The sequence below is a fragment of the Paenibacillus vortex V453 genome (assembly GCF_000193415.1).
Taxonomy (GTDB): domain Bacteria; phylum Bacillota; class Bacilli; order Paenibacillales; family Paenibacillaceae; genus Paenibacillus_AQ; species Paenibacillus_AQ glucanolyticus.
Genome location: NZ_ADHJ01000044.1, coordinates 1 through 177,794, shown reverse-complemented (window position 1 = coordinate 177,794; position 177,794 = coordinate 1). Strand labels below are relative to the sequence as shown.

152 protein-coding genes, 2 tRNA genes, 16 pseudogenes and 1 riboswitch are annotated in these 177,794 nt (G+C 48.8%); of the genes and pseudogenes, 128 read left to right on the top strand and 42 right to left on the bottom strand.

Features of this window, described 5'->3' with window-relative positions:
- Positions 1–148: 148 nt before the first annotated feature.
- Positions 149–862: a tRNA (guanosine(46)-N7)-methyltransferase TrmB gene (gene trmB / locus PVOR_RS24640; RefSeq protein ID WP_006212261.1), complete on the top strand. Its 714-nt coding sequence runs from the start codon at positions 149–151 to the stop codon at positions 860–862.
- A gap of 178 nt (positions 863–1,040) precedes the next feature.
- On the opposite strand, the gene PVOR_RS24635 is transcribed toward trmB, so the two are convergent.
- The gene (locus PVOR_RS24635; RefSeq protein ID WP_036639723.1) at positions 1,041–2,168 is read right to left on the bottom strand and encodes a UDP-N-acetylglucosamine--LPS N-acetylglucosamine transferase; all 1,128 of its coding nucleotides are present in this window, start codon (positions 2,166–2,168) and stop codon (positions 1,041–1,043) included.
- A gap of 667 nt (positions 2,169–2,835) precedes the next feature.
- On the opposite strand from PVOR_RS24635, the gene PVOR_RS24630 reads away from it, so the two are divergent.
- The 5 genes from PVOR_RS24630 to PVOR_RS24610 all read left to right on the top strand — a co-directional run bounded on the left by PVOR_RS24630 (position 2,836) and on the right by PVOR_RS24610 (position 6,011).
- Complete coding sequence (locus PVOR_RS24630) at positions 2,836–4,074, top strand: glycosyltransferase family 2 protein (RefSeq protein WP_006212259.1); 1,239 nt, start codon at positions 2,836–2,838, stop codon at positions 4,072–4,074.
- 279 nt (positions 4,075–4,353) lie between these two features.
- Positions 4,354–4,848, top strand: coding sequence for a translation initiation factor IF-3 (gene infC, locus PVOR_RS24625; RefSeq protein ID WP_006212258.1), 495 nt, complete (start codon positions 4,354–4,356; stop codon positions 4,846–4,848).
- A gap of 26 nt (positions 4,849–4,874) precedes the next feature.
- A complete protein-coding gene (rpmI, locus tag PVOR_RS24620) occupies positions 4,875–5,075 on the top strand; it encodes a 50S ribosomal protein L35 (protein WP_006212256.1) in 201 nt (66 codons plus the stop codon).
- Between the two features lie 30 nt (positions 5,076–5,105).
- The gene (rplT, locus tag PVOR_RS24615) at positions 5,106–5,465 is read left to right on the top strand and encodes a 50S ribosomal protein L20 (RefSeq protein ID WP_006212255.1); all 360 of its coding nucleotides are present in this window, start codon (positions 5,106–5,108) and stop codon (positions 5,463–5,465) included.
- 204 nt (positions 5,466–5,669) lie between these two features.
- A complete protein-coding gene (locus tag PVOR_RS24610; RefSeq protein ID WP_006212254.1) occupies positions 5,670–6,011 on the top strand; it encodes a hypothetical protein in 342 nt (113 codons plus the stop codon).
- Here the strand turns inward: PVOR_RS24610 and PVOR_RS24605 are convergent, their stop codons facing one another.
- Positions 6,012–6,461, bottom strand: a complete 450-nt coding sequence (locus PVOR_RS24605) for a GNAT family N-acetyltransferase (protein ID WP_006212253.1) — start codon at positions 6,459–6,461, stop codon at positions 6,012–6,014.
- Between the two features lie 604 nt (positions 6,462–7,065).
- Here PVOR_RS24605 and ilvB point away from each other — a divergent pair.
- The 4 genes from ilvB to PVOR_RS24585 all read left to right on the top strand — a co-directional run bounded on the left by ilvB (position 7,066) and on the right by PVOR_RS24585 (position 12,171).
- On the top strand, positions 7,066–8,808 hold the full coding sequence (gene ilvB, locus PVOR_RS24600) for a biosynthetic-type acetolactate synthase large subunit (protein ID WP_006212252.1): 1,743 nt from the start codon (positions 7,066–7,068) through the stop codon (positions 8,806–8,808).
- A 1-nt stretch (position 8,809) separates the two neighbouring features.
- Entirely contained in the window at positions 8,810–9,295 is a 486-nt protein-coding gene (ilvN, locus tag PVOR_RS24595; RefSeq protein ID WP_006212251.1) for an acetolactate synthase small subunit, read from the top strand.
- Positions 9,296–9,473: 178 nt separating this feature from the next.
- Positions 9,474–10,466 carry a ketol-acid reductoisomerase gene (gene ilvC, locus PVOR_RS24590; protein ID WP_006212250.1) on the top strand — a complete coding sequence of 331 codons (993 nt, stop codon included), beginning with the start codon at positions 9,474–9,476 and terminating at the stop codon, positions 10,464–10,466.
- A gap of 166 nt (positions 10,467–10,632) precedes the next feature.
- On the top strand, positions 10,633–12,171 hold the full coding sequence (locus PVOR_RS24585) for a 2-isopropylmalate synthase (RefSeq protein ID WP_006212249.1): 1,539 nt from the start codon (positions 10,633–10,635) through the stop codon (positions 12,169–12,171).
- A gap of 191 nt (positions 12,172–12,362) precedes the next feature.
- Here PVOR_RS24585 and PVOR_RS24580 read toward each other — a convergent pair whose 3' ends face one another.
- The gene (locus tag PVOR_RS24580; protein ID WP_036639819.1) at positions 12,363–13,343 is read right to left on the bottom strand and encodes an aldo/keto reductase; all 981 of its coding nucleotides are present in this window, start codon (positions 13,341–13,343) and stop codon (positions 12,363–12,365) included.
- 136 nt (positions 13,344–13,479) lie between these two features.
- On the opposite strand from PVOR_RS24580, the gene PVOR_RS24575 reads away from it, so the two are divergent.
- The 9 genes from PVOR_RS24575 to PVOR_RS24535 all read left to right on the top strand — a co-directional run bounded on the left by PVOR_RS24575 (position 13,480) and on the right by PVOR_RS24535 (position 22,026).
- Positions 13,480–14,250, top strand: coding sequence for a hypothetical protein (locus tag PVOR_RS24575; RefSeq protein ID WP_006212246.1), 771 nt, complete (start codon positions 13,480–13,482; stop codon positions 14,248–14,250).
- 787 nt (positions 14,251–15,037) lie between these two features.
- Positions 15,038–16,114 carry a 3-isopropylmalate dehydrogenase gene (gene leuB / locus PVOR_RS24570; protein ID WP_006212245.1) on the top strand — a complete coding sequence of 359 codons (1,077 nt, stop codon included), beginning with the start codon at positions 15,038–15,040 and terminating at the stop codon, positions 16,112–16,114.
- A 173-nt stretch (positions 16,115–16,287) separates the two neighbouring features.
- The gene (locus PVOR_RS24565) at positions 16,288–16,827 is read left to right on the top strand and encodes a peroxiredoxin (protein WP_006212244.1); all 540 of its coding nucleotides are present in this window, start codon (positions 16,288–16,290) and stop codon (positions 16,825–16,827) included.
- Between the two features lie 281 nt (positions 16,828–17,108).
- Positions 17,109–17,516: a hypothetical protein gene (locus PVOR_RS24560; protein ID WP_006212243.1), complete on the top strand. Its 408-nt coding sequence runs from the start codon at positions 17,109–17,111 to the stop codon at positions 17,514–17,516.
- 328 nt (positions 17,517–17,844) lie between these two features.
- Complete coding sequence (locus PVOR_RS24555) at positions 17,845–18,969, top strand: ATP-binding protein (RefSeq protein WP_036639707.1); 1,125 nt, start codon at positions 17,845–17,847, stop codon at positions 18,967–18,969.
- Positions 18,970–19,052: 83 nt separating this feature from the next.
- Complete coding sequence (locus PVOR_RS24550) at positions 19,053–20,558, top strand: leucyl aminopeptidase (protein WP_234973087.1); 1,506 nt, start codon at positions 19,053–19,055, stop codon at positions 20,556–20,558.
- A gap of 104 nt (positions 20,559–20,662) precedes the next feature.
- On the top strand, positions 20,663–21,628 hold the full coding sequence (locus tag PVOR_RS24545; RefSeq protein ID WP_006212240.1) for an aldolase catalytic domain-containing protein: 966 nt from the start codon (positions 20,663–20,665) through the stop codon (positions 21,626–21,628).
- Positions 21,629–21,804: 176 nt separating this feature from the next.
- Positions 21,805–21,878: transfer RNA gene (locus PVOR_RS24540), tRNA-Pro, on the top strand.
- Between the two features lie 77 nt (positions 21,879–21,955).
- A tRNA-Gly gene (locus PVOR_RS24535) sits at positions 21,956–22,026 on the top strand.
- Positions 22,027–22,116: 90 nt separating this feature from the next.
- On the opposite strand, the gene PVOR_RS24530 is transcribed toward PVOR_RS24535, so the two are convergent.
- Positions 22,117–22,395, bottom strand: a complete 279-nt coding sequence (locus PVOR_RS24530; RefSeq protein WP_040680958.1) for a hypothetical protein — start codon at positions 22,393–22,395, stop codon at positions 22,117–22,119.
- Between the two features lie 521 nt (positions 22,396–22,916).
- On the opposite strand from PVOR_RS24530, the gene PVOR_RS24525 reads away from it, so the two are divergent.
- From PVOR_RS24525 to PVOR_RS24515, 4 genes are all read left to right on the top strand, one after another.
- Positions 22,917–23,681, top strand: a complete 765-nt coding sequence (locus PVOR_RS24525; protein ID WP_006212238.1) for a DUF4183 domain-containing protein — start codon at positions 22,917–22,919, stop codon at positions 23,679–23,681.
- 128 nt (positions 23,682–23,809) lie between these two features.
- Positions 23,810–24,094, top strand: coding sequence for a DUF4183 domain-containing protein (locus PVOR_RS24520; protein WP_006212237.1), 285 nt, complete (start codon positions 23,810–23,812; stop codon positions 24,092–24,094).
- 122 nt (positions 24,095–24,216) lie between these two features.
- Positions 24,217–24,444 carry a YolD-like family protein gene (locus PVOR_RS29900; protein ID WP_228030044.1) on the top strand — a complete coding sequence of 76 codons (228 nt, stop codon included), beginning with the start codon at positions 24,217–24,219 and terminating at the stop codon, positions 24,442–24,444.
- 346 nt (positions 24,445–24,790) lie between these two features.
- Complete coding sequence (locus tag PVOR_RS24515; RefSeq protein WP_006212235.1) at positions 24,791–25,348, top strand: hypothetical protein; 558 nt, start codon at positions 24,791–24,793, stop codon at positions 25,346–25,348.
- Positions 25,349–25,958: 610 nt separating this feature from the next.
- Here PVOR_RS24515 and PVOR_RS32680 read toward each other — a convergent pair.
- The gene (locus PVOR_RS32680) at positions 25,959–26,084 is read right to left on the bottom strand and encodes a hypothetical protein (RefSeq protein WP_006212233.1); all 126 of its coding nucleotides are present in this window, start codon (positions 26,082–26,084) and stop codon (positions 25,959–25,961) included.
- 59 nt (positions 26,085–26,143) lie between these two features.
- Here PVOR_RS32680 and abc-f point away from each other — a divergent pair, with 59 nt between their 5' ends.
- The 4 genes from abc-f (at position 26,144) to PVOR_RS24495 (ending at position 34,212) form a co-directional block, all read left to right on the top strand.
- A complete protein-coding gene (gene abc-f / locus PVOR_RS24510) occupies positions 26,144–28,027 on the top strand; it encodes a ribosomal protection-like ABC-F family protein (protein ID WP_006212232.1) in 1,884 nt (627 codons plus the stop codon).
- A gap of 446 nt (positions 28,028–28,473) precedes the next feature.
- Positions 28,474–29,508: a phenylalanine--tRNA ligase subunit alpha gene (pheS, locus tag PVOR_RS24505; protein ID WP_006212231.1), complete on the top strand. Its 1,035-nt coding sequence runs from the start codon at positions 28,474–28,476 to the stop codon at positions 29,506–29,508.
- A 29-nt stretch (positions 29,509–29,537) separates the two neighbouring features.
- Complete coding sequence (gene pheT / locus PVOR_RS24500; RefSeq protein ID WP_006212230.1) at positions 29,538–31,988, top strand: phenylalanine--tRNA ligase subunit beta; 2,451 nt, start codon at positions 29,538–29,540, stop codon at positions 31,986–31,988.
- 259 nt (positions 31,989–32,247) lie between these two features.
- On the top strand, positions 32,248–34,212 hold the full coding sequence (locus PVOR_RS24495; protein ID WP_006212229.1) for a cell division protein ZapA: 1,965 nt from the start codon (positions 32,248–32,250) through the stop codon (positions 34,210–34,212).
- A gap of 83 nt (positions 34,213–34,295) precedes the next feature.
- On the opposite strand, the gene PVOR_RS24490 is transcribed toward PVOR_RS24495, so the two are convergent.
- Complete coding sequence (locus PVOR_RS24490; protein ID WP_006212228.1) at positions 34,296–34,682, bottom strand: cytochrome c oxidase subunit II; 387 nt, start codon at positions 34,680–34,682, stop codon at positions 34,296–34,298.
- A gap of 328 nt (positions 34,683–35,010) precedes the next feature.
- Positions 35,011–35,370, bottom strand: coding sequence for a phage holin family protein (locus PVOR_RS24485; protein ID WP_006212227.1), 360 nt, complete (start codon positions 35,368–35,370; stop codon positions 35,011–35,013).
- A 156-nt stretch (positions 35,371–35,526) separates the two neighbouring features.
- Between PVOR_RS24485 and PVOR_RS24480 the strand changes: the two genes are divergently transcribed.
- From PVOR_RS24480 to PVOR_RS24465, 4 genes are all read left to right on the top strand, one after another.
- Positions 35,527–37,896 carry an endonuclease MutS2 gene (locus tag PVOR_RS24480; protein WP_006212226.1) on the top strand — a complete coding sequence of 790 codons (2,370 nt, stop codon included), beginning with the start codon at positions 35,527–35,529 and terminating at the stop codon, positions 37,894–37,896.
- Between the two features lie 120 nt (positions 37,897–38,016).
- The gene (locus tag PVOR_RS24475; RefSeq protein WP_006212224.1) at positions 38,017–38,436 is read left to right on the top strand and encodes a DUF350 domain-containing protein; all 420 of its coding nucleotides are present in this window, start codon (positions 38,017–38,019) and stop codon (positions 38,434–38,436) included.
- A 157-nt stretch (positions 38,437–38,593) separates the two neighbouring features.
- Positions 38,594–39,151 (top strand): hypothetical protein, encoded by a 558-nt coding sequence (locus PVOR_RS24470; protein ID WP_006212223.1) that lies wholly within the window; start codon positions 38,594–38,596, stop codon positions 39,149–39,151.
- A 140-nt stretch (positions 39,152–39,291) separates the two neighbouring features.
- Positions 39,292–40,500 (top strand): MFS transporter, encoded by a 1,209-nt coding sequence (locus tag PVOR_RS24465; RefSeq protein WP_327196587.1) that lies wholly within the window; start codon positions 39,292–39,294, stop codon positions 40,498–40,500.
- Between the two features lie 132 nt (positions 40,501–40,632).
- On the opposite strand, the gene PVOR_RS24460 is transcribed toward PVOR_RS24465, so the two are convergent.
- Entirely contained in the window at positions 40,633–41,859 is a 1,227-nt protein-coding gene (locus tag PVOR_RS24460) for an NAD(P)/FAD-dependent oxidoreductase (RefSeq protein WP_006212221.1), read from the bottom strand.
- A gap of 138 nt (positions 41,860–41,997) precedes the next feature.
- Here PVOR_RS24460 and PVOR_RS24455 point away from each other — a divergent pair, with 138 nt between their 5' ends.
- From PVOR_RS24455 to PVOR_RS24395, 13 genes and pseudogenes are all read left to right on the top strand, one after another.
- Entirely contained in the window at positions 41,998–42,234 is a 237-nt protein-coding gene (locus tag PVOR_RS24455) for a hypothetical protein (protein WP_006212220.1), read from the top strand.
- A 50-nt stretch (positions 42,235–42,284) separates the two neighbouring features.
- Positions 42,285–42,671, top strand: coding sequence for a spore coat protein (locus PVOR_RS24450; protein WP_006212219.1), 387 nt, complete (start codon positions 42,285–42,287; stop codon positions 42,669–42,671).
- 189 nt (positions 42,672–42,860) lie between these two features.
- Positions 42,861–43,361: an Lrp/AsnC family transcriptional regulator gene (locus tag PVOR_RS24445; protein WP_006212218.1), complete on the top strand. Its 501-nt coding sequence runs from the start codon at positions 42,861–42,863 to the stop codon at positions 43,359–43,361.
- Positions 43,362–43,375: 14 nt separating this feature from the next.
- Positions 43,376–44,582: pseudogene (locus tag PVOR_RS24440) on the top strand (aminotransferase class I/II-fold pyridoxal phosphate-dependent enzyme).
- Between the two features lie 118 nt (positions 44,583–44,700).
- Positions 44,701–44,964, top strand: a complete 264-nt coding sequence (locus tag PVOR_RS24435; RefSeq protein ID WP_006212217.1) for an aspartyl-phosphate phosphatase Spo0E family protein — start codon at positions 44,701–44,703, stop codon at positions 44,962–44,964.
- Positions 44,965–45,201: 237 nt separating this feature from the next.
- Complete coding sequence (locus PVOR_RS24430; RefSeq protein ID WP_006212216.1) at positions 45,202–45,762, top strand: cob(I)yrinic acid a,c-diamide adenosyltransferase; 561 nt, start codon at positions 45,202–45,204, stop codon at positions 45,760–45,762.
- Between the two features lie 3 nt (positions 45,763–45,765).
- Positions 45,766–46,842: an RluA family pseudouridine synthase gene (locus PVOR_RS24425; protein ID WP_006212215.1), complete on the top strand. Its 1,077-nt coding sequence runs from the start codon at positions 45,766–45,768 to the stop codon at positions 46,840–46,842.
- A pseudogene (locus PVOR_RS24420) lies at positions 46,839–47,201 on the top strand (arsenate reductase family protein). Before PVOR_RS24425 ends, PVOR_RS24420 begins: the two are co-directional and overlap by 4 nt.
- Before the next feature lie 337 nt (positions 47,202–47,538).
- Positions 47,539–48,387 carry a 5'-3' exonuclease gene (locus PVOR_RS24415; RefSeq protein WP_152826688.1) on the top strand — a complete coding sequence of 283 codons (849 nt, stop codon included), beginning with the start codon at positions 47,539–47,541 and terminating at the stop codon, positions 48,385–48,387.
- 2 nt (positions 48,388–48,389) lie between these two features.
- Positions 48,390–49,229 carry a molybdate ABC transporter substrate-binding protein gene (modA, locus tag PVOR_RS24410; RefSeq protein WP_006212213.1) on the top strand — a complete coding sequence of 280 codons (840 nt, stop codon included), beginning with the start codon at positions 48,390–48,392 and terminating at the stop codon, positions 49,227–49,229.
- On the top strand, positions 49,226–49,909 hold the full coding sequence (gene modB / locus PVOR_RS24405) for a molybdate ABC transporter permease subunit (RefSeq protein ID WP_006212212.1): 684 nt from the start codon (positions 49,226–49,228) through the stop codon (positions 49,907–49,909). Before modA ends, modB begins: the two co-directional genes overlap by 4 nt.
- A 94-nt stretch (positions 49,910–50,003) precedes the next feature.
- Positions 50,004–50,886 (top strand): annotated as a pseudogene (locus PVOR_RS24400) (ROK family protein).
- 200 nt (positions 50,887–51,086) lie between these two features.
- Entirely contained in the window at positions 51,087–52,100 is a 1,014-nt protein-coding gene (locus tag PVOR_RS24395) for an HRDC domain-containing protein (RefSeq protein ID WP_006212211.1), read from the top strand.
- A 73-nt stretch (positions 52,101–52,173) separates the two neighbouring features.
- Here PVOR_RS24395 and corA read toward each other — a convergent pair whose 3' ends face one another.
- Positions 52,174–53,109, bottom strand: a complete 936-nt coding sequence (corA, locus tag PVOR_RS24390; RefSeq protein ID WP_006212209.1) for a magnesium/cobalt transporter CorA — start codon at positions 53,107–53,109, stop codon at positions 52,174–52,176.
- Positions 53,110–53,551: 442 nt separating this feature from the next.
- Positions 53,552–53,680, top strand: a riboswitch (SAM riboswitch).
- A 132-nt stretch (positions 53,681–53,812) separates the two neighbouring features.
- Here corA and metA point away from each other — a divergent pair.
- The 22 genes and pseudogenes from metA (at position 53,813) to glnA (ending at position 81,726) form a co-directional block, all read left to right on the top strand.
- Positions 53,813–54,730 carry a homoserine O-acetyltransferase MetA gene (gene metA, locus PVOR_RS24385; protein WP_006212207.1) on the top strand — a complete coding sequence of 306 codons (918 nt, stop codon included), beginning with the start codon at positions 53,813–53,815 and terminating at the stop codon, positions 54,728–54,730.
- A 24-nt stretch (positions 54,731–54,754) separates the two neighbouring features.
- Positions 54,755–55,940: pseudogene (locus PVOR_RS24380) on the top strand (PLP-dependent transferase).
- Positions 55,937–57,178 carry an aminotransferase class I/II-fold pyridoxal phosphate-dependent enzyme gene (locus tag PVOR_RS24375; RefSeq protein WP_006212205.1) on the top strand — a complete coding sequence of 414 codons (1,242 nt, stop codon included), beginning with the start codon at positions 55,937–55,939 and terminating at the stop codon, positions 57,176–57,178. Before PVOR_RS24380 ends, PVOR_RS24375 begins: the two are co-directional and overlap by 4 nt.
- 152 nt (positions 57,179–57,330) lie before the next feature.
- Complete coding sequence (mqnC, locus tag PVOR_RS24370) at positions 57,331–58,464, top strand: cyclic dehypoxanthinyl futalosine synthase (protein WP_006212204.1); 1,134 nt, start codon at positions 57,331–57,333, stop codon at positions 58,462–58,464.
- Between the two features lie 173 nt (positions 58,465–58,637).
- Positions 58,638–59,543 (top strand): putative sporulation protein YtxC, encoded by a 906-nt coding sequence (locus PVOR_RS24365; protein ID WP_006212203.1) that lies wholly within the window; start codon positions 58,638–58,640, stop codon positions 59,541–59,543.
- Positions 59,544–60,005: 462 nt separating this feature from the next.
- On the top strand, positions 60,006–61,943 hold the full coding sequence (thrS, locus tag PVOR_RS24360; protein WP_006212202.1) for a threonine--tRNA ligase: 1,938 nt from the start codon (positions 60,006–60,008) through the stop codon (positions 61,941–61,943).
- 93 nt (positions 61,944–62,036) lie between these two features.
- A complete protein-coding gene (locus PVOR_RS24355; RefSeq protein WP_006212201.1) occupies positions 62,037–62,780 on the top strand; it encodes a 3D domain-containing protein in 744 nt (247 codons plus the stop codon).
- Positions 62,781–62,911: 131 nt separating this feature from the next.
- Positions 62,912–63,205, top strand: a complete 294-nt coding sequence (locus PVOR_RS24350; RefSeq protein WP_006212200.1) for a hypothetical protein — start codon at positions 62,912–62,914, stop codon at positions 63,203–63,205.
- Between the two features lie 198 nt (positions 63,206–63,403).
- Positions 63,404–64,492 (top strand): cell wall-active antibiotics response protein LiaF, encoded by a 1,089-nt coding sequence (gene liaF / locus PVOR_RS24345; protein ID WP_006212199.1) that lies wholly within the window; start codon positions 63,404–63,406, stop codon positions 64,490–64,492.
- 5 nt (positions 64,493–64,497) lie between these two features.
- A complete protein-coding gene (locus tag PVOR_RS24340) occupies positions 64,498–65,598 on the top strand; it encodes a sensor histidine kinase (RefSeq protein ID WP_040680955.1) in 1,101 nt (366 codons plus the stop codon).
- 18 nt (positions 65,599–65,616) lie between these two features.
- Positions 65,617–66,270 (top strand): response regulator, encoded by a 654-nt coding sequence (locus PVOR_RS24335; RefSeq protein WP_006212197.1) that lies wholly within the window; start codon positions 65,617–65,619, stop codon positions 66,268–66,270.
- Positions 66,271–66,422: 152 nt separating this feature from the next.
- Positions 66,423–68,075 (top strand): S1C family serine protease, encoded by a 1,653-nt coding sequence (locus tag PVOR_RS24330; RefSeq protein WP_006212196.1) that lies wholly within the window; start codon positions 66,423–66,425, stop codon positions 68,073–68,075.
- Between the two features lie 130 nt (positions 68,076–68,205).
- Complete coding sequence (locus PVOR_RS24325; protein ID WP_006212195.1) at positions 68,206–68,892, top strand: response regulator transcription factor; 687 nt, start codon at positions 68,206–68,208, stop codon at positions 68,890–68,892.
- Position 68,893: 1 nt separating this feature from the next.
- A complete protein-coding gene (locus PVOR_RS24320) occupies positions 68,894–70,345 on the top strand; it encodes a sensor histidine kinase (protein ID WP_006212194.1) in 1,452 nt (483 codons plus the stop codon).
- 52 nt (positions 70,346–70,397) lie between these two features.
- On the top strand, positions 70,398–71,348 hold the full coding sequence (locus tag PVOR_RS24315; RefSeq protein WP_040680968.1) for a 4-hydroxy-3-methylbut-2-enyl diphosphate reductase: 951 nt from the start codon (positions 70,398–70,400) through the stop codon (positions 71,346–71,348).
- 306 nt (positions 71,349–71,654) lie between these two features.
- The gene (locus PVOR_RS24310) at positions 71,655–72,611 is read left to right on the top strand and encodes an ABC transporter permease (RefSeq protein ID WP_006212192.1); all 957 of its coding nucleotides are present in this window, start codon (positions 71,655–71,657) and stop codon (positions 72,609–72,611) included.
- Positions 72,612–72,642: 31 nt separating this feature from the next.
- Positions 72,643–73,539 (top strand): carbohydrate ABC transporter permease, encoded by an 897-nt coding sequence (locus PVOR_RS24305; RefSeq protein WP_006212191.1) that lies wholly within the window; start codon positions 72,643–72,645, stop codon positions 73,537–73,539.
- A 79-nt stretch (positions 73,540–73,618) separates the two neighbouring features.
- Entirely contained in the window at positions 73,619–75,283 is a 1,665-nt protein-coding gene (locus tag PVOR_RS24300) for an extracellular solute-binding protein (RefSeq protein ID WP_006212190.1), read from the top strand.
- Positions 75,284–75,362: 79 nt separating this feature from the next.
- Entirely contained in the window at positions 75,363–76,937 is a 1,575-nt protein-coding gene (locus tag PVOR_RS24295; RefSeq protein WP_006212189.1) for a helix-turn-helix domain-containing protein, read from the top strand.
- Between the two features lie 38 nt (positions 76,938–76,975).
- Positions 76,976–78,772, top strand: a complete 1,797-nt coding sequence (locus tag PVOR_RS24290; RefSeq protein WP_006212188.1) for a sensor histidine kinase — start codon at positions 76,976–76,978, stop codon at positions 78,770–78,772.
- A gap of 178 nt (positions 78,773–78,950) precedes the next feature.
- Positions 78,951–80,006, top strand: coding sequence for a 3-deoxy-7-phosphoheptulonate synthase (gene aroF, locus PVOR_RS24285; protein ID WP_006212187.1), 1,056 nt, complete (start codon positions 78,951–78,953; stop codon positions 80,004–80,006).
- A gap of 295 nt (positions 80,007–80,301) precedes the next feature.
- The gene (gene glnA, locus PVOR_RS24280; RefSeq protein ID WP_006212186.1) at positions 80,302–81,726 is read left to right on the top strand and encodes a type I glutamate--ammonia ligase; all 1,425 of its coding nucleotides are present in this window, start codon (positions 80,302–80,304) and stop codon (positions 81,724–81,726) included.
- 161 nt (positions 81,727–81,887) lie between these two features.
- Here the strand turns inward: glnA and PVOR_RS24275 are convergent.
- Positions 81,888–82,926: pseudogene (locus PVOR_RS24275) on the bottom strand (LacI family DNA-binding transcriptional regulator).
- Between the two features lie 482 nt (positions 82,927–83,408).
- Between PVOR_RS24275 and PVOR_RS32675 the strand changes: the two are divergent.
- The 10 genes from PVOR_RS32675 (at position 83,409) to PVOR_RS24235 (ending at position 92,634) form a co-directional block, all read left to right on the top strand.
- Positions 83,409–83,993, top strand: a complete 585-nt coding sequence (locus PVOR_RS32675; RefSeq protein ID WP_268741814.1) for an ABC transporter substrate-binding protein — start codon at positions 83,409–83,411, stop codon at positions 83,991–83,993.
- Entirely contained in the window at positions 83,983–84,753 is a 771-nt protein-coding gene (locus PVOR_RS32670; protein WP_268741813.1) for an ABC transporter substrate-binding protein, read from the top strand. The genes PVOR_RS32675 and PVOR_RS32670 overlap by 11 nt, the downstream gene beginning before the upstream one ends.
- A 108-nt stretch (positions 84,754–84,861) precedes the next feature.
- Positions 84,862–85,755 (top strand): carbohydrate ABC transporter permease, encoded by an 894-nt coding sequence (locus tag PVOR_RS24265; RefSeq protein ID WP_006212185.1) that lies wholly within the window; start codon positions 84,862–84,864, stop codon positions 85,753–85,755.
- Positions 85,755–86,591 (top strand): carbohydrate ABC transporter permease, encoded by an 837-nt coding sequence (locus PVOR_RS24260; protein ID WP_006212184.1) that lies wholly within the window; start codon positions 85,755–85,757, stop codon positions 86,589–86,591. The genes PVOR_RS24265 and PVOR_RS24260 overlap by 1 nt, the downstream gene beginning before the upstream one ends.
- A gap of 24 nt (positions 86,592–86,615) precedes the next feature.
- Positions 86,616–88,727 (top strand): cellobiose phosphorylase, encoded by a 2,112-nt coding sequence (locus tag PVOR_RS24255; protein ID WP_234973086.1) that lies wholly within the window; start codon positions 86,616–86,618, stop codon positions 88,725–88,727.
- A 94-nt stretch (positions 88,728–88,821) separates the two neighbouring features.
- On the top strand, positions 88,822–89,343 hold the full coding sequence (locus tag PVOR_RS32360; RefSeq protein WP_234973085.1) for a hypothetical protein: 522 nt from the start codon (positions 88,822–88,824) through the stop codon (positions 89,341–89,343).
- An 83-nt stretch (positions 89,344–89,426) separates the two neighbouring features.
- On the top strand, positions 89,427–90,311 hold the full coding sequence (locus PVOR_RS24250; RefSeq protein ID WP_006212183.1) for a hypothetical protein: 885 nt from the start codon (positions 89,427–89,429) through the stop codon (positions 90,309–90,311).
- 174 nt (positions 90,312–90,485) lie between these two features.
- Positions 90,486–91,574 (top strand): 3-phosphoserine/phosphohydroxythreonine transaminase, encoded by a 1,089-nt coding sequence (serC, locus tag PVOR_RS24245; protein ID WP_006212182.1) that lies wholly within the window; start codon positions 90,486–90,488, stop codon positions 91,572–91,574.
- Positions 91,575–91,703: 129 nt separating this feature from the next.
- Positions 91,704–92,168, top strand: coding sequence for a tRNA (uridine(34)/cytosine(34)/5-carboxymethylaminomethyluridine(34)-2'-O)-methyltransferase TrmL (gene trmL, locus PVOR_RS24240; protein ID WP_006212180.1), 465 nt, complete (start codon positions 91,704–91,706; stop codon positions 92,166–92,168).
- 196 nt (positions 92,169–92,364) lie between these two features.
- A complete protein-coding gene (locus PVOR_RS24235; RefSeq protein ID WP_006212179.1) occupies positions 92,365–92,634 on the top strand; it encodes an AbrB/MazE/SpoVT family DNA-binding domain-containing protein in 270 nt (89 codons plus the stop codon).
- A 278-nt stretch (positions 92,635–92,912) separates the two neighbouring features.
- On the opposite strand, the pseudogene PVOR_RS24230 reads toward PVOR_RS24235, so the two are convergent.
- Together PVOR_RS24230 and PVOR_RS24225 are read right to left on the bottom strand one after the other, a co-directional pair.
- A pseudogene (locus PVOR_RS24230) lies at positions 92,913–93,999 on the bottom strand (phosphodiester glycosidase family protein).
- Positions 93,996–94,403, bottom strand: a complete 408-nt coding sequence (locus tag PVOR_RS24225) for a hypothetical protein (protein ID WP_006212176.1) — start codon at positions 94,401–94,403, stop codon at positions 93,996–93,998. Before PVOR_RS24225 ends, PVOR_RS24230 begins: the two are co-directional and overlap by 4 nt.
- A 382-nt stretch (positions 94,404–94,785) precedes the next feature.
- On the opposite strand from PVOR_RS24225, the gene PVOR_RS24220 reads away from it, so the two are divergent.
- Positions 94,786–95,442: a helix-turn-helix transcriptional regulator gene (locus PVOR_RS24220; protein ID WP_006212175.1), complete on the top strand. Its 657-nt coding sequence runs from the start codon at positions 94,786–94,788 to the stop codon at positions 95,440–95,442.
- A gap of 110 nt (positions 95,443–95,552) precedes the next feature.
- A pseudogene (locus PVOR_RS24215) lies at positions 95,553–96,768 on the top strand (aminotransferase-like domain-containing protein).
- An 84-nt stretch (positions 96,769–96,852) separates the two neighbouring features.
- Here the strand turns inward: PVOR_RS24215 and PVOR_RS24210 are convergent.
- Positions 96,853–97,694 (bottom strand): annotated as a pseudogene (locus PVOR_RS24210) (DUF2161 family putative PD-(D/E)XK-type phosphodiesterase).
- Between the two features lie 266 nt (positions 97,695–97,960).
- Here PVOR_RS24210 and PVOR_RS24205 point away from each other — a divergent pair.
- Entirely contained in the window at positions 97,961–99,856 is a 1,896-nt protein-coding gene (locus tag PVOR_RS24205) for a PrkA family serine protein kinase (RefSeq protein WP_006212171.1), read from the top strand.
- 240 nt (positions 99,857–100,096) lie between these two features.
- A pseudogene (locus PVOR_RS24200) lies at positions 100,097–101,165 on the top strand (protoglobin domain-containing protein).
- A gap of 117 nt (positions 101,166–101,282) precedes the next feature.
- Here the strand turns inward: PVOR_RS24200 and PVOR_RS24195 are convergent.
- The gene (locus PVOR_RS24195; protein WP_006212170.1) at positions 101,283–102,674 is read right to left on the bottom strand and encodes a SpoVR family protein; all 1,392 of its coding nucleotides are present in this window, start codon (positions 102,672–102,674) and stop codon (positions 101,283–101,285) included.
- A gap of 273 nt (positions 102,675–102,947) precedes the next feature.
- Here PVOR_RS24195 and PVOR_RS24190 point away from each other — a divergent pair, with 273 nt between their 5' ends.
- The gene (locus PVOR_RS24190; RefSeq protein WP_006212169.1) at positions 102,948–104,744 is read left to right on the top strand and encodes a S9 family peptidase; all 1,797 of its coding nucleotides are present in this window, start codon (positions 102,948–102,950) and stop codon (positions 104,742–104,744) included.
- 67 nt (positions 104,745–104,811) lie between these two features.
- Here the strand turns inward: PVOR_RS24190 and PVOR_RS24185 are convergent, their stop codons facing one another.
- Entirely contained in the window at positions 104,812–105,786 is a 975-nt protein-coding gene (locus PVOR_RS24185) for a cation diffusion facilitator family transporter (protein ID WP_006212168.1), read from the bottom strand.
- A gap of 295 nt (positions 105,787–106,081) precedes the next feature.
- Here PVOR_RS24185 and PVOR_RS24180 point away from each other — a divergent pair, with 295 nt between their 5' ends.
- From PVOR_RS24180 to glpX, 4 genes are all read left to right on the top strand, one after another.
- A complete protein-coding gene (locus tag PVOR_RS24180; RefSeq protein ID WP_006212167.1) occupies positions 106,082–106,264 on the top strand; it encodes a GapA-binding peptide SR1P in 183 nt (60 codons plus the stop codon).
- Positions 106,265–106,450: 186 nt separating this feature from the next.
- Positions 106,451–107,113 carry a helix-turn-helix transcriptional regulator gene (locus PVOR_RS24175; RefSeq protein WP_006212166.1) on the top strand — a complete coding sequence of 221 codons (663 nt, stop codon included), beginning with the start codon at positions 106,451–106,453 and terminating at the stop codon, positions 107,111–107,113.
- 13 nt (positions 107,114–107,126) lie between these two features.
- Positions 107,127–107,933 carry a pyruvate, water dikinase regulatory protein gene (locus PVOR_RS24170; protein WP_006212165.1) on the top strand — a complete coding sequence of 269 codons (807 nt, stop codon included), beginning with the start codon at positions 107,127–107,129 and terminating at the stop codon, positions 107,931–107,933.
- A gap of 46 nt (positions 107,934–107,979) precedes the next feature.
- A complete protein-coding gene (glpX, locus tag PVOR_RS24165; RefSeq protein ID WP_006212164.1) occupies positions 107,980–108,954 on the top strand; it encodes a class II fructose-bisphosphatase in 975 nt (324 codons plus the stop codon).
- Positions 108,955–109,055: 101 nt separating this feature from the next.
- On the opposite strand, the gene PVOR_RS24160 is transcribed toward glpX, so the two are convergent.
- The 3 genes from PVOR_RS24160 to PVOR_RS24150 form a co-directional block, all read right to left on the bottom strand.
- Positions 109,056–109,559 (bottom strand): hypothetical protein, encoded by a 504-nt coding sequence (locus PVOR_RS24160; RefSeq protein ID WP_006212163.1) that lies wholly within the window; start codon positions 109,557–109,559, stop codon positions 109,056–109,058.
- 239 nt (positions 109,560–109,798) lie between these two features.
- Positions 109,799–110,656 (bottom strand): DegV family protein, encoded by an 858-nt coding sequence (locus tag PVOR_RS24155; RefSeq protein WP_006212162.1) that lies wholly within the window; start codon positions 110,654–110,656, stop codon positions 109,799–109,801.
- A 217-nt stretch (positions 110,657–110,873) separates the two neighbouring features.
- Positions 110,874–111,785 (bottom strand): J domain-containing protein, encoded by a 912-nt coding sequence (locus PVOR_RS24150; RefSeq protein ID WP_006212161.1) that lies wholly within the window; start codon positions 111,783–111,785, stop codon positions 110,874–110,876.
- A 270-nt stretch (positions 111,786–112,055) separates the two neighbouring features.
- On the opposite strand from PVOR_RS24150, the pseudogene PVOR_RS24145 reads away from it, so the two are divergent.
- The 5 genes and pseudogenes from PVOR_RS24145 (at position 112,056) to PVOR_RS24125 (ending at position 117,532) form a co-directional block, all read left to right on the top strand.
- Positions 112,056–112,806: pseudogene (locus PVOR_RS24145) on the top strand (DeoR/GlpR family DNA-binding transcription regulator).
- Positions 112,806–113,717, top strand: coding sequence for a 1-phosphofructokinase (gene pfkB, locus PVOR_RS24140; RefSeq protein ID WP_006212160.1), 912 nt, complete (start codon positions 112,806–112,808; stop codon positions 113,715–113,717). The pseudogene PVOR_RS24145 and the gene pfkB overlap by 1 nt, the downstream one beginning before the upstream one ends.
- Positions 113,718–113,800: 83 nt before the next feature.
- A pseudogene (locus PVOR_RS24135) lies at positions 113,801–115,772 on the top strand (PTS fructose transporter subunit IIABC).
- 180 nt (positions 115,773–115,952) lie between these two features.
- Positions 115,953–116,807 (top strand): MBL fold metallo-hydrolase, encoded by an 855-nt coding sequence (locus tag PVOR_RS24130; RefSeq protein ID WP_006212156.1) that lies wholly within the window; start codon positions 115,953–115,955, stop codon positions 116,805–116,807.
- Positions 116,808–116,926: 119 nt separating this feature from the next.
- The gene (locus tag PVOR_RS24125; RefSeq protein WP_006212155.1) at positions 116,927–117,532 is read left to right on the top strand and encodes a YitT family protein; all 606 of its coding nucleotides are present in this window, start codon (positions 116,927–116,929) and stop codon (positions 117,530–117,532) included.
- 51 nt (positions 117,533–117,583) lie between these two features.
- Here PVOR_RS24125 and PVOR_RS24120 read toward each other — a convergent pair whose 3' ends face one another.
- The 3 genes from PVOR_RS24120 to PVOR_RS24110 form a co-directional block, all read right to left on the bottom strand.
- Entirely contained in the window at positions 117,584–118,252 is a 669-nt protein-coding gene (locus PVOR_RS24120; RefSeq protein WP_006212154.1) for a bifunctional 2-keto-4-hydroxyglutarate aldolase/2-keto-3-deoxy-6-phosphogluconate aldolase, read from the bottom strand.
- A 58-nt stretch (positions 118,253–118,310) separates the two neighbouring features.
- Positions 118,311–119,273, bottom strand: a complete 963-nt coding sequence (locus PVOR_RS24115) for a sugar kinase (protein ID WP_006212153.1) — start codon at positions 119,271–119,273, stop codon at positions 118,311–118,313.
- 161 nt (positions 119,274–119,434) lie between these two features.
- The gene (locus PVOR_RS24110; protein WP_006212152.1) at positions 119,435–119,641 is read right to left on the bottom strand and encodes a DUF1657 domain-containing protein; all 207 of its coding nucleotides are present in this window, start codon (positions 119,639–119,641) and stop codon (positions 119,435–119,437) included.
- 153 nt (positions 119,642–119,794) lie between these two features.
- On the opposite strand from PVOR_RS24110, the gene PVOR_RS24105 reads away from it, so the two are divergent.
- A complete protein-coding gene (locus PVOR_RS24105) occupies positions 119,795–120,655 on the top strand; it encodes a DUF421 domain-containing protein (protein ID WP_006212151.1) in 861 nt (286 codons plus the stop codon).
- A 169-nt stretch (positions 120,656–120,824) separates the two neighbouring features.
- Here the strand turns inward: PVOR_RS24105 and PVOR_RS33105 are convergent, their stop codons facing one another.
- Positions 120,825–120,908 (bottom strand): putative holin-like toxin, encoded by an 84-nt coding sequence (locus tag PVOR_RS33105; protein ID WP_223260591.1) that lies wholly within the window; start codon positions 120,906–120,908, stop codon positions 120,825–120,827.
- 367 nt (positions 120,909–121,275) lie between these two features.
- On the opposite strand from PVOR_RS33105, the pseudogene PVOR_RS30230 reads away from it, so the two are divergent.
- From PVOR_RS30230 to PVOR_RS24095, 3 genes and pseudogenes are all read left to right on the top strand, one after another.
- Positions 121,276–121,398: pseudogene (locus PVOR_RS30230) on the top strand (taurine dioxygenase); the annotation flags it as partial.
- Positions 121,399–121,445: 47 nt separating this feature from the next.
- Positions 121,446–122,423 (top strand): TauD/TfdA dioxygenase family protein, encoded by a 978-nt coding sequence (locus PVOR_RS24100; protein WP_006212150.1) that lies wholly within the window; start codon positions 121,446–121,448, stop codon positions 122,421–122,423.
- Positions 122,424–122,427: 4 nt separating this feature from the next.
- Positions 122,428–123,402, top strand: a complete 975-nt coding sequence (locus PVOR_RS24095; protein WP_234973084.1) for an NrtA/SsuA/CpmA family ABC transporter substrate-binding protein — start codon at positions 122,428–122,430, stop codon at positions 123,400–123,402.
- Positions 123,403–123,495: 93 nt separating this feature from the next.
- Here PVOR_RS24095 and PVOR_RS24090 read toward each other — a convergent pair whose 3' ends face one another.
- From PVOR_RS24090 to PVOR_RS24070, 5 genes are all read right to left on the bottom strand, one after another.
- The gene (locus tag PVOR_RS24090) at positions 123,496–124,617 is read right to left on the bottom strand and encodes a GerAB/ArcD/ProY family transporter (RefSeq protein WP_006212148.1); all 1,122 of its coding nucleotides are present in this window, start codon (positions 124,615–124,617) and stop codon (positions 123,496–123,498) included.
- A 29-nt stretch (positions 124,618–124,646) separates the two neighbouring features.
- Positions 124,647–124,850 (bottom strand): hypothetical protein, encoded by a 204-nt coding sequence (locus PVOR_RS24085; protein ID WP_006212147.1) that lies wholly within the window; start codon positions 124,848–124,850, stop codon positions 124,647–124,649.
- A 14-nt stretch (positions 124,851–124,864) separates the two neighbouring features.
- On the bottom strand, positions 124,865–126,034 hold the full coding sequence (locus tag PVOR_RS24080) for a Ger(x)C family spore germination protein (protein WP_006212146.1): 1,170 nt from the start codon (positions 126,032–126,034) through the stop codon (positions 124,865–124,867).
- 2 nt (positions 126,035–126,036) lie between these two features.
- A complete protein-coding gene (locus PVOR_RS24075; protein WP_006212145.1) occupies positions 126,037–127,494 on the bottom strand; it encodes a spore germination protein in 1,458 nt (485 codons plus the stop codon).
- A 188-nt stretch (positions 127,495–127,682) separates the two neighbouring features.
- The gene (locus tag PVOR_RS24070) at positions 127,683–128,216 is read right to left on the bottom strand and encodes a DUF2062 domain-containing protein (RefSeq protein ID WP_006212144.1); all 534 of its coding nucleotides are present in this window, start codon (positions 128,214–128,216) and stop codon (positions 127,683–127,685) included.
- A 236-nt stretch (positions 128,217–128,452) separates the two neighbouring features.
- Here PVOR_RS24070 and PVOR_RS24065 point away from each other — a divergent pair, with 236 nt between their 5' ends.
- The 14 genes and pseudogenes from PVOR_RS24065 to PVOR_RS24005 all read left to right on the top strand — a co-directional run bounded on the left by PVOR_RS24065 (position 128,453) and on the right by PVOR_RS24005 (position 139,825).
- The gene (locus tag PVOR_RS24065) at positions 128,453–128,809 is read left to right on the top strand and encodes a PadR family transcriptional regulator (RefSeq protein WP_040680952.1); all 357 of its coding nucleotides are present in this window, start codon (positions 128,453–128,455) and stop codon (positions 128,807–128,809) included.
- Positions 128,806–129,486, top strand: coding sequence for a permease prefix domain 1-containing protein (locus PVOR_RS24060; protein ID WP_006212142.1), 681 nt, complete (start codon positions 128,806–128,808; stop codon positions 129,484–129,486). The genes PVOR_RS24065 and PVOR_RS24060 overlap by 4 nt, the downstream gene beginning before the upstream one ends.
- The gene (locus tag PVOR_RS32355; RefSeq protein WP_006212141.1) at positions 129,483–129,824 is read left to right on the top strand and encodes a hypothetical protein; all 342 of its coding nucleotides are present in this window, start codon (positions 129,483–129,485) and stop codon (positions 129,822–129,824) included. Before PVOR_RS24060 ends, PVOR_RS32355 begins: the two co-directional genes overlap by 4 nt.
- Positions 129,825–129,840: 16 nt before the next feature.
- Positions 129,841–130,059: a hypothetical protein gene (locus PVOR_RS32350; protein WP_234973083.1), complete on the top strand. Its 219-nt coding sequence runs from the start codon at positions 129,841–129,843 to the stop codon at positions 130,057–130,059.
- A gap of 9 nt (positions 130,060–130,068) precedes the next feature.
- Positions 130,069–130,260, top strand: a complete 192-nt coding sequence (locus tag PVOR_RS24050; RefSeq protein ID WP_006212139.1) for a hypothetical protein — start codon at positions 130,069–130,071, stop codon at positions 130,258–130,260.
- A gap of 176 nt (positions 130,261–130,436) precedes the next feature.
- Positions 130,437–130,556 (top strand): annotated as a pseudogene (locus tag PVOR_RS30225) (aldo/keto reductase); the annotation flags it as partial.
- Positions 130,557–130,716: 160 nt separating this feature from the next.
- The gene (locus tag PVOR_RS24040; RefSeq protein WP_234973088.1) at positions 130,717–131,565 is read left to right on the top strand and encodes a helix-turn-helix transcriptional regulator; all 849 of its coding nucleotides are present in this window, start codon (positions 130,717–130,719) and stop codon (positions 131,563–131,565) included.
- Positions 131,566–131,857: 292 nt separating this feature from the next.
- Positions 131,858–132,628: a beta-glucanase gene (gene bglS / locus PVOR_RS24035; RefSeq protein WP_006212136.1), complete on the top strand. Its 771-nt coding sequence runs from the start codon at positions 131,858–131,860 to the stop codon at positions 132,626–132,628.
- Positions 132,629–132,817: 189 nt separating this feature from the next.
- Positions 132,818–133,696 carry an AraC family transcriptional regulator gene (locus PVOR_RS24030; RefSeq protein WP_006212135.1) on the top strand — a complete coding sequence of 293 codons (879 nt, stop codon included), beginning with the start codon at positions 132,818–132,820 and terminating at the stop codon, positions 133,694–133,696.
- Positions 133,697–133,830: 134 nt separating this feature from the next.
- Complete coding sequence (locus tag PVOR_RS24025) at positions 133,831–134,784, top strand: ABC transporter permease (protein ID WP_006212134.1); 954 nt, start codon at positions 133,831–133,833, stop codon at positions 134,782–134,784.
- A 22-nt stretch (positions 134,785–134,806) separates the two neighbouring features.
- Positions 134,807–135,700 carry a carbohydrate ABC transporter permease gene (locus tag PVOR_RS24020; RefSeq protein ID WP_006212133.1) on the top strand — a complete coding sequence of 298 codons (894 nt, stop codon included), beginning with the start codon at positions 134,807–134,809 and terminating at the stop codon, positions 135,698–135,700.
- Positions 135,701–135,772: 72 nt separating this feature from the next.
- Positions 135,773–137,441: pseudogene (locus PVOR_RS24015) on the top strand (extracellular solute-binding protein).
- Between the two features lie 102 nt (positions 137,442–137,543).
- The gene (locus PVOR_RS24010) at positions 137,544–138,536 is read left to right on the top strand and encodes an N-acetylglucosamine kinase (RefSeq protein WP_006212132.1); all 993 of its coding nucleotides are present in this window, start codon (positions 137,544–137,546) and stop codon (positions 138,534–138,536) included.
- On the top strand, positions 138,521–139,825 hold the full coding sequence (locus tag PVOR_RS24005) for a 6-phospho-beta-glucosidase (protein WP_006212131.1): 1,305 nt from the start codon (positions 138,521–138,523) through the stop codon (positions 139,823–139,825). Before PVOR_RS24010 ends, PVOR_RS24005 begins: the two co-directional genes overlap by 16 nt.
- 109 nt (positions 139,826–139,934) lie before the next feature.
- On the opposite strand, the gene PVOR_RS24000 is transcribed toward PVOR_RS24005, so the two are convergent.
- Positions 139,935–140,963 carry a LacI family DNA-binding transcriptional regulator gene (locus tag PVOR_RS24000; protein WP_006212129.1) on the bottom strand — a complete coding sequence of 343 codons (1,029 nt, stop codon included), beginning with the start codon at positions 140,961–140,963 and terminating at the stop codon, positions 139,935–139,937.
- A 328-nt stretch (positions 140,964–141,291) separates the two neighbouring features.
- Here PVOR_RS24000 and PVOR_RS23995 point away from each other — a divergent pair, with 328 nt between their 5' ends.
- The 6 genes from PVOR_RS23995 (at position 141,292) to PVOR_RS32345 (ending at position 144,588) form a co-directional block, all read left to right on the top strand.
- The gene (locus PVOR_RS23995; RefSeq protein ID WP_006212128.1) at positions 141,292–142,341 is read left to right on the top strand and encodes a 2,3-butanediol dehydrogenase; all 1,050 of its coding nucleotides are present in this window, start codon (positions 141,292–141,294) and stop codon (positions 142,339–142,341) included.
- 265 nt (positions 142,342–142,606) lie between these two features.
- Complete coding sequence (locus tag PVOR_RS23990; protein ID WP_006212126.1) at positions 142,607–143,062, top strand: MarR family winged helix-turn-helix transcriptional regulator; 456 nt, start codon at positions 142,607–142,609, stop codon at positions 143,060–143,062.
- Between the two features lie 63 nt (positions 143,063–143,125).
- Positions 143,126–143,509, top strand: a complete 384-nt coding sequence (locus tag PVOR_RS23985) for a DoxX family protein (RefSeq protein WP_006212125.1) — start codon at positions 143,126–143,128, stop codon at positions 143,507–143,509.
- Positions 143,506–144,003 (top strand): VOC family protein, encoded by a 498-nt coding sequence (locus tag PVOR_RS23980; protein WP_006212124.1) that lies wholly within the window; start codon positions 143,506–143,508, stop codon positions 144,001–144,003. Before PVOR_RS23985 ends, PVOR_RS23980 begins: the two co-directional genes overlap by 4 nt.
- Positions 144,004–144,180: 177 nt before the next feature.
- Positions 144,181–144,396 carry a VOC family protein gene (locus tag PVOR_RS32890; protein ID WP_327196586.1) on the top strand — a complete coding sequence of 72 codons (216 nt, stop codon included), beginning with the start codon at positions 144,181–144,183 and terminating at the stop codon, positions 144,394–144,396.
- A 27-nt stretch (positions 144,397–144,423) separates the two neighbouring features.
- Positions 144,424–144,588, top strand: coding sequence for a VOC family protein (locus tag PVOR_RS32345; protein ID WP_006212122.1), 165 nt, complete (start codon positions 144,424–144,426; stop codon positions 144,586–144,588).
- 88 nt (positions 144,589–144,676) lie between these two features.
- On the opposite strand, the gene PVOR_RS31130 is transcribed toward PVOR_RS32345, so the two are convergent.
- Entirely contained in the window at positions 144,677–144,820 is a 144-nt protein-coding gene (locus PVOR_RS31130; protein ID WP_006212120.1) for a hypothetical protein, read from the bottom strand.
- Positions 144,821–144,958: 138 nt separating this feature from the next.
- Here PVOR_RS31130 and PVOR_RS23970 point away from each other — a divergent pair.
- Positions 144,959–145,724 (top strand): annotated as a pseudogene (locus PVOR_RS23970) (exodeoxyribonuclease III).
- A 100-nt stretch (positions 145,725–145,824) separates the two neighbouring features.
- Here the strand turns inward: PVOR_RS23970 and PVOR_RS23965 are convergent.
- Positions 145,825–146,724, bottom strand: coding sequence for a LysR family transcriptional regulator (locus PVOR_RS23965; protein WP_006212118.1), 900 nt, complete (start codon positions 146,722–146,724; stop codon positions 145,825–145,827).
- A gap of 144 nt (positions 146,725–146,868) precedes the next feature.
- On the opposite strand from PVOR_RS23965, the gene PVOR_RS23960 reads away from it, so the two are divergent.
- Positions 146,869–147,618, top strand: coding sequence for an SDR family NAD(P)-dependent oxidoreductase (locus tag PVOR_RS23960; protein ID WP_006212117.1), 750 nt, complete (start codon positions 146,869–146,871; stop codon positions 147,616–147,618).
- A gap of 217 nt (positions 147,619–147,835) precedes the next feature.
- Complete coding sequence (gene fabV / locus PVOR_RS23955) at positions 147,836–149,026, top strand: enoyl-ACP reductase FabV (RefSeq protein WP_006212116.1); 1,191 nt, start codon at positions 147,836–147,838, stop codon at positions 149,024–149,026.
- 363 nt (positions 149,027–149,389) lie between these two features.
- Here the strand turns inward: fabV and PVOR_RS32340 are convergent, their stop codons facing one another.
- Positions 149,390–149,563, bottom strand: coding sequence for a hypothetical protein (locus tag PVOR_RS32340; protein WP_006212115.1), 174 nt, complete (start codon positions 149,561–149,563; stop codon positions 149,390–149,392).
- On the bottom strand, positions 149,550–150,083 hold the full coding sequence (locus tag PVOR_RS23950; RefSeq protein ID WP_006212114.1) for a GyrI-like domain-containing protein: 534 nt from the start codon (positions 150,081–150,083) through the stop codon (positions 149,550–149,552). The genes PVOR_RS32340 and PVOR_RS23950 overlap by 14 nt, the downstream gene beginning before the upstream one ends.
- A gap of 97 nt (positions 150,084–150,180) precedes the next feature.
- Between PVOR_RS23950 and PVOR_RS23945 the strand changes: the two genes are divergently transcribed.
- From PVOR_RS23945 to PVOR_RS23935, 3 genes are all read left to right on the top strand, one after another.
- Positions 150,181–150,684, top strand: coding sequence for a GyrI-like domain-containing protein (locus PVOR_RS23945; RefSeq protein ID WP_006212113.1), 504 nt, complete (start codon positions 150,181–150,183; stop codon positions 150,682–150,684).
- Between the two features lie 205 nt (positions 150,685–150,889).
- Complete coding sequence (locus PVOR_RS23940) at positions 150,890–153,517, top strand: LuxR C-terminal-related transcriptional regulator (protein WP_006212112.1); 2,628 nt, start codon at positions 150,890–150,892, stop codon at positions 153,515–153,517.
- Between the two features lie 165 nt (positions 153,518–153,682).
- A complete protein-coding gene (locus tag PVOR_RS23935; protein ID WP_006212111.1) occupies positions 153,683–156,664 on the top strand; it encodes an S-layer homology domain-containing protein in 2,982 nt (993 codons plus the stop codon).
- 197 nt (positions 156,665–156,861) lie between these two features.
- On the opposite strand, the gene PVOR_RS23930 is transcribed toward PVOR_RS23935, so the two are convergent.
- Both PVOR_RS23930 and PVOR_RS23925 read right to left on the bottom strand, forming a co-directional pair.
- On the bottom strand, positions 156,862–157,716 hold the full coding sequence (locus PVOR_RS23930) for an AraC family transcriptional regulator (RefSeq protein WP_006212110.1): 855 nt from the start codon (positions 157,714–157,716) through the stop codon (positions 156,862–156,864).
- Between the two features lie 164 nt (positions 157,717–157,880).
- On the bottom strand, positions 157,881–158,969 hold the full coding sequence (locus tag PVOR_RS23925) for a DUF3626 domain-containing protein (RefSeq protein WP_006212109.1): 1,089 nt from the start codon (positions 158,967–158,969) through the stop codon (positions 157,881–157,883).
- A 231-nt stretch (positions 158,970–159,200) separates the two neighbouring features.
- On the opposite strand from PVOR_RS23925, the gene PVOR_RS23920 reads away from it, so the two are divergent.
- The 4 genes from PVOR_RS23920 to PVOR_RS23905 all read left to right on the top strand — a co-directional run bounded on the left by PVOR_RS23920 (position 159,201) and on the right by PVOR_RS23905 (position 163,716).
- Complete coding sequence (locus PVOR_RS23920) at positions 159,201–159,962, top strand: SDR family NAD(P)-dependent oxidoreductase (RefSeq protein WP_006212108.1); 762 nt, start codon at positions 159,201–159,203, stop codon at positions 159,960–159,962.
- Between the two features lie 180 nt (positions 159,963–160,142).
- Positions 160,143–160,535, top strand: a complete 393-nt coding sequence (locus PVOR_RS23915) for a VOC family protein (RefSeq protein ID WP_006212107.1) — start codon at positions 160,143–160,145, stop codon at positions 160,533–160,535.
- A 216-nt stretch (positions 160,536–160,751) separates the two neighbouring features.
- Entirely contained in the window at positions 160,752–162,158 is a 1,407-nt protein-coding gene (locus PVOR_RS23910) for an MBOAT family O-acyltransferase (RefSeq protein WP_006212106.1), read from the top strand.
- A 19-nt stretch (positions 162,159–162,177) separates the two neighbouring features.
- Positions 162,178–163,716, top strand: a complete 1,539-nt coding sequence (locus PVOR_RS23905) for a copper amine oxidase N-terminal domain-containing protein (RefSeq protein ID WP_160164032.1) — start codon at positions 162,178–162,180, stop codon at positions 163,714–163,716.
- 106 nt (positions 163,717–163,822) lie between these two features.
- Here PVOR_RS23905 and PVOR_RS23900 read toward each other — a convergent pair whose 3' ends face one another.
- Entirely contained in the window at positions 163,823–164,557 is a 735-nt protein-coding gene (locus tag PVOR_RS23900) for a hypothetical protein (RefSeq protein WP_006212104.1), read from the bottom strand.
- Positions 164,558–164,869: 312 nt separating this feature from the next.
- Between PVOR_RS23900 and PVOR_RS23895 the strand changes: the two genes are divergently transcribed.
- Positions 164,870–165,853: a diaminopimelate dehydrogenase gene (locus PVOR_RS23895; protein WP_006212103.1), complete on the top strand. Its 984-nt coding sequence runs from the start codon at positions 164,870–164,872 to the stop codon at positions 165,851–165,853.
- Positions 165,854–165,904: 51 nt separating this feature from the next.
- Here PVOR_RS23895 and gdhA read toward each other — a convergent pair whose 3' ends face one another.
- Positions 165,905–167,284, bottom strand: coding sequence for an NADP-specific glutamate dehydrogenase (gene gdhA / locus PVOR_RS23890; protein ID WP_006212102.1), 1,380 nt, complete (start codon positions 167,282–167,284; stop codon positions 165,905–165,907).
- A 638-nt stretch (positions 167,285–167,922) separates the two neighbouring features.
- Positions 167,923–168,760 (bottom strand): annotated as a pseudogene (locus PVOR_RS23885) (YitT family protein).
- Positions 168,761–169,010: 250 nt separating this feature from the next.
- Between PVOR_RS23885 and PVOR_RS23880 the strand changes: the two are divergent.
- Positions 169,011–169,775 carry an SDR family oxidoreductase gene (locus tag PVOR_RS23880; protein ID WP_006212101.1) on the top strand — a complete coding sequence of 255 codons (765 nt, stop codon included), beginning with the start codon at positions 169,011–169,013 and terminating at the stop codon, positions 169,773–169,775.
- A gap of 170 nt (positions 169,776–169,945) precedes the next feature.
- Here PVOR_RS23880 and PVOR_RS23875 read toward each other — a convergent pair whose 3' ends face one another.
- On the bottom strand, positions 169,946–170,284 hold the full coding sequence (locus PVOR_RS23875; protein WP_006212100.1) for a VOC family protein: 339 nt from the start codon (positions 170,282–170,284) through the stop codon (positions 169,946–169,948).
- Between the two features lie 259 nt (positions 170,285–170,543).
- On the opposite strand from PVOR_RS23875, the gene PVOR_RS23870 reads away from it, so the two are divergent.
- Entirely contained in the window at positions 170,544–172,163 is a 1,620-nt protein-coding gene (locus PVOR_RS23870) for a helix-turn-helix domain-containing protein (RefSeq protein WP_006212099.1), read from the top strand.
- Positions 172,164–172,306: 143 nt separating this feature from the next.
- A complete protein-coding gene (locus PVOR_RS23865) occupies positions 172,307–173,272 on the top strand; it encodes an ABC transporter substrate-binding protein (protein WP_052649315.1) in 966 nt (321 codons plus the stop codon).
- Between the two features lie 157 nt (positions 173,273–173,429).
- Here PVOR_RS23865 and PVOR_RS23860 read toward each other — a convergent pair whose 3' ends face one another.
- From PVOR_RS23860 to PVOR_RS23845, 4 genes are all read right to left on the bottom strand, one after another.
- A complete protein-coding gene (locus PVOR_RS23860) occupies positions 173,430–174,524 on the bottom strand; it encodes a hypothetical protein (RefSeq protein ID WP_006212095.1) in 1,095 nt (364 codons plus the stop codon).
- Positions 174,525–174,579: 55 nt separating this feature from the next.
- Positions 174,580–175,980 carry a sensor histidine kinase gene (locus PVOR_RS23855; protein ID WP_006212094.1) on the bottom strand — a complete coding sequence of 467 codons (1,401 nt, stop codon included), beginning with the start codon at positions 175,978–175,980 and terminating at the stop codon, positions 174,580–174,582.
- A 6-nt stretch (positions 175,981–175,986) separates the two neighbouring features.
- The gene (locus PVOR_RS23850; protein WP_006212093.1) at positions 175,987–176,646 is read right to left on the bottom strand and encodes a response regulator transcription factor; all 660 of its coding nucleotides are present in this window, start codon (positions 176,644–176,646) and stop codon (positions 175,987–175,989) included.
- 204 nt (positions 176,647–176,850) lie between these two features.
- Positions 176,851–177,687 (bottom strand): sulfurtransferase, encoded by an 837-nt coding sequence (locus PVOR_RS23845; RefSeq protein WP_006212092.1) that lies wholly within the window; start codon positions 177,685–177,687, stop codon positions 176,851–176,853.
- Positions 177,688–177,794 lie beyond the last annotated feature (107 nt).

Here is a 177,794-nt window from a genome sequence, read left to right as displayed (position 1 = left end):
TCCAATGTCCATTCTAAGGGGTGCACTTCAGCAGAGAATAGGTTCCTTTTTCTATGGGACTCTTTACATTTGGGGTTAACTTCGTCACAATAATGCAGTATCGGGATATAATTCTAAATCTTACTTGGACAAGTTTCGGAGGTATGACATGCGTTTACGCGGAAGAAAAGGTATACGGGAAAATCTGGAGCAGCAGGAAGACCTGGTCGTTTTGGACCCCGGTCAATATAGAGGGAAATGGGCTTCATTATTTGGCAATGATCTTCCGATTCATGTCGAATTCGGCATGGGCAAGGGTCAATTTATCAGCCAGATGAGTTATAAGCACCAGCAAGTGAATTTTATCGGGGTGGACATGTACGATGAGTTGATTCGCCGCGCCAGTGAGAAGGGGCGCAACGTGTGGGCCCAGGAAGGTGTGGATACTCCGCCGAATTTGAAACTGGCGTTGTTTAACATCGAGAGTGTCGAACAGGTTTTTGAGCCTGGCGAAATTGAACGGTTGTATTTGAACTTCAGCGATCCGTGGCCAAAATCAAAACATGCACGCCGTCGTTTGACGCATCCGCGTTTTCTGGACAAGTACTCCCAAATACTGAACGATCGCGGGGAGATACATTTCAAGACCGATTCGGTGACACTGTTTGAATTCTCGCTGAATTCCTTTGCTGATTATGGGCTGCAAATGACCAACATTTCACTTGATCTGCATCGTGAAGGATTGAACGAAGAGCATGTAATGACAGAATATGAGACTAAATTCGTTGGTCAAGGCATGCAGATTCATCGCTGCGAGGCCATTGTGGGCAAGGAAGCGCTTGATGCCTATCGCAAGAACCGTCTTGAAAAATACGGAAAATAGTGTGTATGCACGATAATTTCGTCTATGATAACGTTTACAACTATTATAATAGAAGAAAATCTATCAATCGGTGACATATTCACCGAAAAAACGCATAAAAAAGGTGTGCTCCGCTTTTAAAATGTACCCTATAAGATGACCTTTTTCAAAGTGTCTGTCTTATGGGGTACATTTTATTTTAGGAGTACACCTTTTCATTTTCGAGCATATCGATGATGCTGCGAGCGCTTTGCATCGGATGGAAGCGCTCGATATTTCGCAAGTTTTTCGCTCGCTGCAATTGGATCAGATCATAATGCTGGAGCAGTTTATTCATCCATTTACCAATAACCTCCAGCGAAGTGATGGGTTCTCCCAAGCCCTGGGCTGTAAAGTATTGGCAGTTCTCCTCTTCCTGTCCTGGAAGAGGCTGGTGAAACAGCATCGGGATTCCCTTCGCCAGGCCTTCGGTGCATGTCATGCCCCCGGGCTTCGTGACGAGCAGATCCGATACCTCCATCAGCTTGTCAATCTCGCGTGTAAAGCCCAATATCCGGATGTTGGGATGCTGGAACCGCGGATTGCTCTCCATTTCTTCGCGTCCCTTATCGTTATTGCCAAGACAAAATATGATCTGGACTTCGCCCCGCCATCTTGTCAAGAATTCATGGACAACCTCGTCATTCATGATTCCCCAGCCTCCGCCCATGACAAGCACGGTCGGCATATCGGACAACTGAAATCGTTCCCTGATCTCCTCTTTGCCCGGATGAGTCCAGAAGTCAGGATGAATGGGGATGCCGGTAACCTGAATTTTAGCTTGAGACACCCCGCGGTTGAGCAGCTTTCGCTTAACCTCCGGCGTGGATACGAAATAGCGGTCGACTTCAGGGCTAATCCATGTATCATGAGCATCATAATCGGTTATAACGGTACACAGAGGCACATCGGTGCCGAGCCGTTTCAAACGCGAGATCACAGCACTTGGAATGAAATGGGTGCACACGATGATATCGGGTCTGAGTTGTCTGACCACGTTTTTGGTGCTTGTATAGAACATTCGGTGAAGCGCCAATGCGGTGAACCGATTGAAGGATTTTTGATGACGATACATATACCCGACCAATCTCGGGCGAGTTGTGATCGTCTTCCTGTAGGCCGAAATGATCAGTGGAGCGATTTTCGGGTTCAAGAAGCTTCCAAGCTCAAGAACCTTGGTCTGTACGCTAGGCGACAATTGGCGCAGGCTGCTGGAAAGTGCGTGAGCAGCCTGTGTATGGCCTGCACCGAACCCTTCCGATAACAGCAAGACTCTTTTTTTAGCCACTACTTTTCACCCGTTCTGCAGCGTTATTCTTTAACTTTAACATATCGACTTTGGGAATAGAAATCAACCACTTCCAGCCTGTGCTCACGGGACTTTGGTCCCGGGAGAGCAAGCTTTTCTCGGCGAGGTTCTTGCCGGAGCCTTGTTACTAAAGGAGTTAGTCGCCAGCGCGCATTTTGTAGAAAATCAGGGTCCGTGGACTTTTGACTTGAGTATAAGTTGCCGCTACAATGATTCAAACGGGCGTCAAAAAGTTTATTTAGAGAAAGAGTGTTGAAAAACTAAAACTTTTTGGGTGTCTGTTACGTTTATTTATTGGCGGACAAGATTAAAAAATAAAAAATGGGCAGCCAAAGAAATAAAAAGTAAGAAAACAGATGAAAATAAGAACTAAAGCCGTTTGAAACGAAGCTTGCTGGCAAACTGGATCGCAAGCTGCGCTCTTTTACGAAGTTTTTCCGTAAATTAGAGCATTCCACGGTTTTGACAAAAGATTCAAAAGTGTGGAAAATCGTGTATGACGTGCGAAGTTGCCCCGCGGCACCGAGGCTACTAGAAGAAACAGACACAGGTCACAGGGTCATGCAACAACAAAAAAAAGCAAAAAACTTAGAGAGAAAAAATAACAAAACATTCTCGGGTTATAAAAAGGGGGTAACGGAGAATCATGACAGACGCCATCTTTATCGCGCTCCAACTATTTTTGGCCGCGGTGGGTGTGTACCAGTTCGTATTCTCTTTGTTTGGTCTGATCAAGAGAAAAAAGAAGCAGCATTTTGAACCGAATAAATCATTTGCAGTGTTAGTTGCTGCACACAACGAAGAACAGGTTGTCGGAGCTCTGATGGAGAACCTGAAACAGCTTAACTATCCAAAAGATCTGTACGATGTATTTGTCATATGTGACAACTGTACAGACCGTACTGCTGAGATCGTCCGTGCCCACGGGATGAACGCATGCGTGCGTACGAACCAGAATCTGCGAGGCAAAGGCTATGCCATCGAATGGATGCTCAAAGAGCTCTGGGCAATGCCGCGCCAGTATGATGCGGTCGTCATGTTTGATGCAGATAATCTGGCAGATCCGAATTTCCTGATCGAAATGAATAATGATCTTAGCTCTGGAGCGAGAGTTATCCAGGGATACATCGATACCAAGAACCCTGAGGATTCTTGGATCACCGCCTCTTACGGGGTGTCCTATTGGTACATCAACCGTCTGTGGCAGCTTTCCCGCAGCAATCTGAACATGGCCAACTTCCTTGGCGGTACAGGAATGTGCTTCGAGACGAATCTCTTGAAGGAGATGGGCTGGGGCGCAACCAGTCTGGTTGAGGATTTGGAGTTCACCATGCGCAGCGTTATGCGCGGCGTGTACCCGAAATTCAACTATGATGCCAAGGTATTTGACGAAAAGCCGCTTACGTTCAAGGCTTCTGCCAGACAGCGTCTGCGCTGGATGCAGGGTCACTTTACGGTTGCCCGCCGTTATTTTTTCCCGCTGCTGTGGCGTGCCATTAAAGAACGCAGCCTCGTGAAGCTGGACTTGGCTCTGTACGGAGTTAACGTCTACATCGTGCTGCTGACTTTCTTGTTGACGGCCGTCATTTGGATTGACAACTCGTTCTTCGATGGTCCGAATATCGCAAATCTGTACGGATATCTGCCGCTGTGGCTAAGCTTTACCGCGATTGCGGCTAACGTGTTCACGTTCATGATTGCGATGCTGCTTGAGAAGGTCAAATACAAGAAGGTTTACTTGTATCTGGTGCTGTTCCCGATTTATCTGCTGTCGTGGTATCCTATCACGGTGTATGCGTTCTTCACGCAGAACAACAAGCAGTGGAGTCATACGGAGCATACCCGGGTTGTGCGCCTTGAAGAAGTGCAGAGCAAACAAGGGTAATAAAGTTTATGTTATATCTGTGTTGACACAGGCTGGTGGGACCTGTTATACTATCCTAGTCTGTTAAACAGAATATCTGATTGCAAGCAGAAGCGCCGCTTCTCACCTGACTGACATACGTTGGCTGGTTTGATCACGAAATCAATGAATGGATTCAACTTCATTTGTGAGATGAGTATCAAATAGGGATGTCGGTGATTAACCCGTCATCCCTTTATTTTTTTTTGCAAACAGGAACAACAAGTAATTTGGAGGTGGAGGACTATCAGTAAGGAACATATGATCAATGACGAGATTCGGGCCAAGGAAGTACGTTTGGTTGGTGCCGAAGGTGAGCAAATCGGGATCAAGCCGATTCGTGAAGCACTGCAAATGGCAATTGATCTCAATCTGGATCTGGTGAACGTGGCCCCTCAGGCGAAACCGCCGGTATGCCGCATCATGGACTACGGTAAATTCCGCTATGAGCAGCAGAAGAAAGAGAAGGAAGCACGTAAGAACCAGAAAATTGTGGATATTAAAGAAGTATGGTTCCGAGCCAACATTGAGGAGCATGATTATCAAACCAAGCTTCGCAATGTCGTTAAGTTTTTGAAAGAAGGCGACAAAGTGAAATGCTCCGTGCGTTTCCGTGGTCGTGAAATCACCCATGCCAACATCGGGCAGAAAATTTTGGAGCGCGTGAAGGTGGAAGTAGCAGATCTCTGCGTCATTGAGCGTCAACCAAAACTGGAAGGCCGCAGCATGATTATGATTTTGGCACCAAAAGCCTAAGAGAAATTAGAGGAGGAAGTACTACAATGCCCAAAATGAAAACACATAGCAGCCTGAAAGGCCGCTTCAAAATTACAGGTACTGGTAAAGTAAAACGTTATAAAGCTTACAAAAACCACTTGCTTTCCCACAAATCCAAGCGTGCGAAGCGCGTATTGTCCAACAGCCCTATAATGGCGCCTGGAGATGTTAAACGTTTGAAGCAAGGTCTGGCTAACTTGAAATAGTAAACAACAATTATTGGGAGGTCTTTTGATATGGCACGAGTTAAAGGCGGATTTGTCGTTCGTCGTCGACATAAAAAAGTATTGAAGCTTGCGAAAGGTTATTTCGGTTCCAAACACCGCATTTTTAAAACCGCTAACGAGCAGGTAATGAAATCCCTCGTTTATGCATACCGGGATCGTCGCAATACGAAGCGTAATTTCCGCAAATTGTGGATCGTTCGTATCAACGCGGCTGCTCGTCAAAACGGTCTGTCTTACAGCAAATTGATGCATGGTCTGAAACTTGCTGGCGTTGACATTAACCGTAAAATGCTGGCTGATCTGGCTGTTAATGATCTGAACGCGTTCAATTCCTTGGCTACTGTAGCTAAAGAAAAAGTGAACGCTTAATTATACGTGTATGAAAAAACCGCCGTAATATTACGGCGGTTTTTTCGTTTTTGAGGTCTTGTTGCATCCCCCGGATATATAATGCAGCCGAAGCCATGCTTTTTGCAGAATTATGCCTATCTTTTGCCCGGTAAGGGCCATTAAACAAGCAAAGGATATCCTTCCTGAATAGATTGAAATGTATATTACCTGAGGAGGGATCTTATGCACAAGCCTGTCAGTAAGGCAAAAGTGAAATCATATGTGGGCAAAGAGATCGTAGCGTATAAGAAAGACGGGACTGTGGTGACAGGCAAGCTGGTACGTGTCTCCGGCAGCCGCCTTTTTGTGGCACCTGCAACAAAGGGCAAAAAAGTAAAGACCAAGGCGATTGTTCCGCTCGCATTGTTTGATCTTCTTGCCATTGGTACGGCTCCATACGCATTCGGCGGCGGTTTTGGCGGCTATCCGGGAGGATACCCTGGAGGATACGGAGGATTTGGACCTGGTTATGGCGGCTACGGCCCAGGTTTCGGACCTGGCTTTGGCGGGGGCTTTTTCTGGTAATTAAGCATACCAGATCTTCTCCAGTTCATAGCATTGGCTTGGTTCAATGATTCTGGTAACCGTATAACCGAGTTTGCGGTAAAAGTTAAGACCAGTTTGGTTGCCGATGTCTACCATGACCTTGGCGCGTTTGCATCCGCGGGATACAGCGAAACGTTCGGCATGTTCCATCAATCGGATACCCCACCGTTTTCGCTGTGCGGTGGGTGCTACGGCCAGCATGTCGATATAGAGCAGTTCGCCGTGCATCATAAAATGGATAAAGGCAATGACTTTTTCGTGATCTGAATTTGAGGCAACGAGAGTCACGCCGCGTCGCAATCGAGAGGGAATATCCTTGCGGATGGTATCCAACTCTTTTTTTGTCATATGGGAAAGCGGGACGAGTTGGGACTCAATCAGCTGTTGAATCATGGGATCATCCTGCCCAGGTTTTCGATAGCGGATCATCGTGTTATTCCCTCCCTTCACCGCTATTCAGTTAGCTCCATTTATCATATGTAGCAGGGTTTAATAGGGTGTTTTACATCAGAAAAGCGAAGGATTAACTCGAATTGCGAATGAAAACCTTTCATCGGAAGTAAAATAAATGTGTTGACTTCTGGAATGAATGAATCATATAATGTTTCTAAACATTTTAACGAATATATCCAATCGGCAATGATGAGGACGAAGTTTAAAGGGCTCTTTTGCTCAGAGAGTGGATGGATCAGCTGAAACCACCACCAAAACCCCTTTTATACGAGCTCACCTCGGAGCTGTTTTCCTGAAAGATGTTACGCTATGACTTTATCGCATTAAGTCGTAACAGCGTTTATTAGGGAAAATCGTCTTAGTCCACGTTACGGACTGCAGATATTGAAGATCTGTGTTTCATGTTCTTCATACCTGCTGAGGCTTTACACTGCGAAGTGTAGGGCAAACATGGGTGGTACCACGGAAGCTAAACCTTTCGTCCCTCACACGGAGATACTCCGGGTGTGGCGACGGAAGGTTTTTTTGTTGCTTGGATGATTGAATGAATGAGTGCCAATATTTGAGAGGAGGATGACTGATGAGCGCGCAAACTCCAGAAGTGCGGTCTACAGAACAATTACGAGAGAAATGGTTGAAGCCTGAAGTGATTACCGGATCGGAAATCTTGCTTCGGAGTCTTCTGCTCGAAGGTGTCGAGTGCGTCTTCGGATATCCGGGTGGAGCGGTCCTGTATATCTACGATGCAATGTATGGTTTTGAGGATTTCAACCATGTCTTGACCCGTCACGAACAAGGCGCAATTCATGCGGCTGACGGCTATGCCCGCGCAAGCGGCAAGGTCGGTGTATGTATTGCGACTTCGGGACCGGGGGCCACAAACCTTGTGACCGGTATTGCAACAGCCTACATGGACTCCGTTCCGCTTGTTGTCATTACCGGAAACGTAGCAACAACCCTGATTGGTACAGATGCTTTCCAGGAAGCGGACATTACGGGCATCACGATGCCGATTACGAAACACAGCTATTTGGTAAGAGATGTGAAAGACCTGCCGCGGGTGATTCACGAAGCCTTCCACATCGCTTCAACAGGACGCAAAGGTCCGGTATTGATCGATGTGCCTAAGGATGTATCGGCAGCAACCACGCTGTTCCAGCCGGATGATCGAATTCAGCTGAGAGGTTACAATCCTCGGACCGTGCCAAACAAACTTCAGCTGGATAAATTGGCCCGTGCGATTGAGGAAGCGGAACGTCCGATGATTCTTGCAGGCGGCGGCGTGATCTACTCGGGTGCTCATGAAGGACTTTACGAATTCGTGAATAAATCCGGTATTCCGATCACAACCACGCTTCTCGGCTTGGGCGCCTTCCCAAGCGGTCATGACCTGTGGACGGGAATGCCGGGTATGCACGGTACCTACACATCGAACCATGGCATTCAGCAATCGGACCTGCTGATCAACATCGGGGCAAGGTTTGACGACAGGGTTACAGGAAAGCTTGACGGTTTCGCTCCGCATGCGAAGATCGTCCATATCGACATTGACCCGGCTGAGATCGGCAAGAACGTGCCAACGGATATTCCGATTGTCGGGGACGTGAAGACCGTGCTTGAAATGCTGAATCCGATCGTTCCTTATGCGGCGAAGGCAGACGCTTGGAGAGATCAGATCAGCAAATGGAAAGCCGAGTATCCATTCCGTTATGTTGATTCCGAGACGGTGCTGAAGCCGCAGTGGGTTATTGAAATGCTGAATGATACAACGAAGGGTGAAGCGATTGTAACGACGGATGTTGGTCAGCATCAAATGTGGGCTGCTCAGTATTACAAGTTCAGCCAGCCTCGTTCATGGATCACCTCCGGTGGACTTGGAACGATGGGCTTCGGATTCCCGTCAGCGATCGGCGCTCAAATGGCACATCCGGATCGGCTGGTTATTTCGATCAACGGGGATGGCGGCATGCAGATGTGTTCGCAGGAGCTTGCCATCTGTGCCATCAACAACATTCCGGTAAAAATCGTTGTTATCAACAACCAGGTGCTCGGCATGGTTCGCCAATGGCAAGAACTGATCTACGATAACCGATACAGCCACATCGACCTGGCAGGAAGCCCTGATTTCGTTAAGCTGGCAGAAGCCTATGGAGTCAAGGGACTTCGTGCCGCTACGAAAGAAGAAGCACAGCGTGCATGGGCTGAAGCGCTGGAAACACCGGGACCGGTCCTCGTCGAATTTGTTGTTGAGAAAGGCGAGAACGTGTATCCGATGGTGACGCAAGGGTCGACAATCGATCAAATGCTGATGGGGGATGCGTAAGATGAGTACAAAACATACCATTGCCGTACTAGTGAACGACCAGCCGGGTGTTCTGCAGCGTGTATCGGGATTATTCGGACGCAGAGGTTTTAACATCGAGAGCATTACGGTGGGCCAGTCGGAGGAAGCCGGATTATCCCGGATGGTTATCGTAACCACCGGTGATGAAACGACACTGGAGCAGGTTGAGAAGCAGCTTTACAAGCTGATCGATGTCATCAAAGTTATCAACCTGAGTTCGAAACCGATGGTGGCCAGAGAGCTTGCCCTGATTAAGGTGAAGGCAGAGCCTTCAGCCAGACCGGAGATTATGGGCGTTGTTGAGACCTTCCGTGCATCGGTTGTGGATATCGGCACAGCAAACATGATGGTTCAGGTCGTAGGCGACACAGTCAAAATCGATGCCATGATCGAGCTGCTTAAGCCGTACGGCATTCAGGAGCTTTCCCGTACCGGGGTTACTGCGATGATTCGCGGTAACGCGTAATGATTCTATACGATGATCAATTACCCGAGATTACAAAGTTTACAGCTAATATAAAGCGATAGACGCCTTCATCGCATGAGCGGGTGTCTCAGCGGATCGGTGATTGGGAATAAAGTCGGTCTATTGAGATACCCGCTCATCATGAAGGGTCTTTAAAATCAAAGGAGGACTTATACAAATGGCAATTACTACTTATTATGAACAAGATGCAGAACTCAGCGTGTTGAAAGACAAAACAATCGCGGTTATCGGTTATGGCAGCCAAGGTCATGCCCAGGCACAAAACCTGCGTGACAGCGGATTGCAGGTCGTGATCGGTCTTCGCGAAGGTAAATCTTTTGATAAAGCGAAAAATGATGGCTTTGAAGTGCTTTCTGTAGCAGAGGCTGTTAGCCGTGCTGACGTGGTACAAATCCTGATGCCGGACGAAACGCAAGCATCCGTGTACAAAAACGATATCGAGCCAAACCTGAAAAAAGGCGCTGCCTTGATGTTCTCCCACGGATTTAACGTTCACTTCGGTCAAATCGTAGCTCCTAAAGACAACGATGTCCTTCTGGTTGCACCTAAATCCCCGGGCCACATGGTTCGCCGTACGTATGTTGAAGGCTTTGGCGTACCTGGATTGATCGCAATCGAGAAAGATGCGACTGGACAAGCTAAGGCGATCGGCCTTGCTTACGCAAAAGGCATTGGCTGTACTCGTGCAGGCGTTATCGAGACTTCCTTCCGCGAAGAAACCGAAACCGATTTGTTCGGTGAGCAAGCGGTATTATGCGGCGGTGTATCCGCATTGGTCAAAGCCGGTTTCGAAACATTGACGGAAGCTGGATATGCGCCGGAGATGGCATACTTTGAGTGTCTGCATGAATTGAAGCTTATTGTAGATATGATCTATGAAGGCGGCCTTGCAAGCATGCGCGACTCCATCAGCAACACGGCTGAATATGGCGACTATGTAACAGGACCGCGCGTTGTAACTGAAGATACGAAGAAGGCGATGAAAGAAGTGCTGTCCGATATTCAACAAGGTAAATTCGCACGCGACTTTATCCTTGAGAACCAATCCGGACGTGCATTCCTGACAGCTACTCGCCGCAACGAGTCCGAGCATCCGATTGAAGTGGTCGGTGCCGAGCTTCGTGAAATGATGCATTGGATCAAAAAATAAGAATATATAGAATTCATAAGGAATTCTTCAGGAATGGGGCAGTCAAGCATCAGTTCAATGGTGCTGCTGCCCGTACCCTGTAAATCAAGCAGCCGGCGGCAGGGTATAGGATGAACCTGCCGCCGGATGTTTAACGTCATGCGATAAACTTCAAGGAGGTGCCGACATGCGAAAGATTTATGTCTTTGATACAACGCTGAGGGATGGAGAGCAGTCTCCTGGCGTGAACTTGAACACTCGGGAAAAGGTGGAAATTGCCCTTCAACTCGAAAAGTTGAAAATCGACCGCATGGAAGCAGGTTTTCCGGCTGCGTCACCTGGTGATCTTGCAGCTGTGAATGCAGTGGCACGCGCGGTCAAGGACGTTACGGTCATTGGACTATCACGCTCCAGAGAGAACGACATCGATGCGGTTAGGGAGGCCCTGCAAGGAGCACAGGATCCGTGCATTCACGTGTTCCTGGCTACATCGCCGATTCACCGCAAGTTTAAGCTGCGGATGGAGAAGCAGCAGGTGCTGGAAACGGCACAAGCTTCGATTCGTTATGCCAAGAAGTATTTCTCCAAAGTGGAATTTTCCCTGGAGGATGCTGGCCGGACAGAGCTGGATTTCATGGCGGAAGTGGTCGGCATGGCCGTGCGGGAAGGCGCGAACGTTGTGAATATTCCGGATACGGTAGGTTATTTGAATCCTTCGGAGTATGGAGCCATATTCAAATACCTGAAGGAAAATGTTCCGGATATCGAGAAGGTTCAACTGAGTGCGCACTGTCATAACGATCTGGGAATGGCTACGGCAAACACGCTTGCTGCCATCCTGAACGGGGCTGATCAGATTGAGGGAACAATTAATGGTATCGGCGAACGCGCAGGAAATACGGCAATCGAAGAGATTGCGATGGCGCTGGCGACCCGCGAGGAATTTTTCGAAGCGAAGACCGGACTTGTGCTGACTGAGATTGCCCGCACAAGCCGCCTTGTGAGCAAGCTTACGGGAATGGTAGTGCCAGGAAACAAAGCTATTGTAGGGGCAAATGCATTCGCTCATGAATCCGGCATTCATCAGGACGGCATGCTGAAGGAAAAAACGACATACGAGATCATGACGCCAGAGTCGATCGGCCTTAAAGAAAGCAAACTCGTACTAGGCAAGCATTCCGGTCGTCATGCCTTCCGCGAGAAATTGCTGGATCTGGGTTATGAGTTAAGCGAAGAGCAGGTGAATGACGCCTTCGCTAAATTCAAGGTGCTGGCTGATAAGAAGAAGGAAGTATCCGATGAGGATCTGCTGGCTTTGCTGGAGGAGAAACTGATCGATACGCCGGAAGTATTCAAGCTGGAAACAATCTTTGTTGCTTATGGCAATGAATCCACGCCGACGGCCAGGGTTCGCATTGCAACAGCAGATCAGACTATTGAGGAAGAAGCCGAGGGCAACGGTTCCGTTGATGCAATCTATAATGCGATCGACAAGGTGACCGGGGAAGAGGTAACACTCGCGGACTATTCCATTAAATCGGTTACCCACGGGAAGGATGCTCAAGGCGAAGTGCATGTAGTCCTGTCACAAAATGATGTGGCTGCACAGGGACGCGGCTTGAGTACCGACATTCTTGAAGCTAGCGCAAGAGCTTACGTGGATGCGGTTAACGTTCTGATTGAGAAACGCAAAACCTTTAGCCGGCGCGAGCGGGCTACACTATAAATACTTAATGCGAAGGGTAACTCTGTTTCCCGAGTGGTAGCAGTGGAGATATCCAATGAAAAAGAGGGGCCGCCTGTTGAAGCGGTCCCTCTTTTTTGGTCACTGCGATATATATAGCTTACCTGCTGTTATCCGTACGATGACGCTCGAATTAATCAGGCTTGAAGTAACCGTCGAGACGCTGCAAGTATTTACCAGGCGTAAGCTTGTGGAGCGGCTCCTCCCGGACCCGGGAAGATTTCATCGAGACGCTTCATCACCGACTCATCGAGCTCAACCTCAAGCGAACGAAGAGAACTTTCGAATTGCTCCAAGGTGCGTGGACCGATAATTGGTCCTGTAACAGCCGGATTCTTGAGCACCCAGGCCAGGGCTACATTATCCTGCGGTTCCCCAAGCTCTTGGCAGAGAGCAGCGAACTGTTCCAGCTGTGGGCGATATTTTTCCACACGCTCCGCATTTCCGCCACTGCGTGAGCCCTCCATTTTCTTGAGCGCATTGCGTCCGAGTAATCCGCCATCCAGCGGGCTCCAGGGAATCACACCGAGTCCAAGCTTCTGCGAAGCAGGAAGCACTTCGAGTTCTGGCAGCCTGCAGGTCAGGCTGTATTTATGCTGCTCGGAGACCAGGCCGAGGAAATGCCGATTCTGCGCAGCAGCTTGAGCAACTGCAATCTGCCAGCCAGCAAAGTTGCTGGATCCAACATATCCGATCTTCCCTTGCTGAACCGCAACTTCAAAAGCTCCCCACAGCTCGTCCCATGTAACGGATAAATCAATATGATGCATTTGATACAGCTCGATATGATCGGTTTGTAAACGCTTTAGCGATGCTTCGAGATGACGGCGAAGTTTATAGCTGGACAATCCGGCTTCATTGTTGGGGCCATCCAGCGGATCACTCATGGAACCGTAGAATTTGGTAGCCAAAACGACTTTCTCACGACGGCCTCCGCCCTGGTTGAACCAGCGTCCAATGATGGTTTCGGTCAGCCCGGAGTTCTCGCCCCAACCGTAGACATTAGCCGTGTCGAAGAAGTTAACGCCTGCATCGAGCGCTGCATCCATAATACGGAAGGCTTCTTTTTCATCCGTAGATGGACCAAAGTTCATAGTTCCGAGACAAAGACGACTTACTTTCATACCCGATTTACCGAGTGTGGTGTACTGCATCATTATTGATCACTCCTTGGTCGTGTAGGATATAAGACAAATTCATCCCTATTGTAGCGTATTGGAGGAAAATTGTAACTAATGGCATTCAGTAACGTTAATATTAATAAAGACAGACTTTATGAGGAGGGATAGGATGAATCGAAGAATCCCTATGAAGAATCTTTTCTTACTAGTGTCATTAATTTCCATGCTGCTGATTAGCGCTTGTAACCAAGCGCAATCTGACACGTTTGGCTACGCTGAGTCCAAGGAATCGATTGATAATCTGCCAAGTCTTCAGTCCGTATCATTGTCGGAGAATAACAAGCAGGTGATTCGAGAAACCTTTGATTCCGTGAAGGAACTTCAAGATAGAATCCGAAGTGGTCCAAATCCGGATTGGGTCGTAAAGGATGAAAAGGTTAATATATCGCTGAGCGATTATGTATTAGCCAAGAAAAACAGGGATTTAATCTATGCCTTGAATCAAGTGGTAGAGATTCCTTCAGACGAAGCACTCCTACAGGATATGGTCACCAAGCAGTTAACCGTGAATTATGCCAAACAGTCAGGTATTGTGGTAACACCCGAAGAAGTCAGCGAGGCAGTCCATTTTCAAAAAGCAGCGCTGGATGAAGCTGATCCGAATGATGAGAACCACCAGTTGATCCGTTATATGATGGAGAACCGCATCCGCATTACCAGTATGACTACAGAAGAGTTTTGGAACAGTGATGAGGTATACGAAGCCTACGAAACCTCGCTATACATCAGTAAATTCCTCCAGAGCATCCTGACAGACGAGAGCATGAAGGGCATGGACAGTTATCAGCAGCTCCAGGAAAAGCTCTTCGACGATTTCCAGAAGGCGCATCCCATTAAGGTGCCGGACTTTGACGTGTTGTTCCAAGAAGTCGACCTGTAATACCTCTGCTCCCTTCCTCGAATTCGCCAAATTTAAAGGCGGAGAAGGGAGTAAGGGGGGAAGTAGCGGCTGAGTAAGAAACAAGAAGCAAGAAGCGAGTATCAAGTAGCAAGACAGCAAGGAGCACGAAGCAAGAAGAAAGAAGAAAGAAGCAGAAGCAAGTAGCAAGAAGTAACAGCAAGGAGCACGAAGCAAGTAGCAAGAAGTAGTAGCCAAAAGCCAAACCACTACTAACCAAGTATCCCTTCATGACTTCATGAGATTACCTTCAAGCCGCCGTCCGATGCCTTTTGCAAGGGCGGCTTTTGTCCCCCTTCTCACCCTTGTGATCAGGGAGATTCGCATCCGCTGGGACGCTATTTCGCTCTGCTTCGAAGCGGCGGAGAGGACGAATCGATTCCGGAAAAGCGAAGCGGTCGCCTTTGGAGCCGAATTTCAACCATTAAAACATAATCCAAGAAATTCGGCGACAACAGCGATTGGAGGAACGATACGTACTCGGAGCCCCCCATAAACACTTCGAAGCTCTGGCATAAACTCTTCGGAGCCCCACATAACCCCTTCGAAGCTCTCGCATAAACTCCCCGAAACACTCGCTTAAACTCCTCAAACCCCCAGGCTCATTCACACCCGCCACCATCTCCCTGATCACATCCCCCTCTACTTATAGGCAAAACAAATTAAGTTCATAGTTTCTATATCTTGGTCAATCGAGGGGGAAGTATGTTACAACAGTAACTAGATGATTAAAATGACCAGTGCATTTATAAATAAGGAGTGACGAAGGATGGCTGAAACGAAGAAAATCGCCGTAATTGCCGGAGACGGTATCGGTCCTGAAGTAGTAGCGGAAGCGGAAAAAATTATTAAACGTACCGAAGAGGTGTTTGGATATTCTTTTACAACAGAGCATGCTCTGTTTGGCGGCATTGCTATTGACGAGAAAGGAACGCCTTTGCCTGAAGAAACGTTGAGCGTGTGCAAAAGCGCCGATGCGGTACTGCTTGGTGCGGTAGGCGGACCGAAATGGGATAACAATTCGAAGGAGCTTCGTCCTGAAACCGGTTTGCTTGGCATTCGTAAAGAGCTCGGCTTGTTCTCCAACCTGCGTCCGGCCGTCATTTTTGATTGCTTGAAAGACGCTTCCACATTGAAGCCTGAAGTTCTGGAAGGCACGGACCTGATGGTCGTTCGCGAGCTGACGGGAGGTATTTACTTCGGTGAGAAGTTCAGACGCGAAGGTGCTGGCGGCGAAGAAGCGGTAGATACTTGCGTGTACAACACAGCAGAGATTGAGCGCATTGTGCATCAAGCTTTTGAGATCGCTCAGAAGCGCCGGAAGAAGCTTGCTTCCGTTGATAAAGCAAACGTTCTTGAAACCTCCCGTCTATGGCGCGAAACGGTAAACCGCATCGCTCCTGAATATCCGGATGTGGAGTTGGAGCATGTACTTGTGGACAACTGCGCGATGCAGCTCCTGCGCCGGCCGTCCAGCTTCGATGTTATTGTAACCGAAAATATGTTCGGTGACATTCTGAGCGATGAGGCAGCTATGCTGACAGGTTCCATCGGCATGCTGGCATCAGCATCCATGGGTGAAGGCGCCTTCGGATTGTATGAGCCCGTGCACGGTTCCGCACCTGACATTGCGGGTCAAGGCTTGGCGAATCCAATCGCAACCATTTTATCCGTAGCTCTGATGTACCGTCTTACCTTCGGTTATGAAGATGCCGCGGACGCGATCGAGCGTGCAGTTGCCGAGGTGCTTGATGCCGGACATCGCACAGCGGACATCGCTGTGGATAAGAGCAAGGCGCTCAGCACGACCGAGATGGGCGATCTGATCGCCGCAGCTATCCGTTAATACAGGAAGCAGCTGTTCAAGAAAACTTCTTATTTATAATAATTATAATAAAGTAACCTTTATAATCTTGACTTTGATTAGCCTCGATGATAACATTTCTATTAAATGTTCATAGGAACATAGAATGTAGGAAGTAATCATTTTTCTTACATATGTTAAGGAGGAATTCAATCATGGCAGAACGTTTGGTTGGTAAAGCGGCTCCTGATTTTACAATGGAAACCGTATCAGGAGACGGTAAAGATTTTGGAAAAGTTAGCCTGTCCGACTACCGCGGCAAATGGCTCGTATTCTTCTTCTATCCGCTTGATTTCACTTTTGTATGCCCGACTGAAATCACGGCATTGAGCGATGCTTACGATCAATTCAAAGCATTGGATACTGAAATTCTGGGTGTGAGTGTTGACTCTATCCACAGCCACAAAGCTTGGATCAACACTTCCAAAGAAGCTAATGGTCTGGGAACATTGAATTTCCCACTGGCTTCCGACATCACCAAAAACGTAGCTAAAGACTACGGCGTTCTGATCGAAGAAGAAGGCGTTGCACTTCGCGGCCTCTACATCATCGATCCTGAAGGCGAATTGAAATATCAAGTTGTTAACCATAACGACGTAGGCCGCAGTGTTGAGGAAACCCTTCGTGTTCTCCAGGCACTTCAATCCGGCGGATTGTGCGCTATGAACTGGAAGCCAGGCGACAACAACCTGTAATTCCATTTCGTTAAAGTTAGGACAACCCTCATTATCTGACATTATGTGCAGGTAGTGGGGGTTTTTTCTCACTGATTTTATTGGATGATTTAGGGGAAGACTCTTGTTTAGAGAACTGCGCTTGCGTTGATATATAATTAAAGATATAGGCTGACAGACTTACGGTTAGGGAATATGGCCCAAATTTTTAATCAAGGTTTTTTTCATGAAGGAATTAGCGTGAGTGAAAGCGAATACAATATTTTGAAACGGTGGAGAATCCATGGAGGAGGGTGAACGATATGAGTTTTTGCTGTGGGGCTAGTATGATGGGTACAAAGGGTACACTGAAGCATTATCGCACTCAAGTACATAATGTTCCCCTGCTGTTTTGTCCGGTCTGCCATCGCGTAGAGGTACATCATCGGGTGGAGAATGAGTATGAAATATTAGCCGAATACGCCCATGGTGACGGAGCATCCCAGGTGGATTTTCAGGATTATGTGATGGAAGATGAGGATGCGATATTTGAGAATGTTGTCAACCGTGAGTCGGAGGATCCCCTTACGGTTGTTCAGAGTCAGATTGATATGTCGTTAGATCTCTTGGTGGTTGCCAAATGGATGGAGGATGAGAAGTGGCAGGGCGAACTGAAAAGACGGCTTGCTGTAATGAGTCAGCGCAGGCTCCGGCTCCAGAAGCAACCTTAATTCAGGAATTAATTAAGCCTCGTTAATACCCGGGGCTTTTTTAATGTTTCAAATCCCAACCCATTGGTTAATGATTTATGTTATTTGTTAGGAATGAGGATCCTATCCTTTACATATACGTAAATGCATAAGCTGAGATTATGGTATTTACAAGTAATTTTCCATTTTTCGACAGGATTTCTGATTGACGTTTCTTTGTCTCGATGACTATCATGGAAGGAAGCAGATTCGGGCTGCTTCTGATTCAAAGGCGGACAAGCTGATTTTTCTTGCATGAATTTTTTGTCGGTTTGGTGAGTTCAACTTTTCAAGAAAAGGGGGAGCCATCTTGTTGAGTCAAATCCGTGAATCTGAGCTGCAGGCTATTCGTTCTTTTCATTCCAGCCAGCTTATAAGGAACAAGTATGAAAACATACTGGAGAATCTCGACAGCGGGATTATCCTCTTTGATAGTGACGGAGTCTTGGCATTTGTGAATGTACAGATGGCTAAACTGCTAGGTGTATCCCGTAAATCGCTAACTGGCTGTACATTGACCCAGCTGGTGCGTCATCCCCAGCTCTCCAGATTCAAGAAGAGAAAAGTACTGCGCATTTTTCGGGAGACGGTGTTTCATCGAAAAAGATTCCATGAACTGGTAGACGAATATGGCAGATCGTGGTTGATCACTATGACCTATGGGGATCAGATGGAAGGCGATTTTCTGATCAGTGTAAAGGATGTATCCGACTTCAAGCGAATAGAGCAAAGCGCTTATCAGAATGACAAGCTGGCCATGCTGGGAAAGATCTCCGCATCCATTGCCCATGAAATACGCAATCCGCTGACATCCATCCGTGGCTTCATACAACTGCTTCGTCCGCATCTTGTAAGTTTAGGGAAGGACGAGTACGCCAGAATTATACTAACGGAGATTGATCGTGCGAATGATATTATATATGAATTTCTGAATTCCTCCAAGCCCTCGGCACCAGAGACCAAGATTGTGTCCGTATCCTCCTTATTGAAGGAAGTAGTTCTTCTAACAGAGAGCGAAGCACTCATGAAGGGATGCCAGATCAATCTGCATACCGATGAGACCCCGCCTGCGTACATTTCCGTGGATGTGAAGCAGATCAAACAGGTAATTCTGAATATTATCAAGAATGCGCTGGATGCCATTAATGAACACCATGACGAGAACATTACAGGCATGATCGATATTTCAGCCCGCGATAACGGAAAGCATATCAAAATCTGTATTTCCGATAACGGGGGCGGCATGGATCAGAACACCTTAAATCATCTGTTCAATCCGTTCTTCACAACGAAGGAGAGTGGAACGGGTCTTGGACTATCCGTGAGTTACAGCATTATTAGAAATCATGGTGGTTCGATCGCAGTGGATAGCCAGGTCGGCGCCGGAACGGAGTTTGTGATTACTTTCCCCAAGCTGGAGGTTTCGGAAGTTTAAAGTTAGTTGCACCTAGAACAATCTTAAATGAATACGAGAGCAGCTGTTCCGATGGAATGGCTTTTTCTTTTTTGGGAGGATCCATGATGAAATGGACAATAGAGAGTGGCCTAACCCCTGAACATATTCATTGTGATGCCATATTTGTTCCCGTTACAAAAACACAAACAGTGGAGGGCGGTATTTCTGGATTTTGGGATCCGCTGCTGAAGGACTTGGAGGATAGCCGGTTGTTTGACGGCACTCCTCATCGGACATTCGTATGGCCGGAAAGTTTCCGTGGCAGAACGCGACTGCTCCTGTTTATAGGGTGTCCCGAAGGCATACTGACAGCTGAACAGCTGCGGTTAGTAGCGGCTCAAGCGGCTAAGATCGGCACTAAATCAGGTATACGCAGTGCTGCGATTCAAATTCCGCGAACGATGGTCAGCAGCATGGCTGAACAGACGCCTCGGGATGCTGCGCAGGCATTAACGGAAGGTTTTATCCTCGGAAGCTATCGAAAGTCTCAGTATAAGCGTGATGCTTCTGAACGAACGGAGATTGATGAAATCGTCTATTATATGAAGGAAAAAATGGACGCAGCATTTGAAGCACATTGGGCAGAAGGTGTGTCTCGAGGCGTAGCGGTTGGGGAAGGAACCTGTCTGGCACGTGATTTAACGAATCTGCCTGGCAATATGCTCGTACCGGATGATCTAGCCGGAAAAGCCCTCCAGCTTGCCGAGAGGTACGGTATGGAAGCTCAGATATTGGACGAGAAGGAACTAGAGGAGAAGGGCATGGGCGGGCTTCTGGCCGTAGGTAAGGGCAGCATCCATCCCCCGCGCATGATCGTGATTCGTTATCAGGGGCTGACTACGTGGAATGATGTGATCGGCCTGATTGGCAAGGGGGTCACGTTTGATACGGGTGGTGTGTCCCTGAAACGGGCGTCCGGGATGGAGGATATGATTAGCGATATGGGCGGAGCAGCTACGGTGCTGGGCGTAATGGAAGCGCTGGGACGGATTCGCCCGAAGGCCAATGTGGTGATGGTGATCCCGTCTGCCGAGAATGTGATGAGCGGCAGCGCTTATAAACCCGGAGATATCATTACTACGCTGAGCGGACGTACTATCGAAGTGCTCAATACGGATGCAGAGGGCCGTATTGTTCTTGCGGATGGAGTAACGTATGCCAAGGAGCTTGGTGCGACGCGCTTGATCGATGTTGCCACATTGACCGGGGCGGTTGTTTCGACGCTTGGAGACGTAGCTACAGGGGCAGTTACCAATGATGAGGCCTTTCTGGAGGAGCTGATTGCCTCTTCCCGGAGGGCAGGTGAGAAAATTTGGCCGCTGCCGTCTTATCCCGAATTCTGGGATAAATTGAAGAGCGAGGTAGCGGATATACGAAATCAAGCCGGTCGCGACGCCGGAACGATAACGGGTGGTCTTTTTGTGGGCACATTCGCTGATGGACTGCCATGGGTGCATTTCGATATTGCAGGAACAGCGTACTTGTCCAAGGAGAGGGGAGTCGATTCCAGAGGGGGGACCGGCGTGCTCGTTCGTACCATCACCGACTGGATATGCAAGCAGTCGTGATTTCCTTTACAAAAACGTGCGCCCTGGAGGACAGTTGTGCTTTACTTTTCAACCGGCATTCAAGTATGATGAAGAGAAAATTGCCGAGAGGAGTTTAGCTTAGAATGATTAAGAGCAGCCAGACAAAAATTGTAGACTGTACCATTCGCGACGGCGGACTGGTGAACAATTGGGATTTTAGTGTGGAATTCGTACAAAATTTATATGCAGGCCTGAATGAGGCTGGCGTGGACTATATGGAAATCGGTTATAAAAATTCTCCTAAGCTCTTGAAGGGTGCGGATCAAGCCGGTCCTTGGCGTTTTCTGGATGATGAGTTCCTGAGAGAAGTCATTCCTCATAAAGGCAAAACCAAACTGTCTGCCCTTGTGGATATCGGCCGCGTGGACGAAGACGATATTTTGCCGCGCGAGGAAAGTCTGCTGGATCTGATCCGCGTAGCTTGTTACATTAAAGATGTGGATAAAGCGCTGGCGCTGGTTCAGACCTTCCACGATCGGGGTTATGAGACTACGCTTAACATTATGGCGCTTTCCAATGTGATGGAGAATGAGCTGCTGGAAGCTTTTGAGATGATCAGGGAAAGCGTCGTGGATGTGGTATACATCGTTGATTCTTACGGAAGCCTTGATCATAAGGACATGGAATACCTGGTTAATAAATTTAAGACACATCTGCCGAATAAGCGCCTTGGCGTTCATACCCATAACAACATGCAGCTGGCATTCTCCAATACTCTGGTTGCTGCCGACCTTGGGGTTGAGCTGCTGGATGCGTCCGTGTACGGAATGGGACGTGCGGCTGGCAACTGTCCGACCGAGCTGCTGGTTACCCATCTGAAAGGGACCAAGTACGAGCTGCGTCCGGTTCTGGATATTATCGAGCGTTACATGATTCCTCTGCGCGAGAAAGAGGAGTGGGGTTACATTATGCCCTACATGATCACAGGTACGCTGGACGAACACCCACGCTCCGCTATGGCTCTTCGCGCTTCGGATGATAAGGATAAAATCGTGGATTTTTATGATAAATTGACGACGCCGGAAGTAACTTTCGACAAGAACAAATAAGGATGCTCCTGGCATCACGTTATTTCTCACGGTTAAAACAAGGCAGCATCTTTCCCTCGCGGAAGGATGCTGTTTGTTTGCTTTCGTTGTTCATATTAATTTCCATAAAATACATGTTGAAATTATACTTTCAGCGTGGTATATTTATTTTTGTCTTCAAAAGACAACATCATCATCGGGACGTAGCTCAGCTTGGTAGAGCACCTGGTTTGGGACCAGGGGGTCGCATGTTCAAATCGTGTCGTCCCGATTCGCTTACGTTTTAGGACCTCGCAAAAGTAATCAGAATATGCCCCGAAGCATAGCGTCACTTTTGTAGGTTAATATGCGGGTGTAGTTCAATGGTAGAACTCCAGCCTTCCAAGCTGGTAGCGTGGGTTCGATTCCCATCACCCGCTTAGCTTTAAGAAATGCTTGAAACCCTTGTGCCACAAGGGTTTTTGTTTGCCCTTTTTTCGACATACGACTTTCTATATAAGGGGGCATGATTAGGGGGCAAGTTTGATCCATTTTGGATTCAGCTCCTCTAACTGGTCAGCTACAGACCGATTAATGGCTTCAGATCTATGTATGTAAATGTTGGCCCTCGTGTCCATCTTCGTATGTTGCAATCTCTCCTGTATGGTTTTGAGATCCATGCCGCACTCTCGCAGCAGCATCTTCTTGACGTCACCCTCGATCTTATTTCCTTCTTCGTCCAGCGTGATTTGTTTCACGATCCATATCGCAGACCTCTCATGATCAACGTCAGGCCATTCTACTGCCAACAATTCCCCCGCCTAAAGCCTCCAAGGATTGCCCCGGTAAAAATACAGCCGCCAGTGAGCAGGGAGGGTATAGAGGGCTGTCAGGAGCTTCACTTCCTCTTGTTTTGTATAGGCGTGTTTTCTTGATTGAATCAGTATCCGGATCTAATCTCTGAGATATAGCTCTTTCCTTGAAATTAGGATCAAAAAACTCCAATTGTTTTTTCTTGAGAAATATCAGTAATGTTGGTCTCCGGAGATGAAGTAGAAGGTTGATGAACTCAGTTAAGAATGGGCTCAAGGAAGTAATTCTGATCGGAAAATTGGATTGGGGCGGTTGTGAGTAAGGGCGCTGATTCTTAGAGTCATTTCTTAGGTATAACGAACTGGGATCCCCTAATAATAACGCCTAATTTTTATCTCGGAATGGTTCCGGTTTGTTTGATACAAGTTATTCGTCCACCCCCAAAATGTGCATTTGACATATAGATATGATCATACACACAGTCATGAAGTCTAAGGGAAGGAGGCGTAAATGAAGGATGGCAGCTAAACGTAAGTACAAATGTTTAAAGGCAAAAAGAAAATACAAATATACCAAAAGAATTAAAAAAACAGTTTTTCGTAAGAAACCCCTTTGTAAGAGGCGGTTATCAATGTGGTGTTTATTAAATAGAAGAAAGCAAAATCTTCAAGCTGCAATTGATCAGCAAGCCTTACAAGCTGCAATACAGGAAGTTAAATCCGAAATGAAGGCTGAGTTAGATAAATGGTGTGAAATGCAGAGATCGCTAAGCCAGCCAGGTATTCAAGGGATTTCAGGTCCGCAAGGGATACAAGGTATTCCGGGAGCTCGAGGAGAACGAGGGATTGATGGATCTGAGGGTCCCCCAGGAATACAAGGCCTTCCGGGATTACAAGGAATACAAGGAGAGATAGGTCCTCAAGGAATACAAGGAGAGATAGGTCCTCAAGGCCCTCCTGGACCTGTAGTAATTCCTGAAGTTACCATCTCGCCTACGACAAACCGTTATTTTTATCAACCGGAAACAGATTTGGATTTAACCATGTCGGTTACAATTCCAGCCAGTTTTTTCACCAACGATTTGGGGGCTCCAGTTGCGGATTTCTCAGCACTCGACCCCAATAGTTTTAACAATCTTTATATAAATGGAATTCTTCAGCCGGGTAATTCGTATGATGTAAACCCTACCAGCTTATTATTTCCGGCACAAAGCACCATAATCTATGCGGGAACCCCTATCGTTTTAGAAACAGTACAGCTAACGGCGAATGTTACTGTCTAGTAATTTTTAGAAGAATGCCCTCACTTCTCCCGAACCCTCTGCATTTATTGTACAAGAGGATCAGGCATGTTTTCTAAGTTTTGCTTGAAAATCTGTATGATTCTCAAGAATGAAGGGAGGCGATGAAAATGCCAATAGTACCACCGTATCAAAACAGTAGAAGATTCACTGCTACAGCGGGTGCTGGAACGGGAACAGGAACAACATTCGCGATTGCAGCAACAGCGTTTATCAATGATGCAGGAACAGCTGCCACGGTATTTCCGAGTACGTTCAACTATTACAACCTTTATGTGAATGGTATAATGCAAACGGCTGACGTTTCTTCTGTTACAACAACGACGATTACCATCCCTGATGGCGACACGTTAGATCCTGGAACTCCACTTATAGTTCAATTCGTTGTCTCTTAATTCATGCTGGTTTTCAAAGAAAGACCTGCTCTGATTTTTAAACGAGCAGGTCTTTTCTCTGATTTCAAACCAAAGGGGAATTTTGATCCTTCCCGGATGACTTTGTCGGTACTCCTAAATCAATGGATAACGAACATCGAACCCTGACCATAAGGCTGTTTGATGAATATGAAAATACGGAGTTAACAGGGATTGTCGTTCTGATCCACACGTTTAGACGAGAGATCAAATTGTCCATGGCTGAAGGTGAATGGCATTGGATTAAGATCGATGAAATTGAAAATAAATTACGAAGGCCCCACCTTCATTTTGAAGTGCCCCCCTTTTTGTGGACCGTTTGTCGCCTTTGACAGAAGAACAAGCTTTGAATTATTTGAAAAGCAGCACATAATGAGGTTTGGGCAACCTCTCAAAATGATGCTAAAGATCTTGCAATGAGAGCAGGACAAAGTTTCTTTACTGGACCTGAAAGTCATCGTGCAAACGGATATAATGAGACCTACTACTATTACCATTACCATGGAGGAAAAGATACTAGTCGCCAGATTGGTCATATCTTTTACGGAACAGCAGGTAGCTTGGGGCTTCAAAAAAGAAAACAAGTTAATCTACAAAGGATAAGTTCTTACTCTAGTACCTTCTTAATATTATTCAAAACACGGATTCATTAATTCTAAATAATAAGAGGTTTATAAAATGCAAATAGATATCCAAAAACTTTATGATAAGTATATGACTTTAGACATTCCCAACCCTTTTAATTTAGAACAGATCGATCAGATTCTAAAAGATAAATATTTTGCTGTAGAAACGGATCTTGAAAATTTTTCAGGACTAAGATTTGACCCTTACGAGAATTTTGATGAAGCAGTTAAAGCATATAGTTTTAGAGATAAAAGGGGTATTAAGGAACTTTTTAAACTTAATTCGGAAGAATATGATGAATCTTTAGTCCCTAATGGAATTAACTTAACTGTGAATTCAAAAGATAATATGTATATTTCAGGTGGAACCGAGATAGGTGGCTCTAATTTGTTATCTATTGAAACAGCAATTTTTTTTGGAATTGATAAGGAAGAAATGACACTGGGCAATGAGCGATTCGAGGACTATTTGGTTGCTCTATATTTGGCTGGATATATACAATTCGAAAATGATACAATATTAGAAGATGTTTACAAGCGATATAGGGATAGCTACTTGTTAGAATATTATGGTCCTTCAAGTGGTCGTGGAGGAGAGAAATTGTATTAAAGCAATGTTAACCCATGGATATGTACAAAATTGTAGGATAGCCGATTCAAGTCAATTCAGATAATTGATTCGCGTTCATTCTTTTATCGACATAAATGCCTTTAGGTATTTGTATCTTGGTCTTTGATTACTTCTATTTCTGCTTTCATGCATCGAAGATGTCGTAACTCAGCGTTGGTTATCACACCAATAATTATGGTACCCCCGATAATGATTCCAATAAAGGTAAACATTATGCCCTATGAATAAGATCAAACAACTCGATCATTATTCTTCACCGTCTTTACCTTTTTGCCTAAGTAAGTGTACACAAATGGAACGAAGTAACCAATTGCCACTAATGTCTTTCGCAGATGCCCCTTTTACATCCCAAAATTATCTGTTATAATGGCGATAATTTCATTCCAAGAATGCGAGGTAACCCAGTCCAATGAAGTAAGACACCCTTTTCTCTAAACAACTGCATGTGGTTTTGCAGGCGCTTCTCTACGGCGGTAGAGGAGAGATTTGGTGTGTCTGAAAAATGTGACCGGGGTACCTCTTTTTGTTGTGTAGAAACGGTGCTCTTATGTAATACAATCACATATACGGAACGAACTTACAGCTTCCGCTAACGGCCCAAGTTATCGAGTTTATCTCCATAACCGTCAAGGCTGGCTTGGAATGAACAGCCGAACGTTAGTGGCTGCTTGCTGTAGATCGTCCCGTCTTCAGCTCCATCATCCTCTTTAAACATCCGCTGCAGGCTATCGCTTGCGGTTTTTTTATGTTTTCCAAGAGAGAGGATGAGGTTATATGACCATGATTTTAAAAGCAAAAGATATAAGTATGGAACTGCAAGGAAGGCCGCTGTTTGAAGGAATTCAGTTTGAGGTTGCGGAAGGAGAACGGATCGCGCTGTACGGACGGAATGGTACTGGTAAAACGACGCTGTTCTCCATCTTGGCAGGCGAGCTCGAACCGACCTCGGGCGTAGTGGAGACGATTCTGCCGAGGGAGCGCTGGGGCTGGCTTAGGCAGCAGGATGAGCCGGATGAGGGAAGCATGAGCGCAATCGATACGGTGCGAAGCCGCAGTCATGCTTCGCTATGGGAGTTGAAGCTTGGGCTTGCCGGTGTAGAGCGGCTGATGAATAGCGGGGACAATGAGAGCATGGAACAACTGCTGGAGCAGTACGGAAATCTGCTGGAGCGCTTCGAGTCCCAGAACGGGTTCCAATGGGAAACCGAGGTGGAGAAAGCTATGACGATGCTGGGAATCGGGCCAGAGGTGTGGCCTGTTCCCTACCGCGAACTCAGCGGAGGACAGAAGACGAAGGTTATGCTGTCGGCCCTGCTGGTATCCGCTCCGAAATTTCTCCTGCTCGACGAGCCAACGAACCATTTGGATAATGAAAGCCTGGTCTGGCTGGAGCAGTGGCTGGTATCGTCCTATAAGGGAACCGTGTTATTTGTGTCTCACGACAGGGAGTTTATCGACCGGGTGGCAACCTCCGTATGCGAGTTGACACCAGACGAACTCAGGCGTTACCGGGGAGGTTATACGGATTATCGCCGGGAAAAAGAACGGGAGCTGCGCGAGCAGGAGACGCTTTATCGCAAGCAGGAGCTGGCGCGCAAGGCGCTGGAGGAGTCGATCCGTAGGTACGAGGAGTGGTTCCATAAAGCGCAACTGATGCGGCCGGGGACGTACAGTGGACGTCAAGATAAACCGCCAGCTTACTACCAAAAGCAAAAGGCGAAGAAAAACCATACTCGACGATATCACGCCAAGGAGAAGGCACTGGAACGGCTTGAAGCCGAACGGGTAGATAAGCCGCGCAGCGGTCCCAAGCTGAACATGGAGCTGGAGGGGGAAGCTTTTGGTGGTCGCACGCTTCTCCAGGTGAAGGATGTAGGTTTTGGATATGGGGAAACCCGTCTTTTTGATAAGCTGACCTTCTATTTAAACCGAGGCGACCGGTTGGCCGTAAGGGGACCTAACGGAAGCGGCAAAACGACGCTGCTCAAGCTGCTGCTGGGAGAGATCGATCCGCAGGAGGGACGGATCACACAGAATCCTTCAATCCGGATCGGCTATTTCTCACAGGAGCTTGAAGGGCTTGAGCCCGAAACCACACTGCTGGACAGCCTGCTTGTCATACCGGGCATGACGGAGAGCCGTGCACGCACGCTGCTCGGTTCGTTCCTTTTCCGAAGGGACGATGTATTTAAGAAGATGGGGCAGCTGAGCATGGGGGAGAAGTGCAGAACGGCTTTTCTCAAGTTATATTTCAGCGGAGCCCATCTGCTTGTTCTGGATGAACCCTCGAATTACTTGGATGTGGATACCCGCGAGGTAATTGAACAGGTGCTCGTGAACTTTCCGGGTGCGATTGCGCTTGTATCCCATGACCGGTATCTGGTGCGCCAAATCGCCAACCGGCTGCTGACACTGAAGCCTGGTGAAGCTCCGGTATGGTTTGAGGGGAGCGTGGACGAGGAGGAAGAGCAGGCCTCTCGCATTGGTGTCATCAAGGGGGACACAGAGAAAGATAACCGTCGTATGGCGCTTGAATACCGGGTTCAGGAATTGCTGGGCCTATCAACCGACGAGATAGAGGCGGGGGAAGAGGCGAACTGGCTTGCTGAAATCAGAGCACTTCGGGCTGAGCTAGCCAATCTTCAAGCGGATAAATAAGCGTTGTTGACTAAAATTGAGCCGATAGGGTTAAAATGGGGGAAATGAAACTTGCCATATCCCGCAAGGTTGCATATAATAAACCCTATATATTTGTATAAGACAAAATGCGTCGATGGAGAAAAGTAGCTAGTGCCTCTTTACAGGGAAGAGATACCATGGATTGAGAGTGTCTCTCAAAGAATCAGGCTGGCGAAGTTCGCTCCGGAGCAGTTCCTTGAACACGGCATGCTGCCGGTCAGTAGGGGATAACGGGTCCGATTCGTTACGTCGGTCAAGTGAGCATGATAAGCCATATCCAATCCAAGGGTACAATGGTCTTGGCAAGGATAGGATGGCATGTTAACAAGGGTGGTACCACGGTCTCTTCGTCCCTTTTCGGGAGGAGAGGCCTTTTTTTGTTTTCAGTACAATGATGGAGTTTACAAAGGGGTGTGCGAATAGCCATGAAGGAAAAATTAGAAGCATTGAAGCAGGAAGCATTGGCGCAATTGCAGGATGTCAACGATCCGCAGCAGCTGAACGATTTACGGGTGAAATACCTTGGCAAAAAAGGTGCCCTGACTGAAATACTGCGCGGAATGGGCGCGCTGAGCGCAGAGGAGCGTCCTGTCATTGGCCAGGTGGCCAACGATGTGCGCGGTGCGATTGAGGAAGTCATCTCCAGCAAGCAGGAGGCCTTCCAGCAGCAGGAAACCGAAGAGCGTCTGCGTGCGGAGAAGGTGGATGTAACCCTTCCGGGACGCAAGCTCACCCAAGGCGCGGTTCATCCGCTCAGCAAGGTCATTCAGGATATCGAGGATATTTTCATCGGCATGGGCTACCGCGTAGCGGAAGGTCCGGAGGTGGAGACGGACTACTTCAACTTCGAGGCATTGAATCTGCCGAAGAATCATCCGGCGCGCGACATGCAGGATTCCTTCTATTTGACGGAGGATTTGCTGATGCGTACGCAGACATCCCCGGTGCAAGCCCGGACGATGCTGTCAATGCAAGGGAAGGCGCCTGTCAAAATCATCTGCCCGGGACGCGTATTCCGCCGGGACGACGATGACGCGACCCATTCATTCCAGTTCCATCAAATCGAGGGACTGGTGATCGGTGAGAACATTCGCATGAGTGACTTGAAAGGAACGCTGCTGCAATTCGTGCAGGAGATGTTCGGCGATAACACGCAGATTCGACTGCGTCCAAGCTTCTTTCCTTTCACCGAGCCGAGCGCGGAAGTGGATGTATCCTGCGTGAAATGCGGGGGCAGCGGCTGTCGCGTATGCAAGCAAACGGGCTGGCTTGAGATTTTAGGCTGCGGAATGGTTCATCCGAAGGTGCTTGAGATGGGCGGCTATGACTCTGAGAAGTACAGCGGATTTGCATTCGGTATGGGCGTTGAGCGCATTGCCATGCTGAAATACGGTGTGGATGATATCCGTCATTTCTTCAACAACGATGCAGCATTCTTGAATCAATTCACGCGGATTTAATTTAAACGATAAAGGGAAGTGAACAGACAATGAGAGTATCAACCGATTGGTTGTCCGATTATATTTCGCTCGAAGGTGTAACCTCGGAGGATTTAGCGAGCCGTATTACATCAGCCGGTATTGAAATCGATGTGATCGAGAAACGGAATCAGGGCATTAACAAAGTTGTCGTAGGCTACGTCAAGAGTAAGGAGAAGCATCCTGATGCAGATAAGCTGAATGTGTGCATCGTGGATGCCGGTCAGGAGGAAGATATCCAGATCGTTTGCGGAGCAAAAAATGTGGATGCCGGCCAGAAAGTGCCCGTAGCGCTTGTAGGCGCGAAGCTTCCCGGCGGCATGGATATCAAGAAAGCCAAGCTGCGCGGTGTTCTTTCCCAAGGTATGATCTGTTCGGCCAAGGAGCTTGGCATGAACGACAAGCTGCTGCCCAAGGAACTGCAGGAAGGGATTCTCGTTCTTCCGGCTGAAACCGAGATCGGTAAGCCGATAGTGGACGTGCTGGGTCTGAACGATGAGATTCTGGAGCTGGATCTGACGCCGAACCGTTCCGATTGCCTGAGTATGCTGGGCGCAGCATATGAAGTGAGTGCTATTCTGGGACGTGAACTGAGCCTTCCAAACCCTGAGAAAGAAGTGATGGAAGTTCATGATACAGCTGCGGATCATATCTCGGTTACAATCGGTGCAGCTGAGCAGTGCAGCCACTATGCTGCGCGCTATATTACCGGAGTAAGAATCGCGCCTTCCCCACTGTGGATGCAGAACCGATTGATGGCAGCGGGCGTGCGGCCGATCAACAATATCGTGGATATTACAAACTATGTCATGCTTGAATATGGCCAGCCGCTGCATGCTTTTGATGCGGACCACTTGAAGGACGGCGCGGTTCATGTACGAATGGCTGAAGCCGGTGAAACGATGGTAACGCTGGACGGAGCAGAGCGTCGTCTGGAGCCGCATATGCTGGTTATTACAGCCGGTGGAAAACCTGTAGCTCTGGCAGGCGTTATGGGCGGCCTGGACTCCGAAGTAACGGACGGTACGGTGAATATTCTCCTCGAATCGGCTAAATTCGATGGCGGTACCGTTCGCAAAACATCCCGTCAGCTCGGCTTGCGTTCGGAAGCAAGCTCGCGCTTCGAGAAGGAAGTGGATCCAGCGGCAGTCATACCTGCGCTGAACCGTGCAGCGGCGTTGATGGCGAAATATGCCGACGGTGCCGTACATCAGGGGATTGTCGAGGCAGGCAGCGCTCATGCCGAGCCGACCGTTATCACGTTGTCGCTGGAGAAGCTCAACCGGTATCTGGGCACGGAGCTGTCTCTGCTTGAGGTAAAAACCATTTTCTCGAGATTGCATTTCCCGAGCGGTGATGCAGGCCAAGGATTGGTGGATGTTCAGGTGCCGTCCCGCCGCGGCGATATCGTGCTGGATGTGGACTTGATTGAAGAGGTTGCCCGCTTGTATGGATACGACAACATTCCGACAACGGCGATTGAAGGTCCGACAACACCGGGCTCCTTGACAAAAGCGCAGGCTATTCGCCGCTCGCTTCGCCGGCTGCTGACACATAGCGGCTTCCAGGAGGTTCTGGGGTATTCATTCATTCATCCGCAGCAAGCGGAAATGTTTACTTCTCTTGCGTCAGAAGGTACGGCAGTTAAGCTTGCCATGCCGATGAGTGAGGACCGCAGCGTGCTTCGCACTAGCCTGCTGCCACAGCTGCTGGATATCGCTGTGTATAACCATAACCGCAAACAGCCGGATCTGGCCCTGTTTGAAATAGGGAACTTGTTCCATACGTTAGAGGAGACGCTGACGAAGCAGCCGCTGGAGCGTCCGGTTCTCGGCTTGCTCATGACAGGCCGCAAAGGAAACAAGCAGTGGAATGTGCAGCCTGCCAAAGTGGACTTCTTCGATCTGAAGGGAGCGCTTGAGACGGTACTCGACTATCTTGGAATACGCGTTGAGGACATCACTTACGTGGCAAATAGCCCGGAAGGATTCCATCCTGGACGCTCCGCTTCCGTATATACGGGTCAAGGCGAGAACCAGCAGCTGCTTGGTGTACTGGGACAAATTCATCCGAAGACGCAGCAAGAGCTGGATTTGGAAGATACCTATGCTGCCGAAATCCTGCTTGAGCCGTTGTATGATTTGACCAATGCCCGCGTCGCTTATCGCGATCTGCCTAGATTCCCGGGAATGGAGCGCGATCTTGCCATCGTGGTCGATGAGCAGGTTGAAGCCGGCTCCCTGATTCAAGTCATCAAGGAGAATGCAGGCGAGCTGCTGCAGCAAATTCAGGTGTTTGATGTCTTCACCGGCAGCAAGCTTGGGGAAGGCAAGAAGAGTGTTGCCATCTCCTTGACGTATCGTCATCAGGAACGGACGTTGACGGACGAAGAGGTTGCCGAGGTTACCGAAAAAGCAGTCTCAGCGCTTCAGCAAACTTTTGGCGCAGAATTAAGAAAATAGCAGGAATTGTGAACGCCCGCATCGAATCCATTACATCAGAGATTCGATGCGGGCTTTTTTGCTCTAAATGGAACTGGGATTTGCATCAGGATGCCCGCAGGGTACATAATTATAAGCACAAAACTGTGTTATCATATACCAAACTTCGGTCTGTTTTCTTGAGGTTCGTCTCCAGATGTTATCTCATATATAATGAAGAAAGAGGATAGACCATTTCAGACATCATAGAATCTACACATAATAGAAGGAGGGCACAACTGTGACTACACCGGACCGTAAAAGCGTTACCGTAGACATCTACGGAACTTCCTATAAACTTGTTGGCAATAGCAGTGATTATACTAGACAGGTAGCGAACTATGTGGATGACCGCATGCGCACCATATCCAAGGCGCATTCCAGGCTCGATACCCCGCGCATTGCCGTCCTGGCCGCAGTACATATGGCTGAAGAAGCTTTACAGAAGCTGGAGTATCAGAATGAAGCCAAACAGATGACGGCCGAGCGCAATGAACTGCGTACGGAGCTTGCCAAGGTGCAACGGCTTCAAATCGAGCAGCAGGAAAGACACCGGCAGCAGCTGGAACAACTGGAGCAAAGGCTGGCGGAGCAGTCTTCCTTAGCTGAGAAGTACAGAATTTCCACTGAGAATTTAACGAGTGAGTCAGAGCGAACCAAGGAGCTGCTCCAGAAGGAATCGAGCCGGGTGGAAGAGCTGCTGAAGGAGAAGCAGCAGCTTGAAGCACGTCTTAAGGAACAGCGGGAGAAGCTGGAGGGCGGTCATAAGCAGGCGATTGAAGATATGAAACGCCGTTATGAAGGGCAAATTTCGCAGTTGACGGGCACTCACAAGCAAGCGCTGGATAAGTTGGAGCAGACTCATCGGGCAGCAGTGAAACAGGCCGAAGAGAAGCAGGCTGAACACTTGAAGAAGCTGGAGAGCTCCCATAAACAAGAGGTGCTCCAGAAGGAGCAGCAGCACTCGAAGACCGTTCAGGATTGGGAACAGAAGTATACGAAGTCTATGCAGGATCTGAAGCAGGAGCACGCGAAAAGTGCGCAGGAGTTAGAGCAGCGGCACGGAGCAACCGTTCAGGATCTGGAGAAGCAGCTCTCGGAGCAGCGCAATCGCGGAGGGCAGCTGCAGTCGCGATTGTCGACCACGGAGAAGGAACTGACTGCCGCTAAAGCGGAATCCGTGAAACTGAAGGAAGAGCTGCAGCTGTCCAAACAGCAAGGGGATGCCTCTCAGCAGGAATTGCGATCCTTCCGGACGAAGGCGGAAGGACTCGCGAAGGAGCTTGAGGGACTGAAGCAGGAATCCGGCAAATCGGAGGAAGAGCGTCGCCGTCTCCAGAAGTTAGTGGTGGATGCGAATCAGACTTCACGCAAGCAGCAGGAAGAGCTGCAGCGTCTTAGCGGTGAGCTTCAATCCTGGCGTACCCTGGCTGATCAGCGTAAAGAGGAAACAGGCGAGCTGGAGATGAGAATTGTTGAGCTGATGGAAGCGAACGAGAGCCTGGAAGAAGGAATGAAGGGGCTTCAGGATGAAATCCACGTCATGAAGGATGAGGCTGACCGGTCTATTTCCGAGCGCAGAACGGCTCAAGAGGAACTGAAGGAGCTGCAGCTTCGCTATGAAGAGCTGGAGAAACTCAGCGAGGAAGCGGGGATTCGAGAGGAAGAGACAAGCAAACTGTACGCTATGCTGGAAGAAGAATACGATACAGTGTCGAATCAGCTCGAGGAGCTTCGCAAAAAAGCGGCTGCAAGTGAAGAGCATGGACGTGAGCTTGCAGAGCAGTTAAGAGATTCGGAGGAGCGAGCCGCGCACTGGCAGAACCAATACCAGCAATGGATGGAGGAGCGGGAGCAGCTTGCCGCTGACCGTGAGAAGCTGGCTGCAGAGCGGGATGAGTGGAGACGCACGCAGCTCTCTCTTGAAGAAGAGCTCCAGTCCTGGCAGCAGGAAATTGCCTCTGCACGTCAAGCCTGTGAACGTCTGGAAGGCGAGAAGAGTGAAGCCACGCAGCAGTATTCCGATCTTGGTGAGCAGTACGAACTGGTCATGCATCAATACCAGCTGCTGCAGGCAGAACAGGAACTGAAGGCGGAGCAGTCAGCGCTGCTTGAAGAAGAACATCGTAAATTAAAGGAAGAGTATGCTAAGCTCCAAGTTGAATATAACGAGTGGATCGAGTTGATTGAGCAGGATCAGCGTTAGGCCATGGTGAAGATTTGAACCTGAAAAAAACCTCCGAATCAGCAGAGGCAACTCTGGCGATCCGGAGGTTTTATTAGGATGCTCTATTCTTCAATGATGATTTTGGAGATCATTTTGCTGTGACCGGCTCCGCACATAATGGAGCAGGAAACTTCAAATTCTCCAGCTTTGTCGGGTGTAACAACTTTGCTGTTATTGTTGCGGTCAAGCTGAAGGCCAAGCGCCGGAATCATGACGCCGTGGTTGCCGTCTTCATTCTCGTAAGAAATTTTCACGGGCACGCCCTTTTTCAGATGATATTCTTCCTGGTCGAATTGGAAGTTGGATCCCTTTATAACGAGCTCTGCTTCAGGCGCCACGCCGGTATCCGAAATTCCGGAATTTCCTTGGGTTGCCTCCTGATCTTGGCCGCAAGCAGCCAATACAAAAAGGAGCATACATGAAACAAGTAGTGCTATGCCTTTTTTCACTATAATCTCTCCTGACTATGAAATAATGGTGAATTTATTTTTTCCAATCTTTATCATAGCGCAGAAAAAGAGATTATGCACAGCGGTGTTATGAAAAATTAGTGAACGTGAAGCGTTTGCAACGAAGGTTATGGATTACGATATAATGTAGGGGAAGCCTGAGTATAGGGAGATAAGGACTTCTGCGGCCATAATGGACAACCCCCTGTTCATATAAGCAACAGGGGGTTGTTGTGGGAGATGTAGTGGAATGAGCCGCAGGAAACGATTCATTCAGGAATAAGGGACTGAGGAACAGACCTCCAACAGAGTCGGATGACTTTGCCTCTTATTCCTTGTGGCTTTTGCCTGCTTCATACGGTGTGGAAATCGGAATGAACAGATCGATGATCCCGATGACCAGTGCTGCAAGCAGCGCACCCAGTATGGAGACGGTGACGCCCCCGACAATGAACTGAGCGAGGTAAATCACAAGCGCACTGACAAGGAAGCCCACGATTCCGCGTCCAAACGGCGTGACTTTTTTGCCGAAGATGCCCTCGATAGCCCAGCCGAAGAGGGCGATGACGAGTGCAAGCAACAGGGCACTTCCGAATCCGCCGACGGAGAATTGAGGGACAATCCATCCGACAACCATAAGAACGAGCGCGGCAACGATAAATCGAACGACATGCCCGAGAAATTGCATGGTACCTGCCTCCTTAGAATAAGACTGGAATGTTACGCAGAATTTATTTTGTTCAATAGGGCCGCAGGTTATGTGTGGAAGGTTTTTGGATTCCATGGCGAATTCCCTCGGCATTCGATATAATATAGGCATTGATTGAGAGGAGTTGTGAACTTCTTGAACGACAAGATTTTGCAAACTTTAGAATACCGGAAAATTTTAAATACATTAACACAATACACGCAAACATCCATGGGGAATTTGAGGGCCGAGGCGTTAAAGCCTGAAACTGAGCTGGAAGCTGTAAAGGATCTGCTGGCGGCAACCGATCAGGCATATACGGTAGACCGGCTCAAGGGTAATCCATCTTTCCGCGGTATAACGGATATTAACGATGCCTTGAAACGCGCGAGAATTGGAGGCACGTTGAGCCCCCACGAATTGTTAGCCACATCGAACACGATTCACGGGTCACGCCGTATCAAGCGGTTTATCGCGGCCCTTCATGAGGATGAGCAGATTGAAATTCTGTTTAATCTTAGCGATCTTATCTCGGAGCAGAAGCCGCTGGAGGATGCGATTCGGCTCTGCATTGACGATGCGGCTGAGGTTCTGGATTCGGCGAGTGCAGAGCTTTCGCAGATCCGCCGTGAGCTTCGGGGCGGGGAGGTCCGGATTCGGGAGAAGCTCGAATCCATGATTCGTTCGCAATCGGTGGCCAAGATGCTGCAGGACCAGCTGATTACGATTCGCGGGGATCGTTTTGTCATACCCGTTAAAGCGGAATACCGGTCGCATTTCGGCGGAATCGTACATGATCAGTCAGGATCGGGTGCCACGCTGTTTATCGAGCCGGAGTCCATTGTGGCCATGAATAACAAGCTTCGCGAGACCCGGATGCGGGAAGAGCGGGAGATCGAAGTGATTCTGCAGAAGCTGACTGCCCAGGTGGGTGAGCAGGCTGATTTGCTGTCCATGGACTTGGATTTGATCGGACAGCTTGATTTTATATTTGCCAAGGCACGTTTGGCTCATGTGATGAGGGCGTCTCTGCCGCGAATGAATGACAGAGGGTACATTAAGCTGCGCAAGGGCCGACATCCGCTTATTCCGATGGACCAGGTTGTACCGCTTGATGTGGAATTGGGTAATACCTATACGTCCATCATTGTCACGGGTCCGAATACCGGCGGTAAGACGGTCACACTCAAAACAATCGGTTTGCTAAACCTGATGGCGATGTCCGGACTGTTTATTCCTGCCGAGGAAGGCAGCCAGATGTGTGTATTCGATGCGATTTATGCGGATATTGGCGACGAGCAGAGCATTGAGCAGAGCCTTAGTACCTTCTCGAGCCATATGACCAATATTATCCGGATACTGGGTCAGATGACGCAGAAGAGTCTGGTGCTCCTTGATGAAGTAGGAGCAGGTACGGATCCGGCTGAGGGCTCCGCCCTCGCGATTTCCATTCTGGAGCATATCCACCGCATGGGCTGCCGAATGATTGCGACCACGCACTATTCAGAGCTCAAGGCTTATGCCTACGAACGCAAAGGCGTTATTAACGCCAGCATGGAGTTCGATATCAACACCCTAAGTCCGACTTACCGGCTTCTGGTTGGTGTGCCTGGACGCAGTAATGCGTTTGCTATTGCAGAACGTCTCGGTCTGCCAGGATCCATTCTTGAGTTTGCCCGCGGTGAAGTGAAGGAAGAAGATCAACGGGTGGAGCATATGATTGCTTCCCTTGAAGAGAATCGGCACACTGCTGAAATGGAGCGTGAGAAGGCAGAGCAGGTCCGCAAGGAAATGGAGGAACTGCGTGTCCGTCATGAGCACGAGCTTCAGAAGCTGGAAGAGCAGAAGGACAAACTCGTTGATAAAGCTCGCATGGAAGCGAGACAGATCGTGGATAAGGCGCGAAGCGAAGCGGAGGAGATCATTTCGGATCTGCGCAAGATTGCTCTGGAGGAAGGGGCTTCTGTTAAAGAGCATAAGCTGATTGCGGCTAGAAAACGTCTGGATGATGCCGAGCCGCAGCAGGGCAAGAAAACAGGAGGCCAGCGCTCGGCTAAGCAGCAGCGCAGTATCGAACCTGGCGACGAGGTTCGGGTATTCAGCCTGAATCAGAAGGGCCATGTTGTGGAAATGACTGGCTCCAAGGAAGCGGTCGTACAGCTTGGCATTATGAAGATGAAGGTCGCCCTGGATGATCTGGAGTTATTGTCGAATCCGGCGGCGAATGCCAAGCAAGCACCGAAACAGCATGCGACGATCCTGAAGCGGACTCGTGATGCCAACATTCGCAATGAACTGGATCTAAGAGGAGCGAACCTGGAAGAAGCGCTGATCGAGGTTGATCGTTTTATTGATGAGGCTTTTCTCGGTAACCTTGGTCAGATTTCCATCATCCATGGCAAGGGAACCGGTATTTTGCGGACCGGAATCCAGGATTATCTGCGTAAGCATAAACATGTGAAGAGCCATCGTTTGGGCAATTACGGCGAAGGCGGCAATGGCGTAACGATTGCCGAGTTGAAATAAAGGAAGCCAGAAATCAGGAACCGTTTTCTCCTTCAGTTCGTATAACATATCATCTGGGTTTAGAACAACGGGATGCGAAAGGTGCCGCATCCCGTTTATATCGGGGAGGAACATAGGGTAATGACGGAAGCGATTGATCATTTGCTGACCCATCCGCTGGGTGTGCTAATCGGCTATTTCTCGGTTGCGATACTGGCACTTATCGTTTACTTGTATTGCTTTGAACTGGTTACGAAGTACAATTGCTGGGATGAAATACGCAAGGGAAACGTAGCTGCAGCGATGGTGACCGGCGGTAAAGTCTTTGGTATATGCAACGTTATGCGGTATAGCATCACGGCCAATACGTCCATTTACGGCATGATTAAATGGTCGTTCTTTGGGTTTATCCTGCTGTTATTGGCTTATCTGCTGCTTGAATTCTTGACGCCGGTTTTCTCGGTTGATGAAGAGATTGGCAAGGATAATCGCGCAGTAGGTTTGATCGTACTTCTTATCACCGTATCTTTATCTTACATTATTGGAGCGAGTATCACTTAAGAGCTTCGGGAGGAAAAGGACGATGAAATATTTACCGCGGATATTGTTTGCGGCCGCTTTGATTTTTTTTGTGTCAGGTATTGTATACTTAATGTCTCAATAAAAACAACTATACAGGGCCTGCAAGGCCGTTTGAATAAGAAAGGAATGAATACCTATGGAACCGACGGTTTGTCCATGGTGCCAAAGTGAGATTGTATGGGATGAGGAGATTGGTCCAGAGGAAACCTGTCCTCACTGTGCTAACGAACTGAAGGGCTACCGTACATTGAATATCGCATTGGAAGGCGAGGATGCAGAAGCCGATCAAGAGGAACTGGATGAGGATTATGAAGCAACCGAGGAGGAAGCTGTTGATCTTCAGCGTATATGGGGGTCGGAGAACGAATCGTTGTCATCGCTGCGAACTGTGGATAAATACGGGGAGGATCATGATTTGTTTGCATTCGAGGAGACCGTGGAAGCGATCCTGGATGAACAAGATGAAGTACCGGAGTGTTTGCATTGCAGAGAATACATGCTCCATGCAGGTACCCAGCACGTGAGCGGGGAAGGCTTCCAGCCGGTTAACGCGGCTTTGATCCGTGGACCTATTCTGCAGCCGCCATATGAATTGAACGTATACGTATGCCCAGGATGCTTCCATGTACAGTACAACCTGGCCGAGAACGACCGACTTCGGATGATTAAGAGCTTTATCCATAAAAAGGAATAGAGTCTGTGAATAGGCGCTGTTTGGCGTCTCACGGCAATTCAAGGGAACTGCATGCTGCAGTTTCCTTTTTTTTTGTTCATGAAGTGGAGGAGTGAAGGGTAAAATACCCTGGACTTCAAGTACGAGAGCAAGGGAGGGAACTGTATATGAAGTTGACAAAGGACCCCCAGGCCATGCTTCTGCTATCGGTTCATGGTTTGTTTATTCTATCGAGTGCATTGTCGGGTACATTCCTCAATGTTTACCTCTGGAAGAGCCGTCAGGATTACACCATGCTCGGATGGTTTACTATTGCCCAGCAGGTCGCATTGGGCCTGACATTCTGGGCAGCAGGCAAGTGGGTGAAGGAACATAACAAAATGAACGCACTTCGTCTGGGGATTGCGGTGTCCGGATTATTTTATCTATGCGTGCTGTGGGCAGGCCGGGATGCGGTCCATTATATCTGGCCTCTTGGCCTGCTGTTCGGCGTATCCCTGGGCTTATTCTGGCTGGCCTTCAATGTGGTTTATTTCGAGATATCGAATGCAGAGAATCGGGATTGGTTTAATGGCTGGATCGGACTTCTTGGCTCTGTGACAGGAATCATAGGACCATGGTTGGCAGGCTGGGTGATCACATGGATGCACGGGGACGAGGGCTATCGACTTATTTTTACCGTGTCGTTGGTCATATTCGCGGCGGCTGTAGTGCTTAGCTTTTTTCTGCGAAAAAGGCCTGTACAGAATGACTATAATTGGCTGGAAGGCCTGAGACGCTTGAAGGAGGGCGGTGTGTGGAAATATGCGGTTTGGGGCTTGGCTGTACAGGGAATGCGGGAAGGCGTATTTTCCTTTCTCATCACATTGCTTGTGTTCGTGGCTACGGATCAGGAATCCAAGCTGGGTCAATTCGCATTGATCACTTCTGCGGTCTCGTTGGTGAGTTATTGGGCCTGCGGCAAATGGTTCAAGCCTCAATTCCGCAAAATCGGTATGCTGGTGGGGGCCGTACTCATGCTGCTGGTTATTCTGCCGTTATTACTGGCCGTTAATTATACTACGCTGCTGGTCCTTGGAATCGGTACCTCCTTGTTTATTCCGCTGTATATGATGCCGGCCATATCGGTTAGCTTTGATCTGATGGGATTGAATCAAGAAAATGTGGAGAAGCGGGTGGAACTGGTTGTACTGCGGGAGCTCAGTCTGACCCTGGGCAGAATTACGGGGCTGCTGGTATTTATTCTGGTGTTGTCGATCAAGCAGGACACCTTAACCATAACACTACTCTTGCTGTTCCTGGGGGCATCCCCGATCGGATCATGGCTGTTCATGCGGAGGTTATTCCCTTCCAAGGAACAAGTAACCTGATCGCTTGATCAGGGATGAGGGTGTGGGAATCCAGAACGGCACACTTCATGAACCACGCCACCACATTACACATGCGAAGAGGGTATCTCCAGGGCACGCTGGCAGGCCCTAAATGGAGTTACCCTCTTTATTCTAAATTATCTTCAGGTCAATCGGACGTGTTAAGGAGAACCATTTCAATTCCTCGGGCTCACGACCGGCAATCGTCTCAGCCAGCAAATCGGCAGCAATCATGCTGTAAACCGTTCCATTGCCTCCGTACACCTCGATAAAGTAACTGTGCGGATATTTGGGGTGCTTGCCAATCAGGGGAATGCCATCCTTGGTTGAGGCGAACACACCAGCCCAGCTGCAGGCAATTCTTAAGTCAGCCAGATGGGGAAAAAGCTGCTGTATCTCGTCCAATAGCCTCCGGCCTCTGACCTCGGCGTACTCTTCAGGCTTACCTGAAGGAGGAAGCGCTTCGTCCAAGCCCCCGGCAATGATCCGCTGATCCGGCGTTGTGCGGAAATAGAGATAGGGGCGATTCGTTTCCCACAAGAAAGATCGTTCATGCCATGAGGACAGATCGGCGACAGGTTCCGTGAGAATGGCGTAGGTGTTTAGCAGTTCAGCGTTATGATCCGGTTTCCATTCCTGAATAGTATACCCTGTGGCCCAGATTACTTTTTGGGCCAGAACGCTCCCCTGATCTGTAATTACGGTGACGTCGCTGTCCGTGTACCGGGTATCCGTCACTTCACTGTTTTCGTATATCCGAAGCCCATCCTGACTGGCATCCTGCAGAAGATGATGTCCGAGGCGGTAGGGATCTACTTCGGCGTCACCATGCGTATAGATGGCTGCTTCTTTCGAAAATGGAAAATGAGCCTTTATATCATCGCGGTTCCAATACTCCACGTCAAAGCCTCTTCGTTTCAGCAGATCATATTCATGCCGAAGCATGCCGACGTCTTGGGGAGTACTGGCATAATAGAGGCTGCTCCGGGGAATCAGGCCGGAGTCTCTGGAGAGGCTGTTTGCGATATCGGTAAGCCTGCGAACCGCATGGCTGCACATTTTGTAGAAGGAAGTGCCGCGATGGTCATCGAACTGACGAATCAGATCCGTCAGGGTACAATCGTTGGAAAATTGCAATAGCCCCGTATTGGCAGAGGTGCTGCCTCCACAGACGCGTCTTTTTTCCAGCAGAATGGTGTCCACGCCCTGCTTGTTCAGGACGTAGGCCATTAGTGCACCACTAATGCCTCCGCCAATGACGAGAACATCACACTTCATCTGCTCGGTAAGTGGAGGGTATTTCTTTACGGGTTCGGTATTTAAAAACTTCCATGGTGTTGTTCCGCCTGTCAGCAACATGACCCTATACCTCCTCATTATCACAACCATTTTAATTTGGACGTTCATTCTGTATTTCATGACAGCTTACAACATAGATTTCTGTAAAGGTGGCATACTAGTTCCTGTGCAATCTAAATGGAAAGGGGAAATAACCGTATGACACCGAATCAACAATTACAGCCTCTAACCTCTAAAGAATTGGATTATATTGCGGACTGCATCTCCAACGAGACGATGCTGGCCAAGCATTGCGCTGCAACAGCGGCAGCCAGTCAGAATCCGGCCATTCAGCAAGCGCTCCTTGGATTCGTAAGCCGGCATGAACAGCATCTGGATACTTTGGTGAACTCTCTGCAGAGCCACATCCAAGTCGCACCGACCCAACCTCAATAAGTGATGCCCTTTGTAGCGAAGAAGTTAAATTGTTAAAGGAGGAACTACCTATGGCAACAACAAACGGATCTTCATTCCTGCCGGAACAAGATATGCTGGACCCTATCCTGGGCGAGCTGAAACGGACCGTTCGAGAGTACACGACAGCAACGACAGAGTCCTCCTGTCCTGTTGTCCGTCAGATGTTTACGGATTTAACCGCAGATACGCTGAAGCTTCAGGGTGAGTTTTATACGATGATGAAGCAGCAGAACATGTATACGTCGGGCCCATACGCATTGAAATATGATGTGGACAAGCAGCATAAGCAAGCACAGCAGTCCATACAGAAGGCCCATGATACCATTAATCAGAAGACTGCAGGCATGGGTACTTTCTCACATAGTCCCAATGTTGCCAGCCATGCAACAAACGTACCGCCTACATCTTATATGTAACCCACTATTCCATTGCTAACTCAACTATGAAGCCGATCGCATTCGCAGCACCCGCTGCAGGCATGCATCGGTTTTTTTCTTTTGCACATCCCGTGTAAGTTATTGTAATATAAGTATTAATCTCTGTTCCGAAGAACCTGAGGATGGATTATGAACGGTTATTCGGAATAAGTGCTGGAGGATACGTATATGGAAGAGCTAAGCGAATTGAAACTGAAGGTGCTTGACCTGCTGAAAGAGGACGCGAGAAGATCGCCAGCTCTGCTCTCTACTCTTCTGGGTGTAGATGAGGAAGAAGTAAAGACCTCCATTGCGGAGCTTGAACGAGATCACGTGATCGTTAAGTATGCGACCGTTGTCAATTGGGGCAAGGTTGAGGACGAGAAGGTAACGGCGCTGATCGAGGTTCAAATTACACCTGAGCGCGGCAGAGGCTTTGAAGGAATTGCAGAACGGATTTATTTGTTTCCTCAAGTGAAATCGGTCTATCTTATGTCTGGAGCCTACGATCTGCTGGTCGAGGTGGAAGGCGCGAGTTTGCGTGAAGTGGCTAATTTTGTTTCTGAGAAACTGTCGCCTATTGATTCGGTATTATCGACCAAAACGAATTTCATTTTGAAAAAATATAAACAAGACGGGATTATTTTTGAAGAACGTCAAGAAGACAATCGTCTCCTGATCTCGCCGTAAAGGAAGCGTGTGCTATGATTTTGAACGAACAGCAGCTTGCAGAAAATAACAGGAAATCGATGAGCTCCTATTTGGCGCCAAGTGTCAGGGATATTCAACCATCCGGAATTCGAAAATTTTTCGATCTTGTCAGCGGAAATAAAGATATTATTACGCTTGGAGTTGGCGAGCCTGATTTTGTAACACCGTGGCATGTAAGGGAAGCTTGCGTATACTCTCTGGAGAGAGGCTTTACAGGGTATACATCAAATGCCGGTATGCCCGAGCTGCGGGAGGCCATTGCGGAGTATCTGAATGACAGCTTCCAAGTCACTTACAATCCGGCTAATGAAATCATCGTTACCGTAGGCGGCAGTGAAGCGATCGATCTGGCCCTGCGTGCCTTGATTGTTCCCGGCGATGAAATCCTCATTCCCGAGCCTTGCTACATCTCATACTCGCCGATTGCTTCAATCGGCGGCGGGGTGCCGGTTGGCATTGAAACCACGGCCGAACATCAATTTAAGCTGACGGCAGAGGCGCTGGAAGCGCAAATCACACCCAAATCCAAGATCCTGATTCTATGTTATCCGAGCAATCCGACAGGGGCGATCATGACCTATGAGGATTGGCTTCCTATTGCGGAAGTCGTGGAAAAGCACGATTTGATTGTGATCTCCGATGAAATTTATGCTGAGCTTACGTACGAAGGCAAGCATGTCAGCTTTGCTTCTATGCCGGGCATGATGGACCGCACCATATTGGTGAGCGGCTTCTCGAAGGCATTTGCTATGACGGGCTGGCGTATGGGGTATGTGTGCGCTCATACGGATCTCATTGCCGCCATGCTGAAGATTCACCAATATACGGTGATGTGCGCACCAGCCATGGGGCAAGTCGCTGCGCTGGAAGCATTGCGTAATGGCTTGGGGGGAGAAGGATCGAATGGTTGAATCGTATAACCAGCGGCGCCGGCTCGTTGTTCAGGGGCTGCGTGAGATTGGTCTCGATTGTCATGAACCCCAAGGAGCATTCTATGCATTCCCAAGCATTAAGGGAACCGGCCTGTCCTCGGATGAGTTCGCTCAGCGATTGTTGACGGATGCAAAAGTGGCTGCTGTGCCCGGTACTGCTTTCGGTCTGGGCGGTGAGGGATTTATTCGCTGTTCCTATGCTACATCCATTGCCCAACTGAATGAAGCCATCGAGAGAATGGGCAATTTTGTGGAAAAAATAAAATAGACAAGGAAATCGTTGAACAATTTCCTTGAATTAACAAAAATTTCACTTTTCATCAGTAGAAAATATGTTATAATTTTATTTTGGGGGCAGAATTTTACTTTCCAAGGAGGGATCACCAGTGTTTTGTGATTATGAATTGTCAAACTACCGTGGTGACTTTACGGCTGAAGACAATAATCACGGTAAATGGTCAATTAAATCAGCCAAATCCACTCCTCAGGAAATTACCTTGGAAGACGAAATTCACATGCTTCGCCGGAAGATGGAACAGATTTTTTTGGAAGAGCAGTCCTTTACCTCGGAGATCGTTATCGAAATCAGCAGTTTGCTGGATTTGAAGATCAATGAATATATGAAAGCTCATCCCAAAAAGAAACTATAAATGAACTATAGTCATCAAATAAAACAAGGCTGTTCCTGAGTGAAGATCCCTCAAGGAGCAGCCTTGTTTGTATATGATTCTTCTCTAAGTGATATGAGAATACTCTCCTGAAATGATGGAGGGACTTGTGCAGACGGTTTACAGTGGGAGCGCTATCCGAATTATGCTATAGTGGAGCATAAATAGGGGAACCAAGTGTTCGTTGAAGTGATAGAATGCTGAATGGAGGAAGATGTGATGAAGGTTTACACAAGAACAGGAGATGCCGGAGAGACCTCGATTATTGGCGGCCGGGTGCCCAAGGATGATCCACGTATCGAAGCTTACGGCACCATAGATGAATTAAACAGTTTTGTTGGCCAGGCCGTCTTTCTGGCGCAGGAGGTGGATTTTGATGAGCTGTATCTTCAGCTTATGCGAATTCAGCACGAACTGTTTGATTGCGGGTCCGACCTGGCGTATGCGAGACCTCGCGAGGATAAGCTTAAGGTAAGTGCAGAGCTTGTCGATAATCTGGAGACCTGGCTTGATGCATTTGAAGAAAAAAATCCACCGCTCGAACGCTTTATATTACCGGGTGGAAGTGCGCTGTCATCTTCGCTTCATGTATGCCGCACGGTATGCCGCCGTGCTGAGCGGCTGACCGTTACGCTGCAGCGAACCACCGAGATCAACCCGGAGGTCCGCCGCTACCTGAACCGGTTATCCGATTATTTCTTTGTCACTGCACGGGCAGCCAACGCGTTTTCAGGAATCAAGGATGTTGAATATGAGCGCAGCGGGAAGGTGTTCCGTTAATCCATGGATTTGTATTATCCGCCAATCAGCTATGTCGTGTCTGAACGTGAAGATGGCATGCTGCTCAAGACTATTATGCAAAAACGAATGGGGGTATCCCGCAAGCTGATTTCTCGTCTCAAGTTGACGGAGCAGGGCATTATGCTGAACGGAACCCGCGTATATATAAGTGCTAAAGTGCAGACCGGCGATATAATTGAGATTCGTATGGAGCAGGAGCGATCAGACGACATGCTGCCTCAGCCGATGGAGCTGGATATTCTGTATGAGGACGGGCATTTGCTCGTGCTGAACAAACCTGCTGGGATCATTGTTCATCCCACAAAGGGACATTACACGGATACATTGGCAAACGGAGTTGTTCACTATTGGCTGGAGCAGGGCTGGAATTATCGGTTCCGGGCTGTTCACAGGCTGGATCAGGAGACTTCAGGCGTGCTGGTTGTTGCCAAGAATCCCTATGTGCACCAGCATGTCTCAGAACAGATGATAGCTGGCACCGTAGACAAGAGGTATATTGCGCTTGTTCATGGCACGCCAGCTTCACGGTCCGGTGATATTGAGGGGCCGATTGATCGGGATCCTCTAGAGCCGCATCGCCGGATCGTCACACCTGGAGGATACCCTTCTCTTACACGGTACAAGGTGTGCGAAACCTTTAAGTCCGCCTCCATGGTTGAGTTGAAGCTGGAGACGGGAAGGACACATCAAATTCGGGTACACATGCTGAGCATAGGATGTCCCTTAATTGGAGACCGGATGTATCGACATCCGGTTTATGACACACGGGTACAGAGAAATGACCAGGTCCAAACGATTGCACCGGAGGCAGCTTTAAATGGGGTCGTCCCCCGCACAGAGCTGGAAGCTGCCTCAATTCAAGAGCTGGACAGCAGCATTGGCAGGCAGGCGCTGCACGCAGCAAGCCTGACGCTGGTTCACCCGATTGAGGGAAGAACCATGGTGTTCAGTGCACCGCTGCCAGAAGATATGAAGTCCCTTAAGGCAGGTCTTGCACAAGAAGAAACCCCGGAGGGCGCTTCAATACATCATAACAACGAAGGAGAACTTAACGTATGAGCCAACTGAAAGTATATCAGTACCCGAAATGCGGAACATGTCGTAACGCTGTGAAATGGCTGCAGAATGAGGGGCACGAGCTGGAGCTTCAGAATATTTTTGAACAACCCCCGGAGAATGAAGAATTAGCTGATCTGATCGCGAAGAGCGGCCTGGAGTTGAAGTAATTTTTCAATACGAGCGGGGAAGTGTATAAGGAAATGAACCTGAAGGACAAGCTGCCGGATCTTTCCGATGAGGAGAAGATCGAACTGTTGTCCGCAAATGGAAGGCTGATTAAGCGTCCAATCGTTACTGACGGGAGAAAGGTTACCGTCGGGTTTAAACCGGAGTTATATCAGGAGGCATGGCAGAAGTAGAGTCGCGTCCGATGGACTGCACCCGGTGCCGGATTCGTCGTCAAAAGAGTGAAAAGCGGAGCGTCCTTGCGGTCATTGGCCCAGGGGACGCTTTTTCATTTATTTTACAAGAGTGGGGCCATAGTTAATCCGCAGTATGGAGGGGTGACTGGGTGCTGTGAAGCTGTGAATGGTCTGTGACAGGAAATTCAAAGAAATCCCTGTGGCAAGCCCAAGTCCTTACATGGATATGGTATAATGGCAGGGTGTATTTTAAAGAAATACCGAGAAGTTAAAGTTAGGAGCGATCATTACCGTGATACCCAATCAACAACCATCCTTACTGCTTGTAGACGGGATGGCTTTATTGTTTCGAGCGTACTATGCAACTGCCTCCAGCGGTTATATCCGCCGTACCAAGGCAGGAATTCCAACCAACGCGATTTATGGCTTCTTGCGGTATATGTGGGATGCTATCGATAAATTTCAGCCAACCCATGTAGCATGCTGCTGGGATATGGGCTCGAAAACGTTCCGTACAGAGCAGTTCGCCTCATACAAAGGGAATCGTCCGGAGGCACCGGATGATCTGATCCCTCAGTTCTCGCTAGTTCGTGATGTGACAGAATGCCTCGGAATTCCGAACCTGGGTGTCGTGGGTTATGAAGCCGATGATTGTATCGGAACGTTGGCCAGACGATACAGTGATCATATGAATGTCATGATCCTGTCGGGTGACCACGATTTGCTGCAGCTCGTAAGCGATTCGACTTCCGTTATTATCATGAAAAAGGGTCATGGCAATTACATGCACTATACACCGGAAACGCTTTATGCTGAAAAAGGTCTTACACCAAGACAGGTCATCGATGTAAAGGGACTTATGGGAGATACCAGCGACAATTACCCTGGTGTACGCGGAATTGGCGAGAAAACAGCCCTCAAGCTGATTCAGGAGTATGAATCTGTTGAAGGGATACTTGAGAATCTGGAATCGCTGGCAAAAGGGGTCCGGACCAAGATTGAAGCCGATTTGGAAATGCTGCATCTGTCCCGGGCTTTGGCCGAAATCCATTGTGAGGTTCCAATGGAATGTGAGCTGGATTTATGCCTTTTGAATGTTGATCACGAACGTGCACTAACCAAGCTGGAAGAGCTTGAGATGAAGAGCCTTGGTCATCTGTTTGGGGTGGCGGTGGTCTCCTAGCCATGAGCGGTAGAACCATAATCGGAGGAAAAGCATGCATAACCTGGGTTCTGCTCGGGGTCATGCTCTTCTTGTCGGCATGCAGCTCGAGTCAGACTCCTTCCAAGGAAGCATCTCCAGAGCCCACAGGGGATGAGAAGAAGGTCGAGGTCATCATCTCTGCAGCAGCAAGTCTCAAAGCTAGCTTGGAAGAGGCAGGACAACGGTTTGAAGCAGAGCATCCGAATGTTACACTGCGTTACAATTTTGGCGGTTCCGGCGCTCTGGGTCAGCAAATGGAGCAGGGGGCGCCTGTCGATTTATTCGTATCCGCAGCGGCAGAGCCCATGGAGCGATTGGTTGAGAAGGGAATTGTGAAATCCGAAGCTGTTCAGTTGATGTTTCGGAATTCGCTTGTACTGGTAGTCCCTGCGGGTAATAAAAACATCAAGCAGCTAACGGATCTGCTCAAACCGGACATTCGTGTTCTGGCTATTGGACAGCCGGACACGGTACCAGCCGGCGAATACGCCAAGGAGACTCTCCAGCATGAAGGTTTATGGGAGGATCTTGAGTCCAAGGCCGTATATGCCAAGGACGTTACAGCGGTGCTGGCTTATGTGGAGTCGGGGAATGCGGATGCCGGTTTTGTATACAAAACCGATCTGAAGAATTCCGCCAAGGCCGTGCTGGCGCTTGAGGTGGATCCGGACATGCACCAACCAATCGAGTATCCGGGGGCGGTTCTAACAGATGCCAAGCATCCGCAGGAGGCCAAAGAGCTCCTAGAATTTATGAAAACTCCCGAGGTTAGGGAGATCTTCACAACGGCTGGATTCGAGGTTGTGGGGGAGTCGCCGTGACCGAAGCGGAAGTGTTCTGGATGCCGGTATGGCTGTCGATAAAAACCTCACTGCTGTCCAGCATCATTGCATTTATACTGGGATCAACGGCAGCACGCTGGATGGCCCGGCGCTCGTTTGTTGGCAAGACAGCGGTGGAAACGGTACTGATGCTTCCGCTTGTGCTCCCACCCACGGTGGTTGGCTTTCTTTTGCTGGTCTTATTGGGGAGAAATAGCTGGATCGGTGCCGCCGCAGAGTGGCTTTTTGCCAAGCCCATTATTTTTAGCTGGGGGGCTGCGGTGATTGCGGCCATTGTGGTTTCATTTCCGCTTGTATATCAGAGCATGCGGGTTGGCTTCGAATCCGTGGATCCGGAGCTTGAGGATTCTGCGCGCTCGGCTGGAGCCGGGGAATGGCAGGTACTTCGCTGGATTACGCTGCCGCTCGTCCGCAGGGCGGCGATTTCAGCGTTCATTCTTGCTTTTGCCAGGGGATTAGGCGAATTTGGCGCAACCTGGATGGTTGCTGGCAATATTCCGGGCGTTACGCAAACGCTGCCCACGGCGATCTACGTGGCGGTAAGCAATGGCGAGAGTCAGCTTGCCTGGGCGTGGACGGCCGTCATCATTTTGTTCTCCTGGCTCTTGCTCGCGGCTTCGGGAATAGGCAGAAGCCGCGAAGGAAGCGGGCGGACTTGACGGGAGCACAATGTTTACATATGCTTCGAATAGAGCTAGTCAACAACTAAACAGAGACAAGGCACAGCACATCGTGGAGAGGATGGAAGAATGCATGAGTTTACTTGGAGCAATTGAAGCAGGAGGAACCAAGTTCGTTTGCGGCGTGGGCACGGAGGATGGAACGGTAGTAGAGCGTGTGAGCTTTCCGACAACAACCCCTGAAGAAACCATGGCAAACGTCTTTAACTTTTTTGTCTGACAAGGATATAGAGGCGATTGGAGTCGGTTCATTCGGACCGATTGACCCGGTGAAGGGCAGCCCGACCTATGGCTGCATTACGACAACACCGAAGCCGCATTGGAGCAATTACAATATCGTGAAGGCGTTGAAGGAACGCTTTGATGTTCCTATAGGATTCGATACAGATGTAAACGGTGCAGCTCTCGGTGAGTATACCTGGGGAGCGGCTCAGGGACTGGACAGCTGTCTTTATATTACGATTGGTACTGGAGTAGGGGCAGGCGCAGTGGTTTCAGGCGAACTGATCCATGGTCTGTCACATCCGGAGATGGGACATATTTATGTGCGCCGCCACCCGGAAGACCAGTATGAAGGAACTTGCCCTTACCATGCAGACTGTTTGGAGGGTCTTGCAGCTGGTCCATCGCTCAGCAAACGCTGGGGAGTTCCAGGGGTAGAATTGACACCGGATCATCCAGCCTGGGAGATGGAAGCCCATTATCTGGCTCAAGCGCTGATGAATTATGTGCTGATCTTGTCCCCGCAGCGAATCGTGATGGGCGGAGGCGTCATGAAGCAGGAGCAGCTGCTCCCGCTGATACGTACGAAGCTCCAGGAGCTGCTGGCGGGATATGTCCAGCATCCAAGCCTTCATGATGCCATTGATCAATTCATCGTACCGCCAATGCTGGGAGATAACGCAGGTCTTTGCGGTGCCTTGGCACTGGCCAAGCTGGCGGTGGATGAAGCGTAGAGCGTTCAAGCGTAACGCTTTATTTCTTGTAAACCATGAGTGAAAAAACCTGTTGGATTACGTTACAAAATATGGTATTATAGTTTCAACAGTATAATCGTTGGAACGGGAAGCACCTTTCTTGACGCTGCGGCGGAGGAGAGGTGCTTTTTTGCGTTGTCCTATCGTTGTGCTGAATGAGTAACGGGAGGCAGTGAGGGATGTTAATTGTGTTCATGAATCAAATGAGCGGAGCGGATGAGTCGGGTCATCTCCGTTCTGCTCAAGTATGGATCGGCGAGGATGAAGGAGTATGGCGGCTCGGTTGGCGGAATATAGAGCCGGACGGTGAGGTACTCGATGACGAATGGTATGAAGGGAACTCATGGAATGAGCTGTTATGTGTGTACCGACACCGATTGGCGATGAAGCTCGGGGAAGGATTTCGGCCGCTGATCGAGGGGATATTTCATGAACCGGGAGAGAGTGCCGGCAAGAATCTGGGCGTGCAGAAGCTGCAGTGTTACAGTGAGCTGTACGGCTCGGAGGAGCTGTATACAGAACTGTGCGCCTGGCGCAGAAGGAAGGCGGCATCCGGGAGAAAAGCACCTTACTTTATTGCTAGTAATCGGGTTTTGAGACTAATCAGTGCTTTTGTTCCCCAAACGGAGGAGGAGCTGCTGCAGCTTCCTGGAATCGGGGTTAGCAAGGCCTCGGAGCACGGAGTAGAATGGTTGGAAATGACGGCAAGAATCCAGCGCACAACAACGTTTCCGCTGAATTGGGTAGACGCGCAGCTGCAGGAAGAGGTGTTCTTATCCTGGCTGTACAAGCAGAAGGAACAGAAATATAAACAGGAGCTGGATCGCTTTCGCATTCGTCGTACCGTGCTGCTTGGCATAGCCGAGGGAGTGTCGCTAACCCAGCTGGAAGAGCGTACATCGTTATCAAGGCGGGATTTGGTCGAGGAATTGGAAGGGCTCGAGAAGGAGGGCTATGACACCGAGCAGCTGCTGCAAGTAGAATTGGATGAGATTACGGATTTGGAGCAGGAGACGGTATGGAAGGCGTTCGAGGAGCTGGGCGATACGTTTCTTAAGCCGGTATTGCAGCGCGTGTATGGACAATCTCCGAATGGTGATGAGGCTGGCGGAACGGAGCGGCTGTATGAGCGGCTTCGCCTGATGCGGATTCGCTTTCGCCGGGAAGAGCCCGGGAAGGCAAAAGTCGGCTAATAGGCATTAACGAAATCAGGACGGAATCTCCTATGAGCAAGGAGGTCCGTCCTGATTATATGAATCCTATATATCATATCCAGTCTTTTTTGCGGAACAAATAGAACATGAGAGCGCCGGCAAATACCATGATGCCGATAACAACATAATACGAATATTTCCAATGAAGTTCAGGCATATAGTCAAAGTTCATACCATAAATGCCCGTAATCAGCGTTAGTGGAATGAAGATGGTTGTAATGGCCGTGAACACACGCATAATTTCATTCGCCCGATTGGCGATACTGGATTGGTAAGCCTCGCGAAGGTTACCCATGAGATCCCGATAGGTCTCAAACGTTTCTGAAATTTTAACGGCATTCTCATAGATGTCACTGAAATATTTCTGCAGTTGGTCATCGATTAGCCGGAGATCCTTTTTGTTCAAGGTGTTGATAACTTCCTTCTGAGGTCCAAGGACTTTTTTTAGCCACAGGATTTCACTGCGCAGGCCGATGATTTCACTGAGATGAGATTTCTTGGTATGCATGAGGATGTCTTCCTCCAGCTTCTCGATCCGTGCTTCAATGCGGTCCCCGACAGAGAAATAATTGTCTGTGACGAGGTCGATCAACAGATAGAGGAAACGGTCAGGCGTGCTAACCTCATCCTCCCAAAGGAGCGGCTTCACCGAACGGAGTTCATGAATCTTCTGCTTGGTTACCGTAATAATAAAATGTCTGCCCAGGAAAACGTTTAATGCCCGAAGAAAAATTTCCTCGTCGTCAAACCGGATGCTGTTCACGACGATAAAATAATGGTTCTCATATATTTCGATTTTGGGACGCTGTTCCTCTTCACTGAGACAGTCCTCAACTGCAAGATCATGCAGGGAGAAGAGGGGCTGCAGCTCGGCTAAATCATCCACGTCTGCATCCAGCCAGTAGAAGCCGCTGGCCGGAGCTGTCAGCGTCATTTCGATGTCTTCAACAGGGGTAAATACACCCGAATCGACCAACCGGATTTTCATCTGATATCACTCCTTTGTCAATTACAAGCTGCTTGGTTAAGCAGTAAAGGCACAGGATATCAGCTAACCGGCGTACAGGCATAATCTAAGGAAGGGATGAATACGATAAAAGCGCATGAAAAATAACGCTGCCCTCTGCCGGTAAGCTGATCTTAATCCTATGCGGTTGTGCGTCTTGTGCATCCACTTTCTGGCTCGGGTCACCGTCCATCTTCCATGTCACCTCTTTCATACTCGGTTTCAAACAGCACTTGTCTAGTATAACGCCGGGTGTGGGACCTTTCAAGTTGAAATCCGGCGTATGCAAGACCCTAGTACAGGGTATGGGAGCCCACGGTGAAGTGTGACGGATTAAACGAAAAGGTTCTTGACGAACAATTGCGGATGATTTAAAGTAAATATCAATTACGAACCATGTTTGAAGACAATTGAATAAAGCGAAATCTTATCAAGAGCAGGTGGAGGGACTAGCCCTATGAAACCCGGCAACCGGCGGCAACATCGCACGGTGCTAATTCTTGCAGGAGATACGACGATTCTTATGAGCCGCGTATAGCCTGACAGATGAGAGAGGCGCATTGTGATACGTATATGATGACCTTTCTCTACTTGAGAAAGGTCATTCTTGCGTTTATACAGTCTAACGCTCTTTCTCACAGCTTAAATGGATGTATCATTTCACAATTTGAAGGAGTGAGCCCTTATGCCAATTAAAATTCCGGATGCCTTGCCGGCAAAGGAAGTTCTGGCTGGAGAAAACATTTTTGTAATGGATGAAAGCCATGCCTTTCACCAGGATATCCGCCCATTGCGGATAGCTATTCTGAATTTGATGCCTACCAAGGAAACCACGGAGACGCAATTGCTACGATTGATCGGTAACTCCCCTCTTCAGGTGGACGTTGTGCTTCTTCATCCCAGCTCCCACGTTTCGAAGAACACGTCGGCAGAGCATCTTGAATCCTTTTACAAAACCTTTGAGGAAGTGAAGAACCGCCGTTTTGACGGCATGATCATTACAGGAGCCCCGGTGGAGCAGTTGGAATTTGAAGAAGTAAATTACTGGAATGAGCTCACCGAGATTTTTGAATGGAGCAAGACGCATGTGACTTCCACGCTGCACATCTGCTGGGCGTCTCAGGCAGGGCTTTATTATCATTACGGTGTGCCCAAGTACAGCCTGGAGGAAAAATGCTTTGGCGTATTCCCTCATACGATTAATGAGGCGTGTACCAAGCTTCTTCGCGGCTTTGACGAATTGTTCTTTGTTCCGCACTCCCGTCATACGGAATTTCGGCGCGAGGACATTACAGGGATTGACGATCTGGTCATCCTGTCCGAGTCGGAGGAAGCAGGAATCTACTTGGTTTCAAGCCGGGACGGAAAACAGATTTTTGCCACAGGACATTCCGAGTATGATGCAGACTCTCTGAAGTGGGAATATGACCGCGATGCTGCCAAAGGATTGGACATTGCCCTGCCGCGCAATTATTACCCGAATGATGATCCAACCAGAACGCCTCCATCCATATGGCGTGCGCATGCAAATTTATTATTTACTAATTGGCTCAATTACTATGTATATCAAGAAACGCCATACGATATTGGTCCGCAAATATAGCAGCGTACAGGAGGAGAGTAAGTGATGGAGAAGAAACCATTAAGTATAGAGAGCCGGCTGGCACAGATCGGATCGGTGCAGGAGCCGGTGACAGGTGCAGTTACATTTCCGATATATCAAGCGACGGCCTACCGTCATCCGAAATTAGGGCAGAGCACGGGTTTTGATTATGCCCGCACGAAAAATCCCACCCGATCGGTATTGGAGGATGCCTGCGCAGAGCTGGAATCCGGTGATGCCGGATTTGCATGCAGCTCAGGCATGGCTGCGCTGCAGACGATATTTTCCCTTTTCGGTCAGGGGGATCATCTGATTGTTTCGCTGGATCTGTATGGAGGAACGTACCGGCTGTTAGAGCGGATTATGTCCAAGTTCGGCGTAACGGCGACCTATGTGGATACGAATGACATGGATGCACTGGAGCGGTCCAGGCAGTCAAACACGAAGGCTGTGTTTATCGAGACACCGACCAATCCGCTTATGATGATTACGGATATCGAAGCTGTCTGTACATGGGCAAGACATCATCAGCTCATCAGCATCGTGGATAATACACTGTTAACTCCATACTTCCAAAGACCGATTGAGCTTGGGGCAGATATCGTCATACATAGTGCCACCAAGTATTTGGGAGGACATAATGATGTGCTGGCCGGCATTATCGTAACGAAAGGCAAAGAGTTATCTGAGGAGATGGCTTTCCTGCACAATTCCATTGGTGCGGTATTAAGCCCGTCTGATTCTTACCAGCTGATGAGGGGAATGAAGACACTTGCGCTTCGGATGGAGCGGCATGAAAGTAATGCAACTGCGCTTGCTACATTCTTGACCACACACCCTGCGATTGGCGAAGTGTTTTATCCTGCACTGCCGGATCATCCGGGGCATGACATACAGAATCGTCAATCCAGCGGCAACACGGGCATCTTCTCGTTTAAGGTGAAAGACGCCCGCTATGTAGAGCCTGTGCTAAGACATATTACACTGATTGCGTTTGCCGAAAGTCTGGGCGGTGTGGAATCGTTGATGACGTACCCGGCCGTCCAGACTCATGCGGATATCCCGATTGAGATTCGCGAGGCTATCGGTGTAGATGACCGTTTGCTGAGGTTCTCGGTTGGCATTGAGCATGCGGAGGATTTGATCGCTGATCTGGATGCTGCCCTGAACGACAGCCATGGCTGAAGTGGAAGGGAGCACCGGAGAATGAGTATCAATAAAGGTCCATCAGGATTGGAGTCACAAGTCAACGGCAACAGCTTGCCGGGAAAAAAAGGTCGCGAAGGCGATGAGCTCCGATTTGAAACCAAATTGCTTCATTTCGGCGGAGAGATCGACCGGGCAACCGGTGCATCGAGTGTTCCGATATATCAAGCCTCCACGTTTCACCATGAGGATATTTTCAACCCGCCGCTGCATGATTACAGCCGTTCCGGCAATCCGACGAGACAGGCTTTGGAGGATTATATCGCCCTCCTGGAGGGAGGCGCGCGCGGCTTTGCCTACGCTTCCGGCATGGCGGCAATTTCCAGCTCATTCATGCTGCTATCTGCCGGCGATCATATGATTGTAACGGAGGATGTCTATGGCGGAACCTACCGCCTGCTGACCAGCATTCTGAGCCGTATGGGCATCGAGAGCACTTTTGTTGACATGACGGATTTGGATCAGGTGAAGGCGGCGCTCAAACCGAACACAAAAGCTGTGTATATGGAAACACCTTCGAACCCGACGCTGAAGATTACCGACATCGGTGCAGTGACGGATTGGGCGAAGGAGCATGGTCTGCTCACCCTGCTGGATAATACGTTCATGACTCCGTTTTACCAGCGTCCGATCGAGTTTGGCGTGGATATTGTCATCCACAGCGCCACCAAATTCCTTGGCGGGCACAGTGATGTGCTGGCAGGTCTCGCTGTTGCGAGAACACAGGAATTGGGAGACCAATTGAAGCAGCTGCAAAATGGTCTGGGCACCGTGCTTGGCGTTCAGGATTCCTGGCTGCTGATGCGAGGAATGAAAACCCTCAGCACGCGCATGGCTCATTCGGAGCAAAGTGCAGCCAAGCTGGCAGCCTGGCTGCAAGGCAGAAGCGACATTAAGCAAGTGTATTATCCCGGCCTGCTGAGCCATCCTGGTCGGGAAGTGCACGAGAAGCAGTCCAGCGGTTATGGCGCGGTGATCTCCTTCGATGTCGGCTCGGGCGAGCGGGCGAAGGAGGTGCTGAACCATGTGAAGCTGCCGCTTGTAGCGGTGAGTCTGGGTGCTGTGGAGAGCATCCTGTCGTACCCGACGATGATGTCCCATGCGGCCATGGGCGAGAAGGTTCGGCATGAACGCGGCATTACGGATGGTCTGCTTCGCTTCTCGGTCGGACTTGAGGATGTGGATGACCTGATCGCTGATCTGGATCATGCTTTTGCCGCCAGTCATGAAGTTCCAAGATGAAGTGATGAACTGAATATACGCTCTGCCAAATCATAGAATTCGGCATCCTGTCACGGACGGGATGTCGTTTTTGCTGGCGGAATGTGGTAGGATGGGATAGATGAAGTTTTACTGGTGCTTTGTAATTTTGTTCTAATAGGGAGGCTGCAAGAATGAGTGCGGTAAACCGTATTTTGGATAAAGCTTTACGCGGTGATCGTTTAGATCTGGAAGATACTGTTACGCTGTTTGAGAGTGATGAGATTGAGAAGATTGGACATGCGGCGAATGTTATGACAAAGCGTCTGCATCCCGATCCCATCACAACATTTGTTATTGGCCGGAATATTAACTACACGAACATTTGTGATGTATTCTGCCGTTTTTGTGCTTTTTACCGCAGACCCGGCTCTTCAGAGGGGTATGTTCTGCCTGATGAGACCATCTTCCAGAAGATTCAGGAAACCGAGGACGTGAACGGTACTGAAATTCTGATGCAAGGCGGAGTTAACCCGGATTTGCCTTTCACTTATTATACGGATCTGCTCCGCAACATTAAGAAGCGGTTTCCTAACATTACGATGCATTCCTTCTCGCCTGCGGAAATCATGAAGATGGTTGAGATCTCCGGGCTGACGCTGGAAGAGGTTATGCGTGAGCTTCATGCGGCTGGTCTCGACTCCTTGCCTGGCGGCGGTGCAGAAATTCTGGATGATCGTATCCGCAAAAAAGTCAGCCGTCTGAAAGGCACATGGCGCCAATGGATGGATGTTATGCAAACGGCTCATAAAGTCGGCATGAATACAACGGCTACGATGGTTATCGGTCTTGGTGAAACGATGGAAGAGCGTGCGCTGCATATGCTTCGTGTACGTGATGCGCAGGATGAATGCATTCAGAACGGTTACGATTCCAAGGGCTTCCTGGCCTTCATTCCGTTTACCTTCCAACCGGACAATACGAACCTTAAGCGTGAACGTGAAACACCGGAAGCGTATTTGAAGACAGTAGCGATCGGTCGCCTGGCCATCGACAACGTACCGAATTTGCAATCGTCCTGGGTAACGATGGGTCCTGAGGTTGGTAAGCTGTCCCTTACTTATGGCTGTAATGACTTTGGCAGCACGATGATGGAGGAGAACGTCGTATCTTCCGCAGGTGCCGTATACAAGGTCAATATTGAATCCATTATTCAATTGATCCGCGAGACCGGAAATATCCCGGCTCAGCGCAATACCCGCTATGATATTCTTCGTGTTTTTGAAGATAACAGCACCGTTGAGCGCGACTTTGTTATGCAGAACTAATCTTATACTTTCTGATTTGTTTAGGGTGGGCCGATGGATTTCGGCTCGCCTTTTTATTATGCAGACCATTTATTAGATATTCTCCGGACTTGCTTGTTTTTCCAAGCGAGAGTTCCGTATATCCCCGAGCGGGTCCCCATATACTGAAAAGGGAACTCGAAAGGAGTGATTCCATGGAACTGTTCAGCATTTCTGTCGGTACAAGGACGGAAGACGAGAAAAAGACGTTTCACCGTATATTGTCAGACAAGCAGAAAGAGCTACATAAACAATGCAAGCAGCTGAAATTCGCATTCAGCGCTTCGGATGACCGCGTTATTTGGACGTGCTCCGGCAAACTTCCGCTATCCTCATGGACCGTATCTGCCGACACGCTGCGGCGGCTCACTTCCGAAGCAGTCACTGCTTATATTATGGAAGAGAAGGAGCAGGAGATTGCTGCACGGTTGATGTTCTCGGAATTCGAGTTTGATGACGAGGAAGAAGCAGGGCGGATTCTGCAGTGGTTCCTCATGCTGCTGCAGAAGGAAGAGGGCCCGTCGGGGGACTTCTGGCAGAGCCGCAGGCGCAGGCTGTCTGAGGGCATCTATCAATGCCTTAACGAGTCACCGGAGCTTAATCTGGATGGGTTCATGACCTTCCGTCTTCAGTCCTATGAACAGGAGCTCCGCGAGATGGCGGAGTATGCAGTGGATGAATTTATGCTGGATCAGCAGTACGAGGAATTTGTGAGCCTGCTGAAATATTTTGTCTATTTCCAAGAGCCGAAAATGCCGCTGGTCCATGTGATTCATAAAGGGGATGAAGATTTTCTGCTGCTGGACGGCAATCTTCGGCCGATTGAGCGTCCTCGCGATGACGGACTTGTGATGGAGAGGCTTGATCAAGAGATGGAGATTGAGGATATGGTCGTCAGTACATTGATAGCCGTGTCACCGGCTCGAATGATTATCCACACGAGACAGCCGGAGCTTCCTGTCATTGTGACACTGGCCCATATTTTTGATAACCGTGCCGAAGTATGCTGCAGCTGTCCGGAATGCAGTGCACTTCTTGGAAGTGGTCGAATGATGACTTGACGTTTCGAAGCAGTCAGGATTATAATTACTGATAAATTCACGTAAAAGCTCTGACAAAGACATGAATCAATTCGGATTAGACCGCTCAGAGAGAGGAAACCTCGGCTGCAAATTTCCTCCGGTTCACCATTGGTTTACCCCTTTGTAGCTGTGTCGTCGAACCCGCACATCAAGATCAATGCGGATGAGTAGGCTTCACCGGTTCATGACCGTTACTTCATGCTGATGAAGGATCTTCTTGATGATGTACCAGGTACATCCATTGATGGAGAGATCGAATTAGGGTGGAACCACGGGTATAACACTCGTCCCTTCGCGGGACGGGTGTTTTTTGCATGTTCCGGCGTCTGACGGAGAGTGCACGGGTTTGTGAATCCGAGCGCTTGCTTGCGGAGGGAACTGGACTAACGCGTCCTTCATATATGGAAGAAACGTGAAAACCTTTTTTGGGAGGAATACAAGGTGGCTATTAACATTAAATTGCCTGACGGCTCTGTACGCGAGTATGAGGCAGGCAGCAGTATCGAAGATGTGGCTGCATCGATCAGCAGCGGGTTAAGAAAGAATGCAGTTGCGGGCAAACTGGACGGGATTGTCGTTGATTTATCAACGCCGCTGCAAGACGGAGCCTTGATTGAGATCGTTACGCAAGATACGCCCGAAGGGCTTGAAGTGATGCGTCACAGTACAGCGCACTTGCTGGCGCAAGCAACCAAGCGGTTGTATGGAGCAAAAGAAGTCAAGCTGGGCGTGGGTCCCGTCATTGAGGACGGCTTCTATTATGACATGGATCTGGAGGAGCCTTTGAATCCGGAGGATCTGCAAAAGATTGAGAAGGAAATGGAACGCATCATCGGCGAGAATCTTCCGATTGTCCGCAAGGAAGTAAGCCGTGCAGAAGCCCTGCGCGTATTCGGCGAGCTCGGGGATCCATACAAGCTGGAGCTTATTAATGCCTTGCCTGAGGATAGTGTCATTACAATTTATGAACAGGGCGAATTCTTTGACCTTTGCCGTGGACCGCATGTTCCTTCAACCGGCAAGATCAAAGTATTTAAATTGATGAATGTGGCGGGTGCATACTGGCGCGGTGACAGCAAGAATAAAATGCTCCAGCGCGTATACGGCACAGCGTTTGTAAAAAAAGCGCAGCTGGATGAGCATCTTCACCTGCTCGAGGAAGCCAAGAAGCGGGATCACAGAAAGCTTGGCAAGGAACTGCAAATGTTTACGTTCTCGCAGCTTGTTGGACAAGGCCTGCCGATCTGGCTGCCAAACGGTGCGAAATTGCGCCGTACCCTGGAGCGTTATATCGTTGACATGGAGGAGCGTCTTGGTTACCAGCACGTATACACGCCCGTTCTCGGAAACGTGGAACTGTACAAAACCTCGGGTCACTGGGAGCACTATCAGGAGGACATGTTCCCGAAAATGGAGATGGACAACGAAGAACTGGTCCTTCGCCCTATGAACTGTCCTCACCATATGATGGTGTATAAGAGCGATATGCACAGCTACCGGGATCTGCCGATCCGCATTGCCGAGCTTGGCATGCAGCATCGTTACGAGATGTCCGGGGCCCTGACCGGCCTGCACCGCGTACGTGCAATGACGTTGAACGACTCGCATATCTTCTGTCGTCCGGATCAGATCAAGGAAGAATTTGCGAGAGTCATTCAACTGATCATGACGGTTTATAAAGACTTCGGCATTCATGATTACCGTTTCCGCTTGTCGTATCGGGATCCTCAGGATACCGAGAAGTATTTCCAAAACGATGAGATGTGGGAAATGTCCCAGCGCATGCTGCGTGAAGTTGTGGAAAGCCTCGACATGCCGTTCTATGAAGCGGAAGGTGAAGCGGCCTTCTATGGTCCGAAGCTGGACGTGCAGATTCGTACGGCACTGGGCAAGGAAGAGACGCTGTCCACCGTTCAACTCGACTTCCTGCTTCCGGAGCGCTTTGAACTGGAATACGTTGGGGACGATGGTCAAAAGCACCGTCCGGTTGTTATCCACCGCGGTATTCTGGGCACCATGGAACGCTTTACGGCATTCTTGCTCGAAAATTTTGCAGGCGCACTGCCGCTGTGGCTCTCGCCTGTACAGGTTAAAGTGATTCCGGTCTCCAATGCTTTTGAAGACTACGCCAAGGAAGTGGCGGAGAAGCTTCAATTCGCAGGCATCTCGGTAGAGCCGGATCTTCGCAATGAGAAGCTGGGCTACAAGATTCGCGAAGCACAGCTTGAGAAGATTCCTTACATGTTCATCGTAGGTGAGAATGAGAAAAACGCGGGTGCCGTTTCCGTTCGCAAACGCGGCGAAGGGGATATCGGCGCGCAGTCGCTGGACGATATCATCCTCAAGCTTCGTGAAGAAATCAACACCCATGTGGTTTAAGTTGAAGTAAGAAGAGCAGCATGCAAACCTCTGCCAAGATGTATATTCTATTTGAGAAGTGGGAACCCTCGCTAGTAAGGGGGAGGTACTCACATGATCCAATGGAAAACATGGCAGAGGTTTTTTGCTGGTTTTATTTTATCAGCAGTCTTGTTCAGTGCAGGTTCTTCAACAGTAGATGCCTACAACTTGATTCTAAGCGAATCCTTCGAATCAACAGACACCAGGAATGTTTATGAACCTTACGGGGAAATTCAAGGCTCCGATTACATCGAAATGTCTCGGTTCTATGCGCTCCGAGTAGCAGGGTTCAGTGATATCAATAGATACTTGGAAATTCCCGATACAGCCAAGAGAAGTGAGCCTGACAAGAAGCGTGGATCCGTTCCTGTGCTTGCACCGAAGGATGATCAGGTGCTGCACACCGTGAAGGTAACCGCTACCGGGTACACGGCCGGTTATGAATCCACCGGGAAGAAGCCGGGACATCCGCAGTATGGAATTACCTATTCCGGTGTGAAGGTTAAGCGGGATCGAAATACGCTGTCAACGATTGCCGCAGACCCGGATGTGTTTCCAATCGGGAGCATTCTCTATGTCCCAGGCTATGGGTATGGCATTGTAGCGGATATCGGGTCTGCCATCAAAGGCCAGAAAATCGACCTTTACTTCTCCACAACCAAGCAGGTGTTTAAGGAGTGGGGTAAAAAGGACGTCGAGGTGCAGGTCATTAAGACCGGCAGCGGCAAATGTACGGAAGAAATGCTGAAGACGCTAGATAATGCAATTGAGACCTATCACTTCCTGCCTTCATCGGTGCTTGAAGAAGCAATTTAAGGCTCTTTAAGCACGCGCTCAAGGAATAAAGATTTCGGAATAATGACTGCTTGTTCTTCGCATACTACTTTTCGGGGGCAAAACCCCTGAAGAGGATGATGGTATTGCATAAGAACAGGGAGGTGAATACTGTGGCTAAGAAGAACAAGGTGCAAGAGAACTTTAAAACACCGAATGAAAAGTTTAACGCTGAGTTTGCTGAAGATACCAGCATAGCCAGCAACCCTAAAGGGAATTCCAAAGTTCAAGAGAACTTCAAAACACCGAATGAAAAGTTTAATGCTGAGTTTGCTGAAGATACCAGCATAGCCAGCAACCCAAAAGGAAATTCCAAAGTTCAAGAGAACTTCAAAAAACCGAACGAGAAGTTTGATGCTGAGTTTGGCGAACTGAACACACCAGGGGACCATTCTGCAAACCGTTAAGGTTTAGATGCCAGCGTCCGTTCGTGAAAAATAAGACCTCCGCTTTAGCGGAGGTCTTTTATTATGGTTAAATACCCATTTTTATCCACTCACTCGGTCTCAAGACGGAGATCACTTTCATTCCACCGCCGCTAACCGGTTCATTCCAATATGTTGTACACTGTAGTTAAATAAAAAAATGAATTGGAAGGCAAGGGGATGACCATGAGTAGAAAAGGATGGAGCCAGCTTAGCAGCGGATTGCTGCTCATTGGTATCGGCGTTCTGTTTCTTCTAAATCAGCTTGATCTTATAAATGTGGACCTTGGTTATATATTCTCGACCTTTTGGCCGGTGTTCCTTATCTGGTTCGGGCTGCAGAGTTTGATTTATGCCCGTGGAGGAGCCCTGTGGGGTGCTGTTGTACCCATCATTATCGGGACGTATTTTCTCGGAAGAAACCTGGATTTGGTTGATTTCTCATTTGGCGATCTTATCAAGTATGCGATTCCGATCATTTTGATTGGTTTTGGATTGCAGGTGATCTTTAAACCGAGACATCATACACCGCCACCTTCACCGCCAAGTCCGGATGATTTCAGTTCGCATCGCCGGGAGGACTATGATCTGCCTGAGCCGCCGGAAGCCCGGCCGCTCGATTCTTCCCTCGATGAAGAGTTCGAACGGAGATTCGGCAAGCCAGACAAGGCTGACAAGACCCATTCGGATCCAGAGCCAGCCTCTATGCACGATCGTGAACCAGGTAAAGGATATCGATGGGATGGACAGCAGCATGAACGCCCGCGCCAAGAGCGTGAGGATCGCAGTCGCTTTAGGGTTCATGTTGATTTTGATAATGACGGCAGAAGATACGGTGATGGCTCCGACAATACAGATCACCATCATGACCAATCCTGGAATGGTCATGATACGGTGAACAAGTCCTCTTTTATCGGGGACGTGCATATGGGTAAGGATTATTTTCAGCTGAAGCCAACGAATATTTCGCAGTTCATTGGAGATACGGTGCTTGATCTGACGAAGGCTCAGATTCCCTATGGGGAAACGAAGATCAATATCTCGGCTTTTATCGGGGATGTCAAGGTGTTTGTTCCGAATGATTCGGATATCGGCATCCATGTCACGACCAACTCTTTCATTGGCGATATGAAGGTGCTGGAGGAAAGCCGAAGCGGGTTTATGAGCAATGCCGGATTGGAAAGCCCGCATTACAGGGAAGCGGGTAAGAAGATTCGAATTATTGTTAGCGTGTTTATCGGTGATGTCAAAGTGAATAGGGTAGGATAACTGTTATGATGGGAATTTTGAAAAATACCAAATGGGTGATTTTGTTTTACTTTTTGCTGATTGGAGCCGGGGTTGCTGTTTTCCTGTATACAGCGAACCAATCCGGCTACATACATATTGAAGATAACCGGCTGTGGGTGTATTACACGGTCGGTGTCCTTCTGTTTACGGGGATTGCGGGATACATTGCAGGACAGCGCATTCAGCGCCCGCTGGATTTGCTTCATCTGAACATGCTGCAGGTTGCCAAGGGAAATCTGAATGTGCGGCTGCCGGCCATGGAAGACGGTTCTTTTGCCAGAGTGTATGATGAATTCAATGGAATGACGGAAGCGCTGGAGAAAAAAATGAAGCTCCTGCAGCGCCTGGGCGAGCAGGATGTCATTGAGAAGGAAATCGCTGCGGAAGCGGCGGTCCTTGAAGAACGGCGCCGAATGGCAAGGGATTTGCATGATACGGTTAGCCAGCAGCTGTTCGCGATTCATATGTCGGCCTCATCCCTTCCGGCGGTTCTCAAGCGAAATCCGGAACAGGGCGATAAGGTGCTGGGGCAGTTAATCGAGATGTCTCATGTTGCACAGAAACAGATGCGGGCACTGATTGCACAGCTTCGTCCCGTGGAATTGGAAGGCAGAACCCTGGAGGAGGCACTCGAACGGTGGTTCCCGGATTACTGCCGCCAAAATGGCCTGAAGGGCATGAAGGATGTTGAAATTTACGGAGGGGTATCGGATGCGATTGAGCATCAGCTGTTCCTGATCATTCAGGAAGCGGTTGCCAACATCGTGAAGCATGCGGGTGCAAGTCTTGTCAGCATGTCCCTCCGGGAGGACCAGAAACGTGTCATTTTAAGCATCAGCGACGACGGTGTTGGATTTGACGAGGTTGCAGGCAAGCAGGGCTCATACGGGCTGTCTACCATGCGTGAGCGCGCCGAGAAGCTCGGCGGGCAGGTGGATATCATAAGCAAGAAGGGTGCAGGCACAACGGTTCGCGTGAATATTCCGCTTTTTGAAGCAGAGGGGAAACAGGGATCGACCACGGAAGAGAGCAAGGATCAGGAAGATCGAGAAGAGCTGGAAGAACTGGCTGAGCCAGTGGAATAGAGAGGGGACAACATCATTATGGGTACGATTCGGATACTGCTGGCTGATGATCATGATATGGTTCGCATGGGGTTGAAAACATATTTGTCGCTGGACCCGGGATTTGAAGTCATCGGTGAGGCAGCGAATGGGCAAGAGGTTGTCGATATGTTGCGGAATGGAGATGAGGCATCGAGGCCTGATCTCATTCTTATGGATTTAATGATGCCGGTCATGAACGGGGCCGAGACTACACGTGCCGTCATGTCCGAATTCCCTGATCAGAAGATTGTCATTCTGACAAGCTTCCTTGAGGACGAACTTGTGGTGGAGTGCATTGAAGCAGGTGCTGTCAGTTATGTGCTGAAGACCGTATCGGCCGATGAGCTTATATATGCTCTCCAGGGGGCATTCAGAGGCATGCCGGTGATGACTAAAGACGTATCGGAAGCGCTGACTCGGGGGATTCGCCGACATATGGTGAACGGGGATGAATCCGGACTCACCGAGCGTGAGAAAGAGGTTCTGCTGCTGATTGCCGAAGGGAGAAGCAACAAGGAGATCGGGGAAGAGCTGCATATCAGCATTAAGACCGTGAAGACGCATGTCAGCAATCTGTTGATGAAGTGTGAGCTGGATGATCGCACGCAATTGGCGATTTATGCCCACCGGAAGGGCTGGGTCAAAATGTAGCGAACAACTCATATTCCGGGATGTAGCCCAGCTTTCTTTTTATCTGCCTTTTAATTGTTTTTAAGGTACTATTAAGGTTTATAGTACACAATAAGAACAGTTAATCAATTAAACCACTTGGAAGCAAGTGATTTTAAATAGGAGGTAGACCTATGGACGATCAAAGAAAGCGTTACGGGTACCCGGATGATGAGGCAAACAACAACGAGTCGAATAACAATGAATTACCGAGACGTGAGAATGAATCTTCTTCTGAGAATTCTTCTTCTTACTACTATTCTTACGGACCGTTTCAGTCCATACCCAGTGAGCGTGATGACGAGCAGACAGATCACCCATACCGCAGCAGAGAATCGCAGGAAGTGGAGGTTACCGCTCCTCAGCCTGTTAAACCGATACCATCTTCGAGCTTCTCGAATTCCTCCGGAAGCCAGGGTGGAGGCAGCGGACCTGTGGATTCCATGACAAGAAATAAAGACTGGAATTATAATCAGAAGCCTAAAACTTCAGTGAAGACCGTGCTCCTGTCCTTCCTGGCAGGCGTACTCGTCATCTCAAGTTTGATGTTCGCCGCGGATCGTACGAATTTATTTACTCCGGATGCAGCGTTCTCATCTGAGCCAGCCCAAGAAACTTCGGCTAACGTGAGTGATAACGGCGGAGCAACAACGGCATCGGCGATAATTCCTTCGGGTCAGGGGGATGTATCCGCGGTTGTGGATCAGGCAAGTCCGGCTGTCGTGCTGATTGAGACACTGGTTAACAGCAATAATAGACAAAGCACGAATCCGAACATGAATGATCCGTTCTGGTACTTCTTTGGTGGCGGCCAATCGAGCCAGGAAGGAAACGGCGGGAATAGCGGTAATGGTGGAAACAGTGGAAATGGCAGCAACGGAGGACAGGAATCCCAGCTCCAGCCTTCAGGGATTGGCTCGGGTTTCATCTTTGACAAGTCCGGATATATTTTGACCAATGAGCATGTTATTCATGGTGCCGATGTGATACAGGTCACGGTACAAGGCACTAAAAAGCCTTATGAAGCGAAACTGCTCGGTTCCAGTTACGAGCTGGATTTGGCCGTTCTGAAGATTGAAGGGGCCGATTTTCCGTCGGTGGAGCTAGGTGACTCCAATTCGCTGAAGGTCGGTGAATGGCTTGTGGCCATCGGTAACCCGCATGGTTTTGAGCATACAGTAACCGCAGGCGTACTTAGCTCGAAGGAACGCGAGATCGATATTCAAGGCACGAACGGCGAAAGTGATCGGAATTACGAGCATCTTCTGCAAACCGATGCCTCGATTAATCCGGGTAACTCAGGCGGACCGCTTCTTAACCTGAAAGGTGAAGTCATCGGGATGAACGTAGCGGTCAGCGCGGAAGCGCAAGGGATCGGGTTCGCGATTCCGTCCAACACGATTAAGGAAGTTGTGGAATACCTGAAGAATAATGAGGAAGTTCCGAAAGATCCGGTTCCGTTTATCGGGGCAAACCTGGGAACGGTCACTCCGCAAATTTCCCAGTCCCTGGGTACCGACGTGACGGAAGGCTCTTATGTTGACAGCGTTGTGTTCCGTTCGCCGGCATATGAAGCAGATTTGCGTCAATATGACATCATTGTTGGTGTGGATGGAACAAAATATCCGACTTCGTCAGATTTGGTTGACTTCATTAAAACGAAGAAAGTCGGAGACAAAATTACGCTGAACGTAGTTCGTAACGGCAAGAACATGGACCTGCCGCTGACGATCGGTGATAAGAACGAGTTCGATCTTTCCCAGCAGCAACAGCAGCAACAACCGTAACCCCGGATAGGTGTATACAACAAGCGGAAGGGATCGTTCCCTTCCGCTTGTCTTGTCCTTGAGACGACCGATATAATGGGATTGTGACGTCGTACTAAATATAACGCTATTAGATAGAGGAGATGCCGCTATGCGATCCCGGATATTAATTGTAGATGATGATGAGAAGATTATTTCCATGCTGCGCAGAGGACTTGCGTTTGAGGGCTACGATGTCCTGACCGCATCCAACGGAGCAGAAGGATTGAAAGTGATATTGAGTGAGGACCCGGATGTTGTCGTTCTGGATGTGATGATGCCTCAAGTCGATGGATTTGAAGCGTTGCGTAGACTCCGGGAAGGCGGAAGCACGACACCGGTGCTGATGCTGACGGCGAAGGACGAAGTGGAGAACCGGGTGAAGGGACTCGATACCGGAGCCGATGATTATCTGGTTAAGCCGTTTGCGCTGGAAGAGCTTCTTGCCCGCGTAAGGGCGCTGCTGCGCCGTAAAACCGGCGACGATTCGTCTAACCACCGGCTGACTTACGAGGATCTCATAATGGATACGGATGCGAGGGAAGTCATTCGCAGCGGTCAGAGACTGGAGCTGACGGCGAAGGAGTTTGAGCTGCTGCATCTGTTTATGCAAAATCCGAAGCGGGTCCTGTCGCGCGATTTGATTATGGATAAAATATGGGGCTATGACTACAGCGGAGAGTCTAATGTGCTGGAGGTTTATATCGCCATGCTCCGGCAGAAGACCGAGGAACATGGAGGTAAACGGCTGATCCAGACGATCCGCGGAGCCGGCTATATTTTAAGAGGAGATAACTAGCATGTCCATTCGGTTAAGACTGACAGCGTGGTATACCGGCATCTTGTTTGTAACACTGCTGATTTTCAGCTCGGCGGTGTATGGCTTTGTCCATTTGTATACGTATGAGGAGTTAAAGCAGCGTATTGAGCAGCAGGCTGACAAAATTGGTTTCACGCAAGGGGCGGTGGAGGTTCTGCCTAACAGATCCTCGGCTATCAGCTTGGAAGAAGCAGATCTGTATGTACAGACCTATACATTTTATAATGGTAAACTATGGCAATCGCAAAATATGGCTTTTAGCGGCATTCAATTTGACGTCCCTTCTGTAGAGAAGGCTTTAAATTCAAAACAAGCGTTTAAGCGTGTTACCGTGAACGGTAATTCGTTTTTGGTATTTGAAAATCGTGTTGTAGAGACAAATTCAGGGAAATTGTTTGGGTGGATACAAGTCGGTGCTAACACGCGTACCATTGAACAAACCCTGGACCGGCTCCAATCCATCCTGATCATGGGTTCGGCAGCCACACTTGTGATTGCATCAACCTTGGGACTGTTTCTGGCTCGCAAATCCATGAAACCGATCGGCAAGGTCACCGAGGCGGCGGAGCAGATCCAGAAGGGCACCGACCTTAGCGTGCGAATCGAATACGACGGGCCGCAGGACGAAATCGGGCAGCTGATTGGTACCTTTAACGGGATGCTTGAGAGGACGGAGGGTTTCTATAAAGAGCTTGAGGATGCCTACGCCGCACAGCGCCGTTTTGTATCAGATGCTTCCCATGAGCTTAGAACTCCATTGACAACCATTCGGGGGAATGTGGATCTGCTGCAGAAAATGTGGGAGGTAGCACCCGGCGAAAGAGCGGATATGGACGAAGCCACGATCAAGCAGATCTCATTCGAAGCGGTGGGAGATATATCGGATGAAGCCAAGCGGATGAGCCGGCTGGTGAACGATATGCTGTCTCTGGCAAGAGCCGATACCGGCCAGACCTTCGAGCTGGATCCCGTACCACTCCAGCCGTTGGTTGAAGAGGTCGCAAGGCGGGCTCATTTCCTGGAGAAAACGGCAGAGTGGCATGTGGGCGAACTGTCCGTTCTGAATGGTGTTTACGTGGAAGGCAACAAGGATTATTTACAGCAGATGCTGTTCATATTCATTGAGAATGCATTCAAGTACACGCCGGAGGGCGAGGTGAGCCTGGATGTTGTCCTGTACAAGGGACAGGTCGGGCTTCGAATATCGGATACGGGGATCGGTATGGATAAGGACGAGGTTCCGTTCATATTCGAACGTTTCTACCGTGCGGATCAATCCAGAGGCATCACGAGCGGGACCGGACTTGGACTCTCCATTGCCAAGTGGATCATTGATGAGCATAAGGGGTCTGTGGAGGTTGTAACCCGAAGAGGGGAAGGCAGTACGTTTATCGTCTGGCTGCCCGTCGTATTTGCTCCTCCTCTGGAATAGGTTATAATAGACTAGATCGTTTACGTATTACAAGGGAAAGCAGGTGAGGATCATCGAAGTCTTGAGAATATCACCGAGAGGTTATTGTTATGGAGTCGTTGATGCCATGGTATTGGCACGTCAGGCGGCCCAGAATTTGGATCTTCCTCGGCCTATTTATATATTGGGCATGATTGTTCACAACAGTCATGTAACGCAATCCTTTGAGGATGAAGGCATCATTACCCTGGACGGTCCGAATCGGATGGAAATCCTGAGTCAGGTGGAGAGCGGCACCGTTATTTTTACCGCGCACGGGGTCTCTCCGGAAGTACGCAAGCTTGCACGGGACAAAGGATTAACGACACTGGACGCCACTTGTCCGGATGTTACCAAAACCCATGATTTAATCCGGGAAAAGGTAGCCGACGGGTATGAAATCATTTATATCGGCAAGAAGGGTCATCCGGAGCCGGAAGGTGCCATTGGCATCGCGCCGGATCATGTGCATCTTATCGAGAACGAGGAAGAGATCGAGCAGCTGCAGGTGAAGTCATCCCGAATCACCATTACGAATCAGACTACGATGAGCCAGTGGGATATCAAGCATATCATGAAGAGTCTGCTGGATAAATTTCCGGGAGCAGAGATTCATAACGAGATCTGTCTTGCCACGCAAGTGCGGCAGGAAGCTGTAGCCGAGCAAGCGGGACAGTCGGATTTGGTCATTGTGGTTGGAGATCCGCGGAGCAATAACTCGAACCGGCTTGCCCAGGTGTCTGAAGAGATTGCAGGCGTTCCCGCTTACCGTATCGGGGATGTGACGGAACTGAAACGCGAATGGCTTGAAGGAGTAGGCAAAGTGGCAGTTACATCAGGGGCATCAACACCGACTCCAATTACCAAGGAAGTCATCGCTTATTTGGAACAGTATGAACACGATAAGCCGGATACTTGGGAAATCAAACGCACGGTGAATATGAGCAAGCTGCTTCCCCCGGTTCGGGTGAAGAGTAAGTCATAGGAATTGCCATTTATATGCTCAATTAAGACCCATCGCAGGTACTGTTTGCGATGGGTCTTTTCATGTTTAATTTCAGAAATGTTTTTTACAAATCATAGGATTAAAAGGTGGAAACTGTAATTTTCCTAAAAGCCATATCCCTCACTTTACATAAGAAAGCAATATTCCATGTCGTGTAAGCGTTTCACTTTTCGATTGAATAATATCATTTTTCGTTGAATAGGCAAATGTTTATATTTGATAGTTTAAACTACAATGTTAGACATCAGATAAACTTCATGGCATAGAACACACGGGGGGTTGGATATGGCGCAAATATCCGTAGAACAGGAACCTGTTCCAAAACGGAAGAAGGACAGCTTGTTAATTCGCTTTGCTAAACAATGGGATATTCAGTTAATGGTGCTTCCTGCACTCGCACTCATTTTTGTGTTTAGCTATATACCGATGTACGGTATTTTGATGGCTTTTCAGGATTTTAACATTTTTAAAGGTATGGGTGACAGCCCTTGGGCAGGATTCAAACATTTCGAAATGTTCTTTGAATCACCAGAGTTTATGACGGTCATGAGAAATACGATCGTAATCAGTTTGCTCAAGTTTCTCATTGGATTCCCTGCACCGATTCTGCTTGCACTTATGCTGAACGAAGTCCGGCATATGTTCTTCAAAAGACTCGTGCAAACGGTCAGTTATCTGCCGCACTTCCTGTCTTGGGTTATCGTTTCAGGCTTTGCGATTTCTCTCTTGTCAACGGATAACGGCAGCGTAAATATTTTGCTTCAGAAGCTGAATTTGATTGAGGAACCGCTCAACTTCCTGTCCATTCCGGAATACTTCTGGACAATTCTCGTAACGACAGGGGTTTGGAAAGAAATCGGGTTCTCCTCCATCGTATACTTGGCAGCTGTGGCCGGGGTTGACCCGCATATGTACGAAGCTGCTGACATGGATGGTGCAAGCAAGTTCAGACAGATCTTTACGATTACGCTTCCCTCGATTATGCCGGTTGTAAGTATTTTCATGATTCTTGCCATTGGTAACTTGCTTACTGCAGGTTTCGAAGACATCTTGCTCTTGGCGAAGAACCCGGTATTGCGAGAGGTTTCCGACGTTATCGACACGTATGTTTATCGAATAGGTATTGAAAATTCCCGATTCTCATATGCAACGGCTGTAGGCTTGTTTAAAGCGGTAATCAGCGTCATGCTTCTGACGATTGCCAACTTGATCGCACGTAAATCAGGTAACAGCTTATGGTAAGAGAACATTGTGATGAAGGGAGTCGGTAGTTTTGGTACGGTTAGCATTCGGTGACAAAGTGATGATGGTTATCATATATATCTTTCTGGCATTATTGGCCTTTGTAACTTTTTATCCGTTTTGGAACGGACTGGTCATTTCATTTAACTCGGGTTCAGATACAGCAATGGGTGGCGTTACCTTTTGGCCCCGGGACTTTACATTGGAGAATTACGGGATCGTGTTTCAGGATACCAGGCTGCTGAATGGTTTCAAGATTTCGGTGCTTCGTACCGTGATCGGAACCATCTCCTCCATACTCGTAACATCCATCTTTGCTTACGGGATGACCAAGAGCGAATTGATTGGCCGCAAGTACTACATGATTATGTGTATCATTACGATGTATTTTGGCGGCGGCTTGATCCCAACCTTTATGCTCGTTCGTGGTTTGGGTCTGATGGACTCCTTCTGGGTGTTCATTATTCCGGGCTTGGTAAGCGTGTGGAACATGATCATCTTCCGGACTTTCTTCAACGGTCTTCCGAATGGTCTTGAGGAATCCGCCAAGATTGATGGCTGCGGCAACTGGGGTATTTTCTTCAAAATCATTCTCCCGCTGTCCGGTCCGGTTATCGCAACATTATCGTTATTTACGGCAGTTTCCCATTGGAATGAATGGTTCTTGCCAAGTATTTATATCAATAACGAGAACCTGCTGCCCATTCAGACCATGCTTCGCCAAATATTGAATTCTAATATTATGTCTGAACAGATGAGCAACCTGGATTCGGCTTCTCAAGCCGTTCTCTCACGGATGCAGAGTGTAACTTCTAAATCGCTGTCCATGGCAACTATGATGGTGGCAACGCTTCCGATTATTATGGTGTATCCATTTGTCCAGAAGCACTTCGTTAAGGGTGTTCTGGTAGGTTCCCTGAAAGAGTAGGAAGAGATAACGCGTGTTGTTTGAAGCATGAGCTTTGGACATAAATATCAAGTGTAAAGACGAAAGGGGAAATTAGAGAATGAGGTTGAGAAAGAAATCGCTGACCACATCGATGACGGCCTTGCTGACTGCAGCGCTCATGCTTTCAGCATGCGGCGGCGGAGCGAAAACTGCTGACCCAGCTCCTGCAGGAGAAGGTGGAACTAGCACGCCTCCAACAGAAGAAGCAGGCAAGTTTGTACTTGGCGAAACTCCACTGGAGTTCAGTTTCTACGGTCATTATAACGAGTATACCATGCCTCCATGGGGGCAAGACGAATCTTCGAAATGGATTAAAGAGAATAAGAAAGTAACCGTAAACGCAATTCATTCGCAAGGTAACGCGCAGCAAAAATTCAACACCATGATTGCTTCCACTCAGCTTCCGGATGTCATGTGGATGGACCGTGGACCGGATGTAGAGAAGCTGCGTCAAGCTGACATGCTTGTGCCTTATGATGAATATCTCGATAAATACCCTAACCTGAAAGAATGGATGGGTGAAGAAGGTCTGAACATGCTTCGTTCCCCTGACGGCAAACTGTATCAGTTCCCGAACTGGTATACAAACCAGCCGAATGGTAATGCAGGGTATGTTGTTAATAAACAAATTTACACAGAACTGGGTTCTCCTAAACTGGAAACCACAGATGATTTGTATGAATACCTGAAAGCAGTAAAAGCCAAGTATGGCGATAAAGTTGTTCCGTTTGAACCACACGTTCAAGGTCAAGGCATTGAAGTTCTGTATTCCGCTTTTGCTGAAAATGCTCTAACTCGCTGGATCAGCATCCGCGGCGTACCTAACGGCGATAAGCTGACTTCTATCTTTACGGATCCAATCTTCCGTGAGTCGATGCAGTATTCTGCGAAGCTGTTCCGTGAGAAATTGATTTCTCAGGATGCTATGACTCAAACGGTTGACCAGGTTAAAGAGAAAGTGAACACTGGACGCATTGCAGTATACGCTGCATCAAGCCCGACTGAAAATGCAATGAACGCTCATGCAGAGTTGGCAGCAAAAGATCCAAACGGAGGATACTTCATGATCTGGCCGATTCACAAAGAAGGCCTCGACAAGAACAAAATCTTCCCTGGTACTTATACTCAATTGGGTTGGAACGTAAGCGTAATTACGAAGTCCGCTAAAGATCCAGAAGCTATCTTTGCTTTCCTGGATTGGTACACAGGTCCTGAAGGACAAAGCGTTCTGATGTGGGGCCCTCCAGGAGGATATTGGGATGGCTTTGAAGAAGACGGCGTGACACCTAAATTCACGGAGAAATATGTATCTGATGCAGCCGGTCTTAACAAACTTCAAGCAATCACAACGAATCTGCACTGGAATGGTAACACGGTATTTATTGATACAGCAAAAGCAAAATACGAGAGTACATTGCCAGAAGAGCAGCGCAACTGGTCCACTCGTTGGCAGTATGAAATCACTTGGAAAACCCAAGCGAATGCTACGGAATACATCAACCTCGATCCGGCTCCGGACAGCGAGGAAGGAATTATCCGTCAGCGTGTAGAAGATATCTTTACAGAATCCAGAGCGAAAGCCCTGTATGCGAAGGATGATGCAGAAGTATTGGCTATCCTCGACAAGGCTGAAGCGGATGCACAATCTGCTGGATACGATAAACTTCTTGCATTCAAAACAACGAAATGGCAAGAAAACGTTACAAAAATGAAAGGCCAATAATAATCTTTACTTAAACCAAGAAGGGTATGCTGCTGATGCAGTATACCCTTATCGGAATTTATAGGGGAGATGGTAACCTGTGTATAAAGTGCTGCTGGCAGACGATGAAATACTGGACCTAGAGGGCATGAAGAGCTTTATTCCATGGGAGAATCTCGGAATGAAAGTGATAGACTCGGTCAATAATGGCTTCGCCGCCTATGAGGTTCTCGAGAGGGAGAAGATCGACATCCTCGTTACCGATGTCCGCATGCCCAATATGACTGGGCTGGAGCTTGCACAGCGGGCGCTGAAATTGCAGGAGGAACTTCGGATTATCTTCGTAAGCGGTTACCAGGACTTTGGTTACGTGAAGCAGGCTATCGCTTTGAACGCATGCAGTTATGTTTTGAAGCCGATGGAAGATCAGGAACTGATCGATGCCCTGACAAAAGTGAAACTTGAGCTCGATCGCCTTCATGAACGCAAGGAGACGGAGCAGGCCTATCAGCAGATGATCCCTATCCTCAAAAATCAATACTTGCTGCAAATTCTTCAGAAGCCTTACGATGGCGCGATACTGGATATCATCAAGCGGGAGTACCGTTTTACAGAGCTTCATTGGCCGGTGTGCGTCATTTTGCTGGAACTTGATAATGTGAGTACATGGCGCAACAGCTCGCTCGATTCCGAGGAAAAGCTTAGTGTTGTGGAGAACTACTTTGCAAGATTACATAAACTTCTCGACGCGAACGGCTTTGAGCATATATGCAAGGTGAACGATCAGCGGACAGCCGTGCTGCTTAGCGGTGGCCGAGGCAAAGCGGAGATTCAGTCCCTTCTGGAAGAATTGAAGCAAGAATGCGCCTATACCATGACTGTAGGGGAAGGTAAGGCCGTCCACAAGCTGGAGGATCTCCATACATCCTATCAGGAGGCTTTAGCTGCCCTGGACTATAAGATGTTTCGGGGCAAAGGCAGATGGATTCTGTACAGCGAGGTGCCTACCGAAGATCGTGAAGATGTAAAAAGTCTCGATATCCGCTTCGATGCATTGTTTACAGCCATGACAGAGTATGATATTGTTCGTATCTATGATGAATTGGAAGCGATTCAATTACTTGCTTCCAATATACGTTCCAAGTTCACGATACGCAATTTAGCTGTGTATATCATGGTAAAGCTGGAAGGTCATCTTCAGACGATTAATGAAGAATTGTACCGAATGGCAGGCTTGGAGCTCAAGAATTTTGATATTTTGCTGCACTTTGAAACGATGGATGATATTTTCTCATGGCTGCGAATGAAGGCAATGGAAATATCGGAAATGCTCAAAAACCGAAAATCAACCAAGAATGGACGCTTGGTCGAAGAGATTATTGAGAATATTCAGGCGCGCATGCATGAGAACATTACACTGCGAGATATGGCAAACCGTTTTTCTTTCTCACCGAATTATCTCGGGGTACTCTTCAAAGAAGAAACCGGGCATAACTTCAGCGATTATGTGATTAAACTCCGCATGGAGCGTGCGAGAGACCTGCTCAAGACAACCAAGCTGAAAATATACGAAATTGCGTCACAGACCGGGTATCAATATTTACCTTATTTCAGTCGGCAGTTTAAGGAAATGTACGGAATGACACCCTTGGAATACCGGCGCAAGCACTCTTAACTTGCAAAATACAGATTAGATGTGGGGTCATGCATGTTATGGCGGGGAAATTCGAACGAATACGGGTCAAGATACCATTCGGTTACAAGTTGATGATTTCGTACTGTGTGTTCATCATTATACCGGTATTGCTTGTGGGTCAAATCGCGAATCAAGTCTTCGTTAAGTCAACTCGTGAGCAGACGTACAACAACATCCAGGGAACACTTCATCAAATGAGCGAGAATATTTCTTACAAGATGGAGGATATGATTCGAATATCAGACATGCTGTATTTCGATACGACCTTTAACAGCCGGCTGCGATATACAGAAAGCGCCTGGGTAAGCTACGATACAACGATCAATGTGCTCATTCCGAAGCTGGAGACAGCGGTGAGCACAGCGAATCGGAGGATTTGGCTGTCGATCTATCTGCGCAATGACGATCTTAGGGAGATCTATGACAGTTACGCGTATTCGGATCCGCTCGACTCTAACAAACGTCTATTCGATATTTATCAATATGAGCGGCTTGAGAACAGGACCTGGTATAAATTATATCCCAAGGAAGAGAATTACGGAGTAACACTCCAGTGGAAACAGATCGAGGATGATGCGAGCAACGGCCGTATCTCATTGCTGCGGAGACTGGTCGATATCAGTACGACCATTAAACCGCAGGAGATCGGATTCATGCGGATTAATGTCAGCATGACAGATTTGTTCGAAAGCATGGATTACAACAAGATCGGCGATGGCACAGCGTTGTATTTATCGGATTCCCAAGGACGCGTGGTCCTGTCATCGGGCGGCAAGCAGACCAACGTCTTTAGAGAGAAGGAGCTCCGTAAGAACGGGGATTTGCTTATCCGCAAGCCGATTCCTCAGCTGGGCTGGGATCTCATTGCCGTGGTTCCTGCCCAAATTGTGGAGAAAGATACCGTAAAGATACGTAATCTAACCTATCTGATCTGTCTCATTTGCATTGGTATCTTTTTTGTTGTCAGCATCGTGGTCTCAAGATATTTCAGTCGAAGGGTGTCCAAAATCGTATCGGTGCTTGATTCATTTCAGGAAGGTGAATTCCATAAACGGGTGTCTTTTAAAGGAAATGATGAGTTCACCCACATCTCCTCTGCTCTGAACGATATGGGCAGCAATATCGGTAAACTGATCAATGAGGTGTATCTCGCCGATCTGCAGAAAAAAGAAGCGGAGCTGGAGTCGCTTCATGCGCAGATTAATCCGCATTTCCTATACAATACGCTATCTTCCATCAGCCGCTTGGCACGGTTCGGGATGCTGGATAAACTTCAGCGCATGGTGATGGATTTGGCGAAGTTTTACCGTCTGTCGCTGAATGATGGCCGTAATATCATCTCGGTGAAGAATGAATTGGAACAGGCTCAGGCGTATGTTGATATTCAAAAGATCAAATACGATGAGCGGATGCAGGTTACCTATGATTATGCGCCTGAGGTGGTACGGTATGAAACGGTGAAATTGATACTGCAGCCGTTTATCGAGAATGTGCTGGAGCATGCATGGACCGGGGAGTATATTCATATCCGAATTACGGCCACAGTGCTGGAAGTGGAAGATGTGCTGGAATTCAAAATCATTGATAACGGCGTGGGCTTCCCTCCCGGCAGAGTTCTTGATAATACAGCTGGTCAGGATCTGACCAATGCCGGATACGGCATTCGGAATGTAGACCAACGGATCAAGCTTCACTACGGTAATGAATATGGGGTCACTTTGTTCAGCCGTGCTGGCATCGGGACAACCGTAAGAATTGTCATACCGCTGGTTAAGCGAAAAGTGGCAGAAGGACGTAATAAAACGTTATTGTAAAACGGAAAGAGCAGATCTCCCGATCATGAAGGCTTGAAGAATGGGCTTGACGACGGGAGTATTTTTTTTGTATATTTACTTTATCAGTTAAAAGCATAAAAGCTTAAAAGCGAACAAGCGCGAAAGTGATCATCAACTCATTCACAAACAAGAATATATTCAGAAAGAAGGTTATATAATGATCGTTATCACTTCAAATCAAATATTAGAGGAACAAGTACAGCATATCGTAGGGGAAATTGAGAAGGAAGGACTGCAGGCTCATGTATCCCGAGGGGCGGATCGGACGGTAATCGGTCTTATCGGCAGCGTGAATCCGAAACTTGCGGAGCATCTTCGTCAAATGAAAGGTGTAGAGAACGTAGTCAAGATCTCCAAGTCCTACAAGCTGGCGAGCCGTGATTTCCATCCGGATGATACCGTTATCGATATTAAGGGCACCAGGATTGGCGGCGGCAACCTGGTTGTCATGGGGGGACCGTGCGCAGTGGAATCTGCGCAGCAGATTGACGAGATTGCACAGCTGGTCAAGGCAGCAGGTGGGCAAGTGCTCAGAGGAGGCGCATTTAAGCCTCGTACGGGTCCATACAGCTTCCAGGGTGTTGGCGTCGAGGGTTTGATCATGATGGCTGAAGCGGGCCAAAAACATGGCCTGCTGACGATAACAGAGGTTATGACCCCCGAATACGTTGATATTTGCGCCGAGTATGCCGATATTCTTCAAGTAGGTACCCGAAATATGCAGAATTTCGATTTGCTTCGCAAACTGGGAACCTGCGGCAAGCCGGTTTTGCTCAAGAGAGGCTTTAGCGCCACCTATGATGAGTTACTGAATGCAGCGGAATATATTCTTGCCGGCGGCAATGCGAATGTTATGCTCTGTGAACGCGGAATCCGAACATTCGAAACGTATACCCGAAATACATTGGATTTATCTGCCATCCCGGTTCTGCAAGGGTTGAGCCATCTTCCGGTGATCTCGGACCCAAGTCACGGAACGGGCCGGCGCGAGCTCGTAGAACCGATGTCCAAGGCTTCTGTAGCGGCTGGAGCAGACGGTCTTATCATTGAGATGCATACGGATCCTGACAATTCCATGACGGGAGATGGCGTTCAATCGCTGTTCCCGGATCAATTCGCGGCGCTGCTGAAAGATTTGGAGCAACTGGCTCCATTGGTAGGTAAAAGCTTTGCCACTTCAAAAGCACCTGCCTCTGAATTTGTGCGCGTATAATAATCGATATAGGTGAATTTGATAGACTTAAGTATATCGTTCGCTATATGAGGAAGCTGGGCCAGTCCCTTATTTATAGTAGTAGACACTTGCAGCAAGCTCGCAGGTGTCTTTTTGCTGCATTTACATTAACTGGTTTTCGATGTCAGTATATATAACATCATTTTTAAAAATACCTTACATAGGTATTGACGTCAGGTTATCTCCCGGCATATAATGACGAAAAGAAATCGAAAGATTATGAACATTGTTAAGCTGTTTTAGTCTTAATGTTCGGAAATTGGGAGGAAGAGACATGTCGGTAGAGAAAGTATTGCAAACCATTAAAGAGAACAATATTGAGTGGGTCGATTTTCGTTTTGTGGACTTGTCGGGACGGGCGCATCACATTACCTTGCCGGCTTCAGAGGTAGATGAAGAAACATTCGTGAACGGGGTAGCGTTTGATGGATCTTCTATTCCAGGATTCCGCGGCATTGAAGAATCAGATATGGTAATGATGCCAGATCCGGAATCTTGCTATATCGATCCATTTACAGCACATCCTACACTTAACATTATGAGCAACATCTTTACACCGGAGGGCGATGCTTACGAGCGTGATCCACGCGGTATCGCAGCTCGCGCTGAGCAATATCTTCAAGAGGCGGGAATCGGTACAGCAGCATTCTTCGCACCTGAATCCGAGTTTTTCCTGTTCGATGATGTTCGCTACGAAAGCTCCATGAACAGCTCCAGCTACTTTGTAGACTCCGAGGAAGCAAACTGGAATACCAACCGCAAGGAAGAAGGCGGCAACCTTGGTTTCAAAGTTGGCGTTAAGGGCGGATACGTTCCAGTGGCACCTATTGATACACAGCAGGACATTCGCAGCGAAATGTGCCGTTTGCTTGAGGAGGCAGGACTGCGGGTTGAGCGTCATCACCATGAGGTAGCAACGGCAGGGCAGGCTGAAATCAACTTCCGTTTTGACACATTAAAGAAAACAGCTGACAATTTGTTGATCTATAAATACATCGTGCATAACACGGCTCGCCAATATGGCAAAACGGCTACATTCATGCCGAAGCCACTGTTCGGAGATAACGGAAGCGGCATGCACGTTCACCAATCCATTTTCGATGGCGATACCCCTTTGTTCTACGAAAAAGGAGCTTATGCTAACCTGAGCGAAACGGCTATCCACTACATTGGCGGTATTCTGTACCATGCACCGGCATTGATTGCTTTGACAAATCCGAGCACAAACTCCTTCAAACGTCTGGTTCCAGGCTATGAAGCACCGGTTAACCTCGTGTACTCCAAAGGCAATCGTTCCGCAGCAGTTCGGATTCCGGTTGCAGCTGTAACACCTAAAGGCTGCCGCATTGAGTTCCGTACACCGGACTCCACGGCGAATCCTTACCTTGCATTCTCGGCCATGCTGATGGCTGGCCTGGATGGCATCAAGCGCAAAATCGATCCGACGGCACTGGGCTACGGACCATTCGATAAGAACATCTACGAACTGTCTGATGCTGAGAAGAGAGAAATCCGCAGCGTACCAGGTTCCCTGGATGAGGCTTTGGATGCTCTTCAAGCAGACAGCGAATTCTTGACTGAGGGCGGCGTGTTTACGCAGGAATTCCTCGATAACTTCATTGAGCTCAAGCGCTCTGAAGCTAAAGCGGTTAACATCCGTGTTCATCCGCATGAGTACTCCCTGTACTACGACCTCTAATACTCATATTAAAAAAAGCTTAGGGCCTGTGGCTCTAAGCTTTTTTTAGTATGTAGATGGATGGAAAGTAGATAGTGCTGTCCAAGCGAGCAGAAGGGCGGCCTTCCGGGTGAGGAAGGTGAGGAAGGTGAGGAAGACCGTCGGTCCAATTGGACAAGCAATCAGAAGTAACCGAAGTGATGTGTCTTGCTCCCGCAAGATTCGCGTACGATAAGCTCAGGCTCAACAACAAACGAGCTGACCGGTGATTGCTTATTGATCAGGTCGTAGAGCATAAGTGCGGCCAATCGGCCGATCTTGTCTTTGTTTTGACGAATGGTCGTTAACTTGGGTGTAGTATATTTACATGCTTCAATATCGTCACAGCCAATGATCGAAACATTGTCTGGCACATTCAGGCCTTGCTCCTGAAGCGCCTGGATGGCCCCAATGGCAATCTGATCGGAGGCTGCAAAGATGGCACGGGGCAGCGATCCTGCCTGGATCAACCGTGTCATGGCCTTATATCCGCTTGCTTCGTAAAAGTCATCCCCGTTCAGAAACCACTCCGTACGGGCAGGAAGCCCGAAGCTCTCCATAGCGTTGCGATAACCGGCCTCACGCATGTTGGAGATTTCAGATTCCTTGCTGCCCCCAATGAATCCTAAGTCTCTGAAGCCTTGGAGGTAGAAATGTTCAACGACCTTCGAGGACATTTTATAGTTGTCCGACATAATGTGCCCCGACATTTCGCCGATCAGCTCAATGTCGACCCCAATACACGGAATGTCGCTCTCATCAAGCTCCTTAATGGAGGGCTCGATTTCTTCCCCGGATATAATGACACAGCCGTCCACCTGATAATGACGACATCTTCCGAGATAGTCGGCATCATCACCCTGGAATTTTTCATTACGAAAAAAACAGAAGGTCGTAACCGAGGACACCCATTTGTTTCTTGAACGAATTCAGAACCTCAACGAAAAAAGGATGGGTAAAATCCACATTCAATTTCCCGGCAAAAATAACGCCTATTAAATTGGATTTTTTCGTGGCTAATGTTTTCGCGGAGTTGGAGGGGGTATATCCGGTTTCTTTCATGATTTCCAGCACACGAGCTTTGGTCTCCTCGGATACATCACTATAGTTGTTAATAATCTTGGAGACGGTGGAAACGGATACCCCCGCCATTTTAGCGATTGTTTTAATATTCAACCCCATACTAAACGCCCCTTATTTGTTTATCAAGTCACCCCGAAATTTTCGTGGATTTTCGTTATAATTGTTAAAAAAACCTAAATATCAGCATGAAAAATGCCGCTTTCTACTTGTTTTTACGTTTAAGATGATTCGTTCGAAATTTTTTATAATTCTCTATTCGAAACTGTTTCGTAAAAATAGTGTATCTGCTTTAGTACTTTAAGTCAATGGAAGGAAGCGGCTATATACTTGGAGTATCAAGGGGAAATAACGGAATGATATCGAGACGAAAAATTGTATTGAATGAGGTTAAAAAAAGCTTTGACAAACAAAATGTTATGAGTAATAATAGGCCTTACGAAACCGCTTTCGGTATAATTCGCTGAATTACGAAATGGATTACTGAAATTTTCGTAGCATCAAGACTATACTGGACGAAAAGAAGCGGAATAATGAATCCGGTTTCATAAATGAATTGCAAATTAATTTCAGGGGGTAAAGAAATGATTAAGAAATTATCAGCAGTACTTCTGGCGGGTGCTTTGACTTTCTCGCTAACGGCTTGCGGAGGAAGCAGTGATTCGGCCGATAAAGAAACACCGGCTAAAGGCGATAAGAAGGTCATCAAAATTTTACACTGGAAACAGGATAACATCAATAAAGCAGTTGAAGAGATCAACAAGAAATTTGAAGAGAAGTACCCTGAGTATAAGGTGGAATATACCACTACAGGACCGGATGATGAATTTAAGCAGGCGCAGAGAGCGAGAATCACGGCAAACGATGTGGACGTTCTGGCTGATTTGTCCGGGATGAGACTTTCTCCGCAGGAATGGACGCCAGGTGCTAAGGTGCCCGATTGGCAGCAGTGGATTGATACAGGACTGATCGCAGATTTATCGGACCAAGCCTTCATTAAGAATTATAATGCTAACGATATCGAAAAAGCCGGAACTTATAACGATAAAGTCTATGCAGTTCCAACAGGCAAGGTAGCCATGTCCGGCCTTTTCTATAATAAAGAGATTTTCGAGACAAAATGGTCTGAGCGTTCCAAAAACGTGGTCGGAGTTCATTATGCTCAATGATGATCTGAAAGCCAAAGGCATTACCCCGATTGTTGTTGCAGGTAAAGACGTATGGCCTTTGAAACTCCCTGTATTCGCTCTGCAAGCCAAAATTCTGGGTGGCGGAGATCAACAGAAATGGATTGAGGGTGTTTGGAAAGGCGAGACGGCTTATAACGATGAAGAGGCAGTCGAAGTATTGGAAAAAATGAAGACGCTTCAAGACAATTACATGATTGACGGATTCATGGGGATTGATTATGCAACAGCGCCTTCTTATTTTGCAACAGGCAAAGCGGCGATGCTGGCTGATGGATCCTGGGATGCTCCAACCATTGCAGCTGCCAACCCAGAGCTGAAGTTCGGATACTTCCCGCTTCCTGCAACAGAAGATGCGGCGAAGAATGCATCCTTTGTCGGCAAGTATGATGTAACCTGGTATGCTGCCGAGAAAGGACCGAACAAAGAGGGAGCATTGAAATGGCTTGAGTTCTTCTCCGAACCGGAGAACTACACGACATTTGTAAAGGCTGCCGGTTTCATTCCAACACAGGATAACATTCAAACCGAAAGCGATTTTATCGACAACGAACTTACTCCGTATCTGGGGGACTTTGAATTGGCGTACGAAATCATGATGATCAACCGTCAGAATATCGGCGAGCATCTGGCTGCTGAGGGTGTTCATACTGAATTCCTGGCTCCGGGCGGTCTTTACAAAACAGCGAAGGAATTGGCTGACATTCAGCAAAAAGAATGGGAAGCCGCAGCTCCTAAATAAAGATTTCTTCTACTATAAAGAGACCTATATAGAATGAACCATACTGTAATCGGGGTCTGTGCAACAGGCCCCGACATTTATTGAATCGGGATTTGCGAGGTGAGAGAGATGTATCCATTTGGAAAAGGGTTTAATCGCTTCATACCATTATTGCTGCTGCTGATACCCATGGCATTATACATTGTTTTTTATTTTGGACCTTCGATATTGACGGTCATTTACTCCTTTACCGACGTTAAAAACCTCCCCGGCAGCACCTATCAATTTGTCGGGCTTGATAATTACAAGGATTTATTCTTCTCGGGAAATTCAGGCGAACGCTGGCGCTCCATTATAAATACCCTGATCTTCATGTTCGTTGTTACGATTGTACAAAATGGAGTTGCTCTATTTATTGCTGTGATCATCAATCAACGCCTTAAAGGAGATTATTTCTATCGTGCGGTGTTTTTCTTGCCGGTTGTACTAGGCGTAGCTGTGGTTGCCCTAATCTGGGGGATGATGTTTGATCCGTTAAACGGACCGGTCAACCGCCTCTACGATGTTCTTTTCGGATATCAGGATATGTTCTTCGGAAGTTTCACCCATGCGTTCGGCTATATTATATTCGTACAGATTTGGATGTACATGGGATACTCCATGTTGATCTTTCTGGCAGGACTGCAGTCGGTTCCAAAAGATTTATATGAGGCTGGTCATATTGACGGCACTAGCAAATGGCAATCCTTCCGTCATATTACCTTCCCTCTCATCGCACCGTCTTTCACGGTGAATATGCTGCTGTCTATTATTGGGGCTATGTCGACGTTTGATATCATTTTGGCAACAACAGACGGTCGATTTAATACCAGAACGATGGCATATGACGTGTACAAGGAAACATTCCGCGGCAGCTTGGAAATGGGTCTTCCTTCTGCGCTTTCCGTGATACAGTTCTTGATTATTCTCCTCTTTGTTGTTGTTGCCGTCAGACAAACGCGTAAGAGAGAGGTGGAATATTGATGCAGAATTCTAAAACAACTCAAATTCTTTCTTACGGCGTCGTATTTCTGCTTCTGATTCTGTATGTCGTGCCGCTTCTGCTGGTGTTCAATATTTCGCTTAAATCCTTTAATGAATATTTGCTCAATCCCATTGGGATCGTCCAGAACATTGAATGGGGCAACTACACGCAAGCATGGTCTGAGGGCAATTTTGCCGGTTATTTCACCAACAGTCTGATTTACACGGTGGCGGCAACGGGACTTACCATCATTGTTTCGTTGTTTGCCGCTTTTCCGGTTGCGCGCGGATATGTCATGTGGAGCGGATTCATTTATATGTTCTTCTTGCTGTCCCAGTTTCTTCCGAACCCGATGGTAGCCCAATATAAATTAATGCTGTCCTTTAAAGAGAGTGTTTCATTTTTCGGTTACGATACCAAGCTCGGTTATATTTTACTGAAAACGACGGGCACAGGCGTTGTATTCATGATGTTTGTGGGCTATATCAAATCGATCAGCAGAGATCTGGATGAAGCCGCAGGGATGGACGGTTCCGGATATATTCGTTACTTGTTCCAAATTATTCTGCCCCTTATGAAACCTGTGATAGCAACAGGTGTCATTCTGACCGCGATTGGGGTGTGGAATGACTTTGTAGGTCCGATCATGTATCTTCCAAGTCCGGCTAATTATCCGATCACGTTTGGCCTAAAAGAGTTCAGAGGGCAGTACGGGAATAACTGGCCGCTGCTTGCATGCGGAATAACGATCGTGGCTGCACCATTGATCATTCTGTACACGTTCATACAGAAATACCTTGTGGATGGCGCTCTTGCAGGAGCGGTTAAATCCTAATGGCATAAAGGGGAAGAGAACGATATGAAATCGACAGGATGGAAGTTTCAGGGGAACCAGGGCGTGTTTTCATTGAACATGCCTGAACATAACAGCTATTTATATTTTCCGTTAGTTAATGAAGCCGGCATGATGTCAGCCATAACGCCGAATCTTCATGGAGAAATCACAAGCAGTCATAATACTTTTTTGATGTCACCCGTATCGGTAGAGGATCTGCATAATTCTAAATCTGCACGTAATTTCTGGGTGTATATCGATGGATACGGGGCATGGTCCGCAACTGGCAATTCCGCCAGGCAGAATGCAAACCGATTCATGCAGCAGGAGGAAGAGAGCGAATTAGAAGCTGGGTTTCTATGGCATAAGCTGAAGCGGATTAACCGGGAAACGGGACTGCAAGCGGAAGTGACGAGTTTCGTTCCTGTAACGGATGACAAAATTGAATTGATGAAAGTGAAACTGACAAACACAAGCGATCAGCCGCTGAAGCTGACGCCTACCGCAGCCATCCCGCTGTACGGACGCTCGGCAGATGATCTGCGGGATCATCGTCATGTGACTTCACTGCTGCATCGGATCTTTGTTCATCGTAAGGGGATCGAGGTGCAGCCTGTTCTGTCGTTTGACGAGCGCGGTCACCGTATCAATCAGGTGTGCTACAGCGTGCTGGGTGCAGAGGCAGATGGTGCGGAACCAGCCGGTTATGATCCGGTACTCGAGGAATTTATCGGGGAAGGCGGCGCACTGGATTGGCCCGAGTCTGTAGTTGCCAACAAGAAAGCGGGTGCAGCGGCTGGTGATACGCTGGAGGGCTACGAAGCGATTGGGGCTCTCCGGTTTCATGAGCTTCAATTGCTGCCAGGCCAATCCAGAGCTTATGTGATCGCAATGGTCATTTCAGAGGATCGCATAGAATCCGGCAGGCTGGACGAAACGTATTTATCGGAGAAGAGTTTTGATGATCTGCTTAAGCAGAACGAAAACTATTGGAATGACAAGCTGGCAACCGTGTCCTTTCATACTGGAGATCAACAGCAGGATATGTGGATGAAATGGGTAACGCTGCAGCCTATATTGCGCCGTTTATACGGGAACTCCTTCCTCCCCTATCATGACTATGGCCGTGGAGGCCGCGGATGGCGTGACCTGTGGCAGGATTGCCTTGCACTGATGATTATGGAGCCATCTGAGGTTCGATACCTTCTGCTCAATAATTACGCAGGTGTGCGAATGGACGGAAGCAATGCAACAATTATCGGAACCAAGCCGGGTGAGTTTATCGCGGACCGGAACAATATTCCTCGCGTATGGATGGATCATGGTGCCTGGCCGTTAATGACCACCCTGCTTTATATCAATCAGAGCGGGGATCTGGATTTCCTGAAGCAGCCTCAAACGTATTTCCGTGATGTGTTTGTGAAACGGTGTCAGGAGAAGGACAGCCACTGGTTGCCGGAGAATGGGAATAAGCTCTTAACCGTGAATGGCAGGGTATATGAGGGAACGATACTTGAGCATATTTTGCTGCAGAATCTGGTTCCGTTCTTTAATGTAGGCGAGCACAATAACATCAAGCTGGAGGGAGCAGACTGGAATGATGGTCTGGACCTAGCGCCAGGCAGAGGCGAGAGTGTAGCATTTACTGCGTTTTATGCGAGCAACTTGATGCAGCTTGCTGATGTATTGCTGGCATGGCAGGAGAACCACGGTGTCGAATTCATTGAAATTGCAGAGGAAATGGCTGTTTTGCTCGATTCGTTAACGACTCCCGCTTCCTATGAGGATGTTAAAGGGAAACTCGAACTGCTGGATAGGTATTACGAATCAGTAAAAGTCTCTGTGACCGGAAACAAACTGAAATTAAGTTTAGCGGATGTTGTACAGGATTTGAAACTGAAAGCGGAATGGATCATCCAGCATTTGCGCCGCAACGAATGGATCACAAACGAAGAAGGGTATGCGTGGTTCAACGGATATTACAATAATGATGGAGAACGCGTGGAAGGCGATTTTCCCCATGGTGTGCGCATCACGCTTACAGGTCAGGTCTTTGCTGTCATGGGCGGAATTGCTGACGATGATCAGGTAAGCCGGATTACGAAGGCTGTGGATCGTTATCTGAAACGACCCTAACATCGGTTACCGCCTCAACTCGAACTTTGGCGAGATTCAGCAAAATCTTGGACGTGCGTTCGGATTTGCGTTCGGGCATAAAGAGAATGGCGCCATGTTTAGCCATATGAGTGTCATGTATGCGAATGCTCTGTATAAAAGAGGTTTTGTCCAAGAAGGATATGAGGTGCTGCAGTCGATTTATGATCTGAGCAATGACTTTGATCGCAGTCGCATGTATCCTGGTATTCCTGAATACATCAATGAGAAGGGAAGAGGCATGTATCCCTATCTCACCGGATCAGCAAGCTGGCTTCTGCTTACGATGCTGACCGAGGTGTTTGGCGTGAAAGGTAATCTGGGACATCTTCGCTTGGAACCTAAATTACGTTCCTCTCAATTTGGAGCTGATGGCAACGCAGTTGTAGATACAAGGTTTGCTGATCAACAGCTTCAGATTGTATACAGCAATCCAAGCGGATTGGATTATGGAAGTTATGGGATTCAATCCATTACACTGAACGGCGAGAAGGTTCAGCTGCGCAGTATCACCCGAGGGGCAGCAGAAGTGGATCGTTATACGTTGTCTGCGTTATCCATGAATGAATCTCATATCATTCTTGTCGAGCTCGCCTAACATAAGAACATGCAAATTTACGGAAGCCCTGGCAGACAAGTGACCGGGACTTCTTCATCATGAATGGAGAGGGAGCGATTAGCATGAGCCATCTATTAACGAACGGACAACTAGCCGTAGATATAGCGGATATTGATAGTTACCAAGGCACACGTTTTGATCGGACTGGATTCATTACACAGGTCAGGCTCGTGGGGAGCGGTCATACGTTCTGTGTTCATGAGTATGCAGAGGGATTTAACCCTGCCGGCGGATCAGGATTATGCAATGAATTTGGTCTTCACGACGGAATGGGGTACTCGGAAACCAGGGTAGGCGAGTGGTTTCCTAAACTAGGGGTGGGCCTTCTTAAGCGGGTTAATGAAGACGGTTATAACTTTCAGTATACGTATCCGCTGGAACCTTTCGATGTGGATATCACGGCGGACGATTTAAACATCACGTATGTGGTTCATGCAAGGAACACAAAGGGATATGCAGCCAGGCTGGTTAAGAAGATCTCCATCCAAGGTACCTCGTTGACCATGGATTATGAGCTCTGCAACGAAGGTAGCCGAAGGATTGATACGGAGGAATATATCCATAATTTTATAGGTATAAACGATCAGGACGCAGGACCAGAATACAAGCTGCGGCTGCCTGTACCTGTCCGATTTACGGAGGTTGAATCTGACTATACCTCCGGCTTGCTGTCTGTCCAGGGTTGCGAGGTGAACTGGAACGCCAAGCCGAGCAAGCCCTTTTATGGAAAGCTGGAAGGTTTCAACGGCAGTGACCACTCTTATTCATGGGAGCTCACGCATAAAGCCAGCAGGGCGGGAGTAAGGGAGAGCAGTAATTTTCCAGTCGCTTACATGGCGCTATGGGGTACTGGCCACGTGATTTCTCCCGAGGTGTTTATTCGCCTGAGTCTGGCTCCGGGAGAACATAAATGCTGGAGAAGGCAGTTCCAATTCTTCAGTTGGTAAACAAAAGGGTGTCCCTTTTGGGTCTTCGCAGGTTGGAACTGTAGGATTTATCCGTTTTTGATGGAGAATAAAAAATTGTATAAAATGCACTTGATGGACCTTCGCTTTGTTGCTATGATTAGCTTTAAATCTATAAAGCGATAAAGGGAACAAGGAGAAAGGGTGGAGAGTCTTTTGAGCAAGAGAGCATACAATTTTAATGCAGGGCCTGCTGCGCTGCCGCTTGAAGTGTTGGAGCGCGCTCAGGCTGAATTCGTCAATTACGGGGATACGGGCATGTCGATCATGGAAATGTCGCATCGCGGTGCCGTCTATGAAGCAGTTCATAATGAAGCGCAGGAACGCCTGCTGTCCCTGCTGGGAAATCCGTCCGGGTACAAGGTGTTATTCATTCAGGGTGGTGCCAGCACGCAATTTGCGATGATTCCGATGAACTTTTTGGGACAGGGCCAGGTTGCAAATTATGTGATGACAGGCAGCTGGGCCGAGAAGGCGATTAAGGAAGCCAGGCTGATTGGCGAAACCCATATTGCCGCCTCATCGGAAGCGAGCAAATACATGGCTTTGCCTGAGCTTCAAGATATCAAGCTATCCGATCATGCAGCTTATCTTCATCTGACTTCCAATGAAACCATTGAAGGCACACAGTTTAAGGAATTCCCGGATACCGGATCCGTACCGCTGATCTGCGATATGTCGAGTGATATCCTGAGCCGTCCTTTTGATCTAAGCCAATTTGCCATGGTATATGCCGGTGCGCAGAAGAACCTTGGACCATCCGGCGTGGCCGTTGTGATTGTCAGAGAGGATATGATTACAGATTCTCCTAAACATCTCCCAAGTATGCTCCGTTATGATACTTATTTGAAAAACAATTCGCTCTACAATACGCCGCCGTCCTTTGGCATATATATGATTAATGAGGTTCTCAAATGGATTCAGGAGAAGGGTGGGCTTGAAGGCGTTCAGGAGCTGAACCGCAAGAAAGCCGCACTCATCTATGATGCCATCGATAGCAGCGGCGGTTTCTATCGCGGCTGCGTGAACGCAGAAGTGCGTTCGGATATGAATATTACGTTCCGTCTGGGCACGGAAGAGCTGGAGAAGGAATTTGTGAAGTCTTCGGAGCAAGAAGGCTTTGTCGGTCTAAAAGGCCATCGCAGCGTCGGCGGTTTGCGCGCTTCGGTGTATAATGCCCTTCCGTACGAGAGCGCTCAGGCGCTTGTACAATTTATGCAGCAGTTCCAGAACAGCCGCAGCTAATACATCATCGAAGATGAACAGAAATAACCTTCCGCCCATCAGCGGAAGGTTATTTCTGGATACCCCGGGAATTCGGGATGGAATCGGTTATAATAGAAGAAAACAGAAGAAAAGGTGGACTTTATCAACATGGCATTACACATCGTACTAGTCGAACCGGAAATCCCCGCCAATACGGGCAATATCGCCAGAACCTGCGCCGCAACAGGCACTCATCTGCATCTGGTCCGTCCGCTCGGCTTTAATACAGATGACAAAACATTGAAGCGGGCAGGGCTGGATTACTGGTATGCCGTACATATTGAATACCACGATTCCTTTGAGGAATTAAAGGCACTGTATCCGGACGGACGTTATTTCTATGCCACGACGAAGGCAACCAAGCGTTACATGGATATCGAGTATCAGGATGGCGATTTTCTGGTTTTTGGCAAAGAGACCAAGGGCCTGCCTCCAGAGCTGCTTGCTGCAAATAGCGAGCATTGCATACGGATGCCGATGACAGATAAGGTCCGCTCGCTGAATTTGTCCAATTCGGCTGCGATTATGGTATACGAGGCATTACGCCAGCTGAATTTCCCGGGTATGGATTAAAAGCTGCAAAACTTCGAGTTTTTAGGGAAAAATCATCCAGTATACCTATTTGATATTGAAAAAAACTAAGAAATTCTTAATATCCAGCAGGATTCGACAACTTTTTATCGAACTATTATACTAGGCCCTTATTATCAGTTCTGTAATTGTGGTGTCAGAAATCACTTGTTGAAAATGAAAGAGGTGTACAATCGTTATGAAACCTGCTGGTGTTGTTCGTAAGGTCGATCAGCTGGGAAGAATCGTTCTGCCTAAGTCTCTGCGGAAGAGATATCAAATGAACGAGGGGGATCCCGTAGAAATTCTTGTACAGGGGGACCATATTATATTAGAGCGCTATCGTCCGAAGTGTGTCTTCTGTGGTTCTATGGATGGTGTAAGCGAGTTTAAAGAGCGTCTACATACTGGCTCGTCAATGCATGTCCGAAATAGCAACCAGCTTCCGAAACATGGCCTAGTTGCCTAATATGAATTACCTTTTGTAGCATCGCTAAAGAGCGGTGCCTTTTTTGTTTCGCAATAAAATAAAAACTCCCCCGTATTTCGGGGGAGTTTATGCCTTACAGGCCTTTGGTTTTATCATCATTGTATGACGAGGTCCAAATGCCGACCATGTAAAGGGCAAACACGAGCATGACGATCCAAAAGGTTAATGAGAAAGACATCCTTGCCACCTCCTGCTAAGCTATTCTTATTATAACCACCTTGGGCGAAAAAATAAATGAGAATATGAAGCCGATTCCATTACTCGAAAAATAGGAAGTGTGTTGGCACGGGCCGCAGACTTCCGTCTGATGGCTTGTTCACGACACGACCGTTCAGGACAAGGGAGGCCGAGCCGCCGCCATCCAGATTATAAGCGTCGATGACGCCCAATTTTTTCAGCTTGTTTTGCAGTTCCTGCAGTGTAGCGCCGGATTTACCCTTCTCATCGTATCCTTCGGTTACGAGAATGAGCAGCTGATCATCCTTGTAATTGCCGATGACCGTGCGAGGTGCCCGTCCAGGGGCCGTTCGCCACTTCTCGGGAATGGTGGTTTTGTAGCCGTTTTGGAGCAGCACGGGCACAAAGGTAGCACCGAATACCGGATCCAGGCGATCAAGATCGCTCTGATTGTAGAATTTTCCACCGATCAGCTTGCCGGATTTGCTCATGCCGACAAAGGAAAGATCCTTAAAGCTCGGTTGAAATCCTGAAACGTACTTGCCCTTATAAAAGGTTGTGCTTAGCGGATGCCTGCCCCCGTTGCCATCCGCGTATCCGCCGGCATTAATGCCGGCAACCGCGCCATGCCGACTTACCGCACGCATGGTCGTTTCGACGGACCCGGGTCTGCCGCTTTCACTGCCCAGTGACATACTCATGGCGGAAGGGTCCTTCAGCTTGACCTTCATCGCGTAACCGTGATAGGTACCCGGATTGATCTTATATAACTCGATTCGAATCCGGTCGCTGTTAACCGTCTCGATCGGGACCCCCAGTTTGCTTGTGATCCGGCGGTTATAGATTTGCTCCGGGCGTGCAGCCTGGGATTCCGCGGTTCGCAGAATCGTTCCTACCGAGGCTGTCGTCTGCTGATAGAGCTTGGCTGTTTTTTTCAATAGAAGATATCGTTTGCTCCGCAGTGACGGCCGCTTGATCCAATTCTTGCATGATGACGGAGGACTGTTCCGATATGCTGCTGGAAGGTATGTACTCAGCGGTTTCGTGTGATAGGTGCGGCGGCTTGGTTATCAACCACATACACAGCAGCAATCCGATAAAAGGAGCGATGGCTAGCATAAACGTTCGGTTGAGCTGCTTGGGACGAATATATCTCAGCCTAGTCACTTGAGCAGCTCCATCTTGCGTTCCAGCTCCTTCAGCTGTTTCTCTACCTGGCTTAACTGACTATACAGCTTATTGCTGTTGTCCGTCTTGCCGCTAGCCTGATCCTTGGTAAAGGTCAGCAGTTCATTAAAGGACTGAACCTTGCTCTGCATCTCATCCATTTCCTGAACCAGCTCATTAAATCTTTGGTCATACTCCGCTTTGAACGATGCCATCTCCTTGTGCGTATCCTGCTGCAACTGCACAACGACCTGCTCTTTTAAATGATTGCTATATAGGTAGGCTGCGGTCGTCCCCAGCCCGATCAGAACAATCCAAAATACCCAGAACCATTTGGTAGAAGGCCCTTTTTGATGCACTTCCTCACGGGATTTATAGGGGGCATTGTTTTCCGGCTCTAACATTGGCATATCATCACCCCTCAAAAACTATCATTTTTTCCAGATATCATTCTATCATGTCAGGATTACTTTCGCAAAGACGAACAAAAAGCGCGCGTTTTTTATGAAAAATAGATTGCCTAGAAAGTTAGAGTGGGATACAATCTGTATAGATTTGATTATCAAATAGGATACATATAAGACATTCGACCATACATATCGTCAAAGGCCCTGCGTCTATAGGATTAATTAACCTTTTTTCTATACGGATAACAGGATGGAATTGTATCAATCCATAGCCGCAAACAACGAGAAATCGCATGCCGGGTATGTAAGGAAATGACGGCGCTTACTTAATAGAGATGATAGAGATTCAAGTTCGTTGAAACAGGAGGTCTATTAGAAAATGAATCAGGTTTGGCGGGTAGTTATAGTTGGCAGTCAACCTACAAGCATGCTGGGAACAAAATTGATTTTGGAAGAGCAGCAGGATCTGCTCGTTGAGGGAATGACATCCTCAGATTCAGAAGGGCTTCGATTGGTCGGGGATTTGCTTCCTGACTTGGTTCTATTGGATTATCACCTGCAGGAACACACGTCTGAAGCCGTGCTGGAGCAGATGAAGCAGCTGTCTCCGAGGACCCATGTTGTCATCATGACCGATAACGATGGTCTTCCCTTGCTGCAATCCTTGATCAGCCGCGGCGCAAGCGGGCTGTTATCCAAACAGGCATCCACCTTTCAGCTTATACATATGATTACCGGCCTGCGGGAAGGTGTTGCATCACTGCCGCTCGAGTGGGTAAGGCAAGGAATATGGCCGCTAACGGCCTCTGCCATGAATGAAGGTGGACTTCAGCTCTCCGAGACGGAGGCCTTTATTATGGAACGGATTGTCCAAGGCATCACCTACGATAAAATTGCCATGGAAATTCAAGTAAGCCGCCGCTCCATTGATAATTACCTCCGCAAAATATACGTGAAGCTTGGGGTCTCGACCCGTGCGCAAGCGATCGAAAAGTACGCACTGTATACCCGCCAAGGCAGGCAAATATATGCGTGATGTGGTTCATAAGGTATAATATATAAATATCAGGAATACCTTTTAGAGGTTGTTAAGAGGCTCCTGAATACAAAACCGAGGTTTTGATAACGGTTAGAGGAGGGACTTCCATGCAGTATTCCTTTGCTTCCCGTGCACAGACCCTTTTGTCATCCCCGCTGCGCGATATCAGGGAACTTGCGAAGCGGGATTCTTTTATTTCCTTGGCAGAAGAGCTTCCGGCCGAAGAGTTATTCCCTCTGCATTCTCTGGCAGAGGCAGCGACATCGGTCCTGTCTGAGGATCCGCTAGCGCTGCAGTATGGTGAGGCGGAAGGATACGGGACCGCTCCGCGAATGGCTGAGCCAGGATTTTTCCCGGCGAAAGGGGCTTAGCGTTCAGCCCCAGCATATTTTACTGACAACCGGTACGCAGCAGGCCATTGACTTGCTGGTCAGGGTGTATGTGGACCCGGGTGACCCGGTGCTGGTCGAGAATCCAACCTCGCCTGGACTGCTTCAGGTGCTGCGTCTACAGGGCGCCCTCATTGTGCCTGTTGAGGGAGATCAGAACGGGATGCTGCCAGAGCATCTCGAAGCGATGATCCGGCAGCACAAGCCGAAGCTGCTGATGGCTGCGCCCAATTTTACCAATCCGACAGGCGTGATGTGGAGTTTGGAGCGGCGCAAGCAGGTGCTGGAGCTGTGTGTTCAGCATGGGCTTCTCATTGTGGAGGATGATTCTTACGGCGATCTTTATTTTGCGGATGCCAAGAATCAGGGGACAAGAATTCCTTCAATATTCTCACTGGAGGAACCCCAGGGTAAGCATGTTCTATATGTTGGCTCCTTCAGCAAAACGGTTGCACCGGCGCTTCGTACAGGATGGGCCGCAGGAAATCGGCGCGTCATTGAGATGATGACGGCGGTGAAGCAAATGGCCGATTGGCAATCCAGTATGCTGAATCAGCGGATGCTGCACAATCTGCTGGAATCCAAGCATTTTCAGCTGGAGGATCACATCGGCATGCTGAACCGGGAGTACGCAACGAGGCTTAAACTGATGGTAGAGCTGCTGAAGCGCAGCGCATGGAAGGATTCGACGTATGCGGTACCTTCCGGCGGGATGTTTCTCTGGGTGCAGCTGCCACCTGGCTTGAATGGCGATGCGCTGCTGAGAGCTTCTTTACTCAAAGGTGCGGCTTTCCTGCCAGGCTCGATGTGTTCCGCCGAAGATCATACCCGTGAATGCATCCGGCTGAATTTTACGCATCCGGGCCGGGATGAGCTGCTGCTGGGCATGAATCTGATCAGCGAAGCGGTGCTGGAATTTACTGCCCGTAATTAGACATGGAAGGCTGCTTCTTTAAGTATCGTTAATAACTATAGGGGTAGGCTGCTGATTGGACCTGTTATCAGGTCTGGAGTAGAATCAGCAGCCTTTTTTTGCATCACGGGATTTGCCGGTTTTCGGGCTGATGAATGTACATTTTATGTATTTTAACACGGTGGCGTAGTCTGCCAGGGCTTGGATACCGGCAGGCGTCAGCACGTAGCGTCCGCGGCTCACCCGGCGGAACCAGCCATAATAATTGCGCTGCAGGATATCAGCAGCCGATCCTACGCCGCTTCGATCCCGCACAGCCGCGGGGGAAATGCCGGGCAGCGCAGCGGCTGCACGCCCTGCTTGAAGCCCGTGCTCCTGCTCCTGCAGTTCATGCAAGCTGCGCTGCTCCGCTTCCGCGGAATTCATGGCTGCAGCTACACGCAGCGTTTTCTCGCGATATGCGGTAACCAGCTTGGCTCTTGTTATGCCGCCCGTGTTGTAATCACCGCTGCGCTCCCGAAACTCATACAACAGGCGCTCCTTCCGTCTGATGGCCGTTCGGCCCGTCTGTACGGCCATCTCCGGCTCACAGAGCACTTCCACAAAAGGCGCTTTGGTTTTGTAGAAGGTTACCGTGATAAGTCCCAGACCCAGGCGCCCGCATAACCCTGACAGCTCGTTCCAGCGCTGATTGACCGCTCCTTTTTTCGCACGGCTCTTCTCGACCGCCAGATAAACGTACGGAGTCAGCTTCAGTCTCTCGATGCCCTGGAGCAGCAGCGCAAGATTAAATGTTTTTTTTAACTCCACAATAAGCGGCTCCTCGAGGCCTTCCTTCATACCGACAAGATCACAATGGCGAACCTCACCTTTTACTTCATATCCATTCTATTTACAAAAAAGGCTTTTAAGGGAGCGTACAGCTCGGCTTCATGCTTTATCGCCATGGTTACTCTCCTTTTGATCCGAAACATGTTTGATGTCACGTTAATGTAATTTCAGTATAGCATGGGGACTGCTTTCATGCGTATCCGGGTGTAGACTGCTCGGAGAGTTCATCAAAAAAGCACTTGCTTGACTTCGAAAATAAGGTCAACTATTCCAAGTAAGCCGCATAGGTATGTAATACACTTTTTTCGAAAATGGAATGTTTTCTAATGACGCTGTGGAATGGAAGCCAATCCCCATAAACAGACTCATAGGAGGTAGCGATATGGATATTTTCGAACGCATAGCATCGTATCGGGCTGAAGGCGACCGTTTGGCGTGGAGCGGCACATTCAGGGAATACATCGAATTGCTGAAGAAGGACCCCTCTCCAGCCATGACGGCACATGCCCGTGTATATGACATGATCGAATCCTACGGTTTTGAGGAGATCGGGGGCCAGAAAAAATATAAGTTTTTTGAACAGGAAATTTTCGGTCTCGACCGTGCGGTTGAGAAACTCGTAGAGGAATATTTCCATTCCGCGGCTCGCAGGCTCGATGTACGCAAACGCATACTGCTGCTTATGGGGCCGGTCAGCGGCGGTAAATCGACCTTGGTTACGCTGCTGAAGAGGGGCCTGGAGAAGCATTCCCGTACCGACCGGGGAGCGGTGTATGCGATCTCCGGCTGCCCGATGCAGGAGGAACCGCTGCATTTGATTCCTCTTGAGCTCAGACCGGAAATCGAGAAGGAGCTTGGCGTTCGAATTGAGGGGAATTTGTGCCCGGCCTGCCAGTTGAGACTCAAAACCGAATACGGTGGAGATATCGAGCAGGTTGAAGTCCAGCGGGTGCTCATCTCCGAGGAGAGCAGAGTCGGCATCGGGACATTCAGCCCTTCCGACCCTAAATCCCAGGACATTGCGGACTTAACCGGCAGCATCGATTTTTCCACCATTACGGAATATGGCTCAGAATCCGATCCTCGCGCGTACCGTTTTGACGGCGAGTTGAACAAGGCAAACCGCGGTCTGATGGAATTTCAGGAGATGCTGAAATGCGATGAGAAGTTTCTGTGGAATTTATTGTCCCTGACCCAGGAAGGAAACTTTAAAGCAGGCCGGTTTGCGCTGATCAGCGCGGATGAGCTGATTGTGGCCCATACCAACGAATCCGAGTACAAAGCGTTTATAGCAAACAAGAAAAATGAGGCGCTGCAGTCCCGGATGATTGTGATGCCGATTCCCTATAATCTGAGAGTCAGTGATGAGGAGAAAATCTACTCAAAGCTGATTGGCCAAAGTGATATGAAGCATATCCATGTGGCGCCGCATGCCCTTCGTTCAGCCGCCATATTCTCCGTATTGACGCGCCTGAAGGAAACGAAGAAGCAGGGCATGGACTTGATCAAAAAAATGCGCATGTACGACGGTGTGGAAGTAGAGGGCTATAAAGAAGCGGATTTAAAAGAGATGCAGAATGAATACCTGGAAGAGGGGATGTCCGGTATTGACCCGCGTTATGTCATCAACCGGATATCAAGTGCTCTTATTAAGCAAGATCTTCAGTGCATTAACGCGCTGGATGTGCTGCGGGCGATCAAGGACGGTCTGGATCAGCATGCTTCCATCACGAAGGACGAACGGGAGCGTTATCTGAACTTCATCGCCGCCGCACGTAAGGAATATGATGACTTGGCCAAGAAGGAGGTGCAGAAGGCTTTTGTGTATTCCTTCGAAGAGTCCGCCAAGACGCTGTTTGAGAATTATCTGGATAATATCGAGGCGTTCTGCAACTGGACGAAAATCCGCGATCCGCTGACCGATGAGGAGATGGATCCGGATGAAAGACTGATGCGCTCGATCGAGGAGCAGATCGGAGTCTCGGAAAATGCGAAGAAGGCTTTCCGGGAAGAGATTATGATTCGCATCTCAGCCTACTCGCGCAAGGGCAAAAAATTCGAGTACCACAATCATGAGCGCCTGCGCGAAGCGATTGAGAAGAAGCTGTTCACCGATCTCAAGGATATCGTCAAGATTACAACCTCGACCAAAACACCGGATGCCGTGCAGTTGAAACGGATCAACGAGGTCAGCTCCAGATTGATTGAGGAGCATGGATATTGCCCGGTATGTGCCAACGAGCTGCTGCGCTATGTGGGCAGTCTGTTGAACCGGTAATGTCGAAGCTGTATGTTGAAGTTGTAATCTAGAAAAAAGTGATTAACGTGAGAGACTACTCTATGGATTCGGGGTGGTTTCTCACGGTTTATAAAGGAGTTATCCTGGTTATGATTGGTGCAAACCTGCGTGTAATTAGGACTTTAGGATTATGTCCAGGTGGTAAATATAGGCTATAATGGACCCTAAGTACTTGAACCTGTGATATGGATCACGCTATTTAGGAGTGGATTTTTCGAAATGATTGATGTTTCCCCAAAAAGACGTCAACAGCTGGAGTTTATCGGATTGGATGAGCACGGGTTGGCGCTGTTAGCCAACCATCGTGATGTGTTTGAGAAGGTCGTGGAAGAGGTCGTTAACCGGTTTTACGCGCAGATCGGCACACAGCCGCAGCTGATGCAGATTATTGATCGTACCTCGACCATGGAGCGGCTGAAGGAGACCCAGCGGGTGTATTGGTTGTCACTCGCAGCTGGCAGAGTGGATGAGTCTTACATTTCCGACCGAATCAAGATCGGACAGGTTCATTCCAGAATTGGCCTGACAACGGACTATTATCTCGGAAGCTACATGGTGTATCTTGATATTGCAGCCGTATTTGCTGAAACAAATCGTGCCGGATCAGTGGACTCAAGTGGTGCATGCGCTTAGCAAAATGTTTAATTTGGATTCCCAGCTCGTACTGGAAGCTTACGAAATGAAAGAGAAAGAGAAGATTAACCGATTGGTCACGGATCAGCAAAAAATGTTGGAAGCGATTACAGAAGCAGTCCAGGAATTGACCGCCATGATTGTGGAGCTGGATCAAAGTGCAGCGCTTATGGCCGACAATGCCATGAAGACAGCAGAAGCGCAGGATAAAGCGCATACACTAACTTCGGAGCTTGGCAATGAAATCCTGCACATCGAACAGATGGGGAGTTTGATCCGGGAAATTTCGGATCAGAGCCACTTGCTCGGCCTGAATGCCGCGATTGAAGCAGCTCATGCTGGCGAGTTAGGCCGAGGTTTCGAAGTTGTTGCTGGCGAAGTGCGAAAGCTTGCCACCCATTCCAAGAAGGCGATGGACGAAATTCAGGACAAGGTCAGCGGCATCATCCGCAAGCTGGGGCTCGTTGAACAGGAATCGGAGAAAACGTCAATTAATGCCCGCAATCAGGCGGCAAGCTCGCAGGAACTGGCTGCCTTCGTGAAGATGATGGAGAAGCTGGCTGATGATTTGGAATCGCTTCAACATGAGTATGATGTTCAGAAGCATGATACCCATGTCGAAACCTTGAAGCAAGCTGAGAAGGTGACCGTCTAGGTCAAGCAGCCTACGCATGGATCGTTGAATATCGGTAAACAAAGCACCCGTGATGAGGGATTCACTCACTCGCGGGTGCTGTTGTTGTAAGCAGCTATATCCATGCATCAAGCACTGTTAAATAAATCGCCGATGAAGTTTCTTGCCGTCATAGGAGAACAGAATCGGTTTGCCTTCGATCATGCTGTGCAGATGCACAGGTTTGCCCCAGAGCCGGTAAACATAAGGGATGGTGCGTTCCATGTATTTAAGGTCAAGTTCAATCCCTTCGTACAAATGCTTGATCATCATCTCACCGGAACGGAGATGATCGCCATCGGTAATGACGAGAAACGGGGAACCTCCGTTCACACGGGAAACGACCAGCTGGTCGCGGATATTCTCCCATGCTTTATCGGTGATTTTCCACTCCGGCCCCTTTTTCTCAAACACGTAGAGATCCAGATCCTCCACTAATTCCTTTGTCAAATAATTGCGCAGGAATGAGATGTCCGAATCATATTCGCGTACATCAAACATCTTCTCCCGGTCCCAGCGGCGTTCGATATCCTCGAAAATCTTAAGCCCGAGGTAATAAGGGTTCAGGCTGTGGCGTGACGGCTGTACGACCGAGGCGTTAAGCTTGGCGAATTCCACGGTTTCCTCGCTGGTCAGATCCATTTCCCGCAGGATGCGCTGATGCCAGTACGAAGCCCAGCCTTCGTTCATGATCTTCGTTTCCATCTGCGGCCAGAAGTACAGCATCTCCTCTCGCAGCATGCTCATGATATCCCGCTGCCAATCCTCCAGAATATCGGAGTGTTCCTGAATAAACCACATGATGTCTTTCTCCGGTTCCGGCGGGAAGCGCTTTGGTGTCGGGGTTGAATTCTCGGCTTTCTCTTGCTTTTCTTCATCGATGTCCCACAAATCGTCGTACCGGCCAGGGGGCTTATGCCGTTTGGCTTCCTCCTTGCGCTCCAGTACCCGGCGAGCATTGTAACGCTGCTTGTCGAGTTTATCCGGTCTAATAATATGAGGATCTACATGCTCCTGAATCGCAAGCACAGCATCGATAAACTGCTCAACCGCTTCGGTCCCGTGCTCAATCTCATAGCGGGAGATACGCTCGGCCGTTGCCGACATGCTCTCGACCATATTGCGGTTGGAGACGGAGAAGCGGGCGTTGTTCTTGAAGAAATCACAGTGTGCCAGCACATGGGCCACAATGAGTTTGTTCTGGATCAGGGAATTGCCGTCCAGGAGAAACGCGTAGCACGGATTGGAGTTGATGACGAGTTCGTATATTTTGCTAAGGCCGAAGTCGTATTGCAACTTCATTTTATTAAAGGTTTTTCCAAAGCTCCAATGGCTGAACCGGGTGGGCATGCCGTAGGCGCCGAAGGTGTATATGATGTCTGCCGGGCAGATCTCATATCGCATAGGGTAAAAATCAAGGCCAAAGCCTGTAGCGATTTCGGTAATCTCCGCAATAGAACGTTCCAGTTCCGCGATCTCGTCTTGGTGCACGAGGATCCCCCCTTCGTCATGAAAAACATGGTTCTTATCATTTATATGGCAACTCGCTGCAGATATGCGGGCTGAAGAGGGGAGGGCGTGAATATGTACAGGCCGCTTCTAGAAACTGGGCTTTCAGCCCAGTCTGAAGATGTAGGAAGCGTCCGGTCTATGTAATGATGTTCTGTATGAAACTTTGCGTTATAATGGGAGTAATCCAGCGGATTGGAAGACTTGCCCATTTATTAACCGATGGACAATAATATGAAGTAGGGAGGCATATGGATGATTGAATTTCCCAAACCCGATGTAGAACAGTTTTTTCAAACGTACAGTATTCGTACTTTTGGAATCAGTGCAGACGAGTCACGGCTTGTGTTCAGCAGCAGTCTGAACGGAAAGTTTAATTTATGGGCGATGGATTTAGCAGGGGATACAGCTTACCCTTACCCGCTTACATACAATGATCAGATCAGCAGCTTTATCAAGCTCGACCCGGAAGGACGACATATTTTAACAGCCTTTGACCGTGATGGGAATGAGAACTATCAATTCCACGCGCTGCGCTGGAACGGCGGGGAGCCGATTCCTCTGTTTGAAGGAGCGTCAGGGGATGACAAGCATTATTTTGTACATCTGTCAGAGGACGGCAGACGCTTATACTATGTAACTTCGAAAGACAATCCATCCTTCCTGAACTCGCGCGTGTTTCATCTGGACACCAAAGAGGATCAACTCCTGCTTGAGGGCAAGGATACGTCAACCGAAATGTGTGCAGTAAGTCCCGATGAGAAGACCATCGCATACACCAAAATGTATGCCAACACCTACTATGTGAGTTATGTGCAGCGTGAAGGCGAAGAGCCGTTGTGCCTGACCCCTTCTCCTGAGCAGGTGCATATTTCGGGCGATGCGCTGTTTATTGACAACGATCAAGTCATTTTTGCTACGGATTATGAATCGGAATTTTCCTACGTTGCCCGCTACGATATTCCTCAGCAGAAGTTTGAGCCCTTGTGCCGTATCGATCGGGAAAGCATCCAGCTCCTGCGCTATCATAAGGATTCGCAGACGCTGTACATCGTTACGGAGAAAGGGGTGGAGGATCGGCTGTATGCCTATTCGCTCGATAGCGGCGAGTTAACGCCCATACCGCTTCCTTCCGACATTGTGGAGCAGCTGAATGTGACAAAGTCGGGCCATCTGTACCTGCTCGCCCGTGGTGCCGTGAAGCCGCTTAACATTTACCGCTATGCGGACGGCAAGTGGAGCATGATAACCAAGAACGTTCTGACAGGATTAACCGATGAGGATTTGGTGGCGCCGGATGTCGTGACCTATAACTCTTTTGACGGCATGGAGATCGAGGCGCTCTTGTTCCGTGCCCAATCCCATGTTGCGAACGGTTATACGGTATTTTGGCCGCATGGAGGTCCGCAAGCCTCGGAGCGCAAGCAGTTCCGCTCCATGTTCCAGTATATTCTAGCCAAGGGATACAACATCTTCTGTCCAAACTTCCGCGGCAGTACGGGTTATGGCAGCTCCTTCGTGAAATTGGTGGAACAGGATTGGGGCGAGGGACCGCGCAAGGACTGTCTGGCAGGGATGGATTGGCTGTTTGAGCAAGGTATTTCAAGCCGGGAGAAACTCTTTGTCATGGGTGGAAGTTATGGCGGTTATATGACCTTGCTGCTGGCAGGGCGCAATCCGGAGTATTTCAAGGCTGCTGTCGATATCGTCGGGGTCAGCAATCTGTTTACCTTCTACAACTCGGTACCGGAGCATTGGAAACCGATTATGGAGCGCTGGATTGGCGATCCGGAGCGGGATAAGGAAAGATTCATTAAGGATTCGCCGATTACGTATCTGGATGACATGGTGAATCCGATGCTGATCATTCAAGGGGCTAACGATCCGCGTGTCGTTAAGGAGGAATCCGACCAAATCGTCGAGGCGCTCCGGGCTAAAGGCCGGGATGTGGAATACCTTGTGTTTGACGATGAGGGCCATGGCATCACCAAAAAGGCCAATGAAAAAATCGCTTACGCGCGCATGGATGAGTTTCTTAAACGCAATCATTAATCATTAGGGCAAAAAAAGAAGAGGCATCCCTCGGGTCCATCAGACCTTGAAGGTTGCCTCTTTCCGTTTATTGATCCAGATCCTCGCGAGGATTCCACAGCTTGATTCCGTCGTCTTCCAGGATACCCAGAGTTACATCCGAGATATTCGGATCCTGTGTCAGTATGGCGTTGATTCTCATTTTGGTATGGCTGGCTTCGGCAAGCGACATCCCTTTTTTCAGTTCGATATACGCCTCCACGTGATAGTTGCGGCCCTCTTGCAGAATACGCAGACGGTTGATATCCCGCACGTCCGGGTCGTTAAGAATGAGATTGGAGATTTTCTCCTCGACATCCTTAGGCGCGGCAACTCCGATCAAGCCCACCATGTTGTCATATCCAACTTTAAAGGCAACGCCGACCATCAGGCAGCCGATCAGAATCGTAGCAATTCCGTCCAGGATGAGGAAATCCATGAAATGCGCAAACACGATGGCAATGAGAGCGAAGAGGGCGCCAAGCGTGGCAACAATGTCTTCATAGAACACCAGCCTTGTTGGCGGAGCAGCGCGACCGGCATTTTTGAATGCGGCAGGCAGCAAGGCAAAACCGGTTGCTTGAACGCGGGTTTCCTTCATAATCTCTTTCATGGCTTTCATCAGAATGGAGCCGTCTATAATGACAGCGATGACCAGTACGATAAAATTGAGCCAGAAATTCGTAGCTTCTTCAGGGTGCTTTAATAACTTGAACCCTTTGAGTATCGTTTCATACGCCATGATGGTCACCACGATAACAGCAACCATGCAGACCAGATTAATAACCCTGCCGAATCCGGTCGGGAACTTCTTGGTCGGCTTTCGCTCTGCCAGTACGCTGCCCACAAATACAAATCCCTGGTTCACGGCGTCAGCCACCGAGTGCATGGCGGATGCAAACATCGTTCCGCTGCCGCTGATGGAGGCGGCAATTGCCTTAATAATAGACAATCCGGTGTTGCCCAAAGCCGCAATCGCTGAAGAGGTGTTTCCTTTCTTAATGAGCTGCCAAGTGTTCTTCAATCCAAACCCTCCGTCTAAAATGTCAATTTCTATTTAATCTGAAGTATATATTATCATACCATTCCAAAATAAGGGTATCCTCATTCTCGGCAAGAATGGTAATTATCACGAAATTTACTTACCATGTTTTTTAATACATTAAACATGATTGACTCATATCTTCATTTCTTACCCAATACATTAAGAATATAGTGGAAAATAAAGGGATGAGTAAGCAGAGGAGAATTGAATTCGGCCCCTTAACGAGCAAGCAACTGCCTTGCAGCAAAGTCAATAAACATAAGGAGGAAATGTTATGAAAGCGTTAACAAGTCCGGAGGCAGTAAAGGGTAATGGGAACGAGGAATGGGGGCTTATTATTTGCTCCAGATGCGATGAAATGGTGGACACGATTCCTACCGACGGCGTAAAGATCATCTACGGATATTGCGGCAAAGGAGAATGCAAAGGCACCGGGCCCAAGGATGGATCATCATAACGATTAGCTAAAATGAAAACGAAAGCATGCTTAAGGGACGTCTGTTCCGAGGGCATGCTTTTTTATTGAATTATAAGCTTTTTTGATGGGAACCAAAAAAAATATTGATACCCAATAAAGCAAATTTAGACGAAAATATGTTGCATATATAATATATATGACGTATTATATCGGCAAGTAGAGGAAATGCATGCAGGAGGGATCACTATCGAACTGACGACAAGGCAGCAGGATATCGTCGATATCGTAAAAAAACACGCACCCATTACAGGAGATCAGATTGCGGAGATGCTGAATGTCAGCCGAGCTACGCTTCGCACCGATTTATCCAAGCTTGTGGTGTTGGATTATATCGATGCCAAACCCAAGGTAGGGTATTTTCTGGGGAAGCGGGGAACTCCTGACCGGGAGGAGAAGTTCCGCCTTCTCAAAATGAAGGTTGGCGACCTGCACGGCGTTCCGGTAATTGTACGCGAGACAACGACGATTCACGAGGCCGTTGTATCCTTGTTTCTGGAGAATGTAGGGAATCTGATCGTTACCGACGCCGATGGTCATCTCGCGGGCATTGTGTCCCGCAAGGATCTGCTCAAGGTGACGCTTGGAAATCCGACGGCGTCCTCCATGCCGGTAAGCCTGATTATGACCCGCCAGGCGAATGTGACAACTGTTCAGCCGGAAGATACGGTACTGGACGCCGCACGTAAAATCATCAATCATCAAATCGACAGCTTGCCGGTTGTTGTGCCATCCACCACGGGGAATCCGGGGGAGCACTGGAAGGTCGTGGGCCGGATCACGAAAACAAATATCATCAAAATGCTGCTCGACATGGTAGCCGAGGAATAGTGGGAGGAATCGGATGAATCAGGCAATAACTCATTTCATAGCAATCTGTTCAGACTCCATCGGGGAGACGGCCGAAGCGGTTGTCCAAGCTACATTGCGCCAGTTCGAGCTCCCGAATACAGAGATTAAGCGATATATGAATGTACGGGAAGAAGATGAATTGACCGAGCTGATGGAGGAGGTGGCACGGCGCGGAGGTTTTGTGGCTTACACGCTCGTGCAGCCGGAGCTTCGCGAGGTCATTCGAGAGGAAGCCGTGCGGCTCAATATTCGTACAGTGGATATTATGGGTCCGATGATGCAGGCGTTCGCCGATACGTTTAACGACTATCCCAAACGGCTGCCGGGGCTGCTGCACCGGCTCGACGACAGCTACTTCCGGCGTGTGGAAGCGATGGAATTTGCTGTTCAGTATGACGATGGCAAAGATGTGAGTGCCATCTTGAAGGCGGATATCATCCTGCTGGGCGTATCCAGAATCTCGAAGACGCCGCTATCGATGTTTCTCGCTCATAAAGGCTACAAGACGGTGAATTTTCCGATTGTGCCGGAGATGTCACCCCCATCCCAGCTTAGAGAAGTAACGAATGGGAACATCATTGGACTTACAATAGAGCCGGAGCATCTTCTCAAAATCCGCAGCGAGCGTTTAAAAGTAATGGGGCTCCCGCATCAGGTACAGTACGCATCCCTTGAGAGGATTCAAGAGGAGCTGGATTATGCCTTGTCGCTGTATACAGAACTGGGATGCCCTGTCATCGATGTCACCGACAAGGCCATAGAGGAATCCGCAGGTCTGATTATGAATTTCTTGAAGTAAGCAGGCAGGAATGGGTATGGAAAAAAGCAGAAGGAGGGGATTCATAATGGAGAGTTCATTAGCATTGGAGCTTGTAAGAGTGACGGAGGAAGCGGCATTGCAATCCGCCCGGTGGACAGGAAGAGGAGACAAGAACAGTGCTGATGAAGCCGCTACGGTCGCCATGCGCAAGCATTTTGATTCCGCAGCGATGGATGGGGTTGTTGTCATTGGGGAAGGCGAGATGGATGAAGCGCCCATGCTGTATATTGGAGAGCGCGTAGGGAACGGCAAAGGTCCGAAGATGGATGTGGCCGTCGATCCTCTCGAAGGAACCGAAACGGTAGCAAACGGGCTGAATAACGCCCTGTCTGTGATTGCAGCCGCTCCTCAGGGAACCCTTCTGCATGCGCCTGATATCTATATGCATAAGCTTGCGGTAGGACCTGAGCTTGCAGGCAAGCTGAGTTTGGACGATCCCATTGCGGTTACGCTTCAAAAGGCATCTGAGCTGTTATCAAAACCGCTGTCGGAGATGACGGTCTCCATTCTGGATCGTGAGCGTCACAGCTCCATGATTCGAGACTTGAGGGAGTCCGGGGTAAGAATCAAGCTGCTGAGTCATGGCGATGTCATGGGTGCGATCGAGACCTGCACCGACAGCGAGGTGGATCTCTATGTGGGTTCCGGAGGAGCACCGGAAGGTGTGCTTGCCGCTGCTGCCCTGAAATGTCTGGGCGGAGAAATCCAGGGGCGGCTTATACCGGAGACACCGGAGGATTATGTAAGATGTCAGGCTATGGGCTTGAAACATCCGGAGCAGCTGCTGTCGATGGAGGATATGGTAGGGCGGGAAGGCGTACTGTTTGTAGCTACCGGCGTTACGGCCGGGGATTTCCTGCGCGGCGTTAAATATATGGGTCAGCGTGCCGAAACGCATTCGGTCATGATGTATTCCGGCACAAGAACCGTTCGTTATATCCGCAGTGTTCATCATCTGTTTCAGAGTAATGAAACCTTAGCAGCGGCAGCGTCTTCATAATCACACAAGGCTGAATAGACCAAGGGCACTCGAAGGGATTTAACCTTTCGACGTGCCCTTTTCTGTTTGTTTATGAGTGGTACATGCAGATCCGACTCGATTTATCCGTGTCTCTTCCGTCCGAGAATCAGCCAAGTTCCGCCCAGCACAAGCAGCACGGCAATGACAGGCTGAACGAATGACAAGTAATTCAAGATCGGCCCGATGGAGAATACAACGAAGAACAGCAGCGACAAGACAGTGAGAATGTTGATGGGGATTAGCAGCCACTTGTTGCGCGACCCGAACCAGTAGAACTCGAACAGCCCGGCGGCTACGGCGAGGATGAACCCAGGCCACATGGTTTGCCATGAGTCGAACAAGGAAGCGATCTGGCTGACAATGCCGGCTGTGAGGAGGATGCCGCCCGGGATCAGCAGCCCGATGCCCTGTCTTCCTACCAGAGAGAAGTACATCCAGTGAAAAAACAGTCCTAATGGTATGACAAACATGGTGGGCCAGAATGTGGCGAAGATGGAACCGGCGCCTACCGAACCGCCTTGGTTCAAGAGTAAGTAGGCGCCGAGCAGAATTAGCAGCGGTGCCAAGATTGTACGTTTCGTCATACAAACTTCGTTCCTTTCCTATGTAAAATGATTAATCCAAGAATACCATGCGAAGGATCAAGATGTCCTCGGTCCGGGGGGAATGTTTCACCTAGACTTTAGTCTAGGATGTAGGGTTTGGCCGGAGGACATGCCGTTTAATAAGGACATAAGCTGCCGTTAGCCATGGAAAACAAGAAAAGACAGTCCCGCAGCTAAAGCAACACAGCAGAACTGTCTTATGATGAACAAAATGTTATTTAAGAAGGCTTCTTCGTATACATGAGTCCGACGGTTTGAGGACCGCAGTGGCTGCAAATGACACAACCGGCTGTAGAAATGCTGACTTGCCTAGCTCCGGTTTTCTCCTGCAGTTTTTTCTGAATGAAGCGGGCTTCCTCTTCAGCCATGGTATGTACAATAACAATCAGATCGTTGTCCATGTTATCCACTTGAGCGAGGGCATTCTGGATCATCTGGTCCAGCGCCTTCTCTTTCTTGCCGCGAACCTTGTAAGCAGGCGTCATGCTGCCGTCCACGACTTTGATAACCGGACGGATTTTCAGCAGACTGCCAATGATATTTTGCATGCCGGAGCAGCGTCCGCCTTTGTGCAAATATTCCAGTGTATCAACAACGAATTCGCATTCAACTTCGTTCACGGTGCGGTTTAACAGCGCAACGATTTCTGGAATGGACAAGCCTTCACTCGCTGCATGTACAGCTTTCATGACAAGCAGTCCAATGCCGGATGACAGATTGCGTGAATCGAAGACCGTTACCCGGACTTCCGGCAATTCGTCTGCGGCTATCAACGCATTTTGGTAAGTGGAAGAAAGCTCGGATGAAATGCTAAGGAACAGGATATCTTCGCCTTGCTCTATGGAAGGTGTGAAGGCAGCAATGAAATCGGATGGAGAGGGCGCCGCAGTTTTGGGCAGGCTGCCAATCTGATCTACCCTGGCATATAATTGTTCAGGAGTAATGTCCACTCCGTCGCGCAGGGATTCTTCTCCAAACACAACATAGAGCGGGATAATGCCGATATTATATTCTTTTATCCACGAGGGTGGTAAGTCGCAGGTACTGTCAGCAAAAATTCTAATTTTTCCAGGCATGAACATCTCCCTTTATCAACTATTTGAATCTGTACTACTAGAATAACCTGTTTAATGAGAAAAGGGAATGCTCTTGCCATATTGGGCGGGAATTGGACGCGTAAAGACCAATTGTGAATCGATAAAGCCGCAAAAAAAGCTCCCGCTGTTTGGCTCGCAAGGCCAAGCAGCGGGAGCTTCCCTAGTTTATACATCAGGAATGGGCCAAACCCGATGGTTATTTGGACGACTCCAGATATTGCTTAATGAAGAGCTGGGCGTTTGCATCGCGTTCCGTGCCTTCACGAATCCCGGCAAACATGTCTTTCTTCAGAACAGGGAGCTCCTCGCTCATGGTGCTGCCTAAAATATCGACGGCATACACATGCTCCGAGCCGTCTTCCTCATTCGTACCCTTCACGAGTTGTTCCGGGGTCAACAGATCCTTCCATACGCCTTCCACCTCGGCTTCAAGCGGTCGCACCATTCCTTGATTACCCACCCAATCATAGGCGGTTTGATCCATGATGTACAGGTCCGGCCGCTCGGTGGACAACACAAGCAGAGCCTTCTGCAGCATGGCTGCATCCTGTGGGTTGTTGGAATCCAGAGGAGGGACGTAATTCATGGTAACGGTTACGCGTTTCCATTCGGGAAATTGTGCCAGAATCGCATCTTCAATCGGTGTGAGATCCTGTCCGCCATCCTTGTTCATATAAGAACCGAGGAACATAACTTCCAGGTCAACCGGCGGCAGGCTGGCCAGCCGTTCTTTCTCGGCCTGATGGTTGAAAATACTAATGACGATATAAATGAGTACTCCGATCAGAGCAATGCCGCCGAGTACATGAAATTTATAATAACGGAAGAAATGATCGGTTTTCTCCGCTGTCCCGGCAAATTTCTTATATTTACCATATCGTTTCTGGTTCATCTCTTCCAAAGATTTGCGGGTCTCTTCTTCAAGGATGAACTTGTAGGCTTTGGTGATTTCCGAAAATTCGGCTTCGATCTCCTCCGCTCGGTCGGGCTCCCGCCTTTGATGTGAACGGGTTTGGCGCATGAGCAGGGTATACCGGTCGTCGAGCTGCTCCTTGGTAGCATCCTCAGGCAAACCCATTCGCTCATAGGCTTCTTTCATTTGGTCCATTCATGTCACCTCTTCTATACTGTGAGAGTTTCCTAGTTACCAGTATATAGTGTAAAGGCCATCGGTTACAAACGTTTACGTGATGTTCAAATGATTGCCGGCTTACGATTAAGAACATAATCACCAATAACAAAATAAACGGCCAGGATCTACCATCAGGCAAGGTGAACGATTGAAACTTTTGATGAATGATTTTGAATGATTTTGAAATGTTGTGATTGTTTTTTGTGCTGATTATGTTACTATAGGTTCTAAAGGGGTGGATTCATTATGCTGACGGAAGAAAGATACCGGATCATATTAGAACGCTTACAAGAGCGCGGTGTTGTAAAACTGCAGGAATTGGTGGAACTTCTTGAAGCTTCTGAATCAACGGTAAGACGGGATCTGATCGATCTGGAAGAACGACAATTATTAAAGCGCATTCATGGGGGAGCTGCTCTGCCAAGTCCCAAAATGCAAGAACCCGGCATCGAGGAGAAAACCTTCAGAAACATTCAACAGAAAAATGCCGTTGCCCGGTTGGCGGCAGCCCAAGTGGTGGATGGAGAAAGTATATATATCGATGCGGGAACGACCACGCTGGCGATGACTACCGTTCATTGAAGCGAAGGACGTAACCGTGGTTACGAATGGCTTATCCCATATCGAAGGATTGGTAAGCAAGCGAATCAAGAGCTATCTTCTGGGCGGAATGATGAAAATTCATACCAAGGCCGTCATCGGAAGCATCGCTCTTCAAAACATGGACAACTTTCGCTTTGACCGGTGCTTTCTGGGCACGAACGGCGTGGATGTTGAGATGGGTTATACCACGCCTGATCCGGAGGAAGCCTTGATTAAGCGTCGAGCGCATCAGCTGTCCGCGTCAAGTTATGTCCTGGCGGATTCCAGCAAATTAGGCGAGGTCTCCTTCGCCAAATTGTTGGACCTGAACGAAGCGACGTTGATTACGGAATCCTTGACTCCATCTTGGCGGAAGTCCATTTCACAGAAAACCAACATAATTGAGGGATCATAATGATATATACGGTAACGCTGAATCCTTCCATCGACTACATCGTGGAAGTTGAGTTTATAGAGCTGGGCGGTTTGAACAGAATGACTCGGGATATGAAGTTTCCGGGCGGCAAAGGAATTAATGTATCGCGGGTGCTCAACCAGCTTGGAGCTGAAAATACTGCCATCGGCTTCCTGGGTGGCTTCACCGGACGATATATCGACGAGACGCTGGGTAGGGAAGGGATCCGCACTGATTTTGTAGATATCGCGGATGATACCCGGATCAACGTGAAACTTAAGCACGGTGACGAGACGGAGATCAACGGCCTTGGACCCGTCATCCGTCCAGAAGAAACGGACGCGCTGCTTCATAAACTGTCACAGCTTCAGGCGGGAGATATCGTTGTGTTGTCCGGCAGTGTTCCACCATCGCTGGGACCTGGCTTCTATGAGCGTCTGATCGGAGCGTGCCGCAAGAGCGGTGCCGAATTCGTAATGGATACAACGGGGGAGGCCCTGATGAAGGCGTTGGTCCACAGGCCGCTTCTTGTTAAACCGAATCATCACGAACTTGCGGAATTGTTCGGCGTGGTTATCGACTCGAACGAGCTGCTTGTGACCTACGGCCGGAAGCTGCTTGAGGAAGGCGCCCAGCATGTGCTGATCTCCATGGCCGGAGAAGGTGCACTGTTGATTACAACTGATCAGGTCTACCACGCCAATGTACCTTCAGGCACAGTCCGAAACTCGGTCGGAGCTGGCGATTCGATGATTGCGGGTTTTGTCGGCACGCTTGCTCTTGGCAAGGATTTATTGGAGGCGTTCCGAACCGGGGTTGCATCCGGCAGCGCAACCGCGTTCTCTGACGACCTGGCTGTTAAGGAAGCCATTGATCGGCTTATTCCGCAAGTTAATATCACGAAGTGGTGAGCCGCTGTATATCTAAAGAAGGCAGCCTGCGGAAACTTGTGCCCCAGCAATAGTCACGATTGAAATCAAGGGAGTGATCCAATATGAGAATTACAGATTTGATGATCCAGGATACAATGATCATGGATCTGAAGGCAGTCACGAAGGAGGCGGCCATCGACGAACTGATCGCCAGTTTGGCCGCTAGCGGGCGAATTAATGACCCGGTCCTGTTCAAAGAGATGATTCTGAAGCGTGAAGCTGAATCGAGTACCGGCATCGGAGGCGGCATTGCGATGCCCCACGCAAAAACGAAAGCGGTTAATGAACCGACCGTTGTGTTTGCCAAGAGCAGCAAGGGCGTGGAGTTCGAAGCGCTGGATGGTGAGGCAGCTTATGTATTCTTCATGATCGCTGCGCCTGAGGGAGCCGGGAATACGCATCTCCGTACGCTTGCCGCGCTTTCACGGCTGCTGATTGATGCCGAATTTATCGGGAAATTGATGGACACGAAGACGCCCGAAGAGGTAACGGAGTTATTTGATACCAAACAGGCTGAAGAGGAAGCGGTTAAGGCAGAGAAGGAAGCAGCCCGGATCCGGGAAGAGGCTAATAAGGAAACGGAAAAGCACGAGGAATCCGGCAGCCATTCCGAGGCAGCCATTTCGACAGGTGCTGACGGAAACGAGAATGCTTTTGTTGTGGCTGTAACAGCGTGTCCTACCGGTATTGCTCATACCTTTATGGCTGAAGATGCGCTTAAGAAGAAGGCCCAGGAAATGGGCGTTGAAATCCGGGTGGAGACCAATGGCTCGGAAGGTGCGCAAAACGTGTTGACGGAGGAAGAAATCCGAAGAGCGGCCGGTGTCATCATTGCCGCAGACAAAAATGTGGAGATGGCCCGTTTCAACGGAAAGCCTGTGCTGCAGCGGCCTGTAAGCGATGGCATCCGCAAATCGGAGGAGTTGATCCGCAAGGCGGTAAGCGGTGATGCGCCGATCTACCGAAGCGAAGGCGGAGCTGCTGCAACTACAACCGAAGGACGCAGAAAAAGGCGGCATCGGCAAAAAAGTATACAAAGATCTGATGAATGGTATTTCTCATATGCTGCCTTTTGTTGTGGGTGGCGGGATTCTTCTGGCTATCTCCTTCCTCATCGAGCAGCTTGCCGGAGAGGACCATCCGCTATTCCAGCTGCTGCAGACGATTGGCGGCGGAGACGGTGCTTTCCACTTCCTGATACCGGTCCTTGCGGGATTTATTGCGCTCAGCATAGGCGACCGTCCGGCTTTAATGCCCGGCATGGTCGGAGGTCTCATGGCATTGAATTCAAATTCGGGGTTCCTTGGTGGTTTGGCGGCAGGATTCTTGGCGGGTTATGTTGTCATCCTGCTGAGGAAAGCGTTTGCCGGTCTTCCGCGAACGCTGGACGGCTTAAAGCCAATTCTGCTGTATCCGGTTGTGGGCCTTCTTATCACCGGTACGGTCATGTTCTACCTGTTCGATCCGTTCTTCAGCTGGATCAATCTCGGTCTGGTTGATATTCTTAACAATTTGGGTACCGGAAATGCGGTAATTCTAGGTCTTATCTTAGGCGGGATGATGTCCATTGATATGGGCGGTCCCTTCAATAAAGCAGCCTATGCATTTGCGATCGGCGTATTTACGTCCAGCGGCAATACGAACGGAGCCATGATGGCTGCGGTCATGGCCGGAGGAATGGTTCCTCCACTCGCTATTGCACTGGCCACAACATTGTTCAAGCACAAATTCACGGAGCAGGAACGAAAGTCCGGTCTGACCAACTATGTGATGGGTCTTTCCTTCATAACGGAGGGCGCGATTCCGTTTGCTGCCGCTGATCCGCTGCGCGTGCTGACTTCCTGTATTCTCGGTTCGGCGGTTGCCGGTGGATTGACGCAGCTGTGGAGCATTAACGTTCCTGCACCTCACGGAGGGATATTTGTTGCCGCGCTTGCCAATCATGCGCTTCTGTTCCTGCTGGCAGTTGTAATCGGTGCTGTGCTGTCAGGCATGCTGCTGGGAATGTGGAAGAAGCCCCTTGAGCGTAAATAGATTTCAAGTTAAACATGACTATACGGGTTGGGACGGGCATCTTTAGATGCTCGATTCCAGCCCGTTTTGTCCTCGTGGGCTTCCACAGCGGCTGCCGTCGGGATAAACAGTGACACATTCTCAGCTCTGCAGCATGTTATAATCGAATGAAATACGGATAACGGAAGGAGAGATCGAGGGATGAAGGAGCTTGGACAAGGCAAGGATAGGAGCCCGGAACAAATCATAGAGGAAATCAATCAGACTTCCACCTCTTACGGGATGGCGGCGGTTTGGTTTCTGGGACAAGAGAGCGTTGTCATCAAGGGTGGCGAGGTCGTCATTTACATTGATCCTTATATGTCGGATGAACTTGAGCGCAGGGGCGGATTCCAGCGAGCATTTCCCGCGCCGCTGCAGCCGGAGCATATTCGGAACGCGAATATCGTGCTGATTACCCATGAGCATGATGATCATATGGATCTTGCCACCATCTCGGTGATAGCCAGGCAGAACCCGGACACATGGTTTGTTGCACCGGCTCGATGTCATGAAGCGATGCAGGGGGCTGGTGTAGCGCCTGAAAGGCTGGTTGCAGCGGTATGCGATGAGTGGCAGCAGCTCGACGGTGTACGCCTGATGGCGATTCCCGCTGCCCATGAAACCTTGGATGAAGACGAAGTGTACGGACATCGTTTTGTCGGATATTTGATGGATATCCAGGGCGTTCTCATCTACCATGCGGGAGATACCGTAGTATATCCAGGCTTGGTCGAGAGGCTGCAGGCACATTCGATTGATATCGGTATGGTGCCGATCAACGGGGGAGATGCGTTCCGCCGGAAGGACGGAATTGTAGGGAATATGGGCTTCCGGGAGGCAGCCGAGCTTGCAGCAGCGTCGGATTTCGAGCTGACCATTCCGATGCACTACGATATTTTCCCTTGGAATGGGGAGAAACCGGGTTACTTTGTTGATTACTGCTATGAGAATTATCCCTATATGAAAACCAAGGTAATGGCAAGAACAGAACGCATGTTTTATGTAAAAGGTTAGGCATCTTCTCAGAAATGTTGGAGTGGAATTTTTTTTTAAATGTGGGACAACGAGTTCGCAATTTTTCGGAATGACAAGCATATGAATTAGACATGCCCTTATAGATGGAGATGTCGGAAATGGTGTCATTTCGAAAACATGTCATAATCGTGATCGGCAGCTTTCTGATCGCGATGGGGACGAACTTTTTCCTTGTCCCGCATAAAGTTCTGGACGGTGGAGTCATCGGCATTGCGTTAATTGCCAACTATGTGTTTGATCTACATATTGGATTTGTCATCATTCTGTGCAGTATCCCCATGTTTATTGCAGCCTGGATACTAAATCGTGAAATATTTTACAATAGTTTGTCAGGCATGCTGATCTCTTCTTTTGTCATTGACCTGCTATCACCACTGCGAGCTGATTTTTTGCAATTATTTGCCCCGAATGTGATCTTTAGTGCAGCCATTGGCGGGGCGCTAATTGGGACTGGCCTTGGATTGATGCTGAGAAACAATGCAAGCACAGGGGGAACGGATCTGCTGGCACATTTCTTGGCAAGGTACCTGCCGCTTAATGTAGGGGTCATTATTCTGCTAATGGATGCCATCATCATTGGGGTGGGCGGACTCCTGCTGTCTGGAAGTACATTCGTTTATTCCGTGCTGACGATTATCTCGGGCGGCTTTACCACAGGGATGTGTACGCAGCGGCGGTGGGCGAGGAGAAAACGAAATAAATAACAGGCCTAACAAGAATTGATTCTTGTTAGGCCTGCTGTCATGATAATGAAATTATGACGGGGAGTGGGCTTTTTTGAAGGCATTCATGTAAGCGCGCGCCTTCTCCGTAATGAGGTTATAATCCCCGCTCTTGAGTGCGTCCTTGGTCAGATCGGATCCGATTCCGACAGCAAAGGCTCCGGCCTTAATCCATTCGTGAAGGTTGTCCAGGTTCACGCCGCCGGTCGGCATAATGTTGGCTTGCGGAAGCGGGCCCTTCATGGATGGAATAACCGATGGAGAGTACAGGTTCCCCGGGAAGAGTTTAATGACATCGACACCGAGCTCTAGCGCGGCGATCATATCATGAACGGTGACAGCGCCCGGCATGACCGGTATCCGGTAGCGATTGCAGAGCATAATGGTATCCCGGTCGAGGCTTGGGGACACAACGAACTCAGCGCCAGCCAGTATGGTGATTCGGGCCGTTTCGGAATCGAGGACGGTGCCGGCACCGATGATGGCATAATCATCAGCTTGCGGATCCTTGGAAGAGTACATTTTGGATAGCGTTGTAATGGCTTCCGTAGCAAAAGGTACGGTCATCGTGACCTCGATCACTTTAATGCCGCCTTCAATGGCACGCTTGGCGATTTCCACTACTTCTTCTGGAGAATCTCCGCGCAAGACAGCTACAACACCGGCTTGATGAATCTGTTCAATCAGTCTTAGTTTTTTCATGCTACACAGCTCCTTGTCGTATGATGAATGAATTAGGGATTATAGCTTATGAAAAGGTCTAGCGCTCGATATGAGCCGAATGGCCGCGCCGCTGCTGAACCTCATCCCATGTCGGAAGCGCTTCCCAATCACCGGGAGCTTGGATAACCAGCGAGCCGGTTAAGCCACCCAGGGATAAAGCCTCTTCCGGTGTCCAGCCTTTGGCAATACCGGCAAGGAAACCGGCACAGAAACCATCGCCTGCCCCCACGGTATCCACCACTTGCTCTACGTGTTCAAACGGCAGGGAGTAGGTTACATCCTGGTGAACCATTACGTTGTTTCCGTTGAAACTCTTGATAATGGACATTCCAGGCAGCTGCCGCAGACGGTTGATGATGACCTGCTCATCCTCGGTTTCAAATAAAAGCTTGCATTCATCGTAGCCGGGGAGGAAATAATCGCAGGCTCCGGCAAGCTCCAGTAGAACAGGGCGGGCTTCCTCTATATTCCATAACTTGAGCCTTAGGTTGGGATCGAAGCTGATCAGAACGCCATGCTCCTTGCACACAGAAATCACATGCCGAATCGTATCCAGGCAGCTGCTGCTCAGCGCTGCCGTAATGCCGGTGAAATGAAGAATACGGGCATTAGCTATGTATTCGGAATCCACGAGATCCGGCGTCATTTGACTGGCCGCTGAGCCTTTGCGGTAGTAGTACACGGAGGACTGACCGCGTACATTCTGTCTTAGCATAAGGCCGGTCGGCGCGGCATCAGTTTGCCTGGCGCGTGAAACATCGACCCCTTCTCCGCGAAGCGTTTTCAAAATACCGGTTCCGAGCGGATCGCTGCCCAGTTGACCAAACCAGCCGCTGCAGCAGCCTAGCCTGGCCAGGCCAATGGCCAGATTGCTCTCGGCTCCGCCGAAGGATTGCGCCAAACTTCCGCCTTGACCAATTCCCCGTGTGCCTTCCGGATATAACAATCCCATGGACTCGCCGAATGTGATGACATCCATGGACTGCGTACCATTCTTCATAGAATCTACCTCCTTGTAGTCCGCCTTTTGTTATTACCACTTTACCCTGATGTAGAGCATAACTCAATAACAATTCACACAATATAAATAACCTCCTACCAGGGAATGATAGGAGGCGAACTTGGGTTTTACTCGCAGTTAGAACAAAAGTGCAACGAATATTAGAAGCCTTTATACTGAGGCTCTTCCTGTTCAAGCTGCTGGACTCGCTGTGCCACTTGGTCTACGACTTGTTGTGTCTGTTGTGCGGCAGTGGTAAACAGAGTTTTAGCATTTTGGTCTTGTGTAGACAACGCAAATTGCTCAAGGCTGGCCTGAGCGCTTTTCAAGGATGAGAGACATGTTTTTACATCGGATGCTACAGTCATTTTTATCACTCCTTTCATGCATCATAATGTACTCATTTTCTCTCAGATCATGCATGATGGGGGAACAGGAAAATAATGGTGTAATTTCTATGCGTAAATTTGACAATAATCTATAAGGTGATCATTGAACAAAAAGATGGAGGAGGGTCATTTATGCCGCAATGGCTTGAAATTGTACTTCGTACATTATGTGCCGTAATTGTGCTGTTTCTGATGACAAAATTGCTTGGAAAACGTCAGGTCACACAATTATCTTTTTTCGAATATTTGACCGGGATTACCATTGGTAGCTTGGCTGCCTACATATCCATGGATTTAAATACGAACTGGTATTTGGGACTGATTGCGTTGGGGGTATGGGTCTTATGCTCTCTTGCTATCGAGTTTTTGCAGATCAAGAGCAAGAAGGCACGTGATTTCATAGACTTTAAACCAACCGTGCTCATACAGGGTGGAAAGATTCTTGAGGAAAATATGAAAAAAGAGCGCCTGTCCACTGATGAGATCATGCAGCAGCTTCGAAAAAAAGATATTTTTCAACTGGCTGATGTGGAGTTTGCCATTATGGAATCCAGTGGGGAGATCAATATCCTGCAGAAGCGGGAGAATCTCCCGTTAACCCCTAAGCATTTAGGCATTACGGTGGCTCCGGAGAAACCGCCGCAGGTTGTTGTTATGGACGGGAATATCATGGATGAGCCCCTGCGAGTTATGGGTTTTGGCCAGAATTGGCTGCTGGATGAGCTGGATAAAATAGGAGCCAAGTTGAAGGATGTTTATTTTGCCCAGGTTGATACGTACGGCACACTTACCGTGGATTTGTATGACGATCAGATTCAGGTTCCCCAGAATGAGGAGCGCAAGCTGTTGTATGCAAATTTAAAAAAATGCCAAGCAGATTTAGAGCTGTTCAGCCTTAGTACCAAAAGTAAAAAGGCGAAAAAAATGTATGAAGAGAGTTCCAAGCAGATCGAGCAGATTTTAGCTCAAGTGACGCCGATTCTTAATACTTAGTTGCATCCCAGAGTCATATTTGCGTAAAAATCGGAATAGGATATTTTGTGTATCACAAAAGGAGCCGGTTGCCGCCGACTCCTGATACAGCGGACTGTTGCATGCAGGGCGGATGATTGCTTGCTCCAACCAGACGTAAGAAATAGATTCATCTGTACAAGGGACGGGTCTATTTCTTATTATGGAAAGCAAGGATCGAAACGACCAGAGTGGCGAACGAAATCATCAAAGCCAATGCCTCATTCACGCCCATGCCTATCACCTCCTAGATGCCACCCTTGCCAGCTGGTCTACTGTACTATATAATATGCCAATTGCTTACAATAAAAGAACCTTTTGTAGGAAGCGCTTTCACAAAATTTGGTTTTTTGTTGGAAACTTTGATAATAAAGCTGAAAACAGATCTTCTCAGAAAATGGTTGACATGTATTGGATGGGAATATATTATCAAATACACAACAACAAGACGTGAAATTCAGTAGTTCATACGAATAAAGGGTATTCGGGAATCGACTGGGCCTCCGGAGATTCAACGGATTTAGCAAATCAGCTAAACCGTTGGATCTTTTTTTATTCCCTAAATACCTACTATTCACATGAGAATTATAAAATTTGATGAATGGAGTGGATGCTCATACGCGTTCTGGGACAACCGTTCGACTCAGCACTATGCTGTAAATGACTATTATCCGAACCGCAGGGTGGCTGAGCGGGTATCGATTATCGGCGACCGGCCTTATTAAAATCGTGTTTCATGGAATGAAAACTATAAATAAGGAGTGCAGAGTCTATGAGTATTGGGGTTAAACAAGAAACAGATACATTAGAGGTACGGCCGATTGGCGGCCGCGTTGGAGCCGAAGTGAAGGGGATCACACTGGGTGGAGATCTGGATCAGGCTGCGGTCCAGTCTATTCGAGCGGCCCTTCTTAAACACAAGGTGCTGTTCTTCCGAAATCAACAGCATCTGGATGATGAGGGACAAGAAGTCTTCGCGGATCTGCTCGGTGAGCCCTTCGCACATCCTACGGTGAAGACCAAAGAGGGAAGCCGTTATATCTTGGAGATCGATTCGCATCATGGCGGACGCGCCAATGCATGGCACACGGATATTACATTTATCGATGCATATCCCAGCATTTCTGTACTTCGTTCAGTCGTAGTGCCTTCTTCCGGTGGAGATACCGTATGGTCCAATACCGCAGCTGCCTATGACAGTCTGCCGAAAGAGCTGAAGGAGCTGGCAGAGAAGCTGTGGGCGGTTCACACGAATCTGTATGATTATGCCGCAAGACGTCCGGAAGCCTCGGAGGACAGCGTGAAGGAGTATCAGCGCACATTTGCATCCACCGTCTATGAGACCGAGCACCCCATCGTTCGCGTTCACCCGGAGACCGGGGAGAAATCGCTTCTACTAGGGAGTTTTGTCAAGCGATTGCTTGGAGTATCCGCAGCGGAATCGTCCCGATTATATGAGCTGTTTCAAGGCCACATCACCAGCCTGGAAAATACGGTGCGTTGGCACTGGGCAGCAGGGGATGTAGCCATCTGGGATAATCGCTCGACCCAGCATATCGCTGTTAATGACTATGGTGAACAGCACCGCATCGTTCGCCGCGTTACGCTTGCCGGAGAAGTGCCGTACAGCGTGGACGGCCGGCAGAGCAAGACCTATCTGAAAACGCCTAACATCTTAAAAGCAAACGTCCAGCTGGATATAAACAAGGAGAGAAGCAGCCATGGTCCTGATGAAGTCATCATACTTTAAGTTCATGATAGTCCTCTTATTCATGCTGACACTGCTGATATTTGCAACAGGGTGCAGCAGCAAAGCCTCGGAGGCGGGGGAGGGGGACAAGGAACCGATCGTTGTCCAGCTGGCGATTAATGGGGGAACCAATTTATTTACGGTCATCAAGGAGAAGGGCTGGCTTGAAGAGAGCTTCAAGGCTCATCACGCAACCGTGAAATGGAGCGAATTCCAGAGCGGTCCGCCGCTGCTGGAGTCACTGGCAGCCGATCGAGTGGATATTTCACTTCTTGGTGACGGAGCAGCTCTGCAAGGCCAATCCGCAGGCCTTCCTTTTGTTAATATTGGATTGATCAGTAATGGAGCGAGACTGAATGCCATACTGGTGCCAGCGAATTCGCCGGTGCAGCGTGTGGAGGATCTGAAGGGCAGAAGAATTGCCCTAGCCAAAGGGACGACCTCCCATGTGTATCTTCTGAAGGTATTAGCCAAGTATGGATTATCCGAGCAGGATCTGGAGATTGTCAATTTACAGTTTACCGACGCACTGCCCGCTTTCACTACGGGGAAAGTAGATGCATGGGTTGCTATTGATCCGTTTACGACTCAGCTGACACGGCAAAAAACAGCTGCTATTGTGGCGGGTCCCGAACAGGGAATTCTCGCGCCGGTCGCGCTGATTGCACGTACCGGTTTTGCGAAGGAGCACCCGGAGCTTGTGACGGAGTTCCTTCGGGTGTATAAGGAGGCGATTGTCTGGCAGAATGAGCATTTGGATGAAATGGCCCAGATGTTTGCCGATGAGAAGAAGATACCGGTCGAAATCCTGAAGGAGGTATTCAGCAACCAAAATGCGGAGCTTACACCGATCACGCGGGATGCTATTGCAACCCAGCAGGCTTCGGTCGAGATTTTGGAGGCAAGCGGATTCCTGAAACAGCCGATTCAATATGAAAAGTATGTTGATAACTCGTATATAGAGAGACTGGGGCCTTGACAGGTCATATTAAGGAAGGAGAGAGCGGCATGATTGCCGCTCTCTTTTATGTTTCATTGCCAAGCAGGGACTACGGATTGTCGAGCAGTAGTTTTAAGCAGGCTTTTGTTTCTGTCTGGGCTTCTGTCTAGCCTTATGTTTATGTCCACGTCTGCGAAACAGGGAGGCTATCCAGTAGAAAATGGGGATGAACTCCATCAAAATAAAGAACACCGCCATCCCGAAGGAATTGAAATCCCCCATAAATCGGATCGGATTCTGCGAATACTGATATGCGATTACGATAGCGGTTCCCCCGATGATGGCAATCAAGGGACCGTCCATATGGTTTAATTGAAACAGCTTGGCAAGACATCTTGCACTGATATGGATTAAAAAAGCGCTGTGCAGGAACATAGAGCTGCTCCACAGACCGATCATCAGCGGATCCGAATTTCCGAGGAATCCACTGGCTGCCCGCATTAATTCAACGAGCGGATACTGAAGCTCACGGCCCAGATAAGGGCCGAAATTCAACAGCGTGGATGCCCATTGGAGCAGCATGCCGATGGTTACCAGCAGCCCGGCTGCCGCCAGGTTTCGAAACGATCTTCGATCAAACTTGAGGTAGGGCGCGAGAAAGAGGAATACGATCCATTCCGCAAAAAAGGAGAGGCAGAACAGGGCATCCTTAATCGTTGATCCGTAATTGTGATGTCTGACCATCGCAATGGCCATATCGAAATGAGCTTCCTTGAAGAAAAACATATTCATAAACACAATGGCAATCACAATCACGATAAACAACCCATCGGATATATAGATCATGGTTTCCAGGCCCCAGCGTGCGGATATGGTTACGACCAGGCCCACGATAAGGAGGACAAACCATTGCGGGGTTTCACGCATGTAATTGGTGTCAAAGAATAACGTGAAACCTTCTATATCCATCCCGATATAATTAATGGCCCAGAACATTACCAGGAAAACAATCGGAAAGTGAATCCACTTGCTAACCAGCTGGCTGCCGAAGTCGAGCCATGGCTTATGCGGATCCCAGAGCCCGACCTTTACGGTAAACCACAGCAGAATCAAACTCAAGGCATAGCCCCCCAGTATGGAAGCCCAACCTAAATAGGCTGAATTCCACAGTATGGGACTGATCAGAAAGCCAGTGGGTATGGCGTTGAGATAAACAAATCCGAATCGGAACAGCTGCCAGGGAGTATTACGCATGAGGATTCTTACATCCTTTCCGTTTTTTCTTATAACTTATCAAGCCAGCCAAATAACCAGATGATCAGATGGTTTGGGGTTAGCCATTCGTGAAAATAGAGGGCGATTACGTTCCAGGTCGTAAAGGCCGCAATAAGAACAAGCATCGTCCATTTTTCACGGGGGGCTTTTACTTTATTCTTCGCAATGAACCATTCAACTAGGGCATAAGCTAAGAATAAGAGTGCCAGCATTCGGACGTGCCTCCTTATTTCGGTTTCATTTTGAGCGTTGTACCGAAGTTGCGGACCCGAATGTCCGTGACGACCTGGATCTCAACCTCGTTCTTGTAGTAATTCGCCCATTCGGAGCGAACCTTTTCCCAATGGTCAGGATAGTTCCAGTCTACCAGCATGCCTAACTGCAGAATATCGGAGCCCACCCTTTGCGAAGTCCTGAGCGCTTTTTGCAATTCGCTTTTGACCATGTCATTGAGCTCTCGCTCGATAATTCGTTTGGCTTCCAACGTGTCCAACTGCTTCTGGTTCCGCTTGTAGATGACATCTCCGATTCCCAGCAGCTTAATCGTGAATACCGGATGACCAGAGACCATGCGGACGGATTTCTTGGAGTTTGTCGAGATGAGAAATACGCTGGCTCTTCCGGCTCCTTCATCCCAGGAAACGGTATACAGCGGCCCTTTCACTTCGTTTACGGCCCAACTGACAGCCAAGGACTCCTGCATGGGGAGTGTGGTGAGAAGCTTGTGGTTATGAAAAATGGCTGTGCCTTGAATCCCGGTCCAGGGCTCCAGCTTTTCCTGGTCGGCCACCATCGGTTTTTTTTGCGCTGCCAAATAGGTCAAGGCATATCCCTGGTTAGCGGATTCAGCATACAGGCAATCCTTCAAGGTTGTATTGATCATGTTATGTTGAGTAGCAAACCGGATGAGCACTTCGGAAGGCATTTGCTCAAACACCGGTGTCAGCTCCGCGACTTTTTTAGCATCGCCGGGTGCAACCATTAAGTATGTACGCAGGTTTGTTGTTGGTTCCCGCTGAAGCCAGTCCATCAGATCCTCAAGTCCCGCCTCGGCATAACTTTTGCCAACGACAACCACTTTGGTGTGACTGAAGTCAAACCGGCGGGAGAGATCCCGTTGAATAAGATGCAGGGTATCCTGCACGGTGGTGGACGTTTTGGTTACCATGGCATAAGGATCTCCACCGCCATGTCCTCCCGCTTGTCGACCGGATGTGAGACGGTTCGGCAGGGGGGCGCTGATGGTCACCTCAACGGTTCCCTTTTGCTTGCCCTCATTGATGTACATGGCAAATACGAAGGTTTGTTCATTGATTTCAACCTTGGACAGGCTGAAGCCGCAGCCTGTCAGCAGAATGAGGGGAAGCAGAATTTTGAACAATTTGAGTAGAGGCATGCTCACTTTCGTCTCCTTAAATTGTTGGATGATGCATAGGCCTTTGGCCTGTTCTTCATCAGCATGGATGGTGCCCGCAAGAAGGTATCCTTCCATTCGGATATTACGAGTGGCGCCACTGGCTGCAGATACGGCGTGTTAAACGACTTCAGCGAAGCCATGTGTCCATACACGAGAAAGGCGGCGGCAAATACACCGATGAGGCCGAGGGTTCCCCCAAGAATCAGTATCGGAAAGCGCAGCAAGCGAAATGCTAGCCCAAGCTCGAAGTGCGGGATAATATAAGAAGCGATGCCCGTTATCGATACCACGATGACCATCGGATTGGATACGATACCTGCTTCAACCGCAGCTTGTCCAATGACGATGGCGCCGATAATGGATATGGTCTGTCCAACAGGCTTGGGAATCCGTGTTCCGGCTTCTCGCAGCGCTTCAAACGTCAGTTCCATGATCAGCGCTTCGGCCAGCGCGGAGAACGGGATATTCTCACGGGATGCCGCAATGGTAATCAGCAGATCGGTTGGTATGATGGATGGCTGAAACGTCGTGATCGCGACATACAGAGAGGGCATTAGCAATGATATAACGGCGAACATGAACCGGATAATCCGTATCCAGCTGGAAGAGAAGAAGCTGTGGTAGTAGTCCTCAGACGACTGCAGCAGCGAAAACAGCGTCACGGGCACGATGAGTGCCGAGGGTGTCCCGTCCTGCATGATGCCAACTCTTCCTTCAAGCAGGGAGGCAGCTACGGAATCCGGTCGTTCCGTATATTGAAACTGCGGGAAGGGGGATTTTACGCCTTCTTTCATCTGCTCCGACAAGGTGCTGATCCCGAAAGTCCCGTCAATGGATATGCTTTTCAACTGACGATCTACCTGGGATACGATTTGGGGTTTGCATAAACCGTCCACGTATACCATATATACGGCTGTCTTTGAGTAATCGCCGATTTGATAACGGATGGTTTTTAAATCGGTATGCTTGATTTTGTGCCGCAGCAGCGATAAGTTCGTGCCGATATCTTCAATAAAAGCTTCCTGCGGGCCATTCACCACCAGTTCGTTCTGCGATTCCGAAACCGCTCGTTTCTGATACAAAACAATATCAAACAAATAGCTCTCGGTCAGCCTCTCGACAATCAGTACGGCTCTGCCTTCTACAATCATGTTGGCAATGTACTCGGCCGAGGCTGAGCGCTCAAACGGAACCGAAAGTGTATCTCCGCGATCCATACAGTCAATGAAGTTATCGAAATTATGCTGTACCTGCGCGGCTTCCTTGATAAGGGGTTTAACAATATGTTCGTGCAAGGTGCTGATGTCCACAATCGATTCAATATAGATGATGGTGCATGTCGATCCATGGATGCGTAAGGATTGATAGATGACATCTTCGCAATTCTCAAGACGGTTCTTGACGTTAAGAAGGAGTTCGTCCTGTACTTTCGATTTCATCCGTTCTTTCCTCCCTTGCTGGTAAGTAGTGAAGGCTCATCCTCTTTAGAATGCCGTACTCTTAGCAACTTATACCGAAATTTCCAGAGAATTTGTCAAGGGGGCTGGATTTGGTCAAGGCACAAACAAGGGGATTTCTATATAAAAAAGCGCCGGAGTGGAGTTCCGGGCGCTTATACATGAAGGGTTCATCTTATAATTTTGGATTTACCTTTTCGGATGGATTGCTTGATTTTCTGAAGCAGGGGTTTGCGGTAAACCGAGAGCATGATGCGCAGCAGAATATAGAGGATCAACGTAGACAGGACGCTGTTGATGAGGGCACCTACAAGGAAGTTAACACCCATATGCCCTAATCTGCCAAAATGATCGGTCTCGATAATATAATCCGTTTCAGGTACCGGAACCGTAAGGGCATCTTCAATTTCAAATGTTTTGGGAAATGTGGTGAACAGATGCACCAAGACCCCGACTCTGTAGTTTAAATAGAACAGGATGGGCCATAGAACGGACCCGGCCGTGGCTGCAAGGAAGGCCGAGGGGATATTACCCCGTATCAGACGAGCGAGCAGCGGGGCCAGCAGCAGATCAATGCCAAAAGTTGGATACCAGCAAGGAAAGAAGCCAACGGCAAAGCCGAGGGCAATCCGATGATCGCTATTTTGCATGCGGAGGGTTCGGAGTATATAGTATTTCAGTCGTCGAATGTATTTAAGAAGCACAACCGTCTCCTCCTGCAGATACTGATACGATAAAGAAGTGTTTCGATATCATATATAGCATGGAATGGATTCTATTTATAATAGGAAGAACTTTCATGAATTATATAGCAGGTGCTTGTAAATCGTCAATCTGTAGAGCATTCATTCCGTCTATATACATGTGTGGAATATTACTTTGACACGCATAGTAATATGCGTTATACTATACCTATTCCGCCAGTGGGAGGTTCAGGAGCTTGATGGAGTCATTACATAACAGTGATTTGATACGAGGAAATATTGATACATTTATTCTGTGCGTGTTGTTGGACGGAGATAATTACGGCTATCAGATCATCAAGGAAATCTTATTGCGAAGCGGGAACCGGTTTGAGCTCAAGGAACCCACCTTGTATTCCAGTCTGAGAAGGCTGGAGAAGCAGGGCTTGATACGTTCCTATTGGGGGGAAGAAACCCAGGGGGGAAGGCGTAAATATTACAATCTTAGTCAGGATGGACAGGAGCGTTTAACACAAAATCAGGAAGAGTGGAAGGCTGCACGGGAAGTAATCGATGTTCTGATCGGTAACGGAAGGGAGCTGAGACAGCAATGACAAACCGGCATGATCTTGAGATCTTTGTCGACCGCCTATTTGCGAATCAACGTAGAACCAAAGAGGTTGTAGAGCTGAAGAATGAGGTTCTCAGCAATTTAGAGGCACGGGTGACAGATTACATGGAGAATGGTATGAATTATCAATCAGCTATCAGCCTGGCTATTGACAACATTGAGGATATTGAGTTCTTAATTGACGATAATCAGAAGATATACAGCTACCGCTACCGTTACGATTTGGTTCAGAGCGCCTTGATTTATTCCTTGCTGGCCTGGATTGCAAGCATCCCTGCCCGTATTCTGCCGAGTGGTATAGCGGTGAATGGATTACTGCTTTGTCTTGTTGTGCTGAGTGGGGTGGTTTATCTCTCCATGTCACGAAATTTGAAAGTATATGAGAAGCAGACGGCGGTCATTAACGCAGGCAAGCTGTTCAAATGGAGCAAGGCAGCGTGGGGACTGTGGGGGATTTTTGTCATCGTGGTTTCGGCTTATTCCTTTGCGATGCAATTCGGAAGTGATGTATGGTTTGGAAGGGAATTGCGGATAGACGGCCCGTATTCTTTTTACGTTACTGTTCTGCAATATGCGATTCCATTAACGTCGATTTTCATTCCACTGCTGATCCATAAAGCCTGTAAGCTGACGATTAAACATGAGGTGAATGAGCAATGAGTAGAAAGAATATGCTGATCATTGTATTGCTGCTTATTGGCATAGGGGGCATGATTGCGCTGGAAGGATATATCAAGCCTCGGGCGCATGCCCAGGCCATCCAGTACGAAGCAGAACAGAATGATCCGATGACGCATGATATTCGTAATTCATTAAGTTTTGCCAGTCCCTATATGGGGAATGCAGGGAATTTCATAAATCTGAATGCTTCGCTTCCGTTGCGCGAGATCGGGCGCACCTTCCAGCTGTACCCGGAGGAACAGACGGCAGAGCTGCGTTTTCAAGCAGTTGCTGGAGCTCTGAAGGAGGAGAAGCTGAACGGAGTTTCTCCTGTATAACTCCACTGCAAATTTTGTGATGATTGATAATCTGGAGAAGCTGATTTTCGCATTCGAGGACCAAGTCTTCAGCATTTCCAGGGATAAAGTAGAGACATGGTATGGCAGCACGGAAAGTCTTGCTTCATTAAGGGATGCTAAGACGTGGAAGACGGAGGTGCAATCTCGTCTGCAGGATGCAGAGTATGTCAGCGATTACGTAGAGAAGCTGGTCGAGCAGCAGGAAGCATTGTAAAGAGATCGGATGAGTGAGTTGAGGGGCAGAGGAGCTTATGATGGATTCAACATTATGGCTCCTTTGCGTTTGAGGCGGACCTTAGCCGTTCATGGAGCGTGTTGTACCGCTTCTCCAGCAGCGCTGGTGTTTGCGGGAATTGTCTTTGGAGCGGACGGTAAGGAGACATCCCAGATTGATCTGGCCGAGAATCCAACATGAAAAATAATTGACGACAAAAATAGACGATGCTATAATCCTACTTAACATATCGGAAATAATATAATTAAGGAATTCTTCATCTACCGGACAACCGGAGATGCATCCTTGGATCATCATGATCCAAGGTGTGTCTCCGGTTGTTTTTGTATACCAGACAATACAAGGAGGCTGTAACTATGCAGTACAGGACGTTTGGCAGAACGGGAGTGAAAGTGTCGGAGGTTAGTCTCGGGACCATGGCGTTCGGCCGACGGATCGATGAAAGGGCCTCGGCTGCCGTTTTGGATCAGGTACTCGGGATCATAAACCGAGGTTTGTCGACCAGATCACTGGAGGCACGGCAGGTGGCGCTGTGCCTCTTTGTTGTTTTTCCATAGATGAAGGCCATGGAGTCTTGCCAGGGCTCCGCATCATAGGAAACATTTTTTGTGACGGGAGGGATATCAGGTGAAGGAAATGGCCTTTGAGTATGTCGACATGAAGTACTGCATTCCTTCAGATATGGAGAGAAAGAGCGGAATATGGATCCTCCGCACGGGTCGGAGCATTGCCAAATCCCATTATTATGTTGGTCCCAAGGTATCGGAGAACTATTCGCTGCATTTTGTTCTAAATGGAAAGGTCTCACTGGTCTATGGGGAGGAGGAGGTTACCTTGTCAGAAGGGGACGCCTTTTGTTTGTTCCCTCATATCAGGTACAGCTACTGGGAATCGAATCATCATCCGGAATTTCCGCTCCGTACACATTCGGTCACACTCAACGGAGAGTTTGCGGTCAGCGCTTTGAACCGAATTGGTCTGCATCCGCATAAGCCCTTTATTCGCAACGCGATGAAGGCAGAGCTGCCGGGGGTGTTGAATCAAATCTACGAATGTGTGGATGACGATACGCTTGGCAGCGAGTTTGCACGCCAGAAATGGGTGTATCTTCTGTTTGAACTGCTGTCTGGCGCCCCGGCCAAAAAGGGGACCAGATCGAACTGGCTTGAGCAGAGTCTGCATTATATGGATTCCCATTACATGGAGGGCATTACGGTTACGGATGTTGTCGAGCATGCGGGCGTACACCGAACGCATCTCTATTGTGAATTCATCCGGGTACACGGCATCAGTCCAAGTCATTATCTAATGAAGCTGCGGATGGAGCGGGCGGCGGCGCTGCTGACAGAAACGGATGTATCCGTCACCGAGGCGGCTTTTTCGCTGGGATACTCCAATCTGCATACGTTCTCGAGAGCGTTCGCTAAATACCATCACACGTCACCAACGGCTTATCGGCAGCAATATGTTCTGGTGCCAACCTAGATATGCTTCTTGAGGTGGCTGTATAAGGCTGTGACAGGGGGGATCAAGCGACCTGTGGCAGCCTTTTTTCGCATGTCTGACTGAGGATAACCGTTAAATAGTGCAGTATTATCATTGAAATGGCTAGGATTTACTAAATATTTACATGTAGGATGAAGATGAACAACCAATAAGTTACACCCATATCAACTATTTTAACGAAAGGGGGCCTGTTTTCCTTCAAGATTCCCGGAAGCATAGAAGCATCGTACTTGTATTCTATTCATTACATTCCAAGGAAGAGGTGTTGTTCATGAACATGCTAATGAATTTCAGAAGGAACATGACGGCCGTGCTTACGGCAGGTACCCTGTTATGCGGATTGCTGTTACCTATTCAAGCGTCGGCTGCAGATGTGGCTTTTAACGAACCGCTGAATGGAACGAACCCTAACCTGTTCTATACCTCCGATGGATGGGGAAATGGCCCGGATTTCGGTGTCGGCTGGAAAGCGGCTAACCAGGAATTCTCGAATGGCATTATGGCTCTGCGACTCGACAAGGCAGGCTGTCCTGCCAGCTGCTCAGGGAAAAATTATGCTTCCGCCGAGTACGCAACAAACGTCAAGTATGGCTATGGCCGGGTCGAAGCGCGGCTGAAAGCAGCCAAGGGAACGGGACTCGTCACGAGCCTCTTCACGTATTCCGGACCAGGGACCGGCACGTCCAACGACGAAATCGACATTGAAATCCTGGGGAAAGACACCACGAAGATGGAAACCAATTATTTTACGAATGGCGTAGGTCAGCATAGCACCATTATCAACCTGGGATTTGATGCCTCCCTCGATTTTCATAACTATGCGTTCGAATGGTCGCCAACGTCCATTAAGTGGTATGTAGACGGCCAATTGGTACACACGGAGAACGGCTCGCGCGGTGCGCTGCCGACAAGCCCGGGCCATATTATGGTCAACTTATGGTCAGGTGCGGGGCCAGCTGAAATATGGACGGGGAAATTCAATTACCCGGGCACTCCGGTACGCGCTTACTACGATTGGATTAAATTCACCCCGGCAAACTAACGTTCCGCAGATGGGGGACGATGAAAGCTAACTCGGAAGTTTTTGGTGTCAATAAGCTGTTCCATGTCAGGAATGACATTCGGGACAGCTTTTTTTATTTACAACTATGGAATGTGGATGATAGAGTCTTTGACAAACAATGTATGTGTGCAGCGCTTACATAAATAAACGATTGCGGAGGGGTTTAGGATGCCGTCTATCATGCGGGAAGAAGCGATTCCAAAAGAAAAAGTAAAATTAGCTAAGAATTATCCGATTTTTGTCGTCGATACGATTGGCGTGACGAGCCCCTATCAGAAGCTTCATTGGCATAATGTTCTGGAGATTAATTATATTAAAGCCGGGACGGGCTACTACATCATCAACGGGCAGAAATTTGAGTTTCAGCAGGGCGACGTGCTGCTTATCAACTCCAATGACCTTCACTGCGCCTATGAGACCCAGGATCTTGTCATCACGGTCATTACGTTCGATTCGACCTGGTTTATCCATAACCTCCGGTTCGACCCGGAGCTGTTCAGTCCGTTCCGCGAGATGGGCAAGCATTACACGAATCTGATCCACCGCGACCATCCGGCCATGGACAAGTTGCATGCACTTCTGTTTCAGCTCCAGGAGGAGCATGAGAGGGAGCAGCGTTCCTATGCTACGGTTGTTTACGCGCTTCTGCTGCAGTTTCTGGCTACCGTAAACCGGGAATGCCGGCAGGTGGGGGACAACGGAGGCGAGCCCAGCATCAGCGAGCGCCAGCTTGAGAAGATGCGCCAGGTCATCATGGTCATGGAACAAAATTTCGCGCATCCCTGGACACTGGAGGAGCTGGCATCACTCGTCTACCTCAGCCCTTCCAGGTTCAGCGAAATATTCAAACGCGCGGTTGGCATGCCGCCGCTGCTGTACCTCATCCATATTCGGCTGGAGCAAGCCGTCATGATGCTGGAGGCAGGTCATATGAAAGTAATGGATGTTGCCCTGGAATGCGGCTTCCGCACGCTGACCAATTTTAATCGGCTGTTCAAAAAGCACATCGGCATGACGCCGAAGGCTTCACAAAAGCAAAATTCCTAAAAACCAGTGATATAGTGCTGGTTTTTACTCGTTTTAGCAGAGAAATGAGCCTGGTGCAGGCGATACAATGAAGTGGCAAGCATCTCAGAGTTATGTCAATAAATCTAACACAAAGTTAAAAGGGGGAGATGCCCATGCCGCAAGCCGAGATCCATCGCAAGGCAGAGCCGCACAGGAAGAAGGGCCGCCTGCACCGCTTCCTGAAGCAATGGGATATTCAGCTCATGGTGCTTCCGGCTATGATGTTCATTCTTGTCTTCAGTTATATTCCGATGTATGGCGTGCTCATGGCATTTCAGGATTACAGTTTGTTCAAGGGATTTTTGAATAGTCCCTGGGTGGGCTTCAAGCATTTTGACATGTTTTTCGGAGCGCCGGAGTTTTGGACCATTATGCGGAATACCCTCGTTATTAGTGTGCTCAAGCTGTGCATCGGGTTTCCGGCGCCGATTCTGCTCGCGCTGATGCTGAACGAAGTCGGGAGACGGTCCTTCAAAAGAATCGTCCAGACCATCAGCTATCTGCCTCACTTCCTGTCGTGGGTCATCGTATCGGGCTTTGCGATCTCTATCCTGTCTACGGATAACGGCAGCCTGAACATCCTGCTGCAGAGTCTGAATCTGATCGACGACCCGATTAACTTTCTGTCGGAGCCGAAATATTTCTGGAGCATCTTAACCGTGACCAACGTGTGGAAGGAGATCGGTTTCTCATCCATCGTGTATTTAGCGGCTATCGCGGGCATCAATCCCCAACTGTATGAGGCAGCCTCGATTGACGGTGCGAGCCGATTGAAGCAGATCTTCTCCATTACGATTCCGTCCATTATGCCGATCATCGTTGTGTTCTCGATTCTGGCCATTGGCAATTTCCTGAATGCAGGCTTTGAGGATATCTTGCTGCTGGCGGGCAATCCGGTATTGCGGGATGTCAGCGATGTGCTGGATACGTATGTGTACCGGATTGGTATTCAGAACAGCCGATTCTCCTACGCGACCGCGGCAGGCCTGTTCAAGGCCATCATCAGCGTAGTGTTACTGGCCGGGGCCAATTACTGGGCCCGCCGATCGGGGAACAGCCTATGGTAGGGAAGAAGGGGGAGAGATTCATATGAGGCTGTCGAACGGAGATCGGTTGTTCGTTGGCATCGTCTACGGCTCGCTGGCTTTGCTTGCATTTATTGCGCTGTATCCATTCTGGAACGCCGCCGTCATCTCGTTTAACTCGGGGACCGATACGATGCAGGGCGGGATTACATTCTGGCCGCGCGAATTCACGCTTGAGAATTATCGTGTGGTGTTTAAGGATGAGCGGCTGATTGACGGGTTCATCATCTCGGTGTTTCGCACGGTAACGGGCACCCTGCTCTCCATTGTGGCAACCGCCATATTTGCCTACGGCATTTCGAAGCGTGAATTAATGGGACGCAGCTTCTATATGGTAACGTGCATCGTGACTATGTATTTCAGCGGCGGTCTCATTCCGAACTACCTGCTCATTCGGGAGCTGGGTCTGATGAACTCGTTCTGGGTTATGGTCATACCCGGCATCATCAGCGTATGGAATATGATCATCTTCCGGACGTTCTTTAAGGGCATCCCGCCCGGACTCGAGGAGTCGGCTCATATCGACGGTTCATCGAACTGGGGGGTATTCTTCCGAATTGTGCTGCCGCTCTCAGGTCCGGTCATTGCAACGCTGTCGCTGTTTACGGCTGTATACCACTGGAATGACTGGTTCGCTCCCAGCATTTATATATCCAATGCGGATCTGCTGCCAATCCAGACGAAGCTCCAGCAGATACTCAATGCCAATATCATGATGGAGCAGATGCAGAATATGGACGCTGCTGCGCAAGGCCGAATGAGTGCAATGAAGGCCGTGACCACCAAGTCGTTGTCCATGGCTACCATGATGGTGGCAACCGTTCCGATCCTCTGCGTATACCCGTTCGTTCAGAAGTATTTTGTTAAGGGCGTATTGATCGGTTCTTTGAAGGAGTAGTTCAAGCCAGCCAACAGGAGGGTTTAAAGCGACAGCTTTGACCATAGATGAATCGTGAAGGGAGCACTGGGAATGAAAAAAGGGGAAAAGAAGCTTCTGTCTGCCTTGTCAGTCACACTTGTCATCGTCATGGCTCTAATGGGATGCTCGGGTTCAGGTGGCAATACCGCAAGCCCGAAGAGTGATAGCCCAAGCTCGCAAAACAATGAAACACCAAGCACGGGGGATGCCTTTGTGCTGGGGGAGAAGCCGCTCGAGTTCTCATTCTACGGCCATTATGACTGGTATACGATGCCGGATTGGGGTGCAGATCTTGCCGACGAAGTGGATCCAGGAGAATAAAAAGGTCAACGTCGTGCCTGTCAGCTCCGGTGGTGTTGCCAAGAACAAACTCAGCACCATGATTGTGTCCGGGGAATTGCCGGATGTCATCTGGATGGAACCGGGAGCGGAGGTCGAGAAGCTGCGTTCCGAGGGAATGCTGGTGCCGTTCGATGATTATTTGGATAAATATCCAAACTTAAAAAAATGGGCCGGAGAGTCCACCCTCGAATTGCTTCGTTCTCCGGACGGGAAGCTGTATCAGTTCCCGAACTGGTATACAACGCAGCCCAACGGCAACGCCGGTTATCTCGTCAATAAGAAGATTTACGAGGAGCTGGGCTCGCCAAGCCTGGAAACGCCGGATGATCTGTATGCTTATCTGAAGCAAGTGAAGGCAAAATATCCGGATGTTGTGCCGCTGGAGGTCGGTCAAGCGGCCGCGGGTGTGGACATCATGGTTTCCGCATTCGCAGAGAATCGTCCTTATACGTTCAACAGCATGATTGCCGTACCGCAAGGGGATCAACTCGTATCCTTGTTCACGGACCCGGTCTATCGGGAGCTGCTGCAGTATATGGGCCGTCTGTACCGTGAGAAGCTGGTCACACAGGACGCCTTCACACAGAAGCTGGAGCAGGTTGAGCAGAAGATTCTGAACGGCAAAGTGGCGGTTTATGTGGCATCCAGCCCGACGGAGTTCGGCTCCAAGGGCAATAATCTGCTGAAAGCGCAGGACCCGGATGCAGGTTACATTATGGTATGGCCTGTACACAAAGCGGAACTGGATCGCAATAAAATTTACCCGGGCGATTACAAGCAGCTCGGCTGGAATGTCAGCGTCATTACGAAAGCGGCCAAAGATCCTGAGGCGATCTTCGCGTTCCTGGACTGGTTCACAGGTCCGGAAGGCCAGCGTACGATCATGTGGGGGCCTGAAGGGCTGTACTGGGATGGAACGGATGAAGAGGATATGCCGCTCTTCACCGATAAATTCACCAGCGATGCGAAAGGCCGCGATGAGCTGATGAATGCCACTGTCAACTTCCAATGGAGCGGCAACACGGTGTACGTGGACAACTCCAAGATGAAATTCGAGTCCACGCTGCCGCCGGAGAAACGGAACTTTGAGACGTATTGGCAATCCGAGATTACCTGGAAGACGCAGATGAATACAACGGAATACGTCAACCTTGATCCTGCAGGCGATTCGGAGGAAGGCATCATTGCACAGCGTGTGTTCGAAATATATGAGCAGGCCAGAGCAAAAGCGATTAGCTCAACGTCCTCTGATCAGGAAGTGCTCTCGCTTCTGGACAAGGCAGAGGCGGATGCACAGAAGGCGGGTTACGACAAGCTGTTGAAGTACAAAACAGCGAAATGGCAAGAGAACAAAGAGAAGATGGCAGTATCGAAATAAACGTCATGGCAGGAAGCCGCCTGATTTGAAGGATCCCAGGTTGACGGCCGGGAGGCTTGGCGGGACGGCTTCCTCAGCCTGGCAGCATAGGAGAGATCATACTTGAACTATTACTTGGGAGTCGATGGCGGAGGGAGCAAGACCCTGGCTGTCGTGGCGGACGAAACGGGACGAATTGCAGGGAGGGGCATCAGCGGCTGCGGCAATCATCAGCTTGGCGCCGCCCTCGCGGAGCGAAGTATAAGACAAGCCGTGGATGAAGCACTCGCACAGGCGGAGCTGGAAAGAGAGAGCATTACCTGTGCCTCCTTCGGGCTGGCAGGAGCCGACCGCGAGGCAGATTTCCGCATCCTGCGGCCTATGATCAGTGGCATGGGTTTCAAGAAACATCAGATCGTATGCGATACCGTCATTGCGATGAGAGCCGGCACGAGACAGACGGACGGGGTCGTTCTTATATGCGGAAGCGGGACGAACGGTTATGGTGTGAATGCGGCGGGAGAGGAGATACAGATTGGAGGATTCGGTTATGCATTCGGCGATTTCGGCGGAGGCGGTGATCTGGCCGTCGAGGTGTTTCGCACAGTCGTTCGTTCATGGGAAGGCCGGGAGAAGCCGACTTCATTGACTTCGCTCACGCTGGATGAACTTAGCTTCGGCAGCGTGGAGGAGATGTTCCACCGCTTTTTGGACGAGGGCAGAAGGGCGCCGCACACGCTGGCAAAGCTGTTGTTTCAGGCGGCGCCGGCAGATGAAGCCGCCAGAAAGATACTGGCGAGGCAAGGGCTGGAGCTGGGAAAGGTCGCAAGTGCAGTTATTCACAAGCTGGGCATGCGCCATGATGCCTTCGACGTTGTGCTGGCAGGCAGTGTGCTGACCCGCGGCGAAGGGGATTATGTCGTTCCGTATATCGAGGCCCAGGTGAGTGCAGCCGCACCGAAGAGCCGATTGCGCATATTGACCCTTGAGCCCGCTGCGGGTGCCGTTCTGCTCGCAATGGATGAGAACGGCGTCGTACCGGACGCCGCCGTATATGAGCGATTGCATCACGAACTTGCTGTAAAGGGGAGGAATATGGAATGGGCACTGGATTGAAAGTGGCTGTTATTGGGGGAGGCTCGTCCTATACGCCTGAGCTGATCGAAGGTTTCATTCAGCATTACGAGTCGTTTCCGGTGACGGATATCGTGTTGGTGGATATACCGGTGGGTCATCATAAACTCGCCATTGTTGGCGGGCTGGCCCAGCGGATGGTTGAGCGAAGCGGACTGCCGATTAACGTTTCCTTAACCCTGGATCGCAAGGAAGCGCTCAAGGATGCGCATTACGTGTCGACCCAGATGCGTGTAGGGCTGCTCGAGGCAAGAGGCTGGGATGAGAAAATCCCGTTAAAATACGGAATGCTCGGGCAGGAAACGACCGGAGCCGGCGGCATGATGAAGGCTCTGCGTACGATCCCGGTGCTCCTGGATATATGCAGGGACATGGAGGCATTGTGTCCAGACGCTTGGCTGCTTAATTTTACGAATCCGGCCGGTATGGTTACGGAAGCAATCATGAAGCATTCGAGCATCCGCTCCATCGGATTATGCAATTCCCCGATCGCCGCTTACAAATGGCTGTCTGGACTGTATCACGTGCCTGCCGAACGCATCTACTGTGAGTTTGCCGGATTAAATCATCTGCACTGGATCAGCCGGATCGAGATTGATGGAGAGTCGAAGCTGGAGGAGCTGTTGGAGGCAGGAGGAAGCTATTCAGCGAGCAATGTACCGCAGCTTGCCTGGAATGATACACTCATTCGGGCAATCGGCGCGATTCCGTCCTATTATCTGAAATATTATTATCTCCACCGTGAGATGCTCGGGGAGCAGCAAGCTGCCGCGGCCAGAGGTGAGACAAGAGCCGAGACGGTCAAGCGTCTTGAGGATGAGCTGTTCGAGATTTACAAGCGTCCGGAGCTTGCGGAGAAGCCGAAGCAGCTGGAGCAGCGCGGTGGTGCTTACTACTCTGAGGCCGCTGTCAATTTGATGAAGGCTATTCATACGGACAGCGGCGAAATTCAGACGCTGAACGTTATGAACGGCGATACGCTGGAATTTTTGCCTGCGGATGCCAGCATTGAAGTGAACTGTGTTGTCACGAAGAGCGGTGCCGTTCCGGTCCCGATTAAGCGAGTGCCCGCTGCTGCCGTCGGCCTGATTCAAGCGGTGAAGACCTACGAAAGCCTGACCATTGAAGCGGCAGTGACGGGAAGCAGGGAGAAGGCGCTGCTTGCGCTAAGCAGTCATCCCCTTATCGATTCCGTAAGTGAAGCGGAATGGATGCTGAATGAAATGCTGGAGCGGAACCGTTTGTATTTGCCGCAGTTTTTCAAGGTATAGAAGGCGAGTGCGCAGTAAATTGTGGATTCTTAATGTGACTCCGAAGTAAATATTCGCAAGAAAAGAGCCTGGAACTTCGCATCCAGGCTTTGTTTATTGTCCGGCAACCCTAGTCGGTTGTCGCGTTTCGAATGACGGAAATGCTGGATTCCCTCACGATGAGCCGCGGTTCGAATTGCACACGCTCGTATTGGCCGGACTTTTGCTCGCGAAGGCGCTTGAGGAGCAGTTCCGTAGCCAGACGCGCAACTTCGTCCCCCATGATGGAAACCGAACTGATCTGCGGATTGGTAACGGTTGTCCAAGCATTGTTATCGATGCCTACGACCGCCACATCTTCGGGAATCCGTACATGCAGCTCCTTAAAGCGATTGACAATGCCGATGGCGACCATGTCGTTAACCGCATAGATGGCGTCCGGCATATGCTTCAGTCCATAAAAATAGTCTGCTGCACGAACCCCCGTTTCAAATGAGAAATCCTCCCCGAAATAAACGAGGGACGGATCGACCTGCTTCAGCGACTGCTCATATGCCCAATACCGCTCTTCGATTTTATCTTTGGGGGCTCCGGCATAGGCGATTCGGGTTCGTCCGATTTTCAGCAGATGCTCCATGACAAGTCTGCCCTCCTGGCGGGCAAGTCCGACAATATCGGCCTTATACTCCTCGCCTAACTGCTTCCCGTAATTAATGATGGAGACGGGCAGGCTGGATTTATTGATTTGCTCGCCCAGTGTTTTGGGATAGGCCAGCGGCATAATAATCAGACCATCCACGTGCAGCTTCTTGATATCCCTCACAATTTCAAGCTCGTTGCGGGCGTTGCCAGCTGTATTGATCTGAACGACACGATATCCATGCTGCTTGGCGGTCTGTTCGACCGACCAGGCGATTTCCGGGATAATGGCATTCCGGATGTCCGGCACGGCCAAGGCAATTTGATTCGTCTGGCGAACCTTCAGGCTTTGAGCTGATGTATCCGGACTAAATCCGATTTCCTCGATCACTTGCAGGATCCGTGCTTTTGTTGCGGGACTGATTCCCTTGCTGTTGTTGATCGCTCTGGACACAGTGGCAATACCGACGCCCGCTTTTTTAGCGACATCTTCAATTGTCACTTTTTTGGGGTTCACCATATTCGAAAAAGTCCTCTCTATATCGGAAACGTTTCCTGTTCTGAATGTAATTTGGAGAATAAATCGAGCCATATCTATATTATAACATTAAGAATGTACTTAAATCATGGTACTCATGTAAGACGAAGAATACCGAGATTGTTTCATCGGAACAGTTAGCTTTATCGCCTTGTAAAATAAAGAGTAAGCACAATCGTAAGTTGTCCATGACTTTTCATACATTTGGGGCTGCGGGGTTTGACAGAATGTCAAAACTGTGACATATTTGATTTCGGAAACGTTTCCTATTTCATTCTTATTTTTTCGAACTCATAAGGAGATGAAGACAATGCAAGCATTGCGCTGGCATGGCGTGAAGGATCTGCGTTTGGAGACGATAGCGGAGCCTCAAGCAACGAATGGAAAAGTGAAAATCAAGGTTGAATGGTGCGGCATTTGTGGCAGTGATCTCCATGAATACGTGGCCGGGCCTATATTTATACCTGAGAATACACCTCATACGCTTACAGGAGAACAGGCTCCCGTCGTTATGGGCCATGAATTTTCCGGCCAGGTGGTAGAGGTTGGCGAAGGCGTTACGAAATTCAAGGCTGGTGACCGAGTGGTCGTTGAGCCTGTATTTTCATGCGGAACATGCGACGCTTGCCGACAAGGGAAATATAATCTATGCGAAGAAATGGGCTTTCTTGGGCTTGCCGGCGGTGGCGGCGGATTCTCCGAATATGTGGCAGCCGATGAGCATATGGTTCATAAAATTCCAGATGGTGTCTCTTATGAACAGGGAGCCTTGGTAGAACCTGCGGCGGTCGCGCTGTATGCCGTGCGCCAAAGTCAGCTGAAAGCCGGGGATCGAGCTGTGGTCTTCGGAGCCGGGCCTATCGGTCTGCTTGTGATCGAAGCATTGAAGGCAGCAGGCGCTTCTGAAATCTACGCGGTGGAGCTGTCCCCGGAGCGGAAACAGAAAGCCGAGGAGTTGGGTGCCATTGTGTTGGATCCGAAAGCCCACGCTGTGGTGGATGAGCTTCATCGCCGCACCGGTGGTGGAGTCGATGTGGCATTCGAGGTTACGGGTGTCCCTCCTGTACTGAGCCAAGCGATCAACTCCACGAAGATCGGCGGACAGATTATGATTGTCAGCATATTCGAAACCTCTGCGCCAATCGTTCCGAATGATGTCGTGATGAAGGAGCGGAATATTACCGGAATCATCGGTTATCGTGACGTATTCCCGGCTGTCATTAGCCTGATGGAAAAAGGCTTCTTCCCGGCAGATAAGCTGGTAACCCAGCGGATCAAACTGGACGAGGTGATTGACCGGGGCTTTGAGGCCCTGCTCAAAGAGAAGAACCAGGTGAAAATCCTGGTAAGTGCTCACTAAACGCAGTACTGCCTTTGTACATGCTTTAGCGCATGACACAAAAGAACGGTGATTTCCTCCTGTAATACCGGGAGGTAATGGCCGTTCTTTTGTTATACCCGTACAACTTCATCCTTGATCAGCAAATAGATAAAGTAGGGCGCTCCGAAGCAGGAGACGACCAACCCAACCGAAATCTCGGAGGGGCCATCAAGTTGACATCGGAAGGGGAAATTGCGTAATATAATAATTAGAATTCTAACTATAAGATCGAGGCGATGCCGTAATGAAGCTCGAAACACAGCAACATGAATGGAAGTGGGATCAAGGGCCGATCGGCCGTTTGGTCAAAAACAGTTATATTACGCTTCGGCGTGAAATGGAGAAAGAGTTGAAAGCGACAGGGCTTACCCATACGCAGTGGAGCGCACTTGGGGCAATCCGCCATTTTCCGGGTATTACCTCTTCCGAGCTGGAGCTGGTTCTGATGATTGAACGACCTAGTGTGACCAGCCTGATCAACGGTTTGGCCGCCAAAGGACTGGTTATCCGCAAAGATCATCCGGAGGATGGGCGCTATAAACGGATATTTCTAACGGATGAAGGCTTGCGGTTAGCGGAGGAGACCCAGCATCTGGCGGCAGATGTAGACTACCATGTCAGGGAAGGGATGACGGAGGAAGAATTTGAGACTTTGAAGAAGCTGCTTGTGAAAATGGTCGGTCTGTTTGAAAAAGAGTGAGGAAGGTGCTCTTTTTTTGAGAAAATAGTTAGAATTCTAATTACTTGTAGAGGAGCAATCGTAATGAACAAATGGCTGATTGTTATCGGCTGGACTGTCGTTTGGGGTACCGCTTTGTTTTTTGCTCAGAACGGCATTCAGAAGTTGATGGGGACGGGGCGAATGGTTGAGATGTTTCATGAATTAGGTTATCCGGCATGGTCAAGGATCGCGGTGGGAGTGCTTGAGGTTGTGGGCGCCATTCTGCTGGTCATTCCTCGAACAACATCCTATGCAGCGGCGGGCTTGACCTTGCTAATGGCGGGAGCGGTTCTATCAGAGTGGAAGGTAGGCCAAACTTTTGAAGCATTGCTGGCTGGCCAGTGGCTCGTCATATTCATTTTAATGTTGTTGTTCCGTTATCGATTCGTCTATAAATCCAACAAAAAGGAGCTGGATATGCCATGAGTCGTCCGTCTGAGAATATTGCGTATGAAGAGTTGCAATGGCAGGGGATCCATCACATCGCTTTGGTTACTCGTGATTTAGAGGCCACGCTTGATTTTTATGTGAACTTGCTTGGCATGCAGGCAGGGGAAATATTTCCGGCCGTTAAAGGCCGGGGTAGACATTGTTTTGTGAAGCCCGGAGACACGAAGACGTGGGGGGTACACTTTTTCGAATACAAGGAGGCGCAAATATTCCAAAGCGTAGAGACGTTAAAGCGATTATCAAAGGAGCCGATATCTGAGGATTTATACCGTTTCTTACCGGGGGCGCTCCAGCATATCGCGTTCGCCCTGCCGTCGGAGGACAATGCACTGGCTTTGCGGGATAACCTCCGTCTACACGGTGTTGTTATGACTGATATTTATAATCTGGGCAGCATCCGCAATTATATATTCATCGATAATAACGGCATTCAACTAGAGGCAGCTTGGCCTAGCAATCAAACCGGGTAGCACAATGTAAAAGAGGAAAACAACGGCTCCCATAGAACTAGTTAGCGAGGTGGGAACCAATATGTCAGAACATAAGTTGGATCTATCCGATTTACAAACTAAGCTGCACCGATACTGAGCGATGGTTGTTATATTGCTTGCAGATGTATTTGATTTCAGAGCGAGGGAAATCGCTGAATTTCTATCGATGACGGAAGGAGCCGAGGACACAAACATGGAAAAAACGATTCTTGTGTAGGCATCTTTGTTCCGGTAAGTAATTTGAAGCGATCTACGGACTGGTATATCGATAAGCTAGGATTTGAGATTACACATCGAGACGAACCGGAAGCAATCGTTATGAAACTGAACGACGAGAAGGTGATGTTTGTCTCGTTCGGTCCGATGAAGTGACGCAGCCTAAGTTTCCCAAAAATAATTATGGAGTGGGACAGTATTTCAACATTCATACGACAGATATCCAACGCATTTTATGACCGGCTGAAGAAGAAGGGAGCAGATGTCGGGGAAATCGAGCAATTCGATGGATTCCAAGGTTTCGCGCTGATCGATCCGGATGGTAATCATTTCGGTGTGACAGAATAGGAGCCCAAAGATATTCAAAAACACACACCCTAGGAAAAGCAGGTGTGTGTTTTTTGATGCCGACCAAGGAACGGCAGAGGTTCATCCGTCAATCCTGGTCCCTGCAATGCTCTTCTGCAGCCGATGTAAACTCCTCTTCGTTCTCTGAAGCGAACTTGTCGCCATATTGATCCAGACGCTCCGGATTGCTGGATGGACCATCGTTCTTCGGTTTGCTGTTTCTGCCTGTCAAAGTGTATCCCTCCTTTTAGTCATTTAATGTTGTTCCTGATTCGGCAGCGGTTTATTCATGAAATCTTGTCCGTTAACCTATCACGTGCTACCATTATAGAATTTAGTAGCTTACGAATCATTATGGAGGTTTATGAGTATGAAGCTGGTATCATGGAATGTCAACGGCCTGCGGGCCTGCGTAACAAAGGGTTTTAACGATTATTTTCAACAGGCGGATGCCGATATATTTTGCGTGCAAGAAACGAAGCTGCAAGCCGGACAGATTGAACTGGATCTGGGGCCTGAATATCAGCAGTATTGGAACTATGCCGAGAAGAAAGGGTACTCGGGGACAGCGGTATTTACGAGAATTGCCCCTTTGTCTGTACGATATGGCTTGGAGGAGGACAGCGAACCGGAGGGGAGAGTGATTACGCTGGAGTTTGAGGGCTTCTATCTGGTGAACGTGTATACACCGAATGCCAAGCGGGACCTGAGCAGGCTTCCTTATCGATTGGAATGGGAAGAGCGGTTCCGCCAGTTATCTGCTTCAGCTTGATGAACGCAAACCCGTCATCGTATGCGGAGATTTGAATGTGGCCCATCAGGAGATCGACCTGTAAAATGCCAAATCCAATCACGGCAACTCCGGCTTCACGCTGGAAGAACGCGGCAAAATGACCGATCTGTTGGCAGCGGGCTTCATCGATTCCTTTCGATTCTTCTATCCGGACCGGACAGATGTATACAGCTGGTGGTCGTATATGGCTAAGGTCAGAGAGCGGAATATCGGCTGGCGCATCGACTATTTTCTGGTGTCTGCCCGTTTGTCCGAAAAGCTCAAGGATGCCGAGATTGACTGCCATGTGATGGGAAGTGACCATTGTCCGGTGAGTTTGACACTTAGCGAGTCATTACGTTAATACAGATTTTTCTGAAAAAGCCAACCGGAAGCAGGGGACTGGATAACGGTCACGACCCTACTTGTCGGTTGGCTTGTATATTTGGGAGCAAAGGCTGCGTTCATCCTATCTGATGCTTCAGCTTGTCCAGAAAGATCGAGGCTGGCTTTGACAGATGGTGGGTTCCGGGCTGCACCCAGCCGAATGAAGAAGCAGCGTGGCCGGGGGGCATCTCCAGCTCCAGCGTGACGATGTTTCCCGAAGGTATGGGAGTGAAGCTGGAGAAGGACAAATCAACCCCCACCGTAACCGCTACATTCTCTTCGACGACCTTCTGTATGACCCTCGTCTGGTTGGTTGAGAAGAGCAGATCCATTTGCCCGTATTGTTCCTGGAACTGATCCATAAGCTTCAAGAGCTGATCATCCTTATAGAGGACGAGCGGATATTTGCACAGCTCCTCAGGCGTAATGGACTGCCTCATTGCAAGCGGGGATTGACGGCTGACCCCCACGACGAATTTACTTACCAGCAGCTTGCCGAAATGCAGTCCGCGGTGTTGATGGATGATAGCGTCATCGACAAAAATCAAGCCGATATCGGCCTGGTTGTGTTTGATATCCTCAATAATATCAAGTGTCGCTTTCTCCGTGATTTCGAGTTGGATCTGGGGAAAATCTTTCTTGAACTGAATAATCGCATCAATGGATAGTGTTAACGGTACGGGTACGGTGGCAATCCGAAGAGATCCGCTCAGCAGGTTGGAATATCCTTCCGCCTCTGATTTCAGATCCTGAAATTGTTCCAAAATGGCATAGGCTTTCTGGAGGATTCGCTGGCCCTCGGCTGTAGGTACGGCGCCAAGCCGTGAGCGGGTGAACAAGGAGAATCCGAACTCGGATTCCAGACTGGACACCGCTTGACTGACGGCTGACAGGGTAACGTTGCAGTTTTGGGCCGCCTTCGTTAATGATCCTGTCTTGGCGGTTTCCACGATATATTCCAATTGCTCCAGATTCATGTGATCGCATCCTTAATTTAAATTTAAGTAATATTAATTATGTTTAAATTTACTTAAATATAACGCATCGTTACAATGAACACAAGGACATGGACACACAATATTCAAGAAATAATGCTATTTTACCCTAGGAGGTCATTGATAATGTCAGAACAACGCGTAGCGGTAATTACCGGTGGAGCGAGCGGCATCGGCCGTCAGGTTTCTCTTAAATTTGCTAGAAAGGGCGACCGTGTTGTTGTTGCCGATTTTAACGAGGCTAACGGACAAGAGACGGTGGATATGATCCAACAAGAAGGCGGCGAAGCGTCTTTTGTACAGGTTGATGTTTCCAAACCGGAAAGCGTTGAAGCGCTTGTTGATAAAGCGGTTGAGTTATATGGCCGTATTGATGTCATGCACAACAATGCAGGCATTGGCGGAGCTGGACCGGTCCTTGAGCAGAACATGGATCTCTATCACCGTACCATTAACGTGAATCAACACGGGGTAGCTTACGGCATTATCGCAGCAGGCAGAAAAATGAAGGAGCTTGGCATTAAAGGGGTTATCATCAATACGGCATCCGTATTCGGATTCCTGGCTTCGCCGGGTACGTTTGCCTATCATGCCACAAAAGGTGCGGTCATCATGATGAGTAAATCTGCCGCCCTTGAACTTGCACCTTATGGCATCCGTGTTGTGGCTGTTGCTCCTGGCGCAGTAGACACACCGATTATCCAGGGCTATAAAGATTCAGGGCTGCTGGATTCCATGCGAGCCAAAGTTATGGGCGGGGAATTAACCCAGCCTGAAGTTGTCGCAGATACGGTTTACCTGGTATCCCTAGACGAAGCAGCCGCCATTACAGGCAGTGTGGTCATGGCTGACCAAGGCTATGCTTCATTTAAATAATGCGGCGGCTATAGAATCGAATCCGAATAGATGACAAGAAGAACCTCTCTTTTAATTGGATGGAAGGCGATGCCCTCCGTTATTTAGAAGGGAGGTTTTATTGGTTCTTCAGTCAAAAGATTTCCTCTCTCCACAAAAAACAGTTAAAATAGAAAGGAATTCAAAAGACCATACATATGGTGTCAGACGACGAATACTGGAAGAGAGGTATATAAATATGATTATTAAACCTAGAACCCGAGGATTTATTTGTACCACATCCCATCCTGTAGGATGCGAAGCACAAGTACAGGAGCAGATCGATTATGTATTGAAGCAGCCTGGATTCGAAGGTCCGCGTAATGTGCTGGTCATCGGCGCCTCGACAGGGTATGGTTTGTCGGCAAGAATTGCTGCGGCATTTGGCTCCCGGGCGAATACCGTGGGAGTTTACCGTCCCAGCCAGGCCACCGAGAAGCGGACGGCTTCCGCGGGCTGGTATAATTCAGCTGCATTTGAGAAGGCGGCAGACGCGGCAGGCTTGAAATCGTTCAGCGTGACAGGGGATGCTTATACACAAGAGACAAAAGCCAAGACGGTTGAGCTTATCCGCAAGGAACTGGGCCAAGTTGACCTTGTGGTGTACAGTGTTGCCTCGGCGCGCCGCACCCTGCCTGAAACCGGCGAAACGGTCAATTCCGTATTGAAGCCGATCGGACCTGCCTACACCAACAAAACGGTGAATTTCCATACCGGTGAAGTAACGGAGGTTACGATCGAGCCCGCTACGGAAGAGGAAGTGAAGAACACCGTTGAGGTGATGGGCGGCGATGATTGGGAGCTGTGGATGAATGAGCTGGCTGAAGGCGGCGTACTGGCTGAAAAAGTCACAACGATTGCGTTCTCCTACATCGGTTCCGAGATCACCAAGGCCATTTATCGGGATGGATCCATCGGACAAGCCAAGGATCATCTGGAGGCAACTGCGCTGAAGCTGAACGAAAGGCTTGCAGATGGAGGCGGACGTGCTTACGTGACGGTCAGCAAAGCGTTGGTTACCCAGTCCAGCTCGGCGATCCCGGTTGTTCCGCTGTACGTATCGGCGCTGTACAAAGTTATGAAGGAAAAAGGACTCCACGAGGGCTGCATTGAGCAGATTTACCGTCTCTTCGCGGATCGTCTCTATAACGGACAAGAAACGCCCGTGGATGAGAAGGGCCGTATCCGGATTGACGATTGGGAGCTTCGCGAGGATGTGCAGTCTGAAGTTGCGGAATTATGGAGCAAGGTTACAAGCGAGAACATCGAAGAATTGACCGACCTTGCAGGGTATCGCCGCGAGTTCTTCCAGCTGTTCGGCTTTGAAACCGACGGCGTGGATTATGATGCGGATGTAAACCCTGTGGTAGACAATCCGAAAGCCATTTAATAATGGAGCCCCGGCCAACGTGAGCCGGGGCTTGTTTTTTAACTTCGGAAGGAGCTTTGACGTTTCGCTTCTCCTCTGTATCGATCGGGAGTCGGCGGACCGTATAGCCACTATTTGTGCATGAAACCGTGTTTTGGAGCAAGAAGCGGACTCAGGAGACGTTATCTGCTTAAAAACATCCGTTTTTTGCAAGGATTCCTGTACTTAGCGTCTCCTGAGTCCGTTAACTTCCTAAATAGCCGGATATATCAAAAATAAGGCCTGTGGAGTCCGCTGCTCGTATACACTGTCGATTAGTTCGCTTGAACGCAGTGTAAGTGGGCAAGCATTGAATGAAGTACTGATTCTGGCTGTAAGCCTATTTTATACGGTTAGAGGAACGTAAATTTGAGCCAAAGAAGCATGAACGGAGGCTCTCAGCTCCAGGCAGTAGCGTGTCGGGTTCGGCGTAAGACCGCGTTGTTTCAGCTGCTGGAGAACATAAGCATAGGATTGATCAGTATCCTCCCTGTTGGAATGCCCTTCATGCGTATACATTAGCATACTCCTGCGTTGGCAGGGTTAGACTCACCATCCGTTCTGGCATATCACGGATCGTTGTTACCTCCATCCCGGCCACATAATGATAGATCTGCTGCCGGTTTAATACAGCGGCGACATATTGGGGTTTTGATGTTCTCCGCAAATATGGAATTTCAGCCATACGCTGCTCAAGCTCTTGCCACAGCTTGGGTTTGAGAGCATGCGACATGTAATAAGCCGTGAAAGGGATTTTCATTTCCAGGCCAACTATCAGGGTCTGCGGCTTGATAATCCGCTGAATGGACTCCCCCGTTTGCTCCGTGCGCGCTCGCTGCTGGCGTGTGTTCAGGATCGAATAACCACCGTTCTTTCCCTCATGGGCATACAGGGGAACACCCAGATGGGACAGCTCATGAAGGTAGCGGAGCATTGTCCGATACGAAACCGAGAATTCCTCAGCTAACTCGCCTACCGTGAAGTTTTGCCGTTCATATACCCGCTGCATGACCTTAAGGATTCGTTCGGTTTTTGGCATGACCCTGCTCCTTTGATTATTTTTTATACTGTGACAGTTTTTGACATAGTTCAAGTATATAATGAATTTAAAAAATATGAAAAAGGAGCATATCCCCATGACAATCAATCAACGAAACGAAGCAAAAATCATGAGCAAGGAAGCCTTCCAAGCAGTTGGACTGAAGTGGGCAGGGACGTTTGCCGAGGCCGGTGCCGGGGGGATTCGCGCGATTCATCGGATGCTGCAAGAGAGGCTGCCGGAGATCCCTTATGCGATACATACCGATACGCTGTTGGGGCTGTCGTATCATGCGTTTCCTGATGGAGAAGGATTTATCCATTATGGGGTCGTCGAAGTGGAACGGATCGAGGAAATTCCGGCAGGAATGGTTTCATTGTCCGTACCTGCACTTACCTATGCAGCCTGTGAGCACAGCAGGCAGCACAGCATAGAGCAATCCTATAATAATATTTACAGCTGGATTCACGAGCAAGGCTATACGGAATATAATCCGGATCATTTAACCCACTTCGAAAAATATCCGATGAGTCAGGATCCGTATGCGGATAACCCTGAATTTATCATTATGATTCCCGTCCAAACCGATCAGGGGAAATAACAAGTATACTGGAGCCGCTCTGATAGTGAGCGGTTTTTTTCTTGGACAGATGAACTTTGTCTACTTGATTGACCGGTTGACGAAATTGAAGCTTTATAGCTCAGATTATGGAATGGTAGAATAGTACAGAAATGATGGATTAACACGTCTGGGCCATGCCATCAGGTTAAGTCCCAACGTCAAATTCGAGGTGATACGGAGGCGTATGATGATAAATGGGACTGAACTCGGTGCACAAGAGCCGCTGCTGCACTCGAAATTAACCGTTCCAAGAACGGTATCCACCTTGATTCCCCGGCCGCGTCTAAGTGAACGGCTGATGGATGCCATGTCGGGCAATGTGACACTGATCTGCGCTCCGGCGGGATTCGGGAAAACGACGCTTGTCAGCGAGTGGCTGCTGCAGCATGGGAAACAGGCCGCCTGGGTGTCGCTGGATTCCGGAGATAATCAAGGCTCCCGCTTTTGGAGGTACATATCGGCTGCGATAGCAGAAGTGTTTCCCGCTTACTGGGAAGAGGTCAAACCTGTGCTGCCGCTGCTGCATACGGAAGGTTATGAGCAGGGGCTCATCGTGTGCTTGAATACGCTAGGCAGGCTGAACGAGGAGCTAATCCTCGTGCTGGACGATTTCCATGTGATTCAGAACGAAATACTATCAGCTTCATTTTCGTATTTTGTCGACCATTTGCCAAGGGGCATCCATGTTTGCATGATCAGTCGTACAGAACCTGGTTTCTCTGTAGCCCGTATGGAAGCAAGACAGCTCGCCAGCAGACTCCATACCGAGGACATGCGGTTTACAGAGAAGGAGGGTGCGCAGTTCTTCCAGAGCACCGAGCTATTGCTGAACGAAGAGCTGTCCTCCGCACTCGTCAGAAAAACAGAGGGCTGGATTACCGGCCTCAAACTTGCATCTATTGCCATGCGGCGGCAGGAGAATAAAGAACCGTTTATCCGCCATTTTGCAGGGGACAGCCGTGAGGTGAAGCAATATTTGTTCGAAGAGGTGTTCTCGGTTCAGAACGATCGGATGAAGCAGTTTCTGCTAACCAACTCGATCCTGAAGCGGTGGAATGTATCCCTGTGTATGGCTGTGTCTGGGTTTGAGGATAGCCGGGAGCTAGTCGAATCGATAGAGCGTTCCCACCTATTCGTAGTGGCGCTGGATGATAAGGGAGAGTGGTTCCGATTTCATCATTTATTCTCGGAATTTTTGCAGAGACGACTGGAACAGGAGAAGGATATTCATAAGGAATTGCTATACAAGGCAGCCGGTGATTGGTGCAGTGAACAACGCCTTGCGGAGGAAGCCGTTGAGTATTACTTGCAAGGTCAATATTATGAGCAGGCCGTGTTGCTGCTGCGCGAGATGACTTCCCGCGTCGTGGATTGGGAATGGTCGAATCTGCAAAAATGGTTATCCGTGATTCCCAGCGATATTTTGCTTCAGCACCCGGTTCTCTTTTTCTCCTATGCCAACTCGCTCATTGCCGAGGAGTCGGGGGATATTACGGAGGGAGAGGAGCTGCTGCATCAAGCGGATGCCTGGTATGCCGAATCCTCTGGAGCATTGAGCGAGGTGCTGCGACATGAATATTTGGCAATGCTTCACTATGTGCGCGGGACGTTAATGGTGTTTGGGCGGAATGATCTGAAGCTCGCCAAGGAGGAATACGAGCAGGTTGTGCGATATGCCCCGAATGGGATCAAAATGTTGTTTGGTCAACCGGAGAAACCGCTGCAGCCGATCACGGTAAAAACTTATAAAATCGGCCGCGGTCATGCCTCAAAGGCCATTGCAGCACCGTACACCATGCAGATGGCAGAGGTGTACCAGGCCGTGAATCCGATTTTTCTGGGAAAATTATTCCTTAATCACGCGGAAGTGCTCTACTACTGGAATGATCTATCGGCGGCAGCCGATTATGTTTCCAAGGCGATGACGTGGATCGGACAAAATCCAAACCGGCCCGAGCATGACCTTGTGGCGAGCTGGATTCTGCAAGCGAAACTCAAGGCCGCCGAGGGTCATATGCTCGAAGCTCTGGAACTGCTTGAAGGCGGGCAGCGGCGGATGAAGTGGATGGATATTCCCCGGGGGATAGAAATTTTACACCTGGAGGGCATACGTCTCCAATTGCAATACGGCGATCCGGCGGCTGCACTGGCTTGGGGCGAACAGTGCCAATTATCGAGCCGGGACAGGGTGTCTGTCTTCGAATTATTTGATTATCAGCTGTTTGCCCGCGTTCTTGTTCTGCAGGGCAGATGGGATGAAGCCGAAGAGCTGTTGGATCGGCTGCTGTACCTTGCGGAGAGTGAGATGAGACCGATCGATGCTGCTGAAATATTATGCATTACAGCCGTCATGTTACAGTCCAGGGAGGAGCATCGCAAGGCGCTGATCCAGCTTGAAGAGGCGCTGCAGGTATCGGAGGCCAATGATTTTACCCGGATTTTTCTCGATGAAGGAGCTCCGGTTATAGAGCTCCTGCACGAACTGATCCGCGCGAAGCAGCAGGGGCGATATCGGGGGAAGGATTCCGCATCTCTTTCTTTTATCAGATCGATCCTTGCCGCAGTGGACGGAATGGCCGAATCGGTGAATTCCCCGCTGGAGGCTCTGCTCACGTCAAGGGAGATGGATGTTTTTCAGGGATTGCTGGACCATCTGAGCGGAAGGGAAATTGCGGAGAAACTGAATGTTACCTACGAAACGGTGAAGACGCACAGGAAACGGATCTATAGCAAACTGAATGCAGCCAATCTCAGTGAGGCGATTGCGCAGGCCGAGAGGCTGAGCGATCCCAAGAAAACGAATAGACCCTGAACTTGATACGATTCATCATTTTATCACCCCTCATCTATCCCCCTTCAGGGGGATTTTTTGTGCTACGTGTTGTCTTACAATGAATTCGGAGCGCACAAATAAAAAGGCAGGTCTATTTAGTGAATGGGAGGTTAGAAGTTGAAGTCGATGTTCAGGAGAAATTTTATGAGTATTCCAAACGGCTATAAATTCATGATGATACTGCTATGCAGTCTTTTGCTGCTGCCGCCGAGTGCCTATGCGGCTGTACCGGACTATGAGAATAAATCCGAGATCGCCCAGCTTAGCGGTAAGGTGGTAGATTTAAAATCGGGTGATTTCAACCAAGACGGTCATTTGGATTTTGCGGCCATAACGGATGATGGGAGTGTCCATGTATTCTATGGCCAGGGGGATGGAACATTTGATCCTCTCCCACAAAGCCTGCAGGTTCTGGGGGTGCCGCATACACTAGAAATCGATGATTACGATCAGGACGATCACTTGGACTTACTGATCGGAACGCAAATCGGAACGTTTTTATGGTACGGGGAAGGTGACGGTACCTTTCGTGATACGAGGCTGCTTTCATTGCTGCCTTCTCAGGATATCGTAGCTGCGGACTTTGATTTGGATGGTAAGAGAGACATTATGATTATTAATTTCAATCAGGTTACCATTGTTCACGTTGCCGCAGATAGAACTTTTACAATGCTCCCCATCACTTTGACACCAGGCGGCAATAGAGCGACAACCATCACGAATGGAGCCATAGGCACGGTAGATTTGGTTGTGGCCAGTCCGATGCTGGGTCTGCAGCGGTATAAGGGAAATGATTATACGCGGAGCGAGATCTTCCATATGGTACTAGGCAATACCGTGGATCTCATATCCAGGGATATTGATGGTGACGGACATATCGATATTATGGCGCTGAATGACATGTTAGGTGTCTTCTTTTATATGAATCATGGGGACAATACGTACAATCTTCAGCAGCAGCCCCTGGTCACGGTTCCTCAAAAAGTATATGCAGAGGATGTAAACGGGGATGGCCAATCGGAAATAATCGTTGCGACGGGAAAAGGCGTTGATTTGTATTCCAAGGAGTATGCGTCAGGCCAACTGAATTTACTGTGGCAAACGGAATTGGTCACTCAGGGAAATGGAACGCACCGGGCGCTTGTCGGGGACTATGCCGAGGACGGAACGCCGGACCTTATTGTATCTTCTAATCAAGCCCTGTATATCTACAAGGCTATTGTTGTGCAACCCGAACCGGGAACGATAAGGCTGGAGGCGGCTGATTACGCGGTTTCGGAAGACGGGGCCGAGGTACGGGTGAAGGTGATGCGTGAAGGAGGCAGCCACGGTGCTGTCGCTGTCACTTATCATACTGCGGATGGAAGCGCTAAGGCTGACAAGCATTATAAGCCAACTTCAGGGACGCTCTCTTTTGCCGATGGAGAGCTTGAGAAATGGATTGAGATCGAAATTCTAAATGATGATATCCATGAAGATGACCGTGAGTTTTATTTGAATATTGCTGCAGTGCCAGGTACAGTCGTTGGCAGCCCAATCCAGGCGGTTATCACGATAACAGAGGATGACCCGCAGCCAGACACGGAAGGGCCGTTATGGCCTGCGGCTGCGGAGCTGCTTGCATCCGACATATCCACCGACTCCCTCAAGCTGTCTTGGCCTGAAGCCACGGACAATGACGAGGTTGCCGAATATCGCATTTTTAATGGGAATGATGCCACGCCGGCAGCAACGGTGACGGGTGCCACCTATTCCTACGAGATGAACGGTTTGGCGGCCGACACATCGTATACGCTTAGCGTCCGTGCCTATGATCGGGCTGGCAATGCGAGCGTTCCGCTCCAGACGACGGTTCAGACGCTGGAAGATCCGAATTCAGGCCCTGATCCGGATCAGGAAGCTCCGGTATGGCCTGATCTCGGACAACTGACGATATCTGACATCAGCACTACCTCGATGAGGTTATCCTGGCCGCAAGCCTCGGATGATGAAGAGGTTACAGGATATCGGGTATACCGCGTAGATACCGCAGATACGCCGGTAGCAACGGTAACCGGCAGCACGTATTCCTACACGGTGGAAGGTTTATCCCCGAATACGTCCTACACGTTTCGGGTAAAGGCATATGACCCTGCCGGAAACGGTAGCACACCGCTCGAGGCAACAGCGAAGACACTTCAGCTCCCTGCGCCTCCAACTCCAAATCCGGGAGGCAATCCAGATCCGGGACCGGCGAACCCGATCCCGTCTACACCCACGATTCCTTCGGATAATGCCTTGCTTCATACATTCTCTATTGGAGCTGGGGAAGCCGGGAATGCGTTGAAGCTGAGTCCCGACTTCTCGCCGAACGTGTTCGCGTATCGTGCCGAGACCGAGGCATCAGAGATCCAATTCGATCTCACTGCCGCCCATAACAAAGCAAGCATTACGGGACCCTGGGACAAAGACGGAAGGATCACATTAAAACCTGGGGAGAATGTCATAGAGATTAAGGTAAGCGCTGAAAGCGGCAAGGTGAATACGTATACCCTAACCATTGTCCGCACTGTGCCAAATCCTGAGCCGCCGATGAGACCTGAGCCACCTCAGGCTGCGGAAGTTTTTCGTGATACGGAAGGACACTGGGCGCAGGCAGCGATTGACGAACTGGCAAGCCGAGGGATCGTCAAGGGTTATGCTAACGGATCGTTTAAACCGGATTCCTTAATTAGACGAGATGAATTCACGGTTTTGCTGGTTAGAGCGCTGGGGCTGCAAGGTGAAGGCCAATATCCATTTAAAGACGAATCCGACATCCCGGAATGGTCAAGGGAAGCGGTAGGGCTTGCAGTAGAGGCCGGGATGATTCAGGGATATCAGGATGGGCGATTCCAGCCTGCAGGTGTGATCACAAGAGCGGAGTTAACTGTCATGCTGGCCAAAGCGTTAGGTTTAGAACCGCTTCAAGGTGACCCTGCCAAGTTTGCAGACTTGGCGAGTTTTCCAGCCTGGGCAAAAGGTTATATCGCCGCCGCATATGCAGAAGGACTGGTTAGCGGTCGGAGCGGCGGGAAGTTCGAGCCGGATGCCCCGGCCACCCGGGCAGAGGCTGTGGTTATGCTGCTGCGTTTGCTGAACAAGTAACATCCACGACCTGGTCGGTTAAGGTTAAAGACATGAATTTCGATATAAAAGCCGCAAGCTTGTGATATCACAGAGCTTGCGGCTTTTATCGGCTGGATCATGATGTTGACGGAATGGCTGGAATGTCCGCTGAACCATCGGCATGGATATACTGCTCATTGGTTTTGCATTATGGGTCGGTAGGCGGGGAGCCCTGGTTAAGCCTTTCTAATGACAGGAATCCATAACTCATTCTTGTTCTCATCCGGTGGAAGGTAGCATTCAATAGCAGGTATCGGTGCGAGATCATACGCATGGGATGGAACCCATTCGGTATATAGACGCTTCCACATATCCGCTATCCCGCTCGGATCTCCCTCCATTTCAAAGACGGCCCAAGTGGCCGCGGGAACATGCCGCTGCACCATCGGATCCGGGGGCGTGTGCTGGGAGACCACGGACATGATGTAATCAAAATCTTCGTTTTTCCCATAGTCACCGTCCGCGCAAACCCCTAGTATCCCCCGAATCGGATGGTCATCCTGACGATAATTCCACAGCTTATCGAATATTCCTTCCGCATGGGCGTCCTTCCAGAGGAGGGGGACGTCTTCATAAGCTTGCTGTGTTCGAATTTGCTTCTGGAAGCCAACAATGGAGAAACCCTTCATTTCCTCAATTCTATAATTCATTTCTGCAGCTCCTCGCATGGAAAATTGAAAGAAGATGCGGGGATAGGCCTTCAGCTTTGTACCGGCTTGGCGAGCTGCCGTTGGCGTTGTGCCATGCATATTCTGGAACGCGCGCGCGAACGCCTCCGGAGATTCATAGCCATATTTGAGTGCAAGGCTGATGACTTTGATATCGCTGTTCTGCAGCTCGTAAGCAGCCAAGGTCAGCCGTCGTCTCCGTATGTATTCGGATAGCGAAACATCCGTAATGTAAGGGAACATGCGCTGAAAATGGTACACGGAGCAGCATGCAATCCGTGCAGCTTCCGCGTAATCAATCTCCTCGGTCAGGTGCGCTTCCATATAGCCTATGGCCTCATTCATTCGCTGAATCCAATCCATCCGGTCATCATCCTTTCTAAAATCAATATAAAGAAGCTGTGATCGATAAGCCTAGCCGTTGCTGCACGGATCCGGCTAGCCTGGTTATTTCCAGGTGAACGATCAACCGATCAACTGTACTGGGGCAGGAATGCGGCCTAGCGGCTTGAAGTATTCGGATTCGGCTATCCATACTTTACGAGCACGTGCCACAGCTGTTTGAGATGCTGAAAGGTTTCATCATAGGTTCCCCAATCGCTCCAATGGTCTGGTTGATGATACAGCTGTGCTGCTGCTTTGCCGATAACAGCGGCGTCCAGCACGCCTTGCGAATCCGCAAATTGCCGGTCGATCCTCTGGGCCAGCGGCGGCATGGCGGGTCCCCGAAAGTCATCGGGTACATCCTGTACAGCAAGGCAGAACCCGGGATGCCAGGATAGGGTAAGGTTATATCGTTCACACAATTCTTGAAACAACTGACCGGTTCGGGTATTCCGGTAAGATGGATCGGCAACAAGCGCTTCCACATCGCTGGACAAATCGATAACGCCATGAATCTGCGCTTCAATATAATTATCCAGGCTGCGACCAACAGGTCCGGAGTGACTGGTATAGGATGAAGGCAGGTGAACAAGCTGCTCCACCATAGATGGAATGTTCATGTGGGGGGTGCCCAGGGCTGACCCCGTGGACTCGACTTCAAGCAGAAGGGCTGCAAGAACGGAATCCCATTGCTTTATGGTACCTGTAAATTCAGGTCCTGCATGACTGTCCCCGAAAGTAAACGTGCAGCGGCTCAATATGGCCGGAGACAATACAAAAAAACAAGAGCCAAACCGGGGAGAGGCGCCGTCCGCATAGTTCATGAGATTAAGGGCCCCGTATTTGGGCCGCTCCTCATTATGAACGCCAGGCTCTTGGTAGGCTCCGCCAAACAGAAGCTGTTCCCAGCGGTCACGCTCACCGCCCGGATAGGCGGTACGGCTTCCATTCGTTACGCTTGTGATGAACTGGTTATGGTAACGGCCCTCTGTCAGAAGGCTTTCTATTACAGCGCGGTTGGTGGTGGGCAGTACCCGGTCAGGATGGAAATTCAACGTGACTCGGGCATTCTTTCGGATACAGGTTAATAGCGAGTGGATTGTCACAGCGCCTAAGCCGTTACGTTCTAAAATGCGCTCTATGATGTCTATGGCATGCTGTTGTGCTCGTTTCGCCGATGAGCCGACATGAAGAATCGCCTGCTGTTGTGCTTCGGATAACCATTCACTCATATCGTAACTCCTTCCTCATACTTCCTTCATGCTTCGATAACGATGCTGCTCTTAAATCATTTCTAGCCGAGAGGCCATGACTCCTCCATTGCGTTTCGGTAAATTTCCTTTCCGGTTCTAGGGTTCCAGCCTCCTGCCGGACTTCAAATGATCTGGTAAAGATTGCCTCGGCTTTACCGCCATGATTTAATGTAACTACATATACGAATAAAAATCATGGAGGTTTTACATATGCAGCCTAATTTCAGTATTGAGGGTAAGGTCGCCATTGTAACCGGCGCAAGCAAAGGAATCGGGTATGGTTTGGCCCAATCGCTTGCAGCGGCAGGGGCTAAGGTGGCGGTCATGGCACGGAGCAAGGAGGTGCTGGATCAATTAGTTGAGGACATATCCCAAGCAGGAGGTCAGGCCAAGGCCTATGAACTGGACGTCCGGAACGTGGAACAGATCCGTGCTGCTTTTGCTCAGGTTGCCAAGGATTATGGCAGACTGGATATCGTGGTCAATAACGCTGGCTTGGGAGAGGGGATGCTGGCCGAAGACATCACAGAGGACTACTGGGATGAAATGATGGATGTTAATTTGAAGGGCGTATTTTTCTGCTGTCAGGCCGCCGGCAGCATCATGCTGGAGCAGGGTTATGGCAAAATCATTAACGTCAGCTCACAGGTCAGTGTCGTTGGCATTACCGAAGGTGCAGCTTATTGCGCCTCCAAGGGAGGCGTGAATCAGTTGACGAAGGTGCTGGCGCTGGAGTGGTCCAGTCGCGGTGTAAATATCAATGCGGTGGGCCCGACATTCATTCATACGCCTGGAACGGCCGAGCGTCTGGACTCGCCGGATTTTCGAGATGGCGTATTGGCTCGTATTCCGGCAGGAAGGATCGGCACCATTGGAGACGTGGCGGGAGCCGTCATTTATTTGGCCTCACCGGCCTCCGATCTTGTTACAGGTACTTTGCTGCTTGTGGATGGCGGCTGGACAGCACAGTAGTGCTGCATTCATTAGAAGATTCTATCGCTTATATACTAGGAGGCTTTCAAAGGTCCTCTCTGTAACTCCTTAAATCTAGCAATGCATAAGAAAGATAGCATGAGGCCTTTTGCTAAACTGGATTGTGATTGATGAGGTGAAGCCAATCAGGACTGCACCTAGATAAAGGAGGAGAAAACGATGATTACGTCTGCTATTCAAGTTACTATTTTCGTGAGAGATCTTGACGAAGCCAAAGCCTACTATACGGAGAAGCTGGGGTTTCATGTTGTAGCAGAGGAGGAGTTTGCACCGGGTTGGCGCTACCTGACCGTTGCACCCCAGAAGCACAATGAGTTGGTTCTGGAGTTAACTGAAGCGGATACGCCAGAACGAGAGGAACTTATAGGTAAACAAGCAGCCGATCAAGTTCTTATCATGTTTGCATCGAATGATATCGACCAAGATTATCAGGATTTGAAAGCAAGAGGCGTCGTATTCCACGGAGAACCGAAGCCTGTTCCAGGTGGCAGAGGCGTAGGTTTTGAGGATTTATACGGTAATCAGTTCGACTTATATCAAGTTCTCCGATAATGCTTGGGGCACCTGCCGATTCCTAAATTTCTTGGGTTAAATACTTCAGTTATACTTCAGTTTATATGGAAATTGTTCGATATAAATCATAGAAAGCACTTGCAAGAAAATTATTTCTCAGATGTAAAATATATGATACTATTGAGATCGTCGTCTAAAAACGACATAAACCGAAGCGAAATGTGAAGTCAGGAAGTCGGAGGTGCCTGTTCAGGCATGTTGTTTAATTCTTATCCTTTTATTTTTGTGTTTCTGCCGATTACGGTGCTTGTTTATTTTATGCTGAACCGGCTTCGTTACGGATTGGCCGCTAAATGCTGGCTGGCATTATCCTCGCTATTCTTCTACAGCTGGTGGAATATCAGTTATTTACCTCTTCTTCTCGGCTCCATTGCCTTCAATTATGCCGTGGGACGGCTGCTCCAGGCACGTCAAGCTCATTCCCTAGATCAAACCGCTTCCCGGCGCGGTGCAAAAGGCATATTAATCGCCGGCATATCAGGGAATGTATTGCTGTTAATCTATTACAAATACGCTGATTTCTTCATCGTTAATATTGGAGCAGCGACAGGGTGGGAAGTGCCCCTTCTCAATCTGGTGCTGCCGCTCGGAATCAGCTTTTTTACCTTCACCCAAATCGCCTATCTGGTGGATGCGTACAAGGGGAAGGCTCGTGAATACAATCTGATCAATTATGTGCTGTTCGTGACTTTCTATCCGCATCTAATCGCGGGTCCGATCCTGCATCATGGCGAGATGATGCCGCAGTTTGATCGGGTTCGGGGCAAGCTGTGGGATTGGGGGAACGCCGCAAACGGCATTTTTATATTCTGCATCGGTTTGTTTAAGAAGGTAGTCATCGCGGATACGCTGGCGGTTTATGCCAATACAGGTTTTGATACTGCTTCGGGCTTCGTTGATTCCTGGGTAGCTGCGCTATCTTATACGTTCCAGCTTTATTTTGACTTCAGCGGTTATACCGACATGGCTATCGGTGCTGCGCTTCTGTTCAATATCCGGCTGCCGCAGAATTTCAACTCACCTTATAAGGCGGTGAATATTCAAGACTTCTGGCGGCGCTGGCATATGACACTGAGCCGATTTTTACGGGACTACATTTATATTCCGCTGGGAGGCAACCGCCGTGGTGAAGCGATCATGCTGCGGAATCTGGTGCTGACCTTCCTGATCGGCGGACTGTGGCATGGCGCAGGCTGGACGTTTCTGTTCTGGGGCCTCCTGCACGGTGTCGGACAGGTCATTCAACGGTTATGGGGGAAGCTGGGCATTACGATGCCCCGTGTGCTCGCTTGGGCGATCACCTTCGTTTTTATAACGGTGACCTGGGTCTTTTTCCGAGCGGAAAGCTGGGCTGATGCCATGCGGCTGATGAAGGGAATGAGCGGTCTATCGGGTATTCATCTGAATTTGGACACTGCCTTGTTAGAGCCGGTCGCGATCATGATCCTCATCGCCCCGATCGTGTTCTTTTGTCGGAATTCCTCGGAGCTGTCCATATCCTTCCGGCCAAACTTCAGACAGGCAGTAGTATGTGCGGTACTGTTTGTGATCTCTTTGATGTACATTACTCGCATTAGCGAATTTCTGTATTTTAATTTTTAGGTAAGGGCGGCTAATGAACATGCCATCCACATCAACAGCCGCGAAGTCGGCGCCATCCAAGAGGCATGCTGTGGCAGGTCCCCAACCTGCGCGAGCTTCTCGGAGAGCCGGAAAAAGGATGCTGATTCAGTTTGCTCTCGTTTCCATCGCAGCTGCGCTGCTGATCAGTTGTATGACATTTGTGCTGGACCCTTTTCAGTTCTACCGCAAGGCAACCTGGTATTCTCCTGTATTCACCGGCGAGCAGCGATACCAGAACCCTGGTCTGGCCCGCAATTATCCCTATGATACGATTATTCTGGGTACATCCATGACGGAGAATTTCCTGCCGTCTGAAGTGGGGGAGGCTCTGGGAGGTCAAGCTCTCAAGCTGTCCATGCGAGGATCAACAGCGGATGAGCAGTTTAAGATTGCATCGCTGGCGCTTGAGACTGGGAAGGTGAAGAGAGTCCTGTGGGGACTGGACTATTTTGCACTCAAGAATCCGGATGAGGGCACAGATGCTAATTTTCCTGATTACCTTTATGATGACATCTGGTGGAACGATTACAAGTATTGGTTCAATTACTCCGCTTATGAAAACTTTGCAAGAGGGATTGCCAAGTCGCTCCTGGGTGGAACACCCCAAAATATCGAGTATCTGTATAACTGGAACGATGAAGCGTCCTTTGGAAGTGATCAGGTGATGAATGCCTACGATCGCGCAAGAAACACGGAACATTATTTTGGCGTGAATGAAGAGCCGCTCGAAGAGGTGCAGCATCATTTCAACACGTATGTCTTGTCTTTGGTCGAGGCATATCCCGAAGTTGAATTTATCGTTTATTCTCCGCCATACAGCATTCTGCGGCAGAAGCTTTGGCAGGATTCAAACCCGGCCCGTTACAGCAACCAGTTGGAAATGAAGACCTGGATGTTCCAGCAGTTCAACCGCTATCGCAACACGCAGGTATATGACTTCCAGGCTGAAGCGGACTGGACCTACGATTTCTCGTTATTCAAGGATCTGTCGCATCATTCACAGGACATAAACTCCCGTATAACTTGGGCAATCAGTGAAGGGGATGTCCGCTATAAGGTGACGCCGGATAATGTTGAGGCATTCACGGAACGGCTATCCAGACAGGTCGACACCGTGCTTATTACGGGGAAGGAAGCCAGAAATGTCGAGGTCTTGATAGACGGGAATGGGGAGCCCATCTCTTTTACAAGCCGGAAGATGCCGGACGAGACGGAATTGATGGTGCCTGTGAAGGAAGCGGTTGAAGCACTGGGGATATCGGCTGCGTATGATGCGGGGATCGTGATATTATCAGGCCGAGGTCCCGCAGTCGAGCTGAAGGTGGATTCAACACAGGCATGGGAGTCCAGAAGCAAAGAGGACAGGAAGAATGGAGTGGCCAAAAGCGAGGTTACACTTCGACATGCTCCTTATGTTGCGGGCGGGAAGACCATGGTTCCCCTTCTGCAAACTGCCGAGTTATTGGGCTATAACGTAGTCATTGAGAAGCCGGATTACTATACGCTTCGTTATGTACTCGATCGGCCTGCTTCATAACATCGACGGAGTTCAATGAAAGAACCCGCCAAACATTCAAAAGAACCCCGACTCTTGTTTTTTGCAAGATGGGGGTTCTTTTTTGGGTTTGTTTGAATCCGGTTTATTATAACGGGACCTGCTTGGACAATGCCTCAAATTGCAACAGATGAGGATTTATTTTGTTTTGTATGCTCTTTAAATATTTTTTCGCGGCATCATTTTGACGTTGTTCTGCAGCCGTGCTGGCCGGAAAGATCGAATAGGATTTGTTGACGGAGCCGTTTTTGTATTGGACACTGAACATGGAGGCAGCTGCCCAGGCTTTTTTCATGTTTTGGTTGCTTCCCATAATCGTCAGCAATTCCTTGCCATTCTTGTAAGTGAAGCTGTAATCCGGGTCCGCTACGGCATGAATGACATCGTAGCCGCTTTGGAATACGCCTGCCTTGAATGTCCCCTTCCGGAGCTGGTTCCATCTGACGGTCCCGTCGGGGAGCGTGACTTTGTGCGTCTGGAGGCCTTCGCCATCCATCTTATCGTCCGTCCAGGAGCCGTTGTACACCACTTTATGTTGTTCATCATCTGCTTGGTATTGGTTCATGTATTTACCGGTGCCCGTGCGTTTTCCGTTTACGAAATCGCCGGAATACTGTTTGTCTTCACCCCATTTGATAGTGCCTCGCCCGTGGGGCTGGCCATTGGCTGTCTCACCGTAATAAGATGTCCGTGCGGATATTTGGATCCATTCCTTGGCGGAGGCGGCATTGGCATCTGCTGATGCTGGTGCTGGAACGAGAGAAGATGCAAAGAGCGATAAAGCACAAGCAAGAGTTATGGATAACGCCTTTATTTTTTGCATGATAACATGTCTCCTTTTCTCGGGTGATCTTAATATTTACTTCTCTTAAGCTTTCATAAATCCTCTTATGGCTGCAAAATTATGGGTCCTTCGTGTTGAAATAGCAAGAACGAAGTCAGAATACCGGGGCAACGTTTCACAAGACAACAGGTAAGATTATTGTGGATAAAATATGAACGAAACAGATAGAAAGGATTTCCTCTCAACATAAAATAGTTTACATTTGTTGTGATGTACTATATACTTATACTTTAAAGCAGTACATAAACATCATGCCAATGGAAGTATGGTCTGGCAAAGGGAGGATAAACATTGAACGCATCTATTAAAGTAGGAATCGTAGGTTATGGTAACTTGGGTAAAGGGGTACAGAAAGCGATCGGACAGAATCCGGATCTGGAGCTGGTGGCTATCTTCACGCGCAGAGACCCGCAGCAAATGCCGGCAAATTCCGGTGCACGCTTCGAGCATATATCAGCGGCAGAGCAATATATCGGCAAGATTGATGTCATGATCCTCTGTGGCGGTTCGGCTACGGATTTGCCTGAGCAAACTCCACAGCTTGCCAGTATGTTCAATACGGTAGACAGCTTTGACACACACGCGAAAATCCCTGAGTTTTTCCAGGAAGTTAACAAAGCAGCGATGGGCGGAGGTCATGTGAGCGTGATCTCGACAGGCTGGGATCCGGGGCTGTTCTCCATGAACCGTCTCCTCGCCGAAGCGATTCTGCCTGAAGGAAAAGACTACACGTTCTGGGGCAAGGGCGTAAGCCAAGGCCACTCGGATGCGATCCGTCGAGTACCCGGGGTGAAAGCGGGCGTTCAATACACGGTTCCGGTAGAAGAGGTTATCGACCAGATCCGTTCCGGAGAAACGCCGGAACTATCTACTCGCGAGAAGCATCGGAGAGATTGCTTTGTTGTAGCGGAAGAAGGAGCGGACCAAGAACAAATCCGGCAAACCATTGTGTCGATGCCTAACTATTTTGCGGATTACGATACAACCGTTACCTTTATTACGCAAGAAGAGCTTGAGGCTGAGCATGCCGGGATGCCTCACGGCGGATTTGTCATCCGCAGCGGGATCACCGGAAACGGAAGCAAGCAAATTGTTGAATTCGGGCTGAAACTCGACAGCAACCCTGAATTTACGGCGAGCGTGCTCGTGTCTTATGCAAGAGCGGCCATTCGCTTGAGCAGAGAGGGACAGCAAGGCGCCAAGACGGTATTTGATATCCCGCTCGGATACCTGTCGCCAAAATCAGCCGAAGAGCTCCGCAGCGAGCTGCTGTAAGCTGTAAGAAGCCCTGCCGCATATGCGGCAGGGCTTCTTTTTTTCTATATATTATACGATACCTTGGGCGATCATGGCATCGGCCACTTTGATGAAACCAGCGATGTTGGCGCCAGCCACAAGATTGCCGGCCACACCATACTCTTCAGCAGCATCTACGGCACTGCTGTAGATGTTTTTCATAATCTGATGGAGCTTCGTATCCACCTCTTCAAAGGTCCATGACATTCTCATGCTGTTTTGGCTCATCTCCAGAGCGGATACGGCAACTCCGCCTGCATTGGCGGCTTTAGCCGGTCCAAACAACACGCCGCTGCTAATGAACAGCTCCATGGCCTCCAATGTTGAAGGCATATTGGCTCCCTCGCCGATAGCCTTCACTCCGTTTGCGATGAGTGTTTTGGCAGCGTCGGCGTCGAGCTCATTCTGCGTGGCACAAGGAAGTGCGATATCGCATGGAAGGTTCCAGATTCCCGAGCAGCCTTCGGTATACTCGGCATGTGGGTGGATCTTGACGTATTCGCTGATCCGCAGGCGATCCCGCTCCTTCAGCAGCTTGACGGTTTCAAGGTTGATTCCGTCCGGATCATGCAGGTATCCGTTGGAATCACTGCAAGCAATGACATGCGCGCCGAGCTGCTGCGCTTTCTCGATGGCGTAAATGGAGACGTTGCCCGAGCCGGAAACCACGACGCGGCGGTCTTTGAAATCAAGGCCTTGCGCAGCCAGCATTTCCTGTACGAAGTAAACGCAGCCGTAACCGGTTGCTTCCGTCCGAGCCAGGCTTCCGCCATATATGACGCCTTTGCCTGTCAGCACTCCAGCTTCATGTCCTCCGCGGATACGCTTGTATTGACCGAACATATAACCGATCTCGCGAGCACCGACCCCGATATCCCCAGCAGGCACATCGGAATCAGGTCCGATATGGCGGTACAGCTCGGTCATGAAGCTCTGGGTAAAACGCATCACTTCCTGATCGGACTTGCCTTTCGGATCGAAATCCGAACCACCCTTGCCGCCGCCGATCGGCTGGCCCGTGAGCGAGTTTTTAAAGATTTGCTCAAAACCAAGGAATTTGACAATGCCGGCATAAACCGACGGATGGAACCGGATGCCGCCTTTGTACGGACCCAGTGCGCTGTTAAACTGGACGCGGAACCCGCGGTTCACTTGAGTTCTGCCTTGGTCGTCCATCCAAGGAACGCGGAAGGTGATCATACGCTCCGGCTCGACAAGGCGCTCCAAGATACCAAGCTCACGATACTTCGGATGCTGGGCTAACACAGGGACGAGGGAATCCACAAATTCCCGGACGGCTTGGTGAAATTCGGACTCATGCGGATCTCGCGCTACAACCTGGTTATAGATGGATTCCACATAATCTTGCGCGGCAGTAAGGGGTGAGGATACAGAAATATTCGTAGTCACTTTTGCGATGCACTCCTTCAAATCGTTAAAGTAGTATTGCGTGAAAAATCGTCTGTTCTGCAGAAAGAGGGGCCTGTCTTGGACAATTTGTACTAAAACATTAAAAGTTTGCACTCTGCATTTTTAAGTTAAAAAGAATTTTATAGAATCTTGGCTCGCATTACCAATAAAATGTTTTTTACGAACTCATTAAATATTTCTATAAACCTGTCATTAGGTGTTAATTCGCTGGCAGTTTCGCCGTGTTTCGTGTAGTTAAAATGCAAAAAATAAGCTGAATTTGTCATGGAAATACACAACGAAACCGGTCGCGAAGTTAAATTTTTTGGGTGTGTTTTACGTTTAGGGTAATGGAAGACATGGAATATTATTACAGTAGCTGAAGGAGCCATCTTCCGGCAGAGACGCTTCTGGTCATCCAGCCAGCAGATCCGAAGCAGGCCGGGGCGGAAGGAGAGAATGACCTCTGCTGTCCGTGTCGAATGATGCGATAACGAATCTCGGATTGGAGTACGGAAGATATATGTCTCCGATATAAGCTGTTTAATATAGCCGAACATGTACACAAAAAAAGATCGAACCCAGTCCGCGTGCTGAGTTTCGATCTATTTTGTTATTACAATAAGAATAAGTGCGTTTTATTTGGATATATCAATGAATCCCTCGCCAAACACATCGCGTACATCGTGGATCGTGACAAAGGCATTTTTGTCCTCTGCGCGCACGATTTTTTTGAGCATGGATACTTCTTGTTTGCTAATGACGATGTAGAGCACATCTTTCGTTTGACCGGTGTAGTATCCGTAACCCCGCAATACGGTTACCCCGCGATCCATGATCTCCGTCACCCGTATGGCGATGCGATCATGATGGGTTGAGATGATGGTAACGGCTTTTTTTGGGATTCAGCCCCTCGATAATAAACTCCATGGCTTTGGTCCCGATATAGAGGATCACCACCGTGAACATCACCTTCTCGATACCGATAACAAAGACGGACAGTCCAGCCACGATCAGGTCGAAGAACAGCAGGGCGTAGCTGATATTCCAATCCCAATATTTGTTGGCCAGACGTGCGAGTATGACCGTGCCTGCCGTTGTGCCGCCCACCCGGACGATGAGTCCGATTCCGACGCCGGCAAACAGTCCGGCGAAGATGGCGTTGATCACCGGCTCATTCGAAGCGATACGCCAGTTCTCTGTCAGATGCAGGAAGATGGAGTTAAAGGCAACCGCAATAATGGTATACACCGTTGTTCTTCTATCCAGCAGCCTGTAGCCGATAATGAGTAAAATCCCGTTAATAACGATGCCGACCAGTGCCGGGGACCATTGCAGCACGTAATACAGAATGATGGATACCCCGGTAACGCCGCCTTCGCCAAAATCGTTGGGAATCACAAATAAATTGACGGCCAGCGCAAAAATAAATGCCCCGATGAGCAGCATGATCATATCAAATGCTCTTTTTTTCATACGTACCTACCTCCATGACTTTCAACAAGCTCACAAAAAAAGACGATTAAAGGAAAAAATCATCCTTTAATCGCTTTATGCAAACATAGGTTGCGCAGCTCTTTTGATATTCTCATTATAAATGAGCATTACATGGAATGTAAATGATTTTTAATTTTCAGAAAAGGAATGTCCGAATAGGTGAGCAACATTTCGAAACGGACCCTGTGATAAAACTGAAAGTGAAAGAAGAAGAGGAGATGATGAGATCATGACTGCATTGAATGGGAAGATAGCCCTGGTTACGGGTTCCAGTCGAGGAATTGGGCGCGCCGTAGCCATGCGTTTAGCAAAGGAAGGGGCCTTGGTAGCTGTTCACTATGGCAAGAACCGCGATACGGCGGAAGAGGTCGTACGGGAGATAACACAGGGCGGAGGCGATGCTTTTCTGATTGGGGCAGATCTTGGCGACAGGGATGGAGTAAGCAAGCTGTACAAAACGCTGGATGAGATGTTGAGAGCACGGACCGATGATACGCGTTTCGATATTCTGGTCAATAACGCAGGAGTCGGCTTGATGGCAACAATCGAGGAGACAAGAGAAGAGAGCTTTGACGATATCATGCGAGTCAATGTGAAGGCACCGTTCTTCCTGATTCAGCAAGCCCTTCCACGCCTTCGGGACGACGGGCGCATTATTAATCTATCGTCTGCCGTAACCCGGATTTCCTTGCCCAATATTCCGGCGTACACCATGACGAAGGGGGCCATCAATGCGTTGACGCTCTCCTTGTCAAGCCAGCTTGGCTCCCGTGGGATTACGGTCAATGCGATTCAACCCGGATTCATTAACACGGACATGAATGCCCCGATGCTTCAGGATCCTGCTTCGTTTCAATTCGGCGCCGACTATTCGGTCTTCGGAAGGTGGGGAGAGCCTGGCGATATCGCAGATATCGCAGCATTTCTGGCTTCTTCGGAGAGCCGCTGGATCACGGGTCAGAGCATCGATGCAAGCGGAGGCTCTCACTTGTAAGAGCTTGCTTCTTGAAGCAAGAGAAGAACACGTATTCATGAGAAGAACCGTGCCATGCACGGTTTTTTGCATGTTCTGTAACAGGCCGACATACCATAAAGCCCGCGCGCAGTGCGCAGGCTTCTTATGGTAGGAAGCTAACCCAGCCGTTACCTCATGCGGCATGATAGTTATGCAAGTACTTCTACTGTAAAGCCTCCCGGAGCCTTGACATAGAAAGTCCAGCCGTGGGCCCTTTGGGGAGGAGGGACATCATACCCATCCTCCCTCAGACGTTGATGGATTTCATTTACCTTCTCTTCGCTTTCCTGTATAAAGCCGATATGAAAAGTCTTGGGATAGTTCACCTCGGTCCCCCGCATTAAGGTCAGCACCATCCCTTCATCGTCAAACAACGCTGCAAATGACTGACCGCGCTCACCGCCGATTTTGAGTCCGAAATAAGTTTGCAGAAATTCCTTGGCTGCGGTTACATCAGTTACCGTGAGATTAAGATGATTCAGTATCATTGTGTGCACACTTCCTTTTTAGTGGAATGAGTGATTCTTAATTCAAGCGTAGCACATATATGCAAGTACCAGGCTTATGGTCGTTTTAGACTGTAGTTGATGATGAAAGCCGTCATATAAGTTGAAGGTTTTTGAACGGGCTTTGCTTTGTCAGTTCATAAAAATGCATAGCTGCTGAGAATGGATTTATCCTAACAGATGAGACAGCGCATCTGTTATACTTAATTGATAATGATTATCATAATCAAGGGGGGGTTCTATGTTAACTCCAAAGGCCACCTTTTCCATGTACTCTTTTCATATCCCCATTCGTTTAATCGGATTGGAGAAAGGGATTCCAAGCACCATCGGGGACAGTCAGGAGGCGGATTACATAGTACTGATTATTCAGGACGGAGCCGGTATGCTGCACCAGGATGATCGTTCATTCCCGGTTTCCAGGGGAAGCGTATTTGTCTCTGGCAGCACCATTCCGGATTTAAGGCTGGAATCGAACAGAGTTACCCCGTTGCGGGGGATTTATATAGAATACCGGTGTTTATCTATAGCTGGCAGCACATCTTATGGTCTTGATTGCTCTGCGCCGTTTCATGCCATCTCGCCCGAGACTCTGCGATTGGCCGGAGAGTTTGAGAGCTTGTGGAGAGGTCAGAACTCAGATGAGCCCTTTCACATGCAGCTTCTGTTTATTAAACTGCTGCAGGAGATCCATGCGGAGATGGAAATCAGGGCTTCTTCATCAACAAAACAATCTTGGGTGGAGCAAGCTCTTGAGTATATAGAAAAGAACTACCATCAAGATGTAACACGTGAGCATATGACTGCTCTGTCGGGTGTCAGTCCTGAGCATTTCTCACGCATGTTCCGCAAGCATACTGGACGTACCTTTAATGCTTACCTGACGCTGCTTCGAATTCGCAAAGCGCAGGAACGAGTATTGACCGGATCGCAGGATCTGAATGCTCTGGCGCAGGAGGTAGGGTATAAGGAGGGCTTGTACTTAAGCCGTAAATTCAAAGAATCCGTCGGTGTATCGCCTACGGTATACAAACGCAAGACTAAACGTATCACGGCGTTGAATCTTAACCATACCGCATCGTTGTTGGCACTTGGCATTATTCCAGAGCTTGGTGTGTATACTCCCTGGCTGCTGCAGACTCAATATAACAAGAACTTGAGTACAGGACGTTATTTCGATCCCTATACGCTTGCCACTGATGGATACTATGAAGCAGTGGCTTCATCCAGTCCCGATTTGATTATTAGCTACAATTCTGCGGCTGAGAATAAGAGGATGCTCTCTTTGGCCCCTGTTCTGGAGCTGCCATTCAAGACGATGAGCTGGCGTGAACAGTTTCGTTTTATTGCTTGCACGATGAACAAACAAACGGCAGCAGAGGATTGGCTGTCCCGTTATGACGAACTTGCCGATCGTGTGAATGGTGAGCTGAACCATGTGCTTGGTGAGCGGGGCACCGCCGTTGTCTGGGAAATATGCTCGGACAAGGCCTATTGCATTAGCGGCAGCTTCGGCAGAGGCAGTCAGATTTTATATGATGATATCGGATTCCGTCCACCTGAACGGCTGATAGAGGAGGGTTTGTTTCGTGATGGGTTTGTCGAAGTCGATATTGGAGAGATCGCTTCTTATGCAGCAGATCATATTTTTATCACGTCACTCCCAAGTGATCCATCTGGTCAGGAACGTGTCAATGTATTGTTTCGTTCGGAGGAATGGATGAATTTGGATGCAGTCCGGCGCAATCAAGTCTATGTGCTGAATCAGCCGGAATTATTCTTCGGGTATGATCCCATCTCTTCGGAAGCACAGCTGCACGAATTGATGAAGGTGCTGAGACGACATCACAAATTTGCATGAATGGACATCATTATAAGGCATAGCCATTTGAAGGGACAGGGGGTAAAGTTTATTTGAGAATGATTATCGTTATCGATAAATAAGGGGGATTCAAATTGCTTTTTTCAGATTATTTGAGCAGACGAAGGCTTACATTGATTGTCATGGTCCTTATAACGGCACTTATGATCAGTGCGTGTGGAGCAGCAGATACGGGTAACGGCAATAGCAACACGGAGACAGTACAGACTGCAGCGTCGGATCCGTCGAAAGCGGTTGAGACGAATTCGGAGGGAGATTCCAAAGTGAAAACGATCTCCACTGTCCATGGAGACATTGAAGTTCCGGTGCATCCGCAGCGAATTGTTGCTGAAGAATACTTGGGAAGTCTCATTGCGCTTGATGTGATTCCGGTCGGAGCGCCAGGATTAACCATCAAGAACTACTACTTTAAAGAATCTTTGGAAGGAATCGAGGATATTGGGGATTACGGAAAGCCGTCAGTCGAGAAAATCGTGGCATTGAATCCGGATCTCATCATCACCGGCAATGCTGAAAAAACGTATGAACAGCTCAGTAAAATTGCACCTACTATCGTCATTCCGTACGGGGATTTAAAAAACGCCCACGAAGAGCTGACTTATTTCGGCGAACTGTTTGGTAAGGAAGAAGAAGCTAAAACCTGGCTGGAGGAATATGACCGGCGCATTGCGGCCGCCAAGGCTAAAGTCGATGCAGCAATTCCCACTGACGCCACCTTCAGTATTATGGAGGACGGCGAGAAGTCAACCTGGGTATACGGTGATAATTTTGGGCGTGGCGGTCAGGCTGTCTATCAGGCTTTGGGAAGGAAACCTCCCAGCGGGGTGGCCGAGGAAATATTAGAGAAGCAGTGGGCTGAGTTAACGGCTGAAATGGTGAGCAAATATGCGGGTGATTATATTATTATGACCTCCAATTCCAGTACGATGGAGGATTATAAAGCAGACCCGATCTGGGGCAGCCTCCCGGCAGTCAATAAGGGACAGATGTACGTCTGGCCTGAGGAACGCTCCTGGTATTATGATCCGCTTGCCGTTCTTGCTCAAACAGAAGAATTGGCGGATTGGCTCTCCAAACAGGATAGATAATTGATGTGGTTCTCTCCGTCGTCGACGATGAGCACGCTCGCAAATGATATGACGTGTTGGCTTACTGGAAAAATAGATAAAGAGTGTGCAATTTCTGCACACTCTTTTTTGTTGTATTGAATTCAATCTATGAGGAACCAGCCTAATACTTGAGAGGTTATGGTGTAATGGAGGGAGCAGGATTATACAACAGGCATCGTAGTGTTTTTTCAGGATAACGAAGCTCTGCATCATAAGTGCTGCCATCTTCCAAAGTAATTAGAATGTTAACCATTCCACGTTTATCGTTAACTGGATTCTTCACATATTTTGCGCTCTTGATTGCTCGGGTTTCGCCAAGCTTCTTAGTCACAATCTGCCTAGCTGCTACCACCCAGCTTGCATCCTTGCTTATTTTTAGACTTGCTGAGGAACTAATAGGTGTTCTTTTGTATGATAAATCAGTAACCGTTGTATCTATCACCGTACCTGTTGTTGAATCCAGGATGACAATATAAGTTAAATAGGCTTGTCCATTGGCTCGTAAAGTATCTGCTTTATAAGGCTGAAAGAGAATACTCCATGTTTTCTGTTGTTCGGAATATAAGGTATGCAAAGAGGCAGAGACCTCCAGTTTGGAAACATCGACGTCAAATATTTTCTTTACACTTGCTGCTGCAAATTTGACAGCTTCTGACTCTTTGATGTCGGTGATTTCCTGTTGTTCGGGATCAACTCGTTTGGATAATACATAGTTGATCCGGTAGTACCAGTCGATATGTTGCAGCAGCTCTTGATCTGTCATAGGTCTCTTGGGGTAGAAGAAGATGTCTTTGTCCATATCGAGATAAAAATCATAAGGTCCTGGCTCTAAGGGTAGCGGGCTCGTTGGTCGCAGTCCATCATATACATATTGATCGCCCAGCTTTAGAAGACGGTTACTTTCCTCTTCTGTAAGCTCTCTGCTTAGCTCGGTGGTTTCTTTCTTATTTTCATCGAAATAGTTATTAATTAATTGTACTTCTTCATCTGTTATAGTCTGCTCTAGATAGCTCTCAACTGTCGACACAGGAGCTGTGGCTTCAATTTTCATAACAGGCACCGTGCTGCTAACGGAGCTTACGGTCGAAATGTTCTGTTGCAAGGACGCCTTTTGTGCTACAACTGTTTGATTTACGACACTTGGAACCATGACTGCATTTAATGCTAGAAGTCCCCCCGAAATAACAAATACTGTTGCTGCCATCGTGAATAATTTCTTCTTGTTTTTCATTGATATACCCTCCATTTAATAAGCTTTTGTCTTGGTTTACTTTAATATAGCGTTATTATGGAGTCGTACTGGAGTTGTTATGGAGTTGTAAAATAAGATGGACACTCGTTCCTGAATGCTGCTTGGACTGCAGTGATAGACGAGCATCGTGTGCTTCGGCAATTTGACGGCACAAGGATAAGCCGAGCCCTGCCCCTCCATGTTCTCTGGAACGGGCACTGTCAGCTCGGTAAAAGGGTTCAAAAGCCCGTGCCACCTGCTGTGCAGTCATTCCAATACCGAAATCGCGTACTTCCAGAACGGCTTCTTCGTCAAGTTCATAAGCCATTAGCCTAATTTCGCCTCCTTCAACGGAAGCATGAATTGAATTCTCAAGGCAGTTTACTAGGAAAGTGGCGAGTAAATCAAAGTCCCCATATACATAATCGATATCCCGATGGACAATAAGCTTGATTCGAGAATCCCTCATGTTTTTCATTTCAGTCTGTTGGACAGAATTGAATAACTCTTCAACAGGGATTCGTTGCAGTTCCAGCGGTTTACGACCGACAACCGAAAGGTCTAGCAGCTTAAAGGCCAGGCTTTTTAATCGCATGGTTTCGGTCCATATATAGTGGGTGGCGGTGCCGCGTTCTTCTTCCCCAATGTTAGCGGATCTCAAGTATTCTGCGAAGCCTTGCATACTTGTAAGTGGTGTTCGCAATTCGTGTGCAAGATTATCAACGATTCGTTGTTTTTCTTCTGCCATTTCTGACAACTCATGCATACGCTGTTCTATCGCTTCAGCCATGCGGTTGAAATTCTGCGACAATTCGCCGAACTCATCCTTGTTATATAACAGGACCCGTTCTGAATAATCGCCTTCGGCAATATGTTTGGTTGTCTTCGATAATAACCTAAGTGGTTTAGTCAACTGCCTGATGAATAGAAACAGGAGAATCATAAGCGCAGGGCTGATCGTAAAGTTGATAGTTACAAAAAAACGATTCAGCTCTCGCTGATTGTCATACAATTCCTCAATATCTCGTGTGTAAACAAGCAGTAGATGATCATAAGGGGGAGGAAGTTTATGAGAGAATTGTATATAATGAATTCCTTGTTCTTCAATTTGTTCGAATGGAATGTCGGGTTTTATTAGATGGTTCATATCTTTTGGATATAATAGCTGTTCTTGATTCCAGAGCTGTAAGGTAACACCCTGTTGTAAATAATTTTTGGCATAAGAATAGGTAACATTGTGCAGGATTTCATCGTCTACACTCGATCCTCGTGACATGATCGACGTTAAATTCTCGTAGATGTTATTAGCAATGAGCGCTTGTTCACTTGAGGCTCTTTGGATTTCTCGCTCTGTATTAAGAGACCAGCTTTTATTCATAATCATGACAACACTGATATCAAGTGCCACAACGAAAAGAACTAATACCACGAGTAGTGTCTTCAGCCAGAATTTCAATGGGTTCTATACCTCCGCATTCAGCCTATAACCCAGCTTAAAGATAGTGACGATCCGTTCTTCCCATCCTAGCTTTTTACGCAGCTGTCTAATATGGACGTCTACCGTGCGGGTTTCACCGAGGAAATCATAACCCCAGACAAGTTCCAGCAGTTTCTCTCTGGATAACGCAATATTGCGATTACGGATTAATACCTCAAGTAGATCGAATTCTCGTGCAGTCAATTCTACAGGTTGGTCGTTTTTTAATACTTGCCGTTCCAGCAATTTGACTTCTGCTTCACCTAAGACAAAGAGGTCATCGGATGGCTTCGCACGGCGAAGCACGACATTTATGCGAGCAAGAAGCTCTACAATTTCAAATGGTTTGATGATATAATCCTCAGCTCCAAGTTCAAATCCGGTGATGCGGTCGGACAAGGATTCCTTTGCTGTAAGAAAAATAACCGGTATGTTATATGCTCGTATATGTTGCATTAGTTCAAAACCATCCATACCAGGCAGCATTATGTCTAGGAGAATCAGATCAAATTTCTCCTGTTTAAGAAATTGAATGACGTCTGTTCCGTTGTAAGATTTACAGAAATGATGTCCTACCAGTTTTAAATTCATTGTAATTAAATCGTTTATCGATTTTTCATCTTCAACGACTAATATATTGGCCACAATCGAGTCCTCCGTTTGCTAAAATCCGTTATTCACTGCGATAAGCAGGGCGTTTTTTAAGTCAAAGCCCGTGTTTTACGATAGTTTCTCTTTGAATGTACTTTAGCACGAGTTGTCGTTTCAGCGATACATAGATTCATGAAAGATAGTTAACAAGAGCGATCATATAAAAAAAGAACCCGCCGACTAACGGGTTCTTGCACTTTACTCGTCTCCCGTCGCAACCGGGTTGTCCTCGTAACTGATCCAGTCGCTCCAGCTGCCTGCATACAGCTTCACATGGCCGTAACCGGTTTCCTCCAGAGCAAGCACGTTGGGGCAGGCAGTTACGCCGGAGCCGCAGTATACAATGATCTCGGCATCTTGCGGAATGTCCGAGAAGTGCTCACGAAGTGCTCCTGGAGCCTTCCAATGTCCGGAAGGCTCCAGAACACCCTTCCAGAAGTAGTTCTTTGCACCCGGAATATGTCCGGCCTTGGCATCCAAGGGCTCCTCCAATCCGGCATATCTGCGCGGCTCGCGGGAATCCAGAAGCATGCTGATACCCTGTTGAGAAGCCTCGCGTACGTCATGTACGCTGACGAGTTTATGGGGCTGCAGCTTCATTTCGTATGTAACGGGAATGACAATCGGCTGTTCATCCGTAACCGGATAAGAAGCGCTCTTCCAGGCTGAATAGCCTTCGGCCATTACATAGGCTTGTTCGTGCCCCGTATATTTCAGCAGCCACCATAAACGGCTAGCCATGGCCCCGCCCTGGTCATCATAGATGACGACACGGCTGCCTTGATGAATACCGGATTGGCCAAGACGCTTTGCCAATGTATCCAAGTCTGGCAGCGGATGGCGTCCGCCATGTTCCGTAATGGGGGAGGAGAGGTCCTTCTCCAGATCGAGATAAACCGCACGCGGGATATGCGACTCCTCGTAACTGGCCTGGCCGCTTTCCGGCTTGCCAAGAGCAAAACGGCAGTCTACGATGACCAGATCCGATTCGTAGAGTCTGGCCAGCAGCCATTTCATCGTCACGATATTGTTCATATATCAGGACACCGCCTTCTATGGGAAATAATGAGATAAGGTAATCGAATTATATCATATTGCTGCTTGCCATTACGTATATGAGCATTTTGCATAATTCGAAAATT

Coding starts and splice junctions, on each gene's coding strand:
- trmB (WP_006212261.1), top strand. CDS start 149: ATGCGTTTACGCGGAAGAAAAGGTATACGGGAAAATCTGGAGCAGCAG.
- PVOR_RS24630 (WP_006212259.1), top strand. CDS start 2,836: ATGACAGACGCCATCTTTATCGCGCTCCAACTATTTTTGGCCGCGGTG.
- infC (WP_006212258.1), top strand. CDS start 4,354: ATGATCAATGACGAGATTCGGGCCAAGGAAGTACGTTTGGTTGGTGCC.
- rpmI (WP_006212256.1), top strand. CDS start 4,875: ATGCCCAAAATGAAAACACATAGCAGCCTGAAAGGCCGCTTCAAAATT.
- rplT (WP_006212255.1), top strand. CDS start 5,106: ATGGCACGAGTTAAAGGCGGATTTGTCGTTCGTCGTCGACATAAAAAA.
- PVOR_RS24610 (WP_006212254.1), top strand. CDS start 5,670: ATGCACAAGCCTGTCAGTAAGGCAAAAGTGAAATCATATGTGGGCAAA.
- PVOR_RS24605 (WP_006212253.1), bottom strand. CDS start 6,461: ATGATCCGCTATCGAAAACCTGGGCAGGATGATCCCATGATTCAACAG.
- ilvB (WP_006212252.1), top strand. CDS start 7,066: ATGAGCGCGCAAACTCCAGAAGTGCGGTCTACAGAACAATTACGAGAG.
- ilvN (WP_006212251.1), top strand. CDS start 8,810: ATGAGTACAAAACATACCATTGCCGTACTAGTGAACGACCAGCCGGGT.
- ilvC (WP_006212250.1), top strand. CDS start 9,474: ATGGCAATTACTACTTATTATGAACAAGATGCAGAACTCAGCGTGTTG.
- PVOR_RS24585 (WP_006212249.1), top strand. CDS start 10,633: ATGCGAAAGATTTATGTCTTTGATACAACGCTGAGGGATGGAGAGCAG.
- PVOR_RS24580 (WP_036639819.1), bottom strand. CDS start 13,343: ATGCAGTACACCACACTCGGTAAATCGGGTATGAAAGTAAGTCGTCTT.
- PVOR_RS24575 (WP_006212246.1), top strand. CDS start 13,480: ATGAATCGAAGAATCCCTATGAAGAATCTTTTCTTACTAGTGTCATTA.
- leuB (WP_006212245.1), top strand. CDS start 15,038: ATGGCTGAAACGAAGAAAATCGCCGTAATTGCCGGAGACGGTATCGGT.
- PVOR_RS24565 (WP_006212244.1), top strand. CDS start 16,288: ATGGCAGAACGTTTGGTTGGTAAAGCGGCTCCTGATTTTACAATGGAA.
- PVOR_RS24560 (WP_006212243.1), top strand. CDS start 17,109: ATGAGTTTTTGCTGTGGGGCTAGTATGATGGGTACAAAGGGTACACTG.
- PVOR_RS24550 (WP_234973087.1), top strand. CDS start 19,053: ATGATGAAATGGACAATAGAGAGTGGCCTAACCCCTGAACATATTCAT.
- PVOR_RS24545 (WP_006212240.1), top strand. CDS start 20,663: ATGATTAAGAGCAGCCAGACAAAAATTGTAGACTGTACCATTCGCGAC.
- PVOR_RS24525 (WP_006212238.1), top strand. CDS start 22,917: ATGGCAGCTAAACGTAAGTACAAATGTTTAAAGGCAAAAAGAAAATAC.
- PVOR_RS24520 (WP_006212237.1), top strand. CDS start 23,810: ATGCCAATAGTACCACCGTATCAAAACAGTAGAAGATTCACTGCTACA.
- PVOR_RS29900 (WP_228030044.1), top strand. CDS start 24,217: ATGGATAACGAACATCGAACCCTGACCATAAGGCTGTTTGATGAATAT.
- PVOR_RS24515 (WP_006212235.1), top strand. CDS start 24,791: ATGCAAATAGATATCCAAAAACTTTATGATAAGTATATGACTTTAGAC.
- PVOR_RS32680 (WP_006212233.1), bottom strand. CDS start 26,084: ATGTTTAAAGAGGATGATGGAGCTGAAGACGGGACGATCTACAGCAAG.
- abc-f (WP_006212232.1), top strand. CDS start 26,144: ATGACCATGATTTTAAAAGCAAAAGATATAAGTATGGAACTGCAAGGA.
- pheS (WP_006212231.1), top strand. CDS start 28,474: ATGAAGGAAAAATTAGAAGCATTGAAGCAGGAAGCATTGGCGCAATTG.
- pheT (WP_006212230.1), top strand. CDS start 29,538: ATGAGAGTATCAACCGATTGGTTGTCCGATTATATTTCGCTCGAAGGT.
- PVOR_RS24485 (WP_006212227.1), bottom strand. CDS start 35,370: ATGCAATTTCTCGGGCATGTCGTTCGATTTATCGTTGCCGCGCTCGTT.
- PVOR_RS24475 (WP_006212224.1), top strand. CDS start 38,017: ATGACGGAAGCGATTGATCATTTGCTGACCCATCCGCTGGGTGTGCTA.
- PVOR_RS24470 (WP_006212223.1), top strand. CDS start 38,594: ATGGAACCGACGGTTTGTCCATGGTGCCAAAGTGAGATTGTATGGGAT.
- PVOR_RS24460 (WP_006212221.1), bottom strand. CDS start 41,859: ATGTTGCTGACAGGCGGAACAACACCATGGAAGTTTTTAAATACCGAA.
- PVOR_RS24455 (WP_006212220.1), top strand. CDS start 41,998: ATGACACCGAATCAACAATTACAGCCTCTAACCTCTAAAGAATTGGAT.
- PVOR_RS24450 (WP_006212219.1), top strand. CDS start 42,285: ATGGCAACAACAAACGGATCTTCATTCCTGCCGGAACAAGATATGCTG.
- PVOR_RS24445 (WP_006212218.1), top strand. CDS start 42,861: ATGGAAGAGCTAAGCGAATTGAAACTGAAGGTGCTTGACCTGCTGAAA.
- PVOR_RS24430 (WP_006212216.1), top strand. CDS start 45,202: ATGAAGGTTTACACAAGAACAGGAGATGCCGGAGAGACCTCGATTATT.
- PVOR_RS24425 (WP_006212215.1), top strand. CDS start 45,766: ATGGATTTGTATTATCCGCCAATCAGCTATGTCGTGTCTGAACGTGAA.
- PVOR_RS24415 (WP_152826688.1), top strand. CDS start 47,539: ATGGCTTTATTGTTTCGAGCGTACTATGCAACTGCCTCCAGCGGTTAT.
- modA (WP_006212213.1), top strand. CDS start 48,390: ATGAGCGGTAGAACCATAATCGGAGGAAAAGCATGCATAACCTGGGTT.
- PVOR_RS24395 (WP_006212211.1), top strand. CDS start 51,087: ATGTTAATTGTGTTCATGAATCAAATGAGCGGAGCGGATGAGTCGGGT.
- corA (WP_006212209.1), bottom strand. CDS start 53,109: ATGAAAATCCGGTTGGTCGATTCGGGTGTATTTACCCCTGTTGAAGAC.
- metA (WP_006212207.1), top strand. CDS start 53,813: ATGCCAATTAAAATTCCGGATGCCTTGCCGGCAAAGGAAGTTCTGGCT.
- PVOR_RS24375 (WP_006212205.1), top strand. CDS start 55,937: ATGAGTATCAATAAAGGTCCATCAGGATTGGAGTCACAAGTCAACGGC.
- mqnC (WP_006212204.1), top strand. CDS start 57,331: ATGAGTGCGGTAAACCGTATTTTGGATAAAGCTTTACGCGGTGATCGT.
- PVOR_RS24365 (WP_006212203.1), top strand. CDS start 58,638: ATGGAACTGTTCAGCATTTCTGTCGGTACAAGGACGGAAGACGAGAAA.
- PVOR_RS24355 (WP_006212201.1), top strand. CDS start 62,037: ATGATCCAATGGAAAACATGGCAGAGGTTTTTTGCTGGTTTTATTTTA.
- liaF (WP_006212199.1), top strand. CDS start 63,404: ATGACCATGAGTAGAAAAGGATGGAGCCAGCTTAGCAGCGGATTGCTG.
- PVOR_RS24340 (WP_040680955.1), top strand. CDS start 64,498: ATGATGGGAATTTTGAAAAATACCAAATGGGTGATTTTGTTTTACTTT.
- PVOR_RS24335 (WP_006212197.1), top strand. CDS start 65,617: ATGGGTACGATTCGGATACTGCTGGCTGATGATCATGATATGGTTCGC.
- PVOR_RS24330 (WP_006212196.1), top strand. CDS start 66,423: ATGGACGATCAAAGAAAGCGTTACGGGTACCCGGATGATGAGGCAAAC.
- PVOR_RS24325 (WP_006212195.1), top strand. CDS start 68,206: ATGCGATCCCGGATATTAATTGTAGATGATGATGAGAAGATTATTTCC.
- PVOR_RS24320 (WP_006212194.1), top strand. CDS start 68,894: ATGTCCATTCGGTTAAGACTGACAGCGTGGTATACCGGCATCTTGTTT.
- PVOR_RS24310 (WP_006212192.1), top strand. CDS start 71,655: ATGGCGCAAATATCCGTAGAACAGGAACCTGTTCCAAAACGGAAGAAG.
- PVOR_RS24300 (WP_006212190.1), top strand. CDS start 73,619: ATGAGGTTGAGAAAGAAATCGCTGACCACATCGATGACGGCCTTGCTG.
- PVOR_RS24290 (WP_006212188.1), top strand. CDS start 76,976: ATGGCGGGGAAATTCGAACGAATACGGGTCAAGATACCATTCGGTTAC.
- aroF (WP_006212187.1), top strand. CDS start 78,951: ATGATCGTTATCACTTCAAATCAAATATTAGAGGAACAAGTACAGCAT.
- glnA (WP_006212186.1), top strand. CDS start 80,302: ATGTCGGTAGAGAAAGTATTGCAAACCATTAAAGAGAACAATATTGAG.
- PVOR_RS32675 (WP_268741814.1), top strand. CDS start 83,409: ATGATTAAGAAATTATCAGCAGTACTTCTGGCGGGTGCTTTGACTTTC.
- PVOR_RS32670 (WP_268741813.1), top strand. CDS start 83,983: ATGCTCAATGATGATCTGAAAGCCAAAGGCATTACCCCGATTGTTGTT.
- PVOR_RS24265 (WP_006212185.1), top strand. CDS start 84,862: ATGTATCCATTTGGAAAAGGGTTTAATCGCTTCATACCATTATTGCTG.
- PVOR_RS24260 (WP_006212184.1), top strand. CDS start 85,755: ATGCAGAATTCTAAAACAACTCAAATTCTTTCTTACGGCGTCGTATTT.
- PVOR_RS24255 (WP_234973086.1), top strand. CDS start 86,616: ATGAAATCGACAGGATGGAAGTTTCAGGGGAACCAGGGCGTGTTTTCA.
- PVOR_RS32360 (WP_234973085.1), top strand. CDS start 88,822: ATGTTTAGCCATATGAGTGTCATGTATGCGAATGCTCTGTATAAAAGA.
- PVOR_RS24250 (WP_006212183.1), top strand. CDS start 89,427: ATGAGCCATCTATTAACGAACGGACAACTAGCCGTAGATATAGCGGAT.
- trmL (WP_006212180.1), top strand. CDS start 91,704: ATGGCATTACACATCGTACTAGTCGAACCGGAAATCCCCGCCAATACG.
- PVOR_RS24235 (WP_006212179.1), top strand. CDS start 92,365: ATGAAACCTGCTGGTGTTGTTCGTAAGGTCGATCAGCTGGGAAGAATC.
- PVOR_RS24225 (WP_006212176.1), bottom strand. CDS start 94,403: ATGTTAGAGCCGGAAAACAATGCCCCCTATAAATCCCGTGAGGAAGTG.
- PVOR_RS24220 (WP_006212175.1), top strand. CDS start 94,786: ATGAATCAGGTTTGGCGGGTAGTTATAGTTGGCAGTCAACCTACAAGC.
- PVOR_RS24205 (WP_006212171.1), top strand. CDS start 97,961: ATGGATATTTTCGAACGCATAGCATCGTATCGGGCTGAAGGCGACCGT.
- PVOR_RS24190 (WP_006212169.1), top strand. CDS start 102,948: ATGATTGAATTTCCCAAACCCGATGTAGAACAGTTTTTTCAAACGTAC.
- PVOR_RS24180 (WP_006212167.1), top strand. CDS start 106,082: ATGAAAGCGTTAACAAGTCCGGAGGCAGTAAAGGGTAATGGGAACGAG.
- PVOR_RS24175 (WP_006212166.1), top strand. CDS start 106,451: ATGCATGCAGGAGGGATCACTATCGAACTGACGACAAGGCAGCAGGAT.
- PVOR_RS24170 (WP_006212165.1), top strand. CDS start 107,127: ATGAATCAGGCAATAACTCATTTCATAGCAATCTGTTCAGACTCCATC.
- glpX (WP_006212164.1), top strand. CDS start 107,980: ATGGAGAGTTCATTAGCATTGGAGCTTGTAAGAGTGACGGAGGAAGCG.
- PVOR_RS24160 (WP_006212163.1), bottom strand. CDS start 109,559: ATGACGAAACGTACAATCTTGGCACCGCTGCTAATTCTGCTCGGCGCC.
- PVOR_RS24155 (WP_006212162.1), bottom strand. CDS start 110,656: ATGCCTGGAAAAATTAGAATTTTTGCTGACAGTACCTGCGACTTACCA.
- PVOR_RS24150 (WP_006212161.1), bottom strand. CDS start 111,785: ATGGACCAAATGAAAGAAGCCTATGAGCGAATGGGTTTGCCTGAGGAT.
- pfkB (WP_006212160.1), top strand. CDS start 112,806: ATGATATATACGGTAACGCTGAATCCTTCCATCGACTACATCGTGGAA.
- PVOR_RS24130 (WP_006212156.1), top strand. CDS start 115,953: ATGAAGGAGCTTGGACAAGGCAAGGATAGGAGCCCGGAACAAATCATA.
- PVOR_RS24125 (WP_006212155.1), top strand. CDS start 116,927: ATGGTGTCATTTCGAAAACATGTCATAATCGTGATCGGCAGCTTTCTG.
- PVOR_RS24120 (WP_006212154.1), bottom strand. CDS start 118,252: ATGAAAAAACTAAGACTGATTGAACAGATTCATCAAGCCGGTGTTGTA.
- PVOR_RS24115 (WP_006212153.1), bottom strand. CDS start 119,273: ATGAAGAATGGTACGCAGTCCATGGATGTCATCACATTCGGCGAGTCC.
- PVOR_RS24110 (WP_006212152.1), bottom strand. CDS start 119,641: ATGACTGTAGCATCCGATGTAAAAACATGTCTCTCATCCTTGAAAAGC.
- PVOR_RS24105 (WP_006212151.1), top strand. CDS start 119,795: ATGCCGCAATGGCTTGAAATTGTACTTCGTACATTATGTGCCGTAATT.
- PVOR_RS33105 (WP_223260591.1), bottom strand. CDS start 120,908: ATGGGCGTGAATGAGGCATTGGCTTTGATGATTTCGTTCGCCACTCTG.
- PVOR_RS24100 (WP_006212150.1), top strand. CDS start 121,446: ATGAGTATTGGGGTTAAACAAGAAACAGATACATTAGAGGTACGGCCG.
- PVOR_RS24095 (WP_234973084.1), top strand. CDS start 122,428: ATGATAGTCCTCTTATTCATGCTGACACTGCTGATATTTGCAACAGGG.
- PVOR_RS24090 (WP_006212148.1), bottom strand. CDS start 124,617: ATGCGTAATACTCCCTGGCAGCTGTTCCGATTCGGATTTGTTTATCTC.
- PVOR_RS24085 (WP_006212147.1), bottom strand. CDS start 124,850: ATGCTGGCACTCTTATTCTTAGCTTATGCCCTAGTTGAATGGTTCATT.
- PVOR_RS24080 (WP_006212146.1), bottom strand. CDS start 126,034: ATGCCTCTACTCAAATTGTTCAAAATTCTGCTTCCCCTCATTCTGCTG.
- PVOR_RS24075 (WP_006212145.1), bottom strand. CDS start 127,494: ATGAAATCGAAAGTACAGGACGAACTCCTTCTTAACGTCAAGAACCGT.
- PVOR_RS24060 (WP_006212142.1), top strand. CDS start 128,806: ATGACAAACCGGCATGATCTTGAGATCTTTGTCGACCGCCTATTTGCG.
- PVOR_RS32355 (WP_006212141.1), top strand. CDS start 129,483: ATGAGTAGAAAGAATATGCTGATCATTGTATTGCTGCTTATTGGCATA.
- PVOR_RS24050 (WP_006212139.1), top strand. CDS start 130,069: ATGAGTGAGTTGAGGGGCAGAGGAGCTTATGATGGATTCAACATTATG.
- PVOR_RS24040 (WP_234973088.1), top strand. CDS start 130,717: ATGGCCTTTGAGTATGTCGACATGAAGTACTGCATTCCTTCAGATATG.
- bglS (WP_006212136.1), top strand. CDS start 131,858: ATGAACATGCTAATGAATTTCAGAAGGAACATGACGGCCGTGCTTACG.
- PVOR_RS24030 (WP_006212135.1), top strand. CDS start 132,818: ATGCCGTCTATCATGCGGGAAGAAGCGATTCCAAAAGAAAAAGTAAAA.
- PVOR_RS24025 (WP_006212134.1), top strand. CDS start 133,831: ATGCCGCAAGCCGAGATCCATCGCAAGGCAGAGCCGCACAGGAAGAAG.
- PVOR_RS24020 (WP_006212133.1), top strand. CDS start 134,807: ATGAGGCTGTCGAACGGAGATCGGTTGTTCGTTGGCATCGTCTACGGC.
- PVOR_RS24005 (WP_006212131.1), top strand. CDS start 138,521: ATGGGCACTGGATTGAAAGTGGCTGTTATTGGGGGAGGCTCGTCCTAT.
- PVOR_RS24000 (WP_006212129.1), bottom strand. CDS start 140,963: ATGGTGAACCCCAAAAAAGTGACAATTGAAGATGTCGCTAAAAAAGCG.
- PVOR_RS23995 (WP_006212128.1), top strand. CDS start 141,292: ATGCAAGCATTGCGCTGGCATGGCGTGAAGGATCTGCGTTTGGAGACG.
- PVOR_RS23990 (WP_006212126.1), top strand. CDS start 142,607: ATGAAGCTCGAAACACAGCAACATGAATGGAAGTGGGATCAAGGGCCG.
- PVOR_RS23985 (WP_006212125.1), top strand. CDS start 143,126: ATGAACAAATGGCTGATTGTTATCGGCTGGACTGTCGTTTGGGGTACC.
- PVOR_RS23980 (WP_006212124.1), top strand. CDS start 143,506: ATGAGTCGTCCGTCTGAGAATATTGCGTATGAAGAGTTGCAATGGCAG.
- PVOR_RS32345 (WP_006212122.1), top strand. CDS start 144,424: ATGGAGTGGGACAGTATTTCAACATTCATACGACAGATATCCAACGCA.
- PVOR_RS23965 (WP_006212118.1), bottom strand. CDS start 146,724: ATGAATCTGGAGCAATTGGAATATATCGTGGAAACCGCCAAGACAGGA.
- PVOR_RS23960 (WP_006212117.1), top strand. CDS start 146,869: ATGTCAGAACAACGCGTAGCGGTAATTACCGGTGGAGCGAGCGGCATC.
- fabV (WP_006212116.1), top strand. CDS start 147,836: ATGATTATTAAACCTAGAACCCGAGGATTTATTTGTACCACATCCCAT.
- PVOR_RS32340 (WP_006212115.1), bottom strand. CDS start 149,563: ATGTATACGCATGAAGGGCATTCCAACAGGGAGGATACTGATCAATCC.
- PVOR_RS23950 (WP_006212114.1), bottom strand. CDS start 150,083: ATGCCAAAAACCGAACGAATCCTTAAGGTCATGCAGCGGGTATATGAA.
- PVOR_RS23945 (WP_006212113.1), top strand. CDS start 150,181: ATGACAATCAATCAACGAAACGAAGCAAAAATCATGAGCAAGGAAGCC.
- PVOR_RS23940 (WP_006212112.1), top strand. CDS start 150,890: ATGATGATAAATGGGACTGAACTCGGTGCACAAGAGCCGCTGCTGCAC.
- PVOR_RS23935 (WP_006212111.1), top strand. CDS start 153,683: ATGAGTATTCCAAACGGCTATAAATTCATGATGATACTGCTATGCAGT.
- PVOR_RS23930 (WP_006212110.1), bottom strand. CDS start 157,716: ATGGATTGGATTCAGCGAATGAATGAGGCCATAGGCTATATGGAAGCG.
- PVOR_RS23925 (WP_006212109.1), bottom strand. CDS start 158,969: ATGAGTGAATGGTTATCCGAAGCACAACAGCAGGCGATTCTTCATGTC.
- PVOR_RS23920 (WP_006212108.1), top strand. CDS start 159,201: ATGCAGCCTAATTTCAGTATTGAGGGTAAGGTCGCCATTGTAACCGGC.
- PVOR_RS23915 (WP_006212107.1), top strand. CDS start 160,143: ATGATTACGTCTGCTATTCAAGTTACTATTTTCGTGAGAGATCTTGAC.
- PVOR_RS23910 (WP_006212106.1), top strand. CDS start 160,752: ATGTTGTTTAATTCTTATCCTTTTATTTTTGTGTTTCTGCCGATTACG.
- PVOR_RS23905 (WP_160164032.1), top strand. CDS start 162,178: ATGCCATCCACATCAACAGCCGCGAAGTCGGCGCCATCCAAGAGGCAT.
- PVOR_RS23900 (WP_006212104.1), bottom strand. CDS start 164,557: ATGCAAAAAATAAAGGCGTTATCCATAACTCTTGCTTGTGCTTTATCG.
- PVOR_RS23880 (WP_006212101.1), top strand. CDS start 169,011: ATGACTGCATTGAATGGGAAGATAGCCCTGGTTACGGGTTCCAGTCGA.
- PVOR_RS23875 (WP_006212100.1), bottom strand. CDS start 170,284: ATGATACTGAATCATCTTAATCTCACGGTAACTGATGTAACCGCAGCC.
- PVOR_RS23870 (WP_006212099.1), top strand. CDS start 170,544: ATGTTAACTCCAAAGGCCACCTTTTCCATGTACTCTTTTCATATCCCC.
- PVOR_RS23865 (WP_052649315.1), top strand. CDS start 172,307: ATGGTCCTTATAACGGCACTTATGATCAGTGCGTGTGGAGCAGCAGAT.
- PVOR_RS23860 (WP_006212095.1), bottom strand. CDS start 174,524: ATGAAAAACAAGAAGAAATTATTCACGATGGCAGCAACAGTATTTGTT.
- PVOR_RS23845 (WP_006212092.1), bottom strand. CDS start 177,687: ATGAACAATATCGTGACGATGAAATGGCTGCTGGCCAGACTCTACGAA.